At 72.2% G+C, this 228,572-nt stretch carries 196 protein-coding genes and 6 pseudogenes (2 of these 202 running past the window's edge); 112 read left to right on the top strand and 90 right to left on the bottom strand.

Annotation, left to right across the window (positions count from 1 at the left end):
* On the top strand, positions 1–1,089 hold the 3' portion of the coding sequence (gene murC, locus IF17_RS0104115; RefSeq protein ID WP_030562240.1) for a UDP-N-acetylmuramate--L-alanine ligase. The gene continues 312 nt to the left of window position 1, outside the view; 1,089 of the gene's 1,401 nt are visible here — the last part of the coding sequence; its start codon lies beyond the left edge, outside the window; the stop codon is at positions 1,087–1,089.
* Positions 1,090–1,139: 50 nt separating this feature from the next.
* Positions 1,140–1,547 (top strand): peptide-methionine (R)-S-oxide reductase MsrB, encoded by a 408-nt coding sequence (msrB, locus tag IF17_RS0104120; protein WP_030562242.1) that lies wholly within the window; start codon positions 1,140–1,142, stop codon positions 1,545–1,547.
* Positions 1,548–1,652: 105 nt separating this feature from the next.
* Here the strand turns inward: msrB and IF17_RS1000000139185 are convergent, their stop codons facing one another.
* Together IF17_RS1000000139185 and IF17_RS0104130 are read right to left on the bottom strand one after the other, a co-directional pair.
* On the bottom strand, positions 1,653–1,799 hold the full coding sequence (locus IF17_RS1000000139185; protein WP_167344505.1) for a hypothetical protein: 147 nt from the start codon (positions 1,797–1,799) through the stop codon (positions 1,653–1,655).
* Positions 1,800–1,887: 88 nt separating this feature from the next.
* Positions 1,888–2,358: a hypothetical protein gene (locus tag IF17_RS0104130; protein WP_030562244.1), complete on the bottom strand. Its 471-nt coding sequence runs from the start codon at positions 2,356–2,358 to the stop codon at positions 1,888–1,890.
* A gap of 155 nt (positions 2,359–2,513) precedes the next feature.
* Here IF17_RS0104130 and IF17_RS0104135 point away from each other — a divergent pair, with 155 nt between their 5' ends.
* From IF17_RS0104135 to IF17_RS0104155, 5 genes are all read left to right on the top strand, one after another.
* Positions 2,514–4,043 (top strand): hypothetical protein, encoded by a 1,530-nt coding sequence (locus IF17_RS0104135; protein WP_030562246.1) that lies wholly within the window; start codon positions 2,514–2,516, stop codon positions 4,041–4,043.
* Positions 4,044–4,127: 84 nt separating this feature from the next.
* Entirely contained in the window at positions 4,128–4,493 is a 366-nt protein-coding gene (locus tag IF17_RS0104140) for a hypothetical protein (protein ID WP_244890407.1), read from the top strand.
* A gap of 117 nt (positions 4,494–4,610) precedes the next feature.
* Complete coding sequence (locus tag IF17_RS0104145) at positions 4,611–6,167, top strand: alpha/beta hydrolase (protein WP_030562250.1); 1,557 nt, start codon at positions 4,611–4,613, stop codon at positions 6,165–6,167.
* Positions 6,168–6,542: 375 nt separating this feature from the next.
* Complete coding sequence (locus tag IF17_RS0104150) at positions 6,543–7,151, top strand: DsbA family protein (RefSeq protein WP_030562252.1); 609 nt, start codon at positions 6,543–6,545, stop codon at positions 7,149–7,151.
* A 252-nt stretch (positions 7,152–7,403) separates the two neighbouring features.
* A complete protein-coding gene (locus IF17_RS0104155; RefSeq protein WP_244890415.1) occupies positions 7,404–8,084 on the top strand; it encodes a polysaccharide deacetylase family protein in 681 nt (226 codons plus the stop codon).
* Between the two features lie 36 nt (positions 8,085–8,120).
* Here the strand turns inward: IF17_RS0104155 and IF17_RS0104160 are convergent, their stop codons facing one another.
* Together IF17_RS0104160 and IF17_RS0104165 are read right to left on the bottom strand one after the other, a co-directional pair.
* The gene (locus tag IF17_RS0104160) at positions 8,121–8,309 is read right to left on the bottom strand and encodes a DUF397 domain-containing protein (protein WP_030562256.1); all 189 of its coding nucleotides are present in this window, start codon (positions 8,307–8,309) and stop codon (positions 8,121–8,123) included.
* Positions 8,306–9,004 (bottom strand): annotated as a pseudogene (locus IF17_RS0104165) (DUF5753 domain-containing protein); the annotation flags it as partial. The pseudogene IF17_RS0104165 and the gene IF17_RS0104160, both read right to left, overlap by 4 nt.
* On the opposite strand from IF17_RS0104165, the pseudogene IF17_RS01000000136140 reads away from it, so the two are divergent.
* Positions 8,985–9,369 (top strand): annotated as a pseudogene (locus IF17_RS01000000136140) (ATP-binding protein). The pseudogenes IF17_RS0104165 and IF17_RS01000000136140 sit on opposite strands and share 20 nt — an antisense overlap.
* A gap of 18 nt (positions 9,370–9,387) precedes the next feature.
* Here IF17_RS01000000136140 and IF17_RS0104175 read toward each other — a convergent pair.
* A complete protein-coding gene (locus IF17_RS0104175) occupies positions 9,388–9,747 on the bottom strand; it encodes a hypothetical protein (RefSeq protein ID WP_030562260.1) in 360 nt (119 codons plus the stop codon).
* A 108-nt stretch (positions 9,748–9,855) separates the two neighbouring features.
* Between IF17_RS0104175 and IF17_RS0104180 the strand changes: the two genes are divergently transcribed.
* Positions 9,856–10,179: an STAS domain-containing protein gene (locus IF17_RS0104180; RefSeq protein ID WP_078615784.1), complete on the top strand. Its 324-nt coding sequence runs from the start codon at positions 9,856–9,858 to the stop codon at positions 10,177–10,179.
* A gap of 139 nt (positions 10,180–10,318) precedes the next feature.
* Positions 10,319–10,723 (top strand): ATP-binding protein, encoded by a 405-nt coding sequence (locus IF17_RS0104185; RefSeq protein ID WP_106980147.1) that lies wholly within the window; start codon positions 10,319–10,321, stop codon positions 10,721–10,723.
* A gap of 18 nt (positions 10,724–10,741) precedes the next feature.
* On the opposite strand, the gene IF17_RS1000000137045 is transcribed toward IF17_RS0104185, so the two are convergent.
* The 5 genes from IF17_RS1000000137045 to IF17_RS0104210 form a co-directional block, all read right to left on the bottom strand.
* Positions 10,742–12,973, bottom strand: a complete 2,232-nt coding sequence (locus tag IF17_RS1000000137045) for a SpoIIE family protein phosphatase (RefSeq protein WP_244890408.1) — start codon at positions 12,971–12,973, stop codon at positions 10,742–10,744.
* Positions 12,970–13,395 (bottom strand): STAS domain-containing protein, encoded by a 426-nt coding sequence (locus IF17_RS0104195; RefSeq protein WP_342342151.1) that lies wholly within the window; start codon positions 13,393–13,395, stop codon positions 12,970–12,972. The genes IF17_RS1000000137045 and IF17_RS0104195 overlap by 4 nt, the downstream gene beginning before the upstream one ends.
* Positions 13,396–13,455: 60 nt before the next feature.
* Positions 13,456–13,737: an STAS domain-containing protein gene (locus tag IF17_RS0104200; protein ID WP_030562270.1), complete on the bottom strand. Its 282-nt coding sequence runs from the start codon at positions 13,735–13,737 to the stop codon at positions 13,456–13,458.
* A complete protein-coding gene (locus tag IF17_RS0104205) occupies positions 13,737–17,906 on the bottom strand; it encodes a SpoIIE family protein phosphatase (protein WP_030562272.1) in 4,170 nt (1,389 codons plus the stop codon). The genes IF17_RS0104200 and IF17_RS0104205 overlap by 1 nt, the downstream gene beginning before the upstream one ends.
* 289 nt (positions 17,907–18,195) lie before the next feature.
* On the bottom strand, positions 18,196–20,637 hold the full coding sequence (locus IF17_RS0104210) for a GTPase-associated protein 1-related protein (protein WP_078615787.1): 2,442 nt from the start codon (positions 20,635–20,637) through the stop codon (positions 18,196–18,198).
* A gap of 227 nt (positions 20,638–20,864) precedes the next feature.
* Between IF17_RS0104210 and IF17_RS0104215 the strand changes: the two genes are divergently transcribed.
* From IF17_RS0104215 to IF17_RS0104225, 3 genes are read left to right on the top strand one after another with little or no spacing between them, the layout of a single operon-like run.
* Positions 20,865–22,346 (top strand): hypothetical protein, encoded by a 1,482-nt coding sequence (locus tag IF17_RS0104215; RefSeq protein WP_030562275.1) that lies wholly within the window; start codon positions 20,865–20,867, stop codon positions 22,344–22,346.
* A gap of 29 nt (positions 22,347–22,375) precedes the next feature.
* A complete protein-coding gene (locus IF17_RS0104220) occupies positions 22,376–22,705 on the top strand; it encodes a hypothetical protein (RefSeq protein ID WP_030562277.1) in 330 nt (109 codons plus the stop codon).
* 2 nt (positions 22,706–22,707) lie between these two features.
* On the top strand, positions 22,708–23,532 hold the full coding sequence (locus IF17_RS0104225; RefSeq protein ID WP_078615789.1) for an inositol monophosphatase family protein: 825 nt from the start codon (positions 22,708–22,710) through the stop codon (positions 23,530–23,532).
* Between the two features lie 18 nt (positions 23,533–23,550).
* Here IF17_RS0104225 and IF17_RS0104230 read toward each other — a convergent pair whose 3' ends face one another.
* The 9 genes from IF17_RS0104230 to IF17_RS0104270 form a co-directional block, all read right to left on the bottom strand.
* Positions 23,551–24,885 (bottom strand): protein kinase domain-containing protein, encoded by a 1,335-nt coding sequence (locus tag IF17_RS0104230; RefSeq protein ID WP_030562282.1) that lies wholly within the window; start codon positions 24,883–24,885, stop codon positions 23,551–23,553.
* Entirely contained in the window at positions 24,882–25,781 is a 900-nt protein-coding gene (locus tag IF17_RS0104235; RefSeq protein WP_030562284.1) for a protein phosphatase 2C domain-containing protein, read from the bottom strand. Before IF17_RS0104235 ends, IF17_RS0104230 begins: the two co-directional genes overlap by 4 nt.
* The gene (locus IF17_RS0104240) at positions 25,778–26,440 is read right to left on the bottom strand and encodes a vWA domain-containing protein (protein ID WP_018514556.1); all 663 of its coding nucleotides are present in this window, start codon (positions 26,438–26,440) and stop codon (positions 25,778–25,780) included. The genes IF17_RS0104235 and IF17_RS0104240 overlap by 4 nt, the downstream gene beginning before the upstream one ends.
* A gap of 85 nt (positions 26,441–26,525) precedes the next feature.
* A complete protein-coding gene (locus IF17_RS1000000139190; protein WP_018514557.1) occupies positions 26,526–26,672 on the bottom strand; it encodes a hypothetical protein in 147 nt (48 codons plus the stop codon).
* A 61-nt stretch (positions 26,673–26,733) separates the two neighbouring features.
* Positions 26,734–28,383 carry a TRAFAC clade GTPase domain-containing protein gene (locus IF17_RS0104250; RefSeq protein WP_030562286.1) on the bottom strand — a complete coding sequence of 550 codons (1,650 nt, stop codon included), beginning with the start codon at positions 28,381–28,383 and terminating at the stop codon, positions 26,734–26,736.
* The gene (locus IF17_RS0104255) at positions 28,380–30,932 is read right to left on the bottom strand and encodes a GTPase-associated protein 1-related protein (RefSeq protein ID WP_030562288.1); all 2,553 of its coding nucleotides are present in this window, start codon (positions 30,930–30,932) and stop codon (positions 28,380–28,382) included. Before IF17_RS0104255 ends, IF17_RS0104250 begins: the two co-directional genes overlap by 4 nt.
* A complete protein-coding gene (locus IF17_RS0104260) occupies positions 30,929–32,194 on the bottom strand; it encodes a TRAFAC clade GTPase domain-containing protein (RefSeq protein WP_030562290.1) in 1,266 nt (421 codons plus the stop codon). The genes IF17_RS0104255 and IF17_RS0104260 overlap by 4 nt, the downstream gene beginning before the upstream one ends.
* Before the next feature lies 1 nt (position 32,195).
* A complete protein-coding gene (locus tag IF17_RS0104265) occupies positions 32,196–34,529 on the bottom strand; it encodes a tetratricopeptide repeat protein (RefSeq protein ID WP_030562292.1) in 2,334 nt (777 codons plus the stop codon).
* Between the two features lie 154 nt (positions 34,530–34,683).
* Complete coding sequence (locus tag IF17_RS0104270; RefSeq protein ID WP_030562294.1) at positions 34,684–37,713, bottom strand: 3-keto-alpha-glucoside-1,2-lyase-like domain-containing protein; 3,030 nt, start codon at positions 37,711–37,713, stop codon at positions 34,684–34,686.
* Between the two features lie 283 nt (positions 37,714–37,996).
* Here IF17_RS0104270 and IF17_RS0104275 point away from each other — a divergent pair, with 283 nt between their 5' ends.
* From IF17_RS0104275 to IF17_RS0104290, 4 genes are all read left to right on the top strand, one after another.
* Entirely contained in the window at positions 37,997–38,839 is an 843-nt protein-coding gene (locus IF17_RS0104275) for an alpha/beta fold hydrolase (RefSeq protein WP_030562296.1), read from the top strand.
* A 340-nt stretch (positions 38,840–39,179) separates the two neighbouring features.
* The gene (gene tdh, locus IF17_RS0104280; protein ID WP_030562298.1) at positions 39,180–40,208 is read left to right on the top strand and encodes an L-threonine 3-dehydrogenase; all 1,029 of its coding nucleotides are present in this window, start codon (positions 39,180–39,182) and stop codon (positions 40,206–40,208) included.
* A 63-nt stretch (positions 40,209–40,271) separates the two neighbouring features.
* Positions 40,272–41,474, top strand: a complete 1,203-nt coding sequence (locus IF17_RS0104285) for a glycine C-acetyltransferase (RefSeq protein ID WP_030562300.1) — start codon at positions 40,272–40,274, stop codon at positions 41,472–41,474.
* 48 nt (positions 41,475–41,522) lie between these two features.
* Complete coding sequence (locus IF17_RS0104290; protein WP_030562302.1) at positions 41,523–42,446, top strand: LysR family transcriptional regulator; 924 nt, start codon at positions 41,523–41,525, stop codon at positions 42,444–42,446.
* Between the two features lie 7 nt (positions 42,447–42,453).
* On the opposite strand, the gene IF17_RS0104295 is transcribed toward IF17_RS0104290, so the two are convergent.
* Complete coding sequence (locus tag IF17_RS0104295; protein ID WP_030562304.1) at positions 42,454–43,728, bottom strand: low temperature requirement protein A; 1,275 nt, start codon at positions 43,726–43,728, stop codon at positions 42,454–42,456.
* A 61-nt stretch (positions 43,729–43,789) separates the two neighbouring features.
* Positions 43,790–44,182, bottom strand: a complete 393-nt coding sequence (locus IF17_RS0104300; protein WP_030562306.1) for a VOC family protein — start codon at positions 44,180–44,182, stop codon at positions 43,790–43,792.
* Between the two features lie 72 nt (positions 44,183–44,254).
* Here IF17_RS0104300 and IF17_RS0104305 point away from each other — a divergent pair, with 72 nt between their 5' ends.
* Both IF17_RS0104305 and IF17_RS0104310 read left to right on the top strand, forming a co-directional pair.
* Entirely contained in the window at positions 44,255–44,920 is a 666-nt protein-coding gene (locus tag IF17_RS0104305; protein ID WP_030562308.1) for a nucleoside/nucleotide kinase family protein, read from the top strand.
* 132 nt (positions 44,921–45,052) lie between these two features.
* Positions 45,053–46,192 (top strand): aminopeptidase P family protein, encoded by a 1,140-nt coding sequence (locus IF17_RS0104310; protein ID WP_030562311.1) that lies wholly within the window; start codon positions 45,053–45,055, stop codon positions 46,190–46,192.
* A 19-nt stretch (positions 46,193–46,211) separates the two neighbouring features.
* Here IF17_RS0104310 and treZ read toward each other — a convergent pair whose 3' ends face one another.
* Complete coding sequence (gene treZ, locus IF17_RS0104315) at positions 46,212–47,972, bottom strand: malto-oligosyltrehalose trehalohydrolase (protein ID WP_030562312.1); 1,761 nt, start codon at positions 47,970–47,972, stop codon at positions 46,212–46,214.
* Positions 47,973–48,192: 220 nt separating this feature from the next.
* Between treZ and IF17_RS0104320 the strand changes: the two genes are divergently transcribed.
* Together IF17_RS0104320 and IF17_RS0104325 are read left to right on the top strand one after the other, a co-directional pair.
* Positions 48,193–49,599 (top strand): GH1 family beta-glucosidase, encoded by a 1,407-nt coding sequence (locus IF17_RS0104320; protein ID WP_030562314.1) that lies wholly within the window; start codon positions 48,193–48,195, stop codon positions 49,597–49,599.
* Positions 49,600–49,613: 14 nt separating this feature from the next.
* Positions 49,614–50,744: an alpha-L-fucosidase gene (locus tag IF17_RS0104325; RefSeq protein WP_030562316.1), complete on the top strand. Its 1,131-nt coding sequence runs from the start codon at positions 49,614–49,616 to the stop codon at positions 50,742–50,744.
* On the opposite strand, the gene IF17_RS0104330 is transcribed toward IF17_RS0104325, so the two are convergent.
* Positions 50,716–51,627, bottom strand: coding sequence for a GNAT family N-acetyltransferase (locus IF17_RS0104330; RefSeq protein WP_030562318.1), 912 nt, complete (start codon positions 51,625–51,627; stop codon positions 50,716–50,718). The genes IF17_RS0104325 and IF17_RS0104330 overlap by 29 nt on opposite strands.
* A gap of 294 nt (positions 51,628–51,921) precedes the next feature.
* Between IF17_RS0104330 and IF17_RS0104340 the strand changes: the two genes are divergently transcribed.
* On the top strand, positions 51,922–52,488 hold the full coding sequence (locus tag IF17_RS0104340) for a DUF1707 and FHA domain-containing protein (RefSeq protein ID WP_030562322.1): 567 nt from the start codon (positions 51,922–51,924) through the stop codon (positions 52,486–52,488).
* 43 nt (positions 52,489–52,531) lie between these two features.
* Here IF17_RS0104340 and lpdA read toward each other — a convergent pair whose 3' ends face one another.
* Positions 52,532–53,974 (bottom strand): dihydrolipoyl dehydrogenase, encoded by a 1,443-nt coding sequence (gene lpdA, locus IF17_RS0104345; RefSeq protein WP_030562324.1) that lies wholly within the window; start codon positions 53,972–53,974, stop codon positions 52,532–52,534.
* A 108-nt stretch (positions 53,975–54,082) separates the two neighbouring features.
* Between lpdA and IF17_RS0104350 the strand changes: the two genes are divergently transcribed.
* Positions 54,083–55,063 carry a LysR family transcriptional regulator gene (locus IF17_RS0104350; RefSeq protein ID WP_051883882.1) on the top strand — a complete coding sequence of 327 codons (981 nt, stop codon included), beginning with the start codon at positions 54,083–54,085 and terminating at the stop codon, positions 55,061–55,063.
* A 50-nt stretch (positions 55,064–55,113) separates the two neighbouring features.
* The gene (locus IF17_RS0104355) at positions 55,114–56,151 is read left to right on the top strand and encodes a cytochrome P450 (RefSeq protein ID WP_030562328.1); all 1,038 of its coding nucleotides are present in this window, start codon (positions 55,114–55,116) and stop codon (positions 56,149–56,151) included.
* Here IF17_RS0104355 and treY read toward each other — a convergent pair whose 3' ends face one another.
* Together treY and glgX are read right to left on the bottom strand one after the other, a co-directional pair.
* Entirely contained in the window at positions 56,152–58,554 is a 2,403-nt protein-coding gene (gene treY, locus IF17_RS0104360) for a malto-oligosyltrehalose synthase (RefSeq protein ID WP_030562329.1), read from the bottom strand.
* Between the two features lie 105 nt (positions 58,555–58,659).
* Complete coding sequence (glgX, locus tag IF17_RS0104365; RefSeq protein WP_030562330.1) at positions 58,660–60,789, bottom strand: glycogen debranching protein GlgX; 2,130 nt, start codon at positions 60,787–60,789, stop codon at positions 58,660–58,662.
* Positions 60,790–61,183: 394 nt separating this feature from the next.
* Here glgX and IF17_RS0104370 point away from each other — a divergent pair, with 394 nt between their 5' ends.
* Positions 61,184–62,419 (top strand): SAV2148 family HEPN domain-containing protein, encoded by a 1,236-nt coding sequence (locus IF17_RS0104370; RefSeq protein ID WP_030562331.1) that lies wholly within the window; start codon positions 61,184–61,186, stop codon positions 62,417–62,419.
* A 107-nt stretch (positions 62,420–62,526) separates the two neighbouring features.
* Positions 62,527–63,240 carry a 3'-5' exonuclease gene (locus tag IF17_RS0104375; protein ID WP_030562332.1) on the top strand — a complete coding sequence of 238 codons (714 nt, stop codon included), beginning with the start codon at positions 62,527–62,529 and terminating at the stop codon, positions 63,238–63,240.
* Positions 63,241–63,327: 87 nt separating this feature from the next.
* Here IF17_RS0104375 and IF17_RS0104380 read toward each other — a convergent pair whose 3' ends face one another.
* Together IF17_RS0104380 and IF17_RS0104385 are read right to left on the bottom strand one after the other, a co-directional pair.
* On the bottom strand, positions 63,328–63,840 hold the full coding sequence (locus IF17_RS0104380) for a hypothetical protein (protein WP_030562333.1): 513 nt from the start codon (positions 63,838–63,840) through the stop codon (positions 63,328–63,330).
* Between the two features lie 64 nt (positions 63,841–63,904).
* Positions 63,905–64,771 carry a phosphotransferase enzyme family protein gene (locus IF17_RS0104385; protein ID WP_030562334.1) on the bottom strand — a complete coding sequence of 289 codons (867 nt, stop codon included), beginning with the start codon at positions 64,769–64,771 and terminating at the stop codon, positions 63,905–63,907.
* Between the two features lie 141 nt (positions 64,772–64,912).
* On the opposite strand from IF17_RS0104385, the gene IF17_RS0104390 reads away from it, so the two are divergent.
* The 16 genes from IF17_RS0104390 to IF17_RS0104465 all read left to right on the top strand — a co-directional run bounded on the left by IF17_RS0104390 (position 64,913) and on the right by IF17_RS0104465 (position 82,206).
* Positions 64,913–65,836, top strand: coding sequence for a carbohydrate ABC transporter permease (locus IF17_RS0104390; protein ID WP_030562335.1), 924 nt, complete (start codon positions 64,913–64,915; stop codon positions 65,834–65,836).
* Positions 65,833–66,672 carry a carbohydrate ABC transporter permease gene (locus IF17_RS0104395; protein ID WP_030562337.1) on the top strand — a complete coding sequence of 280 codons (840 nt, stop codon included), beginning with the start codon at positions 65,833–65,835 and terminating at the stop codon, positions 66,670–66,672. Before IF17_RS0104390 ends, IF17_RS0104395 begins: the two co-directional genes overlap by 4 nt.
* Complete coding sequence (locus tag IF17_RS0104400) at positions 66,672–67,970, top strand: ABC transporter substrate-binding protein (protein WP_030562339.1); 1,299 nt, start codon at positions 66,672–66,674, stop codon at positions 67,968–67,970. The genes IF17_RS0104395 and IF17_RS0104400 overlap by 1 nt, the downstream gene beginning before the upstream one ends.
* A gap of 55 nt (positions 67,971–68,025) precedes the next feature.
* Complete coding sequence (mgt, locus tag IF17_RS0104405; protein WP_030562341.1) at positions 68,026–69,225, top strand: macrolide-inactivating glycosyltransferase; 1,200 nt, start codon at positions 68,026–68,028, stop codon at positions 69,223–69,225.
* A 561-nt stretch (positions 69,226–69,786) separates the two neighbouring features.
* On the top strand, positions 69,787–70,992 hold the full coding sequence (locus IF17_RS0104410; protein ID WP_030562343.1) for a S8 family peptidase: 1,206 nt from the start codon (positions 69,787–69,789) through the stop codon (positions 70,990–70,992).
* 130 nt (positions 70,993–71,122) lie between these two features.
* A complete protein-coding gene (locus tag IF17_RS0104415; protein ID WP_030562345.1) occupies positions 71,123–71,680 on the top strand; it encodes a DUF1697 domain-containing protein in 558 nt (185 codons plus the stop codon).
* Positions 71,673–72,056, top strand: coding sequence for a nuclear transport factor 2 family protein (locus tag IF17_RS0104420; RefSeq protein ID WP_030562347.1), 384 nt, complete (start codon positions 71,673–71,675; stop codon positions 72,054–72,056). The genes IF17_RS0104415 and IF17_RS0104420 overlap by 8 nt, the downstream gene beginning before the upstream one ends.
* Positions 72,057–72,172: 116 nt before the next feature.
* Positions 72,173–72,835 (top strand): hypothetical protein, encoded by a 663-nt coding sequence (locus IF17_RS1000000137050; RefSeq protein ID WP_051883883.1) that lies wholly within the window; start codon positions 72,173–72,175, stop codon positions 72,833–72,835.
* 79 nt (positions 72,836–72,914) lie between these two features.
* Positions 72,915–73,676: a DUF1775 domain-containing protein gene (locus tag IF17_RS0104430; protein WP_032771751.1), complete on the top strand. Its 762-nt coding sequence runs from the start codon at positions 72,915–72,917 to the stop codon at positions 73,674–73,676.
* A 196-nt stretch (positions 73,677–73,872) separates the two neighbouring features.
* Positions 73,873–75,564 carry an ABC transporter ATP-binding protein gene (locus IF17_RS0104435; protein ID WP_030562353.1) on the top strand — a complete coding sequence of 564 codons (1,692 nt, stop codon included), beginning with the start codon at positions 73,873–73,875 and terminating at the stop codon, positions 75,562–75,564.
* Entirely contained in the window at positions 75,561–77,348 is a 1,788-nt protein-coding gene (locus IF17_RS0104440; protein WP_030562355.1) for an ABC transporter ATP-binding protein, read from the top strand. The genes IF17_RS0104435 and IF17_RS0104440 overlap by 4 nt, the downstream gene beginning before the upstream one ends.
* A gap of 54 nt (positions 77,349–77,402) precedes the next feature.
* Positions 77,403–78,461, top strand: coding sequence for an iron-siderophore ABC transporter substrate-binding protein (locus IF17_RS0104445; RefSeq protein ID WP_030562357.1), 1,059 nt, complete (start codon positions 77,403–77,405; stop codon positions 78,459–78,461).
* Between the two features lie 92 nt (positions 78,462–78,553).
* Positions 78,554–79,579, top strand: coding sequence for a FecCD family ABC transporter permease (locus tag IF17_RS0104450; RefSeq protein ID WP_030562359.1), 1,026 nt, complete (start codon positions 78,554–78,556; stop codon positions 79,577–79,579).
* Position 79,580: 1 nt separating this feature from the next.
* Entirely contained in the window at positions 79,581–80,666 is a 1,086-nt protein-coding gene (locus tag IF17_RS0104455) for a FecCD family ABC transporter permease (protein WP_051883884.1), read from the top strand.
* A 3-nt stretch (positions 80,667–80,669) separates the two neighbouring features.
* Positions 80,670–81,503, top strand: coding sequence for an ABC transporter ATP-binding protein (locus IF17_RS0104460; RefSeq protein ID WP_030562363.1), 834 nt, complete (start codon positions 80,670–80,672; stop codon positions 81,501–81,503).
* Positions 81,504–81,588: 85 nt separating this feature from the next.
* Entirely contained in the window at positions 81,589–82,206 is a 618-nt protein-coding gene (locus tag IF17_RS0104465; protein ID WP_030562365.1) for a mycothiol-dependent nitroreductase Rv2466c family protein, read from the top strand.
* Between the two features lie 29 nt (positions 82,207–82,235).
* Here the strand turns inward: IF17_RS0104465 and IF17_RS0104470 are convergent, their stop codons facing one another.
* The 14 genes and pseudogenes from IF17_RS0104470 to IF17_RS0104535 all read right to left on the bottom strand — a co-directional run bounded on the left by IF17_RS0104470 (position 82,236) and on the right by IF17_RS0104535 (position 95,734).
* On the bottom strand, positions 82,236–82,988 hold the full coding sequence (locus IF17_RS0104470) for a sirohydrochlorin chelatase (protein ID WP_030562366.1): 753 nt from the start codon (positions 82,986–82,988) through the stop codon (positions 82,236–82,238).
* Positions 82,989–82,996: 8 nt separating this feature from the next.
* Positions 82,997–83,923 carry an ABC transporter permease gene (locus IF17_RS0104475; protein ID WP_030562368.1) on the bottom strand — a complete coding sequence of 309 codons (927 nt, stop codon included), beginning with the start codon at positions 83,921–83,923 and terminating at the stop codon, positions 82,997–82,999.
* Complete coding sequence (locus tag IF17_RS0104480; protein ID WP_018514603.1) at positions 83,910–84,701, bottom strand: ABC transporter ATP-binding protein; 792 nt, start codon at positions 84,699–84,701, stop codon at positions 83,910–83,912. Before IF17_RS0104480 ends, IF17_RS0104475 begins: the two co-directional genes overlap by 14 nt.
* A 41-nt stretch (positions 84,702–84,742) precedes the next feature.
* Positions 84,743–85,858 carry an aliphatic sulfonate ABC transporter substrate-binding protein gene (locus IF17_RS0104485; protein WP_030562370.1) on the bottom strand — a complete coding sequence of 372 codons (1,116 nt, stop codon included), beginning with the start codon at positions 85,856–85,858 and terminating at the stop codon, positions 84,743–84,745.
* A gap of 230 nt (positions 85,859–86,088) precedes the next feature.
* Entirely contained in the window at positions 86,089–87,426 is a 1,338-nt protein-coding gene (locus IF17_RS0104495) for a sulfate adenylyltransferase subunit 1 (RefSeq protein WP_030562371.1), read from the bottom strand.
* Positions 87,427–88,365: a sulfate adenylyltransferase subunit CysD gene (gene cysD / locus IF17_RS0104500; protein WP_030562373.1), complete on the bottom strand. Its 939-nt coding sequence runs from the start codon at positions 88,363–88,365 to the stop codon at positions 87,427–87,429. It abuts the gene before it with no gap.
* On the bottom strand, positions 88,362–88,907 hold the full coding sequence (gene cysC, locus IF17_RS0104505) for an adenylyl-sulfate kinase (protein WP_010059288.1): 546 nt from the start codon (positions 88,905–88,907) through the stop codon (positions 88,362–88,364). Before cysC ends, cysD begins: the two co-directional genes overlap by 4 nt.
* A gap of 23 nt (positions 88,908–88,930) precedes the next feature.
* Positions 88,931–89,647: a phosphoadenylyl-sulfate reductase gene (locus IF17_RS0104510; protein ID WP_030562378.1), complete on the bottom strand. Its 717-nt coding sequence runs from the start codon at positions 89,645–89,647 to the stop codon at positions 88,931–88,933.
* Positions 89,644–89,823: a hypothetical protein gene (locus IF17_RS0104515; RefSeq protein WP_007449013.1), complete on the bottom strand. Its 180-nt coding sequence runs from the start codon at positions 89,821–89,823 to the stop codon at positions 89,644–89,646. Before IF17_RS0104515 ends, IF17_RS0104510 begins: the two co-directional genes overlap by 4 nt.
* Positions 89,820–91,517 carry a nitrite/sulfite reductase gene (locus tag IF17_RS0104520; protein WP_030562381.1) on the bottom strand — a complete coding sequence of 566 codons (1,698 nt, stop codon included), beginning with the start codon at positions 91,515–91,517 and terminating at the stop codon, positions 89,820–89,822. Before IF17_RS0104520 ends, IF17_RS0104515 begins: the two co-directional genes overlap by 4 nt.
* Positions 91,518–91,632: 115 nt before the next feature.
* A pseudogene (locus tag IF17_RS1000000140205) lies at positions 91,633–91,704 on the bottom strand (putative leader peptide); the annotation flags it as partial.
* Positions 91,705–91,892: 188 nt separating this feature from the next.
* Positions 91,893–92,510, bottom strand: coding sequence for a GNAT family N-acetyltransferase (locus IF17_RS0104525; protein ID WP_030562383.1), 618 nt, complete (start codon positions 92,508–92,510; stop codon positions 91,893–91,895).
* A gap of 48 nt (positions 92,511–92,558) precedes the next feature.
* Positions 92,559–93,851 (bottom strand): helix-turn-helix domain-containing protein, encoded by a 1,293-nt coding sequence (locus tag IF17_RS0104530; protein WP_030562385.1) that lies wholly within the window; start codon positions 93,849–93,851, stop codon positions 92,559–92,561.
* Between the two features lie 245 nt (positions 93,852–94,096).
* Positions 94,097–95,734, bottom strand: a complete 1,638-nt coding sequence (locus IF17_RS0104535; protein ID WP_030562388.1) for an acyl-CoA dehydrogenase family protein — start codon at positions 95,732–95,734, stop codon at positions 94,097–94,099.
* Positions 95,735–95,751: 17 nt separating this feature from the next.
* On the opposite strand from IF17_RS0104535, the gene IF17_RS0104540 reads away from it, so the two are divergent.
* Together IF17_RS0104540 and IF17_RS0104545 are read left to right on the top strand one after the other, a co-directional pair.
* Entirely contained in the window at positions 95,752–96,951 is a 1,200-nt protein-coding gene (locus tag IF17_RS0104540; protein ID WP_030562390.1) for a YihY/virulence factor BrkB family protein, read from the top strand.
* A 22-nt stretch (positions 96,952–96,973) separates the two neighbouring features.
* Positions 96,974–97,756 (top strand): DUF6597 domain-containing transcriptional factor, encoded by a 783-nt coding sequence (locus IF17_RS0104545; protein ID WP_030562392.1) that lies wholly within the window; start codon positions 96,974–96,976, stop codon positions 97,754–97,756.
* On the opposite strand, the gene IF17_RS0104550 is transcribed toward IF17_RS0104545, so the two are convergent.
* The 4 genes from IF17_RS0104550 to IF17_RS0104565 form a co-directional block, all read right to left on the bottom strand.
* On the bottom strand, positions 97,672–98,088 hold the full coding sequence (locus tag IF17_RS0104550; protein WP_030562394.1) for a VOC family protein: 417 nt from the start codon (positions 98,086–98,088) through the stop codon (positions 97,672–97,674). The two genes, IF17_RS0104545 and IF17_RS0104550, sit on opposite strands and share 85 nt — an antisense overlap.
* Before the next feature lie 68 nt (positions 98,089–98,156).
* Positions 98,157–99,704 carry a 3-hydroxyacyl-CoA dehydrogenase gene (locus tag IF17_RS0104555; protein ID WP_030562396.1) on the bottom strand — a complete coding sequence of 516 codons (1,548 nt, stop codon included), beginning with the start codon at positions 99,702–99,704 and terminating at the stop codon, positions 98,157–98,159.
* A 60-nt stretch (positions 99,705–99,764) separates the two neighbouring features.
* Positions 99,765–100,550: a CoA-transferase subunit beta gene (locus IF17_RS0104560; protein WP_030562398.1), complete on the bottom strand. Its 786-nt coding sequence runs from the start codon at positions 100,548–100,550 to the stop codon at positions 99,765–99,767.
* Complete coding sequence (locus IF17_RS0104565) at positions 100,547–101,491, bottom strand: CoA transferase subunit A (RefSeq protein ID WP_202591955.1); 945 nt, start codon at positions 101,489–101,491, stop codon at positions 100,547–100,549. The genes IF17_RS0104560 and IF17_RS0104565 overlap by 4 nt, the downstream gene beginning before the upstream one ends.
* A 103-nt stretch (positions 101,492–101,594) precedes the next feature.
* Here IF17_RS0104565 and IF17_RS0104570 point away from each other — a divergent pair, with 103 nt between their 5' ends.
* Both IF17_RS0104570 and IF17_RS0104575 read left to right on the top strand, forming a co-directional pair.
* Positions 101,595–102,500 carry a LysR family transcriptional regulator gene (locus IF17_RS0104570; RefSeq protein WP_030562401.1) on the top strand — a complete coding sequence of 302 codons (906 nt, stop codon included), beginning with the start codon at positions 101,595–101,597 and terminating at the stop codon, positions 102,498–102,500.
* Positions 102,501–102,628: 128 nt separating this feature from the next.
* Entirely contained in the window at positions 102,629–103,849 is a 1,221-nt protein-coding gene (locus IF17_RS0104575) for an acetyl-CoA C-acetyltransferase (RefSeq protein ID WP_030562402.1), read from the top strand.
* Here IF17_RS0104575 and IF17_RS0104580 read toward each other — a convergent pair.
* Both IF17_RS0104580 and IF17_RS0104585 read right to left on the bottom strand, forming a co-directional pair.
* Positions 103,839–105,035, bottom strand: coding sequence for an FAD-dependent monooxygenase (locus IF17_RS0104580; protein ID WP_032771753.1), 1,197 nt, complete (start codon positions 105,033–105,035; stop codon positions 103,839–103,841). The genes IF17_RS0104575 and IF17_RS0104580 overlap by 11 nt on opposite strands.
* Before the next feature lie 122 nt (positions 105,036–105,157).
* Entirely contained in the window at positions 105,158–106,063 is a 906-nt protein-coding gene (locus IF17_RS0104585; protein WP_239119776.1) for a chaplin, read from the bottom strand.
* 605 nt (positions 106,064–106,668) lie between these two features.
* On the opposite strand from IF17_RS0104585, the gene IF17_RS0104590 reads away from it, so the two are divergent.
* From IF17_RS0104590 to IF17_RS0104610, 6 genes are all read left to right on the top strand, one after another.
* Positions 106,669–107,070: a rodlin gene (locus IF17_RS0104590; protein ID WP_018514625.1), complete on the top strand. Its 402-nt coding sequence runs from the start codon at positions 106,669–106,671 to the stop codon at positions 107,068–107,070.
* A 303-nt stretch (positions 107,071–107,373) separates the two neighbouring features.
* Entirely contained in the window at positions 107,374–107,607 is a 234-nt protein-coding gene (locus IF17_RS0104595) for a chaplin (RefSeq protein WP_018514626.1), read from the top strand.
* A 218-nt stretch (positions 107,608–107,825) separates the two neighbouring features.
* Positions 107,826–108,116, top strand: a complete 291-nt coding sequence (locus IF17_RS0104600) for a hypothetical protein (RefSeq protein ID WP_018514627.1) — start codon at positions 107,826–107,828, stop codon at positions 108,114–108,116.
* A 68-nt stretch (positions 108,117–108,184) separates the two neighbouring features.
* Entirely contained in the window at positions 108,185–108,595 is a 411-nt protein-coding gene (locus tag IF17_RS0104605; RefSeq protein WP_018514628.1) for a rodlin, read from the top strand.
* A gap of 188 nt (positions 108,596–108,783) precedes the next feature.
* The gene (locus tag IF17_RS1000000137480) at positions 108,784–108,990 is read left to right on the top strand and encodes a hypothetical protein (RefSeq protein ID WP_076966726.1); all 207 of its coding nucleotides are present in this window, start codon (positions 108,784–108,786) and stop codon (positions 108,988–108,990) included.
* Positions 108,991–109,124: 134 nt separating this feature from the next.
* Positions 109,125–109,532, top strand: a complete 408-nt coding sequence (locus tag IF17_RS0104610) for a rodlin (RefSeq protein WP_018514630.1) — start codon at positions 109,125–109,127, stop codon at positions 109,530–109,532.
* 179 nt (positions 109,533–109,711) lie between these two features.
* Here IF17_RS0104610 and IF17_RS0104615 read toward each other — a convergent pair whose 3' ends face one another.
* Complete coding sequence (locus IF17_RS0104615; protein WP_030562405.1) at positions 109,712–110,212, bottom strand: DUF5949 family protein; 501 nt, start codon at positions 110,210–110,212, stop codon at positions 109,712–109,714.
* A 354-nt stretch (positions 110,213–110,566) separates the two neighbouring features.
* Between IF17_RS0104615 and rsgA the strand changes: the two genes are divergently transcribed.
* Positions 110,567–111,724 carry a ribosome small subunit-dependent GTPase A gene (gene rsgA / locus IF17_RS0104625; RefSeq protein WP_030562408.1) on the top strand — a complete coding sequence of 386 codons (1,158 nt, stop codon included), beginning with the start codon at positions 110,567–110,569 and terminating at the stop codon, positions 111,722–111,724.
* Positions 111,725–111,811: 87 nt separating this feature from the next.
* Positions 111,812–113,242 carry a DNA-3-methyladenine glycosylase 2 family protein gene (locus IF17_RS0104630; protein WP_030562410.1) on the top strand — a complete coding sequence of 477 codons (1,431 nt, stop codon included), beginning with the start codon at positions 111,812–111,814 and terminating at the stop codon, positions 113,240–113,242.
* On the opposite strand, the gene IF17_RS0104635 is transcribed toward IF17_RS0104630, so the two are convergent.
* Together IF17_RS0104635 and IF17_RS0104640 are read right to left on the bottom strand one after the other, a co-directional pair.
* On the bottom strand, positions 113,167–113,649 hold the full coding sequence (locus tag IF17_RS0104635) for a DUF456 domain-containing protein (protein ID WP_030562412.1): 483 nt from the start codon (positions 113,647–113,649) through the stop codon (positions 113,167–113,169). The two genes, IF17_RS0104630 and IF17_RS0104635, sit on opposite strands and share 76 nt — an antisense overlap.
* A 36-nt stretch (positions 113,650–113,685) precedes the next feature.
* Complete coding sequence (locus IF17_RS0104640) at positions 113,686–114,714, bottom strand: helix-turn-helix transcriptional regulator (RefSeq protein WP_030562414.1); 1,029 nt, start codon at positions 114,712–114,714, stop codon at positions 113,686–113,688.
* Positions 114,715–115,023: 309 nt separating this feature from the next.
* On the opposite strand from IF17_RS0104640, the gene IF17_RS0104645 reads away from it, so the two are divergent.
* From IF17_RS0104645 to IF17_RS0104655, 3 genes are all read left to right on the top strand, one after another.
* Positions 115,024–116,523: a protein phosphatase 2C domain-containing protein gene (locus IF17_RS0104645; RefSeq protein WP_030562417.1), complete on the top strand. Its 1,500-nt coding sequence runs from the start codon at positions 115,024–115,026 to the stop codon at positions 116,521–116,523.
* 119 nt (positions 116,524–116,642) lie between these two features.
* Positions 116,643–118,385 (top strand): pyruvate dehydrogenase, encoded by a 1,743-nt coding sequence (locus IF17_RS0104650; protein WP_030562418.1) that lies wholly within the window; start codon positions 116,643–116,645, stop codon positions 118,383–118,385.
* A 309-nt stretch (positions 118,386–118,694) separates the two neighbouring features.
* Complete coding sequence (locus IF17_RS0104655) at positions 118,695–119,069, top strand: ATP-binding protein (RefSeq protein ID WP_030562419.1); 375 nt, start codon at positions 118,695–118,697, stop codon at positions 119,067–119,069.
* A gap of 52 nt (positions 119,070–119,121) precedes the next feature.
* Here the strand turns inward: IF17_RS0104655 and IF17_RS0104660 are convergent, their stop codons facing one another.
* Together IF17_RS0104660 and IF17_RS0104665 are read right to left on the bottom strand one after the other, a co-directional pair.
* Positions 119,122–120,228 carry a DUF2637 domain-containing protein gene (locus IF17_RS0104660; RefSeq protein ID WP_030562420.1) on the bottom strand — a complete coding sequence of 369 codons (1,107 nt, stop codon included), beginning with the start codon at positions 120,226–120,228 and terminating at the stop codon, positions 119,122–119,124.
* Positions 120,229–120,431: 203 nt separating this feature from the next.
* A complete protein-coding gene (locus IF17_RS0104665) occupies positions 120,432–121,280 on the bottom strand; it encodes a (2Fe-2S)-binding protein (RefSeq protein WP_030562422.1) in 849 nt (282 codons plus the stop codon).
* A 155-nt stretch (positions 121,281–121,435) separates the two neighbouring features.
* Here IF17_RS0104665 and IF17_RS0104670 point away from each other — a divergent pair, with 155 nt between their 5' ends.
* On the top strand, positions 121,436–122,224 hold the full coding sequence (locus IF17_RS0104670) for a GntR family transcriptional regulator (protein ID WP_030562423.1): 789 nt from the start codon (positions 121,436–121,438) through the stop codon (positions 122,222–122,224).
* A gap of 31 nt (positions 122,225–122,255) precedes the next feature.
* On the opposite strand, the gene IF17_RS0104675 is transcribed toward IF17_RS0104670, so the two are convergent.
* Both IF17_RS0104675 and IF17_RS0104680 read right to left on the bottom strand, forming a co-directional pair.
* On the bottom strand, positions 122,256–123,038 hold the full coding sequence (locus IF17_RS0104675; RefSeq protein WP_030562424.1) for a hypothetical protein: 783 nt from the start codon (positions 123,036–123,038) through the stop codon (positions 122,256–122,258).
* A gap of 162 nt (positions 123,039–123,200) precedes the next feature.
* Positions 123,201–124,976, bottom strand: coding sequence for a PucR family transcriptional regulator ligand-binding domain-containing protein (locus tag IF17_RS0104680; RefSeq protein WP_030562425.1), 1,776 nt, complete (start codon positions 124,974–124,976; stop codon positions 123,201–123,203).
* A gap of 317 nt (positions 124,977–125,293) precedes the next feature.
* Between IF17_RS0104680 and IF17_RS0104685 the strand changes: the two genes are divergently transcribed.
* The 7 genes from IF17_RS0104685 (at position 125,294) to IF17_RS0104720 (ending at position 136,867) form a co-directional block, all read left to right on the top strand.
* Positions 125,294–126,184: an FAD binding domain-containing protein gene (locus IF17_RS0104685; RefSeq protein ID WP_030562426.1), complete on the top strand. Its 891-nt coding sequence runs from the start codon at positions 125,294–125,296 to the stop codon at positions 126,182–126,184.
* Positions 126,185–126,186: 2 nt separating this feature from the next.
* On the top strand, positions 126,187–126,786 hold the full coding sequence (locus tag IF17_RS0104690; RefSeq protein ID WP_030562428.1) for a (2Fe-2S)-binding protein: 600 nt from the start codon (positions 126,187–126,189) through the stop codon (positions 126,784–126,786).
* Positions 126,783–129,236 (top strand): xanthine dehydrogenase family protein molybdopterin-binding subunit, encoded by a 2,454-nt coding sequence (locus IF17_RS0104695; protein ID WP_030562429.1) that lies wholly within the window; start codon positions 126,783–126,785, stop codon positions 129,234–129,236. The genes IF17_RS0104690 and IF17_RS0104695 overlap by 4 nt, the downstream gene beginning before the upstream one ends.
* 351 nt (positions 129,237–129,587) lie before the next feature.
* The gene (locus IF17_RS0104700; RefSeq protein ID WP_030562430.1) at positions 129,588–131,045 is read left to right on the top strand and encodes an NCS2 family permease; all 1,458 of its coding nucleotides are present in this window, start codon (positions 129,588–129,590) and stop codon (positions 131,043–131,045) included.
* Between the two features lie 41 nt (positions 131,046–131,086).
* Positions 131,087–132,229: an XdhC family protein gene (locus IF17_RS0104705; RefSeq protein WP_030562431.1), complete on the top strand. Its 1,143-nt coding sequence runs from the start codon at positions 131,087–131,089 to the stop codon at positions 132,227–132,229.
* A gap of 194 nt (positions 132,230–132,423) precedes the next feature.
* Positions 132,424–136,107, top strand: a complete 3,684-nt coding sequence (locus IF17_RS0104715; protein ID WP_030562436.1) for a S8 family serine peptidase — start codon at positions 132,424–132,426, stop codon at positions 136,105–136,107.
* Positions 136,108–136,192: 85 nt separating this feature from the next.
* Positions 136,193–136,867, top strand: a complete 675-nt coding sequence (locus IF17_RS0104720) for a hypothetical protein (protein WP_030562438.1) — start codon at positions 136,193–136,195, stop codon at positions 136,865–136,867.
* Positions 136,868–136,943: 76 nt separating this feature from the next.
* On the opposite strand, the gene IF17_RS0104725 is transcribed toward IF17_RS0104720, so the two are convergent.
* The 5 genes and pseudogenes from IF17_RS0104725 to IF17_RS1000000139590 all read right to left on the bottom strand — a co-directional run.
* A complete protein-coding gene (locus IF17_RS0104725) occupies positions 136,944–138,500 on the bottom strand; it encodes a peptidoglycan-binding protein (RefSeq protein ID WP_030562439.1) in 1,557 nt (518 codons plus the stop codon).
* A 262-nt stretch (positions 138,501–138,762) separates the two neighbouring features.
* On the bottom strand, positions 138,763–139,494 hold the full coding sequence (locus IF17_RS0104730; RefSeq protein ID WP_030562440.1) for a nitroreductase family protein: 732 nt from the start codon (positions 139,492–139,494) through the stop codon (positions 138,763–138,765).
* An 82-nt stretch (positions 139,495–139,576) separates the two neighbouring features.
* Positions 139,577–140,203, bottom strand: coding sequence for a GOLPH3/VPS74 family protein (locus IF17_RS0104735; protein ID WP_030562441.1), 627 nt, complete (start codon positions 140,201–140,203; stop codon positions 139,577–139,579).
* 94 nt (positions 140,204–140,297) lie between these two features.
* Positions 140,298–140,633, bottom strand: a pseudogene (locus IF17_RS0104740) (nitroreductase family deazaflavin-dependent oxidoreductase); the annotation flags it as partial.
* Between the two features lie 166 nt (positions 140,634–140,799).
* Positions 140,800–140,910, bottom strand: a pseudogene (locus tag IF17_RS1000000139590) (nitroreductase family deazaflavin-dependent oxidoreductase); the annotation flags it as partial.
* A gap of 284 nt (positions 140,911–141,194) precedes the next feature.
* On the opposite strand from IF17_RS1000000139590, the gene IF17_RS0104745 reads away from it, so the two are divergent.
* From IF17_RS0104745 to IF17_RS0104755, 3 genes are read left to right on the top strand one after another with little or no spacing between them, the layout of a single operon-like run.
* A complete protein-coding gene (locus tag IF17_RS0104745) occupies positions 141,195–141,428 on the top strand; it encodes an acyl carrier protein (RefSeq protein ID WP_018514655.1) in 234 nt (77 codons plus the stop codon).
* Positions 141,425–142,693, top strand: a complete 1,269-nt coding sequence (locus IF17_RS0104750; RefSeq protein WP_030562446.1) for a beta-ketoacyl-[acyl-carrier-protein] synthase family protein — start codon at positions 141,425–141,427, stop codon at positions 142,691–142,693. Before IF17_RS0104745 ends, IF17_RS0104750 begins: the two co-directional genes overlap by 4 nt.
* Before the next feature lie 21 nt (positions 142,694–142,714).
* Positions 142,715–143,620, top strand: coding sequence for an alpha/beta fold hydrolase (locus IF17_RS0104755; protein WP_030562447.1), 906 nt, complete (start codon positions 142,715–142,717; stop codon positions 143,618–143,620).
* A 28-nt stretch (positions 143,621–143,648) separates the two neighbouring features.
* On the opposite strand, the gene IF17_RS0104760 is transcribed toward IF17_RS0104755, so the two are convergent.
* Positions 143,649–146,057 carry an endonuclease/exonuclease/phosphatase family protein gene (locus IF17_RS0104760; RefSeq protein ID WP_030562448.1) on the bottom strand — a complete coding sequence of 803 codons (2,409 nt, stop codon included), beginning with the start codon at positions 146,055–146,057 and terminating at the stop codon, positions 143,649–143,651.
* Between the two features lie 537 nt (positions 146,058–146,594).
* Between IF17_RS0104760 and IF17_RS01000000136155 the strand changes: the two are divergent.
* The 8 genes and pseudogenes from IF17_RS01000000136155 to IF17_RS0104800 all read left to right on the top strand — a co-directional run bounded on the left by IF17_RS01000000136155 (position 146,595) and on the right by IF17_RS0104800 (position 157,842).
* Positions 146,595–147,901 (top strand): annotated as a pseudogene (locus IF17_RS01000000136155) (ROK family protein).
* A gap of 354 nt (positions 147,902–148,255) precedes the next feature.
* The gene (locus IF17_RS0104770) at positions 148,256–148,759 is read left to right on the top strand and encodes a flavin reductase family protein (RefSeq protein WP_030562449.1); all 504 of its coding nucleotides are present in this window, start codon (positions 148,256–148,258) and stop codon (positions 148,757–148,759) included.
* 17 nt (positions 148,760–148,776) lie between these two features.
* Positions 148,777–149,859: an ABC transporter substrate-binding protein gene (locus IF17_RS0104775; RefSeq protein WP_030562450.1), complete on the top strand. Its 1,083-nt coding sequence runs from the start codon at positions 148,777–148,779 to the stop codon at positions 149,857–149,859.
* Complete coding sequence (locus IF17_RS0104780) at positions 149,856–150,746, top strand: ABC transporter permease (protein WP_030562451.1); 891 nt, start codon at positions 149,856–149,858, stop codon at positions 150,744–150,746. Before IF17_RS0104775 ends, IF17_RS0104780 begins: the two co-directional genes overlap by 4 nt.
* Positions 150,722–151,471: an ABC transporter ATP-binding protein gene (locus IF17_RS0104785; protein ID WP_030562453.1), complete on the top strand. Its 750-nt coding sequence runs from the start codon at positions 150,722–150,724 to the stop codon at positions 151,469–151,471. Before IF17_RS0104780 ends, IF17_RS0104785 begins: the two co-directional genes overlap by 25 nt.
* A 97-nt stretch (positions 151,472–151,568) precedes the next feature.
* Complete coding sequence (locus IF17_RS0104790) at positions 151,569–152,945, top strand: LLM class flavin-dependent oxidoreductase (RefSeq protein ID WP_030562455.1); 1,377 nt, start codon at positions 151,569–151,571, stop codon at positions 152,943–152,945.
* Complete coding sequence (locus tag IF17_RS0104795) at positions 152,942–156,811, top strand: ABC transporter ATP-binding protein (protein ID WP_030562457.1); 3,870 nt, start codon at positions 152,942–152,944, stop codon at positions 156,809–156,811. Before IF17_RS0104790 ends, IF17_RS0104795 begins: the two co-directional genes overlap by 4 nt.
* Positions 156,808–157,842: an aldo/keto reductase gene (locus tag IF17_RS0104800; protein WP_030562459.1), complete on the top strand. Its 1,035-nt coding sequence runs from the start codon at positions 156,808–156,810 to the stop codon at positions 157,840–157,842. Before IF17_RS0104795 ends, IF17_RS0104800 begins: the two co-directional genes overlap by 4 nt.
* Before the next feature lie 22 nt (positions 157,843–157,864).
* Here IF17_RS0104800 and IF17_RS0104805 read toward each other — a convergent pair whose 3' ends face one another.
* On the bottom strand, positions 157,865–158,944 hold the full coding sequence (locus IF17_RS0104805) for a glycoside hydrolase family 5 protein (protein ID WP_030562460.1): 1,080 nt from the start codon (positions 158,942–158,944) through the stop codon (positions 157,865–157,867).
* A 159-nt stretch (positions 158,945–159,103) separates the two neighbouring features.
* Positions 159,104–159,499, bottom strand: a complete 396-nt coding sequence (locus tag IF17_RS0104810; protein ID WP_030562461.1) for a VOC family protein — start codon at positions 159,497–159,499, stop codon at positions 159,104–159,106.
* Positions 159,500–159,596: 97 nt separating this feature from the next.
* On the opposite strand from IF17_RS0104810, the gene IF17_RS0104815 reads away from it, so the two are divergent.
* Both IF17_RS0104815 and IF17_RS0104820 read left to right on the top strand, forming a co-directional pair.
* Positions 159,597–161,099 carry an MFS transporter gene (locus IF17_RS0104815; RefSeq protein WP_030562463.1) on the top strand — a complete coding sequence of 501 codons (1,503 nt, stop codon included), beginning with the start codon at positions 159,597–159,599 and terminating at the stop codon, positions 161,097–161,099.
* A complete protein-coding gene (locus IF17_RS0104820; protein ID WP_030562465.1) occupies positions 161,096–162,133 on the top strand; it encodes a glutathione S-transferase family protein in 1,038 nt (345 codons plus the stop codon). The genes IF17_RS0104815 and IF17_RS0104820 overlap by 4 nt, the downstream gene beginning before the upstream one ends.
* Before the next feature lie 7 nt (positions 162,134–162,140).
* Here the strand turns inward: IF17_RS0104820 and IF17_RS0104825 are convergent, their stop codons facing one another.
* On the bottom strand, positions 162,141–163,022 hold the full coding sequence (locus IF17_RS0104825) for a DMT family transporter (RefSeq protein ID WP_030562468.1): 882 nt from the start codon (positions 163,020–163,022) through the stop codon (positions 162,141–162,143).
* Positions 163,023–163,148: 126 nt separating this feature from the next.
* Between IF17_RS0104825 and IF17_RS0104830 the strand changes: the two genes are divergently transcribed.
* Entirely contained in the window at positions 163,149–164,285 is a 1,137-nt protein-coding gene (locus tag IF17_RS0104830; RefSeq protein WP_030562470.1) for a winged helix DNA-binding domain-containing protein, read from the top strand.
* 44 nt (positions 164,286–164,329) lie between these two features.
* On the opposite strand, the gene IF17_RS0104835 is transcribed toward IF17_RS0104830, so the two are convergent.
* Positions 164,330–165,181, bottom strand: a complete 852-nt coding sequence (locus IF17_RS0104835; protein WP_030562472.1) for a response regulator transcription factor — start codon at positions 165,179–165,181, stop codon at positions 164,330–164,332.
* Positions 165,182–165,316: 135 nt separating this feature from the next.
* Between IF17_RS0104835 and IF17_RS0104840 the strand changes: the two genes are divergently transcribed.
* Both IF17_RS0104840 and IF17_RS0104845 read left to right on the top strand, forming a co-directional pair.
* On the top strand, positions 165,317–166,993 hold the full coding sequence (locus IF17_RS0104840) for an AMP-binding protein (protein WP_030562473.1): 1,677 nt from the start codon (positions 165,317–165,319) through the stop codon (positions 166,991–166,993).
* Positions 166,990–168,600: an AMP-binding protein gene (locus IF17_RS0104845; protein WP_030562475.1), complete on the top strand. Its 1,611-nt coding sequence runs from the start codon at positions 166,990–166,992 to the stop codon at positions 168,598–168,600. Before IF17_RS0104840 ends, IF17_RS0104845 begins: the two co-directional genes overlap by 4 nt.
* 18 nt (positions 168,601–168,618) lie before the next feature.
* Here IF17_RS0104845 and IF17_RS0104850 read toward each other — a convergent pair whose 3' ends face one another.
* The 3 genes from IF17_RS0104850 to IF17_RS0104860 form a co-directional block, all read right to left on the bottom strand.
* Positions 168,619–168,816, bottom strand: coding sequence for a hypothetical protein (locus IF17_RS0104850; protein ID WP_030562477.1), 198 nt, complete (start codon positions 168,814–168,816; stop codon positions 168,619–168,621).
* Between the two features lie 9 nt (positions 168,817–168,825).
* Positions 168,826–169,431, bottom strand: coding sequence for a GNAT family N-acetyltransferase (locus IF17_RS0104855; RefSeq protein WP_030562479.1), 606 nt, complete (start codon positions 169,429–169,431; stop codon positions 168,826–168,828).
* 77 nt (positions 169,432–169,508) lie between these two features.
* Positions 169,509–170,231: a hypothetical protein gene (locus tag IF17_RS0104860; RefSeq protein ID WP_030562482.1), complete on the bottom strand. Its 723-nt coding sequence runs from the start codon at positions 170,229–170,231 to the stop codon at positions 169,509–169,511.
* Between the two features lie 305 nt (positions 170,232–170,536).
* Here IF17_RS0104860 and gcl point away from each other — a divergent pair, with 305 nt between their 5' ends.
* Both gcl and IF17_RS0104870 read left to right on the top strand, forming a co-directional pair.
* Entirely contained in the window at positions 170,537–172,321 is a 1,785-nt protein-coding gene (gene gcl, locus IF17_RS0104865) for a glyoxylate carboligase (RefSeq protein WP_026241960.1), read from the top strand.
* Positions 172,322–172,501: 180 nt separating this feature from the next.
* Positions 172,502–173,419, top strand: coding sequence for a pyridoxamine 5'-phosphate oxidase family protein (locus IF17_RS0104870; protein WP_030562483.1), 918 nt, complete (start codon positions 172,502–172,504; stop codon positions 173,417–173,419).
* Positions 173,420–173,731: 312 nt separating this feature from the next.
* Here IF17_RS0104870 and IF17_RS0104875 read toward each other — a convergent pair whose 3' ends face one another.
* From IF17_RS0104875 to IF17_RS0104910, 8 genes are all read right to left on the bottom strand, one after another.
* A complete protein-coding gene (locus IF17_RS0104875; protein ID WP_030562485.1) occupies positions 173,732–175,189 on the bottom strand; it encodes a catalase in 1,458 nt (485 codons plus the stop codon).
* A gap of 207 nt (positions 175,190–175,396) precedes the next feature.
* Positions 175,397–176,290 carry a 2-hydroxy-3-oxopropionate reductase gene (locus IF17_RS0104880; RefSeq protein WP_030562487.1) on the bottom strand — a complete coding sequence of 298 codons (894 nt, stop codon included), beginning with the start codon at positions 176,288–176,290 and terminating at the stop codon, positions 175,397–175,399.
* Positions 176,291–176,358: 68 nt separating this feature from the next.
* Complete coding sequence (locus IF17_RS0104885; RefSeq protein WP_030562488.1) at positions 176,359–177,198, bottom strand: TIM barrel protein; 840 nt, start codon at positions 177,196–177,198, stop codon at positions 176,359–176,361.
* 254 nt (positions 177,199–177,452) lie between these two features.
* A complete protein-coding gene (locus tag IF17_RS0104890) occupies positions 177,453–178,901 on the bottom strand; it encodes a cellulose binding domain-containing protein (RefSeq protein ID WP_030562490.1) in 1,449 nt (482 codons plus the stop codon).
* 38 nt (positions 178,902–178,939) lie between these two features.
* On the bottom strand, positions 178,940–180,550 hold the full coding sequence (locus IF17_RS0104895; RefSeq protein ID WP_030562492.1) for a beta-N-acetylhexosaminidase: 1,611 nt from the start codon (positions 180,548–180,550) through the stop codon (positions 178,940–178,942).
* Positions 180,551–180,608: 58 nt separating this feature from the next.
* Positions 180,609–181,472, bottom strand: a complete 864-nt coding sequence (locus IF17_RS0104900; protein WP_030562494.1) for a carbohydrate ABC transporter permease — start codon at positions 181,470–181,472, stop codon at positions 180,609–180,611.
* Positions 181,469–182,449, bottom strand: coding sequence for a carbohydrate ABC transporter permease (locus IF17_RS0104905; protein WP_030562496.1), 981 nt, complete (start codon positions 182,447–182,449; stop codon positions 181,469–181,471). Before IF17_RS0104905 ends, IF17_RS0104900 begins: the two co-directional genes overlap by 4 nt.
* A 58-nt stretch (positions 182,450–182,507) precedes the next feature.
* On the bottom strand, positions 182,508–183,770 hold the full coding sequence (locus IF17_RS0104910; RefSeq protein ID WP_030562498.1) for an extracellular solute-binding protein: 1,263 nt from the start codon (positions 183,768–183,770) through the stop codon (positions 182,508–182,510).
* A gap of 296 nt (positions 183,771–184,066) precedes the next feature.
* Between IF17_RS0104910 and IF17_RS0104915 the strand changes: the two genes are divergently transcribed.
* The 11 genes from IF17_RS0104915 (at position 184,067) to IF17_RS0104965 (ending at position 194,475) form a co-directional block, all read left to right on the top strand.
* The gene (locus IF17_RS0104915) at positions 184,067–184,906 is read left to right on the top strand and encodes a GntR family transcriptional regulator (protein WP_018514689.1); all 840 of its coding nucleotides are present in this window, start codon (positions 184,067–184,069) and stop codon (positions 184,904–184,906) included.
* Between the two features lie 125 nt (positions 184,907–185,031).
* A complete protein-coding gene (locus tag IF17_RS0104920; RefSeq protein WP_051883885.1) occupies positions 185,032–186,186 on the top strand; it encodes a lactonase family protein in 1,155 nt (384 codons plus the stop codon).
* 107 nt (positions 186,187–186,293) lie between these two features.
* Positions 186,294–186,545, top strand: a complete 252-nt coding sequence (locus tag IF17_RS0104925; protein WP_076966694.1) for a YkoF family thiamine-binding protein — start codon at positions 186,294–186,296, stop codon at positions 186,543–186,545.
* Complete coding sequence (locus IF17_RS0104930) at positions 186,542–186,940, top strand: helix-turn-helix domain-containing protein (RefSeq protein WP_030562505.1); 399 nt, start codon at positions 186,542–186,544, stop codon at positions 186,938–186,940. Before IF17_RS0104925 ends, IF17_RS0104930 begins: the two co-directional genes overlap by 4 nt.
* Positions 186,941–187,104: 164 nt before the next feature.
* Positions 187,105–187,641, top strand: a complete 537-nt coding sequence (uraD, locus tag IF17_RS0104935) for a 2-oxo-4-hydroxy-4-carboxy-5-ureidoimidazoline decarboxylase (protein WP_030562507.1) — start codon at positions 187,105–187,107, stop codon at positions 187,639–187,641.
* 20 nt (positions 187,642–187,661) lie between these two features.
* The gene (gene uraH / locus IF17_RS0104940; protein WP_030562509.1) at positions 187,662–188,051 is read left to right on the top strand and encodes a hydroxyisourate hydrolase; all 390 of its coding nucleotides are present in this window, start codon (positions 187,662–187,664) and stop codon (positions 188,049–188,051) included.
* 7 nt (positions 188,052–188,058) lie between these two features.
* A complete protein-coding gene (gene pucL / locus IF17_RS0104945) occupies positions 188,059–188,982 on the top strand; it encodes a factor-independent urate hydroxylase (RefSeq protein ID WP_030562511.1) in 924 nt (307 codons plus the stop codon).
* Positions 188,983–189,050: 68 nt separating this feature from the next.
* A complete protein-coding gene (locus IF17_RS0104950; protein WP_030562513.1) occupies positions 189,051–190,439 on the top strand; it encodes a nucleobase:cation symporter-2 family protein in 1,389 nt (462 codons plus the stop codon).
* Between the two features lie 45 nt (positions 190,440–190,484).
* Entirely contained in the window at positions 190,485–191,873 is a 1,389-nt protein-coding gene (locus IF17_RS0104955; RefSeq protein ID WP_030562515.1) for an 8-oxoguanine deaminase, read from the top strand.
* 364 nt (positions 191,874–192,237) lie between these two features.
* The gene (locus IF17_RS0104960; RefSeq protein ID WP_244890411.1) at positions 192,238–193,659 is read left to right on the top strand and encodes a nucleobase:cation symporter-2 family protein; all 1,422 of its coding nucleotides are present in this window, start codon (positions 192,238–192,240) and stop codon (positions 193,657–193,659) included.
* Positions 193,660–193,791: 132 nt separating this feature from the next.
* Positions 193,792–194,475, top strand: coding sequence for an alpha/beta fold hydrolase (locus tag IF17_RS0104965; RefSeq protein ID WP_030562519.1), 684 nt, complete (start codon positions 193,792–193,794; stop codon positions 194,473–194,475).
* A gap of 26 nt (positions 194,476–194,501) precedes the next feature.
* Here IF17_RS0104965 and IF17_RS0104970 read toward each other — a convergent pair whose 3' ends face one another.
* Positions 194,502–194,879: a VOC family protein gene (locus tag IF17_RS0104970; RefSeq protein ID WP_030562521.1), complete on the bottom strand. Its 378-nt coding sequence runs from the start codon at positions 194,877–194,879 to the stop codon at positions 194,502–194,504.
* A gap of 244 nt (positions 194,880–195,123) precedes the next feature.
* On the bottom strand, positions 195,124–195,741 hold the full coding sequence (locus IF17_RS0104975; protein ID WP_030562523.1) for a TIGR03086 family metal-binding protein: 618 nt from the start codon (positions 195,739–195,741) through the stop codon (positions 195,124–195,126).
* Positions 195,742–195,905: 164 nt separating this feature from the next.
* Between IF17_RS0104975 and IF17_RS0104980 the strand changes: the two genes are divergently transcribed.
* From IF17_RS0104980 to IF17_RS0104990, 3 genes are all read left to right on the top strand, one after another.
* The gene (locus tag IF17_RS0104980; RefSeq protein WP_030562525.1) at positions 195,906–196,898 is read left to right on the top strand and encodes a fibronectin type III domain-containing protein; all 993 of its coding nucleotides are present in this window, start codon (positions 195,906–195,908) and stop codon (positions 196,896–196,898) included.
* A gap of 121 nt (positions 196,899–197,019) precedes the next feature.
* Complete coding sequence (locus IF17_RS0104985; RefSeq protein ID WP_051883886.1) at positions 197,020–198,558, top strand: YfcC family protein; 1,539 nt, start codon at positions 197,020–197,022, stop codon at positions 198,556–198,558.
* Between the two features lie 227 nt (positions 198,559–198,785).
* Entirely contained in the window at positions 198,786–203,774 is a 4,989-nt protein-coding gene (locus IF17_RS0104990) for a DUF3320 domain-containing protein (protein ID WP_030562529.1), read from the top strand.
* A gap of 84 nt (positions 203,775–203,858) precedes the next feature.
* On the opposite strand, the gene IF17_RS0104995 is transcribed toward IF17_RS0104990, so the two are convergent.
* The gene (locus tag IF17_RS0104995; RefSeq protein WP_157851123.1) at positions 203,859–204,554 is read right to left on the bottom strand and encodes a hypothetical protein; all 696 of its coding nucleotides are present in this window, start codon (positions 204,552–204,554) and stop codon (positions 203,859–203,861) included.
* Positions 204,555–204,951: 397 nt separating this feature from the next.
* Between IF17_RS0104995 and IF17_RS0105005 the strand changes: the two genes are divergently transcribed.
* The 3 genes from IF17_RS0105005 to IF17_RS1000000140100 all read left to right on the top strand — a co-directional run bounded on the left by IF17_RS0105005 (position 204,952) and on the right by IF17_RS1000000140100 (position 206,201).
* A complete protein-coding gene (locus tag IF17_RS0105005) occupies positions 204,952–205,557 on the top strand; it encodes an SMI1/KNR4 family protein (RefSeq protein ID WP_032771755.1) in 606 nt (201 codons plus the stop codon).
* A gap of 190 nt (positions 205,558–205,747) precedes the next feature.
* Entirely contained in the window at positions 205,748–206,062 is a 315-nt protein-coding gene (locus IF17_RS0105010; protein WP_244890412.1) for an RNA polymerase sigma factor, read from the top strand.
* Positions 206,063–206,072: 10 nt separating this feature from the next.
* Positions 206,073–206,201: a hypothetical protein gene (locus IF17_RS1000000140100; RefSeq protein WP_275406329.1), complete on the top strand. Its 129-nt coding sequence runs from the start codon at positions 206,073–206,075 to the stop codon at positions 206,199–206,201.
* 120 nt (positions 206,202–206,321) lie between these two features.
* Here the strand turns inward: IF17_RS1000000140100 and aceB are convergent, their stop codons facing one another.
* Together aceB and IF17_RS0105025 are read right to left on the bottom strand one after the other, a co-directional pair.
* On the bottom strand, positions 206,322–207,941 hold the full coding sequence (aceB, locus tag IF17_RS0105020) for a malate synthase A (protein ID WP_030562537.1): 1,620 nt from the start codon (positions 207,939–207,941) through the stop codon (positions 206,322–206,324).
* A 249-nt stretch (positions 207,942–208,190) separates the two neighbouring features.
* Positions 208,191–208,796 (bottom strand): nucleotidyltransferase family protein, encoded by a 606-nt coding sequence (locus IF17_RS0105025; RefSeq protein WP_030562539.1) that lies wholly within the window; start codon positions 208,794–208,796, stop codon positions 208,191–208,193.
* Between the two features lie 191 nt (positions 208,797–208,987).
* Here IF17_RS0105025 and IF17_RS0105030 point away from each other — a divergent pair, with 191 nt between their 5' ends.
* On the top strand, positions 208,988–209,302 hold the full coding sequence (locus IF17_RS0105030) for a DUF5955 family protein (protein WP_030562541.1): 315 nt from the start codon (positions 208,988–208,990) through the stop codon (positions 209,300–209,302).
* 27 nt (positions 209,303–209,329) lie between these two features.
* Here the strand turns inward: IF17_RS0105030 and IF17_RS0105035 are convergent, their stop codons facing one another.
* Both IF17_RS0105035 and IF17_RS0105040 read right to left on the bottom strand, forming a co-directional pair.
* Complete coding sequence (locus IF17_RS0105035) at positions 209,330–209,974, bottom strand: response regulator (protein WP_030562543.1); 645 nt, start codon at positions 209,972–209,974, stop codon at positions 209,330–209,332.
* Positions 209,971–211,206, bottom strand: a complete 1,236-nt coding sequence (locus IF17_RS0105040; RefSeq protein ID WP_030562545.1) for a sensor histidine kinase — start codon at positions 211,204–211,206, stop codon at positions 209,971–209,973. Before IF17_RS0105040 ends, IF17_RS0105035 begins: the two co-directional genes overlap by 4 nt.
* A gap of 110 nt (positions 211,207–211,316) precedes the next feature.
* On the opposite strand from IF17_RS0105040, the gene IF17_RS0105045 reads away from it, so the two are divergent.
* Positions 211,317–212,408: an ABC transporter permease gene (locus tag IF17_RS0105045; protein ID WP_030562547.1), complete on the top strand. Its 1,092-nt coding sequence runs from the start codon at positions 211,317–211,319 to the stop codon at positions 212,406–212,408.
* Positions 212,405–213,085 (top strand): ABC transporter ATP-binding protein, encoded by a 681-nt coding sequence (locus tag IF17_RS0105050; protein WP_030562549.1) that lies wholly within the window; start codon positions 212,405–212,407, stop codon positions 213,083–213,085. Before IF17_RS0105045 ends, IF17_RS0105050 begins: the two co-directional genes overlap by 4 nt.
* Positions 213,086–213,097: 12 nt before the next feature.
* On the opposite strand, the gene IF17_RS0105055 is transcribed toward IF17_RS0105050, so the two are convergent.
* A complete protein-coding gene (locus IF17_RS0105055) occupies positions 213,098–213,895 on the bottom strand; it encodes an IclR family transcriptional regulator (RefSeq protein WP_030562551.1) in 798 nt (265 codons plus the stop codon).
* A gap of 361 nt (positions 213,896–214,256) precedes the next feature.
* Here IF17_RS0105055 and allB point away from each other — a divergent pair, with 361 nt between their 5' ends.
* Together allB and alc are read left to right on the top strand one after the other, a co-directional pair.
* Positions 214,257–215,600, top strand: a complete 1,344-nt coding sequence (gene allB, locus IF17_RS0105060) for an allantoinase AllB (protein ID WP_030562552.1) — start codon at positions 214,257–214,259, stop codon at positions 215,598–215,600.
* 141 nt (positions 215,601–215,741) lie between these two features.
* Positions 215,742–216,863, top strand: a complete 1,122-nt coding sequence (gene alc, locus IF17_RS0105065) for an allantoicase (protein WP_030562556.1) — start codon at positions 215,742–215,744, stop codon at positions 216,861–216,863.
* 86 nt (positions 216,864–216,949) lie between these two features.
* Here the strand turns inward: alc and IF17_RS0105070 are convergent, their stop codons facing one another.
* From IF17_RS0105070 to IF17_RS0105080, 3 genes are all read right to left on the bottom strand, one after another.
* A complete protein-coding gene (locus IF17_RS0105070) occupies positions 216,950–217,780 on the bottom strand; it encodes an aldo/keto reductase (RefSeq protein WP_030562557.1) in 831 nt (276 codons plus the stop codon).
* Between the two features lie 135 nt (positions 217,781–217,915).
* Positions 217,916–218,683, bottom strand: coding sequence for an SDR family NAD(P)-dependent oxidoreductase (locus IF17_RS0105075; RefSeq protein ID WP_051883888.1), 768 nt, complete (start codon positions 218,681–218,683; stop codon positions 217,916–217,918).
* Between the two features lie 127 nt (positions 218,684–218,810).
* Positions 218,811–219,380 carry a VanZ family protein gene (locus tag IF17_RS0105080; protein ID WP_030562559.1) on the bottom strand — a complete coding sequence of 190 codons (570 nt, stop codon included), beginning with the start codon at positions 219,378–219,380 and terminating at the stop codon, positions 218,811–218,813.
* Positions 219,381–219,528: 148 nt separating this feature from the next.
* Here IF17_RS0105080 and IF17_RS0105085 point away from each other — a divergent pair, with 148 nt between their 5' ends.
* Entirely contained in the window at positions 219,529–220,737 is a 1,209-nt protein-coding gene (locus tag IF17_RS0105085) for a sensor histidine kinase (protein WP_030562560.1), read from the top strand.
* A complete protein-coding gene (locus IF17_RS0105090; protein ID WP_030562561.1) occupies positions 220,734–221,384 on the top strand; it encodes a response regulator in 651 nt (216 codons plus the stop codon). Before IF17_RS0105085 ends, IF17_RS0105090 begins: the two co-directional genes overlap by 4 nt.
* A 163-nt stretch (positions 221,385–221,547) precedes the next feature.
* Here IF17_RS0105090 and IF17_RS0105095 read toward each other — a convergent pair whose 3' ends face one another.
* Positions 221,548–222,189 (bottom strand): TetR/AcrR family transcriptional regulator, encoded by a 642-nt coding sequence (locus IF17_RS0105095; RefSeq protein ID WP_030562562.1) that lies wholly within the window; start codon positions 222,187–222,189, stop codon positions 221,548–221,550.
* A 267-nt stretch (positions 222,190–222,456) separates the two neighbouring features.
* On the opposite strand from IF17_RS0105095, the gene IF17_RS0105100 reads away from it, so the two are divergent.
* A complete protein-coding gene (locus IF17_RS0105100) occupies positions 222,457–223,404 on the top strand; it encodes a DMT family transporter (protein ID WP_030562564.1) in 948 nt (315 codons plus the stop codon).
* A gap of 12 nt (positions 223,405–223,416) precedes the next feature.
* On the opposite strand, the gene IF17_RS0105105 is transcribed toward IF17_RS0105100, so the two are convergent.
* Positions 223,417–223,620: a hypothetical protein gene (locus IF17_RS0105105; protein ID WP_030562566.1), complete on the bottom strand. Its 204-nt coding sequence runs from the start codon at positions 223,618–223,620 to the stop codon at positions 223,417–223,419.
* 145 nt (positions 223,621–223,765) lie between these two features.
* Here IF17_RS0105105 and IF17_RS0105110 point away from each other — a divergent pair, with 145 nt between their 5' ends.
* The 3 genes from IF17_RS0105110 to IF17_RS0105120 are packed head-to-tail and all read left to right on the top strand — an operon-like array spanning position 223,766 to position 226,981.
* Entirely contained in the window at positions 223,766–224,998 is a 1,233-nt protein-coding gene (locus tag IF17_RS0105110; protein WP_030562568.1) for a sensor histidine kinase, read from the top strand.
* 46 nt (positions 224,999–225,044) lie between these two features.
* Positions 225,045–225,776, top strand: a complete 732-nt coding sequence (locus tag IF17_RS0105115) for a response regulator (protein WP_030562570.1) — start codon at positions 225,045–225,047, stop codon at positions 225,774–225,776.
* Between the two features lie 32 nt (positions 225,777–225,808).
* Complete coding sequence (locus tag IF17_RS0105120) at positions 225,809–226,981, top strand: cytochrome P450 family protein (RefSeq protein ID WP_030562572.1); 1,173 nt, start codon at positions 225,809–225,811, stop codon at positions 226,979–226,981.
* A gap of 56 nt (positions 226,982–227,037) precedes the next feature.
* On the opposite strand, the gene IF17_RS0105125 is transcribed toward IF17_RS0105120, so the two are convergent.
* Entirely contained in the window at positions 227,038–228,051 is a 1,014-nt protein-coding gene (locus IF17_RS0105125; protein WP_030562573.1) for a Gfo/Idh/MocA family protein, read from the bottom strand.
* A gap of 180 nt (positions 228,052–228,231) precedes the next feature.
* Between IF17_RS0105125 and IF17_RS0105130 the strand changes: the two genes are divergently transcribed.
* On the top strand, positions 228,232–228,572 hold the beginning of the coding sequence (locus IF17_RS0105130) for a GntR family transcriptional regulator (protein WP_076966672.1). 421 nt of this gene lie beyond the right edge of the window; the window shows 341 of its 762 coding nt (coding positions 1–341); its start codon is at positions 228,232–228,234; the stop codon falls past the right edge of the window.

Here is a 228,572-nt window from a genome sequence, read left to right on the forward strand (position 1 = left end):
TCCCTGATGAACGGCCTGCGGGCCATCGCGGTCGCCGGCACCCACGGCAAGACGACCACCACCTCCATGCTGGCCGTCGCCCTCTCCTCGCTGAGCCTGGCCCCCTCGTACGCCATCGGCGGCGACCTGGAGGGCCCCGGCACCAACGCCACGCACGGCGAAGGCGACATCTTCGTCGCTGAGGCGGACGAGAGCGACCGCAGCTTCCAGAAGTACGACCCCGAGGTCGCGATCGTCCTCAACGTGGAGCTGGACCACCACGCGAACTACGCCTCGATGGACGAGATCTACGACTCCTTCGAGACCTTCGTCGGCAAGGTCGTCCCCGGCGGCACCCTGGTCATCTCCGCCGACCAGCCCGGCGCGGTCGAGCTGACCCGCCGGGTCCGCGACCTCTCGGACCTCAAGGTCGTCACGTACGGCTCCGCCGAGGACGCCGACGTCCGCGTCCACAAGGTCACCCCGCGCGGCCTGACCAGCGAGGTCACGGTCCTCCTCAACGGCAAGTTCCTCACCTTCACCGTCTCGGTCCCCGGCGCCCACTACGCCCACAACGCGGTCGCCGCCCTCGCCGCCGGCGTCGCCCTCGGCATCCCCGCACACAACCTGGCCTCGGCCCTCGGTTCGTACACCGGGGTCAAGCGCCGCCTCCAGCTCAAGGGCGAGGCGGCGGGCGTGCAGGTCATCGACTCGTACGCGCACCACCCCACCGAGATGACCGCCGACCTGGAGGCCATGCGCGGCGCCGCTGCCGACGCCCGCATCCTGGTCGTCTTCCAGCCGCACCTGTTCTCCCGCACCCAGGAACTCGGCACCGAGATGGGCCAGGCCCTCGCGCTGGCCGACGCCTCCGTGGTCCTGGACATCTACCCGGCCCGCGAGGACCCGATCCCGGGCATCACCAGCGCCCTGATCATCGACGCGGCGAAGGCGGCGGGCGCCGAGGTCACCGCCGTCCACGACCAGGCGGACGTCCCCGCCGCCGTCGCGGGAATGGCGGGGCCCGGCGATCTCGTTCTCACCATGGGAGCGGGCGATGTCACCGACCTCGGCCCGCGCATCCTGGACCACCTGTCGAGCGCCCGGTAGCCGAGGGGCCACCGGAGCGAGCGACCACCTGTCGAGCTGAGGAGCGAGCCGTGCCGTACGACGTCGAGAAGCCGGACGAGCAGTGGCGGGCGGAGCTGTCCCCCGCCGAGTACCAGGTCCTGCGCCAGGCCGGCACCGAACCCGCCTTCCGCGGTGAGTACACCGACACCAAGACGGCGGGCGTCTACTCCTGCCGGGCCTGCGGGGCGGAGCTGTTCCGCTCCGACACCAAGTTCGAGTCGCACTGCGGCTGGCCGTCCTTCTACGACCCGAAGGACACGGACGCGGTCGAGCTGATCGAGGACCGCACGCACGGCATGGTCCGCACCGAGGTGCGCTGCGCCCGCTGCGGCTCGCACCTGGGCCATGTCTTCGAGGGCGAGGGCTACCCGACCCCCACGGACCAGCGCTACTGCATCAACTCGATCTCGCTGACCCTGGCACCGGACGAGAGCTGAGCCGGACGCCCACGAACAAGCCGATGCCCGCACAGGGATACCTGTGCGGGCATCGTCGGCTTACGCTTCCCGGCACCGCTCCGGCTGTCCGCCGAAGCGCCGGAGTCACCGGCGTCCGCGCAACCGTCCGAACAGGCTGCGGGCCTGGGCGCGCTTACGGGGGTCGGCCGCGGCGCGGCGGGCCGACTCGATGGTCCGTCGGCCCTGGGGGCTGCGGGTGAACTGGGTGAGGCGAGCGATCAGGCGGGACATGGTTCCTCCTTGAGGGGCCTGCCTCTCGCCTACCCCGTAAACGCCCGACCGCACGCTCACGGTGACGGGATGTTCACCGACGGGCGCCTCACCGCTGCTGGGAGTCCTCGGCCGCCTCCGACCGCAGCAGCGGGTGGATGACCCCGGGGAAGACCCGGGCCCGTACGACCTCCTCGGCCGACCCGCCCTGCACGACCGTCTCCGCCACACCCCAGGGCCGCCCGGCCAGGTGGATGGTCAGGGTGTACGAGGAGGAGCAGCCGGTGCACTCGTAGCGGTCGGCCCAGGTCTCGACCTCCGTGGTGGAGCCCGGGTAGCGCTTCACATGGCGGTGGAGGGCGTGGCAGTGGCCGCAGGTCTCGCCGGGCTCGCAGGTCCCGCCACACGGACAGGGCACGTCGAAGCTGTCGGCGGGGGTCCAGCGCTGCACGAGGACGGCCTGGCGGGTGGCGCCCATGTCCTTCATGGCCTTGAGGTTGCGGGCGGCCACGTTGTACGACTCGCCGGTGGCGGCCATCCGGTCGCGGATGACGTCCTTGCGTCCACGGTTGGTCGTCATGCCGGCTCCTCCTGGGGTTCACGCAGCCCGCCAGGAGGCCCACGAGTCAATCAGTACCTCTTTACGTTACCCGCCCGGCACCGACGCCCGGACCGGCCGGGCCCCGCGCCCGTAATTCGCGGGCCCACCGGCCCGGGTACCGGCAGGATGCGTCCGTGAACCCTGTTCTGCACGGTCTCGCCGCCAACCCGTCACTGCCGCCCGAGGCGGTCGACCGGCTGATCGCGCTCGCGGACGACGACCTCGCCGACCTCCTCGCCTGCCGTCCGGATCTCGGCCGGGACCAGGCGGTCGCACTGGTGGCGCGCGCCGAAGACAGCGCGGTGCGGCTCGCGTACGAGGGCCGGCTGACCGCCGCCGACATCGATCCCGTGGTACACCCGCAGGTGGCCCTGGCCCTGCTCGACCGACGAGCCGGCCGCCCGGAGTGGGCGCGCCTCTTCGCAGCGGATCCGGACGGGGAGCGGAGGGCGAAGCTGGCCGCCTGCCCCGGGCTCCCGCCCGATGTGGTGGAGCGGCTCGCCGCGGACCCGGACGTCCACGTGGTCGCCGAGCTGGCGTGGTGGGCCACTTTGGACGTGGCCGCCCGGCTCGCCGGGCACCCCTACGCCGAGGTCCGACGTGCGGTGGCGGCCAACGAGGCGACACCTGCGGGCACACTCGCGGCACTGATCACCGGCGCAGGACTGCCTCCCGCGCTCCACTGCCTGGTCTGCGACCGCGAGGAGATTCCGTTCACCCACGATCCGCACTGCCCGAGGCCCGACTGCGATCTGCTCCCGGGCGCCCCGTGCGACGGCTCCCACGAGTCCGTCACCCACGACACAGGGCTGGCTGCCCTTCAGAACCCGGCCACCCCGACCGGGGCAGCCGTCCACTTCGCCGAACACCCCTCCCTCCTGCTGCGCCGAGCCTTGGCCGCCCGTCCGGACCTGCCGCCGGCGGTGTGCCGACGGCTCGCCGCGGACCCTGTCCCCGGTGTACGGGCAGACCTCGCCGCGAACCCCGCGATCGACGACGACCTGATCCGCGTACTGGCCCGGGACCGCGACCCCGACGTGCGCCGCGGCCTCGCGTACCACCCCCGCGTCCCCCTGGATGTGCTCGCGCACCTGGCCGGCACGACGAAGACCGGCGAAACCCTGCTGCCGCGGATCGCCTCCGCCTCCGCCACCGAGACCGGGGAACTGGCCCGGTCGCCCCACCCGGCCGTACGGATGCTCGTGGCCCGGCGGCGCGACCTTCCGGCCGGTGTACGCGACGCGTTGGCGGCCGACCCCGATGCGAAAGTGGTCAAGTCCATCGCCCCGCACCCGGGCCTCTCCGCAGCTCAGTTGCGCTCCATGGCCGACCGGCACGGCATCCGGGTCCTCGCCCAGGTCGCCGCCAACCCGGACGCGCCGCCGGAGCTGCTGGAGGAACTGGCCCTGCACGATCCGCCGACGCGGAAGGCGCTCCGGGAGATCGCCCGGCACCGCCGCGCGACGGCTCCGGCGTTGCTCGCCTGCTTGGAGAACGGACGAGCGAGGCCCGTCGCTGCTCGGCACCCCGCCCTCCCGCCACCGGTCATCGTGGGCCTGCTCGACGACTCCGACCCCCAGGTGGCGGAAGCGGCAGCCGCCAATCCGTCGTTGCCGCCGCAGGTGATGCTGGAGCTGGTGCCGCAGAGGCGCGTGCTCGGCTGAGGAGGTGCTCGGCCGTGGGGTCGCCTCCTGAAGGGGCGTCTCCGACCTCCGTATGCGATGGATCGGGAGAAGGGCGTCAGGCTGATGTTCGCGCACCCCAGCGGCGACTACGCGATCACCGAGACGTACTCCGTACCTGACGATGCCTGGTACCTGGAACTGGACCTCGTCCGGGATCGAGGAACCCACGTGACCGCGATCGTCCCCGACGAGGACCCGGCGCGCGAACCGACGGTCTGTTTCGATTCCCGAGGGCCGCATCTGGACACTCCGTACGAGGTCATGCGGTGGTTCATGGACCGGGTGGACGCCGAGATCCGGACGTCCCGCGCCTGGATGAGGCTGCGGCCCGAACTGGTGGCGGTCATTCACGACCCGCGCCAGGAGCACATGGGCGCCATCGACGACACCGACTTCCCGCACGTCCTCGCGGCCAAGGTGCCTCGCTGAAATTGCGTATCCGAACTCTCTTGTTTCGTAAGGCCGTTAGCCTGTCCGGCGATCCTGCGGTCCGTCCCTCCGGACCACTGAGCGCCAACCACCATCCCAGCGAACGAAGGCACTCCATTGCTCCTGAGACGAAGAGCGACCTCCAAGATCGCCTTGGGCATCGCCGCGTTACTCGCCCCCACGCTCCTCGGCACCACAGCCACGGCTGCGCCTGCGACCGGTCCCGGTTCGTCGGTGGCCGCCCCGGCCACCTCCTCATTGACCTGGCAGGGCTGTGGCGGTGACATCCCCGCCACCGTCGAGTGCGCGACCCTCAAGGTGCCCCTCGACCACCGCAAGCCGGGTGGCAAGAGGATCGACGTGTCGCTGTCGCGGATCAAGGCCGCCGACCCGGCCGAGCGCCGCGGTGTCCTGTTCTTCAACCCGGGCGGCCCCAGCAGTTCCGGGCTCTTCTACCCCCTGGCGCTCAGCGGTCTTCTGCCGCAGTCCGTCAAGGACCGGTATGACCTGATCGGTTTCGATCCGCGCGGGGTCGGCGCCAGCAGTCCGCTCGCCTGTGGCACGACCACCGCCGACGAACGGCTGACGTACCGGCCTTACAAGGACGCGACGTTCGCCAAGGACGTCGCCTGGGCGCGCGACATCGCGGACCGGTGCCGGAACCGCAACAAGGAAACGCTCCGGCACATCACCACCCGCAACACGGCACGCGACATGGACCTCATCCGCGCGGCCCTCGGGGAACGGAGAATCTCCTACTTCGGCCTGTCGTACGGGACCTATCTCGGCTCTGTGTACACCCAGTTGTTCCCCCGACGGGTCGACCGGTTCGTCCTGGACAGCGCGGTCGACCCCCAGCGGGTCTGGAGGGGCATGGGGCAGGCCTGGGCGGAACAGGCCGAGACCGCGTTCGACCGGTGGACGGACTGGACCGCTCGCCATTCGGCACGGTACGGACTCGGTGACACGCCCGCCGAGGTCGAGGGGCTGTTCTGGGACATCGTGGCGCGTGCCGACCGGGAGCCGCTCGACCTCGGCGGGACCAGGTTCGACGGTGCCGAGGTCCGCGAGTACATACGCTGGGAGATCACCCACCCGTCCGTCGCCGCCAGGACCCTGGGGCTGCTTCGGGACGCCGCCGCGGGCAAGCCCGTCCCGGCCTTCCCGACCTTCGTGCCGACCGACAACGAGCTGGCGAGTTACCTCGCGATCGTGTGCGGTGACACCCGCTGGCCCACTGCCCCGGCCGTCTACCGAGCCGACTCCCGGCGCGACAGCGTCCGCTACCCCCTGTACGGCGACTCCGTCTCGAACATCCTTCCGTGCGCGTACTGGGACCGCCCGATCGAAACGGCCACCAAGATCGACAACAAGGTGCCCGCACTCATCGTCCAGAACGAATGGGACTCGCAGACCCCCCTGGTCACCGCACTCGGCCTGCGCCGGGCGCTGAAGGGCTCCCGGCTCGTCACCGTGGACGAGGGGCAGGGCCACGGCGTGTACTCGCTCGGCATCAGCGCATGCGCCGACGATGTCGCCACGCGCTATCTGACCACCGGCAGGCTTCCGGCCCGGGACGTCACCTGCGCGGCCGACCCGCTCCCCGCCGACTCCCGTTCCGCCTCGCCGAGCCCCGCCACGGCACCGGCCCGCCTCCCCTTCTCCGGCCGCTGAGCCCCGGCAGAGGTATCCCCTGGTAGAAGGCAGCCGAAGATCTTGCTGTGGGGCTGTCCGGCCTGAGACCGGACAGCCCCGTCTTCGTCAGCGGACCGCCCGCGACCTCATGAGCCGGGGGCACCACCGGGCCGGCGACCCGCGTTGCCGCCGGGATTTCAGCAGAGGGCCGCACGCTGTCACCCGGGGGAGTGGCTTACGGGCGTACGGCCTCGTCAGGACTCCTGGGCCGAGTGCCTTCCTGACACGATCGGTGGCGATTCCTGTCCGGGCGCATCACGCGAACCTGTCGGTCGTGGGCAGTCCACCGAGAAGGGGGCCGCGCCGCCGCCTTCGTCCGGGAAACACGTTCGCCCAGCCATCCGAAAGGCGACCATGACGTCATCGAGTACCTCCGCACCGGCCAACACCACCGGCCCCGGCGGCACCACCCTCGTCTACGGCAAGGGCTCCGGGGCACAGCCCGGCCACACCCTGCGGGTCTATGCCGATCTGCGCTGCCCCTTCTGCAAACGCATGGAGCGAGGTCTCGGCCCGGTCATGGAGAAGCTGGCCGAGGAGGGTCGCGTCACCCTCGAGTATCAGTTCGCCACGTTCATCGACGACGCAGCCGGCGGCACCGGGTCGCTGTGTGCGCTGAGCGCCGTGGGAGCGGCGTCCGACGCGGGCGCGGCGACCGCCCTGCGCTACATCCGCTCCCTGTTCGCCTCCCAACCCGCCGAGGACGACGATGCCTTCGCCGACACCGGCGTCCTGTTGCGCCTGGCCGAGGAGGTCGACGGACTGCGCGGTCCCGACTTCGACCGCAAGGTGACCGAGGGCTTCTACATCCCCTGGGCCCGCCGTGTCTCGACGGCCTTCGAGACCAGTGGTGTCACCGGCACGCCCACCGTGCTCTTCGACGGCCGCCCCGTCACCGCCATCAACCCCATGGGCTACGCGGTGACCCCCGAGGCGTTCCTCGCCGAGCTGGACCTGGACTGACGCACCTGCCGGGTTCTGTCGGGATCCGTACGCGGCCTGCCCGCGTTTGCCGGATCCTTCCGTGGGACAGGACTGTCCTGCGCAACGTGTGCGACGTCCGGCTGCAGCCATACCCAGGGCGGATATGGGTGAGTGAGCCGCCTGCTTCGTGCCGCCCCGGTGCCTTGCTGGTTCACCAGTCCACCCCTGGAGAGGATCCCCCGTATGAGAAACCGATACAGAACGCGCATATGGTTCAGCGCGGCTGTGGCGATGCTGATGACGTCGTTCGCGTTACCACCGGCGGTCGCGCAGGCGGCGTCCTCCGGGAGCCGTTGTTCCGGCGGTTACGTGGCCATGACTTTCGACGACGGTCCGACGGACCTCACGGCCGAGTACCTGAAGGCGCTGCGTGATGCCGGACGCGTCAGGGCGACGTTCTTCGTGACCGGCACACTGGCCGATGGGCAGCGCGCCGGGACACGGCGGATCGTCGCAGAGGGCCATCAGGTCGGCAACCACTCCTACACCCACGCGAATCTCGTGGAGCTCGACGCGACCACCGCATTCGCTGAGCTGCGCGACACCAGCCGCGTCATCCGATCCCGGACGGGGCGTGCGCCCACGCTGTTCCGGCCGCCCTTCGGGAGCACCGACGCACGGACCCGGCGGGATGCGGCCCAACTGGGGATGACCGAGGTGATCTGGACGGCCGACACCGTCGACTGGAGCGGGATCCCCACCGAAACGATCGTGGCGAACGCGCTCACCGTGAAGCCGGGCGGCATCATCTTGATGCATGAGGGTCTGCGGACGACCCTCGCGGCCATCCCGAAGATCATCCAAGGGCTCGCGGAGCGGGACCTGTGCGCGGGCCGGATCGTGTACTCACCCACACCGGTCCAGGCATGGCCGGGCCTGACCTTCAACGCCAAGGCAGCGCCCTGGCGTTGACGCCCGGGCGCCGGCAACGTGCGAGCCGCCCGGGGCTCAGCCCTGGGCGGCGTACGCGAGGAAGCGCGTCCAGGTGGTCGGGGTGAGAGCGAGCTGCGGGCTCTCCTCGATCTTGGAGTCGCGGACGTGGACGGTGCAGGGGCAGGCGGCGACCTCGACGCAGGAGTCGCCGGAGCCGCTGCTGTAGCTGCTCTTGAACCAGGCCAGGTCTGTGGTGGTGCTCATCTCGCTCCTCGCATACGCCGCGTCAGGCTCTTGGAGTCGTCCAACGAGAGATCCTGTGAACGCATACCGGCACACCACATCTGGAGTGCGCTGATCACTTTGGGGTCGGAGATGAACTGTCCGTGCTCCTGTCCCTCCAAGTAGCCCAACCACTGGTGGTCCGGTGTCTCCAGCATTTGCACAGGTCCGTCCAGCCCCGCGTGGTGATGCCGTACCAGCGGCATGATCTGGATGTCCACATTGCGCAGCTCGGACAGTTTGAGGATGTGGTCGATCAGCTCCCTGGTGTCCTCCTCGCCGCCCAACTGCCGCAGGAACAGGTGCTCTTCCAGGATGAAGGTGAACGCAGTGTTGGGGCGGTTGCGCAGGAGTTCCTGACGCTCCAGTCGGGCCGCGAGCTGCGCCTTGATCTGTTCGTCGCCGAGCGGCGGCAACTGGTCCGTGAACAGCCTCCGCGCGTACGCCGGCGTCTGCAACAGCCCCGGAATCAACCGGCACTCGTACCTGTACAGGCTCAGCGCCCCCAACTCCAGCAACGCCCACTGCCGGAACCAGCTCGCCAGCCCCTTCCGTCGCGTCAGATGCTTCGCTGCCGCCAGAATCACGCCGAACGCGTCGAGAACGCTGTCCGCGCGCTCCGCGAAGTCCGGCGGCGGGAGGCGGCGGCCCTGTTCGATGCTCGCCCGCCGCGTCGGCCTCTACCGGCTGCACACCTGGGGCATCCCGTACCTCAGTGACGCCTCGGAGTCGGCGGCCCTGATCATCGGGGAGCTGACGGCCAACGCCGTGACCCATGGGCGGATCCCCGGGCGCGACTTCGCGCTGTGCCTGACGCACACGCCCGGCGACCGGGAGATCCTCGGGGGTGCTGCGGATCGAGGTGTCCGACACCCGAAGCGAGTGTCGGCCGCCGGGGCCCGGCGAGATCGCCGCACCGGCCGACGGTGACGACAGCGGGCGCGGGTTGCTGATCGTGGACGCGCTGGCGGACCGCTGGGCGGTCATCGACCGTGAGCCCCCGGGCAAGACGGTCCGTGCGGAACTGGACCTGTTGTACTGACCACCGCCCCCAGGGGCGTCAGTGGTCGGAGTAGCTGAAGTCGCCCATGGTCCAGGCGCTGACGTCCTCGATCGCCACGCGATACATCCCGCCCGTCTCCGGGATCCCCACCGAGCCTTGCAGGATCCGCGCCACATGGAAGTGCAGATGCGTGGGCTGCCCCTCCTTGCGCGCCGTGGCGCTGAAGGCGGCGGCGAACGCGCTCAGCTGGGCGGAGTCCGCCAGGACCTCCGAGACCCGCTGCCGCCAGACGGCCTCGGGGGCCAGCCGGCCGGTGATGACCGCGCCTCCCGCGACCACGGTCAGTGACATCTGGTTGCTGTGCCCGGACTCCACCAGGGCGGCGACAGCAACAAGCAACTCGTCAGGCTTCGACATGAAACCCGATTCTAGTCGGCGGCTGAGGCCGTCGGCCCTGCGGTGCGGCCGGCTTCGGTGGCGGGGGCAGTTCTTGGAGCCGGTAGCCGGTGTTGCGATAATCAGGGGATGACTGCCCATGACTCCAGAGGTCCCGAATCAGGGCCGCTGCCGGTGATCGCCCCGCGCGGTGAGTTCGACCTGGACTCGCTGGCGCCTCTGAAGGCACAGATCGATGCCGCTGTCGCCGTGCACGGCGGAGTGGTGCTGGACGCCGGCGGCATCACGTTCGCCGACTCCTCCTTCCTCGGCCTGCTCCTGGCCACCCACCAGCACGCCGACCTTCGTATCGCGGCCCCGTCCTCCACCGTGGTCCGGTTGTTCAGCGTGGTGGGCGCCGACACGGTTCTGTGTGTCCACCCGACCGTCCAGGACGCCCTCTCCGCCGCCTGACCCTGCCGGAGCAGGAGCCGCCTGCTCGCCCACACCGGATGGAACTCTGAAAGTATGCGTGTCGTGTGACGTCCGAGTCGGCCGAGGAGAGGCGCCTGTGAGCGACACCGACGTCATACGGGGCAGTGCCTCGTACGAGATGGTTCGGGGTGAGATCGCGCGGGTCCGTGACTTCGTGCGGGAGTTCCTCACGGGTGCGCGGACCGTTCGCGGCTGGGCCGTCTCCGCACGGGCGATGGACGTAGCGCAGTTGGTGGTCAGCGAGCTGGCCACGAATGTCTGCAAGTACGCACCGGGGCCGTGCCGGGTGGACCTGGAAACGGACGGCGCCACGCTGAGCATCGTGATGTGGGACTCCGGCGCGGTCCTCCCGGTGGCCTCGGCCGCCGACCCCACCCGCATCGGGCAGCACGGCCTGGAACTCGTCCTCATGGTCTGCCGGAGCTTCGAGGTACGCCGCGAAACCGTGGGTAAAAGCCTCCGTGCTCAGATAGCGCTCTCCGACAGCCGGGACGACGCTTCCTTCAGCCGGACCGCCGGCTAGTCCCTCCGGCCTGGGGATTCAGCCGGATTCGGTGGCGGTCAGGACGAGGATGGCCTGGTCGTCGTCGATGTCGTGGCCACCGGTGAAGGCGTGCACGGCGTGGGTGACGGCGTCGATCAGCTGCTGGGCGGCGGGTTTGGCCGGTGCGCACGCGAGGGCATCGGCGATGCGTTGGTCGCCGAACAATTCGTTGTCGTGGCGGCGGGCTTCGGTGATGCCGTCGGTGTAGAGCACCAGGCTCTCGTTCGGGCGCAGATGCAGGTTGCGTGCGGTGAGGTGGGTCTGGGGCCCGATGCCCAGCAGGACGCCGGGCGCGTCGACCGCTCGGACGGTGCCACGGTCGTCCAGGTGGAGAGGGAGGGTGTGGCCGGCGCGGACGAGTTCGACGTCCAGGCCGTGCTCGGTAGGGGTGATCCGGCCGAAGACGAGGGTGACGAATCCGGTGCCGTGTCCGGCGGGCCGGTTGCAAAGGGCCTGGTTGACGGCTTCGACGACCTCTTGGGGACCGGGCACGAGGGGGGCGACGGCGCGGGCGGTGTGGCGGACCAGGGCGGTGGTGGTGGCGGCGATGGCGCCGCGGCCGCAGACGTCGCCGAGCAGGAACGCCCATCGGCCGTCGGGCAGGGGGAAGACGTCGTAGAAGTCGCCGCCGATGTCGAGTCCCTCGCCGGCGGGATGGTAGTAGGTGGCCACCTCGGTTCCGGGCACGCAGGGCAGTTCAGGCAGGAGGAGCCCTGCCTGCAGATCGCGGGCGAGGACGGCGCGGTGGGTGTACTGGCGGGCGTTGCGCGCGGCCAGGGCGGCGCGTCCGGTGAGCTCCTGGGCCAGGGCGACGGTGTGTCCGTCGAAGGTGTACCCGCCGGTGGACAGCAGCGTCACGGCGCCGAAGGCTCTGTCCCGGTCGAGCAGGGGGATGCACAGATAGCCGGTGACGCCCAGATCGTGCCAGGGGCCGGGGCCGGTAGGGGTTCGCCGGGCCACTTCGGTCACGCCGGAGGCCAGGACGCGCGCGACGGCGTCGTCGGCGCCGTCGTAGACGGGAATGTGGGCGGCGAGCAGATCCTGCTGCCACCGGGCAGGGGCGGCGGTGGCCACACGGCGTACCCGTCCGCCATCGATGACATCGACCGCGCACAGCGGTGCCAGGCGTGGGCTACAGGCTTCGGCCAGGCGGTTGAGGGTCTGGGCGACGTCCAGGTCGGTACTCAGGAGGGTGCTGGCGTTCAGGAGGAAGGCCAGGTCGTCGCGGGCGGTCTTCTCGCGGGCCTCGGCCGCCTGGTACGCCTGCTCGGCCTGGTGGCGTTCGATGGCCAGGGCGGCGGTGCCGGCGAAGACCCGGGCGAGTGCGAGGTCGGCCTCCTGCGGGATGCGCGGGACGCGGTGATACATCGCGAAGGTGCCCAGCAGCGAACCGTCGCGGGCCAGGATCGGGGTGGACCAGCAGGCGGCCACACCGGCCTTGTCGGCCAGGTCGCGAAAGTCGTCCCAGAACGGGTCGGTGGCGATATCGGTGACGATCACCGGCCGGCGGCGGTGAGCGGCGGTGCCGCAGGAGCCGACGCCCTCGCCTGTGGCGATACCGTCGATGGCCTGGTTGTAGAAGTCGGGCAGGCTCGGTGCGGCACCGTGGCGCAGGTGCCGGCCGTCGGTGTCGGCGAGCAGTACCGACACCAGCACTTCCTCAGGAGTGAGATCCTCGATCGCCCGTGCCATGCCTTCGAGCACCTCGGAGAGGGGTGCCTGGCGGGCGATCTGCTCCAGCAGGGCCCGGTGCTCGGCTGTCAGCCGCTGCGCCTGTTTGACCTGGGTGGTCTCCAACCCGATCATGCGCACGCCCATGACGTTGCCGCCGGTGTCCAGACGGGGCTCGTAGGTGAAGTCGAAGAATCCCTCGCGGGCATCCGCTCCCTCGCCCAGCATCACGCGGACATCCCGGCCTGTGTAGGCCTCACCTGTGCGGTAGACACGGTCCAGCAGAGCGATGAAGCCCTGCTCGACCAGTTCCGGCATGAGCTGTCCCAGTGGCACTCCGGTACGGGTGCGCTCGATTCCGCCGATCGCCGTGAAGAACGCCGGGTTCGCCGCCTCCAGCAGGTGAGCCGGCCCGGCCATGGAGGCGAACAGGACCATCGACTGTCCGAACAACGACCGCAGATCGTCGTCCACGCCGCCGGATGCGGCGGTACGTGCCGGGGGCACCGCGGGTGCCTGGGCAGGCGGGTGTGCCCGCTGGTCCGGTGCGCCCGTCATCCGCCGTGCTCCGTGCCGGTCCGTGCCGCGCTGTCGGCGCCGGACGCAACGGCGCCGGGAACGTGCCTGTGGGCGTTCAGGGCCCCCTCGGCGTCGGTGTGCAGACAGAAGATCTGGTTCAGCCCGGTCAGTTCGAACAGGCGGTTGAGATTGTCGGTCACGGAAGCCAGGCACAGGACCCCGTCCTGCGCGGACATCTGGTGATACAGCTTCAACAGGGCGCTGATGCCGGTGGAGTCGCAATAGGTCAGGTGGGCGCAGTCGACCACCACGGCCCCTGTCTCCCTGCCTGTGCCCAGTTCTTCCTCGCCGGCCTCGTACAGCTGCACCACGCTGTGGAAGTCGAGATCCCCGCGCAGCGTGAAGACCACTCCTCGTGTGTCCCGCCTGACGTCTACCGCGAACACTTCGGTTTCCTCCACATGGTTCTCAGTGACGCCCAGGATATGGGCCGGTCTTCGCCGGTCGGGACGGTGTGGTCCTCAGTGGTGTGTGGTCAGGTCGGTCAGTCCGGAGATGCTCAGGACGGGGGCCAGGAGCGGGCCGGCGATGAGTTCGAGGCGGTCGGCGTGAGGGAACAGGACGCTCAGGCCGGCGCTGTCGAGGTACTCGACGTCGGTCAGGTCCAGGACGAGGCGGCCGGGTGCGTCGTCGAGCGCGGCGGCCAGGCTCTGGGTGTTGCTCATGTCGATCTCACCGACCGCGGTCAGCACGGTTGTGCCGTCCGGCCGCCGACTGGCTGTGAGGGTCAGGGGCGTAGTCATCAGGCGATCCTCGTGTGCATGTCGACGGTGGTACCGGCCGGTCCTTGGGTGACGGTGACCTGCTGCATCAGGGCACGCATCAGCCCCATACCGCGGCCGCGGTGGGCGTTGCGCTCGGGCTGGGGAACCTTCCACCGGCCGCTGTCGGCGATGGTCAGGCGCAGGTTGTCGACGGATGCCTCGGCACGGAAGTAGACCGTGTCGCCGGGAGCGTCGCGGTGTCCGTGCTCGATGGCGTTGGCACAGGCCTCGCCCGCTGCCACCAGGACGTTCTGCGCTGTGCCTGGCGGCAGGTCGCACTGGTCGAGCCAGCCACGCAGAGCTTTCCGGACGGGAGCGAGCTGGCCCGATTCGGCCGGGAAGGACATCTCCAGCGGAGCCGGGTGACGGTAGAGCAGCAGGGCGACGTCGTCGTCGTAGCCGCCGTCCGGAGCCAGACGGGACATCACGGCGCTGGCCAGATCGTCGACCGCGGTGTCCCGGCCGTCCTGAAGGGCTTCGCCGGCCCGGTCGATGCCCGCGCTGAGCGGACGGCGTCGGCGCTCGACCAGTCCGTCGGTGTACAGCAGCAAGGTCGAACGGGCGGAGATGGTACAGCTGCCCTCTGGCCGCGGCCTGCCGGGCCGTACGGCCAGGGGCAGGGAACGCCCGTCCTCGAGAAGCTTGGTGGTGCCGTCGGGCCGGACGACTATGCCGGGGGGATGTCCCGCGCTGGAGTAGATGAGTTGCCCGGTTCGGGTGTCGAGAACTCCGCAGAAGACGGTGGTGCACATCGCGCCGTCGACACCGGCGGCGAACTGGTCCAGAGCCATGAGCGCCTGGGCGGGGCCGGCATCCTGCAGCAGCAGGGCGCGGCAGGCGCTGCGCAGCTGCCCCATGACGGAGGCTGCCTCCAGACCGCGGCCGACGCAGTCGCCGACGACGATGCCGATGCGACCGTCGGGCAGGGCGACGGTGTCGTACCAGTCGCCGCCGACCTCCAGGGGACGGGTGGCGGGCTCGTAGCGTACGGCGAAGCCGTCAGGGAGCCGGGACGGGCCGAGAATGGCCCGCTGCAGCGCGATGGCGGTCTCGCGCTGCTGGTCGATCTGGTGGGCGCGGGCCAGGCCCTGGGCCAGGTGGCCGGCCAGCAGGGACAGCAGGAGTTGGTCCTCGCCGGTGAAGGGGCGCTGCTCGCCCAGGGCGATCCACAAGGCCAGGGTGCCTTGCGGGTGTTCCAGGACGACGGTGGCCTCGCCCTGGCCCGGAACGGCGGTGAGCGCGGGCTGGTCACGCAGGCCGGTGAGCATCCGGCGGCGTTCGGCGGGCAGGTCCTGCCAGACGAGGCCGGTGTCGGTGCAGGTGAGGGCAGGCTCGTCGCGGGGACCGAAGACCACAGCTGTCACCTGTTCGGCACGCCACAGCTTCTTCAGTTCATCGAGAGAGCCTTCGAGTGCCTCGGTCAGGCTGGGGGCCTGGGACAGACGTGTGCTCAGAGCGGCCAGGGCGGTTTCGCGCTGGATGGCGTAGTGCTCGGCGCTCACGTCACGGAAGGTTCCGACGATCACCGTGCGGCCGGTGTCGGGGTCCTGGACCTGGTTGAACGTGGCCGTCACCCACAGGCGATGTCCGTCGCGGTGGGCTACGGGAATGGTGTAGCTACCGCGTTCCTGGCCGGTCAGCGTGGCGAAGGCCTCGGCAACCAGGCGGTGGGCTTCGGGGTCGGTGGCGGCATCCGGCCACCACGGGTGCACCGGCTGGTAGGGCAGGTCTTCGGGGCCGTACCCGAGGATGCCGGTGAAGGAGGTGTTGATCTCGATGACCGCGCCGTCCTCGTCACAGACGAAGAACGCCTCCTGGAGTGAGTCGATCAGAGCGGTGCGCCACCGGGCGTGGTGGTTGCGCAGCCGGGCCAGTTTCACGTTGGCCTCGACGCGGGCCAGGAGTTCGGCGGCGGCGAACGGTTTGACGAGGTAGTCGTCCGCGCCCGACCGCAGACCCTCGATGGACGCCTCCTGCCCGGCACGGGCGGACAACAGCACCACCGGCACCGAGGCGGTACGCGAGTCGGTGCGCAGCGCTCGCACCAGGGACAGGCCGTTCAGTCGGGGCATCATGACGTCGCTGACCACGAGATCGGGGGCGCCCGCGCGAATGGCTTCGAGGGCCTGCTGTCCGTCGTCGACCGCGTGGACCTGGTATCCGGCGCCGCGCAGCAGCCGGCTGAGGTACTCGCGCATGTCAGCGTTGTCGTCCGCGATCAGTACCCGCGCCTGAGCCGACAGGCGGGTCGCAGGCGCCTCGCCGACAGCCTGCGGCACTCGGTGCGGTTCGCCGACCGCCACACCGGTCTGCTCGCTCGGCAGCCAGCGCAGGGCCTCCTGGACGAAGGGGGCGGCGGCGTCGGGAGATGTGTCGTCGCCGGCTTCGGCGCGGACGGCGTCGGCGGGCAGGTGGGCAGAGCCGAAAGGCAGACGGATGGTGAAGCTGGTGCCCTCACCCTCGGTGGAGTCGGCCGTGATGACACCGCCGTGCAGGCCGACCAGTTCCTTCACCAGCGCCAGACCGATGCCGCTGCCCTCGTTGGAGCGGGAGCGGGCGTTCTCGATGCGGTGGAACCGCTCGAACAGCCGGGGCATCTCCTTGGCCGCCACACCGATCCCGGTGTCCGTGATCCGCACCACGGCCCCGTCGTCCTGGACGCCCACGCTGACCCGGATCGAGCCGTCGAAGGTGAACTTCAGCGCGTTGCTGAGAAGGTTGAGGACCACCTTCTCCCACATGCCGCGATCGATGTAGACCGGCTCAGGCAGGGGTTCGCACTCGACACGGAAGTCCAGGCCGGCGTTCTCGACGGCGGAACGGAACACACTGGCCAGCGCGCCGGTGACCGTGGCCAGGTCGACCGGCTCGTAGCTCGCCTGCATCCGACCCGCCTCGATGCGGGAGAAGTCCAGCAGCGTGTTGACCAGCTTGCCCAGCCGCAGACCGTTGCGGTGTACGGCCTCCAGCTCCTCGCGCACGCGCGGCTGCGCGTCGGCGAGCTGCTCCCGCAGTTCCTGGACCGGCCCCATGATCAAGGTCAGGGGGGTGCGGAACTCGTGGCTGATGTTGGAGAAGAACGTCGTCTTGGCCCGGTCCAGCTCCGCGAGCTCCTCGGCACGGCGCTGCTGTGCCTGATAGCTGCGGGCGCTGGCGACCCCGGCGGCCATGTGTCCGGCGACCAGCTCCAGGAAGCCCTGGTAGTCCTCGTCCAGGGCACAGAAACGGTTCAGACCCGCCACCATGAATCCGTACGGCGCTCCACCCTGCTGCAGCAGGGGCACGACCAGTGCCTGGGTCGGCGCCTTCTCCCAGGCCCCGGTCGGCAGGCCCGTGAACGGCTCGCCGTCCAGGGGCACCAGCACGGACTCGCCCCGAGCCGGGGTGTCGGCGGGCCAGCACGGGGCGGGGTCCGCGGGAAGGATGTCCGCCGCGGCCGGATGAGCGGCCCCGAGCCCGGTGGCCGAGGCGCGACGGGCACTGCCGTCGTCCTGGAACAGATAGGTCAGGGTGAAGGGCAGATCGTACGGGTTACGACTCAGCTGCTCCCCGGCGAAGTCGAGCATCTCCTGCTCGGTGCGGATGACGCTGGGGTCGGAGCCCAGGTCGCGCAGGGTCGCCATCCGGCGATCGCCGATGACCCGCTTGGTGTCCTCGCTGACCACGCACAGCATGCCGACGACAGCGCCGCCGTCATCGCGCAGGGGACTGTAGGAGAAGGTGTGGTAGCTCTCCTCGGTGTAGCCGGAGCGCTCCAGGAACAGCAGCAGCCCCTCGTCCCAGGTGGCCTCACCGCTGTTCAGGACGGTGTCGATCCGAGGGGCGATGTCGTCCCAGATCTCCGACCACACCTGGGCGGAGGGCCGGCCCAGCGCCCAGGGGTACTTCTGGCCGAGGGTGTCGCGCCGGTAGGCCTCGTTGCAGAAGAACGTCAGCTCCGGTCCCCACGCCATCCACATGGCGAACTTCGACGACAACAGAATGCTCACGGCCGTCCGCAGACTCTGCGGCCAGTCCTGCGGCTCTCCCAGCGGCGTCGCCGACCAGTCCACCCGGGCCAGTTCCCGGCCGATGTTCCGGTCGGCCGTGAACACCTCGTCCATAGCAGCCGAGGGAATGGTGAGCTCACCGTCCTCCGAGCGCGTCACAGCAGACACCCCTTCACTTGCCTCAGCCTCTTCATGCGGAGTACCGCCCGAGGCTGCTCCACAGCGCCGCCGACCGGCAAACACCTCAACCATCTACCCCGCGGAGAACACCCGGCGCTCTCCCACCGCCCGAAGATCCGCCGGCGCATTACGTAGGATAAGACAACCGCGTCCGGTGCGGATGCCACGGTAGGCAGCACCTGGCGGAAGCCCGCACGGCGGCGGCGCGGTTCGCAGAGTGGAGCGGGCGCACGTGCGATTCGCGCGCGGCCGGGATCGACGGTCCGGGTCAGCCCCGCCGTACCCGCCCCGCGATCCGCCGCCCCAGGCGGCCCAGCGCGCGGGACCGGTTCCAGTCGCGGAAGGCGTTCGCCCGGCCGCTGCTGCCCGTGCGGCCCACCGTCTCCTCCACCTCCGCCACGGCCTCCGCCGTCATGCCGCGCACCGCTGGGCGCAGCACCTCGTCCAGGAGGGCGGCGGCCGTCGTCGTCCAGGCGGTGCCCGCGTGGGGGTGGGCGGTCCAGTTGGTGAAGCAGTCGGCCGCGTAGGCGGGGTTGGTGCGGAGGCGGGTGCGGGTCGGTTCGGTGCGGGCCGCGCGGTCGTAGGCGGCGATCAGGTCGGCGTCGTCGCTCCGGACGAACGCGTACAGCTCGGCGCCCGGGCGGTCCGGGGCCAGGAGGCGTTCGGTCAGGGCCGTGAACGCCCGCTCCTGAATTGCTGGTTCGAGGGGTGCGGCCCGGTCGCGCAGGGTACGGACCTGCTCCGTCCAGCCGGGCTCCGGTGCGCCCGAGCGCAGGTCGCGGCAGAGTTCGAGGAGCTGGAGCGCGGCCCGCTCCCGGCCGCCGATCTCCTGCGGGAAGGCCCGCAGTAGGTCGTGGGCGAGCGCGGTGCCGTCCTCCGTGTCCGCCGGGGCGCCGAGCGCCGCGTCCACCAGGCGGGCCCACGTCCCCGCCGCCCGGTGCGCGTCCGAGGTCGCCGCCTCCAGCAGCAGCCGGGCCTCCTCGACCGTGGGCGCCCGGTCCTCCCAGACCAGGCCCACCGCCGTACGCAGGACCAGGGGCTCGGCGAAGGGGGAGAGACCGGCCGCCCGCAGGACCCGGTGCCAGACAGCCGACCGGTCCCGGCCGAGCGTCGTCATCGCGCCCGGCGCCTCGGCGCACATCCGCAGGTGCGGCAGGGCCTGCGTCCCGGTGAACGGCAGCGCCACCCGCTCCAGGAACCGGGCCACCGCCCCCGGGTCCTCCGGCGCGATCCGGTCCAGCGCCCCCAGCAACGCCGTCCGTACGTCGAACTGCTCGTCCAGCAACTCCAGAAGCGCCGGGGCGAAGGCAGGTGTTCCCTCGGACCCGTCCGCCTCCGTCAGGATCGTCCGGGCCAGCCGCGCGACGACCTCCGGCAGCACCTCCGTACCATTCACACCCAACAGCCGCGCCACGCGCAGCAGTTGTACGGTCCGGGCCACCGGGCGCCCACCGCCCGCACCGCTCTCCAGCTCCGTCAGGATCTCCGGGCCCAGCACCCCCGCGATCGCCTCCCCCTCCGGGCCCACGAACGCGTCCCGGCGCGGCAGTTCCAGCGAACCGTTGCCGCCCCGCACCGCCTCCGTCACCAGCATCGCGGCGAGCGGCGCGGTGACCGAGGCCGGGCACCGCCCGTCCAGCGCGCCGAACAGCCGCCCCACCGCGTCGAATTCGGAGCCCGTACGGTCATCGATCCCCGGCGACGTCAGCGCCTCCACCAACTGGCCGGTCCGCTTCGCGTCCACCGCGTACGGCCGCTCCGCCGCCCAGCCGGCCGCAGCCGCACGCTCCTCGGGCCCCAGCGCGACCCCCGAGCACAGGGCGATCACCGCCAACGGCCCGGCGGCGAACGGGTCCCCGGGCAGCCCGCGCGCCTCCTCGAACAGCTCCGGCGCCCGGCTCCGCCACACCCGCGCCGCCGTCCGCGCCCACGCGTCCGCCGTACCGTCCACCGGGGGCCGGTCCGCGCACACATGGACCCGCAGCCCCGCCTCCCGCGCCGCCGCCGCGTCCTCGGGCGGCGCGCCCACCACCCGCAGCGCCGAACTCCCCGGCCGCCGCGTGTACGTGGTGAACGTCAGCCGCTCCACGCTCCCCCTCGGCAGGGTCACCGCCGCCAGCCCCAGCCAGCGCGCCACATCCGCGCTCTGCCTCTCCACCAGGACCACCGGCCCGCCCGCCGGGGCCTCCTCCTCGCTCGCCCGGCGCAGATCGGCGAGGACGGCCGCCAGCCACGGGCCGCGCGACACGGCGAAGTCGTCGAGCCCCTCCCGTACGGGCGCGGGGCCCGGCGGCAGCAGGCCGAGCGGGTCGGACAGCGCACCGCCGCCGACCGGCGTCGCGGACACCCAGTGCGGCGAGCGCCACGCCTCCACCGGCAGCCGGTCGCCGGGCAGCGGGACGCCCGGGGGCAGGTGCACCGCGTGCGTGTGGAACCGGACCGGTGCCGTGCCGTCGCCGCGCGCCGGAGCCGTACGGCCGACCACACGGCTGCCGTCGGACAGCACCGCGTACGTGAACGCCTGCGGCAGTGAGCGGAGTTCGGCGTCGGCGGGGCGGTGCGAGGCTCCGTCGGGCAGCGCGTAGCCGATCAGCGGCTCCAGCTCCGCGAGCAGCGCCGCCGACACCCCCGGCCCGACCGCCGTGAACCGGCCCGCCGCCTCCTCGTCCCCCGGCGCGGCGGAGATGTGGTGCACCTGTGCAAGGCTCAATTGTCGGCCCTCTTCGTCCTGCCGCGACCGGGTCCCCGCTCCACCCACACGCGACCGGGTCGGGGGAGGAGTCCGCGGCCGCGGGGGCGACGTTATCAAGGACGGGGGCGGTATCCCTACGCTGCGTCAGGTCCTGGCCTCAGGGCCGTTCCCGGACCCGTGAGCGGCCGTTGTGTAGAAGACTGTGGGGGGTGCGCCGGCCCGGGCGCACCGGAAGGGGGGAAGCGATGCGGCAGGTGCCCAATCTGCCCACGTACGACAAGGACGCGACCACCAGGCTGCTCTGCTCGTCGGTGCACCTGGACGACGCGTTCGCCCGGTACGCGCACCAGGAGCTCTCGGGGGACCGCCTCACCGCGCCCGGCCTGCCGCTCGGCGTGAACCTGCTGGCCCTGGCCCGCCACGCGAGCCGCGCGACCGGGCGGACCGACCTCCGCGACCGCAGGCTGGCCTGGCTCTGCGCGGTGTGGTGGCTGGCCGTGCTGAGCGTGATCGGCGGCCTGGTGAGCGGTGCGCCCGGCCTCGCGGAGGCGGCCGTCGCCGTGCTGCTGCTCGTGCTCGGCTGCGCCTGGTGGCTGATGCACCGGGCCGAGGCGCAGGCCCGCGCCGACGCCCTCGCCGTGCGCGACTCCGCCGCCCGTCCCCAGGATCTCGCGCCCGAGGTGGCCGACGAGGCCGAACGGCGGCTGCGCGGGATGCGGCGCCCGAACATGGTGCCGTACACCCAGAGCGCGGAGCGGCAGAACCCGTTCGTCGGCAGCGGGGACAAGATCAAGGAGACGGTCTGGCAGCCGATCGACATCAGCCGCCCCGCCGACGCGCCCGGCGGCGGCAAGGCGACCCTGGTCCCCTTCGACGCCGTCGACCTCCACACGTACCTGGCAAGGGAGTTGGGGAACCTCGCCGGTCTCGAAGGGCTGCGTGCGCAGAACCGGCTCTACGTGCTCGGCCCCCAGGTCTTCTACCTCGGCGACGACGTGCTGCCCGACCGGCTGCGGCCCCCCAACAGCGAGATCCCGCCGCCGCTGGTCAAGGCGGGACTGCTGAAGCCGGGCGCCGGGATGCGGACCTACCTCAGCCTGGAGCGGGTCGGCGAGGGCGGCCGGGTCATCGTCTCGATGCACCTGCGGGCCCGGCTCCAGCACCCCAGCCTCTCCTGGGAGGTCGCCGCCTACTGCATCCCGCCGCTGCACGCCCGCTACTACGGCGCGGACTACATCCCGCGCGACGGGTTCGACCGCTGGTGGAGCCTGGTCCGGTTCGCCACCTCGCACACCTGGTCCGGGCTGACCGGCGCCCCCGGGCGGATCGGGCGCCGCAACGCCGAGCACAAGCGGCGCGCCCGCGAGCTGGAGAAGGCGCGCAAGGAGATCACCAAGAAGCACGCGCTGTACGACTACGGCACCACGGACAGCCTGCGGGAACGGGTCGCCTCCTGGGACCAGTTGGGCCACTCCGAGCGCACCGACTCGCAGGACTTCCTGCACCGGCTCCAGCAGGGCGTGCTCATCGCCACCGAGCGGTTCCTGAAGGACCACAACGTGGACACCAGCTCCTTCGACCAGGCCCAGCAGGTCATCAACACCCAGACGTACAACATCTCCGGCGACATCACCGGACCCGCCAACATCGGCAACAACGGCCAGATCTCCGCCGCCTACGGGCAGGGAGCCCAGGCCCCGGCGGCCGCCGGCGGCCCCACTCCCTGAGCCCGCACCCACCGATCACCAGGAGCGACATGAGCACGTACAACTTCCATGGCGACATCTCCGGCCCGAGCAACTTCGGCGACCACGGAAAGATCGAGGTCACCTACGGCACACCCCCGGCCGAGGCGCTGAAGCTGGCCGCCGACCTCGTCCAGCTCGTCCGCCAGGAGGCGTCGCGGCCGGAGCTCGCGGCGCAGGCGGAGATCGTGCGCGGCGAGCTGGTCCGGGCGGGGGAGGAGGGGCGCCCCGCCGACCAGGGCCGGATCCGGCAGGCCCTGGAGACGCTGACGGTGGGGCTCGCGGCGGGCAGCGGCGGAATCGCCCTCGCCCAGGAGATCGGCCGGCTGGTCGGGCTCTGAAGATGGCACCTTCCGAGATGACACCTACCGATGTCGACGCCGATGTGGCGGTCGCGATAGCCGGGGCGCGGGCCGGCGCCGAGGTGGTCCGCAGCCTGTACGGGCGGCGGCTCACCCGTATCGACAAGGGCGCGGGGGACTTCGCCACCACCGCCGATGTGGAGGCCGAGAAGGCGATCCTCGACGTCCTCCGCGCCGCCCGGCCCGGTGACGCCGTGCTGGGCGAGGAGGGCGGGCAGCAGGGGGCCGGTCCCGCCGAGGCCGTACGCCAGTGGCTCGTGGACCCCCTGTGCGGCACGCTGAACTACGCCGTCGGCAACTTGCTGGTCGCCGTCAACGTGGCGCTGCGCGACGGGGCGGCGGCGGTCGCCGACCCGTTCGGCGGCGAGGTCTACTTCACCGACGGGGAGACCGCCCACGTGCGGCAGGACGGGGCCGGTGACGCGCTGCTGGCGCCCACCTCCGCCACCCGGCTGGTGGACGTCAACCTGGATCCGCCGTTCCCGAGCGCGCCGGGGTTCCGGGCCGTGGAGCTCCTGGCCCGCCCCGGGTTCGCCGAGCACTTCCGTCCGCGCGTCGTCTCCACGACCCTGGCGCTGGCCTGGGTCGCCGCCGGGAAGCGCGCCGCCTACGTCACCGACGGCGGCGACCTCTCCGGGAGCGTGCACTTCGCCGCCGGTATCGCCCTGTGCCGGGCGGCCGGGTGCGTCGTCACCGGGGTCGATGGCGCCCGCGTCGGTGAGGGCCACGGGCTGGTGGCCGCCGCCGACGAGGAGACCCACGGGCTGCTGATGTCGCTGATCCGCGGCGGCTTCCGCGTCGGCTGAAGTCCGGTCGCCCCGCGCCTACTTGGCGTGGACCGCCGCCTGCGCCCCGCCCAGGTCGAGCCGCAGGCCCGCCCGGAGCGGGACCGTCTGGCCCGGGGCGATCTCCTGCGAGGTGCCGTCCGAGCGCGTCCCCGTCCAGCTCGTCGACGACCGGTTCGCCAGCCCGAACTTACCCGGCCTGCTGGGGTGTTCGGTCAGCTCGGCCACCAGTGTGGCGTCGCTGTAGTCGTGCCGGGACGGCTCCGGCGCCAGGTGGTGCTCGTGCACCCGGGCGTCCCGGCGCAGCCGGACATGGCGCTCGGAGCGGGGCAGGGGCGTGATGATGCTCAGCCGGGGCGGCAGGATCAGGGAGCTGCCGCAGGACCAGCACATCCCCGCCGTGGTCGCGGCGGGCTGCGTCATGTTCTGGCGGCCGCAGTCGGCGCAGTCCACGATGGCGTCCAGGACCGAGCGCAGCGCGTCACGCCACTGCGACTCCCGCACCCGGGCGGTCGGCTGGTGCAGGCCCACGGTGAAGTTGTGCGTGAAGAGGTCCTGGAGTGCCGGGGGAGCCGCCGCCCAGGTGTGCAGGACGGTGGACTGCTCGACGGGGTCGGGGGCGTTCGCCTGGTCGGCGGGGTCGAAGACGAACAGCGGCTGCTTCCCGTACAGCCGCTTCTCCGCCGCCTCGTCCAGGCAGTGGATCTCCAACTCCCGCTTTCCCTTCAGCGGGTGATGGTTCATCAGCAGCATGAACAGCAGCACCGACAGCGAGTGGAGGTCGGACTGGGTGCCCGGCCGGGCACCCGACTCGCCGCGCACCAGCTCGGGCGCCATGAACTCCATGGTCCCCGAGATGCCGGTGGTGTCCCCCTCGACCACGGCGTTGTCGTTGTCGCAGACCAGGACGTCACCGGTGGCCGGGTCGAAGAAGATGTTGCCCCAGGAGATGTCCCGGTAGGCGATCCCCCGCGAGTGCAAGGCCTGGTAGGCCTCCACCGTGTAGAGCGCGGCGGTCAGCAGAGCGCGCGGTGTGGTCCGCAGCCTGCGCCGGAAGAGGTCGGGCAGCCCCTTGAACCGGTCCGGCCGCAGATCCATCAGATAGCCGAACGCGCCGCCCGTACCGGACGGCACGTACGCCGTCGGCCACAGGAACCGGTCGTCGTCGAAGTCCCGGTCGACCAACTCCCGTACGATGTCGGACTGCTCGGGCGTCGCACAGGACGGGTAGTACCACTTCAGGGCGCGCTCGCCGGACGCGGTCGCCACCCGGTACACCTCCCCCTGACCGCCGGCCCCGAGCATGTCGATGACGCGGACGGACTCCCCGTCGTCAGCGGTGAGGAGCGTTCCTCCGTCGAGCATGCCGGTCATGCGTCACTCCGTGGTCTGTCTGCCGCGGCGCCGTGGTCCGCCGCGTCGGGGCCGGGTCGCCGGGCGGCGACCAGGGTCGTGTCGTCGCCGGAGTAGCGGGCCGCCTCGGCCAGCCACCCGGGCAGGGCGTCGCGTACGTCGTCGGGGCCGCCGTCCTTCGCGAGGCGCTGGTCGAGCCCGGTCATGAACTGGGCGAAGCCCTCGTCGGAGGCGAAGCTCTTGGAGAGGCCGTCGGTGGACAGGGCGACCAGCCGCGGGGTGCGGTCGCGCGCGACGACCGGCGCCCAGTGCACCCGGACCATCTTCCAGGCCTGCCGGCTGCACAGGGACTCCGTCTCGTCGCCGAGATCCGCCTCCACCGGGGCCAGCGGCAGCGCGATCGCCCCGTCGGCGTCGATCACCGTCAGCTCACCGTCGCCGAGCTGCCAGGCCGCGAACATCTGCGGGGTGAGCACCGCACCGACCAGCGTCGCCCCGTACAGCAGGAGCTTCTGGCCCTTGTGCGGAGGCTCGGCCGCCGGGTTCACCGTCTCCGGGTAGCGGTCCCAGTGGGCGAGCACCTGCTCCTGCCAGGCGGCCACCAGCTGCCGGGGCAGCTCGTTGCGCGCGTAGTTCATCAGCCAGCTCAGGCTGTGCGTCGCCCCGTCCGGGCCCTCGGAGCGGGCCAGTTCGGCGAACCTGCGGGCCTCGACGGCGAACAGGTCGACCGCGCACCGTGCCCCGATATGGCTGCGGGCGTGCGCCGCCGAGCCGTGGCCGTCCGCCACCGAGAGGATCAGCGGATCGCCCTGCGACCCGGACCCCTCGGCGACGTACCAGTCCTGGTTGATCTGCTTGTTGACTCCCTGCACGCTGTGTTCGAGCGTCTCCCACAGCGGCCGCTCAGGAGCGCTCACCAGACGTCGTCATCGTCGTCGTCCAACTGCGGCGGCGCATAAGGCGGTTGCTTCACCGTGGCGTCGGTGGGGGCCGCCACCGGCTGGGACGCGGCCTTGACCGCGGCGGTCGAGGCCCAGCGGATCGCCGCCGCCAGCTGCTTGGGGCTGTTGGCGTCGAGCGGCTGGAGTTCGGGGTTGCCCAGGAACTCCTGGAGCACGCTGCGGTCCGCGTCCGCCCCGATCGCGATGGCCACCCGCACGGCCTTCTTGCCCCACGGGGTGGCGTCCAGCGCCCGCAGGCCCGACTTCCAGTCGTCCGTGGGCACCCCGTCGGAGACCAGGGCCAGCACCGGCTTCAGGGCCCGCTGCGGCATCGGCGGGGTCTGGAACTCCCGGGAGACCACCTCCAGCGCCTCACCCAGGTTGGTCATGCCGTCGACCTGGACGTCCTGCCAGGTGAAGTCGTCGACCGGCACCGGGTCCTTGTGGTGCCACCGCGCCTCCGTGGAGAACGTCAGCGTCCGCAGCAGGAGTTGGGCCGCCGGGTTGTCGTGGGCCACCGACCGCATCTCGGGAACGGCTTCCCGGATCGCGTAGTTGAGCTGTCCGATCTTCTCGCCCTGCATGGAATAGGAGCAGTCCAGCAGCCAGATGAAGTGGACCGGCCGGTTCGCCATGGGACCGCCGGGGATGTCACTCACTCGAAGCCCTCCTTGTGGTGGTGTGTGATGCGTGGTGCTGTCGTGGAGACGGGCGGTGCTGTCATTCGCTCTGCCATTCGGTCAGCAGCTCTCCGAGGTGGGTCAGCCCCCAGGCCAGGAGCCCGGCGAGCGTGAGCACGGCGGCGATGACGAACAGGGTGAGGAGCAGCCGACGTCCTCGCGCGATGTTCGGTGTGACGACCGGCATGGGCGTGGACCGTCCCTCTCTTCTCGGACGTGACCGACCTTAACGATCACGTCAGGCTCCGTCAGCGGGTTGAACGATCTTGTACGGGGGCGTCGCGCGGGCCGGGCACCGACGGGGCCGCCCGGCCTGTGGACGCCTCCTCGGAAGAGCCCTCGGAGAGCAGCTTGCCGACCCGCAGGCCCGTGCGGGCCAGAATCCACAACACCGCCTCTGCCGCCCGCTGCTGCTCGCTCACCAGGGGGCCCGTACCGGTGGCCGCGTAGGCGCTGAGCGCCCAGTACCGCCGGGTCCGGAACCGGTGCCCCAGGTCCCGTACGAGCGGGTCCAGGCCGATCGTGGCCAGCCAGGGGCCGATCCCCGTCGCGGGGACCCGCAGGCGCTCGATCCGGTCGAGCACATCCCGCTTGGTGACCACCACCGCCAGCGGCAGCCGGCCGCGCCGTCGCCGTCCGGCCAGCGCCGAGAGCTCGCCGGTGAACGTCTGGTACGTCTGCCAGGGCCCCGGCTCCGAGGGGTTGGCCGCCCGCGCCAGCTCCTCCTCGGCGGCCGTGAGGGACCGCCGCACCTGGGGCTCGGCCAGCACGTCGACGACCAGGACCACCCCGTCCGCGTGGGCCAGATACTCCTGGCGGCGGGTGGAGTCCACGTCGTACAGGGACTCGCCCATCGGGTCGTAGAGGTAGACCAGCCGGTGCCTGCGGCGGTGGGTGACCCGCAGCATCAGGGCCCGTGGCTGGCCGCCCTGGGTTTTGCGCACCCAACCGTCCTGCTTGAGCTGCCCGTTGAGGTCCACGACGTCCCGCCGGTCGTCGTCCGTCGCGAAGGTGACCTTCAGCGCGCTCCGCCCGGCCGTCGCGTGCAGCCCGGTGACCGCCGCCGCCATCAGCATCGTCTTGCCCGACGAGGTCCCGCCGATCACCGGCACGTGCACGATCCGCAGCCGGCCGATCCCGGCCGGGAGCGACCGGTCGCAGTGCGGGCACTCGACCGCGAGCCGGTCGCGGCCGGCCAGGGAGACGGTGGTGAGCCGGCGCCCGCACGCGCAGACGTGCCACAACGCGCCGAACCGGCCCGGACGCAGCTCCCGGTGGGCCCGGCTGCAGCCCGGGCAGCGGTGCACGGCGAGCGGGAACGCCCGATAGCAGCCCGGATAGGGGCAGTTCATCCGGACCCGCCGCACCAGCGCCCCGGCCCGGTCCGCCCCGCGCAGGACGGCGACCCCGGCCACCGCGGCCAGCCACACCAGGGCCACCAGCAGCCACATCACGAGGTGGACCAGCACCAGGACCGCCGAGGCGAGGAGCGCCCCGGTGATCGCCCCGAGCGCGGTGCCCGGGGCCAGGAGGCGGACGACGAAGCGGGCGATCCAGTGGTCGAAGCGGTAGCCGGTGGAGGGCTGGCGCCCGGTGAACATGCGGCGGGCGGTGACCGCCATCCAGCGGCCCAGCAGCCGGTGCCGTACGGCCGAGGCGGCGGCGCGGGTGGAGGAGTACGCGTCCACCCACATCAGCTGCGACCAGTACGCGCGCTGCGCGGGCTCGGTCCCGACGGGCGGGATACGGGGGTCGGGCGTGCCGGGCGTCCGGGGACGGAGCGCCTGCGCGGAGGCGCGGAGCGCCAGCGCGAGGAACTCCCAGAACGCGCGGAACAGGCACACGCCCGCCCAGACGGCCACCGTCAGCCAGACCGCCGCCGAGAGAAGCCCGCTCATCGGACGCCCCCGTCCCGGTACCGGTCGTCGGAGCCGGAGCCGGAGCCGGAGCCGGAGCCGGAGCCGTAACCGGAATCGGAGCCGGCGCCTCGGCGGCGGGGTGAGCCCTTGCCCGGGCGGCTGTCCCGGCCGCCGAACCGGAGCCCGAGCCGGCTCAGCGCCCCCGGCCGGTTCCAGGCGCGGAAGTCCTCCGCGTGCCGCGCGCCCCGCTTGGCGAGGGCCGCTTCGACGGCGGCCAGGTCCTCGGCGGCCAGCGCCCGGGCGGCCGGCCGCAGCACCCCGTCCAGCAACGCACCGCGCACCTTGCCCCAGGCCCCGCCCGCCTGGGGATGGGCGTTCCAGTCGACGAACCGGTCCGCGAAGTAGCGCGGTTCGCGCAGGAGTCGACCATGGATCGCGTCCTCGCGGGCGGCCCGCTCGTAGGCCGCGCAGAGGTCGGCGTCACGGCTGCGGATCAGGTCGTCCAGCTCGCGGCCCGCCCCGGGGTCGGTCAGCAGCCACCGGGCGATGCGGCCGCAGACGTGCTCCAGCACCGTCGGGTTCACCGGTTCGGCGGCCCGGCGCAGGCCGAGGTACCGGTCGACCCAACCGGGTCCCGCGCCGCCCGCCCGCAGGTCGCGCGCGAACTCCAGCAGCAGGAGGGCCGCCCGGTCGTGGGGCCGCAGCTCCCTGGAGAAGGCCGCGAGGAGCTCGTGGGCGAGCTCGTCCGCGTGCGGGTCTCCCGGCCTGCCGTTCAGCGCCGCCGTGACCAGGAAGGGCCAGGTCTCCGCCGGGCGGTGGACGTCGGCCCCGGTCTCGGCGAGGACGTACCGGGCCTCCTCCGGCGTCGGTGTGTCGGAGCCCCACACGAGGCGGAAGGCGACGCGCAGGAGCGGCGGATGCGCGAAGACGGAGACCCCTGCCGCCTCCAGGACGGCACGCAGCTCACCGTTCCGGTCGCCGCCCCCGCCCCCGGCCGGGCCACGGGCCTTCCAGCCGCACATGCGCAGATACGGCAGCGCCTCCCGGCTCTCCAGCTCCACCGGAGCGCGCTCCAGCAGCACGGTGACCGAGGCGGGACCGGCCAGGGCCGCCGCGTCCAGTTCCCGCAGCAGGGCGGTGTGCAGGTCGGGCCGGTCCGCCAGTGTCTCGTGGAGCTCACCTCCGTACGCGGCCGGATCGGCCAGCAGCGCGGCCGCCAGCCGGTGCGCGAGCGGGGCGACGAGGTCGGAGCAGTCCACCGCGAGCAGACCGGCCACCCGCAGCAGCCGCAGCGGACGCGCGAAGCCGCCCGCCGGGTCCGCGATCCCGGCCCGCAGCTCCGGGCCCAGCTCGGCCGCCAGCTGCCGGGCCACCTCGTCGGTCAGGGCGCCAGGATCCGGCGGACGTACCGGTTCGTCCGAGCGGACTGCGGAGGTGAGCAGCCGTGCGGCGAGCGGGGCGGCGGTCTCCGGCCGCAGGTTCGCACCGACCCGGGCGAACAGCTCGGCCAGGGCGGCGGTCTCGGCCGCCGGTACCGCCGCCTCCTGCCGGGGCGCCGCCAAGGTCTGTACGAGCCCGTCCAGCTCCTGCTCGTCCAGCTCGGCGGGGTGTTCGCACGCCCACAGGGCCGCCGCCGTGCGGTGCGACGACGGCAGGTCGATCCCGGCGCACAGGGCGAGGGCGGAGGGGGGTCCCGCCGTGAAGGGCTCTCCGGGGAGGCGGTGGGCGTGCTGGAAGAGTTCGAAGGCACCGGCCGACCAGATCCGGGCGGCGGCCACCGCCCAGGGAGCCGGTTCCGATCCGTCGGGGCCGGGCGCCGGCCCGTCCGGGGCGGGCGGCGGGGCGGAACAGTCGTGGACCCGGTAGCGGCGCCCCGAACCGGCGAGCCCGTGCGCGTCGTCCGGCAGCACGCCGACGATCCGCTGCCCGGCGAGGTGCGGGCGCCGGGTGTACGTGGTGAACGTCAGCCGGTGGGCGGCCTCGCGGGGGAGCGCGGCGCTCGCCAGGGCCACCCAGCGGGCCACATCGGCGCTGTCCCGCTCCACGAGGACGACCTGCGGCGCGGTCTCGTCCTCGGCCTGGCGCTGGAGGTCGGTGAAGACGGCGGCGAGCCAGGGGGCCCGGGAGGCGGCGAAGGCGATCAGTCCGGCCGGGTCCAGCAGGGTGGAGGGCGGCAGTGCGGCCAGGGCCGGCGGGGCCCCTCCCTCCGGGGTGGCGGCGGCCCATCCGGGGGACTCCCACGCGCTGACGGGCAGCGCCCCGTCCGGGAGTTGCCGCCCCGGGGCCAGGTGCACGGCGTGGGCGTGGAAGTTGCCCCAGCGGCCGCTGTAGTCGGCGCCCGTGTAGACCGTACGGGCCAGCAGCCGGCTGCCGTCGGACAGCTCGCTGTAGCTGAACGCCCTGGGGAGCGCTTCGAGTTCGGTGGCGGAGGGGCGCGAGGGGGCGTTGCGTGGCGGCTCGTAGCCGATGAGCTGCTCGGCCTCCCGAAGCACCGACTGCGGCAGCCCCGGGGTGAGCGCGGTGAAGCGGAACCCCGAGCCGTCCGGGCCGGGCGGCGCCGAGGTGTAGTGCAGCTGTCCCAGGCTCATGCGTCGGCCTTCCCCGTACGGTTCTCCTTCTGGCCCTCCGGCCGGCTCTTGCGCACCGGGACCAGACCGCGCCGCCCCAGCAGCCACAGCAGCGGATCCTCCACCCGCAGCGGTTGCGGACCCGACTTCGGGGCGTCGGCCGGTGCGTCGGCGGGCGGCGGTGCGCCCAGCGCCGAGAGACCGAAGTACGACAGCTCGGCGAAGTCGTTCTCCAACTGGCGGCAGAGCACCCCGGAGTCCCAGTCGCTCAGCAGGGACCGCAACTCCTCGTGCACGGCGAGCCGGTCGTCGTCGTCCAGTTCGCCGCCGGTGTGGGTGGCGTTGCGCAGCAGCGGCGAGTGCGCCCCCAACAGCGCCCGCAGCGCGTCCGTCTTCGTCACGGCGACGGCCATCGGCGTGGTGACCCGGCCCCGCGACACGCTCCGTCCGTGGGAGCGGAGTTGGGCGGCGAGGTCGGAGGCGATCTGCTGCGGTGACGTCTCGACGGCGGGCAGCGGCGGACCGTCGGCGGACGCGCTGCGGTCGCGTACCGAACCCATCTGGAGCGGGTCGACGAGCAGGATGATCCCGTCGGCGGCGGCCAGGTACTGGGTGTAACGGGCCATCGCCTCCGCGCTCTTGAGGTCCTCGCCCGCCGCGTCGAAGAAGACCAGCGTGGTGTGCCTGCTGCCCTTGGCGTACCTGCCCCGGCGCGGCACGCTCAGCCGGTAGAGCAGCGGGTCGTTGAAGCCCATGGCGGCCGGACGCGTCGTGTCCGGGAGCCGCAGCCGCTCGTACAGGTCCTCCTCCATCTCCCGGTCCCGGCGCTGGGTCTCGGCCCCCATCGCGGGCAGCGAGATGTTGTACTCCCGGCCCACCCGGCCGCGCAGTTCGTTGACGAGCACCGACACATAGGTGCTCTTGCCGGAGGCCTTGGCGCCGACGAGGGCGATGATGCGGCTGTCCTGGTCGCAGTACTCGCTGGGGAAGTCGTTGTGGCAGCCGCGGCAGACCCGTACCGAGGTGGCCACCCCGCACCGGGGGCACGGCTGGCGGGCGGAGGTGCCTCGCAGGGACGAGAGGGTGCGGGGCGCGGGGAAGACCGGCCCGCGCAGCCGCCGGGAGGGCGGCAGGCTCGGACCCATGAAGTCGGCCCATACGTCGTCGGGTTCGGCGTCGCACGGGGTGCCGCCGCGTACCCCGGTGGCCATCATCAGACAGCGGTAGGGCAGGCGCGCGGCCGGTGCGCGGTCGAAGCAGTAGGGACAGATGACGGTCGTCATGTCAGCGCACCACCAGGGTCGTGGGAGAGGGTTCGTCGAGGCGTACGTCGGCGGCCCCTTCGCCGAGGAGGAAACCGCGCAGGGCGTACGGGGGCCGGAGGCCGGAGGGCACGGGCAGCTCGACGGGGCTGCCGGGGGTCAGGGTGGATCCGCCGACGCGGAGCAGGGTCGTGCCGTCCGTGGGGGTGCGCGGCCGGACCGGATCCCGGCCGTTGCCCGACCGGGCCACGAGAACGAACTCCGGTAGATCGGCCGGGACTTCCCCCGGGCAGGACAGGGTGACCCGCAGCAGCGAGGGCCCCCGGCGCAGCGCCCGGCGGGCACCGGGAACGATGCGGTAGCTGACGGCGATGTCCGCGGGCACCCGGACCGCGCCGCCCGGCGGCGGGACGACCACCGCGTCCGGCGTCCGGGGTGCGGCGGAAAGGGTGACCGAGAACGCGGAGGGCGCCACGTCCACGTACAGCCCTTCCCGTACGTAGGTGCTGCGGGCCACCACCCGGTGCACGGTGCTCGCCCCGTCCTGCTCCACGGTGGCCGCGACCTCGCCCGCCTCCGCCGGCCAGTCGAACGTGACGCGGGCCCGGCCCCCGCCCACCCGCTCCACCCGGGCCCCGGCCACGGCGGGCGGGCACTCGACGACGAGGCCCGGCCCCGCCACCGCTCGCGGGCCGAGCACGGCCAGGGCGGACACCCGGGTGACCGAGCCCGGGGGCGGCACCAGGCCGCCGCCCGACCCGGCAGCCCAGGGCAGCGGGGCGGGCCAGGGCCGTGCCGGGTCGTCGGTCAGCTCGGCCCCCGGCTCCGGCGGGCAGGCCGGCCAGGCGACCAGGCGTACGTCGGCGTCGTCCCCGCCGCTCCAGGAGAACCGGACGGCCCCGTGGACGGCCGTGGCGTCGAGCCGGTCCACCGGGGTGGGCCAGGGATCGACGGAGACGGGGTGCTCCGCGCCGGCCGACTCGATGACGGCCCCGTCCGGCGACCGGTAGCGGCAGCGGACGCGGAGCACGTACGCGCCGACGCCCAGCCCGGTCGCGGTCAGCGCCCCCGTACGCACCTCGGCACCGCCCACCGGGCCTGCGGGGCCCACGAGTTGGGCCCGTACGCCCAGCGCGCCCGACGGCTCGGTCCAGGTGGCCTCGATGCGGCCCCGGCCGGTGGTGGACCGCAGCCCCGACACGTCCGGGGCGACGAGCAGCACGTCCGAGACGACGGGCGGGCCGTCGATCCTGCCGTCCCGCAGGGGCAGGGCGGCGTAGCGGACCTCCTGGCCGAACGGGGGGCTGGGGTCCACCCAGCCGCCCGCAGGGGAGAGGTCCGTGATCTCGGTGATCCCGGTGGGGCCGCCCGGCACCCGGGTCAGCCGGACGACCCGCCGGCCGTTCGCCGCGTCGGCGGCCGGGGACGCGGGGGAGAGCGCCACGGTCACGGCCTCGGGCGCGGGAAGGACGGTCAGCACCTCACGGGGCCGGGCGCCCTCGTCGTACACCGCCGCCGGACCGGGCTTCTCGCCGCCGCCCGCCGGACCGGGCTTCTCGCCGCCAGCCGCCGGACCGGCACCCACACCCGCGCCGCCCCCCGCCCGATGCAGCCGCACCAGGCCGAGCAGGGCGCAGGGGCAGTCCGAGGCCAGGCGGGCGGCCCGGAGCATGCAGTCCTCGGCCGCCCGCGCATCGCCCGCCTTCTCGGCCTCCCGCGCCGCGTCGAGGGCGTCGTCGGCCTCCTTCACCCGCTCGGCGATCTCCGCCAGCCGCCGGCGCAGCAGCGCGTCGCCCCCGCCGCCCGCCGGAAGCAGGGCCGCAAGACCGGCGGCGCGCCGCACCTTCCCGTCGGCCCACGCGTCCGCCAACTCCTCCACCGCACGCCGCTGTTCCGCGTCCAGCCGGAGGTGGGCGGCGGCCACGCGGACGAGGGGGCCCGCCTCCTGCGGACAGACCCCGAGCGCGACGGCGGTCGCGGGGTCGGCGCCCTGCGGGTGGGCCTGGAGGAGTTCGACGAGCTGGTAGAGAAGGATGCGGCGCAGGGCGGCGGGGTCCTGGAGCTGCACCGCCTCCAGCTGGGCGAGGAGCGGCCCGTACGCTCCGCCGCGCGCGGCGCCCAGCTGACGCAGCCGGTCGGCACCGATGTGCTGCCGGCGGCGCGCGCCGCCCTCCTCGAAGACTCCGTCGAGCACCCCCAGCACCCGTCCGCGCTCGACCAGCGCGTCGCCGATGTGCCTTAACCCCAGGGCCCGTTGCCGAGCGACCAGCCGGCCGTACCCCGGGACGAGCGGGGAGAGCGGCAGACCGCGCAGGGCGCGGCGCAGCCCAAGGTTGTGCCCGAACTCCAGCCCCACCGTGCGCCCCCGTGCTCACCACTCGTGCTCCCACCACCCATCCCAGCAGATCCGGGGCCTGCGCGACGGCGTTTCGCCATGTTGCGGCCCGAGCGAGACCGGCAAGGGGGCGGCGGCCCGAAGCGGCCGCCGCCCCCTCATGGCCCTCGCCCCCCTACGTCAGCGGCTCCACCCACACATTCCGGTAGCGGATCTTGCTGCCGTGGTCCTGGAGCTTGATCGCCCCCGCCGTCGCGGCCTCGGCCGCTCCGCCGCCGGTCGGGCCGTCGACCGCCACGTCGTCGTGGACGGTGACGCCGTTCCAGACGACGCTGATCCTCGCGTCCTCCGTCTTGTTGCCGGAGGAGTCGAAGCGGGCGGCGCGGAAGGTGATGTCGTACGTCTGCCAGGTCTCCGGCGCGGTGGCCGCGTTCACGTCCGGGGCCTTCTTCGTGTAGATCGCCCCGGCCTCGTTGTCGGCGAGCGTGTCGTCACCGTACGAGTCCAGGATCTGCACCTCGTACCGCTCCTGGAGGTAGACCCCGCTGTTGGCCCGGTCCTGGCCGGTCACGTCCGGCGGGAGGTTCGGCAGCCAGAACTCCACGTGGACGCGGAAGTCCTCGAACCCCTGCTTGGTCCGGAGATCACCGTCCTTCACCTCCATCTCCCCGCCGCTCACCGGCCATTGAGGTGTGCGGCCGTCCGGGTGCTGCCAGTTCGCCTGGGACGTCCCGTCGAAGAGCGGGATGCGGGCGCCCTCCGGGTGGACGGCGATCATGTCGAGGTTCACATGGCCGGTGTCGCCGCTGTCGACGGAGTACGTGATGGTGTTGTGGCCTGCCTCCAGCTCCAGTTGCTCGTTCTTCGTCGCCCAGGTCTTCCAGTCGGTGGTGGAGGCCAGGCTCGTCTGCCGGACCTTCGTACCGTTGACGTGGACGCTGATCGTCTTGGTGCCGGGGGCCGGGTTCGGGCCGTTGGAGTAGCGCAGGCCGACGTCGTACGTCCCCGCCTTCTCCGTCCGCACGTCGAAGGTGACCGCCGCGCCCTGGTTGCCGAAGTTGTCGACGAAGCCGCCGCCCGAGTAGCCCGCGTGCTCGGTGTCGACGCCCGCGCCGCCGGTGAGGGCGGCCTCCTCCGCCTCGTACAGGGTGGGCGGAGGCTGGTCACCAGGAAGGGAGTTGAGCGTGTACCAGGCTTCCGTGGACCACAGCTCCGTGCCGCTCGCGGAGGAGAAGGGGCGCGGGGAGCGGACGTGGACGACGCGGTTCGCCTTGAGGCCGGGGAGGGCGAGCGTGACCTTCCTGCGGTCCTCGGAGAGCGTCGCCGAGCCGACCTGGAGGGTCTCCTCGTCGATCTTGGGGCCGCCGTACTGAGGGGTGGGGGCGTACGTCCACTGCTCGACCTGGTAGCTCTCGGCGAGCTTCGCCGCCGTCTCCTCCGAGAGCGGCTCGGTGTACTCCAGCTCGAAGCCGCCGGGCTTGGCCCGCATCGCCAGGATGTCGAACGCCTTGTCCCCGCTGGGGGAGAGCTTCTGGAGGCCGTAGGTGAGCTTGCCCTCCTGGCCCCAGTTGCCGCCCGCGCCGAGCCCGCCGGCGTAGATCGCGCCGTCCGGACCCATGCTGATCCGGTTGACGCCCGCCTCCAGGCCCTGGGTGAAGCGGAAGACCGCGCCCTGGTATTCGCCGTCGACCTTCTCCAGGTAGGCGCGCTGGATACCGCCGTACGTGACGTCCCCGAACAGCATCTGCCCGGCGAACCGTCCCTCGGTCAACTGAAGAGGCGTACTGGGCGAGTTGGCTATCTCGTTCTGCGGGAGCCACAGCACCGGCTTGGTGACCGGCTTCGCGTCGAAGGGGCCCGACGGGTTGGTGTAGTGGTTGAAGAAGCGGTCCTGCTTGACGTGGACCAGCTTCGACGAGGGCAGCCAGCCGCCCTGGTTGTCCAGGACGAACAGGTCGTTCTCCGGTCCCCAGCCGATGCCGTTGGGCGTACGGAGTCCGCCGGCGATGTAGTCGACCTTGCCGGTCTCCTTGTTCACCTTGATGGTCGTGCCGCGGTTCTCCGCCGGCTGCGGGTCGGTCGTGGCGCCGCCGTAGTCGATCGCCACGGAGAGGTTGAGGTAGAAGTGGCCGTCCCGGTAGAGCAGGCCGAAGGCGAACTCGTGGAAGTTGCCGCCGAACGGCCAGGTGGCCACGGTCCGCCGCTCGTCGGTGACGTCGTCGCCGTCCGTGTCGGTCAGCTCGGTCAGCTCGTGCTTCTGGGAGACGTAGAGCTTTCCGTCGACGGCCTTGATGCCCATGGGCTCCTTGAGCCCCTCGGCCACCTTCTCCGCCTTCACCTGGCCCGGGCCGGTCTCGCCCTGGACACCGTCGAGGAGGTAGACCTCACCGGTCTCGTTGTCCGTGCCGCCCCAGGTGGTCACGGCGAGGCGGCCGTCCGGCAGCCAGTCCATCGCGGAGACCTGCGGCTCGAAGCCCGCCGGGCGCAGATCGGTGAGCGCGTAGTCCGGGTGCACGTCGTTCAGCGGCAGCCCGTCGCCGGGGGAGTCGAGAGCGCCCTCGCACTCCTTGCGGCCCGGCGCCGTCACCCGTACGACGTCGGCGTCCGTGGACAGCACGGAGTTCGGTACGACGGCGAAGTCCCCGGCGCCCGGCGGCTGCCAGGCGAGCGTGACCTGCTGGCCGCCGGTGCGGTCGAAGTGGTCGATACGCAGGGAGTGGTAGCCGGCGGTGAGGGTGACCGCGCCGTCCTTGGGGTCGGCGCCGTGCAACCCGTCGTGGTCGATGACCAGTTGGTCGTCGATCAGCAACCGCGATCCGTCGTCGCTGGTGAGCCGGAACGTGTACGAACCGTCCTCGGGCACCTTGATGTTGCCCGTCACCTGGGAGACGAAGCGGTCCTCGAAGCCGAAGTCGTCCGCCGCGTCCCAGTCGATCTGAGGCATCAGCTTGTCGACGTTCGGCGTCTGGCCCGCCTTGATGTCGCACAGCTCGTCCAGAGGCACCTGCACATCGAAGACGCGCAGGGTCACCCCCGGTTCCTGCGGGGGGAGTTCGGCCGGCGCGGCGGGGGCGGCGGTGGCCGGTACGGCGGAGAAGGCGCCGATGAGGAACGAGGAGACCAGCAGACCGGTCAGATGTCTGCGGAGCGGTCGACGCCTGAGGACGGGTCGTCTGCGGGAGCGGTGGAACGGCCGTGGATGCATTCTTCCTCCTGGCCCCTCGCAGCGAGGGGCACGTCGCGGCGGTGGGTGGGGCCACCCGGCGCCCGGGGGTGAACGGTTCGGCTCGTGCGGGTCAAGCTGGCGTGACCCGGGTGTGACTCCGGCGGGTCGCGACCGAAACAGTAGGAGGCTTCTGCTGACGCCGTCCATACTTCGTCACCCCTGTGTTCAAAGTTCGCCGGTCTTCGTGCAAAGGTCTGAACGTGGTGGGGCCTGAAAGTTTCTGTTGGTTTGTCAGCTCCCGGTTCGTACTACGTTGGCCGCCATGGACGAAGTGAGGCTCTCCGGCGGTGTGATCACGTACGAGGACAGCGGCGGCGACGGACCCGTCGTGGTCCTCCTGCACGGTGTCGCCATGGACGGCTCGCTCTGGCGCCACGTCGTCGCCGGGCTCGGGGACGGGGTCCGGTGCATCGTGCCGACCCTGCCGCTCGGCGGGCACCGACGGCCGATGGAACCCGACGCGGACCTGACGGTGCTCGGGGTCGCCCGGCTGGTCGCGGAGTTCCTGGAGGCGCTCCGGCTGGACGATGTGACCCTGGTGATGAACGACTGGGGCGGCGCCCAGGCCCTCGTCGCCGACGGGCGGGCCGACCGGATCGGCCGGCTCGTCATCACGTCCTGCGAGGCGTTCGACAACTACCCGCCCGGGCTCCCCGGCCGGAACCTGGCCGCCCTGGCCAGGCTGCCCGGCGGGCTGGAGTTCGCCTTCACCCTGCTGAGGCTGAAGCGCGCCCGGCGAGCGCCCATGACCTGGGGATGGATGAGCAAGCGGCCCGTGCCGGACGCCGTGATGGACGGCTGGTTCCGGCCGCTGTGGGCCTCCAAGGAGATCCGCCGCGACCTGCGGACGTATGTGCTCGGAGTGCCGGACCGGGCCGAGCTGCTGCGCTGGGCGGAGGAGCTGCGGACGTTCGACCGCCCCGCGCTCGTCATCTGGGCCACCGAGGACCGGGTCATGCCCCTCGACCACGGGCGACGGCTCGCCGCCCTCCTCCCGCAGGGGCGGCTGGTGGAGGTCGCGGACAGTTACACGCTCCTGCCGGAGGACCGGCCGGACGCCCTCGTCGAGCACATCACGGCGTTCCTGGCGGAGACGGCGGCCTGACGGCTGAAGCAGGGGAGCGGGACCAGCGGTCACCCCGCAATCGAAGGCCCGCGGGCGGCTGCGGTCCGTGAAGCGTTGCCCAGGCGTGAAGATCTCCTGCGACCCTGCTTAAGAAATCCTCGATGGACCCGGGACCCCGCCGTACGGCAGCCTTCTGGGTGACGGCCGGGGACGGTGCGTGGAGCCGCACGGGCGTGTTCCGTCCCGTCCCGCCGTATCTCCGCCCCCACCATGGGGGTGGAAACCCCCCGAAGACCACCCCGGGCCGCAGGGCTCCTCCGACAGGCCCCCAGGCCCGGGGTATCCACCACCCGCGTACCACGTGCAGGGAGCCGCAGCCGTGAAGGCACTCGTCAAGCAGAAGGCCGAACCGGGACTGTGGCTGATGGACGTGCCGGAGCCGGAGTACGGCCCCGGGGACGTCCTGATCAAGGTCCTGCGTACCGGGATCTGCGGCACCGACCTGCACATCCGCGCCTACGACGGCTGGGCCCAGCAGGCGGTCACCACCCCGCTGATCCTCGGCCACGAGTTCGTCGGCGAGGTCGCGGCCCTCGGCTCCGACGTAGCCGACATCGCGGTGGGCGACCTGGTCAGCGGCGAGGGCCACCTCGTCTGCGGCAAGTGCCGCAACTGTCTCGCCGGCCGCCGCCACCTCTGCCGCTCCACCGTCGGCCTGGGCGTCGGCCGGGACGGGGCGTTCGCGGAGTACGTGGTCCTGCCCGCCTCCAACGTGTGGGTGCACCGGGTCCCCGTCGACCTCGACATCGCGGCGATCTTCGACCCGTTCGGCAACGCCGTGCACACCGCGCTCTCCTTCCCGCTGGTCGGCGAGGACGTTCTGATCACCGGCGCCGGCCCCATCGGCATCATGGCCGCCGCCGTCGCGAAGCACGCCGGCGCCCGCAACGTCGTCATCACCGACGTCAGCGAGGCCCGCCTCGCCCTCGCCCGCAAGGTCGGCGTCAGCCTCGCCCTCAACGTCGCCGACCGCACCATCGCGGACGGCCAGCGCGAGCTCGGCCTGCGTGAGGGCTTCGACATCGGCCTGGAGATGTCCGGCCGCCCCGAGGCGATGCGCGACATGGTCGCGAACATGACGCATGGCGGCCGCATCGCGATGCTCGGCCTGCCCGCCGAGGAGTTCGCCGTCGACTGGTCCCGGATCGTCACGTCGATGATCACCATCAAGGGGATCTACGGCCGCGAGATGTACGAGACCTGGTACGCCATGTCCGTCCTGCTGGAGGGCGGCCTCGACCTCGCCCCCGTGATCACCGGCCGGTACGGCTTCCGCGACTTCGAAGCTGCCTTCGACGACGCGGCGAGCGGCCTCGGCGGCAAGGTCATCCTCGACTGGACCGCCTGACCCGTCGAACCCCTTCTCGCATCTCCTCGAACCTCTTCTCGCATCCCTGTTAAGGAATCCAGCATGTTCGAATCCGTACGCGACGATCTGCGCACCACCCTCGACGAGATCCGCGCCGCCGGCCTGCACAAGCCCGAGCGCGTCATCGGCACCCCGCAGTCCGCGACCGTCGCTGTCACCGCGGGCGGCCGCCCGGGCGAGGTGCTGAACTTCTGCGCCAACAACTACCTGGGCCTGGCCGACCACCCCGAGGTCATCGCCGCCGCCCACGAGGCGCTGGACCGCTGGGGTTACGGGCTCGCCTCGGTCCGCTTCATCTGCGGAACCCAGGAGGTCCACAAGGAGCTGGAGGCGCGGCTCTCGGCCTTTCTCGGCCAGGAGGACACGATCCTCTACTCCTCCTGCTTCGACGCCAACGGCGGAGTCTTCGAGACCATCCTCGGCCCCGAGGACGCGGTCATCTCCGACGCCCTCAACCACGCCTCGATCATCGACGGCATCCGCCTCTCCAAGGCCCAGCGCCACCGCTACGCCAACCGTGACCTGGCCGACCTGGAGAAGCAGCTCAAGGAGGCGTCCGGCGCCCGCCGCCGGCTGATCGTCACCGACGGAGTCTTCTCGATGGACGGGTACGTGGCACCGCTCCAGGAGATCTGCGACCTCGCCGACCGCTACGACGCGATGGTCATGGTCGACGACTCGCACGCCGTCGGCTTCGTCGGCCCCGGCGGCCGCGGCACGCCCGAGCTGCACGGCGTCATGGACCGGGTCGACATCATCACCGGCACCCTCGGCAAGGCGCTCGGCGGCGCTTCGGGCGGTTACGTCGCGGCCCGCGCCGAGATCGTCGCCCTGCTGCGCCAGCGCTCGCGCCCCTACCTCTTCTCCAACTCCCTCGCCCCGGTCATCGCCGCCGCCTCCCTCAAGGTCATCGACCTGCTGGAGTCCGCCGGCGACCTGCGCGACCAGCTCAACGCCAACACCGCGCTCTTCCGCACCCGGATGACCGAGGAGGGATTCGAGATCCTGCCCGGCGACCACGCGATCGCCCCCGTGATGATCGGGGACGCGGCGAAGGCGGCCCGGCTGGCGGAGCTGCTCCTGGAGCGCGGGGTGTACGTGATCGGGTTCTCGTACCCGGTCGTCCCGCAGGGGGCCGCGCGCATCCGTGTCCAGCTCTCCGCCGCCCACTCCACCGCCGACGTCAACCGCGCCGTGGACGCGTTCGTGGACGCGCGGGCGGCCTTGGAGGCGGAGGCTGCCTGACCTGACGGCCGGGTCGGGGGCTCCGCCGCGACCTGGGACAATGGGCACATGATCGATGCGCGGCGGCTGCGAATCCTCCGTGCGGTGGCCGACCACCGCACGGTGACCGCGGCCGCCGCCGCGTTGTACCTGACGCCCTCCGCCGTCTCCCAGCAGCTCGCCGCCCTGGAGCAGGAGACCGGCCACCGCCTCGTCGAACGCGGCGCGCGCGGCGCCCGGCTCACCGCCGCCGGGGAGATCCTCCTCAGCCACGCCAACGTGGTCCTGGCCCAGCTGGAGCGGGCGGAGGCGGAGCTCGCGGACTACGGCGCGGGCGTCGCCGGTACGGTCACGGTCGCCGCGTTCGCCACCGGCATCGGCCTCGTCCTCGCCCCCGCCCTCACCGAGCTGGCCCGCACCGCGCCCGGCATCCGGGTCAAGGTCCAGGACGCGGAGGGCGATGCCAGCGTCCCGATGGTGCTGGACCGGCAGGTGGATGTGGCGGTGGCCGTCGAATACCGGGGCGCCCCTGCCGAGGATGACCGCCGCCTCACTCGCGTACCCCTCTACTCGGAGCCGTTCGACGCGGTGCTCCCGGTGGACCACCGCCTCGCGGACCAGGACCAGGTGGCGGTCGCCGACCTCGCGAAGGACCCGTGGATCGGGCCGTACCCGGGCAACCCGTGCCATGAGGTGGTGGTCCTGGCCTGCGAGTTCGCCGGGTTCGAGCCGCGCCTGGAGCACTCGTCGGATGACTTCCGGGCGGTGGTGGCGCTGGCCGGGGCGGACGCGGGGGTGGCGCTGGTGCCGCGCTCGGCGCTGCGCGGGATGGAGCTGACCGGGGTGGTCGTCCGCCCGGTGGAGGGCAGCGCCCCCACCCGCCGCGTCTTCGCGGCCGTACGCCAGGGAGCCGAGGGTCATCCGCTGATCCGGCCGGTGCTGGACGCGATGGAGGCGGTGGCGGTACGGGAAGCGGGGCTGGCCCGGGCGTGAGCGGCGCTCAGGACCGATCGGCCCGGCTCGTACGCCGGATCCTCCCGCCCCACCACCGCCCGGCCGACGGCTCCATCCCCGCCTGCCCCGGGTCGTAGAGGATCTGCCAGCCCACCAGCGCCACCAGGATCCCGATCGTCGCCCACGCCGGCAGCCGTACGCCCAGCGGGGCGAGCGCCACGGACACCGCCAGGCACGGCAGCCCCCAGCCCAGCACCCACACCCGGTCGGCCCGCTCCGCCAGCGGCAGCACGGCGACCACGCCCGCCGCGAAGTACCCCGCCATCGCCCCGCACAGCAGCCAGTGCTGCCCCTTCGGCAGGACGTCGTCGAAGTGGGTGATCGCCGAGCCGAGGGCGGTGGCCAGGGCGACCAGAAAACCGGTCATCACGGCGTGCAGCAGCATCGCCAGCCGGGGCGGGAGCGCGTCCTTGCGCAGGTGCGGGATGCCGTTGGTGCCGTACAGCAGGCTCAGGGCGCAGACCCCGGCCAGCAGGCAGAACGCCCCGAGCCCGGTGGCGGCCAGCGGCAGGTCCCAGTCGTCGCGCTCGGATGCGGCGCCGATGATCTGGATGACCCCTTCGCCCAGCACGATGATCACGTACAGCCCGAGCCGCTCGCCCATGTGCGCGGTGTCGATGCGCTCCTCGCTGAGCCGAGGCGGCGCGGGCTCAGGCGCGGGCACGGATGAGCCCGCATGCGGCGGGCCCGGCGGCGGGCGGTCACCCCGGCGGGCGGCGGCACGCTCGGACGCGCGGCGGAGAGTGCAGCCGCGCGTGGCGACCAGCAGGGTGACGATGTCGACGGCGATGCCCAGCGCCCAGAGCCAGTAGCGCCACGGCGTCGGGACGAAGAGCGAGACGAGCCAGGGCAGCGCCCCCGCGCCGAACTGCGCCAGCGGCCAGTCGACGACGATGCTGCCCCGCTGCCAGACGCGCCCCGCCTGCCAGCGCAGGGCCACATAGGCGACCACGAAGGTGACCGCGTGGTGGGTGAGGACCGCATGGACGGAGGCCGCCATCACGGCCATGCCGAGCATCGCGACGAGCAGCGTGCTGACGCGGGTCGCGGAGGCGGCGATGTCCCCGTAGACGGCGAACCCGGCCCAGGTGGTCCAGAAGGCGAGGTAGAGAACCCCGAACAGGGCGAGGTCCGCCGGATGCGGGCCGTCGTGCAGGAGGTGGGCCAGCTGCCCCGCCCCGGCGACGACCACCAGGTCGAAGAACAGCTCGTTCCACCCGGCGTGCCGCTCGGCCGGGGCGGCGCTCTCCGTGGACTCCATGACCTCATGGTCGGCGCAGGGCGACCGGCCGCGCCTCAACTGTGGGCCGAATGGCGACGGGTCAGTCCGTCGGCTGGAGCAGGTCCCACCGGTTGCCGTACAGGTCCTCGAAGACCGCGACCGAGCCGTACGTCTCGTGCCGGGGCTCCTCCAGGAAGCGCACCCCGGCCGCGCTCATCCGGGCGTGGTCGCCCGCGAAGTCCTCGGTGTGCAGGAAGAAGCCGACCCGGCCGCCCGTCTGCGCCCCCACGCTCGCCTCCTGCGCCCCGTCCTTCGCGCGGGCCAGCAGCAGCCCCGTACCGGACGCCGCCCCGCGCGGGCGCACGACGACCCAGCGGGAGCCGTCGCCCCGGTCGGTGTCCTCGACCAGCTCGAAGCCGAGCGCGTCACGGTAGAAGGCGACGGCCTCGTCGTAGTCGCGGACGACGAGGGTGACCAGGGCGATGTGGGACATGGGGTTCCTTCCACGGCTTCAGGCAGTTGAGTTATACGTAACACTAACGCTTCCCGTCCCCGCCCCCGCACAATGCCCCGCATGGACTCCCTGGACATCCTGGACGCCACGACCCCCGGCGGCCTCGCCGACGCGACCGACCGGGCCCGCCGCCTCGCGGAGACCGGGCGGCGCCGCATCCTCGGGATCGCGGGGCCTCCCGGGGCCGGGAAGTCCACCGTGGCGCAGCGGCTGGCCGAGGCCCTGGAGGGGCGCGCCGCCCTCGTCCCCATGGACGGCTTCCACCTGGCCGGTGCCGAGCTGGAGCGGCTCGGCCGGGCCGACCGGAAGGGCGCCCCGGACACCTTCGACGCGGCCGGGTACGCGGCCCTCCTGCGGCGGCTGCGCGACCCGGACCCGGTCCACCCGGTGTACGCCCCCGCCTTCGACCGGGCCCTGGAGGAGCCGGTCGCCGGGGCCCTGGCCGTCACCCCGGACGTACCGCTCGTCATCACCGAGGGCAACTACCTGCTGCTGGACGAGGGGCCGTGGGCGGCGGTGCGCGGGCTGCTGGACGAGGTCTGGTTCCTGGACCTCGACCCGGAGGTCCGGGTGCGCCGGCTCGTTGAGCGCCATGTCCGGTACGGGAAGCCCCCGGCGTACGCGCGGGAGTGGGTGGAGCGCTCCGACGAGGCGAACGCCCGCCTGGTGGAGAGCGGCCGGGAGCGGGCGGACGTGGCGGTGCGACTGCCGTCGTGACCGGACTGTCGCGCCCGGCTCCCCGGTGGCCCCCTCCCGTGCGCCCCCGAACCTGTTCGCGTACCTCCCGCCCGGCGGGCAGGATGCAGGGAGCCACGCCCTGCCGCACCCCCGCACCCCCAGGAGGCCCCGATGTCCAGCCCGAACCCGCCCGCGCCGCACCCCGTCCCCTTCACCGCCGAGGTCTACCGGGCCCGGATGGTGAAGGCGGCCGAGTCCGCCGCCGAGGCCGGGCTGGCCGGGGTGATCGTGGCGCCCGGGCCCGATCTCGTCCATCTGACCGGCTACCAGCCCGTTTCCACCGAACGCCTCACCCTCCTCGTGCTGCGGGCCGGTGAGGAACCCGTCCTGGTCGTCCCGACCCTGGAGGCGCCCGACGCCGCGGCCGCCGCCGGGGCGCCCGCGCTCGCCCTGCGGGACTGGACCGACGGCGTGGACCCGTACGCGGTGGCCTCCCCGCTGCTCGCCGAGCAGGGCCGCTTCGGCGTCAGCGACAACGCCTGGGCCATGCACCTCCTCGGCCTCCAGCGGGCGCTGCCCGGCACCACGTACACCGCCCTCACCGAGGCGCTCCCGATGCTCCGGGCGGTGAAGGACGACGCCGAGCTGGAGCGCCTGGCGGCGGCGGGGGCGGCGGCGGACGCCACGTACGAGGAGATCCTGAAGGTGCGGTTCTCCGGCCGCCGCGAGAGTGACGTGGCCGCCGATCTCGCCGCGCTGCTCCAGCACTTCGGCCACTCCCAGGTCGACTTCACCGTCGTCGGCTCCGGCCCCAACGGCGCCAACCCGCACCACGAGGCGGGGGAGCGGACCATCGAGCGAGGGGACATGGTCGTCCTGGACTTCGGCGGCCTCAAGCACGGTTACGGCTCCGACACCTCCCGTACGGTCCATGTCGGGGAGCCCACCGCCGAGGAGCAGCGGGTCCACGACATCGTCCGCGAGGCTCAGCAGGCGGGGTGCGCGGCCGTCCGGCCCGGTGTCGCCTGCCAGGAGATCGACCGGGCCGCCCGCGCGGTGATCACCGAGTTCGGCTACGGCGAGCGGTTCATCCACCGCACCGGCCACGGCATCGGTGTCACCACCCACGAACCCCCGTACATGATCGAGGGCGAGGAGCAGCCGCTCGTCCCCGGCATGTGCTTCTCCGTGGAGCCGGGCATCTATCTCCCCGGCCGCTTCGGGGTCCGTATCGAGGACATCGTCACCGTCACCGAGGACGGCGGACGCCGCCTCAACGCCACCGCGCGCGAGCTGGCCATCGTCGAGTAGCCCTGCGGGAAAAGGGAATTCAGTCGTCGGCCAGCACCACGCACGACTCCGGCGGCAGATGCAGCACCCCGTCCGCCCCCGGCGCCTCGACCGGTTCCCAGGCCGCCACCACCCGTCCGCCGACGCGCCGGTGGCGGCCGGAGCCGAGCGGGATCGCGGCCGGCTTGTCCGCCAGGTTGACCGCGATCCGCAGATCGCCCCGCCGGTACGCGATCCAGCGGGCGTCCTCGTCGTACGCGGTCTTCACCGCGGCGAGGTCGGGGTCGTGGAGGTCGGGCAACGTCCGCCGCAGCGCGATCAGCTGTCGGTACCAGGCGAGCAGCCGGGCGTGCGGTTCGCGTTCCGGTTCGGACCAGTCCAGACAGGAGCGGTCGCGGGTCGCCGGGTCCTGCGGGTCGGGGATCTCCTCCTCCGCCCAGCCGTGCGCGCCGAACTCCCGCCGCCTGCCGTTGCGTACGGCCTCCGCCAGCTCCGGGTCGGTGTGGTCGGTGAAGAACTGCCAGGGCGTGCGCGCCCCCCACTCCTCGCCCATGAACAGCATCGGCGTGAACGGGCCGGTCAGGACGAGGGCGGCGGCGCACGCCTGGAGGCCGGGGGAGAGGGAGGTGGCGAGGCGGTCGCCGAGGGCCCGGTTGCCGATCTGGTCGTGGGTCTGGGCGTAGCCGACGAAGCGGTGGGCCGGGGTGCGGGACACGTCGACCGGGCGGCCGTGGGTGCGGCCCCGGAAGCTGGACCACGTCCCGTTGTGGAAGAACGCCGACGTCACCGTCTTGGCCAGGGCGGCGAGCGGAGCCCGGGCGAAGTCCGCGTAGTAGCCCTGGGACTCGCCGGTGAGCGCGGTGTGCAGGGCATGGTGGAAGTCGTCGTTCCACTGGGCGTGCAGCCCGAGACCGCCGGCCGGGCGCGGGGTGGTGGTGCGCGGGTCGCAGAGGTCGGACTCGGCGATCAGCCCCAGCGGCCGGCCCAGCTCCACCGCGAGCGCGTCGACCGCCGTGGACAGCTCCTCCAGGAAGGTGAGCGCCCGGGTGTCGGCGAGTGCGTGCACCGCGTCCAGCCGCAGCCCGTCCAGCCGGTAGTCCCGCAGCCAGGCCAGCGCGCTGCCCAGCAGGAACGCCCGCACCTCGTCCGAGCCCGGGGCGTCCAGGTTGACCGCCGCGCCCCACGGGGTGTGGTGGGTGTCGGTGAAGTACGGGCCGAAGGCGGGCAGGTAGTTGCCGGAGGGGCCCAGGTGGTTGTGGACCACGTCCAGGACCACCCCGAGCCCCAGCCCGTGGGCTGTGTCGACAAAACGCTTAAGCCCCTCGGGGCCTCCGTACGGCTCGTGCACCGCCCAGAGCGAGACCCCCTCGTACCCCCACCCGTTGGTGCCGGGGAACGGGCAGACCGGCATCAGCGACACATGGGTGATCCCCAGCTCCGCCAGATGGCCCAGCCGGGCCGCCGCCGCGTCGAACGTGCCCTCCGGGGTGTACGTCCCCACGTGCAGCTCGTACAGGACCGCGCGGTTCAGCCGCCGCCCCGCCCAGCCGTTGCGCCAGGCGTACGCCCCCTGGTCGACGACCGCGCTCGGCCCGTCGGGCCCGTCCGGCTGGCGCCGCGAGCGAGGGTCCGGGAGCAGCGGCCCGTCGTCCACCCGGAACCCGTACCGCTCCCCGTCCGCCGCCTCCGCCTCGGCGCTCCACCACCCCTCCCGCTCCGGATCGCGCTCCATCGGGTACCGGACCTCCGCCGCCTCCAGCACGACCGTGTCCGCCTCGGGGGCCCACACCTCGAACCGCATCCACCACTCCTCGTCCGTACCGTCCGCCACATGCGTGACAGAGAGACCGCCGGGCCGTCCCGGTGTCCGGAGGCGGCTCCGCGCCCGGCTCACCACCATCCATGAGCGCCGGCCTCTGGAACCGCCGGTTACCGGCCATTAAGGTCTGGTCCTGATCATTGCCCGGCCTGCTCCCCGCTCATACAGGTTCCGTTCATCCGTACGGCTCATGGAGGCCGCGATGCCCGTACCGCAGTTCCCGCCCGGCTTCCTGTGGGGAGCCTCCGCCTCCGCCTTCCAGACCGAAGGGGCGGTGGACGCCGACGGCAAGGGCCCCTCGGGCTGGGACGCGTTCGCCGCCCGGCCGGGCCGGATCAAGGACGGCACCGACACCACCCGGGGCACCGGCTTCCACGCCCGCTACCGCGAGGACGTCGCCCTGCTCTCCGGGCTCGGCGCCGACGCCTTCCGGTTCTCCATCAGCTGGCCCCGCGTCGTCCCGGGCGGCAGTGGCGCCGTCAACGCCGAGGGCCTCGACTTCTACGACCGGCTCGTCGACGAGCTCTGCGCCCACGGCATCACCCCCGCACCGACCCTCTACCACTGGGACACCCCGCTCCCGCTGGAGGAGGCCGGCGGCTGGCTCGACCGGGACACCGCCTACCGCTTCGCCGAGTACGCCGGAATCGTCGCCGAACGCCTCGCGGACCGCGTCCCGATGTGGATCACCATCAACGAACCCGCCGAGGTCACGATGCTCGGCTACGCACTGGGCGAGCACGCCCCCGGCCGCACCCTCCTCTTCGACGCCCTGCCCGCCGCCCACCACCAGCTCCTCGCCCACGGCCTCGCGGTCCGCGCCCTGCGCGCGGCGGGCGCCGACAACATCGGCATCGCGCTCTCGCACGCCCCGGTCTGGACGGCCGGCGACTCCGACGAGGACCGAGCAGGCGCCGAGCTGTACGACACCCTCACCAACTGGCTCTTCGCCGACCCCGTCCTCACCGGCCGCTACCCGGACGAGGCCATCGCCGCCCTGATGCCGGGCCCGGTCACCGACGACCTCAAGGTGATCTCCACCCCGCTCGACTGGTACGGCGTCAACTACTACAACCCCACCCTCGTCGGCGCGCCCCGCCCGGAGGCCCTGGAGACCTTCTCCGGCTTCGCGATGCCCGCCGAACTCCCCTTCGGGATAAGCGAGATCGAGGGGTACGAGAAGACCGGCTTCGGCTGGCCCGTGGTCCCCGAGGGGTTCACCGAGATCCTCACCCTCCTCCACCGCCGCTACGGCGACCGCCTCCCCCCGCTCCACATCACCGAGAACGGCTGCGCCCTGGACGAGCCGCTCGCCGACGACCGCCGGATCGCCTATCTGGAGAGCCACCTCACCGCCCTGCGCGCGGCGATGGACGCCGGGGTCGACGTACGCGGCTACTTCACCTGGTCGCTCACCGACAACGTGGAGTGGACGGAAGGCGCCTCACAGCGGTTCGGCCTGGTCCACATCGACTACGAGACCCTCACCCGTACGCCGAAGGCCTCGTACGCCTGGTACCGCGAGCTGATCCGCGCCCAGAAGCAGGGGCAGAACCATCAGATCCGGAAGGAAGCGGTCGAAGGGGCTTACGCGGCTCCCTCCGAATGATCAATACTCCCGCCATGGTCGCTTCATGGTGGTCCCGCGCCCGGCTGGGGATCTTCGTCCACTGGACGCCCGCCTCCGTCCCCGGCTGGGCCCCGCCCTACGTCCCGCCGGACGGACTCCCGGCGGCGGGCCGGCGTGCGCCGCTCGGCTGGACCTCGTACGCGGAGTGGTACGAGAACTCCCTCCGTTTCCCCGGCTCCCCGGTCGCCGCCCACCACCGCGCCACCTACGGGAAGCGCCCCTACACCGACTTCGGCCACGACTTCGAGGACGGGCTGAGCACCTGGGACCCGGCCGCCTGGGCCCGCTCCTTCCGTGCGGCGGGCGCCAGGTACGCGGTGCTGGTCACCAAGCACCACGACGGCTTCTGCCTCTGGCCCTCCGGGACCGCCAACCCGCACCGCACCGGCTGGCACACCACTCGGGACGTGGTCGGCGAGTTCGCCGAGGCCGTACGGGCCGAGGGCCTGCGCTTCGGCGTCTACTACTCCGGCGGGCTCGACTGGACCTTCGACGGCCGGCCCATCGGCACCGCCGCCGACATGTTCGCCGCCGTCCCGCGCGGCCGCTACCCGGCGTACGCCGACGCGCAGCTGAGGGAGCTGATCCGGCGCTACCGCCCCGACATCCTCTGGAACGACATCGCCTGGCCGGCCTCCGCCACCGAGATCCGCTCCCTCACCGACTTCTACCGCTTCACCGTCCCCCACGGCGTCGTCAACGACCGCCTGCTCCCGTACGCCCCGCACTGGCGGGCGCTGTCCCTGCCGGGCGCCAAGTCCCTCCACAACTGGTGGGACCGGCGCACGGTGGCGCAGGGCGAGGGCTTCGTCCCCCGCACCCCGCCGGACTTCGACTTCCGTACGCCGGAGTACGCCCGGTACACCGGCTCCGACCCGTACGAGATCACCCGGGGCATCGACCACAGCTTCGGCTACAACCGCAACTCCGGCCCGGACGCCTTCATCGGCCGCGAGGCCCTCACCTCACTGGTCCGCGACACCGCGGCCGACGGCGGGAACCTGCTGCTCAACGTGGGGCCGCGCGGCGAGGACGCGACGATCCCCGCCGAGCAGCGACTCCGGCTGGACTGGCTGGCGGAGGAGGCCGGAGCGCTCAGGCCAGATGGACCCACTCCTGGATGACCGGGTACCCGGCGCGGGCGAACGCGGCGGCCATCGGCGCGTTCCCCTGGTCCGTCGCGCCCGCGACGAACTCGGCGCCCTGCTCGACCAGGAAGCGGGTGCACTCCACCAGCAAGTCGTAGCCGTACCCGTGCCCGCGCGCCTCGGGCACGACCCCGATGAAGCCGACGCACGGCCCGGACGGGTTGTGCGCGGGCACCTGGATGCCCGCCACCTCACCGTCCGGCGTGTACGCGAGCCGCCACCACTCCCTCGGCGAGGGGCACCAGTGGAAGAAGTCCAACTCCTCCTGGGCCGCCGCCTCCAGACCCCCCGGTCCCTCGATGGCCTTGCGTGCGTGGGCGTCCAGCGTCGCCGAGTGCACCCGGCGCAGCACATCGAGGATGACGGCGTCGTCCGGCTCCGGGCGGTAGGTGAGCCGTCCCGTCCGCTCGGGCAGCGGACAGCCGGGGGTCCACCGGTAGCGGTACCGCTCGACCAGCGGCTTCATACCGGCCGCCGTGGCGGCGGCGACCCGCACCTCGACGGCGGCCCGCACCGCCGGGTCGTCCCGCCACCCGGCGGGCGCGATCAGCTCGTACTCCTTGTCGAACGGGGCGCGGCGCAGGAGCTCGGCGCCCGCCTCCGCCTCCCCGTCCGCGAAGTCGAACCAGTTGAGCACCACGGGCTCGGTGTCCTCGGGCCCGCCCCACCAGGCGGCCCTGGCCACCACCTTGCCGTCGCGCAGGGCGACCCAGGTCCAGTCGGGGCGGTACTCGCCGCCGTCCGCCACGGTGGCGTAACGCTGACCGAAGGCGCCACGGCCGACGAGAGCGTTGCCGTGAAGGGAAGAGAAGAGATCGGCGTCGCTCGGGGTGAGCGCGCGGATGACCAGATCGGTCATGGAGAAATCCTCCGGGAAGAAACGCGGCGCTCCCGGTCAGACGGAGTCCGACACCGCCCGGTGGACGGGGCGGGAGCGCAGGGGTGAGAAGCTGCGGATGCCGGTGGTACCGGTGGTGTTCGCACGCACGGTCCCACCCCCTTTCCTGACCTCGACCGATGTCGGTGCCGACCGTAGCCGCATCCCGCACATGCCGTCCACCGACTAACGCGCCGGGCCCCGGTGCAGGTCAGCACGGGCGGGAAGCGGGGCTGTTCTGGACACTTCGGGTCCCTCGGCCCGACAATCGTCGATGTGACGTCCTCCTTCGAGTTCCACACGTATCCCGCGCGGCTGTCGGACGCCCAGCGCGACCGTGTCCTCGGCGTGCTCAGAGAGGGTGCCGCACAGGGCAAGCTGTCGCACGACACCTTCATGCGGCGCATGGAGCTCGCCCTCGTCGCCCGCCGCCCCGAGGAGCTGGCGGCCCTCACCTCGGACCTGGACACCGGCAACCGCTTCTCGCAGGGGCTCGTCAAGGCCGTCGGCGGGATATCCGCCTTCCCCGGACGGCTGCGCCGGGCCTGGCAGACCGAGCGGCTCCCGAAGCTGCTGCTGCCCGCACCGAGCCCGTATCCGCTGCTCATCGGCCGCGACCCGGGCAACGGGCTGCGCCTCAACCATGAGACGGTCTCCCGGCTGCACGCCGAACTCACCGTGCAGCACGGCCGCTGGGTCCTGCGCGACCTCGGCTCCACCAACGGCACCTGCGTCAACGGCCAGCGGCTCGTCGGCTCGATCCCGGTGCGCGACGGGGACCAGGTGAGCTTCGGCCGGATGAGCTTCCGGCTGACGGCGCCCTCACTGCGCCCGCCCGCCTGATCCGAGGGCGCCGGCTCCCCGTACCGCTGGGGCGGCCCGTCTCTCAGTGCTGCTGGTGCAGGCCGCGCCCGGCCAGCGTCAGGAAGGCCTCGCCGACCGCTTCCGAGAGCGTCGGGTGGGCGTGGATGTGGTGGGCCACGTCCGCCGGTTCGGCGTCCCAGCCCACCACGAGCTGGCTCTCCGCGATCATCTCCGAGACGTGCGGGCCGACCAGATGGACGCCCAGCACCCGCCCCGCCCGCTCGGCCACCACCTTCACCAGGCCGCCCCGGCCGTGCACCATGCCCTTGGCGACGGCGGTCAGCGGCAGGGTGTTGACCACCACGTCGTGCCCGGCGTCCCGGGCCTGCGCCTCGGTCAGGCCCACCGCCGCGGTCTGCGGTGAGGAGTACGTGACCCGGGGGACGGCGGCGTAGTCGACCGGGGCCGTACGCAGCCCGGCCAGCGTCTCCGCCACCAACAGCCCCTCGGCGAACGACGCGTGGGCCAGCCCCAGGGAGGGCGGCGGCAATAGGTCGCCCACCACGTGGACGCCCGGCACCGCCGTCTCCAGCCGTGACCAGTCGGCCGGCACCACATGGCCCCGCCCGTCCGTGGCCAGCCCCGTCGCCGCGAGGCCCAGCCCGTCCGTCACCGGCTCCCGGCCGACCGCGACCAGCAGCCGCTCCGCCGCCACCGTGACCGTTTCGCCCCGCCCAATCCGCACGACGGCCCGCACCCCGTCCTCCAGCACCGCCGTCTCCAGCAGCCGGGCCCCCGTCTCCACCCGGATACCGCGCTTCTTCAGCCCCCGCGTCAGATGGCGCGACACCTCCACGTCCTCCAGCGGAACGAGCCGCTCGGCGGCCTCCACCAGCGTGACATCGGCCCCCATCGACCGGTGGAACGAGGCGTACTCCACGCCGATCGCCCCGCCGCCGACCACCAGCACGGAGCCGGGCAGCCCCGGCGCGTACAGCGCGTCGTCGCTCGTCACCACCCGCCGCCCGTCCGCCACTTGGCCCGGTAGCATCCGGGGCCGCGACCCGGTCGCCAGCACCACACCCCGGCCGGCGGCGACCTCCCCGTACCCCTCGATCCGGGCGGAGCGCGGGCCCGTCAGCTCGGCGCTGCCGCGTACGACCCGCACCCCGGCCTGCGCGAGGTGGCCCTCCACCCCGCGATGGTTACGGGAGACGATGTCGTCCCGGGTCGCCACCAGCGACGGCCAGTCCACCGCATCCAGCGTCGCCTTCACCCCCCACCGCTCCCGGGCCTCCGCGATACCGTCCACGAGCTCGGCCGCGTGGAGCATCGCCTTGCTCGGGATGCAGCCGCGGTGCAGACAGGTGCCGCCCACCAAGTCCCTTTCCGCGAGCACCACGTCGAGGCCCAGGGCGGCCGCCCGCAGGGCCGTGGAGTAGCCACCCGTGCCGCCGCCGATCACCAGGACGTCCGTCGCGTTCCCCGCGCCCGTCAGCCGTTCCGTACTCGTCGTCCGCGTCATGACTCCACCCTCCGCCCGCCCGCCGCCATACGTCCAAGGCAGAATGCGTGTGGAGTCCATGCACAACGTTCATGGACTGTGGTCCATGGCCTCGGGGGGGAGCGGTCGATGAGCCTGCGTCAGATGGAGTACTTCGTCACCGTGGTTGAGGAGTCCTCCTTCACCCGGGCCGCCGAGAAGCTCCATGTCACCCAGCCCGCCCTCTCCCACCAGATCAAGGCGCTGGAACGCACGGTCGGCGGCGAGCTGCTGGAACGGCTGCCGCGCGGTGTCCTGCTCACCCCGATGGGCCGCGCCTTCCTCCCGCACGCCGAACGCTCCGTCCGCAGCGCCGCCCAGGCCCGCCGCGCGGCCCGTGCCGCGGCCGGGGCGGAAGGCGGCGAACTCCACATCGCCACCGTGCACTCCGTGGCCGTCGGCATCCTCCCCGAGGTCTTCGCCCACTGGCGCCGGGCCCACCCGGGCGTCCGCCTCGTCCTCCACGAGTACGCCGGCACCGGTGTCCTGGAGGACCAGGTGGAACGCGGCGTCGCCGACTTCGCCCTCGGGCCGGTCCCCGAGCGGTGGAGCGGGCCGCTCGTCCCGGTGGGGGAGGAGGAGATCGTGCTCGTCGTCCCGTTCGACGACCCGCTGGCCGGGCGCCCTTCGGTCGGTCTCCACGAGCTCGCCGACCGCCCCTGGGTCCGGTGCGCCATGGAACCGGTCATCGACGGCCGCCCGTTCCTCGACGGCGTCTGCGGCGCGGCGGGCTTCGAGCCCCGTACGGCGGTGTGGACCGAGCACACGTCGACGGCGATCCGGATGGCCGCGGCGGGGGTGGGCATCTCCACCGCCCCCTCCCACACCGTCCGCGGCGCCCTCGGCGAGGACTGCGCGGTCCTCAGTGTCGACCCGCCCTGGCTGCGCGCCCTCGCCGTCTTCTCCCGGGTCCCCCTGACCGGAGCGGCGGCGGCCTTCACCGAACTGATCACCGCCCTCCCGGACACCGGGATGCGGCCTCTCCGGCCCTTCCGGCCCTTCCGCCCCGGCGACCCTTCACCCGAACGGGCGTACGCCGACTGCGCCGGGCCTCCGGCGGTGGTCCGCTGAGAGGCAGGTGCGTCGACAGGCGACGCCATGACCGCAGGGGGCGACGAGGGATGCCGGCCGACCGCTCCGAGGCCCTGCCCGCCGCCCGCCGCCCGCACCGGCTCGCGGGCGGGCAGCCGGGACTGCTGGAGCCGGGCGCCTCGACCGATCCGTACCGCCTGCGCCTCTACCGGATCCTCCGCACGGACTTCCCGCTCGGTTACGACCCGGGCCTCGGCGCCTGGCTGCTGAGCCGGTACGCGGATGTGGCCCTGGCCCTCACCGACCCCCGCTTCACCGGCTACCCGCGCGACGGCGCCCCGCGCGGCCCGGTCCCCGCCCCGCTGGGGCTCTGCCGGGGCAGCCTGGTCTGCACGCCGCTGCCCGGCAGCGGCACGGACCCGGTTCCCGGCTCCACACCGGCCACCGCCTCCGCCGTGGAGCGCGCCGCCTACGTCCTTGCCCGCCGGATAGCCGGGCGCGACCAGGCCGACCTGGTCGCCGAGTTCTGCCGGTGGCTGCCCGCCGGGCTCTCCTCCCCGGAATTGAACGCCCCGTTCCGGACCGGCGGCGGAACCGCCGACTGCGCCCGGCACACCGGCCTCCGGGAGCGGGCCCTCGCCTCGTTCCTCGCGAACATGCTGGACGACCCCGACCTGCTGGCCGCCGTGGCGGGCGGAGCAGGGCCAGGGGCGGGACCAGGGGCGGAGGCCGGGACCGGGATGCTGCTCGGCCGGGCCTGGACGGAGACGCTGCGCCGTGACCCGCCCGTCCAGATCGTGCTGCGCCGCACCCGCACCGAGGTCCGCGTCAGCGGCGGCACGCTGCCCGCCGGGGCGCCCGTCGCCTGCCTCATCGGCGCGGCGGGGCGCGACCCGGCCCGGTTCGCCGCCCCCGACCGGTTCGACCCGCTGCGCGCCGACGCCGACCCGCTGCTCACCGGCCCGGCCGGCTGCCCCGCCGCCCTGCTCGGCCGGCTGGAGGCCGAACACGGACTGCGCGCCCTGCTGGCGGCGATGCCGGGCATCCGCTGGGCCGACGGTTTCCGTCCGGCGTCCAGCGGGGTGCTCACACGGGGGCCGCGGACCCTGCTCGTACGCCCGTCCTGATCAGCTCTTCTCCCGCACCCGCCGCAACAGCGCCACCGGCCGCTCCCCGAACAGCTCGCCCGCCGCCACCGCACCCCCCGCGAACTCCCGCCCCACCTCTCGGTTCAGAGCGTCCCGCCACGGCCCCCCGTCCGGCAGCTCCACCACCGTGTCCCGCCACCCCCCGTCCTCCGCGAGCCGCAGCGACAGCCTGGTCACCGCCACCACCACCTCGCCGGACCGGGAGAACGCCACCACATGCCCGGCCGCCGCACCCCGCGCCTCCACCGGCACGTACGTCCCCGACTCCCCGAACACCTCCGGCAGCTCCCGCCGCAGCCCCAGCGCCGCCGCCGTCACCACCTGCTTCTCCTCCTCCGGCCCCTCCGGCCGCCGGAACGGGCTCCGGTTGTCCGGGTCGACCAGGGCCAGATACTCGCTCTCCGTCCCCTGGTACAGGTCCGGCACCCCCGGCATCGTCAGCTGCACCAGCGCCGCCCCCAGCACATTGGCCCGTACGTGCGGGGCCAGCGACTCCGCGAAGCCGGTCACCAGCCGCCGGGCCGCCCCGGACGCGCTGCCCGGGCCCGCCGCCACGAAGTCCGTCACCGCCCTCTCGTACGCCGCATCCGGCTCCGTCCAGCTCGTGAACAGCCCGGCCTCGCGCACCGCCTTGAGCAGCGCGGGCTCCAGCCGGGCGCCCAGTTCCTCGGCGGGCAGTTCCTCGGCGGGCAGCGGTGCGCAGCCGTAACTCGACTGCCAGGCCTGCCACGCCAGCTGCGGGTCCGGCGCCGCCACGGGTGTGGCGCCCGTCAGCTCGGCCACCAGCTCCGCCCACCGCTCCGGACACTCCGACAGGACCGCGATCCGGGCCCGGACATCGGCGCTGCGCTTGGTGTCGTGCGTGGTCAGGACCGTGCCCGTGGCGGGCCAGTCCCGGGCGATCCGGGCGGCGAACGCGTGGAAGGCGTCCACCGTCACCGCCGGCTGCCCGGGGTCCCCGCCCACCTCGGTCGCCGAGATCAGCGGCACGTACCGGTAGAACGCGGTGTCCTCCACCGACTTGGCGTGCAGCGCGGACGCGGTCTGCGCGAACCGGGCGCAGAAGGACACCTGTTCCTCCCCGTCGCCCAGCCGCCCGAGCGCCAGGTCCCGTACGACGTCCACGGCGGCGGCCTCCTCCGGCACGGAGAACACCGCCTTCGCGTCCCGTACGGCGTCGTCCGGAAGGGTCTCCTCCGCGATCCGGGTCGGCGGTACGCCCGCCGTGACGTACGGCCGGTAGACCGGCACCCGTACCAGCAGCTCCCGGATCGCCGTCCGCAGCGCCCAGGGCGCGTGATCGCGCAGGGCCGGGTCGGCGGAGCAGATGGAGGTGGCGAGCCGGGTCAGCCAGGCCGTCTCGGAGGCCAGTTCGTGGGTGGCCACGCGGTACGCGGCGCGGCGGACGGTCGCCTTCCAGTAGCCGCCCCGGTCGCCGGGCGGGCCTGCGAACTCCCGGTAGCGGCCGAGCAGCTCCGCCGCGCCCGCCGGGTCGGTGAACAGCCCGTCGATCCGGTGCAGCGCGTCGTACCCGGTCGTCCCGGCGACCGCCCAGCCGGCCGGGAGGGGCTCGTCGCCGGTGAGGATCTTCTCCACCACCGTCCACCGGCCGCCGGTGGCCTCGTTCAGCCGCCGCAGGTAGGCGGCCGGGTCGGCGAGGCCGTCCGGGTGGTCGATGCGCAATCCGTCCAGCACCCCGTCGCGGAGGAGTTCGAGGACCTTGGCGTGCGTGGCGTCGAAGACCTCGGGGTGTTCGACGCGGACCCCGATCAGCTCGGAGACGGTGAAGAAGCGGCGGTAGTTCAGCTCGGTGCGGGCCAGCCGCCACCAGGCGAGCCGGTAGTGCTGGGCGTCGAGCAGCTCCGGAAGCGGAAGGTCCGCCGTGCCCGCCCGCAGCGGGAACTCCTGCTCGCCGTAGCGCAGCACCTCCGCGCCGACGTCCACGGTGAGCGCGTCCAGCTCGCCGCCGAGCGGACCGGCCAGCACAGGCAGCAGCACCTTGTCGCCGCCCGCCGCCCAGTCGATGTCGAACCAGCGGGCGTACGGCGAGGCCCGGCCCTCGCGGAGCACCTCCCAGAGCTGCCGGTTGTGCCGGGGCACGGCGGCCATGTGGTTCGGCACGATGTCGAGGACCAGCCCGAGCCCGTGCTCCCGGGCGGTGGCGGCGAGGCTGCGCAGCCCCTCCTCACCGCCCAGCTCCTCCCGTACGCGGCTGTGGTCGACCACGTCGTAACCGTGCCGGGAGCCGGGGACGGCCTCCAGGACGGGTGAGAGGTGCAGATGGGAGACGCCGAGCGCGGCCAGGTACGGCACCGCCTTCTCGGCCGCCGGGAAGGGGAAGTCGGGCTGGAGCTGAAGCCGGTACGTGGCGGTGGGCGTCATGCACTTCTACGTACCCCGCCCGGGGCGAACTGTGTCACCCCGGGCGGGACGCTCACCCTTGCCGATCCTGTGGGCAGGGCTTCAGCCGCGACACTGCAGCACGCTTCAGCCGGGACGCCGCAGCACGGTGAGGCTGCGGCCGATCAGGGTCACCTGTTCGCCCTCGGCCACCTTCGGCCCCGTCCCCGGATCCACCCCCTCCGGCCGCGCGGTGTCCACGACGACCTGCCACTGCTCCCCGTGGTCCACGGGGACGGCGAACTCCAGCGTCTCGGCGCTCGCGTTGAACATCAGCAGGAACGAGTCGTCGGTGATCCGCTCCCCGCGTGGTCCGGGCTCGGAGATCGCCTGGCCGTTGAGGAACACGGTCATCGCCTTGGCGTGGGCCGCCTGCCAGTCCCGCTGGGTCATCTCCTGGCCCTCCGGGGTGAACCAGGCGATGTCGGAGAGCTCGTCGTGCGTGCCCTCCACCGGCCGCCCGTGGAAGAAGCGGCGGCGCCGGAAGACGGGGTGGTCGCGGCGGAGCCACACCATGGAGCGGGTGAACTCCAGCAGGTTGCGCCGGAACTCGTCGTCGGGGGCGTCCGGGTCGGGCCAGTGGATCCAGGAGAGCTCGTTGTCCTGGCAGTAGGCGTTGTTGTTGCCCTTCTGCGTCCGGGCGAACTCGTCCCCGTGGCTCAGCATCGGCACGCCCTGCGACAGCATCAGCGTGGCGATGAAGTTCCGCATCTGCCGGCCCCGCAGCTCCAGGACCTCGGGGTCGTCCGTCTCTCCCTCCACCCCGCAGTTCCAGGAGCGGTTGTGGCTCTCGCCGTCCCGGTTGCCTTCGCCGTTGGCGTCGTTCCGCTTGTCGTTGTACGACACCATGTCGTGCAGCGTGAAGCCGTCGTGGCAGGTGGTGAAGTTGATCGAGGCGAGCGGGCGGCGTCCGTCGTCCTGGTAGAGGTCGGACGAGCCCGTCAGCCGCCCGGCGAACTCCGCCAGCGTGCGCGGCTCGCCCCGCCACAGGTCGCGGACCGTGTCGCGGTACTTGCCGTTCCACTCGGTCCACAGAGGCGGGAAGTTGCCCACCTGGTAGCCGCCCTCGCCGACGTCCCACGGTTCGGCGATCAGCTTCACCTGGCTGACCACCGGGTCCTGCTGGACCAGGTCGAAGAACGAGGAGAGCCGGTCCACCTCGTGGAACTGGCGGGCGAGGGTCGCCGCCAGGTCGAAGCGGAAGCCGTCCACATGCATCTCGGTCACCCAGTACCGCAGCGAGTCCATGATCATCTGGAGGACGTGCGGGGACCGCATGAGCAGCGAGTTCCCGGTGCCGGTGGTGTCCATGTAGTACCGCTGATCGTCGGTCAGGCGGTAGTAGGAGGCGTTGTCGAGACCGCGGAAGGAGAGGGTGGGGCCCAGGTGGTTGCCCTCGGCGGTGTGGTTGTAGACCACGTCGAGGATGACCTCGATGCCCGCCTGGTGCAGGGCCTTCACCGCCTGCTTGAACTCCAGCACCTGCTCGCCCCGGTCGCCCCAGGAGGCGTAGGTGTTGTGCGGGGCGAAGAAGCCGATGGTGTTGTAGCCCCAGTAATTGGCGAGCCCCATGTCCGCCAGGCGGTGGTCCTGGACGAACTGGTGGACGGGCATCAGTTCGATCGCGGTGACGCCCAGTTCGGTGAGGTGGGCGATGACCTCCGGGTGCGCGAGCCCCGCGTACGTACCGCGCAGCTCGGGCGGGAGCCCCGGATGGAGCATCGTCAGGCCCTTGACATGGGCCTCGTAGATCACGGTGCGGTGGTAGTCCGTACGGGGGCGGCGGTCGTCGCCCCAGTCGAAGTACGGGTTGACCACGACGGAGCTCATGGTGTGCGGCGCCGAGTCGAGGTCGTTGCGGGCGTCGGGCTTCCCGAAGGGGTAGCCGTACACCGACTCGCCCCACTCGATCTTCCCGGAGACCGCACGGGCGTACGGGTCGAGCAGCAGCTTCGCGGAGTTGCACCGCTGCCCGTTCTGCGGTTCGTAGGGCCCGTGCACCCTAAAGCCGTACCGCTGACCCGGCATGATGCCGGGCAGGTACGCGTGGCGCACGAAGGCGTCGGTCTCGCGGAGCTCCACCGCCGTTTCTGAACCGTCGTCGTGCAACAGGCACAACTCGATCCGGTGGGCGGCCTCCGAGAAGACCGCGAAGTTGGTGCCGGCGCCGTCATAGGTGGCGCCGAGGGGATAAGCGTGTCCCGGCCAGACCTGCATAGATGAGACTCTTCCACTTCTGATCCGGGTGCGGTGGCTTTCCTCGGCCCGTTACTCCCCGAATCTTCCCCGAAAACGGGGCGCGCACCTAGTACGTCACGCGGTGCGGCCGGGTCCCGTCGCCCGCTCCCGGCCGCACCGGTCAACTTCGGACACCAGGGTGCCGCCCCGGACGGGATTACGGCCGCGCCCGGCCGGACGGCGTCCGGATCGCGGCCTTCGTCGGGGTGCCTAATCATTATGAATCCCCTCACTCCACCCGATCTCGCCGCAAGGAACAGGCCGCCGCGAAACGGGAGTTGAGAAACCGGCCCGGCCATCGGGCTGCACCGGATCCCGCTCCCGGAGTACCCTTCCTTGATCGTTGGGTGGGGGAGTGGAAGGCGGTACGCGGGTGAGCTCGGGAGGGTTCGAGCTACCCCCAGGTGACGCAGGTCACGAGGGGGAATCGACCGATGCGCCGCCCGGGGCGGTGTCCCTTGCGCAGCCCATGGAGATCGGCGCCGAGCTGGACTGGGGTGCCGAGGCCTGGAGCGAGGTACGGACCCGGGCGCAGCGGGCCGGGCGCGCCTATATCTGGCTGAATCTGGTCGAACAGAGACTGCGCGCGGTCGTCGCCGCGGTGCTCCGGCCGATCTACGAGCCGGTGCACGGCGACGACTGGGTGGTGGCCGCGGCCGGACCGGCCGGGCAGGAGTGGGTGCAGCGGGCCGTCGCCGTACGCGAGGTGTCGCGCCGCAAGGGCTATCTGCTGGACCCGGCCGACGACAACGTCCTCAGCTTCCTCACGCTCCCGCAGCTGCGGGAGCTGATGGTCCAGCACTGGCCGTGCTTCGAGCCGTACTTCGACGACCGGCGGGACGTCGAGCTGGCCCTCGACGAGCTGGAGGTGACCCGCAACGTCGTCTCCCGCAACCGCGCGCTGAACGAGGCGGTGCTCGCCCAGGCGGAGCGGGCCTCGGCCCGGCTCCTGGACATCCTCGGCAGCGGAGCCTCCGTGCCCTCCGCCGACCGGCTGCCGGTGGACGCGGTGGAGGAGCTGGTCGGCGACCGGTACGCGGACGTGGTCTCCGTCCACCCCGACCGGGTCCGGCTCCAGCGCCAGCTGCCGGCCGAGGACCTGTTCGGCGGGGCGCGGCGGCTGGACGCCATCGGCATAGGCCTCAACCTGCTCGTCCAGAACTTCTCCGGCCGCCGACTGGTCCGGCTCGCCGAGTCGGGGTGCCGGGTCCGGCTGCTCTTCATCAACCCGGCCAGCAGCGCGGTGAAGCGCCGGGAGCGGGAACTGGGCCTCAAGAAGGGCGAGCTGAGCCGCTCGGTGGAGATGAACATCCTCCACATGCGCCGGGTCCGCTCCAAGCTCCGCGACCCGGGCGCCTTCGAGATCCAGGTCTTCGACGAGACCCCGCGCTTCACCGCGTACCTGGTGGACGGCGACGGGGCGGACGCGGTGGGCGTCGTCCAGCCCTATCTGCGGCGCGCCCGGGGCATGGAGGCGCCGGTGCTGGTGCTGCGCGGCGGGGGGCGACGGACAGTGGTGCGGGCGGGGCAGGACAGCGAGGGCGGCCTCTTCGAGACGTACCGGGAGGAGTTCGAGTCGGTCTGGACGGACTCACGCCCGGTGTCGTGAGGCCCTCCTGCTGACACCCCGTCCCGCGTCGCTGTCAGTGCTGCGTGCGAAGGTGTTCATCACTCGGGGGAAGCACCACGGGGGAGCACCACGAAGGAGGTATCGGGATGAGCTGGCATCAGGGACCACTGGTCGGCTTCGACCTGGAGACGACGGGGACCGACGTCGAGACCGACCGGATCGTCACCGCCGCACTGGTCCGGCTGGAGCCGGACGGGACGGTCGCCGAGCAGCGGACCTGGCTGCTCGACCCGGGGGTGGCGATACCCGAGCAGGCCTCCGCGATCCACGGCATCGGCACGGACCACGCCCGCAAGCACGGCGCCCGGGCGGCCTCGGCCGTGGCGGAGATCGCCCACGCGGTCGCCGAGGTGCTGCGCTCGGGGGTGCCGCTGGTGGTGATGAACGCGCGCTACGACCTCTCGCTCCTGGACCGCGAATGCGGGCGGTACGGACTGGACTCCGTCGAGCAGCGGATCGGCGGCGTGCCCTCGCCCGTCATCGACCCCCTGGTGATCGACAAGCACGTCGACAAGTACCGCAAGGGCAAGCGCGCCCTCCAAGCCCTGTGCGAGCACTACGGCGTGACCCTCTCCGACGCCCATGACGCGACCGCCGACGCGGTGGCGGCGGTCCGGGTGGTCCGCCGGATGGGCGAGCGCCACCGCCCGGTCAGCACCCTGCCCCCGGCCGAACTCCACGCCCTCCAGGTCCGCGCGGCCGCCGAACAGTCCGCCTCGCTCCAGGCCTACCTCCGCCGCACGGCGAACCCGACGGCGGTGGTGGAGCAGGCCTGGCCGGTGATCCCGCGGAGCAGGTGACCGGGCGGGGGTGCAGCCAACAGGGGGTCCAGCCGGCAGGGGGTGGAGCCGGCAGGGGGCGTAGCCGTCGGGGGCCGTAGCCGGGCCTCAGAGCTTGCCGAAGATCACTCCGCGCCAGGTCCAGCCCGCATCGAGGGTGGTGTTCCGCAGGGGGTCCGTCAGCTGTGCGCTGTCGAAGCTGAACGACTCGGTCGCTTCGAGGCGGCCGCTCCTGCCCCGCTGGAGGGTGTACTGGCGCGAGACGGTCCTGCCCCCGCCGCGGGTGTACGTCGCCGAGGTCCTCAGCCGCGGAGGATTGCCGACGCGGGTGACTTCCCAACTCTCCTCGACGGCACGCACCTCGGGGACGTCCTCGGCCAGCCGCATCCGGATCCGGATGGCGCGCGTCAGCTGGGACGCGATGAAGAAGGGCTGCCAGGCGGGCTCGGCGATCCGCCACTCCGCCACCAGATCGGCGCCGTGCGCCGCGCCGTCGCTGATGAGGTAGGGGACATCCGGCCCGTTGAGGCCGAGCAGGGCCGTCCGCAGCTCTCCGGCCGGTCGTGGCACCACCCCGGCCTCGGGGTGCCTGGTCCCGGTCAGCTTGTCGAAGAGTCCCATGGGGTCCAACCTACGCTCCGCGAACGCGGCCGGTCGCAGATGCATCTGCCCTGCCCCTGCCCCTTCAGAAGGGGTACCAGCGGACCTCGGGGTCCCCCTCGCGCAGCGACGCCACCCTGCGGCGGAATTCGGTGAGTGCCTTCGGGTTGGCCGGGGCGTGCTGGGCGACCCAGGCGCAGCTGGCCGTCTCGCGGGCGCCGCGCAGGACCGCGCAGCCGTCCCACTCCCGGACGTCCCAGCCGTACGCGGCCGTGAACGCGTCGTAGGCCGCGGGGTCGAGGCCGTAGCGGTCGCGGGAGAGGGCGAGGACGACCAGGTCGTGTTCCCGCAGGTCCGTGGAGAAGGTCTCCAGGTCGACCAGGACCGGGCCCTCGGGGCCGACATGGACGTTGCGGGGGAGCGCGTCGCCGTGGATCGGGCCCGGCGGCAGGTGCGGGGTCAGGGCGGCGGCCGCGGCCGCGAAGCCGTCGCGGCGGCCGCGGAGGTAGTCGGCGTCGTCCGGGTCGATCGTGTCGCCCGCCAGGGTCAGCCAGCGCTCCACCCCGCCGAGCAGTTCGCGGCGCGGGAGCGTGAAGTCCGCCGGGGCCGGGAGCGCGTGCACCCGGGAGAGCAGGGGCGCCAGGTCGCGCGGCTCGGTGGGGCGTACGGGGTCGGGCAGGCGGTGCCAGACCGTCACCGGGTGGCCCTCCACCAGGCGCATCCCGTGCTCGGCGACCCGTACCGCCGGAACGCCCGACGCGGCGAGCCACTCCGCGACGGCGACCTCCCGCTCCGCCCGGGCCGCCAGCTCCGGGTGGCCGGTGGCGTCCCGTCCGACCTTCACCACCAGACCGTCGGCCGCGAAGACCGCGTTCTCGCCCAGCGCCAGCAGCTCCGCCGCGCCGGAGAAACCGGCGGCCGTCAGCACCTCACGCGCACGCATCTCGTCCATGGGTGCGATTTTCGCATCCGCGCAGGCCACCTTGACGAACCGACGGCCCGTCAGCACGATGGCCTGGGCCACCAGGACGGCCAGAACGGGATGAAGTGTTCCTGAAGCGCGCAGAGAGGATCATTTGTGGCGTTAGCGGGCGTGAAGCGGCAGTCCGGGGCGGATGGCGCACACCCCCGGCCCGGCACCGCGGCCCGGGACCGGGCCGCCTGGTTCCTCGTGCTCCCCGCCCTCCTCCCGATTCTGATCCTCAGCGTCGGCCCGCTGCTCTACGGCATCGCGCTCGCCTTCACCGACGCCCAGTCCGGCCGCACCCGCTCCACCCAGTGGATCGGCACCCTCAACTTCCAGGACCTCCTGCACGACACCCTCTTCTGGGACTCCTTCCGGATCGGCCTCCTCTGGGCGTTCGGCGTCACCGTCCCGCAGTTCCTCCTGGCCCTCGGCCTCGCCCTGCTCCTCAACCAGAAGCTCCGGCTGCGCTGGCTGGCGCGGGCGCTGGCGATCATCCCCTGGGCGATGCCCGAGGTCGTCGTCGGCATCATGTGGCGCCTCGTCTACAACCCCGACGCGGGCATCCTCAACGAGACCCTCCGCGACCTCGGCCTCGGCGACGGCCGCGACTGGCTCACCGGTCTGGCCACCGCGCTCCCCGCCGTGATCCTCGTCGGCATCTGGGCCGGCATGCCCCAGACCACCGTCGCCCTGCTCGCCGGACTCCAGAACACCCCGCACGAACTCCACGAGGCGGCGGCCCTGGACGGTGCGGGCGCCTGGCGCCGGTTCCGTACCGTCACCTGGCCCGCGATCAAGCCCATCGCGCTCGCCATCAGCGCCCTCAATCTGATCTGGAACTTCAACTCCTTCGCCCTCGTCTATGTGCTGACCAGCGGCGGGCCCGGCGGGCGGACCCGGCTGCCGATGCTCTTCGCGTACGAGGAAGCCTTCCGCTACGGGCAGTTCGGCTACGCCGCCGCCATGGGCTGCGTGATGGTCGCGGTGATCTCCGTGATCCTCGCCTGCTGTCTCGTCGGCCGGATCAGCGCAGGAGGCGAGCAGCGATGAGTCTGCCCACCAGCAGGGCCGCGCGCGCCGGGCAGTACCTCGCGCTCCTCGCGTACCTGGTGTTCCTGGCCTTCCCGTTCCTCTGGCTGCTCTCCACCGCCTTCAAGCCCGCCCGCGAACTGGGCTCCCTGCACCCCACCTGGATCCCCGACAACCCCACCCTCGAGAACTTCCGCCAGGCCTTCGACGAGCAGCCGTTGCTCCAGGCCGCCGCCAACTCGCTGATCGCCGCCGTCTCCGCCGCCCTGATCGCCGTCGTCATCGCGACCCCGATGGCCTATGTGATGGCCCGCCACCGGGGCCGGCTCGCCACCGCCGCGACCGGCTGGGTCGTGGTCAGCCAGGCGTTCCCGTTCGTGCTGGTGATCATTCCGCTCTTCCTGGTCCTGAAGAACCTGCATCTGATCAACACCCTGTGGGGGCTGATCCTGGTGTACGTCGTCTGGTCGCTGCCCTTCGCGCTGTGGATGCTCGCCGGGTATGTGCGCGCTGTGCCGGCCGAGCTGGAGGAGGCCGCCGCCGTGGACGGGGCGGGGCGCGTACGGACCCTCGTCTCGGTCGTCGCCCCGCTGCTCGCGCCCGGGATCGTGGCCACCGCCCTCTTCGCGTTCATCACCGCGTGGAACGAGTTCTTCTTCGCCCTCGTTCTCCTCAAGACCCCGGAGAAACAGACCTTGCCGGTCGTCCTCACCCACTTCCTCGGCGCGGAGGGCGTGGCCGACCTCGGGCCGCTGGCCGCCGCCGCGTTCCTCGCCACGCTGCCCTCCCTCGTCCTCTTCGCCTTCATCCAGCGCCGGATCACCGGAGGGATGACGGCAGGGGCGGTGAGGGGCTGATGCGCCGCACCCTGGCCCGGCGGGCCGCCGCGGCCGCCGCCGTCCTCGCCCTCCTGCTCACCGGTTGTTCCAGCACCGACGACGGCAGGGACGCCGACGGCACCATCCGCCTCAGGTTCCAGTCGCTGGCCTGGCAGAAGGAGTCCGTCGACGCCAACAAGCAGCTGGTGAAGGAGTGGAACGCCGCTCACCCCGACGTCCAGGTCGACTACGTCCAGGGCAGCTGGGACAACGTCCACGACCAGCTGCTCACCTCCTTCGAGGGCGGCGAGGCGCCCGACATCATCCACGACGCCTCCGACGACCTCGCCGACTTCGCGTACGGCGGCTACCTCGCCGACCTGCGCCCCCTCCTCCCCGAGCGGCTCAAGGCCGACATCCCCGAGCAGTCCTGGCGCACCACCACCTTCGACGGCGGGATCTACGGCGTCCCGTTCCTCCAGGAGCCCCGGGTCCTGATCGCCAACACCGAGATCCTCAAGGCGTCGGGGGTGCGGATCCCGACGCCGGAGCAGCCCTGGAGCTGGGCGGAGTTCCGGCAGGTCACGAAGGAGCTGACCGGCAAGGGGCGTTACGGGGTCGCCTGGCCGCTCAAGGAACCCGTCTCCGTCACCCTCAACCTGGGCCTCTCCGGCGGCGGGCAGCTCTTCCACCGTGACCCGGACGGCAAGGCGGAGCTGCGTTTCGAGGAGGGCGACCGGGTGGTGACCGGGACCATCCACGACCAGGTCAACACCGACCGCAGCGCGGCCCGTACGGCGCTGGGCATGGGCGGATCGGACGCCCTGCCCGGCTTCTTCGGCGGCCGGTACGCCATGCTCCCGCTCGGCTTCGCCTACCGCCAGCAGGTCGTCGAGCAGGCCCCCGAGGGATTCGCGTGGACGGTGCTGCCCGCTCCGGCGGGCAGTGGAGGGCTGGCCCAGGGAGTGAGCCCGCAGACCCTCTCCGTCGCCGAGGACAGCCCGCACAAGGAGGAGGCCGTCGCCTTCATCGACTTCCTGCTGCGGCCGCCGAACATGGTGCGCCTCGCCCGGGGCGACTGGATGCTCCCCACCGGCACCACCGCCCTCGCCCACCCCTCCCTGCACACCACCGAGAACGGCTGGGCCACCGGGACCGCGCTCGTCGGGCAGCTGCGCCCGGCGCCCGCGCAGACCGTACGGGGCTACCCCGAGTGGAAGGACAAGGTGGCGACCCCCGCGCTCCAGGAGTACTACAGCGGCGCGATCGACACCGATGAGCTGCGGAAACGGCTGGTCGACGACGGGAACCGGGTCCTGGCCCGCTATCAGCGCTGAAGAAGGCGGCGAAAATAACTAGACGAGACGTTGCGTCTCGCTTAGGGTGAAGCACATGACGGAATCCCCGCGTGCCCACATCGCCATGTTCTCCATCGCCGCCCACGGGCATGTGAACCCGAGCCTCGAAGTGATCCGCGAGCTCGTCCGCCGTGGGCACCGTGTCAGCTACGCCATCCCCGCCTCGTTCGCCGGCAAGGTCGCGGCCACCGGCGCCGAGCCGGTGATCTACACCTCGACCCTGCCGACGGACGACGACCCCGAGGCGTGGGGCACGGAGCTGATCGACAACATCGAACCCTTCCTCGCCGACGCCATCCAGGCCCTCCCGCAGCTGATCGCCGCCTTCGACGGCGACGAGCCCGACCTCGTCCTGCACGACATCACCTCCTATCCCGCCCGCGTCCTCGCCCACCGCTGGGGCGTCCCCGCCGTCTCCCTCTGGCCCAACCTGGTGCCCTGGGAGGGGTACGAGAAAGAGGTCGGCGAGCCCATGACCGCCGAGCTGAAGCAGACCGAACGCGGCCAGGCGTACTACGCCCGCTTCGACGGCTGGCTCGCCGACAACGGCCTCGGCCATGTCCCCAGCGACGACTTCGTGGCCCGCCCGCGCCGCGGCCTCGTCCTGATCCCCGAAGCGCTCCAGCCCAACGCGGACCGGGTGGACCGCGACATGTACACCTTCGTCGGCGCCTGCCAGGGCGACCGTGCCGACCAGGGGGAGTGGGAGCGGCCGGCCGGGGCCGGGAAGGTGCTCCTGGTCTCGCTCGGCTCCTCGTTCACCAAGCAGCCCGCGTTCTACCGGGAGTGCGTCGCGGCCTTCGGTGACCTGCCCGACTGGCACGTGGTGCTCCAGATCGGCGCGCATGTCGACCCGGCCGAGCTCGGCGACGTACCGGCGAACGTGGAAGTGCACGCATGGGTGCCGCAGTTGGCGGTGCTGAAGCAGGCCGACGCGTTTATCACCCACGCCGGGGCGGGCGGCAGCCAGGAAGGGCTCGCCACGGGGACGCCGATGGTGGCCGTGCCGCAGGCCGTCGACCAGTTCGGCAACGCCGACATGCTCCAGGCGCTCGGGGTGGCCCGGCACATCCCGATGGAGGAGGCCGACGCGGTGACGCTGCGCGAGGCCGTGCTCGCCCTGACCGGCGACCCGGAGGTGGCGGAGCGGTCCGCCCGGCTGCGCGAGCAGATGGCGAAGGAGGGCGGGACGCCCCGCGCGGCCGACCTCATCGAGGCCGAACTGTCGCTCTGAGCTGGTCCGCACTGTTCCTCTGAGCGGATCGGCCGGACTGATATCCGGACGTTGTGCGCCCCGTCCTGCCCGCCGTGCGACACGGTGGTGCGGGGCGGGGCGTCCGTCTGTGCGCTGCCGGTGGTCGTTGCATCTGCACGCACCCCCCGGGTGACTCCACATCTCCGGCAGGGGACTTCACCCCTCTCGCGCACTTCTTCACGCACGTTCACATGTCTTCACGCATACCCGTGTGCGCCCGGCGGTGTCCCTCCCGGGCGTTCGCGGGTGCGGTCAGCGATGGAGGGAGGGGGTCGGTGACGCCCCTGAGCTGGTGATTCGCCGGTGGGTGAGCGTCTTCGGGGTGCGTCGATCCGGCTTTGTTGCCTGCGTGTTGACGGTCACCGCCCGTTGTGACCCGCCATGGCCGATTTCTTATTACGAAACCTTGTTGAGTAAGTCACAGCTGCAAGGGGGTCTTGATCTGTGCTCGTCAATCGGTCAGGGTTTCGAGCCAACCCCCGGAGATCTTCCGGCCGGAGGTCAATCCCCCCACAGAGATTGACGAGGAGACCCCTCTTCATGGCCAAGCACCAGCGCACCGTCACTCGCCGGACCAAGCTGACCGCCGCGATCACCGCCGTGGCAGCCGCAGCCGGAGTCACCCTGTTCGGAACCTCGTTCGCCGGAGCCTCGCCGGCCCCCATGGGCACGGTCTACGGCGCGGACGCCGAGACCGCCGTCTCCGGCAGCTACATCGTCATGCTGGGCGAGAAGGCGGACAAGTCGAAGCTCGCCAAGGAGTACGGCGGCAAGCTCCAGCGTAACTACTCCTCCAGCATCAACGGCTTCTCCGCCAGCGGACTTTCGGAGACCGAGGCCAAGCGCCTCGCCGCCGACCCGTCCGTCGCCAAGGTGGTGCAGAACAAGAAGTTCAGCATCAACGCCACCCAGGAGAACCCCCCGTCGTGGGGTCTGGACCGGATCGACCAGGCCGAGACCGCGGGCGACAAGGCGTACAACTACCCCGACGCCGCCGGTGAGGGCGTCACCGCGTACGTCATCGACACCGGTGTCCGCGTCACCCACGAGGACTTCGAGGGCCGCGCCACCTCCGGCTTCGACGCCGTGGACAACGACGACGACGCCGACGACGGCAACGGGCACGGCACCCACGTGGCGGGCACCATAGCCGGGGCCGCGCACGGCGTCGCCAAGAAGGCCAAGATCGTCGGCGTCCGCGTCCTGGACGACAACGGCTCGGGCACCACCGAGCAGGTCATCGCCGGCATCGACTGGGTCGCCGCCAACGCGTCCGGCCCGTCCGTCGCCAACATGAGCCTCGGCGGCGGCGCCGACCCCGCCCTCGACGAGGCCGTCCAGAAGGCCATCGCCGCCGGCATCACCTTCGGTGTGGCCGCGGGCAACGAGTCCAGCGACGCCGGCCAGGGCTCGCCCTCCCGCGTCCCCGACGCGATCACCGTCGCCTCGTCCACGGAGGGCGACGAGCAGTCGGACTTCTCCAACTTCGGCCCCGTCGTGGACATCTACGCCCCGGGCTCGGACATCACGTCGACCTGGAACGACAGCGACACCGGCACCAACACCATCTCCGGTACGTCCATGGCCACCCCGCACGTCGTCGGCGCCGCCGCCGTCTACCTGGCGGGCCACCCGGACGCCACCCCGGAGGCGGTCGCCACGGCGCTGACCGAGGGAGCCACCCCGGACGCCATCTCCAACGCGACCGAGGGCACGGCGAACAAGCTCCTCAAGATCGTCGAGTAGGACCCACCGCCGGACGGAGGCGCCCCACCGCCCCCGTCCGGCACCGCTCGCGCACAGCAGCCGCCGCGCCCTCCCCCACGGGGCGCGGCGGCTGCGCGCCGGAGGAAGGATCGCTCTAGTGTGTGGGGCCATGACGACGAAGTACGCGGCGCTGCTGCGCGGGATCAATGTGAGCGGCCACAAGAGGGTCCCGATGCCGGAACTGCGCACCGTGCTCGGTGAACTGGGGCACACCGACATCGCCACCCACCTGCAGAGCGGCAACGCCGTCTTCCGCAGCGGGGACCAGGACGAGAGCGCGCTCGCCGCCGCCCTGGAGCACGCCCTGCACGAACGGTTCGGCTTCTCCGTCGACTGCATCGTCCGCAGCGGCTCCTATCTCGCCGCCGTCGCCGACGCCTGCCCCTTCCCCGCCGCCGAGCTGGAGGGCAAGCAGCTCCACGTCACCTACCTCGACCGGGCGATGGAAGCCGACCACCTCGCCGGTCTCGCCGGCCTCGACGCACCGGCCTACCTGCCGGAGGCCTTCGAGCTCGGCGACCGCTGCGTCTACCTGTACGCCCCCGACGGACTCGGCCGCTCCAAGCTGGCCGCGGCTCTGGCACGTCCCCAGCTCACCAAGGGCCTCACCGCCACCACCCGCAACTGGAACACCATGGCCAAACTTGTGGAGATGACACGTGTCTGAGCCGTCGCCCGCCGTGGCCGCAGCCATCGAAGGCGAACTCCGCCTGCTGGACCCGGTGGTACGCGCCTCCGCGGATCTCCTCGCCGCCCTGCTCCACCCCGAGTTCCGGGAGATCGGCACCAGCGGACGGCTCTGGGACCGGGAGTCGATCATCGAGGCGCTCACCGCCGACGACGCCCCGCGCCCCGGCCCGCTGACCGCCTCCCGGATGCGGGGCACGCAACTCGGCCCGGATCTGGTGCACCTCACCTTCGACACGGAGTCCAAGGGGCTGCGCTCGCACCGCAGCTCCCTGTGGCGGCTGACCGGGGCGGGGTGGCGGCTCTACTTCCACCAGGCGACCCCGTTCGTCGACGACCCGTTCGCGGAGGTCTGAGCCTCTCCGGCGGTCCGAGCCTCTCCGGCGGGCGGCCGGGGGCGAGTTCGGGAGGATCACCGACTTCCCCGGCGGGCTGACGGACCGGGCCCGCCGTGCCCCATGATGGGGCAGCCATGCCGAGCGCCGCAGAGACACACGACCGACGCTCCGCCCGGGGCCCCGGAGCCGGAGCGGCCGTTGCCGCTGTCCGGGCCCTGGTCTTCGCCGCGACCAGCACGGCCCTCGCGCTCTGCACACACCACCTGTCCTCCGGGCAGGCGGTACCGGGATGGTCCGTGCCGCTCGCGGCCGGGACGCTGTTCCTCCTCGCCCTGCCCGTCGCGCGGTTCGGTGAAGCCCTGCCCGTCGCGCGACGGGGCGGGGCGCTGCCCGTCGTGCTCGCGGCGACCGGCGCCGGACAGGCCGCGCTGCACCAGCTCTTCGCGGCCGTGCAGAACGGCACCGCCTCCGCGCCGCACCGGCACGGCACCGGACCCGACGTCCACCAGGCCTGGCACGCGGACCACCGCCTCGCGGTGGTGATGACGGCCGGACACACGGTCGCCGCGCTGCTGGTGGGCTGGTGCATGCAGCGCGCGGACGCCTCCTGCCGGACCGTGGCCCGGCGCTTGGACCACACGCTGGACCGGTGGCTGGGCGGGCCCGCCCCGGCGGGGCCGTTCCCGGGGCGGCGCCCCCGGACCGGGCCGCCGCGGGCATGGTCCCCGCCCTCCCCGTACAACCGCACAGCGCTGAACCACACGGTGGTACGCCGAGGGCCTCCCGCGACGCGCTGATCCGCGCCGCCCGACCGGGGGCGCGCTTCCGCGCGCCCGTACACCGTCACCTCACCTGCACCTCACCTGGGAGATCCCTGTGTCCACCTCTGTACGCGTGCGAGCCGTCCGCCGTTGCGCCGGCGTCGTCGCCGCCGCGATAGCCGCCACCCTCGTCCTGGCCACCCCGGCCTCCGCCCATGTGGAGGTCGGGTCCGAGGGCGCCCGTGCGCTCGCCGAGAACGTCACGCTGAACTTCGACGCGGCGACCGAGTCCGACGCCGCGGGCATCACCAAGCTGGAAGTGTTCCTCCCGAAGGGGATCGCTCCGGCCGATGTCACCTACGGCAAGGGCCCCGCCGGCTGGAAGCTCGCCCCGACCGACAAGGGCTTCACCGTGTCGGGCCCGCCCGTGGCGGTCGGCACGGACGTCGCGGTCTCCGTCGTCGTCCGGCAGCTGCCGGACGCGAAGTCGCTGGTGTTCAAGACGCTCCAGACGTACGACGACGGGCGCGTCGACCGCTGGATCGAACTGGAGGAGTCCAGCGGCGGCGGGCACGGACACTCCGCGCCCGTGCTGAAGCTCCAGGCGGCGGCCCCCGGCGCCGAGCCGGTCGCCCCCACCCCGAGTGCGAGCCCCACCCCCAGTGCGAGCCCCACCTCCGCGACCCCGTCGCCGTCCGCCCCGCCCGCCACCGAAACCGCGGACGCGAAGCCGACGGCATCGGACCGGGCAACGGCCACGGCCGAGGAGGACGGCTCGTCGCCCGCCCTGCCGATCGGCATCGCCGTCGCCGTACTGGCCCTGGCCGGCGGCGGTCTGTGGTGGTTCCTCAAGAGCCGCCGTACCGGCACCGCCTGACTGGCCCGGTCCCACGGCCCTGCCCTCGGGCCGTGGGGCCCCGCGGCCGCGCCGGACGCCCGCAGCCGGAGATCCCGCAGGGGGCGGGGGTCCCGGCCCCGGCAGATGCAGGTTAGCCTTGCCTTCGTTTGGCTGGAGAAGGATGGCTGGAAGTCGCCTCTCCGCCCTTGTCCGGTACATGCTGAGGAGCAGGTGAGTGGGGGCTGACATGTCCGGGCGCGGTGTCATCCGCCGCGCCGTCGCGGGGCAGCGCCGGGACGTCGTCGTCGGTTCGCTGCTGGGCGCCGCCCACCAGACCGGCGAAGCGCTCGTCCCCGTACTCATCGGCCTGATCGTCGACCGTGCCGTGGTCCGCCCCGACGGCGGTGCGCTCGCCCTCTGGCTGGTCGTCCTCGCCGTGGTCTACGCGATGCTCTCGTACGGCTTCCGCTTCGGCGCCCGGGCCGGTGAACGCGCCGCCGAACAGGCCGCGCACCAGCTGCGCCTGGACGTCGTACGCCGGGTCCTCGCCCCGCACGGCGGCGCCGAGGCCGGACGGCCGCCCGGCGCCCTGGTCAACGTGGCCACCGAGGACGCCCGGCGGGTCGGGGCCCTCAACATGGCCCTCACCCTCGGCATCGCCGCCGTCGTCGGCGTCATCGCGGGAGCGGTCCTGTTGCTCCGCGCCTCCGTCCCCCTCGGGCTCCTCGTCCTGATCGGCGCCCCGGTCCTCATGGCGCTCGGCCACTACCTCGCCCGCCCCCTGGAACACCGCAGCCAGGCCGAACAGGAGCGCGCCGCCCACGCCTCCGGGGTCGCCGCCGACCTGGTCGCCGGGGTCCGCGTCCTCAAGGGCCTCCGGGCCGAAAGCGCCGCCGTCGCCCGCTACCGCTCCACCAGCCAGGCCTCCCGCGAGGCCAACGTGCGCGCCGCCCGCGCCGCCGCACTCCAGACCGGCCTGATGCTCACCCTCACCGGCGCCTTCATCGCCCTGGTCGCCCTCGTCGGCGGACGCCTGGTGCTCAGCGGCTCCATCGGCCTCGGCGCCCTCGTCTCCGCCGTCGGCCTCGCCCTCTTCCTGCCAGGACCGATCGCCGTACTGGCCTGGGTCGGCGCCGAACTCGCCAAGGCCCGCGCCTCCGCCGCCCGCATCGCCGACGTGCTGGCCGCACCCGGCGAGACGACCGGCGGCACCACGGAGCCCGCCACCCCCGCCTCCGGAGAGCTGCGCCTGCACGGCCTCGGCCACGCCGGGCTCCACGGCATCGACCTCACCGTCCGGCCCGGCGAACACCTCGGCATCGTCGTCACCGACACCGCCGACGCGGCCACCCTGCTGCACTGCCTGGCCCGCCGATGCGACCCGGACCGGGGACACGTCGAACTCGACGGCACACCGGTCACCGAACTCGCCCCCGCCGCCCTGCGTTCCGCGCTCCTGGTGGCCGAGCACGACGCCCAGCTCTTCGACGGCACCCTCCTCGACAACGTCACGGCCGCCGCCCCCGCCGGAGCCGACCCGCAGCCGGCCATGGACGCCGCCGCCGTCGACGAGGTCGCCGCCACCCTGCCCGGCGGCACTTCCGGGCGGATCGGTGAGCGCGGCAGCTCCCTCTCCGGCGGCCAGCGCCAGCGCGTCGCCCTGGCCCGCGCGCTCGCCGCCGACCGCCCGGTCCTGGTCATCCACGACCCGACCACCGCCGTCGACGCCGCCACCGAGGCCCGCATCGCCACCGGCATCCGCCGCGCCCGCACCGGCCGCACCACGGTCCTGGTCACCAGCAGCCCCGCCCTCCTCGCCGCCACCGACCGCGTCGTCCTCATCGACGGCGGCACCATCACCGCCGAGGCCCCGCACGAGGACCTCGTACGCGACCATCCCGTCTACCGCACGGCGGTGCTCACATGACGACCACCCCATCGGCAACATCCGGCATAGCCGACGACAGCGCCGAGCTGCTGCCCATCGCCACCGGCGCCCGCACCCGGGCCGCCCTGCGCACCCTGATCCGCCCGGACCGGGGCCGCGCGATCCTGGGCCTCGGCGTCCTGGTCGGCGCCACCGCCGTAGGGCTCCTCGTCCAGCCGCTGCTGGGCCGCATCGTCGACATCGTCGCCGACGGCCGCCCCGCCGACGCCCTCACCCTGCCCGTCGTCCTCCTGCTGGTGGTCGCGGTCGTCCAGGGCGTCACCACCACGCTCGGGCTGACCCAGGTCGCCCGGCTCGGCGAGACCGTACTCGCCCGGCTGCGCGAACAGTTCATCGAGCGCGCCCTCCAGCTCCCCGCCGACCGCCTGGAGCGCGCCGGGGCCGGCGACCTCACGGCCCGGGTCACCGGAGACGTCGCCCGGGTCGCGGAGGCCGTCCGCTCGGCCCTCCCCGAGATGGCCCGCTCGGTCCTCGCGATCGTGCTGACCCTCGGGGCGATGGCCCTGCTGGACGTACGGTTCCTCCTCGCCGCGCTCCTCGCCGTACCGGTCCAGGCGCTCACGGCACGTTGGTACGTGACCCGGGCCGTCACCGTCTACGCGGACCAGCGGGTCGCCAACGGGGCCCAGCAGCAACAGCTCCTGGAGACCATCGGGGGAGCGGTGACCGTCCGCGGCCACCGGCTGGAGGAGCAGCACACCGAGAAGAGCGCGGCGCGCTCGCGCAGGGCCGTCGAGCTGACCATGCGCAGCGTCCACCTGGTGCTGGGCTTCTACGCGCGGCTGCACATCGCGGAGTACATCGGGCTGGCCGCCGTCCTGGTCACCGGGTTCTTCCTGGTCCGTGACGGATCCGTATCGATCGGTACGGCGACGGCCGCCGCCCTCTACTTCCACAGCCTCTTCGGACCGGTCAACGCCGCCCTCGTCCTGCTGGACGACGCCCAGTCGGCGGCGGCCGGGCTGGCGCGGCTGGTCGGGGTGACCGACCTCAAGGAGAGCGCGGTACGGCTGCCGCACCATCGGACCGGGAGCACGTCCGAGGCCGCCGTCACCGTCGACGCCGTGAGCCACGCGTACGGTCCCGGCCGCACCGTCCTCCACGAGGTCGCCCTCACCCTCCGCGCGGGCGAACACGTGGCGCTCGTCGGGACCAGCGGGGCCGGGAAGTCCACCCTGGCCCGGCTCGTCGCGGGCGTCCAGCAGCCGACCGGAGGCACGGTCTCCGTGGCGGAGGGAAAGACAGCCCCCTCCGTCGTCCTGGTCACCCAAGAGGTCCACGTCTTCACCGGGACCCTCGCCGACGACCTCCGCCTCGCCCGCCCCGACGCGACCGACGCCGACCTCCGTACCGCCCTCGCCACCGTGCACGCCCTGGAGTGGGCCGAGGCCCTCCCCGAGGGGCTCGCCACCGTCGTAGGGGAGGGCGGCCACCGCCTCGACCCCGCCCGCGCCCAGCAACTCGCCCTCGCCCGGCTCGTCCTGGCCGACCCCCCGGTCGCCGTCCTCGACGAGGCGACCGCCGAGGCGGGCAGCGCCGGCGCCCGGACCCTGGAGCGCTCCGCCGAGGCCGCCCTCGCCGGCCGCACCGCCCTGGTCGTCGCCCACCGCCTCACCCAGGCCGTCGCCGCCGACCGGATCGTGGTGCTGGAGGCCGGCCGGGTCGTCGAGAGCGGCACCCATGACGAATTGCGCACCGCCGACGGCCCGTACGCGGCGCTCTGGCACGCCTGGTCCGGCAGCCGCGCCGCACCCCACCTCTGACCCCCACGCCCCTGTCACCCCGTGGCACGCCCACCCTCCCGAAGGAATCCCGCCATGCCCCGCATGTCCCAGCGCACCCGGCTGACCGCCGTGGCCGCGTCCGCCCTGCTGCTGTTCGGAGCCGCCGCCTGCGGGTCCGGCGAGAGCGACGACAAGGCCGCGCCGTCCGCCGACAGCGCGAAGAAGGGGGCCTTCCCGGTCACCCTCGACCACAAGTACGGCACCACCACCGTCAAGAACGACCCGCAGCGCATCGTCACCGTCGGCCTCTCCGACCAGGACGCGGTCCTCGCCCTCGGCAAGGTGCCGGTCGGCACGACCGAGTGGTTCGGCGAGTTCAAGGGCGCCATCGGCCCCTGGGCCGAGAAGGCGCTCGGCGACAAGGCGCGCCCCACCGTCCTGCACGACGACGGCACCGGCCCCCAGGTCGAGAAGATCGCCTCGCTCCGCCCCGACCTGATCCTCGCGCTGTACTCGGGCCTCACCAAGGACCAGTACCGCACCCTCTCCAAGATCGCCCCGGTCGTCGCCCAGCCGAAGGAGGGCGCGGACTGGGGGATCTCCTGGCAGGACCAGACCACGCAGGTCGGCAAGGCCCTGGGCAAGAGCGACGAGGCCAAGGCACTGGTCGCCAAGACCGAGAAGCACATCGCCGACGCCGCGGCCGCGCACCCCGAGTTCAAGGGGAAGACCGCCGTCATGGCGACGCCGTACGAGGGCATGTACGTCTACGGCCCGCAGGACAACCGCTCCCGCGTGCTGACCGGCCTCGGCTTCCAGCTGCCCAGCGGTCTCGACAAGGTCGTCGGTGAGGCGTTCGGCGCCAACATCAGCAAGGAGCGCACCGACCTCCTCGACACGGACGCCGTCGCCTGGATCGTCACCGACCCGGCCAAGGACGCCAAGAAGCTCCACGCCGACCCGCTGTACGGCAAGCTCGACGCGGTCAAGGAGGGCCGCGAGGTCATGATCAAGGAGAGCAGCCACTTCGGCAGCGCCATCTCCTTCGTGACCCCGCTGAGCATCCCGTACACCGTCGACCGCCTGGTCCCGATGCTGTCGGCCGCCGTCGACGGCAAGACGGACACGAAGGTCGTCCACCCCGCGTCCTGACGCCTCCCCCCCGGTCCGTCCCGCCCCGCGCGGGACGGACCGGACGCCCTGACCGACCCACCCCTGAGGAACCGGACCGTGGAGCCAGCCCCGTGACCCGCCCCGCCCGATGGCGCCCCGCCCTGCTCGCGGCCTCGCTCGCCGCCGTGCTGGTGGTGCTGTGTCTGCTCTCGCTCGGGCTCGGCGCTCTCCAGATCCCGCCCGGTGACGTCCTCAAGGCGCTCCTCGGCCGCCCGACCGGCCCCCGGATCGAGGACGTCATCTGGTCGGTGCGCGTCCCGCGTACGGCCCTGGGGCTGGCCGCCGGGGCGGCGCTCGGCCTCTCCGGCTGTGTGATGCAGGCGCTGACCCGCAACCCGCTGGCCGACCCCGGCATCCTCGGCGTGAGCGCCGGGGCCGCCTTCGCCATCGTGCTCGCCGCCGGGGTCGCGGGGATCGGCTCGCTGCTCGGCTACATCTGGTTCGCGTTCGCCGGGGCGATGGCGGCGAGCATCGTCGTCTATCTGCTGGGGCGGATGGGGCGTTCGGGGTCCACGCCGGTGAAGCTGGCCCTCGCGGGGGTCGCCGTCACCGCCGTACTCTCCTCGCTGACCAGCGCGATCGTCCTCACCGATCCGGCAGCCCTGGACCGCTTCCGCTTCTGGTCGGCCGGCTCGCTCGTCAACCAGGACGCCTCCACCGTGCTGCGGATCCTGCCCTTCCTCGGCCTCGGCGCCCTTCTCGCGGTGGCGAGCGCGCCCGCCCTCAACAGCCTCGCCCTCGGCGACGACGTGGCCGCGTCCCTCGGCCGCAAGCTCGGCCTCGTACGCCTCCAGGGCGTCGTCGCCGTCACCCTCCTCACCGGGGCGGCGGTCGCGGTGATCGGCCCCGTCGTCTTCATCGGCCTGGTCGTCCCGCATGTCGCGCGGGCCCTCGCCCAGTCCGCCGGACTCGGCCCGGACCACCGCTGGCTGCTGCCGCTCTCGGCGGCGCTGGCCGCCGGGCTGCTGCTCGGCGCGGACATCCTCGGCCGGGTGATCGCCCGGCCCGTCGAGGTCCAGGCGGGGATCATCGTCGCCTTCATCGGCGGCCCGTTCTTCATCGCCCTGGTCCGCCGACGCCGGCTCGCGGAGGTATGACGTGACCACCGATTCCCTGAGGTCTGAGGAAGACCCGGCCGGGAAGACCGCGGCCCGCCCCTTCCGCCTGGCCTTCCCGCCGGTCTCCGGCACCCTGCGCCCCCGCCAGCTCGCCGTCTGCGCGGGGCTCGTCGTCGCCGTGTTCGTGGCGCTGTGCTGGAACGTCTCCATCGGTGAGTACGGCATCCCCCTCACCGACGTCGCCCGCGCGCTCACCGGCTCCGGCGACCCGGGCACCCTCCTCGTCGTCCAGGAACTGCGGCTGCCCCGCGCCATGACCGGGCTGCTCGCTGGCATCGCGTTCGGCATGTCCGGCGCCCTGTTCCAGACGATGACCCGCAACCCGCTCGCCAGCCCCGACATGATCGGTCTCACCCAGGGCGCCGGGACCGCCGTCGTCGCGGGCATCGTGCTCGGCTGGGACTTCGGCCTAGGCACCCAGGCCCTCGGCCTGTTCGGGGCCCTCGCCAGCGCCCTCCTCGTCTACGGGCTCGCCTGGCGGCGCGGCACCACCGGCTACCGCATCATCCTCGTCGGTATCGGCGTCTCCTGGGTCTGCCTGAGCGTCACCGACTTCCTGCTCGCCCGGGGCGGCCGCTTCCAGGCGCAGGCCGCGCTCGGCTGGCTCGTCGGCAACCTCAACGGCCGCGACTGGCAGCAGGCCGCGCCCCTCGCGTACGCCCTGGTCGTCCTGGTCCCCGCCGCCCTGCTCATCGGCCGCCTCATGCGTACGCTGCAACTCGGCGACGACGTCGCCAAGGGGCTCGGCACCCGCGTCCAGGCCGTCCGCCTCACCGTCCTGCTCACCGGCGTCGGCCTGGTCGCCTTCGCCACGGCGGCCGCGGGGCCCGTGGCGTTCGTGGCACTGGCCGCCCCGCAGATCGCGCAGCGGCTCTGCCGTACGGCCTGGCCGCCCCCGCTCGCCGGCGGACTCACCGGCGCCGCCATCGTCCTCGCGTCCGACGTCCTGGCACGCGAACTGATCCCGGGCACCGAACTGCCCGTCGGGATCGTCACCGGAGTGCTCGGCGCCCCGGTGCTGCTCTGGCTGCTCATCCGCGTCAACCGCGCGGGCTCAGGAGGCTGACCGATGTCCACCGCCGAACCCGACCTGAGGGCGAAGGACCTGCACCTCGGTTATGACGACCGCGCCGTCGTCACCGGCCTCGACCTGGCGGTCCCGCCCGGCCGGATCACCGCCATCGTCGGCGCCAACGCCTGCGGGAAGTCGACCCTGTTGCGCGCTCTGGCCCGGCTGCTGGCCCCCCGCGCAGGGTCGGTCAGCCTGGACGGCCGCGCCCTGCACTCCATCCCCACCCGGGAGTTGGCCCAGCAGCTCGGCATCCTCCCGCAGTCGCCCGTCGCCCCCGAGGGCCTCACCGTCATCGACCTGGTCAACCGGGGCCGCTCCCCGCACCAGACGTGGTGGCGGCAGTGGACCAAGGCGGACGAGCAGGCGGTGCACGACGCGCTCGCCGCGACCGGCACCACCGACCTGGCCGACCGGGCGGTGGACGAACTCTCCGGCGGCCAGCGCCAGCGCGCCTGGATCGCCATGGCCGTCGCTCAGGGCACCCCGGTCCTCCTCCTCGACGAGCCGACGACGTACCTCGACCTCGCCCACCAGATCGACGTCCTGGACCTCGTGGTCGACCTCAACCGCCGCGAGGGACGCACGATCGTCATGGTCCTGCACGACCTCAACCAGGCCTGTCGGTACGCCGATCACGTCATCGCGATGAAGAAGGGCGCCATCGTCGCCGAGGGCGCCCCCGCCGACGTGATCACCGCCGAGACCGTCGAGGACGTCTTCGGCCTCCGCTGCCAGGTCACCACGGACCCGGTGAGCCGCACCCCGCTGGTGATCCCGGTCGGCCGCCACCACACCCCGGACCCGGAGGAGCCACGGAAGACGCTCGCCTGAGGGCTGCTGCCACGGTGAATGGCCCACCGCACCGGTCCACGATTGGCCCGGGAGCTCACGCCAATCGCGCTCTACGCTCGCATCCATGAGCACCCGCGACCGCACCACCGTCGACTTCTTCTTCGACCCCGCCTGCCCGTTCGCCTGGATCGCCTCCCGCTGGATCCTGGAGGTGGAGCAGCACCGCGACCTCGAACTCCGCTTCCGCCCCATGAGCCTGTACCTGCACAACCAGGGCAACGAACTGCCCTGCTGGTACCGCGAGTTGGTCGACAAGTCGATCGGCCCGGTCCGGGTCGCCGTCGCTGCGGCCGTCGCCCACGGCGACGGCATCCTGCGGGACCTCTACACCGCGCTGGGCACCCGCATCCACCAGCACAAGGAGGAGGACTTCGACGCGGTCATCGCCGCCTCGCTGGCCGAACTGGGCCTGCCCGCCGCCCTGTCGGAGGCCGCGCACTCGACGGCGTACGACGAAGAGGTGGCCCGCAGCCACGGTGCGGGCAAGGATCCGGAGCAGGACGCGTACGTGGGCACACCGACGATCCACGTCGACGGCACGGTCTGGTTCGGCCCGGTCCTGAACGCGATCCCGCGCGGCGAGGAGGCGGCCGAACTCTTCGACAGCTTCCGGGTACTCGCGAACCACCAGGGCTTCTTCGAGCTCAAGCGGGCCCGCTCGGGCGGCCTGTCCTACGAGTGACCCGTCCTACGAGTGACCTGCGAGGCCCCTCACGCCGACAGCGACGCCCCCACCAGCGCCCGCGCCTCGTCGTACCGCTCCAGCAGCAGTCGCGCCAGCTCCGGCGCGGGGCCCAGGACATCGGCCAGCACGTCCGCGCCGGCCGCCTCGGCACCCGCCGCGATACGGTCCGGGAGCCGGCCGGGGGCGATGACGTACGGCGCCACGGCCACCCGCTCCACGCCCTCTGCCCGCAGGGCCCGTACCGCGTCCTCGGTGCGGGGAAGGGATGCGGAGGCGAACGCAGGCCGCACGGCGCACCAACCGGTGTGCCGCAGCTCCCGCGCGATTTCAGCGATCACTGCGATCGCCTCCGGGTCTGAGGATCCCGCCGAGGCCAGGACGAGCCCGGTCCGGGGGAGGTCGCCGGGGCGGACCCCGGCCTCCCGCAGCCGCCGCCCGAGGGTGGCGTTGAGCAGCGGGGACGGGCCGAGGACGTCGGCCTGCCGGATGCGCAGCCTCGGCAGCCGGGCGCGGGCCTCGCGCAGCACCGACGGGATGTCGGTCTTGGCGTGGAACGCCCGGGTGAGGAGGAGCGGCAGGGCGATGACCTCGTCCGCCTCCTCCACGGCCAGGCGCTCCAGCACCCGGGGCACGGAAGGGGCGTTGAACTCCAGGAACGCCGTCTCCACGCGCAGCCCCGGCCGCTCGGCCCGCACCCGCTGGGTGAGGGCGTGCACGGTCGCGGCGTGCCGGGGGTCGCGGCTGCCGTGGGCGATGACGAGGAGGACGGGGTGGGACATGGCGTGACTCAGTTCTTGACGAGGAGGCCGCGGCTGCGCAGCACCCACCGCTCCAGCGGACTGAAGATCAGCAGGTCGATCGCGATGCCGACGAACAGGATGAGCAGGATCGAGAGGAAGACCCCGGGCATGTCGAAGTTGCTGCGGCCGTTCTCCAGCAACTGACCCAGGCCCAATCCCAGTTCGGGCGAGGACGCGATGATCTCGGCGGCCATCAGCGAGCGCCAGGAGAACGCCCAGCCCTGCTTGAGACCCGCCAGATAGCCGGGCAGCGCGGCCGGCAGCACGATGTGCCAGGTGCCCCGGATGCCGGTGGCGCCGAGCGTCCGGCCCGCCCGCAGGAACAGCGGCGGCACCTGGTCGACGCCCGAGACCAGCCCGTTGGCGATCGAGGGCACCGCGCCCAGCAGGATCACCGCGTACATCATGCTGTCGTTCAGCCCGAGCCAGATGACCGCCGGGGCCACCCACGCGACCGACGGCAGCGACTGGAGCCCGGACAGGATCGGCCCGATCGCCGCCCGGATCAGCTTCACCCGGGCGACCAGCAGCCCCAGCGGCGTACCGATGGCGACAGCGAGGAGGAAGCCGAGCAGACCGCGCGAGACGCTGGTCCAGACGACCTCCAGCAGCGTGCCCTTGAGCCACATGTCCTTCGCGCTGTCCCAGACCGCGGACGGCGGCGGCAGCTTGTAGACCTCGGTGACCTCGGCGCGGACCAGCAGCTCCCAGACGATGAGTACCAGGGCCACCGCCACGACGGGCGGCAGCACCTTGCTCTTCAGGACCTCGCGGACCGGGGTGCGGCGGATCTGCACCGCGTCCAGGGCGTCGAGGCCGGCCTCCAGACCGGCCAGATCGTCGGGCTTCCCGTCGACGGGGTCGGCCGTCCCGTCCGGCCGTTTCCGGCTCGACGTGATGTCAGTGCTGGCCATGTCGGCGGATCTCCCCACGCAGTTCTTCGGTGATCTCGACGGACAGCTCCGCCACGGCGGTGTCCTCGATGCGGCGCGGCTGCTCGATGTCCACCGTCCACTCGCGGGCGATGCGGCCCGGCCGGGACGAGAGCAGCACGACACGCTGCGCGAGCCGTACGGCCTCGCGCACGTTGTGCGTCACGAAGAGGACCGAGGCGTTCGTCTCCCGCCAGATCCGGGTCAGCTCGTCGTGCAGCACATCGCGGGTGATGGCGTCCAGCGCCGCGAACGGCTCGTCCATCAGCAGCAGTTGGCTGTCCTGGGCCAGCGCGCGGGCCATCGCGACCCGCTGCCGCATACCGCCGGACAGCTCGTGCACCCGCTTGCCGTACGCGCCGCCCAGACGGACGAGTTCGAGCAGCCGCTCGGCCTCGGTGCGGCGCTCCGACTTCGGGACCCCGCGCAGCCGCAGGGCCAGTTCGATGTTCTTGCCCGCGGTCAGCCACGGGAAGAGGGCGTGCTCCTGGAACATCAGGGCCGGCCGCCCGCCGGGGGTTTCGATGGACCCCGCGGACGGGCGGTCGAGTCCGGCCACCAGATTGAGCAGCGTCGACTTTCCGCACCCGGAGGCTCCCAGGAGGGTGACGAACTCACCCGGAGCGACATCGAGGGTGATGTCGTCCAGGACGAGCTGCTGCCCCGTGGGTCCGGCGAAGGACTTCGAGACGTGCGCGAGACGGGCGGCGTGCTCGACCGTCGTACGGTCCTCGGCCTTGGTGAGGGTGGTGGTCGCCATGGTCGTCACCTCCTGGGAATCCTGGGTCCTGTACGGGTTGGCTACTTGACGCCGAGACCGGCGTCGGAGACCTCGGGCTGACCCTCAGCCTTGAGGATCTTGTTCAGCGGGCCCAGGTCGTAGATGCCCTCCAGCTTCGGGTTCTCCAGCAGACCGGCCTTCACCGAGAACTCCGACTGGGTCTTCAGCGTGGTGGCCAGCGGGTCGTTGGTGAACTCGACGGACTCCCACGCCGGGTCGAGGATCTCCTGCGGCAGCGCCTTGCCGCTCAGCTTCTCCAGCGCCTTGTTGGCGGACGCCTTGGCCTCCTCGGGGTTGGCGTTGATCCACTTGTTGGTGGAGACCGAACCCTTGACCACGGCCTCGACCACGTCGGGGTGCGCGTCGAGGAACTTCTGCGACACGATGATGTGCGTGATCACGAACTTCTTGTCCGGCCACAGGTCCTTCTCGTCGAGGAGCACCTTCGCGCCCTCGGAGACCAGCTTCGAGGCGGTCGGCTCCGGGACCCACGCGCCGTCCAGCGAACCGGACTTGTAGGCGTCGGGCGTCACCTTGTTGTCCGAGCGGACCACCGAGACGTCGCCCTTGCCGCTCTGCGGGTCGACCTTCCAGCCCTTCTCGGAGATCCAGTTGAGGAAGGCCACGTCCTGCGTGTTGCCGATCTGCGGGGTCGCGATCCGCTTGCCCTTGAGGTCGTCCAGGGTCTTGATCTTCTTCGGGTTGACGACCAGCTTCACCCCGCCGGAGGCCGAACCCGCCACGATCCGCAGGCCCTTGCCCTGGGACTTGACGTAGGCGTTGATGGCGGGGGAGGGGCCGATGAAGCCGATGTCGATCGAGCCCGCGTTCAGCGCCTCGATCTCGGAGGGGCCGGCGTTGAAGGTCGTGGACTCGACCTTGGTGCCGCCCAGCGCCTTCTGGATGGTGCCTTCCTGGATACCGACCAGGGCGGTGGCGTGCGTGAGGTTCGGGAAGTAGCCGATCTTCACGGTGTCCGCGGAGAGCTTCTTCCCTCCGGCGGAGACGTTCGCCTTCTTCGCGTCGTCGTCCTTGGCGTCGGAGCCGTAACCGCAGGCGGTGGCGGCCAGGGCGAGCAGCGGCAGGGCCGCGACAGCGGCTATGGAGCGACGAACGGTGGAACGGTGGGCAGGCACGGGAGGCTTTCCTCTCGTTGGCCCGGTACTCGCGTCCCGCTGATGGTCAGGGGGGCGCGGCCGGGAGATCGGCAGGTCTTCGGCGGTACGGGTGCGGGGGATTCAGGGCGCGCGAGCGGTGCGCGTACGTCATCACGCACATCGCCCCACGCCTCCCTGGCCGCTGCCGAGGGCGCCGCTGCCCACGCGGCCGCCCTCCTTCGCGAAGGTGGAGAAGAAGTCACCGGTCATCAGAAGTCCCATTCGGCGTCGTCGTCGGCGGCCTGGGTGACGGCTTCGGCGACCGCGGCGAACGCGGCGCCCGCCATGCCGGCGCTCAGCGTCGTCCCGTCCGCCGGGTCGATCAGCAGGAACGAGCCGGTGCGCCGCGAGTCCTCGTACGCGTCGAGCGCGAGCGGCTCGGCGGTCCGCACGACGACCCGGCCGATGTCGTTGGCGACCAGCTGCCCGGGCGCCGGGTGCTGGGAGAGGTCGTCCAGGGTCAGCCGCGACGGGATGTCCTTGACGATCGCCTTGACCGTACGGGTGGTGTGCTTCAGCAGCACCCGCTGGCCCACGGAGAGCGGCTGGTCGGCGACGTGGCAGACGGTCGCCTCGATGTCCTGGGTGACCGGCGGCACGTCGGTGGCGGGGGCGATCAGATCGCCGCGCGAGATGTCGATGTCGTCGGCCAGTCGCAGCGTCACCGACTGCGGCGCCCACGCGATGTCGACGCTCTCACCGAGCGCGTCGATGCCCGTGATCGTCGTCGTACGCCCCGAGGGGAGTACGGAGACGGCCTCGCCGACCCGGAAGACCCCGGCGGCGATCTGACCGGCGTACCCCCGGTAGTCCGGGTGCTCGGCGGTCTGCGGCCGGATCACGTACTGCACGGGGAACCGCGCGTGGCAGGCGGTGAGGTCGTGGCTGACCGGGACCGTCTCCAGGTGCTCCAGGACGGTCGGCCCGCCGTACCAGTCCATGTGCGCGGACGGCTCCACCACGTTGTCCCCGGCCAGTGCCGAGATGGGGATCGCGGTGATCTCCGGGACGCCGAGCGATGCGGCGTACGCGGTGAACTCCTCGGCTATCGCGGCGAACACGGGCTCCGCGTAGTCGACGAGGTCCATCTTGTTGACGGCCAGCACGACGTGCGGGACGCGCAGCAGCGCGGCCACGGCGGCGTGGCGGCGGGTCTGCTCGACGACCCCGTTGCGGGCGTCGACCAGGACCACGGCCAGCTCGGCGGTGGAGGCGCCCGTCACCATGTTGCGGGTGTACTGCACATGGCCCGGGGTGTCGGCGAGGATGAACCGGCGGCGGGTGGTGGCGAAGTAGCGGTAGGCGACATCGATGGTGATGCCCTGCTCACGCTCGGCCCGCAGCCCGTCGGTCAGCAGCGCCAGGTCCGGCGCCTCCTGGCCGCGGCTCAGCGACACCTGCTCGACGGCCTCCAGCTGATCGGTGAGGATCGACTTGGAGTCGTGCAGCAGACGTCCCACGAGGGTGGACTTGCCGTCGTCGACCGACCCGGCGGTGGCGAAGCGCAGCAGGGTGGTGGCGCTCAACTGCTCAGCTGTAGTGGTCATTTAGAAGTACCCCTCGCGCTTGCGGTCTTCCATCGCGGCCTCGGACATCTTGTCGTCCGCGCGGGTCGCGCCCCGCTCGGTGAGCCGGGAGGCGGCGATCTCGGTGATCACGGCCTCCAGCGTGGTGGCGTCGGAGTCGACGGCACCGGTGCAGGACATGTCGCCGACCGTGCGGTAGCGCACCAGACGGGTCTCGGTGGCCTCGTGGTCCTTGGGACCGCCCCAGCCGCCGGCCGTCAGCCACATGCCGCTGCGGGAGAAGACCTCGCGCTCATGGGCGAAGTAGATCTCCGGGAGCTCGATCCCCTCGCGCTCGATGTACTGCCAGACGTCCAGCTCGGTCCAGTTGGAGATCGGGAAGACCCGGACGTGCTCACCGGGGGCGTGCCGGCCGTTGTAGAGCTGCCACAGCTCGGGGCGCTGGCGGCGCGGGTCCCACTGCGAGAACTCGTCGCGCAGCGAGAAGACCCGCTCCTTGGCGCGCGCCTTCTCCTCGTCGCGCCGCCCGCCGCCGAACACCGCGTCGAAGCGGTGCTGCTGGATCGCCTCGGTGAGCGGCACGGTCTGGAGCGGGTTGCGGGTGCCGTCGGGGCGCTCGCGGAGCTTCCCGGCGTCGATGTACTCCTGCACGGAGGCGACATGGAGCCGCAGCCCGTGCTTCTTCACCGTACGGTCGCGGTACTCCAGGACCTCGGGGAAGTTGTGCCCGGTGTCCACGTGCAGCAGCGTGAACGGCACCGGCGCCGGCGCGAACGCCTTCAGCGCCAGGTGCAGCATCACGATGGAGTCCTTGCCGCCGGAGAACAGGATCACCGGCCGCTCGAACTCCCCCGCCACCTCACGGAAGATGTGGACCGCCTCGGACTCCAGGGAGTCCAGGTGGCTGAGCGCGTACGGGTTCGCGGTGTCCCCGGACACGGTGGTGGTGACGGCACTCACGCCAGGCCCCTCTCGGTGAGCAGCGCGTGGAGCGCCGCCGCTGACTCCTGCACGGTCTGCTGGTGCGACTCGATGCGCAGGTCGGGCGATTCGGGCGCCTCGTAGGGGTCGTCGACCCCGGTGAGACCGCTGATCTCGCCCGCCGCCTGCTTGGCGTAAAGGCCCTTCACATCCCGTACGGAGCACACCTCGACGGGCGTCGCCACGTGCACCTCCAGGTAGGTGGTGGACTCGGCGGCGTGCCGCTTGCGGACCGCCTCGCGGCTGTCGGCGAACGGGGCGATGACGGGGACCAGCACCTTCACGCCGTTGGCGGCGAGGAGCTCGGCGACGAAGCCGATCCGGGCCACGTTGGTGTGCCGGTCCTCGCGGGAGAAGCCGAGGCCCGCGGAGAGGAACTCGCGGATCTCGTCGCCGTCGAGCACCTCCACCTTGTGGCCCTCGGTCCGCAGCCGGCCCGCCAGCTCGTACGCGATGGTGGTCTTGCCCGCGCTCGGCAGACCGGTCAGCCAGATCGTGGCTCCCGTCTCCGTCACGCTCATCGAACTCTCCTGATCAGTCGTCATCAGCCGTGCAGCCCGCATTCGGTCTTGCCGCGGCCGGCCCAGCGGCCGGCCCGTGCGTCCTCGCCCTCCAGCACCCGGCGGGTGCAGGGCGCGCAGCCGACGGAGGCGTAACCGTCCATCAGCAGCGGGTTGGTGAGCACCCCGTGCTCCAGCACGTAGGCGTCCACGTCGTCCTGGGTCCAGCGGGCGATGGGGGAGACCTTCACCTTGCGGCGCTTGGCGTCCCAGCCGACGACCGGGGTGTTCGCCCGGGTGGGGGACTCGTCGCGGCGCAGCCCCGTCGCCCACGCGGCGTACGCGGTCAGGCCGTCCTCCAACGGCTTGACCTTGCGCAGCGCGCAGCACAGGTCGGGGTCGCGGTCGTGCAGCTTCTCGCCGTGCTCCGCGTCCTGCTCCGCCACCGTCTGCCGGGGGGTGATCGTGATGACGTTGACGTCCATCACCGCGTCCACCGCGTCCCGGGTCCCGATGGTCTCGGGGAAGTGGTAGCCGGTGTCGAGGAAGACCACGTCGACGCCCGGCATCACTTGCGAGGCCAGGTGCGCGACCACGGCGTCCTCCATGGAGGAGGTGACGCAGAAGCGCGGCCCGAAGGTGTCGGCCGCCCACTTCAGGATCTCGGTGGCGGAGGCGTCCTCCAGCTCCCGGCCCGCCTGCTCGGCCAGCTCCTGGAGTTCGCGGTCGGTCAGCTCTCCACTGATCAGAGTTTCCGTCATATCCGGTCCCCTTCACCGTCGTTGCGCTGCACGCCCCGGGTCAGCAGACCCAGGAACTTCAGCTGGAACGCACGGTTGCAGGAGGCACATTCCCAGGCGCCGTGACCGGTCTCGTTGGGGCGCAGGTCCTCGTCACCGCAGTACGGGCAGTAGAACGGGGCGGCTCGCTCGCTCATGACAGCGACTCCGCACTGGCGCGCGCCGCCCAGGTCGCGAAGCGCTCGCCGTCCTCGCGCTCCTCCTGGAACCGGCCGAGAACCCGCTCGACGTAGTCCGGCAGTTCGGCCGAAGTGACCTTCAGGCCACGGACCTTGCGGCCGAACCCGGCCTCCAGGCCGAGCGCGCCGCCGAGGTGCACCTGGTAGCCCTCGACCTGCTCGCCGTTCTCGTCCAGCATCAACTGGCCCTTGAGACCGATGTCCGCGACCTGGATACGGGCGCAGGCGTTCGGGCAGCCGTTGATGTTGATGGTGATCGGGTGGTCGAACTCCGGGATGCGGCGCTCCAGTTCGTCGATGAGCGAGGCGCCGCGCGCCTTCGTCTCGACGATCGCCAGCTTGCAGAACTCGATGCCGGTGCAGGCCATCGTGCCGCGCCGGAACGGGGAGGGCGTGACCCGCAGGTCGAGCGCCTCCAGACCGGCGACCAGGGACTCGACCTGCTCCTCGGCCACGTCCAGCACGATCATCTTCTGCTCGGCGGTGGTCCGCACCCGGCCGGAGCCGTGCGCCTCGGCCACCTCCGCGATCTTGGTGAGCGTGGTGCCGTCGACGCGGCCCACCCGCGCGGCGAAGCCGACGTAGAAGCGGCCGTCCTTCTGCCGGTGCACCCCGAGGTGGTCGCGCCAGGTCTGGGCGGGCTGCTCGGGCGCGGGGCCGTCGACCAGCTTGCGCTGGAGGTAGTCGTCCTCCAGGACCTGGCGGAACTTCTCCGCGCCCCAGTCCGCGACGAGGAACTTCAGCCGGGCGCGGGTGCGCAGCCGCCGGTAGCCGTAGTCGCGGAAGATCCCGATGACCCCGCCGTACACGTCGGCCACCTCGTCCAGCGGCACCCAGGCGCCGAGCCGGACCCCGAGCTTGGGGTTGGTGGAGAGGCCGCCGCCGACCCAGAGGTCGAAGCCGGGGCCGTGGACCGGGTGGTTCACACCGACGAACGCGATGTCGTTGATCTCGTGCGCCACGTCCAGCTGCGGCGAGCCGGAGACGGCGGACTTGAACTTGCGGGGCAGGTTGGAGAAGTCGGGGTTGCCGATGAAGCGCCGCTGGATCTCGTCGATCGCGGGGGTGCCGTCGATGATCTCGTTCTCGGCGATGCCCGCTACCGGGGAGCCGAGGATCACGCGGGGCGTGTCACCGCAGGCCTCGGTGGTGGAGAGGCCCACCTCCTCGAGGCGCCGCCAGATCTCCGGCACGTCCTCGATCCGGATCCAGTGGTACTGCACGTTCTGCCGGTCGGTGAGGTCGGCGGTCCCGCGCGCGAACTCCTGGGAGATCTCCCCGATCACCCGCAGCTGCTGCGTGGTCAGCCGGCCGCCGTCGATCCGGACGCGCAGCATGAAGAACTTGTCGTCCAGCTCCTCCGGCTCCAGCACAGCGGTCTTGCCGCCGTCGATGCCGGGCTTGCGCTGGGTGTACAGACCCCACCAACGCATGCGTCCGCGCAGGTCGTTGGGGTCGATGGAGTCGAAACCACGCTTGGAGTAGATCGTCTCAATACGTGTCCGTACGTTGAGACCGTCGTCGTCCTTCTTGAACTGCTCGTTCCCGTTGAGGGGGGTGTGGTGGCCCACGGCCCACTGACCCTCGCCACGGTGGCGTCCGGCCTTGCGGCGGGGCGTGGTGGTCGCAGGCTGTTCCGGGGTAGCGGCCATGACAGTACGTCCTTCGGGACTGCAGGAGGGCGGCTCTGAACGGCGCACTCGCGCTGAGGCGCGGCGGTGCGCTGGGTTCGGGCAGAGGTGGTGGGGCGCGGCGGTGCTGGGACTCTCAGCCCGCCGGACAGATGGCGCTGGACATGCGGCAGAGGTCGACGTGGCGTCGACTCACCAAGGCAATTCCAGTTCCAGACATGACGGAAGCGTGTCACGCGGATCTCGGGGCAGTCCACCACTATCCATGATGTGGACGAGATGGTCTCGTAGAGTGAGACTCTGTGGTATCGGTCACAGGTTACGTCCGTGGCAATGGGGACAAATTGCCCCAGGGTGGGGCCGGTGAAGGCCCCGAACGACGGGCCGGGACGAGGATCAGGCGCCGTACGCTCCCGGCCACGGTCCCGGGGTCGCCACGTCCGGCTCCACCTCGGTCTTCGTGTGGAAGAGCCGGAAGCCCCGGCGCAGGTAGTTGTCCATCGCGTACGGGCCGTCCTTCGAGCACGTGTGCAGCCACACCCGCTCCGTCGGCGGCCGCTCGGGCCAGCGCTCCGCCAGGTCCCAGGCGCGCTCCACCCCGTACGACAGCAGGTGGCCGCCGATCCGCCGCCCCCGGAAGGCCGGGATCAGCCCGAAGTACATGATCTCGACCACGCCGCCGTCCTGCGGGTCCAGCTCCACGTACCCGGCCGGCGTCCCGTTCGCGTACGCCACCCAGGTCTCGGCCCCGGGCCTCTCCAGCGACTTCTGCCACTCGTCGTACGTCATGCCCAGCCGGTCGGTCCACCGGATGTCGCCGCCCACCGCCGTGTAGAGGAACCGGCTGAACTCCGGCAGCACCACCTCGGACCGGACGATGCGCAGATCGCCCTCCGGTACGGCGGCGGGCCGCAGATCGGCGGGCGAGGTCTGCTCCAGCGACCAGATGGTGACCTCGGTGGTCGCCCGGGTCGCCTCGGCGTCGGATACGGGGGGCTGCGCGGGGTTGCTCATGCCGGTCAGACAACCATGCCGCCGCCCTTGTGCGCGCAGCGCCCCCGGTCAGGCCGGTGCCGCCCCCCGCCGCGCCCCCGTCACCACCGGCGCCTTCGAGTGCGGCAGCAGATCGGCCGGGTGCTCCGGGCGAACCACCTCCACCTCCACTCCCTCCCCGAAGCGGTACGGGCGGTGCGCCAGCACCTCCGCCAGATGGCGCCGCAGCCGCGAGATCTCGGCCCGTACCGTCACCGTCCGGGTCGCGTCCCCGAAGAGGTCCTGCGCCAGCTCGGAGGCGCTGCGCCCCTCCCGGTGCACCGCCAGCGCGTACAGCAGCTCCGCGTGGCGCGGCGAGAGCCGCTGCGTCGAGGTGCCCAGGGGCCCCACCAGGTGCACGGCGAGCGCCCGCGGCCGGCTCAGGTCGAGCACCGCCCGGCGCGGCGCCCCCTCCGCCGTGCTGTCCGACACCTGCACCAGCCAGCCGCCCGGCAGCGGCTCCACCCGGCACATCCCCAGCGAGGGCAGCCACACCCGCCCCGCCACCAGCGACTTCGGCAGCGGCAGCCGGCCCACCGGCGGCATCCCCGTCACCGCCGCCAGCCACCCGTGCGTGTCCACCGCCAGAGCCCGGCCACCCAGCCGGCACAGGATCGGCGCCGCCACCGCACGCAGCCGCTCGATCGCCACCAGATGGCGGGTACGGATCTCCCCCTCGGCGAGCCGGGCCACCGAGTCCACCAGGGCCAGCGTCGCCGGATGGAAGGTGGAGGCGGGGCCGCTGATGTCGACGATCCCCACCAGCCGCCCGTCGCGCGGATCGCGGACCGGGGCCGCCGCGCAGGTCCAGTTGTGCAGGGCCCGGATGAAGTGCTCGGCCGAGTGGACCTGGATCGGTGCGCGGGCCGCCAGCGCCGTACCGATCGCGTTCGTCCCCGTCGCCCCCTCCGCCCAGGCCGCCCCCTCCTCCAGGCAGATGTCGTGCGCCCGGTGGAGCACTCCGGAGTTGCCCTGGCGCCACAGCACCCGGCCCTCCACGTCGGTGACCACCATGATCTGCTGCGCGGCGTCGGCGATGGACGCGAGCCCCGCCCGCAGCAGCGGCATCACCTCGCCGAGGGCCGTGCTGTGCCGCCGGTGCTCGATCTCCTCGGCCTCCAGCAGCTCGCTCTCCGGCGACTGCTCGGGGTCGATACCGCTGCGTACGACGCGCTCCCAGGAGGCGTCGATCTCCGCGCGCGGGGCGACGGAGGACCGCTCGCCCGCCAGCCGGGCCTCCCTGGCCCGGTGGAGCAGCCGGGTCGCGCGGTCCGCCTCCTGGCCGATCACGCGCACCGCTCCGGCAGAACTCGTCCGACTCATGGTCCCCACCCGTTCCCCCCGAAACACTGTGAGCTCTCCGGCCCCATCCTGCCGCTGCCCGGACGTACCCACCGCGCAGTCCACACAATGGTTGCAACCCTTTGCAACTCTGGCGATGCCGCACCGAACCGTACGAGAGTGGGAGCGTGCCGTACGCCGGGCCCGTGCCCGGCGAGCGGCACGGTTCAAGCATGGAGGGTGGTGCCGTGTCGGCGCAGCACCACCCTCCGTCGCTTCCCCGGCGCCTACTCCGCGACCGGCCGGGCCCGGTTCACCACCGAGGCCAGATCCAGACTGTGCGGCAGCGTCCCGAACGCCGTGCCCCAGTCCCCGCCCAGCCGTGACGCGCAGAACGCGTCGGAGACCTCCGGCGGCGCCCACCGCACCAGCAGCGACCCCTGGAGCACCAGCGCCATCCGCTCCACCAGCCGCCGCGCCCGCGCCTCGATCCCCTCCAGGTCCGCCAGCTCGGTCAGCAGGTCCTTGATCGCCGCGTCCAGCCGGTGATCGGCCCCGCGCGCCTTCCCGACCTCCCGCAGGAACGCGTCCAGCGCCTGCGGCTCCCGCTGGAGCGCCCGCAGCACGTCCAGCGCCTGTACGTTCCCCGAGCCCTCCCAGATCGAGTTGAGCGGCGCCTCACGCAGCAGCCGGGGCATCCCCGACTCCTCGACGTACCCGTTCCCGCCGAGGCATTCCAGCGCCTCGCCGACGACCGGCGTGCACCGCTTGGTGACCCAGTATTTGGCGGCGGGCACCGCGATCCGCAGGAACGCCCGCTCCTCCTCGGTGTCCGTGTCGTACGCCGAGGCCAGCCGCATCGCCAGGACGGTCGCCGCCTCCGACTCCAGCGCCAGATCGGCCAGCACGTTGCGCATCAGCGGCTTGTCGATCAGCAGCCCGCCGAACGCCGAGCGGTACGTGGCGTGGTGGATCGCCTGGGCCACCGCCTGCCGCATCAGCGCCGCCGAACCCACCACGCAGTCCAGCCGGGTGGCCGCCACCATCTCGATGATGGTGCGCACCCCGCGCCCCTCCTCGCCGACCCGGCGGGCCCAGGTCCCGTCGAACTCGACCTCGCTGGAGGCGTTGGACTTGTTGCCCAGCTTGTCCTTCAGCCGCTGGATCGCGAACACGTTGCGCGTACCGTCGGGCAGCACCCGCGGCACCAGGAAGCACGTCAGCCCGCCCGGCGCCTGCGCCAGCACGAGGAACCCGTCCGACATCGGCGCCGAACAGAACCACTTGTGCCCGGTGAGCAGATACTCGCCCTCCCCGGACAGCGGCTCCGCCCGGGTCGTGTTGGACCGTACGTCGGTGCCGCCCTGCTTCTCCGTCATCCCCATCCCGAAGAGCACCCCGGCCTTCTCCTGCGCGGGCCGCAGCCCCTCCTCGTAGACGTACGAGGTCAGCCGCGGCTCCCACTCGGCGGCCAGCACCGGGTCGGTCCGCAGCGCGGGCACCGCGGCGTGCGTCATCGAGAGCGGGCAGCCGTGCCCCGCCTCGGCCTGCGTCCAGACCAGGAACCCGGCCGCACGCCGCACATGGCCGGCCGGCCGGCCCCAGGCGTCGGTCAGCCCGGCGGCGACCGCGTGGCCCAGGAGCCGGTGCCAGGACGGATGGAACTCGACTTCGTCGATCCGGTTCCCATACCGGTCGTGGGTGCGCAGAACGGGCGGATGCTCGTTGGCCTGGGCACCCCACTCCTGAGCCTGAGCCGAACCCGCCGACTGCCCGAGCCTGCTGAGTTCCTCCCGCGCCGCGGGCAGGACGCCCGGATCGATGTGCCGCTCGACGGCCTCGGACAGGGCCCGGTCCGCGGCGAAGACGTCATAGCCGACCAGCGGCGGAACCTGATTGGTCACTGTGTGGGTGGTGGCTGCCATGCCGATACGGTAAGGAGGTGCAGGCAGCAAATGAAACACCCGAGCGGCCACCGGGCCGACTCCACCGGGCCCGAGTCCTCTACCGCAACGTCTCCAAGCGGCGGATGGCATGGCAGTTGCTCAAGGACACCGTCAACTCGTGCATCGAGTACCGGATCCTCGGGCTGGCGGCCGAGGCGGCCTTCTTCACCCTGCTCTCCCTGCCGCCGCTGCTGCTCGGCATGATCGGGCTGCTCGGTTACGTCGACGAGTGGACGACCACCACCACGGTCGCCTCCATCGAGCGCAACATCCTCTCGGCCTCGCAGACCGTGCTCTCCGAGCGCGGGGTCAACGACTTCGCCAAACCGCTGCTGGCCGACGTCACCACCGGCGCCCGCCCCGACGTGATCTCCATCGGCTTCGCCATCGCCCTGTGGTCCGGCTCCCGCGCGGTGAACGTCTTCATCGACACCATCACCGTCATGTACGGCCTCGACGGCCACCGCGGCATCGTCAAGACCCGCCTGCTCGCCTTCCTGCTGTACGTCGTCGCCCTGCTGCTGGGTGCGGTGGTGCTGCCGCTGCTCGTCGTCGGCCCCGACCGGGTCGTCGAACTCGTGCCCTGGGGCACCGAGGTCATCGCCGTCCTCTACTGGCCGCTGGTCATATTGCTGACGATCGCGTTCCTCACCACGCTCTACCACGTGTCCGTCCCCGTCCGTTCGCCCTGGATCGAGGACGTCCCCGGGGCGCTCGTGGCGCTCGGGATGTGGGTGCTCGGCAGCTTCCTGCTCCGGATCTACCTCACGAACACCGTCGAAGGCCCCACGATCTACGGCTCCTTGGCGGCACCCATCGCCGTCCTGCTCTGGATCGGCATCTCCGCCTTCGCCGTCCTGGTCGGCGCCGCGGTCAACGCGGCCATCGACCACGTGTGGCCCTCGCTCGCCACCGCCGCCGCCCGCGAGGCCACCGAACGCGTCCGGGCCGCGCAGGCCGCCGAGTTCGTCGCCCGGACCCGCCCGGCCACCTGGGACACCGGGGACGACGACGAGGACGAGGATGACGGCCCGGCGTACATGCCCTCGGAGTTCCCCGAGCGCTGGTCCCGCTTCCTGCCGCCCGACGACGTCAAGTCACGGCTCCAGTCGACCTGGGAGAAGGAACCGAAGGGCGGCAAGGCGGGCAAGGAGTCGGGGCACTCCACGAACGACTCCGGACCGCCGTCGGCCTGACCTTCCGCGCTAGCGTGGGGACATGGACCAGGAACAGCGGCGCTACCGGGAACGGCCCTCCCGGCTGCCCGGTGCCGTCGTCTGGACCTGGGACGCCCCCGACCACCCGCCGCGGGAGCCCCGCTCCGTGCTGCCCGACGGCTGCATGGACCTGATCTGGACCGACGGCCGTATCGTCGTCGCCGGTCCTGACACCCACGCCTTCCAGGTGGAACCGCGGAACCGGGCCTCCTGCGCCGCGATCCGCCTCGCCCCCGGCACCGCCCCCGTACTCCTCGGCATACCGGCGCACGAGCTGCGCGACCACCGCGCCGACCTCACCGACCTCTGGCCCTCGGCAGCCGTACGCCGGCTCACCGACCGGATCGACCGGGCCCCCGACCCCGCGGCGGCCCTGGAACGGTTCGCTCTGGACCGCATCGCCGACACCGGACCCCCGGACCCGCGGACGGTCGCCGTCGCCGAGGGACTGCGCCGGGGCCGGTCCGTCGCGGCGACGGCGGCGGAGGCCGGACTCGGCGCCCGCCAGCTCCACCGCCGCTCCCTTGCCGCCTTCGGCTACGGCCCCAAGACGCTGGCCCGCATCCTTCGCCTCCAGCGCGCCCTGGAGCTCATCCGCACCGGCCTCCCGTACGCAGAAGCGGCCTGCGCGGCGGGCTGCACCGACCAGGCCCACCTCGCCCGGGAGATGCGCGACCTGGCCGGCACGACCCTCGGGGTCTACTTCGCCTCGGCGGCAGGCGACTCGGAGGCGGCGGCGAACAGCGAGACCCCGCAGCCGTCCGGGTCCAGCACCACAGCGTAGCGCTGCCCCCACACCGCGTCCCACGGCTTCAGGTGCCCCGCGTACCCGGCACCGGTGAGCTCCGCGTACAGCGCGTCCACCTCCGCCGGGCTGTCGCAGACGAACGCCAGCCCCAGCCGCTCCCCGCCCGCCGGGCGCTCCCAGCTCGGGTCGAACGAGAGGATGACGTCCTCGGTGTCCCACAGCAGCCGCTGCCCGCCCGGCAGGACCACCTCCACATGCGGGGCGGACTCCGCCCCGGCAGGGATGTCGAGGCCGAGCCTGCGGTAGAAGGCGAGCGAGGCCGCCAGGTCGGCCGTGATGATGCTGATCGCGTCGAGTCGTGGAGTCATGGAGCGACGGTAGGCGCCCACCGTCCCCACGGTCTTGTACGAATCGGACGCCGGGCGCCCCATCGGGGTCACCCCCAGCAGTCACCCACTGAAGTCCCCGCCTCGGTCAGCGCGAGCCCCAGATCCGCCCGCTCGGTCACCCACCGCGTCGGCCGGTGGCGCGGATCGCCCGTCGTCGCGTGCAGCGCCCGCTGGAGCTCCAGCAGCCGGGGAGCCCCGATCCGCTCGCCCCAGGCCAGCGGCCCGGCCGGATAGCCGAGCCCGGTCGTCACCGCCAGATCGATGTCGGCCGGGGTGGCGAGCGACCGCTCCGCGATCGAGGCGCCCACGGCGACGATCGACGACAGCAGCCGCTGCGCGACGGAGCCCGCCGTGTCCCGCACCACCGTCACGGCGTGCGGCTCACCGCCCGCCGCCCGCGCCAGCACCGCCCGCGCGTCCCGGGCCGCCGCCGGGCCGGTGGCGGCCGTCACCGCCAGGACCCGCCGCCGCCCGGCCGCGGGCAGCACCTCCACGCCCACCGTCCGCTCCGCCGGCAGCCCGCCCGCCCGGATCGCACCGGACACCGTGGTGCCCCAGACCGGCACCAGCACCAGCGCATCGGAGGAGGGCCCGTCACCCCGCTCGACCCGGACCCCGGCCGCCTCCAGCGCACCGGCCAAGGCCTCCACGTACGCCGCGGTCTCCCCGGACCCGCTCGCGGCCAGGAACACCGGCCGGTCGCCGTCCCCGGTCACCGCCGGTTCCGGAGCCGGTCCCTCGGCGCCGTCGCCGTACGCGTACCAGCCCTGCCCGGTCTTACGCCCGTGCAGCCCCGCCACCACCCGGTTCGGGGTGAGGTACGAAGGCCGGAGCCGGTCCTCGTACCGGAAGCCCTGCCAGATCGAGTCGATCACCGCGGCCGTCACATCCAGCCCCGTCAGGTCCATCAGCTCGAACGGGCCCATCCGCAGCCCCAGCACGTCCCGCGCGATCCGGTCGATGTCCGCGGGCCCCGCCACCGACTCCTCCAGCAGCGCGAGTGCCTCCGTCACCAGCCCGCGCCCCGCGTGGTTGACCAGAAAGCCGGGGGTGTCGGCCACGGTCACCGCCCGGTGCCCGCACCCCTCCACCAGCTCGGTCAGCAGCGCCGGGATCTCCGGGCGGGTCGCCGCCCCCGGCACCACCTCCACGATCCGCATCAGCGGCACCGGGTTGAAGAAGTGCAGCCCGGCCAGGCGCGACGGGTCCTGGAGGGTCGCCGCGATCCGGGTCACCGACAGGGACGAGGTGTTGGTCGCGAAGACGGCGGAGGACGGCAGCGCCCGCTCCAGCTTCCCGAACACCTCGGCCTTGGTCTCCAGGTCCTCCCGTACGGCCTCGATGACCAGCTCCACGTCCGGCCCGGCCGCCCACGGGTCGGCCAGCGGCACCAGCCGCGCCACGGACGCGTCCCGGCCGGCGGCGGACATCCGGCCCTTGGCCACCGCCCGGTCCAGCATCGAGACGACGAACTCCACGGCGTCCGTCACCGCTTCGGCCCGTACGTCGCCCAGCTCCACGGTGTGTCCCGCGCTCGCCGCCCACTGGGCGATGCCGCGGCCCATGGCCCCGGCTCCGACGATCCTGATACGCATGGCAGTTGGGGCCCTTTCGGCGGAGACGGTCATGAAGCGGAGATGGTGATGAAGAGGGTGTCAGCGGAGGTAGACACGGTCGGGGTCGACATCGTCGCGCAGGAGTCGCAGCTCAGCACCGGTGGGCGGCTCCACCGTCGTCACCGTGTCGGCCACCTTCAGCTCCCAGCCGGTCGCGGCCCGCACCTGCTCGACGGTGACCCCGGGGTGCACGGCGACCAGCCGCAGCTCGTCGCCGACGCCGTCCCGGGCGAGGATGCCCAGCTCGGTGATGACCCGGGTGACGCCGGTACCGAGCGGGCGGATGCCGTCCGCGAGCGCCCGGTCCGGGCCGGGCGTCGTACAGAAGTCGAGCTCTTCGGCGAAGGAGCGAGGAGTGTGGCGGCGCATCACGACGAAGACCTCCCGGGCGTTGGCCATCACCTCGACCGCGCCCCCGGAGCCCGGCAGCCGTACCGACGGGCGCTCCCACTCCCCGATCACGGAGGTGTTGAGGTTGCCCCACCGGTCGATCTGCGCGGCCCCCAGGAAGCCGACGTCGATGTGGCCGCCCTGGAGCACGGAGCCGAACAGCGCGGCCATCGTCAGCACCGCCTCGGCGCCCGTGATCAGCACGGCGTCCGCGATGGTCTCCGGCAGATGGGACGGATGGGCCCCGCAGACCCCGGACTCGTACACCACCTCGATCTCCGGCGCGACGGTCAGATGCGCCAGCTCGGCGGCGAGCGTCGGCAGCCCGATCCCGGCGAACACGGTCCGGCGGCCCACCAGTTCCCGAGCGGCGACGACGGAGAGCAGCTCGGAGGAGGTGACGGCCCCCGCAACCCGCGTACGCTCCTCGCTCACAGCCGCCTCCCGTAGTCGACCTGCCCGCTCAGCGCCTCGCCCACCGCGAGCCCCGCCCAGAATCCCTCGCCGAGCTTCGCCACGTACGCCGCGTGGTCGGCGGTCCCGTACACCCACTCCTCCAGCCACTCCCGCAGCCGCACCGGGTCCTTGCTGATCGCGGACCAGGCCCGGTAGAAGGCGTTGTCCCGGTCGTAGTAGCCCTGCGCGAACGAGGGATGCGCCCCGCGCGGGCAGACGACCACCGCGTCGACCGCGTGCGCGGGGACGAGGGTGCGGTTCGGATCCGCGCGGACCACCTCGTCCGCCACCAGCTCCTCCACCACCACGACCGCCTTCTCTGCCGCGTACACCGCCTCGGCCTGGATGCCGGTGAGCCCCCAGATCTGGGTGTTGCCCCGGTGGTCGGCGCGCTGGGCGTGGATGAACGTCACGTCCGGGTTGACGGGCGGCACGACATGGATCTGCTCGGCGGTCCCGTCGGCGGCCGGATAGGGCGACGTGACCTTGCGGATCCCCGGGTTGACCGACGGCAGATCGCTGCCCGCGTACGAACGCAGCGGGTAGAACGGCAGCCGCTGCGCACCGGCCAGGTAGCGGCAGACCATCCCGTAGTGGCTGTACTCCTCGTACGCCAGCGGCTCGGGATCGGCGTGCTCGATACGCCGCCGCAGCTCACCGAGCGAACCGGCGGAGGAGTTCCCCACGAAGGAGGAGACCAGCCGCGTCACGCACCCGGCGGCCAGCATCTGGTCCACCACGATGTCCGCCGTCATCCGGACGACCGTGAGATCCCGCCGGCCCTGCCGGATGATCTCGTGCCCGGCGGCGGTCGGGATGAGATGGGTGAACCCTTCGAGGCTCACGGTGTCCCCGTCGTGGACGAAGGAGGCGACGGCCTCCCGCATCGACATGACCTTGCCGGCCGCGGTCCGGTCCACGCTGCTCCTCATCGTGCCTCGACGACGGCCCCACGGTGTCAGCGCCCATTGATGGCTGTCCAATACCGAATTAAGGTCGGATCAAGACGCCAGGAGTATGAATATGGAACTGCGCCACCTGAACGCCTTCCTCGCCGTGGCCGAGGAGCTGCACTTTGGCCGGGCCGCCAAGCGGCTCCAGATGGCCCAGCCGCCGCTGAGCCAGCAGATCCGCCAGCTGGAGAGGGAGCTCGGCGTCCAGCTCTTCCACCGCAACACCCGCTCGGTCCGGCTCACCAGCGCGGGGGAGTCCTTCCTCGAACCCGTACGGACCGTCCTCGACGACCTGGACACCGCCGTACGGGCCGCGAGATCGGCGGGGATCGGCGAGTTGGGCCGGGTCACCATCGGCTTCGCCGGAGCCTCCAGCCACGAGACGCTGCCCCAGCTCACCCGCGCCGTCCGCGCCGCCCACCCCGGGCTCGAACTCGTCATGACCGGCCAGACGTACGCCAACACCGCCCTGGCCCGGGTCGCTGACGGCTCGCTCGACCTCGGCTTCGTCCGGCTGCCGGTGACCCGGCCCGGCGTCGCCCACCGGGTGATCGACGAGGAGGAGCTGGTCTGCGCCCTGCCCTCCGACCACCCGCTCGCCCGGCGGGAGGCCGTCCCGCTCGACGTCCTCGCCGGCGAACCCTTCGTCTCCTTCCCCGCCAACTCCGGCTCCACCGTCCGCGACGCCATGACCGAGGCCTGCGAGAGCGCCGGGTTCACCCCGCGCGTCGTCCAGGAGGCCCCCGACTCGTACACGATCCTGGCCCTGGTCGCCGCCGGGGTCGGCGTCACCCTCACGGTCACCTCCGTCCAGCACATCCAGCAGAACGGCCTGGTCTACCGCCCGCTCGCCGGCCCTCCCATCCGCCTCCGCGCCGCCCTCGCCTGGCGCACCGACAACCCCTCCGCCGCCCTGCGCGCGGTACTCGCCGTAGCGGAGGACGCCCTGCCGACACCCGTACGCCACCCCGATTAGGACGCACAGCCTCTCAAATCGCCGCACATTCGATATTGGACCGACTCAGTGACCGGATGCGAAGGTCACTACCACCGCCCGCACGCACCCGCGCGTACCGCCACCACCGCCCCCGGAAAGGCCCCGCCGTGCCGCTCGAAGTCGTCATCTGCGAACCGCTGCGCACCCCCATCGGCCGCTTCGGCGGAGCGTTCGCGCAGCAGACACCGGCCTCGCTCGCCGCGCACGTCATCGCCGAGGTCGTCGCCCGCACGGGCGTCGACCCCGACCGGGTCGACGAGGTGATCCTCGGCCACGCCTACCCGTCCAGCGAGGCCCCCGCCATCGGCCGGGTCGCCGCCCTGGACGCCGGGCTGCCCGCCACCGTCACCGGCACCCAGATCGACCGCCGCTGCGGCTCAGGCCTCCAGGCGGTCCTGGACGCGGCCATGCAGATCCAGGCCGGGTTCAGCGAGGTCGTCATCGCGGGCGGGGTCGACGTCATGAGCGCCGCGCCCTACTACACCCACGTCGGACGCTGGGGCATCAAGGGCCCCGGCCTCCAGCTCCACGACTCCCTCGCCCGGGGCCGGGTCACCGCCGGAGGCGTCCACCACCCGGTCCCCGGCGGCATGATCGAGACGGCGGAGAACCTGCGCCGGGAGTACGGGATCAGCCGCGCCGACCAGGACGCCCTCGCTCTGCGCTCCCAGCAGCGGGCGGCCACCGCCACCGCCGAGGGCCGGTACACGGCGGAGACCGTCCCCGTCACCGTACGCACCCGCAAGGGCGAGACCACCGTCACCGCCGACGAGCACCCCCGCCCCGACACCACCGCCGAACAACTCGCCGCGCTCCGACCGGTGATGGTCAAGTCCGACCCGGACGCCACCGTCACGGCGGGCAACGCCAGCGGCCAGAACGACGCGGCCGCCGCCTGCCTGGTCACCAGCGCCGAGACCGCCGAACGCCTCGGCCTCACCCCGCTCGTCCGCCTCGTCTCCTGCGCCCGCGCGGGCGTCCCCGCCGCCACCATGGGCATCGCCCCCGTCACCGCCACCCGTACGGCACTGGACCGGGCCGGCCTCACCCTCGCCGACCTCGACCTGATCGAGCTGAACGAGGCGTTCGCCGCCCAGGTCCTCGCCTGCACCCGGGAGCTGGGCCTCGGCGCCACCGACCACGAGCAGCGGATCAACGTCAACGGCTCGGGCATCTCGCTGGGCCACCCGGTCGGCGCCACCGGAGCCCGGATCCTCGCCACCCTCACCCGCGAACTCCACCGCCGCGAAGGCCGCTACGGACTGGAGACGATGTGCATCGGCGGCGGCCAGGCCCTCGCCGCCGTCTTCGAAAGGGTCACGCCGTGACACCGGCCCCCGGCTGCTCGTACAGGTAGTGCCGCGTCCCCGCCAGCACCCCGCGGAACCAGACGTCCACCTCCTCCTGCCCCATGGCCGCCCAGTCGGGGGTCTCCTCCACCTGCGCCCGGCCCATGCGACGCCCCAGCGCCACCAGGTGGGCGCCCGCCGCCGTACGTTCGTCCGCGTACCGCTCCAGCGCCGCGGCGGGCGTCGGCCCCTCGCGCAGCACCCGCTCCAGGCAGAGCGCGTCCTGCAACGCCTTGACCGCACCGCTGGCCGTGTGCGGCCGGCTCACCCCGGCCGCGTCCCCGGCGAGCAGCAGCGGAGCCCGGGCGGCCCGGGGGACCTGGACATCGGCGACCGGATGGCAGGCCGTCGTCCGGTGCGTGCCGTGGCCGACGATCTCCGCCCACGCCGCTGGGAAGTGTTCCTTCGCCAACTCGCTTACGTACGGCCCCGGATCGGCGTCCGCGGACGAGGCGGCGGGCGGCCTGCCGTAGATGGCGTACGCGAGCGACCGGTCACCGGCTCCGGGGATCAGATAGAAGATCCCGTGCCCGCCCGGGAACCCCAGCGTCACCCACGCCCCGCGCAGCAGCTCCAGCTCCCGGGGATGGTCCGCCAGCGCGCTCAGCGGAATCGCCCCGCGCCAGACCAGGTAGCCGGCCGGTTCCGGAGTCAACCCCGGAGCGAGCAACTGCCGGGTGTGCGAGGCGTGTCCGTCGGCCCCGACCACGATGTCGTACCGCTCCGCACCCCGCGCGGTGGTGACCACCGCCCGCCCGTCGGGGCCCTCGCCGACCGAGGTGACGGGCTCTCCCCGCAGATACCGCACCGCACCCGCACCCGCGCTCGCGCGTAACGACCGCCACAGCAGACCCCAGTTGCACGGCGTCACGGGGGAGGACTGGCGGGCCAGCTCCCGCGCCGAACGTCCACCCGGCTCCCGGGTCAGCCAGACCCGCGTCGCCACCGGAGCCGTCTCCATCCGCGCGTCCAGATAGCCGGATGCGACCAGCTCCCGGTGGAGCGGCGGCGGGATCACGATGCCGAACCCCCGGTCCTGGAGCTCGGCGCCGCTCCGCTCGTACACGGTGACGTCCGCCCCGGCCCGGGAGCCCGCGACGGCGGCCGCGCACCCGGCGATGCTGCCGCCGATCACGCCGATACGTAACGCTGCTGCTGCTGCCATGCTCCGACCCCTTTCCCATGCCCTGCGTCCCTCGGCGTCGCACCCCGCTTCCGGGCGCGCGAAAGGTCCGGCCGGACAGTCCCCGCTGTCCGGCCGGACCTCGTCTCCGCGGCGGGTGGGTATCAGTCCCGCGCGTTACGGGTGCGGCGCATCAGCACCGACCCGCCCAGCAGCAGCGCGGCGCTCGCACCGGCCGCCAGGCCGAGACCGGCCGCACCGGTGTCGGCCAGGCCCGGGGTCCCGGAGCCGGGGGTGTGCGTACCCGGAGTGTTCGGACCGGGGTTGTTCGATCCGGGGGTGTCGGTGGGCGGCTGCTCGGCCGGGGGCTCGTCGACCGGCGGCTCGTCGACGGGCGGCTCCTGGGTCGGCGGCTCGTCGACCGGGGGCTCCTCCGTGGGCGGCTCGTCCACCGGCGGCTCTTCGGTCGGGGGCTCGTCGACCGGGGGCTCCTCGGTGGGGGGCTCCTCGGTCGGGGGCTCCTCCGTGGGCGGCTCTTCGGTGGGCGGCTCCTCCGTGGGGGGCTCCTCGGTCGGGGGCTCCTCCGTGGGCGGCTCCTCGCCCGGCGGCTCGGTGGGCGGGTACTCGTCCTTCGGGCCGCTCACGTTCGCGCACTTGTTGCCGAAGACCGGGTTGAGCGCGCCGACCACGTTCACGGTGTTGCCGCACACGTTCAACGGCACGTGGACCGGGGCCTGCACGAGGTTGCCCGAGAGCACCCCGGGGGAGCCGACCGCCGCGCCCTCGGCACTGGCACCGCCCGTGCGGTTACCGCCCTGACCGTTCCCGTAACCGTCGTCGTGGCCGCTGGAGCTCACGTTCGCGCAGGAGTTGCCGAACGCGGGGTTCAACAGGGCGATCACATTGACGGTGTTGCCGCACGCGTTGACCGGGATGTGCACCGGCGCCTGCACGGCATTGCCCGAACCGACCCCCGGCGAACCGACGGCAGCGCCCTCGGCCGAGGAGTCGGCGTGCGCCGCGCCGCCGGCCGCGGCCAGGAGGCCCGACGCGGCCGCCATGACGATCATGCTTTTATTCAAGGCCTGTCGCATTACTTGCCCTTCCTTAGGACATTCGCGAAACATTCGCGTGGGTGCTTCGCGCGAGGAGCCGTCGGGTGGCGCCGCTGTCGTGACGGACCCCCGGATCCCCGCGGGAAGCCATGGTGAAAGTCGATACACGCGCGCTGGACGATTGCCCTAACGATCGAAGGCCGGGCGGGAAACTTGGGTCGCCGTGGAAATTGTGTAATCACCCGAACGGATGGATTGGATGAACCGTCCCCTGACCCCGCCGCTGTTGAAGGGAAACGATTCAGCCCCAACTTTCTGTTCGGTGAACGGTGTTGACCTCGCCAGGGGCGGTGCGGCGATGGGTGCGGGGTGAGCGGGTGGCCGGCGCAGGTCGACCCGTTCGGGCGAACGCGCGAGATGCCGCGTACGCAATTTCTTCACGAACACATGGCCGTGCGAACAGAGGCAGTGTTAGAGGCGCGCGCGGGTGCGGGCCGGTCGCACTCCCGCGCAGTACGCCCCCGTGCCCGGCATTCGGGTGAATGCACGGAACCAAACACCCGGCACCGAGTTGATCAGGGCGCTCCGCCACGGGGCGACCGGTACGAGAAGGGTTAATCGTGATCAAGAAGGTTCTGGCTACGGGCGCTGTCGCTGCCTCCATCCTCGGGCTCGGCTCGACGCAGGCCATGGCGATCGCCAACGATGGCGGCACCACGACGGTCAACGGCAACGGCGCTTCGCAGTCGTACGGCAACTCCGAGACCCACGGTGACTGGAGCCCGCAGTTCGCGCTGATCCAGGGCTCGCTCAACAAGCCCTGCATCGCCCTGCCGGCCAAGGCCAACCTCGGCTCGCTCATCGGCCTCGTGCCGATCACGGTCCAGGACATCAACGTCCTGTCCTCGCCGCAGAACCAGCAGTGCACCGAGAACTCCACCCAGGCCAAGGGTGACGAGGCCCTGTCGCACATCCTGGAGGACATCCCGATCCTCTCCGGCAACGGCACCGGCAACGGCTGATCAGCAGCCGCTCTACTCGGGCCCGGGCCATCGGCGTTCCTCCACCGAGCGGCCCGGGCCCGTTGCTCTCCCGGGAATGCGGCATCGTTTCTTCAGCCTTTTTCGCCGCATTCCCTGCCGTACGCCTCCATGGCCGTTGCGGCATTCGGGCGGATATCTGGAAATCCGCCCGTGGAACAGTTTCGAACCCGGATGTTCATCGTTACGTAGGACAGCGCCGGAGTCCCGAGCGATCAGGATCTGCTCGGGCGGGCACGACAGTCGTGACCGCACCGGACTCCGCCGAGGAAAGGGACAAAAAAAGTGAAGTACACCAAGGTTGCCGCAGTCGCCGCCGGAACGCTCATGGCGATGGGTGCCGCTGCGCCGGCCATGGCCGACTCGGGTGCCGAGGCCATCGCCGCGGGCTCCCCGGGCGTGCTGTCCGGCAACATCGTGCAGGTCCCGGTGCACATCCCGGTCAACGTCTGCGGTAACACCGTCAACGTGATCGGCCTGCTGAACCCGGCCTTCGGCAACACCTGCATCAACGCGTGAACAACCGGTCCGGGCTTTCGAGGCCCGGACCGGCCAGGCCCCGGACGGCATCGGCCGCCCGGGGCCTTTGCGTCGGAGAAAGTCGCACGGGCGCAGTTTCCCGTACGCGGCCTGATCGTTATCCCTGAGGAAAGCGGCAGAAGTCACAGGTAAAGAATGCTTGTGTGCGGCACGGAGACGTGACCGAAGCAGACGCCGCGCAGAAGGGAACCAGAAAAGTGAAGTACGCGAAGACCGCCGCACTCGTTGTCGGTTCCGTGGCTGCCCTGGGAACGGCCGCCCCCGCCTTCGCCGTTACTACCCCCACGGCCCCCAGCTTCAGCCTCGACAGCGGCCTCAACCAGGTGATGGCCAGTGCCCCGCAGGTCGTCGACCCGGTCGTTGGCGCGGTCGCCGAGACCGCCGAGACGGTCTCCGAGGACGGCACGGTCGGCAAGCTGGCGGGCCAGGCGACGGGTGTGGCCGAGGGCGCCGCTCCGCTGCTCGGTGGAGTTCCCCTCGGCGGCTGACCGCTGTGGCGCGACCGTCCCCCCTGGTTCCTTCCTCGACCCGTATCACTCCTCAGAAGGGCTCTTTCATGTTCAAGAAGATCATGGCTTCGGCGGCGGTTGCCGTCTCGGTCGTCGGTGTCTCCGCTGCGGCCGCCCCGTCCGCCATGGCGATCGCCAACGACGGCGGCACCACCACCGTCAACGGCAACGGCGCCTCGCAGGCCTACGGCAACTCCGAGACCCACGGCGACTGGAGCCCGCAGTTCGCGCTGATCCAGGGCTCGCTCAACAAGCCCTGCATCGCCCTGCCGGCCAAGGCCAACCTCGGCTCGCTCATCGGCCTGGTGCCGATCTCGGTCCAGGACATCAACGTCCTGTCCTCGCCGCAGAACCAGCAGTGCACCGAGAACTCCACCCAGGCCAAGGGTGACGAGGCCCTGTCGCACCTGCTCAACGACATCCCGATCCTCTCGGGCAACGGTGCCGGCAACAACTGAGACCGGGTAGCTCCGGCCCGCACCGCGTGACCCGCGTGGGGCCGGTCCATCCGTACGGCGAGTGTTCTTCGCCGGACCGGACGGACCGGCCCTTCGTCGTATGCCGGCGCCTCCGGACGGGGCACCCGGTTGGGCCGGATGCCGTAGCCCCGGCTGACGATCCGGGCCGGGCCGGGTAGGGCCTCTGCATGGATCCGTACGACAGTCAGACCTCGCAGAGCGCAGAGCGGTGGCCCGCCCCGGGCGGCACCCCGATCTACGACCGGCTCGTCGCCGAGTGGCGGGCGGCTGGGCACGACCACCCGTCGGCCGAACCGGGTCAGGAGCCCGCCCCCCGCCGTAGTGGCGGATTCGTACCGGCGGCCCGTACCCCGGACGACGCCCCCGGCGGCTGAGGCTTGGGGGAACTGGGCAGTGGCGTCGACCTTGCGCCGGATCGAACCCATTTGAGTGGTACTGCGCAACCGATCGGGACCCCCGGCAGTTGATCAGTACGTTCCACAACGGGACGCTCCGAAAGGTGAAGTTGATGAAGAAGATGATGGCCGGCGCTGCAGTGGCCGTGTCCCTGCTCGGTCTGTCCGCAGTCGCGGCTCCCACGGCCATGGCGATCGGCAACGACGGTGGCACCACCACCGTCAACGGCAACGGTGCCGAGTCGGAGATCGGCAACGCCGAGACCGAGGGCGACTGGAGCCCGCAGAACCAGCTCGTCCAGGGCACCCTGAACAAGCTCTGCGTCGGCCTGCCCGCCAAGGTCAACGTCGGTTCGCTCATCGGCCTCGTGCCGATCACGGTCCAGGACATCAACGTCCTGTCCAACCCGCAGAACCAGCAGTGCACCGACAACTCCACCCAGGCGAAGGGCGACGAGCCGCTGTCGCACATCCTGGACGACATCCCGGTCCTCTCGGGCAACGGCGTCGGCAACAACTGACGCGACGCAGCCTGACGTTCCGAGCGCGGGCGGTCCGGGGGTCACTCCCAGGGCCGCCCGCCCTCGTTGTCACGGCACCGCGCCCGTCGCTCCACCGGACACGGCGATGCCCACCACTCCACGGGGGGTGGTGGGCATCGCCGTGTCCCGGTGACCCGGGGGGAGGGCCGGCCGGAGGATCAGCCGAGGGAGCGGACCGGGAGCAGGCAGTGGGCGGCGGAGCGGACGACCTCCTCGTCCGCCGCGAAGGCCCGCAGCTGGTCCTCGCTGACCGGCTGCCCCGGAACGGCCTCCGGCCACGGGGTCGTGGCGAACATGCCGTACACCTGGCCCTGTCCCAGCGCGGCCGCGAGCCACTCCGCGGGGGCCGGGTACTGCGCCTTGAGGTGAGGCATCGTCAGCACGGCCTGGCCCGCCTGGACGAGGAGCTTCGCCTGGATCCCCGGGGCCTCGGCCGCGTCCTGGATCGGGCCGCCGACCTGGAGGCCCGCCCGCCCCAGCGCGATGCGCAGCGCGTTGCTGCCGGCCTCCGGTCCGTCCTGCCCGTCGCCCAGCGAGTAGGCGAGGAGGTAGGCGGTGTCCTGGTCGGCGTCGGGCTGCCGACTGCTCCAGCCGATCAGGATCTGGGTGCCCAACTGGGCCGGTGTGAACGTGCCGGAGGTGGTCTGAGGTGTGGTCATGACCGGCACCCTAACGGCCACGGACCGGTCGGTATGCATGCGTATCACCCGATCGTGGGAGATCAGGGAAATCGGGGAGATCGCCGGGCAACTTCGGTGCGGGCGCCGGAAAACCCGTTGACGCCGCCGGGAGCGGCGGGGCTAAGCTCTGCCGCGTAAGGACCCAGGGAATCGGGACCCGAGGAATCGGGACCCGAGGAATCAGGAGGTGAGGACATTGATGACTGTCGTTGTGGTGGGCACTGCCCACAACCAGAAGAGCATCGTTCTCACCCCCGTGGCCACCGGCTGATCCACTTCACGTATCTCCCGCGCCGACAGCGCGGTGCCGGGGCCCCCTGTGAAGGGTTTCCCTTGTCTTTCTCGTTTCTTCCGGTTCCGTCCTCCTCGCACCCGCTGGCTCCGTACGGCTGGGACGACGACTGGGCGGCCGCCTTCTCCCCCTATGCCGAGCAGGGTCTCGTCCCGGGGCGTGTCGTGCGGGTGGACCGCGGTCAGTGCGACGTGATCACCCCCGACGGCCCGGTCCGGGCCGACACCGCGTTCGTGGTGCCGCGCGACCCGATGCGGATCGTCTGCACCGGTGACTGGGTGGCGCTCGACGCGGACGGCGATCCGCGGTTCGTCCGTACGCTGCTGCCGCGCCGGACCGCCTTCGTCCGCTCGACCTCCTCGGAACGGTCCGAGGGGCAGGTGCTCGCCACCAACATCGACCACATCGTCATCTGCGTCTCGCTCGCCGTCGAGCTGGACCTCGGGCGGATCGAGCGCTTCCTCGCGCTCGCCCTGTCCAGCTCCGAGGGCGCCGCGCTGCTGGGCGGCGGATACGGCCCCGGGGAGCACCGGCCGGAGCCGATCGTGCTGCTCACCAAGGCCGACCTGGTGCCCGACGCGGTCACTCTGTCCCACCTCGTCCAGGACATCGAGGCCATCGCGCCCGGCGTCCAGGTCCACCCCGTCAGCTCCACCACCGGTGAGGGGCTCGACGTGCTCGGCGCCGTCGTCTCCGGCGGTACGAGCGTGCTCCTCGGCGTCTCCGGCGCCGGCAAGTCCACCCTGGCCAACACCCTGCTCGGCCGGGACGAGATGGAGGTGCGGGCGGCCCGGGACGTCGACGGCAAGGGCCGGCACACCACGACCACCCGCAACCTCCTCGTCCTGCCGCAGGGGGGCGTCCTCATCGACACCCCCGGGCTGCGCGGGGTCGGCCTCTTCGACGCCGGGACCGGGGTCGGCGAGCTCTTCTCCGAGATCGAGGAGCTGGCGGCCCGGTGCCGGTTCCACGACTGCGCCCACCGCAGCGAGCCCGGGTGCGCAGTCCTCGCCGCGCTGGAGGACGGCACCCTGCCCGACCGGCGGCTGGAGAGCTACCGCAAGCTGCTGCGCGAGAACCAGCGGATCGTCGCCAAGACCGACGCCCGGGTGCGCTCGGAGATCCTCAAGGACTGGAAGCGCAAGGGTGCCGAGGGGCGCGCGGCGATGCAGGCCAAGCGCGGGGGCCGGGTGCGGTAGCCCGCAGCCCGTCCGGTTCGAGATCACGCTTCGACGTCCGAAAACCGCGAGTGCGGCAGCGGCGGCTGCCGCACACTGGACGGTGTGATGGACGACCGGACCAGGTACGAGGCGGTGAGCAGCCGCGACGCACGGTTCGACGGCGCGTTCTTCTTCGCCGTCGTGACCACCGGCATCTACTGCCGGCCGAGCTGCCCCGCCGTCACCCCCAAACGCGCCAACGTGCGCTTCTACCCGACGGCGGCCGCCGCACAGGCGGGCGGCTTCCGGGCCTGCCGGCGGTGCCGCCCCGACGCCGTGCCCGGCTCCGCCGAGTGGAACGTCCGCGCCGATGCCGTCGGCCGCGCCATGCGGCTGATCGGCGACGGCGTGGTGGACCGCGAGGGCGTCCCCGGCCTCGCCGGGCGGCTCGGCTACAGCGCCCGGCAGGTCCAGCGCCAGCTCAACGCCGAGCTGGGCGCCGGACCCGTCGCGCTCGCCCGCGCCCAGCGCTCCCACACCGCCCGGGTCCTCCTCCAGACCACCGGCCTGCCCGTCACCGAGATCGCCTTCGCGGCCGGGTTCGCCAGCGTGCGCCAGTTCAACGACACCATCCGCCGGATCTACGCCCGCACCCCCAGCGCCCTGCGCGCGGAGGCCGGGACCGGGCTCGGCGGGGGCCGGGGAGCGGGGCTGCGGGCCGGGATCCCGCTACGGCTCGCCCATCGGGGCCCGTACGCCGCCGGCGCCCTGTTCGACCTGCTGGGGGATGGGGCCGTGGACCGGGTCGAGGAGATGGCCGGGGATCCGGGGCGCCGCACCTACCGGCGTACGCTGCGGCTGCCGTACGGGACCGGGATCGCCGCCGTCGACGAGGGATCGCCAGGACCGTGGCTGGAGGCCCGGATCCACCTCACCGACCTGCGCGACCTGACCACCGCCGTACAGCGGCTGCGGCGCCTGTTCGACCTGGACGCCGATCCGTACGCCGTCGACGAGGCCCTGGCCGCCGATCCCCGGCTCGCCCCGCTGGTCGCCGCCCGCCCCGGGCTGCGCTCGCCGGGGGCGGCGGACCCGGAGGAGGAGGCCGTACGGGCACTGGTGGGGCGGGACCGGGCGGCAGAGCTGGTCGAGCGGTACGGGAAGGTGCTGGACGTGCCGTGCGGCGCGCTCACCCATGTGTTCCCCGAGCCGGGCGTCCTGGCCGGGGCCGTCACCGACCCCGCCCTGCGGACCCTGACCGCCGCGCTCGCCGACGGGGAGCTGCGGCTGGACGCGGGGGCCGACCGGGAGGAGGCGGAGCGGGCGCTCGGCACGCTGCCCGGGGTGGACCGGCGGAGCGCCGCGCTGATCCGGATGCGGGCGCTCGGGGACCCGGATGTCGACCCCTACGGGACAGCGGGGGCCGAGCGGTGGCGGCCGTGGCGCTCGTACGCCGTACGCCATCTGGAGACGGCCGCCCGTCAGCCCCAGATCAGCGCGCCCAGCCAGGCCCCCGCCACCAGCAGGCACGCGAAGAGCTCCACCAGCACCGCGTAGCCCGTCGCCCGCATCACCGAGCGCACCGACGTCCAACCCGCGCCACGGCTGCCCAGCCGCAGCCGCTCCGCCCCGTAGATCGCCCCCACGAACCCGGCGATGCCGCCGATCACGGGCACCACGAAGAAGCCCACGATCCCCGCCACCCCGCCGATCATCACCGTCCGGCGGGGCGCGCCCGACTCACCCGGGCGGCGCGGCGGCAGCAGCGGCTTCAGGGCCTGGTTCAACAGCATGAGGGCCGTTGCGCCGATCAGGACGCCCCAGGCCGTCGCGGTCATGTCCGTCAGCGCCCACCACAGCACCGCCGCCCAGACGATCGCCTGGCCCGGCACGCCCGGTACCAGGACCCCGACCAGGCCCAGCAGCATGACCAGGCCCACGCCGACGAGCTGCCACACACCCATTCGACCAGCCTGCCGGAGAGCGCACCGCTCCGCGCGTCAGCGCACGCCCGCGACCTGCGCCGACGGGGGCGACCCGGGCGGAGCGGAACGGGCGACCCAGCCCCGCTCGTACGCGTGCCAGCCCAGCTGGAGCCGGGTGGAGACCCCGGTCAGCTCCATCAGCCCCTTGACCCGGCGCTGCACGGTCCGCAGCCCCAGCTCCAGCTGTTTGGCCACGCTGGCGTCGGTCAGCCCGGCCAGCAGCAGCGACAGGATCTCCAGATCGGTGGGGTCGGGTCCGACGCCGTCCTCACGCACCCCGCCACCGCCTTCACCCAGCCGCAGCGGCATGGCCTCCCGCCACACCGCCTCGAAGAGGCCCATGAGCGACTCCAGCAGCCCGCTGGCGTGCACGACCAGCGCGGCGGGCTCGGCGCCCCGCCCGGTCAGCGGCACCATCGCCGTGGTCCCGTCGGCGATCACCAGCTTCGTCGGCACCCGGTCGACCACCCGGCACTGCTCGTCCCGGCTCAGCGCGGCCGACAGCTCCAGGATCCCCGACGGCAGCGACAGCACCTCGCGCTCGACGACCACCCGGTAGACCACCCCGCGCGAGGCAGCCCGCTCCTCGGACTCGTTCTCCATGCCGGTCACCGCGATCGGCTTGCCGGTGACCAGGGCGCACACCTCGGACGCCGCGCCCAGCTGCAACTGGTGGAAGCGCTGGGCGACCGCCGCCGAACCGGTCACCACCTCCACCAGATCGTGCACCTCGGGCTCGCTCGCCTCCGCCCGGTACTCCGCGGCCAGCAGCGCGGACGCCAGCTCCGCCTGCTCCAGCTCGTGGCGCTGCTGGATCAGCAGGGCCCCCAGCGCCACGCCCGGCGGGGCCGCCACCCAGCGGCCGGGGCGGGCCGAGGACTGCGCGGCCAGGCCTTGCTGTTCCAGCCGCCGCAGCACCCGCTCGGCGTCCGCCTCCGGGAGCGACAGCCGGTGCGCGAGATCGGAGAGTTCCGCCGCTCCCGCCGCCACCAGCGCCCGGTACGCGGCTTCCTGCCTCTCGTCGAGACCCAGTGCCCCCAGCATCTCCCGACCCTCCCCGGGTGTGGTGATCGCGCGTCGCAGCGCCCGTTCCGGCCGGTTCGCCGTGGCGGAAAAGGGCCACGGCGTAAACCCGCCGCGCACATCATCCCCTGTACCCCTGGTCCCTCTGCCAGTCTTGCGCCACTCCGGTACCGGCGACAGCCCCGGCGACCTGCACATCCGATGATCACACCGACCGGTCCGCCGGGCGTCCTTCCCGTGGGGGGTGGGGCCGCCCGGCGGACCTCATGTGCGAGCCACTTTTTCCTGATGTCCCGTTTTCGGGCGGCCTTCGCGGTGGACAATAAGGGCATGAGTCAGCAGGGGGAGAAGCCCGCCGCCCATGAGGACGACTGGTGGCGGAAGCTGTACGACGAGACCGCGCCGGACACCGGTCCGAGCAGTGCGCCCGACAGCCTCGACGACCGCTTCGACTCCGTGTCGGACACGGTGAGTGAGGCGGTGGAGCCGGAGTCGGAGCGGGAGCCGGAGCCGTTGCCGGAGGTGAGACCGGATCCCCGCACAGCCTGGGACCCCTACCGCGAGCAGGCGCCACCGTCCGAAGAGCCGGAGCGAAAGCCGGAGCCGGAGCGAGAGCCGGAGCCGGTCCCGGTCGCCACTCAGGCCGCCGTCCCCGGTCCCCGTAACACCGTCTTCCCCGCTCCCTGGGAAGCCCCCGCCGGTCCGCCCGGCCCCCGCACCTTCGCCGTGCCGAAGCCGCCCGAGCCCGAGCCGCCGCCCGCGTCGCTCACCCCGCCCGCCGCCGGACCCGTCACCGCGCCCGACCCTGTCGCCCTGCATGAACTCCCCCCGGACTGGGCCGCGAGCGACGCCCCGGCCGATGGCGGCGGCGGGGCCCGGCCCCTCGTCGGCCATCTGGGGGACCGGCCGCCCACCTATGACGCCGAGCCCGCCGCCCTGCCCGCCGCCACCTCGGAGAACCTGGACGCCCTGGTCCCCGACACCGTGCTGGACGGCGCGCGGTACGGGACGTACACCCTGCGGGCCGCCTCCGTCCGGGGCGACTCCGCCCGGTTCCGCGGTGAGCCCCGGCGCGACGCGCTGCTCACCGCCCGGTTCGGGGCGGCCGAGAGCGCCCTCGTGCTCGTCGCCGTGGCCGGGGGCGTACGGGGCGGCGAGGGGGCGCATCTCGCGGCGGCCGACGCCTGCCGGTGGATCGGCGGCGCGGTGGCCCGCAGCCACGCCCGGCTCTCCGAGGACATAAGGGCGGGCCGCCGGGCCGACCTGAAGTCGGGGCTGCACCGGCTCACCGACCGGACGTACGGCAAGCTCCGGGCCCGGGCCGCCGAACTCGGCCTCGAACCGGGGGAGTACACCACCAGCCTGCGGTGCCTGCTGCTCTCCGCCGACCCCGACTGCCGTACCAGGGTCTTCTTCGGCGTCGGCAGCGGTGGTCTGTTCCGGCTCCGCGACGGGCTCTGGCAGGACCTGGAGCCCGTGATTCCGGAGCAGGCCGCGTCCGGGGTGAGCGAGGAGGGGCCGGACGGTGACCGGCTGACCATGGACCTCCAGATCACCACGCCCCCGTCCCCGTACAGCGACGGCCCCGCCCCGCCGCCCGCCGAACTCTTCCGGTTCCGGGCCTCCGTGGCCCGCCCGGGCGACACGCTGCTGCTGTGCAGCAACGGGTTCGCCGAGCCGATGCGCGGCGAACCGGAGCTTCCCGACGAGCTCGCGGAGCGCTGGGGGCCGCCGGGGCCGCCCGGACTGCCGGCTTTCCTCGCCGACACCCAGCTCCGCATCAAGGGGTACGCCGACGACCGCACGTGCGCGGCCGTCTGGGAGGCGTAACCGCGCACGCCGTGGGTTGATGGATTCCGGAGGCCGCACGTCCGGCCGACGTTTCGGCCTCCGGAGTCCGGACAACCGACAGTGCACGGAGACACGGGGCAAGGGAAGGGCGCGCACCCATGGCCAAGCAGAACGTGGCGGAGCAGTTCGTCGACATCCTCTCCAGGGCGGGCGTCAAGCGCCTGTACGGCGTCGTCGGCGACAGCCTGAACCCCGTGGTGGACGCCATTCGGCGTAACTCGGCCATCGACTGGATCCATGTCCGGCACGAGGAGACCGCCGCCTTCGCGGCCGGCGCCGAGGCCCAGATCACCGGGAACCTGGCGGCCTGCGCCGGCTCCTGCGGGCCGGGCAACCTGCATCTCATCAACGGCCTGTACGACGCGCACCGCTCGATGGCCCCGGTCCTCGCCCTCGCCTCGCACATCCCCTCCAGCGAGATCGGGCTCGGCTACTTCCAGGAGACCCATCCGGAGCTGCTCTTCCAGGAGTGCAGCCACTACAACGAGATGATCTCCAACCCGGAGCAGATGCCGCGTCTCCTCCAGACGGCGATCCAGCACGCCATCGGCCAGGGCGGCGTCAGCGTGGTGACGATGCCCGGCGACATCGCCTCCAAGGCCGCGCCGGAGAAGACCGCCGAGCACGCCCTGGTCACCTCACGGCCCACCGTCCGGCCCGGCGACGACGAGATCGACAAGCTCTGCCGGATGGTCGACGAGGCCAAGCGGGTGACGCTGTTCTGCGGCAGCGGCACCGCGGGCGCGCACGCCGAGGTGATGGAGTTCGCCGAGAAGGTGAAGTCCCCGGTCGGGCACGCGCTGCGCGGTAAGGAGTGGATCCAGTACGACAACCCGTACGACGTCGGCATGAGCGGGCTGCTCGGCTACGGCGCCGCCTACGAGGCGACCCACGAGTGCGACCTGCTGATCCTGCTCGGGACCGACTTCCCGTACAACGCGTTCCTCCCCGACGATGTGAAGATCGTCCAGGTCGATGTCCGCCCCGAACGCCTCGGACGGCGCTCCAAGCTGGACCTCGCGGTGTGGGGCGATGTGCGGGAGACGCTGCGCTGTCTGACACCCCGGGTGAAGCCCAAGAACGACCGCAAGTTCCTCGACCGGATGCTGAAGAAGCACGCCGACGCGCTGGAGGGTGTCGTCAAGGCGTACACCCGCAAGGTCGAGAAGCACACCCCGATCCATCCCGAGTACGTCGCCTCCGTCCTCGACGACATGGCCGACGAGGACGCCGTGTTCACCGTCGACACCGGGATGAACAACGTGTGGGCCGCTCGCTATCTGACGCCCAACGGCAAGCGGCGGGTGATCGGTTCGTTCAGTCACGGCTCGATGGCCAACGCGCTGCCGCAGGCGATCGGCGCCCAGTTCACGGACCGGAACCGGCAGGTCGTGGCGATGTCGGGCGACGGCGGGTTCTCCATGCTGATGGGCGACTTCCTCACCCTGGTCCAGTACGACCTGCCGGTGAAGGTGGTGCTCTTCAACAACTCCTCGCTCGGCATGGTGGAGTTGGAGATGATGGTCGGCGGGCTGCCCGCCTACGGCACCACCAACAAGAACCCGGACTTCGCCGCCGTGGCCCGCGCCTGCGGGGCGTACGGGGTGCGGGTCGAGAAGCCCAAGCAGCTTCAGAGCGCGCTGAAGGACGCCTTCAAGCACAAGGGTCCCGCGCTCGTCGACGTGGTGACCGACCCCAACGCGCTCTCCATCCCGCCGAAGATCAAGGCCGACATGGTCACCGGCTTCGCGCTCTCGGCGAGCAAGGTCGTGCTGGACGGCGGAGTGGGCCGGATGCTCCAGATGGCCCGCTCCAACCTCCGTAACGTGCCCCGTCCTTGACGCCCTCCCCGCTCCTGGTGCGCCCCCGGCGCTGCCCGGAGCACCCCTGAAGGCGTGCGGGGGACGGCATATCCTCGTGCGCCCCCCGCTGCCTCTGCCTGTGTCCTTCCCGCCGGACCCGGTAAGCGTGACCGTGTGCGTACAGGGGCATGCATCCCGTGAGGCCGTTCGACGGACGGCCGGGACGAAGGAGGTCTGATCGCTGTGCGGGCGGGGGAAACGGTGAAGCGTCAGAAGAGGTCCCAGGCCGGCGAGGGGCGCGGCCCGCAGGGGCGGAGACCGGGCGGGACGGCGCAGCAGCCGGCCCGGATGCGCCGCAGGGTCGGCCATACGGAACGGTCGGCGGTGGGGGAAGTCCGGCGCGAGCTGCGGGAGTTCCTGCGACATCGCTCCGGCCCCGAACAGGTGGAGGCGGCGGAGCTGCTGCTGAGCGAGCTGGTGACCAACGCGCTGATCCACACCCGGCACGGGGCCGTGGTCACCGCGACGGCGACGCCCGCCGCGCTACGGGTGGAGGTGCAGGACTTCGAGGCGGACCTGCCCGCGCCGTACGTACCGAACGCCGACGACGGTACGCACGGCAGGGGTCTGATCCTGGTGCGGAGTCTGGCCGACGCCTGGGGGGTCGAGGCGCGGGCCCTGGGCAAGGTGGTCTGGTTCGAGCTGCGCGGTGAGAGCGCCTGAACCGGCCGCCCTCGGGACGGCTGTCGAGGCCTCTCACCGCCGTACGCGCGGGTCATGACCCCGTGTACTGCTGCTCCAGATCCTTCAGTTTCTGTTCCAGCGAGTCGAGCCGGGGGAGTGCCTGGGTGTCGTCCTCGGCGGTGAGGTCGACCGTCCGCGCGTCACTTCCCGGGTTCGAAGGGCCAAGGCTCTTCGAGCTCGAACCGTCCGCCGGCTGGGTCGGGCCGACGGCTTGCAGGGATGGCCGGGGTCGCAGAGGCAGCTGACCCGGCTCAGCTATGGCGGGCTCCGCGACGGGCGGCGCCGTGCCTCCCGAAGCCGGGGCGAGGGCCGGGACGTCCACCTGGTGGCCCAGCCGGCCGCGGCCCCAAACCCGGTTCTGCCGGTTCAGGGCCTTGATACGGGCCCGGTCCAGCTTCTCCTGGTCACGCCGGCGCAGCCGGTCCTGCTCCCGCTCCCTGCGGTCCTCCCGCACCTCGTCCACCGCCTCGTCCAGCGTGCGGACGCCCTCCAGGAGCATCAGCGACCAGGCGCCGAAGGTCTCCCTGGGCGCCCGCAGCCAGCGGACGATGCGGATCTGCGGCAACGGACGGGGCACCAGGCCCTGTTCGCGCAGCGCGGCCCGGCGGGTCTGCTTGAGGGCGCGGTCGAAGAGCACCGCGGCCGAGAGGGACATCCCCGCGAAGAAGTGCGGAGCGCCCGCGTGGTCCATGCCCCGCGGGGCATGCACCCAGTTGAACCAGGCGGCGGCCCCGGCGAACGTCCACACCAGCAGCCGGGAGCCGAGCGCCGCGTCTCCGTGGCTCGCCTCCCGTACGGCCAGCACGGAACAGAACATCGCGGCACCGTCCAGTCCGAACGGGACCAGGTACTCCCAGCCCCCGCTCAGGTTCAGGTTCTGCCGGCCGAAGCCGACGAGCCCGTGGAAGGAGAGCGCGGCGGCGACGGCCGCGCAGCAGAACAGCAGGACGTAACTGGCGGTGGCGTACAGCGCTTCCTTGCGCCGGCGCCGCTCCTCGCTGCGTTCCCAGGAGTCGTCGGCCGCGGCCTTGCCGGCGGCACGCTTGCCGCGTGCGACCACCGTCACCGCCGCCATGACTCCCACGAGCAGCACGGCGCCCGGAAGCAGCCAGTCAAGCGATATGTCGGTCAGTCTCATGCGCGGTCCCTTGCGTCACGTAGGGCGTTTCGTGCGCCATCGTGACGGAATTCCCGTCCCGCACCGGGGGTTTCGGGACAAGAGCACGCCATGGGGGTGGGAGAGGCTATCGATGGGTGGAATCTTCTCGAACTGCCGTTCCGGTCAACCGAGTTGCGTTCGATTTCACGTCATCCGGACGGGGGGTGTGGGTGGCGCCGGGATCAGGAAGCGGTGGCGAGCTTCCGCACCCGGTCGGCGTCACAGGTCCGCGGGCAGGTCACACAGGTGTCCTCGGGGCGCAGGGTGTAGAAGAGGCAGCAGCTCGCCCGGTCCCGGGTCGGCAGCGGCTGCCCCTCGGGCCCGGTCAGCTCGCGGAAGCCCGCGCCGCCGACGTACGGCTTCGTGGTGCCCGGGAGCAGCAGCTCCAGCTCGGCCATCGCGCGGCGCTCCTCGCCGAGCAGGTGCGCGATGTACCAGAGACCCTCGACGATCTCGTCCGTCGCCATGCCCCACAGCGCCCGCTTCCCTCGCCGCATGCGCGGTCCGAACCCCGTCAGCACCGGCTCCAGGTGTTCGGTGAGGGCCGCCAGCACCTCGGCCCGCAGCGCCGCCTCGTCCGGGACCACCCGGGCGCCGGGCAGGGACGCGGCCGGGTCGTCCGGCAGGCAGGCGAACTCGCGGGCCCGCACGGTGAGGTGTCCCAGCGCCCGCTGGAAGGCCACGTCCTCGACGGGGACGCGCGGCACCCGGCGGTGCAGGAACCAGGGCACGGTCACCAGCAGGCAGGCGGGCCAGGCGTACCGGTGGAGGCCGAAGCTGGCCACCACATCGGGGCGGGCCTGCTGTCCGTAGTCGCGCAACACCTGAGCGTTGTCCCAGGCCAGGAAGGTGTCCACGGCCGGCCCGCCGGCGGCCAGCTCGGCCGCGCCGACCCAGCCGGCGCCGGAGGGGGCGGGCGCGCCCTCGTCGAGCACCTCGGCGCGCAGCCCGGGGAAGACCTCGGTCAGGCGTGCGTACGCGGCCGTCAGGGGGGACGTCGCGGCGCCGGCGAGCAGCGGGGTGAGCGTCATTCAGGGACCGCCGAATCGGGATCGTTTGAGGCAAGGCTTACCTTACCCGACGCGATCGATGTTTGAACTGCAGCCTCCTGCCTCTATCGTGCACGGGGGACCGGGCGCACGCGAGCCGGCCCGCGCGGAAGGTCGCGGAGGCCGAGGAGGTCCGGGTGGAGCAGGGCAGCGCGCGAGAGGGCGTACGGCCGCCGTACGGGCCCGGCGCGTACGCCGGCACCCCGGCGACCGGCCGGGTGCCCGAACAGATGCGCGGCGGCCGTTCGCAGGACGCTCCCCTCGTCCGGGGTGAGCACACCCACGGCGAGCCGCCCGCCCCGCGTGTGATCCGTCACTCCGTCCGGGGCCAGATCCTCCAGGCTCTTCGCGCCGCTCTCGTCGACGGCGAGCTGACCCCCGGCCAGGTCTACTCCGCCCCCGCGCTCGGCGCCCGCTTCGGGGTCTCCGCGACCCCGGTGCGCGAGGCGATGCAGCAGCTGGCCACCGAGGGCGCCGTCGAGGTGGTGCCGAACCGAGGCTTCCGGGTCAGCGAGCGCGGGCCCCGTGAGCTGGCGGAGCTGGCCGAGGTACGGGCCCTGATCGAGGTACCGGTGATGCTCCGGCTGGCCCGCACCGTCCCGGCCGAGCGGTGGAGCGCGCTGCGCCCGCTGGCCGACGCGACGGTGACGGCGGCGGCGGTGGGCGACCGGGCGAGCTACGCCGAGTGCGACCGGGCCTTCCACCGTGCGGTCCTCACCCTGGCGGGCAACGAGCAGCTGGTCGCGATCGCCGACGAGCTGCACCGCCGCTCGCAGTGGCCGCTGACCGCCGGTCCCGCCACCCGCCGGGCCGACCTGCTGGCGGACGCCGCCGAGCACACCGCGCTGCTCGACGCCCTGATCGCCCAGGACCTGACCGTCGTCCAGGCCCTCGTACGGGAGCACTTCACCGGCGCGGACGGCTGACGGGGCGCGCGCTCCGCCAGCCCGCCGGTCCTCAGGTGGCCGCCGCCGGCCGCGGTCCCGGAACCCCGATGTGCGGCGCCAGCCACGTCGGCACCCCGCCGAGCAGCCGGAACAGCCGCCCCGCCTCCGCGCGCAGCCGGGCCGCCTCCGGCTCGGGCTCCGCCTCCGCCAGCGAGATCAGCGCCGGGGCCGTACCGACCAGGTAGCCCAGCTCCTCGCGGATCCGCAGCGACTCCGCGAAACCGTGCCGGGCCTCCGCCAGCTCACCCTCCTGGAGCGCCAGGGAGGCCAGGTGGCGCCAGGTGAAGGAGAGCAGCAGCTCGTCGCCGCGCGCGGCCGCCCCGGCGTGCGCCCGGCGGTACGCCGCGCGGGCCGACTGCGGGGAGTCCGCGATGTACTGGGCGATCAGCCCGCGCCGGAAGTCCAGCAGCGGCCGTCCGGGTGCGGCGGGCGCCAGCAGCGCCGCCGCCCGGCTCAGCGCGACGCTCGCCTCGTCCGCCCGGTCGCGTACGCCCAGCAGGGTCGAGGCGTAGGCGAGATGGCCCCGCTCACAGGCGGCCCCGCCGCGCTCGTCGTCGGTGCGGGCCAGCGCCTCCGCGCCGCGCAGCGCGTCCTCGGCGTCGGTCCAGCCCTCGCCGGTGTAGAGACAGCGCTCGGTCAGCAGGGCGGTGCGCTGGATCGCCGCCGCCGGGTCGCCCGTGGCGTGCGGCTCCAGCAGGGCGGCGGCATCCGTCCAGCAGGCGCGGGACCGCAGCCGCCATACCGCTGTCTGGAGCGGCGGATCGTCATCTGCTGTCGTTCCGGAACCAGACATGGCGGTATCCGCCACATTGCCCTCCCCGAGCGCGCCATTGTGCTGTTGAGTACCGCCGAATCTCAGCACGGAATGGCACGCCGGGCCAAGGGGTCCGACTGATGTCAGGTGAAGGAATTCACAAACGGGGGGAGCTCACCGGCGCCCGGTGGGGCGCACGGGTCAGCTCATGCGCAGGGCAAGGAAGAAGTCGAGCTTGTCCTCCAGGCGCGAAAGGTCACGGCCCGTCAACTGCTCGATCCGCCCGACGCGGTAGCGCAGTGTGTTGACGTGGAGGTGCAGCCGGGCCGCGCAGCGGGTCCAGGAGCCGTCGCAGTCCAGGAAGGCCTCCAGCGTCTCGATCAGCTCCGCGCGGTGGCGCCGGTCGTAGTCGCGCAGCGGGTCCAGCAGCCGGGCGGTGAAGGCGCGGCGGACGTCGTCGGGGACGAACGGCAGCAGCAGCACGTGCGAGGCCAGCTCGTGGTGGCCGGCCGCGCAGACCCGGCCCGGCCGGGCCGCCGCCACCCGGCGGGCGTGCCGGGCCTCCTCCAGCGCGCCGCGCAGCCCTTCGGCCGAGTGCACGGCCGCGCTGACACCCAGTGTCAGCCGCCCGTCGTCGGCGAGGCCGGCCGAGAGCGGTTCGCGTACGGCGGCGAGCAGCGCATCGGCGTGCAGCGCGGGGTCCTGCGCCGCCGGGGCTTCCGCGGTGTCCGGCGCGGCGGCCTGGTCGGCCGTCCCGGCGTTGTCGGTGGGGCCGTCTACCGTCTCGGGGAGGGAGGCGGGCACGGCCGGCAGCGGTACGAGGGCGATGGCCTCCTCGCCCGTGTGGGCGACGGCGATGCGGTCGGCGGAGTCGGGGCCGCTGACCGCCGGGTCGACCAGGATCTCCTCCAGCAGGGCCTGGGCGACCGGTCCGCCCGCGATGTCGCCCGGTCCGCCCGCTCCTCCCGCCGTGCCCGAAGCGGTCCAGTCGACCCGGGCCACCACGACCTGCCACTGCGGGGCGACCCCGAGGCCCGGCAGAAGGACCGGCGCGGCGACCCGGAGCCTGGCGGCGATCTCGGCCGGGGCGGCGCCCGCCTGGACCAGCTCCAGCACCTCCTGGGCGAGCCGGCGGCGTACCGTACGGGCCGCGTCACGGCGGTCGCGCTCGACCGCGATCAGCTGGGTGACGCCCTGGAGCAGGTCGAGCCGGGCGGCGGGCCAGTCCGAGGCGTCCGCCTCGACGGCGAGCAGCCAGTCGGAGAGCACCGACTCCCGGACGTCCCGGGCGGCCGGGACCGCGCCCCGGCCGGCGTTGCGGATCGGGAAGAGCGAATACGTCGAACCGGCGACGGCCGCCCGGTAGGGCCCCCGGCGCCCGGTGCGGGTCGCCGCCAGGTGGTGCCCGGCCAGGGCCGCGCCCAGGGGGGCGGGCAGCGGGGCGCCCGCCCCGGCGATCTGGCGGCCGGTGGGGGACAGGACCCAGGCCCGCAGGTCCAGGTCGGAGGTGAGGAGGTCCAGGACCACCTCGGGGCCGCCGCCCGCCGGGCCCGAGGTCATCAGCCGGCGGTGCCGGTCCACCACGGCCGCCAGGTCGCCCGCCCGCTCCCCGGAGACCTGGCGCACGACGTGCTCGGTGATCGTGGCGAACGCCACCGTCTCGTTGACGGCGAAGAGCGGCAGGCGGTGCTGGACACACGCCTCCACCAGGTCGGCGGGGATGTCGCCGAGCTCCGCCTCACCCGCCGCGAGCCCGGCCACCCCGGCGCCCGCCAGGATCCGGACGAACGGCTCGGAGTCGCTCGCGTCCCGGCGCCAGGCGAGCCCCGTCAGCACCAGCTCGCCGCCGGAGAGGTAGCGGCTGGGGTCCCGCAGGTCGGTGGTCATGACGCCCCGGACCGTGCGGTCCAGCTCGTCCTCGCCGCCGAGCAGCCGCAGGCCCAGCGCATCGGTCTCCAGCAGTGCGCGCAGCCGCATCTCGTCGCCGCCGATCTTTTTCCGTAGGGGTGGGAGCAGGTGGGTGAAGCCGGGAAGGGGTGAGGGACCACAGGGGTGAACGGGTACCTGTGAATTGCGGCGAGGTTACTGATCCCCGCCATTCGTTCGAATCTACAAGACGGGGACGGAGACCAGCCAACTCCTTCAGTGGTTCGGTGACTGCACCCACCGGGCCCTGGCTTGTGTACTGGGCCACACACCACATGAACACCACATGAACGAGCCACACGAGGCAGACGAGGGCCGGCCGTCCCCAGCCCCGGTGTACGACCCGATTGAGAAGAAGAGAGCCACTCATGGACTTCCTTCGCCCCGCCAGCTGGGAGGAGGCGCTCGCCGCCAAGGCCGAGCACCCCACGGCTGTGCCCATCGCGGGCGGCACGGATGTGATGGTCGAGATCAACTTCGACCACCGGCGGCCCGAGTACCTCCTGGACCTGAACCGCATCGATGAGCTGACCGAGTGGGAGGTCGGCCAGGAGAGCGTACGGCTCGGCGCCTCCGTGCCGTACAGCGCCATCATGGAGAACCTGCGCACCGAGCTGCCGGGCCTGGCGCTCGCCTCGCACACCGTCGCATCGCCGCAGATCCGCAACCGCGGCGGTGTCGGAGGCAACCTGGGCACCGCCTCACCCGCCGGTGACGCCCACCCGGCGCTGCTCGCCGCGGGGGCCGAGGTGGAGGCCGAATCCGTACGCGGAACGCGGCTGATTCCCATCGACGCTTTCTACACAGGGGTCAAGCGCAACGCCCTGGAGCCGGACGAGCTGATCCGCGCCGTGCACATCAAGAAGGCCGACGGGCCCCAGCAGTACTCCAAGGTCGGCACCCGCAACGCGATGGTCATCGCCGTCTGCGCCTTCGGCCTCGCCCTGCACCCCGAGACCCGCACCGTGCGCACCGGCATCGGCTCCGCCGCCCCGACGCCCGTCCGGGCCAAGGAGGCCGAGGCCTTCCTGAACGCCGCGCTCGACGAGGGCGGGTTCTGGGAGAGCGGCAAGATCATCACCCCCGCCATCGCCAAGCAGTTCGCCGCCCTCGCCTCGGGCGCCTGCAACCCGATCGACGACGTACGGGGCACGGCGAAGTACCGCAGGCACGCGGTCGGCATCATGGCCCGCCGCACGCTCGGCTGGACCTGGGAGCAGTACCGCGGCGCGGGCCGCACGCTGGAAGGAGCTGCGTAACCATGCGAGTCAATTTCACGGTCAACGGCCGTCCGCAGGAAGCCGACGACGTGTGGGAGGGCGAGTCCCTTCTTTACGTGCTGCGTGAGCGTATGGGGCTGCCCGGTTCCAAGAACGCCTGCGAGCAGGGCGAGTGCGGGTCCTGCACGGTCCGCCTCGACGGCGTCCCGGTCTGTTCGTGTCTGGTCGCCGCCGGCCAGGTCGAGGGCCGCGAGGTCGTCACCGTCGAGGGCCTGGCCGACTACGCCAAGCACCGCGAGGACGCCCACCCCGGCGGCGGCTGCGCCTCCGGCGCCTGCGGCACCACCCTGGACGCCGCCAAGCGCTGGCAGTCCAAGCCCACCGACGGACAGGCCGGCGAGGCCGCCGAGCTCTCCCCGATCCAGCAGGCGTTCATCGACGCCGGAGCCGTCCAGTGCGGCTTCTGCACCCCCGGCCTGCTGGTCGCCGCCGACGAACTGCTGGAGAACACCCCCTCCCCGTCCGACCAGGACATCCGCGAGGCGCTCTCCGGCAACCTGTGCCGCTGCACGGGTTACGAGAAGATCCTCGACGCGGTCCGCCTCGCGGCCGCCCGCCAGGAAGAGGCGGTCCAGTCATGACGACGCACCCCGAAGCCACCACGCAGCCCAAGGCCACGGCGCCCGTCAAAGCCCAGACCGTACCGGCCGGAACGCCCACCAAGATCACCCAGGGTTCGCCCACCAAGGGCGGCATCGGCGAGTCCACGCTCCGCCCCGACGGCACCCTCAAGGTCACCGGCGAGTTCGCGTACTCCTCCGACATGTGGCACGAGGACATGCTGTGGGGCCAGACGCTGCGCTCCACCGTCGCGCACGCCGAGATCGTCTCCATCGACACCTCCGAGGCGCTGGCCACCTCCGGTGTCTACGCGGTGATGACCTACGACGACCTCCCGGCCGAGATGAAGAACTACGGCCTGGAGATCCAGGACACGCCGGTGCTCGCGCACGGCAAGGTCCGCCACCACGGTGAGCCGGTCGCCATCGTCGCCGCCGACCACCCGGAGACCGCGCGCCGCGCCGCCGCCAAGATCAAGATCGAGTACCGCGAGCTGCCCCTCATCACCGACGAGGCCTCGGCGACCGCCCCGGACGCCGTACTCGTGCACGAGGGCCGCGACGACCACCACATCGGCCACGTCCCGCACCCCAACATCGTGCACCGCCAGCCGATCATCCGCGGCGACGCCGACGAGGCCGCCAAGCGCGCCGACGTCATCGTCACCGGCGAGTACGTCTTCGGCATGCAGGACCAGGCCTTCCTCGGCCCCGAGTCCGGTCTCGCCGTGCCGTCCGAGGACGGCGGCGTCGAGCTGTACGTCGCCACCCAGTGGCTGCACTCGGACCTCGGCCAGATCGCCCCCGTCCTCGGCCTGCCCGAGGACAAGGTCCGCATGACGCTCTCCGGCGTCGGCGGCGCCTTCGGCGGCCGCGAGGACATCTCGATGCAGATCCACGCCTGCCTGCTGGCGCTCCGCACCGGCAAGCCGGTCAAGATCGTCTACAACCGGTTCGAGTCCTTCTTCGGCCACGTCCACCGGCACCCGGCGAAGCTCCACTACGAGCACGGCGCCACCAAGGACGGCAAGCTCACGCACATGAAGTGCCGCATCGTCCTGGACGGCGGCGCCTACGCCTCCGCCTCCCCGGCGGTCGTCGGCAACGCCTCCTCGCTCTCCGTCGGTCCGTACAAGATCGAGGACGTCGACATCGAGGCGGTCGCGCTCTACACCAACAACCCGCCCTGCGGCGCGATGCGCGGCTTCGGCGCGGTCCAGGCCTGCTTCGCCTACGAGGCGCAGATGGACAAGCTCGCCGCGAAGCTGGACATGGACCCGGTGGAGTTCCGGCAGCTCAACGCCATGGAACAGGGCACCCTGCTGCCCACCGGACAGCCCTGCGACTCGCCGGCCCCGGTCGCCGAGCTGCTGCGCCGGGTCAAGTCCCGGCCGCTGCCGCCCGAGCAGCAGTGGCTGGCGGCGGGCAGCGAAGGCACCTCCATCGACGTGCGGGCCCTGCCCGGCGGGCTCTCCAACACCACCCACGGCGAAGGCGTCGTCCGGGGCATCGGCTACGCGGTCGGCCTGAAGAACGTCGGCTTCTCCGAGGGCTTCGACGACTACTCCACCGCCCGGGTGCGGATGGAGGTCATCAACGGTGAGGCGGTCGCCACCGTGCACACCGCGATGGCCGAGGTCGGCCAGGGCGGCGTCACGGTCCACGCCCAGATCGCCCGTACCGAACTCGGTGTCAACCAGGTCACCATCCACCCCGCCGACACCCGCGTCGGCTCCGCCGGATCCACCTCCGCCTCCCGCCAGACGTACGTCACCGGCGGCGCGGTCAAGAACTCCTGCGAAGCCGTACGGGAGAAGGTCCTGGAGCTCGGCCGCACCAAGTTCGGCACCTACCACCCGGCCTGGGCCACCGCCGAACTCCTCCTGGAGGGCGGCAAGGTCGTCACCGACGGCGGCGAGGTCCTCGCGGACGTGGCCGACGTCCTGGAGGACGAGGCGATCGACATCGAGCTGGAGTGGCGCCACCGGCCCACCGAGGCGTTCGACCTGCGCACCGGACAGGGCAACGGCCACGTCCAGTACTCCTTCGCCGCGCACCGCGCGGTCGTCGAGGTCGACACCGAGCTCGGCCTGGTCAAGGTCATCGAACTGGCCTGCGCCCAGGACGTCGGCAAGGCGCTCAACCCGCTCTCCGTGCTCGGCCAGATCCAGGGCGGCACGCTCCAGGGCATGGGCGTCGCGGTGATGGAGGAGATCATCGTCGACCCGAAGACCGCGAAGGTGCGCAACCCCTCCTTCACGGACTACCTCCTCCCCACCATCCTCGACACGCCGACCATCCCCGTCGACGTGCTCGAACTCGCCGACGAGCACGCCCCGTACGGGCTGCGCGGCATCGGCGAGGCCCCCACCCTGTCGTCCACCCCGGCCGTCCTCGCGGCGATCCGGAACGCGACGGGCCTGGAGCTCAACAGGACCCCGGTACGCCCCGAGCACCTCACCGGCACCTGAGAGACCGGGGCCGGGTGATCCCCGGCCCCGCCGCCTCCGAGCGGTCCCCCCCCGAACTCTCCGGGCGGTGTGCTGAGCCGAGAACGTCACACTTTTCCGCATCCCGCACCGCCCGGAGACACCAAGCACCGCACCGCTCGCGGTTCTTCGCCGTACGCCGCCACAAAAACGGCAGCGCACGCCGGCGCACGGCGACGCCTCACGGATCAACGCGTGCCTCCGGCACATCCGTATCTGCTTCAACAGTTCGTCCCGGCCGTCCCCGGGTCGTGCAGCCGACGCAGTCATCCCAAATCCCGCATTCAGGAATCTTCAAGCGGGTGCCCCTGTGAACCTTGGGAGTCAGGCATCATGACCCAGCAGTCAGTGGAACCGAAGACCAGCGCGGAGGCCGCGGGCCCCGGCTCGCGCGTCCCCGCCGGAAGATCATGGCTCGACCGTTACTTCCACATATCCGAACGAGGCTCCACGGTCGCGCGCGAGGTGCGCGGCGGCGTCACGACCTTCATGGCCATGGCGTACATCCTCCTGCTCAACCCGCTGATCCTCGGCGGGGAGGACGTCAACGGCAACCTTCTCAGCCAGCCGGGCCTGATCACCGCGACCGCCTTCGCGGCGGCGGCGACGACCCTGCTCATGGGCTTCGTCGGCAAGGTGCCCCTGGCGCTCGCCGCCGGACTCAGCGTCTCCGGTGTGCTCGCCTCGCAGGTCGCGCCGAACATGACCTGGCCGCAGGCCATGGGCATGTGTGTGATCTACGGTGTGGTGATCTGCCTCCTGGTGGTCACCGGCCTCCGCGAGATGATCATGAACGCGATCCCGCTCGCGCTCAAGCACGGCATCACCATGGGCATCGGGCTCTTCATCGCCCTCATCGGCCTCTACAAGGCCGGCTTCGTCCACCAGGGCACGGCGACCCCCGTCTCCCTCGGCCCGGCCGGTGAACTCGCCGGCTGGCCCGTCCTGATCTTCTGCGTGACCCTGCTCCTGATCTTCATGCTCCAGGCGCGCAACATCCCCGGCGCGATCCTGATCGGCATCATCGTCGGCACCCTGGTCGCCATCGTCCTCAACGCGATCATCGACATCCCCGCGAAGGCGTGGAGCAGCGGCCCGCCCGCCCTGGAGGGCAGCGCGGTCGCCACCCCCGACTTCTCGCTCTTCGGCAACGTCGAGTTCGGCGGCTGGGGCGACGTCGGCGTGATGACCGTCGGCATGATCGTCTTCACCCTGGTGCTGGCCGGCTTCTTCGACGCGATGGCCACCATCATCGGCGTCGGCACCGAGGCCAAGCTCGCCGACGACAAGGGCCGCATGCCGGGCCTGTCCAAGGCGCTGTTCATCGACGGCGCCGGCGGCGTCATCGGCGGTGTCGCCTCGGGCTCCGGCCAGACGGTCTTCGTCGAATCGGCCACCGGAGTCGGCGAGGGGGCCCGGACCGGGCTGGCCTCCGCCGTCACCGGCCTCTTCTTCGCCGCCTGCCTCTTCTTCACCCCGCTCACCGCGATCGTCCCGACCGAGGTGGCCTCGGCCGCCCTCGTCGTCATCGGCGCGATGATGATGCAGAACGCCCGGCACGTGGACTGGAGCGACCGCTCCGTCGCCATCCCGGTCTTCCTGACCGTGGTCCTGATGCCCTTCACGTACACCATCACCACCGGTGTCGCAGCGGGTGTCATCGCGTACTCCGCCATCAAGCTCGCCCAGGGCAGGGCCCGCGAGGTCGGGGCCTTCATGTGGGGGCTGACGGTGATCTTCATCGTCTTCTTCGCCCTCAACCCGATCGAGAGCTGGCTCGGCGTCCACTGACGCCGGCCGACCAACCCCTCCCTCACCTAAGGAGAGTCGCCATGCTGGACATCGCCGAAGAGCTTCACCGGTGGGTCTCGCAGGGACGCGCGTTCGCCGTCGCCACCGTGGTGGCGGTCGGCGGCAGCGCGCCCCGGCAGCCGGGTGCCGCCCTCGCCGTCGACGCCGACGGCACGGCCATCGGATCGGTCTCCGGCGGATGTGTGGAGGGCGCGGTGTACGAACTGTGCCAACAGGCCCTCCAGGACGGGAAGTCCGTCCGCGAGCGCTTCGGCTACAGCGACGAGGACGCCTTCGCGATCGGCCTGACCTGCGGCGGCATCATCGACATCCTGGTCACACCGGTACGGGCGGACGACCCCGCCCGCCCGGTGTTCGCCGCGGCGCTCGCGGCCGCCGCCGAGGGGGCGGCGGCCGCCCTGGCCCGCGTCACGGAGGGCCCCGAGGAGCTGCTCGGTCTCCCGCTCCTGGTCCGGCCCGACGGGAGTTACGAGGGCGGGCTCGGCGGCCACCCGGCGCTGGACCGGACCGCCGCGGCCGAGACCCGGGCCCTCCTGGACGCGGGCCGCACCGGCCCGCTCGCCATCGGCGCGGAGGGCTCCCGCTGCGGCCGGCCGATCCAGCTCCTGGTCGAGTCCAGCGTGCCCCCGCCCCGCATGATCGTCTTCGGCGCCATCGACTTCGCCGCCGCGCTGGTGAGGGCCGGCAAGTTCCTCGGCTACCGGGTCACCGTCTGCGACGCCCGACCCGTTTTCGCCACCGCCGCACGCTTCCCCGAGGCCGACGAGATCGTCGTCGACTGGCCCCACCGCTACCTCGCGGACACGGAGACCGACGCCCGTACGGTGCTCTGCGTCCTCACCCACGACGCCAAGTTCGACGTCCCCCTGCTGGAGGCCGCCCTGCGCCTCCCGGTCGCCTACGTCGGCGCGATGGGCTCGCGCCGCACCCACCTGGAGCGCAACGACCGGCTGCGCGAGGTCGGCCTCACCGACCGCGAACTGGCCCGGCTGCACTCGCCGATCGGCCTCGACCTCGGCGCCCGTACGCCGGAGGAGACAGCCCTGTCCATCGCCGCCGAGATCGTCGCGGTCCGGCGCGGCGGCAGCGGCGTACCGCTCACCGGGGCCCATACCCCCATCCACCACGACAGCAGCGGACAACCGCTCGCCTCGGTGGCCTGAAACACCTGGTCCACACCGGGCGGGTAACCGCCACGGCGGCTTCCTGCCAGCCCCGGACGCAGCGGACGCAGCGGATTTACCGGTAGATCAGCTGCATGACTTCTTCCCCCTCCTCCGTTCCCGGCCGGGCGAGATCCGCGCGCCCAGGACGCCGAGCCCTCCTCCTGGCCACCTCGGCCGCGCTCCTGGGCTCCATGATGGTCCCCTTCGCGGGCACAGCGGGGGCGGCCCCCGCGCCCGCCGCCCCGCACCCCGACGCCCCGCGCTCCGAGATACGCACGGTCACCCTCGTCACCGGGGACGTCGTGCGGTACGTGGACGGGCCCGGCGACCAGGACACCGTCACCGTGGACCGCCCCGACGGGGCGAGCGGCGGGGTCCGTATCCAGCAGGCGGGCGGCGACATCCACGTCCTGCCCGACGAGGCCACCGCCCTCCTCGCGGCGGGCAGGCTGGACCGGCGGCTCTTCAACGTCTCGGCCCTGGTGCGGATGGGGTACGACGACGAGGGCACCGGTTCCGTCCCGCTGATCGCGACCTACCCGGCGGCGAAGGGGAAGGCCCGGGCGCTCCCGGCCGCCCCGCGCGGTGCGAAGAAGACCCGTACGCTCACCTCGATCCAGGGCGCCGCGCTCCAGGCCGACAAGGGCGGCGTGCGGACGTTCTGGGATGCCATCACCCGTACGTCCCGGGACGCCATCACCCGTACAGCCGGGGCCCGTTCGCTCGACGGCGGGATAGCGAAACTCTGGCTGGACGGCCGGTCCGAGGCCCTGCTGGCGGACTCGGTGCCGCAGGTGAACGCCCCGCAGGCGTGGGCCGCCGGGTTCGACGGGAAGGGCACCAAGGTCGCCGTCCTGGACACCGGGATCGACGCCGGCCACCCGGACGTCAAGAACCGTATCGTCGGCTCCCGCAGCTTCATCCCCGGTGAGGAGGTGGAGGACCGCAACGGCCACGGCACGCATGTCGCCTCCACCATCGCCGGTTCGGGCGCCGCGTCCGGCGGCGCCAACAAGGGTGTCGCCCCGGCGGCCGACCTGCTCGTCGGCAAGGTGCTCAGCGACGAGGGGTCCGGCGCGGACTCCGGGATCATCGAGGCCATGGAGTGGGCGACGGCCGAAGGGGCCGACGTCGTCTCCATGAGCCTGGGCTCCCCGGTGCCGGACGACGGCGGCGACCCGATGTCCCAGGCGGTCAACTCCCTCTCGGCGGAAGGCGGTCCGCTCTTCGTGATCGCCGCGGGCAACGCGTACGGGGCGGGCACGATCGGCTCGCCCGGCTCGGCGGAGAAGGCGCTCACCATCGCCGCCGTCGACAAGGAGGACGCCCGCGCGAGCTTCTCCTCCATGGGCCCGCTGGTCCGCTCGCACGGCCTGAAGCCGGACCTGTCGGCTCCCGGCGTCGACATCAACGCGGCAGCATCACAGTCGGTCCCGGGCGTCGAGGGCCTGTACCAGTCGATGTCCGGTACGTCGATGGCTACGCCCCATGTCGCGGGCGCGGCAGCAATTCTGAAGCAGCGTCACCCCGACTGGGGCGGTCAGCGCATCAAGGACGCGCTGATGGCCTCGTCCAAGAAGCTCGACGCGTACACCCCGTACGAGCAGGGGACCGGCCGGCTCGATGTGAAGGCGGCGATCGACACGACGATCGAGGCCACGGGCTCGGTCCAGGTCGCCTCGTACGACTGGCCGCACAGCCCCTCGGGCCCGGTCGCCGAACGCACGATCACCTACCGCAACACGGGTTATGAGGACATCACCCTCGACCTGGCCACGGACACCGACGAGGAGGCCTACACGCTCTCCACCTCAACGCTGACCGTCCCGGCGGGATCCACGGCCGAAGCGGTGCTCTCCCTGGACCCGGCGAAGGTGGCCAACGACACCACGTTCTCCGGCCAGGTCACCGCCACCGACGCGGCGGGCACCACCGTCGCGCACACCGGCTTCGCGCTCACCAAGGAGAAGGAGCTCCACGACCTGACGCTGAAGCTCCGCGACCGCGCGGGCAAGCCGATGGACGGCCTGGTCGTCCTCGCCGAACTCGGCGACCCGCAGCTCGGCCTCGTCCAGGTCACCGGGGACACCACCCTGCGCCTCCCGCCCGGCAACTACACCGCCTGGGCCTCCGTCGACATCGACGGCGACCGTCCCGACGCGAAGGCCGTCGCCTTCCTCGCGGCCCCCGAGACGATCCTCACCGGCTCCACCACCGTCACCCTCGACGCCTCCAAGGCCCGCAAGGTGAGCGTGCGCACGCCGAAGGAGACCGAGACCCGCCAGCTCCGCTACGACATGGCGCGCACGGCTCCGGACGGCACGGTCCAGCGCGACGCGTACCAGATCCCGCTCACCTACGACCAGTTGTGGGCGAGCCCGACCAAGAAGGTCAAGGAGGGCGACTTCAGCTTCCTGACCCGCTGGCGCCAGGGCGAGGAGCTGATCGACGTCACCGCCGACGGCCACGACGTCCCGGTCACTGTCCAGAACGGCTCCGTCGTCGCCGAGGACAGCGAGCAGAAGCTGACCGCGGTGTACGCCGGCAAGGGCGCGGCCGCCGACTACAAGGGCCTGAACGCGCGCGGCAAGGCCGTCGTGGTCACCCGCAGCGACGCGGTCGCCCCCGCCGACCGGCTGGCCGCCGCCGTGGCCGCCGGAGCCAAGGCGCTGTTCGTCGTCCACGACGGCCGGGGCCGGGCGATGGAGTCCTACGTCCCCTGGGGCGAGGAGTCCACGATCCCGGTCGCCTCGGTGCAGAAGGTCGCGGGCGACACCCTGATCCGGGCCGCCCAGCGCGGCAAGAAGGTGACCGTCGACCAGAAGAAGTACGCGTCCTACGTCTACGACCTGGTCGACCGCCACGACGGCACCATCCCGGACCGCTCGCTGGCCTTCACCCCCTCCGCCCGCGACCTGGCGAAGGTGACCAACACCTTCTACGGCCACCGGGCCACGCTTGGCGCGGGCTACCGCTACGACATCCCGGACTACGGCCCCGGCCTCGGCTTCGAGGAGTACGAGAAGTTCCCCGGGACCCGCACCGAGTGGGTGAACCCCCTCCCCGGCGACTCCTTCTGGTACGAGAACCACTCGGTCCTCAACGCCGAACAGTCCGACCGGGCCCACGAGATGCGCAGCGCGCAGCTGGACTACCGGCCGGGCAAGGACTACCGGGCCGAGTGGTTCGCCCCGGTCACCCGCCCGCGCCTGGGCACCGGGTACTGGGGCCCGTTCCGCACGGCCACGAACGACGTGCAGTTCAACATCACCCCGTGGACGGACGCGGGCGATGGCCACTCCGGCTCGATGCCCGAGGACGAGTACGACACCACGTCGTACGCCTTCCACCAGGGCGACACCCTCATCAAGAAGGGTGCGGGCAGGGCGGGTTACGCCTGGGACCTGTCACCGCAGAAGCTCCCGTACCGCCTGGTCATCGACTCTTCCCGGGACGCGAAGACCTGGAAGACCTCCACACGTACGCACACCGAGTGGGGCTTCGTCTCGGGCGCGCTCGACCCGAACGGCCCGTCCCAGAGGGACATCCCGCTGCTCCAGCTGGACTACGACGTCGACACCGACCTGGCCGGCGACGTCCGCTCCGGCCGCCGGACCGAGATCGGCCTCTCCTCCGGCACCCAGGAGTGGCTCCCGGGCGCGGTGAAGGCGAACAAGGCGTCGCTGTCGGTGAGTTACGACGACGGCAAGCACTGGACCAAGGCCGACCTGCGGAAGGAGGCCTCGGGCGAGTGGGCCGCCACGATCCGTACCCCCGCCAAGGGCGCGACGTCGGTCTCGCTCAGGGCACACGCGGAGGGCCCCGGCGGGCTCGTCGTGGACCAGGAGATCATCAGGGCCTTCGGCCTGAAGTGACCCCTCGACGTGGTCCCGCGCCGCCCCACTCCGGGGGCGCGGGACCACGTGCGAGGGTCGCAGGCCTGTGCGGTTGGATGAGCGCATGAGCGTTCATGACGTCGCCCGCAGGCTTCCGGGCATATCCCCCCTCCACGGCCTCTGCCGCTCCCTGGCGATGCTGGACGCGATCCTCTGCCCGGAATGGGACCGCCGCTGGCACAGCTTCGACGCGTACTGGTCGCCGACGGAGGCGATGGCCTCGATGCGGGACGGCGCGGGCGGTGAGTACTCCCTGGTCTTCTCCGCCGCCGGGGTCTACGCCCGCGGCTTCGACCACGAGTCCCCGATGAGCCCCTACGTGGACGACGGCCCCTGGCCCGGCGTCCTCGACGAGGTCCCGGCCGTCTTCCGGGAGTACGTGGACGAGCCCTCGTTCACCGACGAGTCCGGCCTCCCGGTGGTCACCGCCTGCCTCTGGCGCGAGAGCACCGACGACCGCTGGCGGGCGGGGAGCATCGAGTTCCCGGAGGAGGGCGAGGACTCCGACGGCGCGGACTGGCTCTTCCAGCTCCTCACCACGGGCACCCCGGAGTCCTACCAGGAGTGGGCCGAGGACTACTTCGAGGTCCGGCTCGACCTCGAAGCCGTACGCCATGTCTACGCGCTCCGGCCGCTGACCGACGAGGTCGTCGCGGCGCTCAACCCGCGGCGGGCGCCTGCTGAGCTGGCCGAGGACATCAAGGAGATCGGGTACCCGGTCGGCAGCGGCACGGAGTGATCAGGGGCCGGGGGCGGTGCCGGTGCGTGGGGGACTGCCCCCGGGGCGCACCGGCACACGGTCATGTTCCGGCCGCTCAGCGCCCCGCCTGCAGCGCCCCCCACGTGGCCGGGCCCACCTTGCCGTCGACGCTCAGGCCGCGGCTGGACTGGTAGGTGCGGACTGCCGTCTCCGTCGTCGGGCCGAAGCTGCCGTCGGCGCCCACCGTGGTGCCGAGCGCCGCCGTCAGGGAGCGCTGGAGGCGCTTCACCGCGTCGCCGGAGCTGCCGCGGGCGAGGGCGGGGGTGGTGCCGGCGGAGAGCAGGGCCGTCCAGGTCTTCGGGCCGACCGCGCCGTCGGCGGTGAGGGAGCGGGCCCGCTGGAACGCCTGGGTGGCGCTCTTGGTGGCCGGGCCGAAGACGCCGTCCGCCGAGCCCGCCGCGTACCCCTGGGCGTTGAGCAGCTGCTGGACGGCCTTCACCTGCGGGCCCGAGGAGCCCGACTGCTGGAGGGCGTACGAGGGGAACGTCAGGCTGTCACCGGGGGTGCCGGGGCTGCCCCCGACCAGCTGCATGTAGTAGTTCCAGTCCCAGTTGGGCCCGGGGTCGGTGTGGGTGGCCCCCGGCGCCTCGCTGTGGCCGATGATGTGCGACCGGTCCTTCGGGATGCTGTACCGCGCGGCGAGGTGCTTGGTGAGCGCGGCGGAGGAGCGGTACATCGCCTCCGTGTACCAGGCCGGGTTGTCCACGTAACCCTCGTGCTCGATCCCCACGGACGAGGAGTTGACGCTGCCGGCGTGCCAGGCGGTGTCCTTCTCCCGGACCGACTGGGTGACCTCGCCATCCGAGGAGCGGATCGTGTAGTGCGCGCTGACCTTCGAGGCGGGGTTCTGGTACCAGCTGATGGAGCCGGCGTACGAGCCCTGGGTGGTGTGGATGATCACCTTGTCGACGGTCGCCTTGCGGCCGACGACGAAGTTCCCGGAGTACGCGGGGACCCAGAGGCCCGAGGGGTAGTCGGGGCTCTGCGCGTAGACCCCGGCGGCGGCGACCTCGTCCTTCTCCGGGGCGACCGGGCGGGAGGGCACCCGTACCTCCTCGCCGCCGGGAGCCGTCGCGGTCAGGCCCTGGGCGAGGAAGGTGAACACCGTGTCCGCGTAGAGCGCCGCCGCCGGGCCCTCGGTCTCGCTGTACCGGGCGACCGCCGGGTACCAGGCGTTCACGTCCCGCCGCTCCGTTCGGTCCAGGCCGAGGCGGTCGGCGTGGTCGCGCAGGACGGCGGCGCCGCCGAGGATGTTCGCCGCGGTGTCCCGGCGCAGCCGGTCGGCCGGCTCGCCGGTCAGCGCCGCGGCCTTCTCCAGCGAGCGGTTGTCGGGGTTGCTCGCCAGGTGCATGACCCCGTAGCCGTTCGCCTGGCTGGGCTTGCCCGCGTGGCCGTCGAGGCGGCTCTCGCCGTAGCCGACGGCGGCCAGCAGATCGCGCGGGACGCCGTACTCCCGCGCCGCCCGGTCGAAGGCCCGGTTCAGCGGTTCGGCGGCGGGCGGGGCGGGGGCGGCGGTCGCCGGCCGGCCGGTGGCGACCAGCGCGGTGACCGTGAGGGCCGCCAGGACGGACGCGCCGACCCGGGTGCGGGCGACGACGGGACTTCTGGGCATGGGTGCTCCTGCTCTGTGGGGAATCTGTGGGGAAATCCGCGGGAGGAGAAGAGAGCAGCCCCCGGTCCGGGGTGCAGGACGCAAGGGGCTGCGAGCGCACCCAGGCTAGCGAGGTGAGAAGGGCATGACAATGACGGCCGAGTCGTGGCGTGTCGTACAACTGGCCGTAGGAGTAAAGAAGTTGATGGGCAATTAGGGCCTGTCGGGTGACGGGGGGTATCACCCGACAGGGGGTGCGATGGGCCGATCGGCCCCGCCCTCGCTACCAGCGGTTCCGGTGGATGACGTCCGCCACCGGGCGGCGCCGGACCGGTCCGAAGTTGCCCTGCGGCCACCCCACCGGAACGGCGGCGAACGTCGCCATGTCCTCCGGGATGCCGAGCTCCTGCTTCCACTCCTGCTCCAGGAACAGGTGCCAGATGGTGATGTTCGCCGCGAGGCCGAGCCCCCGGGCCGCGAGCAGAAGGTTCTGGACGCCGGGGTAGACGCAGGACCCCTCCGCCAGCGCCTGGAAACGCGTCTGAGAGGTCATCATCCGCTCGCTCGCCTCCGGGCCGAGCGTCTGCGCGGAGGCGATCAGGCCCTCCTCGTCGAGCCGCGGCGCCGGGAAGCGGTAGCACGGCACGATCAGCGCGGGCGTGTCGGCGAAGTGGTCGCGCTGATACTCGATCGCCGCCACCATCCGCCCGTACGCCGCCTCGTCCATGCCCTCGGGCGCGTACTTCCCGGTCGTCGCGAGGTAGGAGTCCACGCACCGCTTCCACAGCGGCGCGAGCCGGGCCATCACCTCACGGTCGGTCACCACGACGTACTCGTAACACTGCATGTTGCCGCCGCTGGGTCCCCAGACGGCGGCCTGTATGAGCTGATCGATCGTCTCGTCCGGTACGGCGTCCGGCTTGAGGCGGCGCATGGCGCGCATGGTGGACATGGTGTCGAAGAGGGCGGGGCCGCCGAGGGCAGACGGGTCGGCCTGAACCGTTTTCATGGTCATGATCGCGGAGTCTAGGCAGAACTCCCGGCTCAGGGCAGGGGGGTGGTCTCCTCGACTTCCGAGCCCGGTGCGCTCCTCCGCCTCAGGGGCCGCGCCAGAGGTTGGCGAAGGCCGAATTCTCGATCGTCCGCCGCTGGCGTACGGCTTCCAGCTCCATCACCGCGTCATGGACGGCGGTCACCACGGCCGTCACCGCCTCGTCGTCGAGGCCGGGTTCCTCATCGGACGGTCCGCCCTCGACATCGGACGGTCCGCCCTCGACGCCGATCGCCGAGGCGAGCGCGGCCAGGACGGGTTCCCGCTCCTCCCAGCGCTCGGCCGCCGCGCGGCGGGCAGGCGTGTCGACCGGCTCCACGCGCTCCGAGCCGAAGGAGAGCCGGCCGCTCCGCTTCCGGGTCAGCTCACCGTCCTCCTCCAGCGCCGCCTGGTAGGCCGCCGAGAGGTCCTTGCCCCGGCGCCACAGCCAGTCCTCGATCGGCTCGTGGGGCGGCTGCCGGATGAGCAGGGCCGCGGCTTCGCCCAGGAGCCGGTCCTGCGGCGCCGACGGCCCGCCCGGCACGATGCGGTCCTCGTCCACGGTGACGGAACCCGCGTCGATCAGATCGATCAGCTCGGCTCCCGCGAGGGCGAGCGACAGGTCGCCCTGCCCCACGGAGTGCTCCGGCCTCGGATCCATGGCGATGATGAACAGGTCTTTCGCCGTGGTCATGAACGGCTCCTCTCGAAACATCTGAACATCGGCGGGGAATCCACAGAAGACGGGTCGATCAGTATCACGCCGCCCGGGCGGCCGGGAACGCCCGTCAGCGCCTGGTCAGCCGGACCACCGGGATGTCGCGCTCGGTGCCCGCCCGGTACTGCGCGTAGCGCGGGAACAGCTCCACCAGACCCGGCCAGACCCGGGCCTTCTCCTCGACCGGGAGGGTCGCCGCGACGGCCGGGAAGCGCTCGGTGCCCACCCGGAGCTCCACCTCGGGGTCGGCCCGCAGGTTCAGGTACCAGAGCGGCGGGCGGTCCGAGCCGCCGTTGGAGGCCACGATCAGGTAGTCCTCGCCGTCCCGCCCGTACATCAGCACCGTCCGCCGCACGACTCCGCTGCGCCGCCCCACGTAGTCCATCAGCAGGCACGGGACCCCTAGGGGCGTGTCCGGCGGATCCTGACCGGGTCCGCGACGCCTGGCACGGCACCTCGCGGCGTTGCCGAAACGCCCGAATCGCTCCGCGATGAGGACGTTCCAGCGCCTTGCGATGCACCGCACCGGACGCCGCGGCCTGTCCGGCCCTGATCCGCCGGACACGCCCGAGCTGGGTCGTGCCCTTCGTGCCGCCGGACGACTCGTACAGCTCCGCCTGCCGGGCCACCCAGCCGGTGGGGCTGACCTCGACCTCCGCCGCCCCGTCCGCTTCCGCCGCCATGTGCCTCTCCTCCGCCTCGTACGGTCCGTTCCCTCACCCCGTACGGCCCGTACCTCCTTCTCGTACGGTTCCTCCCTCCATCCTGCACCCCCGTCCGGCCGCACCGGGGGATTCGTACACCTGGACAGGGCTCCCACCGCACGGGGGAACGCGGGCCGGGAACCCCTCGGTGAAGGCGTATAAAGGGTCCTTCCGGAGCAGCCGGCGTCCCCCGATGGCCCCTCCCCACCTCACCCCCAACCCGCGCGGCCGGCGTCACCGCGTCACTGAGCCCAGGAGCGCCAATGAGCACCTCGGAAGAGATCAGCGCCCTGCTGGTAGCGAAGTTCGGAACCGACCCCGAGGCTCTCGGCCCCGACGTTCCGCTGCACCGGCTGCGGCTGGACTCCCTCGCCCTGGAGGAGCTGCGGCTGCTCATCGAGGACCGGCTGGACGTCGACCTGGAGGACGTCGCGCTCACCTCGCGCGACACCCTCGGCCGGCTGATCGAGGTCGTCCACGTGAAGGCCACCGCATGAGCGCCCCGGCGGCCCTCGCGCCCTACCGGCGTACGCCGCTCGCCCCGTTCGCCGCCGCCGTCACCGGGGTCGGCCTGGTCACCGCGGCCGGTACGGGCGCCCGGGCCGCCTGGCACGGCGTCACCGAAGGGCTCGCCCCGTCCGTCGGCCCCCGGCCCGAACTGGACGGCCTCCCCTGCGACTTCTTCTACTCCGTCACCGACTGCGACCCGCGCGAGCTGCTCGGGGTGGCCGCCCAGCGGTTGATGGACCGCTTCGCCCAGCTCGCAGTCATCGCCGCCCGCGAGGCGGTCGCGGACGCCGGGCTCGACCCGGCCCTCTGGGACAGCGGCCGCGTCGGTATCGTCATCGGCTCGGCCCACGGCGGGCTGCCCTTCTACGACGAGCAGCACGCCACCCTCGCCGAGCGCGGCGCCCGCCGGGTCTCCCCGAAGCTCGCCCCCCTCAGCGTCGTCAACGGCGCGGCCAGCAGCGTCAGCCTGGACCTCGGCGTGCAGGGCCCCAGCCAGGCCGTCTCCACCGCCTGCTCCTCCGGCACCGTCGCCATCGGCACCGCCCACCAGATGCTCCGCTCCGGGGCCTGCGACATCGTCATCGCGGGCGGCGCCGAATCCACCTGCACCCGCCTCCTGATCGCCAGCGCGTGCAGCCTCAAGGCCGTCTCCACCCGCCGCGAGGACCCCACGGCCGCCTGCCGCCCCTTCGACACCCACCGCGACGGCTTCGTCGTCGGCGAGGGCGCGGGCCTCCTCGTCCTGGAGCACCCCGAGCACGCCCGCGCCCGCGGCGCCACCGTCCGCGCCCACGTGAACGGTTACGGGGCCTCCAGCGACGCCCACTCCGCCGTCGCCCCGGACCCCGACGGGCTCGGCATCGAACGCGCCCTGCGCACCGCCCTCGCGGACGCCGGGCTCTCCCCGGCCGACGTCGGGCACGTCAACGCGCACGGCACCTCGACGCTCTCCAACGACCTCATCGAGGCCACCATGCTCCGTCGCGTCCTCGGCGAGAGCCCTCTGGTGACCTCCACCAAGGCGATGACCGGGCACACCCTCGGCGCGGCGGGCGGTATCGAGGCTGCGCTGACCGTGCTGGCCCTCCAGCACCAACTGGTCCCGCCCACCGTCAACTTGGACGCACCCGACCCGCAGATCGAGATGGACGTCGTCGCCAAGGAGGCCCGCAGCGCCTCCTTCGACTGTGCGGTGAAGACCTCGCTCGGCTTCGGTGGACACAACGCGGCGCTCGTCCTCACCAGGGCCTGAGCGAAAGGGAGTTGGGGAACGATGCCAGAGGAGATCATCCGGAGGCTGTCGGTGGACGGAGTGCGCTTCGGCTACCGCGTCCTGCCGCACGCCTCCGACAGCGGCGCCCCCGCCACCGAACCCGCGCTCGTCCTCGGCGGCGCCCTCCAGGGCATGTACGGCTGGCCCCAGATGGACGACCACCTGGGCCCGGCGACCGACGTGGTCACCGCCGACCTGCCCGGCATGGGCTCCGCCGACCCCCTGCCGCCCGGGCCCAGCGCCGACATCCTGCGGCGGGCCGTGCTCCGGATCGCCGACGACCTCGGCGCCCCCCGGCTGAACCTCTTCGGCTTCTCCTACGGCACCGCCATCGCCTTCGGCTTCGCGCAACGCCATCCCGAGCGGGTCGCCCGGCTCGCCCTCGGCGGCGTACCGGTCCATATCGACGAGGCCCAGGTGGAGTGCTGGGAGCGGGCGCGGGAGCTGCTGGCGGGCGGGGACCGCGAGGGTTTCGCGGCGACGGCCGCCGACGCGCTGATGTGTCTGGATCCGGAACGTAACGTGCACCGACGGGAGTTGGCCCGCCGCTATGTACGCCGCTCGTTCCTGCACGCGCTCACCCACTCGCCGCACGCGACCAACTCGCTCTACCGGGCGCTGGCCGACCGGCCGGACTTCTCCGGCGGGCTGAGCGGCGTACCGGCCCTGGTCTTCGCCGGGGAGCACGACACGGTGACCTCGCCGGAGCGGCAGCGGAAGTTCGCGGCGACCATCGAGGGCAGCCGGTTCCTGACGGTTCCGGAGTCCGACCACTGGGTGGTCCTGGAACGGGCCTTCGAGGTCGCGGAGTTGGTGGCCCGGTTCTTCACGGACACGGAGGGTGCGCGCGTGGGTGCCCCCGTCAGCCTGCCGCGACAGGCGGGTGCCCCGGCGGGCCGGACCTGAGGGTCCGGCCCGCCCGGGCGCCTCCGGCTCAGTGCCAGAAGCCGCCCACCTTGACCCGCACCACCTGCGGGTCGTGGTCGCTCGCCTGGTCGGCGAACTCGGCGTTGATGTGCACCACGTCGTAGTCGAAGCGCCGGACCGCCGGGCTCGTCAGGATGTGGTCCAGCGTCTGCGAGTTGCCGTCGAAGACGTAGCTGTACCGCTCCGAGGAGGGCAGCGTCTTGATCAGGGGCTTGAGCACCTTGCCCTGCGTCAGCGCCGTGAACGTCGGGGAGAACTCGAAGTCGTTGAAGTCCCCGAGCGCCACCACCCGCGCCGACTTGTCCGCCTTCAGCAGCGAGGTGACGAAGGCGTTCACCTCGGCGGCCTGCTGGATCCGCTTGGTCTCCGAGGAGCGGTTCGGCTCCTGGTAGCGGCCGTGCAGCGGCTGGTCGCCGCCCTTGGAGCCGAAGTGGTTGCCGATGACGAAGACCGGCTTGCCCCGGAAGGTGAACTCGCCCACCAGCGGCTTGCGGCTGGCCTCCCACGCCGGGCTCGCCGGGTTGATCCGGCCGGGGGAGACGGAGAGCTGGACACCCTTGCGGGTCCTGTCCGCCTGGACCGGCGTGGTGGCGTCGCCGCCCGGCCGGTCGGCGAAGGAGACCCGCTGGGCGTTGTAGAGGAGGACGTTGCGGATGTTGCCGCCGGGCTCGCCGCCGTCCTTGTTGTTCTCGGGGGCGATGTAGCGCCAGGCGTAGCGCGGGCCCCCCTTGGCGACGATCGCGTCCGTGAACCGCTTCAGCGTCGCCTCGGAGCCCACCGTGCCGTCGTTGACCGGACCGTTGTCGTCCTGGATCTCCTCCAGCGAGACGATGTCGGGGGAGGAGAGGTTGACCGCGATGCCCTCGGCCAGCGTGTCGAACTTGGCCTGCGGGTCGGCCGCGTCCAGGTTCTCCACGTTGTACGTGGCGACCGCGAGCTCGTCCTTCTTCTGCTTGCGGGTCACTTCGCGCCGCAGCTTCTTGTCGACGTGCGTGCCCAGCTCGGTGGCCTGCACGTTGTAGCCGCCGTACGAGGCGTAGTCGAGTACGCCGGTGGTGCGGCCCTTCAGCACGTCACCCACGTTGGCCGTGGGGACCGGCTGCGCCGGGTCCAGCGACATCACCTTGAGGCGGCCGGTGTTCTGGTCCGTGTACGAGGCGTAGAGCGTGCCGCCGCGCCGGGTCGGGTTCTCCTTCGGCTTGACCGTCACCCAGATCTCGTCGTACGCCGTCGTCGCCCCGGTCACCCGGGTGTCGGCGATCTGGACCCGGGCGCCCTCCAGGGCCTCGTACAGGTCCAGGGCGTAGCGCTTCGGCTCCAGGGGCAGCGCGTCGATGGCGCCGCCGCCCGCCGAGGGCACGTAACGGCCGGGCACCGAGCGGGCGTCGAGGACGACCGGCGCGGGCAGCGCGTTGCCGGAGGAGAGGACGGTGGTGCGCGGCGCGGTCAGCTGCGTGATCGACTGGGTGCCGGTGCCCGGGTAGTACTCGGCGACCTTGCCGCTGACCAGGACCGCGTCGCCGACCTTGACGGCCGGTGCGGCGGAGCCGGTGTAGACGAACAGGCCCTCGCTGGTGCGGGCGTCCTGGTCGGGCGCGGTGTCCTGGATCCAGAAGCCGCGCGAACCCGTGGTCCGTACGCCGATGACGGTGCCCGGCACGCCGGTGACCGCCGTGCCGTCGAGCGGGGAGATACGGGTGGTGCCCTGGATGTCGTGGATCCGGACGGGGCCGGGCTCGGTCGGGCCGGGCTCCTCCGGCTCCTGGCCGCCGCCGGACGTCTCGCCCGCCGCGTTGACGGGGGTCGGGGCGGAGGCGGAGAAGTCGGCGGCGTTGTCGTCGGTGTCCGCCAGGGACGCGGCCCGGTGGACGGCGGCGGTGGCCGAGGCGGTGGGGGCCGGACCGCTGCCCTCCCGGACGACCGCGGAACCGTAGCCGACCAGGTCGACGATGCGGGGCTCGGCGGCGCAGTCCGCGGCCGTCTTGCAGGTGAGCGGCGTGGTGCCGGAGACCAGGGCGACGGTGCCGCTTCCGGCGGCCAGGGCGATGGTGCCGGTGGCGTCCGGGGCGGGCAGGGCGACGGTGCCGCCGGTGCCCGCGGCCTGGGCGACCAGGTAGCGGCCGCCGGGGGCGATCGCCCCGGTGAGCGCGGAGACCTGCCACTGCGAACCGGCCGACGGGGCGCCCGGGAGGTACTGGACGCTGAAGCCGCCGACCTCGAACGGGGTGGAGCCGGCGTTGGCCAGCTCGACGAAGTCCCGGGTCAGCGTCGCGCCGGAGTTGCCCCCGCCGCCGTACACCTCGGAGATCACCGCGGTGGCGGACGGGGCCGCCTGGGCGGCGGGCAGGGCGGTCACCGCGAGCGCGACGGCGACGGCGCCGGTCAGCAGGACGGAACCGGATCTGGATATCTGCACGGAGGTGCCCCTCAAGCTTGGTGGTAAGAGCCAAAAACTATGCGCGTAGAACGGGGCATGACAAGGCATCACCGGTTAATTCCCGGCGTCGCCCGTATGGAGAACAGGCTGCCGCGCCTCGCGCGGACCCCGCTGCGGGATCGTCGCGCGCCCGCCACGCGCCTGTCACGTGCGGCAATGTCCGGGCAACACGCCCCCGTGAGACGGCCGTCCACCATGCGGTCAACGGTTTGACCGGGTTACGCCGTTCCGGCTACGTTGCGCGCCATGCAGCGATCCGCACACCTGACGACGCGAGGTCATGTCGACCTGAAGCGCGTGTGCTCCGCGGCGTGTCACCGGGTCTGAACGCACCGAGCCCCTGAGCGACCGCAGCCGGAGCCCCTCCGGCGTGCGCACGCGGGGCGACCGTTCCACGGGAGATGCCTCACCCCCCCCGGGCCGCAATGCCCTTGCCGCACCGACGGGTTGAGGTCCAGGGCTCCGTCCGGGAGCCGCCCCGCACGGCCCGCTGCCATCGAGGACCTGGAAGACACCGTGAAGCGTCTGACCGCGCCCGCCCGCCGCCCCGCCCCGCTGCGCCGCTCCGACATCCCCGCCGGACCCGGGCCCGCCCGCCGGGCCTCCGGCACCGGCTCCGTGCTGAGCGCGATCCTCGACCACGGGCCGGTCGCCCGCTCACCGTCGCCCGCCTCACCGGGCTCTCCCCGGCGGCGGTGACCGGCCACGTCGGCCACCTGCTGGCCCGCGGGCTGGTCCGGGAGAGCGCGGAGACCACCGGGCCCAAGGGGCTCGGCCGCCCCCACATACCCGTCGAGATCGACACGGGCCGCTACCTCGTCGCCGGGGCCCACGTGGCCGTCGCGCACTCCACCGTCTCGCTCATGGACCTGCGCGGCCGGATCGTCGCCGAGGACCGGCAGCCGCACGCGGTCGGCGCGAGCGGCCCGTACGCCACCGTCCCCGGCCGCTCCCCGCGCGGGCTCTCCAGCGGGCCCGCCCTCCTGCGCGACCTCGCCGACCGGCTGCCCCGGCTGATCGAGGCCCACGCGGCGGGGCGGACCGTGCTCGCCCTCGGCTTCGCCACCGGGCACCGGGTGGATCCCGCCGCCGGCGTGGTCGTCGACCACCCGCACCTGGGGTGGCGGGACGTCCCGGTGCGCGCGATCCTCGAATCCGCCACCGGGCTGCCCGTCCATGTGGACAGCCACTCCCGCGCGCTGGCCCGCGCCGAGCAGCTGTTCGGCGAGGCGTCGACCCGGGCCAGCACGGTCCTGCTCTTCGTCGGCGCGGTGGTGGACGCGGCGTTCGCCAGCTCGGGAGCCATGCACCTGGGCCCCCGCTCCGGGGCGGGCAGCGTGGCCCATCTGCCCCTGGGCTCGGGCGGATCGGGCGGCGCCGAACCGTGCTCGTGCGGCCGGACCGGGTGCCTCCAGTCCGAGGTGTCCGAGCGGGCCATGGTGCGCCGGGCCGCCGAACAGGGCCTGATCGTCGGCTCGTTCACCGAACTCCTCGACCGGGCGCTGGCCGGTGACGCACGGGCCCTCGCGCTGTTCCGGCGCCGGGCCCGGCTGGTGGGCCGGGGAGCGGCGCTGCTGCTGGACATGTTCGACCCGGAGGTCCTCGTCGTGGTCGAGCCGGGGGCCGGCCGGATCCCGGAGTGTCTGGCCGATCTGCGGGCGGAGGTGGCCGAGCGGTCCTGGGTCTGCGAGGACCCCGAACGGGCCGTGGTGCCGAGCAGCTTCACCGGATCGGTGCTGGCCACGGCGGGCGGCGCGGTCGCGCTCGGCGCGCTCTACACAGACCCGCTGGGCCCGTGGCCCGCGCTGCCCGCGGTCTCCTGACCGGGAGGCCGAGCAGCCGCGTACGGCCGGCGGGGAATCCGACTTAATTCAGAAAGTTGCATTGTTGACCGGCCCGCCGGCCGAACGGGAAGATGGATCCATGACCAGCCGCCAGCGTATTCAGCAGAGCATGCCCCGCACGGCATGCCGCTGTCGCACGGCTGCGCCGGTGAGGGAATTCTCCCGGCCCTTCCGTTGTCGCCCCTGTCCGGGTTCCCGATAACACTCCGCTGATTCACGGGTGTTCCCCGCGGCCTGCCGTATCCGGCCGCGTGTTCTTTGGCGCCCGTTTTCCCTTTCTGTGCCGCCGCTCCACCGCCGCGCGCCCTTTTCCGCCTTTCCACTCCGGGAGAGATGTTGACCGTCACCGTTTCCTCGTATGCCGCCGGATACGCCCCGGACCGTTTCAAGCAGGTGTTCCGCCGATACCCGGCAGGCGTGGTCGTCGTCACCGCCGACTCCGGCCACGGCCCCGTCGGATTCACCGCCACCTCACTCACCTCGCTCTCCCTCGACCCGCCGCTCGTCTCCTACGGGATCGGCACCACCTCCTCCTCCTGGCCCCATGTCGAACGGGCCGCCTCCACCGTCGTCAACTTCCTCGGCGCCGACCAGGAAGCCCTCGCCCGCACCTTCGCGACCAGCGGTATCGACCGGTTCGCCGCCCCGACCTCGTGGCGGCGGCTGCCCGAGGGGGAGCCGGTGCTCGACGGGGCGGCCGGCTGGCTGCGGCTGGAGACCGAACAGATCGTGCCCGCCGGTGACCACCGGATCGTCATCGCCCGGGTCACCGACTCCTGGCTCGACGAGGGCCGCAGCCCGCTGCTCTTCCACAACGGCACCTACCACTCCCTCTGAGCACAGGAATACCTCTCATGCCTCGTCACCTGACCGACGACCGGTCCGCCGCCACGCGAGCCCTGGGCCGCAGGTCCTTTCTCGCCCTCGCCACCGGAACGGTTCTGAGCCTCGCCGCCTGCTCCCCGCAGGTGAAGACGGCCGCCAGTTCCGAGCCCACCGGAAAGCTCCCCTCGGGGGATCCGCCGCCGGGAACGAAACTGACCGTCGCGGTACGCCAGACCCGGCTCCAGCTCGAACCCGCCGGGCTGAAGAAGGACCTCGCCTTCACCGTCTCCGAATGGCCGAACCTGAGCGCGGGCCCCGATATCATCCAGGGATTCCGGGCCCAATCCATCGACCTCGCCTCCAATGCGGGAATTCCGCCGATCCAGGCCAAGGCCATCGGCGTCAAGACGAAGATCGTCGCGGTCCAGGTGCGCCCGCTGCCCCTCTACACCTTCGCCACCGCCCCGGGCTCCCGCATCACCGCCGTGGAGGACTTCCGGGGCAAGAAGATCGGCTTCTCCCAGGGGCAGGCCCAGGGCGTCGTCGTCCTGCGCGCCCTGAAGGCGGCCGGGCTGAAGAACAGCGACGTCGAACTGGTCGCCCTGCCCAGCACCCAGTTCCTCACCGCCCTGCAGTCCAAGCAGGTCGACGTGGCACCGCTGGGCGAACCGGCCCTCACCAAGTACCTCGGCCAGTACGCCAAGGACGGCGCCACCGCCGTCAAGACCGACGTCGTGGACCTGCTCACCGTCCTGTGGGCCCCGGTGGAGGTGCTCGACGACCCGGCGAAGGCCGCCGCCGTCGCCAACTTCATCCCGCTGTGGGCCAAGGGCCTGGTCTGGGCGTGGGAGAACACCGACGAGTGGATCGACACCTACTACGTGAAGAGCGAGGGCGTCTCCGTCGCCGACGGCAAGCGCATCGTCTCCTCCCTCAACAAGCCGCAGTTCCCTGTGGACTGGGACAAGGCGATCGCGTGGGAGCAGGAGACCGCCGACCTGATGGCCGAGGGCGGCTTCGTACCGAAGCAGGACGTCACCGACCTGTTCGACCGCCGCTTCGAGGGCCTGGCGGCCAGGTCCGTTCCGGCCGAGTACCGGGAGACCTCATGACCGACCTGCTGCCCACGGCCCGCACCGGCGGGCCCGCCGTCCTCACCAAGGGCTCGGCGCCCCCGGCGGCCCCGCCCCAGGAGCCCGGCCCGCCCGTCGCCCGGGGGACCCGGCGGCGGCTCGGCCCCGGCCGGCCGCTGCCCTTCGGCCGGCTCATCGGCCCCGTCCTCCTCATCGCCGCGTGGTGGGCGGCCTCCGCCTCCGGCTACCTGGACCCGCGCATCCTGTCCGGGCCCGGCAGCGTCATCTCCACCGCCTCCGACCTGGTCGCCACCGGCCGCCTCCAGGACAACGTCCTCATCTCCCTCCAGCGAGCGGGGCTCGGCCTCTTCTTCGGCGTCGTCAGCGGGGTCGTCCTCGCCGTCGCTGCCGGACTGAGCCGCAGCGGCGAGTACCTGATCGACGGCCCGCTCCAGATCAAGCGGGCGATCCCCTCGCTCGCCATGCTGCCGCTGCTGATCCTCTGGCTCGGCATCGGCGAGGAGATGAAGGCGACCGTCATCGCCCTCGGCGTCGCGGTCAGCATGTACATCAACACCTTCGCCTTCCTGACCTCCATCGACAACCGGTACGTGGAGCTCGCCGAGGGACTCGACCTGAGCCGCGCCCAGTTCATCCGCAAGGTCGTCGTCCCCGGCTCGCTGCCCGGCTTCTTCGTCGGCCTCCGCCTGGGCGTCACCTCGTCCTGGGTCGGACTGATCGTCGTCGAGCAGATCAACGCCACCAGCGGCATCGGCTACATGATGTTCCAGGCCCAGCAGTACGCCCAGTCCGACGTGATCATCGTGGGCCTGGTGGCTTACGGCATCTTCGGCTTCGCCTCGGACGCGGCCGTACGCGCCATCGAGAGGAAGGCCCTGTCATGGCGACGCACCCTGGCGGGCTGATCACCGAGGTCCGGCCCGCGGTCCGGACGAAGCAACTGGTACGGAAGTTCGGCGACCGGATCATCCTGAAGGAGCTCGACCTCACCATCGCCCCGGGGGAGTTCACCGCCCTTCTCGGCCGCAGCGGCTCGGGCAAGTCGACCCTGCTGCGGGCCGTCGCCCGCCTCGACCACACGGTCGAGGGCTCCGGTGAACTCACCGTCCCCGAACGGGTGTCGCTCTCCTTCCAGGACTCCCGGCTGCTGCCCTGGCTCCGGGTCCTGGACAACGTGATCCTCGGACTGCGCGGCCCCGGCGCCCGGGAACGCGGCCTCACCGCCCTGGAGGAGGTGGGCCTCGCCGGCCGCGACCGCTCCTGGCCGCACGAGCTCTCCGGCGGCGAACAGCAGCGCGCCGCCCTCGCCCGCGCCCTGGTCCGCGAGCCCGAACTCCTGCTGGCCGACGAACCGTTCGGCGCCCTCGACGCGCTGACCCGGATCAAGATGCACGGCCTGCTGCGCGAATTGTACGAACGCCACCGCCCCGCGGTGCTCCTGGTCACCCACGACGTCGACGAGGCCGTCGAGCTCGCCGACCGGGTCCTGGTCCTGGAGGAGGGGCTGATCTCCGTCGACCTCGCCATCGACCTGCCGACGCCGCGCTCCCGGCGCGACGCCCGCTTCCAGGAGTACCGGGACACCCTGCTCACGGCCCTCGGCGTCACGCAGCCGCCGCCGACGGCCTGAACGCAGCCTGTATCGACGACGGCCTGGACACAGCCCCTGCCGACGACGGCCTGAGCCACCCATCGCGTGCCCACCCCGCACCCTTCTGGAGACACCCATGCCCTCCGCCGAGCCCCGCAAGCCGCTCCACCTCAACGCCTTCCTCATGTCCACCGGCCACCACGAAGCGTCCTGGCGGCTCCCCGAGAGCCCCGCCGAGGCGGGCTCCGACATCGAGCACTACAAGAACCTCGCCCGGATCGCCGAACGCGGCCGCCTGGACTCCCTCTTCCTCGCCGACAGCCCCGTCCTCATGGGCGACCCCGGCCGCCGCCCGGCCGCCAAGCTGGAGCCCACCGTCCTGCTCACCGCGCTGGCCGGGGCCACCGAGCACATCGGGCTCATCGCCACCGCCTCCACCAGCTACAACGAGCCCTACAACCTGGCCCGCCGGTTCGCCTCCCTGGACCATGTCTCCGGCGGCCGGGCCGGCTGGAACATCGTCACCACCGCCGGGGCCGATGCCGCCCGCAACTTCGGCCTGGACGACACCCCGCTGCACCACGAGCGCTACCGCCGCGCCGCCGAGTTCGTCGAGGTCTCCACCAAGCTCTGGGACAGCTGGGCCGACGACGCCGTCGTCGCCGACAAGGAGGGCGGCGTCCACGCGCTGGCCGAACGGGTCCGGGCCATCGACCACCGCGGCGAGTTCTTCCGCGTCGACGGACCCCTCAACGTCCAGCGCCCGCCCCAGGGTTACCCCCTCCTCGTGCAGGCCGGATCCAGCGAGGACGGCAAGGACTTCGCCGCCCGGTACGCCGAGGCCGTCTTCACCGCCCAGCAGACCTTGGAGGAGGGCATCGCCTTCTACAAGGACGTCAAGGCACGGGCCGTCGCGCTCGGCCGCGACCCCGAGGGCATCAAGATCCTGCCCGGCATCGTCCCCGTCATCGGCGACACCGAGGCCGAGGCCCACGAGCTGGACGCCGAGCTGGACCGCCTGATCGTCCCCGAGTACGCCAAGCGCCAGCTCGCCCTGCGCCTCAAGATCGCCCCGGAGGACCTGGACCTGGACGCCGAACTCCCCGAGGACATCCCGACCGAGGACGAGATCGAGGGTGCCAAGAGCCGCTACACCCTCATCGTGGAGCTGGCCCGCCGCGAGCACCTGACCGTACGCCAGCTCATCGGGCGGCTCGGCGGCGGACGCGGCCACCGCACCTTCGCCGGCACCGCCGAGCAGGTCGCCGACACCATCGAGCACTGGTACGACAGCGGGGCCGCCGACGGGTTCAACATCATGCCCGCCGTGCTCCCCTCGGGCCTTGAGGTCTTCGTCGACCGGGTCGTGCCGATCCTCCAGGAGCGCGGCCTCTTCCGCACCGAGTACACCGGCACCACCCTGCGCGAGCACTACGGCCTGCCGCGCCCCGCCAACCAGCTGTTCGACACGGTCGCCCCCCGCGCCGACCTGGCCACGACGGGAGCCCGGTGACCGACTGTACGACGCGCGGCGGTGCCGGTCCCCTCCAGCAGAAGCCGGGGACCGGCACCGCACAGCCGCCCGACGCAGCTCCCCCCGCACCCGGCTGGGCCCGGCGCCTCCTCGCCTACTGCCTGCGCCACCGCACCGACCTGTTCCTCGCCTTCGGCGCCGCACTCGTCGCCGCCCTCGCCACCGCCACCCTGCCCCTGGTCCTGCGCCATGTCGTGGACGGCGTGGCGGGCTCCACCACCTCCTCCCTCACCCCCTGGATCGGCCTGTTCGCCGCGCTCGGCGCCGTACGCTTCGCCGCCAGCTTCACCCGCCGCTACCGCTCCGGGCGGCTCTCCCTCGGCGTCCAGTACGACCTGCGCAACGACGCCTTCGCCGCCCTCCTGCGGCTCGGCGGCGCCCAGCAGGACGGGCTGCGCACCGGACAGGTGGTGAGCCGGTCCATCTCCGACATCACCCTCATCCAGACCCTGCTCCAGTTCCTGCCGAACCTCACGGGCAACGTCCTGATGTTCGTCATCTCGCTGGTGTTCATGGCCTGGCTCTCCCCCCTGCTGACCGTCGTGGCGCTGATCGTCGGGCCGCTGCTCTACGCCATCGCCCTGCGCAGCCGCCGCGACCTCATCCCCGCCAACTGGCACGCCCAGCAGGAGGCCGCCGAGGTCGCCTCCACCGTCGAGGCGAACGTCACCGGGGTCAGGGTCGTCAAGGGCTTCGGCCAGGAGAGCCGCGAGCTGACGGGCCTGGAGGAGCGCGCCCGTACGCTGTTCGCCTCCCGGCTGCGCGTCGTCCGCTTCACCAGCCGCTACAACCCGGCGCTCCAGGCGGTCCCCGCCCTCGGGCAGGTCGCCGTCCTGGCGCTGGGCGGCTGGATGGCCCTGCACGGCCGGATCTCGCTCGGCACGTTCCTCGCCTTCACCACCTACCTGGGCTCCTTCGTCACCCCCGTACGGCAGGTCGCCACCCTGCTCACCGTCTGGCAGCAGGCCAGGGCCGGCGCCGAACGGGTCCTGGAGGTCGTCGACGAGGCCCCCGTCATCACCGACGCGCCGGACGCCCGCGATCTGCCCGACGACCCCGGGCACCCGCCCGCCCTCGCCTGGCGGGACGTCACCTTCGCGTACGGGGACGAGGCACCGCTCCTGGACGGCTTCACGCTCGACGTCCGCCCCGGCGAGACCGTCGCCCTGATCGGCTCGGCCGGCTCGGGCAAGTCCACCGCCGCCGCCCTGCTGCCCCGGTTCTACGACGTACCGTCCGGGTCGGTCACCGTCGACGGCACCGACGTGCGCCAACTCTCCCTCGCCTCGCTCCGCTCCCGGATCGGCTACGTCTTCGAGGAGAGCCTGCTGCTCTCCGACACCGTGCGCGCCAACATCGCCTACGGAGCACCGGACGCCACCGACGAACAGATCCGCGAGGCCGCCAGGATCGCCCGCGCCGACGAGTTCATCGAACGCCTCCCGAAGGGGTACGACACCGTCGTCGGGGAACAGGGCCTCACCCTCTCCGGCGGCCAGCGCCAGCGCATCTCCCTGGCCCGGGCGCTGGCCGCCGACCCGGCCGTCCTCGTCCTGGACGACGCCACCTCCGCCATCGACGCCCAGGTGGAGGCCCAGATCCACGCCCGGCTGCACGAGGCGACCCGTCGCCGTACGACGCTGATCGTCGCGCACCGCCGCTCCACCCTGGAACTGACCGACCGGATCGCGGTGTTGGACAGCGGCCGGATCACCGACACCGGAACCCTGGACGAACTCCGTTCCCGTTCGCCCCTGTTCCGTACGCTGCTGTCGACGGCCGAGCCCACGGCGTCCGAACCCGTGCCGGAGGCCCCGGCGGGCGGGGTGACCGAGGCGCTGTGGCTCCGCGACGAGGCGGCGGGGGCGGACACCGAGGAGGGCACCGCCGTCCGCGCCGCCCAGGCCCTGGCCGAGGCCGCCGCCACCTCCGGTCCCGGCCGCGGCGGACCCGGCGGCGGGGTGCTCGGCTCGGCCCCGCCCAGCGCGGAGCTGATCGCCGGCCTCGCCCGCCTCCCGCTGCCCGCCGCCGATCCGAAGGTGACCACCGCCCAAGCGGTCGCCGCCGACCGGGAGTTTCACCTCGGCACCCTGCTGCGGCCCTTCCGTGTCCCGCTCCTCCTCGGGCTGCTGCTCGTCGCCCTGGACGCGGCCGCGCAGATCGCCGTCCCCGTCCTCGTCCGCCACGGGGTGGACCACGGCGTCGCCCGGCAGGCCGGGGGAGTCCTCCTGGCAGCGGCCGCCGTCGCCGGGCTGGTCACCGCCCTGAACTGGCTGATCGGGGTGGCCCAGGTCCGCACCACCGGACGCACCGGCGAACGGCTCCTCTACACCCTCCGGGTGAAGACCTTCGCCCAGCTCCAGCGGCTCGGCCTGGACTACTACGAGCGGGAGCTCGGCGGCCGGATCATGACCCGGATGACCACGGACGTGGACGCCCTCTCCACCTTCCTCCAGACCGGCCTGATCACCGCCGTCGTCAGCCTCCTGACCGTCCTCGGCGTCCTGGTCACGCTGCTGGTCATCGACGCGGGCCTCGCCGTCGTCCTGCTCGTCGCCCTCCCCGTCCTGATCGCCGCGACCGCCCTCTTCCGCCACTACTCCGTCCCCGCCTACCGGGAGGCCAGGGAGCGCGTCAGCGCGGTCAACGCCTGCCTCCAGGAGAACGTCACCGCCATCCGGGTCACCCAGGCGTTCCGCCGCGAGCAGCACAACGCCCGCGACTTCGCCCAACTGGCCTGGGGATTCCGGGACTCACGGCTGCGCGCCCAGCGGTACATGGGCACGTTCTTCCCGTTCGTGGAGTTCCTCGGCACCCTCTCGACCGCCGCCGTCCTGGTCGTCGGCGCGGTCCAGGTGCGCTCCGGCGAGCTGAGCGCAGGCACACTGATCGCCTTCCTCCTCTATGTGGAGCTGTTCTTCTCCCCGATCCAGCAGCTGTCGCAGGTCTTCGACGGCTACCAGCAGGCGGTGATCGGCCTCGGCCGCCTCCGCTCGCTGATGCGCACCCCGGCGGGAACGCCCCCGGCCGAACAGCCGCTCATCATCGAGAAGTTGCGCGGCGAGGTCGAGTTCGACCAGGTGTCCTTCGGTTACGCGGGTGGCGGCGGCCAGGAGGTCCTGCACGGGCTCCGGCTCCGCATCGCCCCCGGCGAGACCGTGGCCCTGGTCGGCGCGACCGGCGCGGGCAAGTCCACCGTCGTCAAACTGCTGGCCCGCTTCTACGATCCGACCGCCGGCACGGTCCGCGTCGACGGCCACGACCTGCGCGATCTCGACCTGGCCGGCTACCGGCGCCGCCTCGGCCTGGTCCCCCAGGAGCCCCATCTCTTCAGCGGCACCGTCCGGGACGCCATCGCCTACGGGCGCCCCGACGCCACCGACGCCGAGGTGGAGAGCGCGGCCCGGGCGGTGGGCGCGCACGAGATGATCGCCGGGCTCCGGCTCGGCTACCTCCAGCAGGTGGGGGAGCGGGGCCGCAACCTGTCCGCCGGACAGCGCCAGCTCCTCGCCCTGGCCCGGGCCGAACTCGTCGACCCGGACGTGCTGTTGCTCGACGAGGCCACCGCCTCGCTCGACCTGGCCACCGAACGCCGGGTCGCCGCCGCGACGGAGGCCCTGTGCCGCCGCCGTACGACCGTGGTCGTCGCCCACCGGCTGACCACCGCCGCCCGTGCGGACCGGGTGGTCGTCCTCGACGCCGGAGCCGTCGTCGAGAGCGGAAGCCACACCGAACTCCTCGCGGCGCGGGGCCCGTACCACCGCCTCTGGGAGGCCTTCCGGCAGACGCCGCAGGACCTCGTTTACACCCCCACCAGTGAACTCGTCAAGGAGAGTGCCCGATGACCGAATACCGCAACCTCGGCCGCACCGGCGTCCAGGTCAGCCCCCTCGCGCTGGGCACCATGATGTTCGGCGCCCGGGGCAACACCGATCACGGTGACAGCATCCGGATCATCCACCACGCCCTGGACTCCGGCATCAACTTCGTCGACACCGCCGACGTCTACTCGCAGGGTGAGTCGGAGACCATCGTCGGCAAGGCGCTCGCGGGCGGCCGGCGCGACAACGTGGTGCTGGCCACCAAGTTCCACGGCCGGCTGGGCGACGATCCCAACGAGTTCGGCAACAGCCGCCGTTGGATCATCCGCGAGGTGGAGAACAGCCTGCGCCGGCTCGGCACGGACTGGATCGACCTCTACCAGGTCCACCGCCCCGAGCCCGACACCGACTTCGACGAGACGCTCGGCGCCCTGACCGACCTGGTCGGCCAGGGCAAGATCCGCTACATCGGCACCTCCACCTTCGAGCCCTCCGCGATCGTGGAAGGCCAGTGGATCGCCGAGCGCCGGGGCCGCGAACGCGTCGTCGCCGAGCAGCCCCCGTACTCGCTGCTCGCCCGGGGCATCGAGCGCGAGGTGCTGCCGGTGGCGCAGCGGTACGGGCTCGGCGTGCTGTCCTGGAGCCCGCTGGCCGGCGGCTGGCTGACCGGCCGCTACCGCAAGGGTGGCGAGCAGCCGGCCTCCAGCCGCGCCGAGCGCCAGGCGGCCCGCTTCGACATCACCGCGCCCGAGAACGCGGCCAAGCTGGAGGCCGCCGACGCGCTGGCGGTCCTGGCGGAGGAGGCGGGCCTCACCCTCGTCCAGCTCGCCCTGGCCTTCGTGCTGGAGCACCCGGCCGTCACCTCGGCGATCATCGGGCCGCGCACCTTCGAGCAGTTGGAGAGCCAGCTCGGCGCCGACAAGGTGAGGCTGAGCCGGGACGTCCTCGACCGGATCGACGAGATCGTTCCGCCCGGCATCAACTTGTCGGCGCGTGACGGCGGTTACGTGCCTCCGGCCCTCAACGACGCGTCGCTGCGTCGCCGTTCGGTTTGACCGCCGAGGAGGGCGGTCGGGGTCACTGGCGGATGCGCTCGCGGATCCAGACCCCGGCCTCCTTCAGGACCCCGGTCCCCGTCCAGTTGGAGCCGTTGCAGGTGCCGGTCTTGAAGACGGCACCGGAGCGGTGGTCGTCGGAGTAGTTCCAGTTGGTCCAGGAGATCTTCTTGCGCTTCATCAGGTCGAGGTAACGCTGCGACATCGCGAAGTCGTTGGCGCCCTCGCCCGCGTAGTTCTGCGTCCCGAACTCCGTGACGAAGACGGGCAGTTTGTCGGAGGCCCGGTCCAGGGCGCTCAGGTACGCCTCGCGGTGCGACGCCGCGTAGAAGTGGAAGGTGTACATGATGTTCGAGGCGCGGACCGGGTTGTTCACGACCTCCGACTCGTTCGAGCCCTCCGAGACCCCGAACGAGGACCAGGCGCGCGTCCCGACCAGGACCACCGCGTCCGGGTCCTGCGCCCGGATCACCGGGATGATCTGCTCGGAGTAGGACTTGATGGCCGACCAGCTCACCCCCGAGGGCTCGTTGGCGATCTCGTAGAGCACGCCCGGGTGGTCCTTGTACTTCTTCGCCATCGCGGTGAAGAAGGTCTTGGCCCGCGCGAGGTTCGCGTTCGGGTCGCCCGGGGTGAGCATGTGCCAGTCGATGACCGCGTACATGCCGCGTGCGTGCGCCGCGTCGATGAACTTCTGCGCCCGGGCGGTGAATCCGGCCGGATCGGTCTCGTACCCGCCCTCCTGTACGTAGGTGGAGACCCGCAGCACGTCGGCGCGCCAGTCGGTGGCCAGGGCGTTGAGCGACCCGTCGGTGACGCACTGGGCGTACCACTGGGTGCCGTGGGTGCTCATGCCGTTGAGGGCGACCGCCTGGCCGGAGGCGTTACAGAGCTGCCGGCCGCAGACGGAGAGCTGGCCGTTGGCCGCGAGCGGGGTGGCGGCGGTGGGGGCGGCGGGGGCCGGTGCGGCCCCCGCCCGGACGGGGGCTAGGAGTGCGGTGACCACGCCGAGTGCGGACGCGGCGAGCAGGGCCTTGCGGGTGAATCCGCGCCGGCCGTCCGTGGGGACGGGCTCGGTGGGGGAGGTGGTGCGCTGGTACATGGTGGTGCTCCCTTCGGGTGGGGGTGGGAGACGCCATGGCGGCAGCACTGAAAGTAAAGCTTCCTTCCAATTGCCGTCAACAGTGTTGGGAAACTTTCCTGTCTATTGCCGCACGCGAGTGAAGGGGCCCCGAAGAGCCCCTGGGCCTCGTGCTGTTGCTCAGCCCTGCGGCAGCGGGTACACCGCCAGCGAGAACGAGTGGCCCGCCGGATCCCCGTACACCCGGACATCGCGCGGACCGCTGTTGCTGTCACCGGTGTCGACGGGCCGGGCCCCGAGCGAGATCGCCTCGCGCTCGGCCTCGTCGATGTCGTCACGGCTCACCAGGATCCGCAGATGCGCCTGCTGGGAATCCTCCGGCCGGGGCCAGCTCGGCGGTGCGTAGCCGTGGTCCCGGCGGATCGCCAGCCGGACGCCGTCGTTGCCGACGATCTCCACGAAGTCGGGGTCGGAGCCGATCCGTATCTCGGCGTCGAGCAGACCGGCGTAGAACTCGGCCAGCTCCATGGGTTCGGCACAGTCAAGGACGAGGACGCTCGTTTTCTCCACAGTCATGCGGGAACAGGTACCCCCGGCCACCCCGGACACGCCGTGCACCGGATGTCCGGATGTCCGGATGAGGAAACCCCCGGCCCGATCTAAGGTGCGAACCATGGCAGAGAGCGCGGCGCGACCCGGCCCGGGCGGACGGGACGCCGCCCCCGACACCGGCCCCGACCCCCGGCGCTGGAGGGCCCTGGCGGTCTGTCTGGTGGCGGGGTTCATGACCCTGCTGGACGTCTCCATCGTCAATGTGGCCCTCCCGTCCATCAGGGAAGGGCTGAACACCCCCGAGTCCGACCTCCAGTGGGTGCTCTCCGGCTACGCCCTCGCCTTCGGCCTCTTCCTGATCCCCTCGGGCCGCCTCGGCGACGCGCGCGGCCGCCGGGCGGTCTTCATGGCCGGACTCGCCCTGTTCACCCTGGCCTCCGCCGCCTGCGGAGCCGCCCAGTCCAGCATGTGGCTGGTCATCGCCCGACTGGTCCAGGGCATCGCGGGCGGCCTGATCTCGCCGCAGATCTCCGCGCTGATCCAGCAGATGTTCTCCGGGCGCGAGCGCGGCCGCGCCTTCGGCATGTTCGGTACGGTCGTCGGGATCTCGACCGCCGTCGGCCCGCTGCTCGGCGGGCTGCTCATCCAGGCGGCGGGCCCCGACCACGGCTGGCGCTGGGTCTTCTACGTCAACCTCCCGCTCGGTGCCGTCTGCCTCCTGCTGGCCCACCGCCTCCTCCCCGACACGCCCTCCGCCGGCCGGGTCCGCCCGCGCGACCTGGACCCGGTCGGCGTCCTGCTCCTGGGCGCCGGGGTCCTCGCCCTGCTGCTGCCCTTCGTCCAGGCCCAGCAGTGGCCCGGCAACGGCAAGTGGCTCCTGGTCGTGCTCGCCGCCGCCCTGCTCGGCGCCTTCGTCGCCTGGGAGGCCCGGTGCGCGGGCGGGCCGACCCACCCGGTGCTGGACCTCTCGCTGTTCCGGCTGCGCTCCTACTGGCTGGGGTGCCTGCTGATCCTGCTCTACTTCGCCGGGTTCACCTCGATCTTCTTCGTCACGACCCTCTACCTCCAGTCGGGCCTGAACTACTCCGCGCTCCAGGCCGGACTCGCCATCACCCCCTTCGCCCTCGGGTCCGGGGTCGCGGCGTCGATCGGCGGCCGGCTCGTCGGGCGGTTCGGCCGCCCGCTGGTGGTGGCCGGGCTCACGATGGTCGCCCTCGGCCTCGCGGGCACCGCGCTCGCCGTCCACTGGGTCCCGGGCAGCGGCGCGGGCTGGGCGATGGCCGCACCCCTGCTCCTCGCCGGACTCGGCAGCGGTCTGGTGATCGCCCCGAACCAGACGCTGACCCTGGCCGAGGTCCCCGTACCCCGGGCCGGAAGCGCCGGAGGTACCCTCCAGACCGGGCAGCGGGTCGGCTCCGCGGTGGGGATCGCGGCCGTGGGCGCGGTGTTCTTCGCCCAGGTCGGCACGGCGGGCTGGGCCGACGCGTACGACCACGGCCTGATCGTCTCGGTCGCCTTCGTCCTGGCCGCACTGATCGTGGCGCTGGCCGATGTCGGAGCCGACCGGCGGGGCAGACGACGTGAACGGAAAGAACGCACCGATCCGACGAGGAGCGCGGCATGAGCGACACATCCGGCAAGAGCGCCGGGAGCGACGGCAACACCTCCTACGGCCACAAGCCGTTCAAGCGGTCCCGCAGCCACTTCGCCGACCGCATCACCGCCGACGGCCGCGACGGCTGGCCCGTCGAGCCGGGCCGCTACCGGCTCGTCGTCAGCCGGGCCTGCCCCTGGGCCAGCCGCGCCCTGGTCTCCCGGCGCCTCCTCGGCCTGGAGGACGCCCTCTCCCTCGCCGTCACCGACCCCATCCAGGACGACCGCAGCTGGCGCTTCACCCTCGACCCCGGCGACCAGGACCCGGTGCTCGGTATCCGCTACCTGAGCGAGGCGTACGACGCCCGGGAGCGCGACTACCCCGGCGGCGTCAGTGTGCCCGCGATCGTCGACGTACCGAGCGGGCAGCTGGTCACCAACGACTACCAGCAACTCACCCTGGACCTCGCCACCGAGTGGACCGCCCTGCACCGCCCCGGCGCCCCCGACCTCTACCCCGAGCCGCTGCGCGCGGAGATCGACGAGGTCATGGAGGGCATCTACCGGGACATCAACAACGGGGTCTACAAGGCGGGGTTCGCCAGCACCCAAGAGGATTACGCGGAAGCCTACAAGGCACTCTTCGCCCGCCTCGACCAGGTCTCCGCCCGCCTCGCCGACCGCCGCTACCTGGTCGGCGACACCATCACCGAGGCCGACATCCGGCTCTTCACCACCCTGGTCCGCTTCGACGCGGTCTACCACGGCCACTTCAAGTGCAACCGTACGAAGATCACCGAGGACCCCGTCCTGTGGGCGTACGTCCGCGACCTCTACCAGACCCCCGGGTTCGGGGACACGGTCGACTTCGACCACATCAAGCGCCACTACTATCAGGTGCACACGGGCATCAACCCGACCGGCATCGTCCCCCTCGGCCCCGACCTCTCCGGCTGGACCACCCCGCACCACCGCGAACAGCTCGGCGGCCGCCCGTTCGGTGACGGCACGCCGCCGGGACCCGTACGGGACGACGAGCGGGTCACACCGGTCGACCGGGTCTGAGTCCGCCTCAGCTCACCCGGGGCGGGGGCGGCGGCGGGGCGAGGGTGTCGGCGGCGAGCGGGGAGCGGGCCAGCACCACACAGCCCGTGGCGATCAGCCCCAGCCCGGCCAGCTCGGGCAGCAGCCACCAGCCGGTGCGCAGCTCCTCCTCGAAGAGCGTCACCCCGTACAGGATGCTGATCAGCGCGTCCCCGAGCGTCAGCATCGGCTGAACGGCCACCAGGCTGCCCGCGTGCAGGGCGTTCTGGAGCAGGAAGAGGGCTCCCACCCCGGCCGCGGCCGTCGCGTAGAGCTGCCAGGACGTCAGCAGCGCGACGGCTCCGCCGTCCGGGCCCAGGTGCGACATCGCGTCCTTCATCAGCGCCGCCGTCAGCGCGTAGCCGCAGGCGGCGGCCAGCCCCAGCAGGGCCGCCCGGGCGTTGCCGCGCACCCGCAGCGCGGCGACGATCAGCACCGTCTCGAACGCCCCGGTCAGCAGCAGTGTCGGGACCCAGTCAGCGCCCCGTACGGAGTCGGTGCCGTCGACCGGCGCGGCCGACGCGAGCCCGATGGCGAGGCCGACGGTCACCGCGGCGACGCCGTACCAGACCGTGCGCGGCGCCCGGACCCGCATCATCCAGCCGGCCAGCAGCAGGGTCGCGGGCAGCTCGATGACGAAGATCGGCTGCACCACCGAGATCGGCCCGGTCGCCAGGGCCACCGCCTGACAGACGGCGGCCACGATCACCAGGGCGATCCCGGCCAGCCACACCTTCTGGCGGATCAGATGGCCGATCAGGGAGAGGTGCAGCGCCTCGCTGTCGGGCACCTTCATCGCGGCCCGGCGCTGGAGCACCGAGGCGGAGCCGTTGCTCAGGGCGGTCAGGACGGCGAAGAGGACACTGATCACCGGTTCATCATGGGGCGGGCGGGGGAGGAGCGCGCGGGGCGTGGGGCCGGTGGGCGTAACGCCGTAACTCCCGGAGCCCGAGGTTGCGGACCGTACCTGTCCGCATGCGCCGCTACCGTACGGACCATGACCGCGAAGACGCAGCGCACCGCCGCTCACCCCGCCGTCCTCTCCACCCGGGCGCTGAACCGGGCGACCCTGGACCGCCAGCTCCTGCTGCGCCGGTCCACGATGTCCGCGAAGGACGCGGTGGCCCATCTCGTCGGGCTCCAGGCGCAGAACACCAAGCCGCCGTACTTCCAGCTCCACGCACGGCTGGCGGAGTTCGACCCGCGCGAGCTGTCCGCGGTGATGGAGTCCCGTGAGGTGGTCCGGATCGTCACCCTCCGCTCCACCCTCCACACCCATACGGCGGACGACGCCCTGACCCTGCGTCCGCTGGTGCAGGCGGCCCGCGACCGCGAGCTGAAGGCGTTCCGGCAGGGTCTGGCCGGGGTGGACCTGGCGCGGCTCGCCGCGGTGAGCAGGGAGTTGGTCGAGGAGCGCCCCCGCCCGGTCAAGGAGCTGCGCGAAGAGCTGCTGGCCCGCTGGCCGGAGGCCGACCCGCTCGCGCTCACGGTGGCCGCCCGGTGCCTGCTGCCGCTGGTCCAGGTCACCCCGCGCGGGCTGTGGGAGCGGAGCGGGCAGGTCGCCCTGACGACGGTGGAGCACTGGCTCGGCAGGCCCTCGGAGCCGGTCCCGGCACCGGACGCCACCGTCCTGCGCTACCTGAACGCCTTCGGCCCCGCCTCGGTCAAGGACATGCAGCGCTGGGCGGGGCTGACCCGGCTGCGGGAGGTCTTCGACCGGCTGCGGCCCCGGCTCCGCACCTTCCGCGACGAGAGGGGCACCGAGCTCTTCGACCTCCCCGACGCCCCGCGCCCCGACCCGGACACCCCGGCCCCGCCGCGCTTCCTGCCCGAGTTCGACAACGTGCTCCTCGGCCACGACGACCGCGCGCGGGTGATCGCCGAGGTGAACAAGGGCCGCAACGGGGTGGGCAACCAGTCGTACGGGACCGCGCTGGTCGACGGGTTCTTCGAGGCGATCTGGCGGGTCGAGAGGGACGGAGACGCGGCGACCCTGACCGTGCAGCCGCTGCGGACCCTGCGGCGGGATGAGCGGGACAGGATCACCGAGGAGGCGGTGGGGATGCTGTCGGTGATGACGGACGCGACCTCGTACGACGTACGGTTCGGCACGTTCCTGGACTTCGGGGAGTGACGGCCTGCACGTTCCTGGACTTCGGCGAGTGACGGCCTGCGGTTCTACGGCAGCAGCCCGGCCCGGCGCGCCGCCACCACCGCCTCCAGCCGGGTGTGCGCCCCCAGCTTGCGCATCGCCGAGCGCAGATACCCCTTCACCGTCTCGGGGCGCAGACCCAGTTGACGGGCGGCAGCCGCGTTCGTCGCGCCCGCCGCCACACACGCCACGACGTCGACCTCGCGCGGCGCGAGCCGCACCTCCATGGCCGCCGCCGGGGTGGCCCGGGCCCCGGACGCCGAGGCGAGGCGCCCGCAGACGGCCAGCAGCGCGTCGCGGAGCGCCGGGTCGGCCACTCTCGGTGCCAGCGCGCGCAGTTGCCGGTGGGCCTCGCGTACGTCCTCCCACGCGCCCGGAGCCGCGTCCGGACCGGCCGCCGCCTGCTCCTGGGTCAGGGCGAGCAGCTCCCGGACCTCGTCGCGGACCGCGAGCGCCTGCTCCACATCGCGGGCCGCCGCCACCGCCGCGTCGAAGGTCCGGTCCCCGAGGCTCACCGGCGTACGCAACGCCCCGTACAGCACGCCCCGCACCGTCCGCCGTACGACGACGGGGACCGCGACCACCGAGCGCAGCCCCTCCGCCGCCACCGCCGTGTCGTACTCGTGGCTGATGTGGCGCGAGACGGGGTAGTCCGTCACCGCGCAGGGCCGGGCGAGCGCGATGGCCTTGCCGCCGAGGCCGCTCCCGGCCGAGATGACCAGACCGCGCAGCGCGCCGGTCCGTGCCCCGTCCAGCTCTCCGATCCGCGCGTGGCGGGCATCGGACAGCAGGCCGCCGAACGCGACCGGCAGCCCGCTCGTGCGGCGCAGTCCCGCCAGCGCCGTCCGCATCTCGACCGCATCGACCGGTTCCGGCACTCCGACGCCTTCCCACCCGGCCCGCGCCGATCCCCCGTCCGAGGGAGCGGACCACCCCCATCCGGGGGTGGTGAGACCTGGGTCACTGTTTACATGATGTTAAGCGACCCGTCCGGTCCGCAATGAGGAGGGCACATGCCGGCAACGAGTGCGACGGAGACGTTCCGGGCCGCCCGGGACTTCCTGCTGGAGCACCGCGAGGACTACGAGCGTGCCTACGCCGGATTCCGCTGGCCCCGGACCGACCACTTCAACTGGGCGCTGGACTGGTTCGACGTCATCGCCGAGGGCAACGACCGCACCGCCCTGCACATCGTGGAGGAGGACGGCCGGCGTACCGAGGTCTCCTTCGCGGCCATGTCCGAGCGCTCCGACCGGGCCGCCAACTGGCTGAAGGAGCAGGGGGTCCGGGAGGGCGACCGCATCCTCGTGATGCTCGGCAACCAGGTGGAGCTGTGGGAGACCGCGCTCGCCGCGATGAAGCTGCGCGCCGTGATCATCCCCGCCACTCCGCTGCTCGGCCCCGCCGACCTCCGCGACCGGGTGGAGCGCGGGCGGGTGCGCCATGTGCTGGTGCGGGACGCGGACACCGGGAAGTTCGACGAAGTGCCGGGGGAGTACACCCGGATCGCGGTGGGCGAGGAGGTGGCGGGCTGGCGGGCGTACGCCGAAGTGGCCGGAGCCTCGGCCGACTTCACGCCCGGCCGGGAGACGGACGCCGACGAGCCGCTGATGCTGTACTTCACCTCCGGCACCACCGCCCGGCCGAAGCTGGTCGAGCACACCCATGTGTCCTATCCCGTGGGCCACTTGTCGACGATGTACTGGATCGGTCTGCGCCCCGGCGACGTCCACCTCAACATCTCCTCGCCCGGCTGGGCCAAGCACGCCTGGTCCAATCTCTTCGCCCCGTGGACCGCCGAGGCCACCGTCTTCATCTTCAACTACACCCGCTTCGACGCCTCCCGGCTGATGGCCGAGATGGACCGCTCGGGCATCACCAGCTTCTGCGCCCCGCCCACGGTCTGGCGGATGCTCATCCAGGCGGACCTGTCGCAGCTGAAGGTCCCGCCGCGCGAGGTCGTCGCGGCGGGGGAGCCGCTGAACCCGGAGGTCATCGAGACGGTCCGGCGGGAGTGGGGTGTCACCATCCGGGACGGCTTCGGCCAGACGGAGACCGCCGTCCAGGTCGCCAACACCCCCGGCCAGCTCCTCAAGACCGGCTCCATGGGCCGCCCCAGCCCCGGCTTCACCGTGGAGCTGCTGGACCCGGTCACGGGCCGGCCGGGGGTGAGCGAGGGGGAGATCGCCCTCGACCTCTCCGACCGCCCCGTGGGCCTGATGACCGGGTACCACGGTGATCCGGAGCGCACGGCCGAGGCGATGGCCGGCGGCTACTACCGCACGGGGGACATCGGGGCGCGCGACGAGGACGGTTACCTCACGTACGTGGGGCGGAGTGACGACGTCTTCAAGTCCTCCGACTACAAGATCTCGCCCTTCGAGCTGGAGAGCGCCCTCCTGGAGCACGAAGCGGTCGTCGAGGCCGCCGTCGTGCCCGCGCCCGACCCGCTGCGGTTCTCCGTCCCGAAGGCGTACGTCGTCCTGGCGGAGGGCTGGGAGCCGGGGCCGGAGACCGCGAAGGTCCTCTTCGAACACTCGCGGGCGGTCCTCGCCCCGTACAAACGCCTCCGCAGGCTGGAGTTCGCCGAACTGCCCAAGACCGTCTCCGGCAAGATCCGCCGCATCGAACTGCGCGAACGCACCGCCCTGGGCACCGGCACCGAGTTCGACGAGGGGGACCTGAAGTGAACAGCAGCCTCTCCTACGCGCACGGCACCGGCACCACCGCCCTGCTCGGCGACACCATCGGACGCAACCTGGACCGGGCGATCGCCGCCCATGGGGACCGCGAGGCGCTGGTCGACGTGGTCTCCGGCCGCCGCTGGACGTACACGGAGCTCGGTGCCGACATCGACGAGCTGGCCCGCGCCCTGATGGCGTCGGGGGTGGAGAAGGGCGACCGGGTCGGCATCTGGGCGGTCAACTGCCCCGAGTGGGTGCTGCTCCAGTACGCCACGGCCCGCATCGGCGCCGTCATGGTCACCATCAACCCCGCCTACCGGGCGCACGAGCTGGAGTTCGTCCTGAAGCAGGCCGGTGTCCGCCTGCTGGTCGCCTCCCTCGCCCACCGCACCAGCGACTACCGCGCCCTCGTCGGCCAGGTCCGCGCCGACTGCCCCTCTCTGCACGCCGTCCACCACATCGGTGACCCGTCCTGGACCGAACTGACCGCGACCGCCCCGGCCGTCACCTCCGCGCAACTGGCGGCGCGCGAGGCCGAGCTGTCGTGCGACGACCCCATCAACATCCAGTACACCTCGGGCACCACCGGCTTCCCCAAGGGCGCCACCCTCTCCCACCACAACATCCTCAACAACGGCTATTTCGTCGGGGAGATGATCGCCTACACGGAGGCCGACCGGGTCTGTCTGCCGGTCCCCTTCTACCACTGCTTCGGCATGGTGATGGGCAACCTCGCCATCACCTCGCACGGCGCCTGCATCGTGATCCCGGGGCCGTCCTTCGAGCCCGCCGCCGTGCTGGCCGCCGTCCAGCAGGAGCGCTGCACCTCGCTCTACGGCGTCCCCACCATGTTCATCGCCGAGCTGAACCTCCCGGACTTCTCCCGTTACGACCTCTCCTCGCTGCGCACCGGGATCATGGCCGGATCGCCCTGCCCGGTCGAGGTGATGAAGCGGGTGGTCGCCGAGATGCACATGGAGGAGGTCTCCATCTGCTACGGCATGACGGAGACCTCGCCCGTCTCCACCCAGACCCGCCGTGACGACGACCTGGAGCGCCGCACCGGCACCGTGGGCCGTGCGTTGCCGCACATCGAGGTCAAGGTCGTCGACCCGGCGACCGGCACCACAGTGCCCCGCGGCAGCGCGGGCGAACTGTGCACCCGGGGCTACAGCGTGATGCTCGGCTACTGGGACCAGCCCGACCGCACCGCCGAAGTCATCGACGCGGGCCGCTGGATGCACACCGGCGACCTCGCGGTGATGCGCGAGGACGGCTACGTCCAGGTCGTCGGCCGGATCAAGGACATGATCATCCGGGGTGGCGAGAACGTGTACCCGAGGGAGATCGAGGAGTTCCTGCACGGCCACCCGAAGATCGCCGACGTCCAGGTGGTCGGCGTGCCGGACGAGCGGTACGGGGAGGAGATCCTGGCCTGTGTCATCCCCCGGGACCCGGCCGACCCGCCGAGCCTGGAGGAGGTCACGGCGTACTGCCGGGAGCGGCTCGCCCACTACAAGATCCCGCGCAGGCTGCGGATTCTGGACGCCTTCCCGATGACGGTGAGCGGGAAGGTCCGAAAGATCGAGCTGCGGGAGACGTACGCCGGATGAGCGGGGCCGGTGACCCGGTCAGGCGGCTTCGATGATGTCGGAGCCGTCCGACCGGGTCGCCGTCGCCCACTCGATGAGCAGCACCTCGTACGTCGCGGACTCGGTGGCGGACCAGTCCCGGCCCGCGCGCGAGTCGACGAGCGCGCGGATGGCTTCGTTCGCCTGGGCGGCGGATGCGACGGCGGGCTGCACGGTATGACGTGGAGTTACATCCATGCCCTTAGCTTACGGGGCACCACTGACAGCGACCGACGCCGACTCAGGTGCCGGTGCGGACGCCGGGTTCGGTGCCGGGGCCGAAGGCTGCGCGGGCAGCAGGTCGCGGCGCATGCAGACCCGGGGCCAGCGGTCCAGGCCGTGCTGTGCCTCCTCGCCGCGGATCGTGCGCAGCCCGTCGGTGAGCTCGCGTTCGTGCAGCACCCGGAAGCCGATGCGCGCGTAGTACGGGGCGTTCCACGGCACATCGCTGAAGGTGGTCAGGGTGAGCGCGGTGAGGCCCTGCCCGGGGGCGAGTGCGGCGAGCCGGTCGATCAGCGTGCGGCCGATGCCCCGGCGGGCCGCCACCGGGTCCACCGAGATCTGCTCGATGTGCAGGGCCCCGTCGACGGGGTCGGCGATCACATAGCCGAGCGGCCGGTCACCGGTGGCGGAGAGGGGATCGGTGGCCACCCAGCACCGTCCGGCCCGCCGGTAGCTCTCCAGCAGGTCGAGCGGGGGCGGATCGTCGTCGGCCACGGAATGCATGCCGAGGGTGCGGAAGGGTTCCCCTGCGGCGCGCTCGATGTCCTGGAGAAGGCGGAGATCGGAGCGTCTGGCGGAGCGGATACGCATGTACTCAGTGTGCCGCGCCGGGCGGGGCACCGGTACGGCGTGGCCCGAAAACGACCCCCGGAGGAAGAGCCCGGCGCTCAGGCCCCCGTGCTGACCAGCTCGTCCGCCGGGCTGTTCACCGGCTGCGGCGCCCCCGTGAGGTCCATGACGAAGAGCGGGAGGCCGACACCGTCCGCCCGGGCCCGCGCCTGCGCCCCGTACCCCGCGAGCGAGAAGAACACCCCGGCCGCCGACGCGCCCAGGGCGTTCAGCCACAGGCACTCCACCGCGCGCAGCTCCACCGGCCGGGTCGTGGCGTCGACCTGGGCGACGAGCCCCGTGGCCCGCAGATCGATCCCGCCGGCGGTGCGCACCCGGGGCCGGGTGACCTCGCGGTAGCCGAGCCAGGTGAGGTAGAGGACGGCCGCGCTCACCGCGTCGTGGCCGGTACGGATCGTCCGCGGCCGGAACGAGGGGCGGGGGTGGGCGGCGGTGCGCGGCAGTGGGATGTGCGCCGGGGCGACGGGGCCGGGCGGCGGCGCGGCCTCGGGCGCGGGCTCGTCCACCGGGCGCACCGGTATCCGCAGCAGGGCCCCGCACGGGCAGCACAGCTCCGGCTGCGGCCACTGGTCCCGCCGGTCGCAGGCCGTGCAGCGCACGGTGACCCAGTCCTCGTCCCAGGTGCGCCGCGTGACCTGGAGCGCCGGGGCGCCGGGCAGCAGCGGTGGGGCGGTGGGGGCTCCGCACGGGCACGGGTAGGCCGGTGCGACATAGGCGTGGTCCCGGCTGCAGGCCGGGCACCGTACCGGCACGGACGTCACGATCGTCTCCCTCCGGCACGGCCCCGCAGGACGACTGCGCTCCGTGCCTCCCTCGTCACCTCATCGTCCACCAGGAGCGAGGTTCTGGGGAGGGAATGCGCGCATTTCCCGCCACGGGGAGCACAGGCCCGCCTGCGACGGCGAGCGGGCCCGCTCCTCACGGCGGCCGTGCCCGCTCTTGACGGCGACCCCGCCGCGTTTTAGATTGCTTCCGTATAGCAGAACTGACTTTCCGCGATACGGAATTGGTGCTCTCAGGTGGCGCGACAGAGCCCGACTCCACCAATCCCGAGCAGGAGCACTCAATGCCTCGTATGACCGCTGCCCGTGCGGCAGTCGAGATCCTCAAGCGCGAAGGCGTCAGCAACGCGTTCGGTGTGCCGGGTGCGGCGATCAACCCCTTCTACGCGGCCCTCAAGGCCTCCGGCGGGGTGCAGCACACGCTGGCCCGGCACGTCGAGGGCGCCTCCCACATGGCGGAGGGCTACACCCGGGCCAAGGCCGGCAACATCGGCGTCTGCATCGGTACGTCGGGCCCGGCGGGCACCGACATGATCACCGGTCTGTACTCCGCCATCGCCGACTCCATCCCGATCCTCTGCATCACCGGCCAGGCCCCGACCGCCGTCCTGCACAAGGAGGACTTCCAGGCCGTCGACATCGCGTCGATCGCCAAGCCGGTCACCAAGGCGGCGACCACCGTCCTGGAGGCCGCCCAGGTCCCCGGCGTCTTCCAGCAGGCCTTCCACCTGATGCGCACCGGCCGTCCCGGCCCGGTCCTCATCGACCTGCCGATCGATGTCCAGCTCACCGAGATCGAGTTCGACCCCGAGCTGTACGAGCCCCTCCCGGTGCACAAGCCCGCCGCCTCCCGCAAGCAGATCGAGCGGGCCGTGGAGCTGCTGAACGCCTCGGAGCGCCCGCTGCTCGTCGCCGGCGGCGGCATCATCAACGCCGACGCCTCCGAGCTGCTGGTGGAGTTCGCCGAGCTGACCGGCGTCCCCGTCATCCCGACCCTGATGGGCTGGGGCATCCTCCCCGACGACCACGAGCTGAACGCCGGCATGGTCGGCCTGCAGACCTCGCACCGCTACGGCAACGCGAACTTCCTGGAGTCCGACTTCGTCCTCGGCATCGGCAACCGCTGGGCCAACCGCCACACCGGTAAGCTGGACGTCTACACCCAGGGCCGCACCTTCGTCCACGTCGACATCGAGCCCACCCAGCTCGGCAAGATCTTCGCCCCCGACCTCGGCATCGCCTCCGACGCCAAGGCCGCGCTGGAGCTCTTCGTCGAGGTGGCGCGCGAGCTCAAGGCCGCGGGCAAGCTCACGGACCGCTCGGCCTGGGCCGCCTCCACCCAGGAGCGCAAGGCCACCCTCCAGCGCCGCACCCACTTCGACAACGTGCCGCTCAAGCCGCAGCGCGTCTACGAGGAGATGAACCGGGCGTTCGGCCCCGAGACCCGTTACGTCACCACCATCGGGCTCTCCCAGATCGCCGGCGCGCAGATGCTCCACGTCTACAAGCCGCGCCACTGGATCAACTGCGGCCAGGCGGGCCCGCTCGGCTGGACCATCCCGGCCGCGCTCGGCGTCGCCACCGCCGACCCCGAGGGCACGGTCGTCGCCCTCTCCGGCGACTACGACTTCCAGTTCATGCTGGAGGAGCTGGCCGTCGGCGCGCAGCACCGCATCCCGTACGTCCACGTCCTGGTGAACAACTCCTACCTTGGCCTCATCCGCCAGGCGCAGCGCAACTTCGACATCGACTTCCAGGTCAACCTGGAGTTCGAGAACCTCAACTCCCCGGAGCTGGGCGTCTACGGCGTCGACCACGTCAAGGTCGTCGAGGGCCTCGGCTGCAAGGCCATCCGGGTCACCGAGCCGGACCAGCTGCTGCCCGCCTTCGAGGAGGCGAAGAAGCTCGCCGCCGAGTTCCGGGTCCCGGTCGTCGTCGAGGCGATCCTGGAGCGGGTCACCAATATCGCGATGAGCGGCACCGACATCGCCTCGGTCAACGAGTTCGAGGACATCGCCACGGACCCGTCCCACGCCCCGACCGCGATCCGCCCGCTGACCGTGTCCTGACTACGCGTCAACTGCCCCTGAGTCAGGCCCCCGTCCCGGATTCGTCTCCGGGGCGGGGGCCTTTCCCTGTACGGAGGTGGGCTCGCCCCGGAGGTCCCCTGTGCGGAGGTACGCTCGCCCCGGGGGCCCGCCCGGTCCGGGACGCGGGCCACCGGTGGCCGAAGGGCGGGGGAGCGGGCCATGGCCGACTACCACCACGGCGAACTCGCCGTCCAGCACCGGGCCGGACTGCGCGACCCGGCGGCCGGCTCGCTCCGGGCCATCCGCGACGCCGTGCCTGACGCGGCGGCGGTCTTCCTGGCCCGCCAGCCGATGATCGTCATCGGCGCGGCCGACGCCTCCGGGCGCCTCTGGTCCACCCTGCTCACCGGCGAGCCCGGCCTCCTCGGGGTCCCGGACCCGAAGACCCTGACGATCGGCGCCCTGCCCGCGCCCGACGACCCGCTCGGCGCGGCGCTCCGGGAGCCCGGTACCCGGGTCGGCATGATCGCCATCGAACCGGCCACCCGGCGCCGTATCCGCCTCAACGGAACCTCGGTCCCCGAGGCCGACGGCGTACGGGTCGCTCTCGACCAGGTCATCGGCAACTGCCCCAAGTACCTCCAGAAACGCGAGTACGCCCTGCTCCCGCCGGACCGGGGCGGCCGCCGCACGGTGGTCCGCAAGGGGGAGGCGCTGACCACCGTCCAGCAGCTCACCCTCGCCACCTCCGACAGCTTCTTCATCGCCACCGCCTCCCCGGACGGCGACGCGGACGCCTCGCACCGGGGCGGCAACCCGGGCTTCTGCCAGGTGGTCTCGCCCACCCGGCTGCGCTGGCCCGACTACGCGGGCAATGCCATGTTCCTCACCCTCGGCAACCTCGAACTCCACCCACAGGCAGGCCTGTTGGTGCCCGACTGGGAGGCCGGCGACCTCCTCCAGCTCTCCGGCACCGCCCACACCGTCTGGGACGGAGCGGAGGCGGCCGCCGTACCGGGCGCGCAGCGCATCGTGGAGTTCCTGATCGAGGCCGTCCAGGAGACCCAGGACGCGGTACGGCTGCGCTGGAGCGATCCGGACTTCTCCCGGTTCAACCCGCCGGTGGCGCAGGGGTAGGGGGTGTCCGGCGGGCCCCGGCCTGGACGTAGACATGCCGAAGAGGGCGCGCAGTACGGGACCGTATCCGTACTCCGCGCCCTCGATCGGGGGTGGTGGAGAAGTGGTACTCGGGTATGACAGGGACCGCGGCGGCGGCGATCGGAGCCGGGTGAGGGCGTCTCCTTCAGGTCAGAAGACGGTCCCCGGTCCTTCACCACCGCACTGGCATCGCACAGCCGCCGCGGCCTCGTCGTCCTGCCCGCGCCGCGCGGCACCCCTCATCCGGGTGCGCGGTGCGGGCAGGGTTCCGGGGAGCCCTGGTGGTGGGCTCTAGTCCTCGCGCAGGGCGCGGACGGCCTCCTCGACGCGCTTGCCGTAGTCGGTGTCGGCGGCGTGGAAGTGGGCGAGGTTCTTCTCGATCACATCGTCGCGGGTGACCTGCGAGAGGCCTCCGGCGATGTTGGCGACCAGGCGGCCCTTCTCCTCCTCCGACATCAGCCGGAAGAGTTCGCCCGCCTGGAAGAAGTCGTCGTCCTTGGCGTGGGCGGGGGCCTCGTGCGTGCCCGTCCAGCCGTGGATCGCCAGCGGGGCGGCGAGCGCCGCGTCGGTCTGGGCCGGACCGGCGTACGAGTTGGGCTCGTAGTTCTTGTCGTGGCGCGAGCCGTAGCGGGTGGCGTGCAGCCCGTCCCGGCCGTAGTTGTCGGCCTCGGCCGCCTTGGGGGCGTTGACCGGCAGCTGGGTGTGGTTGACGCCCAGGCGGTAGCGGTGCGCGTCCGCGTAGGCGAACAGCCGGCCCTGGAGCATCTTGTCCGGGGACGGGCCGATGCCGGGCACGAAGTTGTTCGGCGAGAACGCGGCCTGCTCGACCTCGGCGAAGACGTTGTCCGGGTTCCGGTCCAGCACCAGCCGGCCGACCCGCTGGAGCGGGTAGTCGGCGTGCGGCCACACCTTGGTGAGGTCGAACGGGTTGAACCGGTACTCCGCGGCCTCGGCGGCCGGCATCACCTGGACGTGCAGCGTCCAGGACGGGTTGACGCCCCGCTCGATGGCCTGGAGCAGGTCCGTCTGGTGCGAGTTGGCGTCCTTGCCGACCAGCTCGGCGGCCTGCTCGGCGGAGAGGGAGCGCACCCCCTGGTTGGTCTTGAAGTGGTACTTGACGAAGAAGGCCTCGCCCTCGGCGTTCGTCCACTGGTAGGTGTGCGAGCCGTAACCGTTCATGTGGCGGTACGAGGCGGGGATGCCGCGGTCGCCCATCAGCCAGGTCACCTGGTGGGTCGCCTCGGGGGAGTGGCCCCAGAAGTCCCAGACGTTGTCCGGCTCCTGCTTGCCCGTGAACGGGTCGCGCTTCTGCGAGTGGATGAAGTCGGGGAACTTGATCGGGTCCTTGATGAAGAACACCGGGGTGTTGTTGCCGACCAGGTCGTAATTGCCCTCGTTCGTATAGAACTTGAGGGCGAAGCCACGCGGGTCACGGACCGCGTCCGCGCCGCCGAGCGAGTCGGCGACGGTCGAGAAGCGGATGAACGTCTCGGTGCGTTTGCCGATCTCGGAGAGGAAGTCGGCGCGGGTGAAGCCGGTGACGTCGTCGGTCACCTCGAAGTAGCCGTACGCGCCGGAGCCACGGGCGTGGACCACGCGCTCCGGGATGCGCTCACGGTTGAAGCGGGCGAGCTTCTCCAGAAGGTGCTGGTCCTGGAGGAGGATCGGTCCACCGACACCGGCGGTGGCGGAGTTCTGGTTGTCGGCGACCGGGGCGCCTGACTCGGTCGTGAGCACACGCTTAGCCATGTGGCGGGATGACCTTTCGTACGAGCTGCTGACGGCTTGAGGAGCGTAGGTTCGCCACAGAGAGAACGTCAACAGTTTGTTGAAAACGAAGTGTGTGGTTCCGGGCCGCGGCAGCGCCTGGGCGCGACAGGACAGGTGTCAGCGCCACCGCGGCCCGGAGATCAGGGGCTCCTTATGGAGCGGGGGTCAGGCTGGAGAGCCTGGGGGTCAGACCTGGGAGCCGGAGAGCCGCTCGACCGAGCGCAGCAGCGCCGAGTGGTCGAGGCCGCCGTCGCCCTGGGCGCGCAGCGAGGCGACCAGCTGGGCCACCACACCGCCGACGGGCAGAGCGGCGCCGACGTTGCGGGCGGCGTCCGTCACGATGCCCATGTCCTTGTGGTGCAGGTCGATCCGGAAGCCGGGGGCGAAGTCCCGCTTCAGGAAGTTGTCCTTCTTGCGGGTCAGCACGGTCGAGCCGGCCAGACCGCCGTTGAGGACGTCCAGCGCGGCGGCCAGGTCCACCCCGGACTTCTCCAGGAAGACCACGGCCTCGGCGCACGCCTGGATGTTGACCGCGACGATCAGCTGGTTGGCCGCCTTCACCGTCTGGCCGGAGCCGTGCGGGCCGCAGAGCACGATGGTCTTGCCGAGCGCCTCCAGGAGCGGCTTCGCGGCGTCGAAGTCCGCCTGCTCACCGCCGACCATGATGGAGAGCACGGCCTCGATGGCCCCGGCCTCGCCGCCGGAGACCGGCGCGTCCAGGACCCGGATGCCCTTCTCGGCCGCGTTCTTGGCGAGGTCCACGGAGGTCTGCGGGGTGATGGAGGACATGTCCACCAGCAGCGCGCCGCGCTTCGCGTTCTCCAGGATGCCCTCGGGGCCGTAGGCGATGGCCTCGACCTGCGGGGACGCGGGCACCATCGTGATGACGACATCCGCGTCCTTGACCGCGTCCGCGATCGAGGAGGCGCCGCTGCCGCCGGCCGCGACCAGCCGGTCGATCTTGTCCTGCTCCAGGGTGTATCCGGTGACGGCGTAACCGGCCTTGATCAGGTTCTCCGACATGGGGGAGCCCATGATGCCGAGACCGATCCAGGCGACCTTGGGGAGGTTGTTGCTCATGAGGGTGCCTTCCTGAAAAACGTGTGTACGTAAGGGGGTTGGACTCACCCCGCGGTGAACCCGGGCGGTCAGCCGGCGGCTCGGGCCGACGCCGGGAGCCAGTCGAAGGCCTCCGCGCTCGGCCGGTCGCCCGGCTTGTACTCCAGGCCGACCCAGCCCGCGTAACCGGCGTCCTTCAGCTCGTCGAGGAGCCGCTCCAGCGGGAGGGTGCCGGTGCCCGGCGCGCCACGGCCCGGGTTGTCGGCGATCTGGACGTGCCCGGTCTTCGCGGCGTACGCCTTGATGACCTGGCTCAGGTCCTCGCCGTTCATCGACAGGTGGTAAAGGTCCAGCAGGAACTTGGCGTTCCCGAGGCCCGTCGCCGCGTTGACCTTGTCGACGACCTCGATCGCGGCCGGTGCGCTCACCAGCGGATAGAGCGGCGACTCCGGCTTGTTGAGGGTCTCGACGAGGAGGATGGCCCCGACGCGGTCGGCCGCGCGGGCGGCCAGCACCAGGTTCTCCAGGGCGAGCGCGTCCTGCACCTGCGGGTCCACGCCCTCGACGCGGTTGCCGTACAGCGCGTTGAGCGCCGTGCAGCCGACCGAGGCGGCGAAGTCGGCCGCCACCTCGATGTTCTCCCGGAAGCGGTCCGACTCCGAGCCGGGCACGGAGAGCGCGCCGCGGTCGGGGCCGGGGAGCTGTCCGGCGTAGAAGTTCAGCCCCACCAGTTGGGTGCCGGCGTCGTCGAGCGCCTTCTTGAGGGCGTCGAGCTCAGCCCGGATGGGGGTCGGGGTCTCGATCCAGGGCCACCACAGCTCGACCGCCGTGAAGCCCGCCGCGGCGGCTGCCGCGGGACGCTCCAGGAGCGGGAGTTCCGTGAAGAGGATCGAAAGGTTCACATCGAAGCGCTGGTCCGGGTATCCCATGAGGGTTTCGGCGCTCCTTCCGTATTGCGGAAGTTAGTTTCTGCTCAACGGAAGATTGCCTGGGGGGTGGTGGGGCTGTCAAGGGGGTACGGCGAAATTCGCCGCGGCCGGCGGCGTACGCGATCGGTGGCGCGAGCGCCTTCGAACCCCTCCCGGCAGCCCTCCTGGGCATGCGAAAGCGGGGCGGGGGCCGCCGTCGACCCCCGCCCCGCCCGGTTCTCACGCCGTGCGTACCGCTCCCGGCCGGGAGCGCCCTAGCTGCCCGGCACCGTGTCCTCGAAGGTCTTCCCCGCACTGCGGTACGACCCGACCATCGCGTTCACCTGCGCCGGGGTGAGCACCTGGTCCTTCACATGCAGGACGTAGTCCACCTGCTGGTCGTAGGACCGGGGTGTGGTGCTCGGCTGCCCCTCCAGGTCGATCAGCCACTGGTTGAAGTTGATCGACATGGGCCGCTCCGGCAGGAAGGCCGCGCCGTGCGTCCCGAAGTGCTGGCCGTCGACGTAGTACGTGATCTGGTTGTTGTCGATGGTCACCACCAGGTCGTGCCAGCCCGCGTACGACGCCCGGACCTCGCTGTGCGCGTTGACCGCCTCCCACGGGTCCGGCCGGTAGGTCTCCCACGAGGTGGTGTAGAGGATGTTGGCCGGCTCGCCCCAGCCGCCGTTGGGGAGGTACTCGAAGTCGTACTCCGCGTAGTCGTCCGCCATCGGCGCCTTGAGGTCGTTGATCGTGAAGAACGTCTGCACGATCCGGTCGCCGTCCGGACCCGAGCGCGGCGCGTCGCTGAACTTCACCCGGGACGCGTACGTCCCGTTCTTGAACTTCATCGACTTCGTCAGGATCTCGGTGTGCTTGGTCGATCCCCCCGTCCCGGCGGTGGACGTCTCCAGGTTCATCACCGAGTTCCCGCTCTGCGAGGCGAAGGTGACGTTCTCGGCCGCCCAGGTCGCTCCCGGCACCCCCGGACCGCCGGAGTTGGACCGTACGGACCAGCCGTTCGCGCCGATCTTCGGGTCGGTGTGCGAGCTGTAGTTGAAGTCGTCGAACAGCCGTGCCCCGTCACCCGGCGGGTCGGTGGGCGGGTCCGTGGGGTCCGGCGGGTCGGTCGGCCCGTTCCCGGCGGGCGCCTGGCCCCAGACGAGCGAGCCGTTCACCTGGGCCGTCACCTTGGACCAGTCGCCGTACGTGGTCCGCTCCGGGCCGAAGGAGTAGTCGTCGGACTGGATCAGCGAGGCCCAGGACGCCTGGTGGAAGCGGAGCTGCATGTCCCCGGTGTCCGCCCCCGGCGCCAGTGAGCCCGCGCCCGGGGTGAAGCCGATCTCCAGGTAACGGTCGGCAGTGGCCGTCGGGCTGGCGAGCGTGCCGAAGGTGCCGGTGATGTTCGCGCACCCCTTCACCGCCCAGGAACAGGCGAACCGGTAGGCGGCGGAGGCCGAGTCGGCCTTGAAGTAGTACCGCACCTTGACACTGCTCAGCGGTACGGAGGTGGAGCCGGCGTTCCGCACCTTCAGCCACGGCTCGCTCTGGTCGGCGCTCGCACCGGACGCGCTCGTGCGGTACTGGACGACGATCCCGTCCGCCGCGGCGCTCGCCGAGGACGGCAGCGCGGCGAGCCCGGTGGCGGCCAGGGCCACGGCGGCGGCCGAGGCGGCGGCGGTGCGCAGCCTGGACCTCTGGTGCTTCCTGCGTGATGTGTTCACGGGTTCAGTTCCTCTCCGGAACGGTGGTGGGGGAGTGGTTACGAGTGGGGTCGCGCTGTTCCTGAGGACGGGGACGCGTACGCGGCCTCTTCGAGCGACCGTGCGTCCAGCGGGCGGTAGGGGACGCCCAAGGCGTCCAGCCGGGCGGTGTGGTGGCGCAGCCGCTCGACGAACCCCGGCCAGTCGCCGCGCCCGCCGGACCAGGAGCGGTCGGCCAGCGCGCACAGGCGCGGGTAGCTGAGGTACTCGATCTCCTCGGGCGTGCGGACGTACTCGGTCCACAGCTGGGCCTGCGTCCCGAGCACCCGGGCCCGCTCGGCCTCCGCCCACTCCTGCGGGGCGGGTTCGTAGCCGTGGACCGTGTGCAGGGTGACCGGGGCGCCGGGCTGCGCGACCGGTTCGGACGGGTCGCCGGACTGGGCGTAGTCCAGGTAGGTGGCCCGGTGGTGGGCGGCGATGACCTGGTGGCCGCGGCGCGCGGCGGCCAGCGCGTGGGATGGGTCGCGCCAGGTCATCACCGTGAATTCCAGAGGGAGTTCGGTGCCGGTCTCGGCCCAGCCGAGCGGGATCCGGCCCCGCTCCACGAGGAACGCGCCGATCCGGCCCATGAACCAGCCGTGCAGCGCCGCCGGGTCCGCGAGCCCCTCGGCCGCCGCGCGCTCCCGGGCGGCCGGGCTGTTCTCCCACTCGGTGGTCGGGCACTCCTCGCCCCCGATGTGGATGTACGGCGACGGGAATACGTCCATGACTTCCTCCAGCACCGCCCGGCAGAAGGCGAACACCTCCTCGTGCACCCCGAGGACCGTGTCGCACACTCCCCACCGGTCCCACACGTCCAGCCGGCGCTCCGGGCCGTTCCCCAGCTCCGGATAGGCGGCGAGCGCGGCCCGCACATGGCCGGGCATCTCGATCTCCGGCACGACGGTCACCCCGCGCTCCGCCGCGTACCGCACGAGCCCCCGCAACTCCGCCTTGGTGTAAGCCCCTTCGTGCGGTACGGCGTCGAAGTGCACCCCGTCCGGGCCGCTCGGCCCCCGCTGCGACCGGGCCCGCCGGGAGCCGACCGAGGTCAGCCGGGGGTAGGCGTCGACCGGCATCCGCCAGCCCTGGTCGTCGGTGAGGTGGAGGTGCAGGGTGTTCAGCTTGTGCAGCGCCAACAGGTCGACGTACCGGCGCAGATAGCCGATCGGCCGGAAGTGCCGCGCCACGTCCAGCATCGCCCCGCGCCAGGGCCGGTCCGGTACATCGGTGATCTCGACGCACGGCAGCTCCCAGGACCCGGTCGCCGTCGAACCGCCCGACAGGGCTTCGGCGGGGAGGAGTTGGCGTACCGTCTGCACGCCCCGGAGCAGCCCGGTCGGATGGGCGGCGCGCAGGAGGAGCGCCTGCGGTCCGACGGTGAGGCCGTACCCCTCCTCGCCGAGGCCGCCGAGCTGCTCGTCCAGCGCCAGCACGATCCGGCCCTCCGGTGACGGCTCCAGCGGCAGCCCGGCGGCCGGGCCGACCAGGGAGCGCAGCAGCGCGGCGGCCGGTTCGGCGCCCGGGAGGGCGCGGACGGTGGTGTCGCGGTCGAGGGTGAGCCGGCCGCCGAGTGAGGACATCCTGCTGGGCCGGGGGAGGAGGGCGAGGTCGGGGCGCGATGCAGGCACGGGGTCTCCGGATTCGGTTCGCGGGCTTACGGGGGTGGGCGCGGGTGGTCCCGGCCTCTCAGCCCTTGACGGCACCGGCGGCGAAGCCGGAGGTGACATGGCGCTGGAGCAGCAGGAAGATCACCAGGGCGGGCAGCGCGAAGAGCGTGGAGGCGGCCATCGTGGCGCCCCAGTCGGTGCCGAAGGTGTTCTGGAAGGACGACAGCCACACCGGCAGGGTCCGGTTGTCCTGCTGCTTGATGATCAGGAAGTTGGCGTAGGCGAACTCGTTCCACGCCGTGATGAAGCCGAACAGCGAGGTCGCCATCAGCCCCGGCGCCAGCAGCGGCATCGCCACCCGCCAGAACGCCCCGGTCCGTGTGCAGCCGTCGACCTGGGCCGCCTCCTCCAGCTCCGGCGGGATCGTCCCGATGAAGCCGCGCAGCACCACGATGGTGAACGGCAGCGTGATCATGAAGTAGATCAGCGTGAGCGTCGGCAGCCGGTCCAGCATGTCGGTGTCCCGGGAGATGATGTAGACCGGGATGATCAGCGACTCCCAGGGCGCCATCTGCGCGATGAAGACCATCAGCATGAACTGCCGCCGGCCCTTCCACCGCATCCGCGCCACGGCGAACGCCGCGCCCAGCGCCACCAGCAGAGCGAGCAGGACCGCGCCCAGCGTGACGAGGATGCTGTTGCGCCAGAACAGGGCGAACCCGTCGGCGTCCACGGCCCGTTGGAAGTGGGTGAGGGTCCAGGTGTGCGGGAAGAGCTGCGGGTCGGCCGACTGGATGTCCTTGGACGGCTTGAAGGCCGTGGAGATCATCCAGTACACGGGGAAGAGGCAGATGACGACGGTCACGGCGGCGGCGATGTTCAGGGGCAGGCGCCGCAGCCGGGGGCGTACGGGCACTACGGGTCGTACGGTACGGGTGCTCATCGGGTCTCGTCCTCCTGGCGGAACATCTGGCGGAAGTAGAGGACCAGCACCCCGGACATCAGGATCACGGTGATCATCGAGGCGGCCGAGCCCAGGTCGTACCGCTGGCTGGAGAGGGCCGTCTGCACCGCGTAGACCGGCAGGATCGTGGTGGCGTCGCCGGGGCCGCCCCGGGTCATCACCCAGATCTGGACGAACGCCTTGAACGTCCAGATCACCTCCAGCGAGAAGACCAGCAGGAAGATCGGCCGGAGCATCGGGAAGGTCACCGAGCGGAAGATGCGCCCCGCCCCCGCCCCGTCCAGCCGCGCCGACTCGTACAGCTCCAGCGGCACGGTGGTCAGCGCGGAGTACAGGGTGATCGCGGCGAACGGCACCGACTGCCAGACGATCAGCGTCACCAGGATGGCGAAGGCGGCCGTCCCGTTGGCGAACCACGGATAGCGCTCGAAGGAGTCGAGGCCGATCGAGGTCAGTGCCCAGTTGGCGATGCCGAACTCCGAGTGGAACAGCCACTGGAACACCGTGGTCGCCGCCACCACCGGCATCGCCCAGGCCAGCACCAGTGAGCAGAGCACCACGGTCCGCCCGACCCGCCGCAGCCGCTCCACCATCAGGGCGACCAGCGTGGCGATCACCATGATCAGGACGACGTTGACGGCCATGAAGAGGAAGGTGCGGCGGACCACCTCCCAGAACCGCGGGTCCGCCAGCAGCGTGCGGTAGTTCCGCAGCCCGACGAACTCGGCGTTCCCGCTGATCAGTTGGCGGAGCCGGAAGTCCTGGAAGGAGATCAGGACGGCCCGCACCAGCGGATAGACCAGCAGATAGAGCATGCCGCCGATGGCGGGGGCGATCAGCGCGTACGGCCAGAGGCCGTGCGCCCGGCCCGCCGGCTTTCTGCGGGCGGCGGGGTGCGGGGCCGGTCGCTGCCGGGGTGTGCGGGGTGCTGAGGTCGGTTCGACGGCGACCGGCACGGCACGCCTCCTTCCTGTGGCTGGCGATGTCCTGCCGGGTGATCGGGTGGGGCCGGGGTCAGGAACCGGCGTTCATGGCCCGGGTGATGTCCTGCGAGGCCTTCGCCGCCTCCTTGGCCGGATCACCCCCGGTGAGCACGGCCGTCATGTAGTCCTTGATCGGGTTCTCCGCCTCGACCGCCGCCCATCCCGGGGTGTTGGGCGTGGCATGGCCCTCGGCGGCGCCGACCGCCATCGCGGCGGCTCCCGGGTCACCGGCCACGGCGGAGGCGAGCGAGGTGCGGTTGGGTACGTAGCTCATGGCGACGGCGAGCTTCTTCTGCCAGGTGTCCCCGGTCAGCTCCTTGATGAAGGTGACCGCCTCGTCGGGGTGGGCCGCCGCTGCCGGGACGACGAGGTCGGAGCCGCCGGTGAAGACGGAGCCGGGGGTGTCCGCGGTCTTGCCCGGGATGGGGAAGAAGGCGAGCTTGCCTTTGAGTTCGGGGTTCTTCTCCACGATCACGTTGGCCCCGCCCGGGGTGGAGATGACCTGGGCCACCTTCCCCTGCGCCATCACCTCGGCCTGCGGCGGGTCGTCCTCGTCGGAGTCCTTGGGTCCCTTGCCGAGCGCCTGGAGCTGCTCGTAGAACGCCATGCCGCGCAGCGCCTCGGGGGTGTCCAGCGCGCCGGACCACTTGCCCCCGGACTCGGTGGCGAGGTCGCCGCCCTCGTCCCAGATGAAGCCGGCGAGCGCATACCACATCTGGCCGGGCAGGTAGATGCCCTGCGTACCGCCCTGGTTGAGCCGGGTGGTGGCGTCGACCCACTGGTCGCGGGTCTTGATCTCCTTCGCGTCGATGCCCGCCTTCTCGAAGAGGTCGGTGCGGTAGATGACCACCCGGTTGGCCGCGTAGTACGGGATGCCGTACTGCTTCCCCTCGTACGCCCCCGGCTCCGCGAGACCGCTCAGCCAGTCCGCGCCGTTCAACTCGTCCTTGCGGTCGCTGAGATCGAGCAGGCCGCCGCTCTCGGCGAACTGCGCCACCTGCGTGTTGCCCGCCTCGATGACGTCCGGGGCGTCGTTGCTGGCCAGAGCGGCGGTGATCTTCTGGCCGATGCCGTCCCACTCCTGGATCTGGATCTTCACGTCGATCTTCGGATGACGCTTCTCGAAGTCCGCGGTGAACTCCTTCTGGAACGTGTCCGAGACGCTGTCGCGCATCAGCCAGACGTCCACCGTCGTCCGTCCGTCCCCGCTCGCGGAGTCGGACGGGGAACTACAGGCACTGAGCGCGGCGGCCATGACGAGCACGGACCCACCGGCAAGCAAGCGGTACTTCACGGTTCACCTCGGAAAGCAGAAATGAGTCCGACCTGAGTCCGGCCCGACCACCTGACCACCTGACCACCTGACCAGTGATGTCCACTGGACAGCTCACCTCTCGATGGGGGTTGAAGGTGGCATAGACCAATGAGGCCGTCAACCCCCTGCGTACAAAGGCGATTTGGTGATCTGTGCGTAACACGTGCACCCTGACGGTCCGAGGTAAGCGCTACACTTCGCCTGACCAGCAGGCCAGTTGGGTCGACAGCTCGGTCAACTGGTAAGAGGGAAAGGCCCGTCGGGAAGGGGAGCGCATGGACGCGGATGTGCCGGGAACGGTGCTCAAACGGGAGCGGACGCGCGATGCCGTCCTGGAGCTGATCGAGTCGCGCAGCCCCGGCGACGCGATCCCCTCGGAGCGGGCCCTGTGCTCCCTGCTCGGCGTATCGCGGCCCACCGTGCGCGCGGCCGTCGACGAGCTGGTCGCCGCCGGGCTCCTGGTGCGGGAGCACGGCCGGGGTATGTTCGTCGCGCCCGCCAAGATCACCCAGGAGCTGGTGGCGGGGGACCGGTCGCTGACCGTGCCGCAGGCGGCGGGCGCCTGGTCGAGCCGGCTGCTGGAGTTCACCACCCTCCAGGCGGGGGCCCGGGTCGGCCGCAAGCTGCGGATGTCACCCGCCGCCGAGATCGTCTACGTGGCCCGGCTGCGGCTGGTCGACGGGGCGCCGATGGCCATCGAGCACCTGCACATCCGGGCCGAGCTGGTGCCCGGGCTCAGCGCGCAGGAGCTGGAGAGCGGCGACCTGTACGAGCATCTGCGCGCCACGCACGGGGTGCACGTCCACGAGGCGGTCCAGGCGATCGAGCCCACCGTCGTCACCCGCGCCGAGGCGAAGCTGCTCGATGTGCCCGAGCTCTCCCCGGCCCTGCTCTTCGAACGGCTGACCTCCGACACGTCCGGCCGCCCGGTGGAGTACGTCCACTCGCTCTACCGGGGCGACCGCTACCGCATCGTTTCCCGCCTTGCCCTCGGCCCGGCCGCCGAAGTCGCCCCGGACCGGGAGGGCCACCACCCGGGCATCCCGCCGGGCGACTTCGCGCACGGCGACGCGATCACGTCCTCGACCAGGGGGGACATCCAGACGGGGGCCTGAGCGGGGACCTCGTACGACGTTGCGCAGGACGCAACTACGGTTGCGCCTCTTGCTGTTGGAGTCGCGAGGGGCCAGGGTGGCGGGCACATCCGAAGCAGCCCAACTCCCCCCACGAGGTGCCTCGCATGAACGCCGTACCCAGCCCTGCCCTTGGGCGCCTGAGCCGTCGGAGCCTGCTGGCGGCCGCCCTGGTGGCGGCTCCCACCACACTCGCCGCCCCTACCGCGCTCGCAGCCCCGGTCCCCACCGCCACCCGCCCCCTCCTCCTCGGCACCTACACCTCCGCCGAGGGCGGCGGCACCGGCATCGGCACCGCCGCGTACGACACCGCCACCGGAGCGATCACCTCCGGACCCGTGATCACCGGCGTCGAGAACCCCTCCTACTTGGCCCTGCACCCCTCCGGCGCCACCGTCTACGCGGTCGCCGAGCAGGACGCGGGCGCGGTCACCGCCGTGGCGCTCGCGCCGGACGGGACGTACGAGGTGCTCGGCACCCGCCCCACCGGCGGCTCCGGCCCCACCCACCTCTCCGTCCACCCGTCCGGGCGCTGGCTGCTCAGCGCGAACTACACCTCCGGCAGCGTCACCGTGCACCCCATCGCGGCGGACGGCTCGCTCGGCGAGCGCACCGACCTGGTCACCCACAGCTCTCCGCCGCCCGGCCCCGGCCAGAACGGGCCGCACGCCCACCAGATCGTCACCTCGCCCGACGGCGGCCATGTCCTCGCCGTCGACCTCGGCACCGACGCGGTGTACACCTACCGCCTCGACGAGTCCGCCGGAACGCTCACCGAGGTCTCCCGGGCCGCCCTGGCACCCGGCTCCGGCCCCCGTCACCTCACCTTCCACCCCGGCGGGCGCTCCGCCTACCTGGCCTGCGAGCTGGACAACACCACGGTCGTCTGCGCGTACGACCCCGAATCCGGCACTCTCACCCCGGGCGCGGGCCAGTCCACCGGGTCGGAGACCGGCTACCCGGCCCAGCTGGTGGTGACCGGCGACGGCTCGTACGCGTACCTCGCCAACCGGGGCCCGAACAGCCTCGCCCGGTACGCGGTGGAGGACGGCGGGGCGGCCCTGCGGCTCCTTGACACCGTGCCCGCCGGCGGTGACTGGCCGCGCCAGCTGGCCCTCTCCCCGGACAGCTCGCTGCTCTTCGCCGCCAACCAGCGCTCCTCCACCGTCACCGCCTTCCGGATCGCCCCCGACGGCTCCCTGACCCCGGCGGGCGACCCGCTCCCGGCACCGGTCGCGGTCTGCGTCCTGCCGCTGGCGTGACGCAGTCCTGCCGCTGCCGTGACGGCCCGGGCGGGGCCCGTTCCAGCGGTTACAGTCGTGGCCGAGCCGCGCGCCCGCACCCGCGGCGAGGACATCAGGGAGGCACAGTGCGCTTGAGGGTGGAATTCACCACCGAGCCCTTCGATCTCGACGAGGCGCCCGCCCACGCGGTGGTGGCCCGCGAGGTCATCCAGAGCGCCGAACTCGACGCCGTGGACGTCGGACCGTTCGGCAACACGGCGGAAGGGGGCGCGGACGAGGTGCTCACCGCCGTGGACTCCCTGCTGCGCCGGACCCTGGCCTCGGGCGCCACCCGGGTCTCGCTCCAGGTCAACGTGATCGGGGAGGAGGTACGGTGACCGAATCCGCCGATCACGCTCCGGTCACCGTCGACCACCCCTTCGTATCGGCCGTCAAGCCGCTCGTCGACGCGATGGGCGCCGAGCTGCTCGGCCCCGAGCAGGCCCAGCCGGACGACGTGGTGCTCGCGTGGGAGGGCCGGGACGTCATAGCCGTACGGCTGCCCCAGCTCTCCGACTCGCTGGACCACATCCTCGCCGCGCTGGAGAGACGGCACGGGATGCCGCTCGCCGACCTGGACCGTAAGGCCAAGCAGTCGGTCGTCCGGACCTTGGAGGCACGCGGTGCCTTCTCCGTACGGCACGGGGTGGAGACCGTGGCCGGCGCCCTGGGCGTCTCCCGTTTCACCGTGTACAACTATCTGAACCGGGAACATTCGGCCAAGGGTGAGTAGTTGGCCGAACCCGCCGAACACCCAGGAAAGCCGCTGTCCGCATGCCGGGACGGCGGCTTTCTCCGTTCGCGAGATTTCAACAAAGTGTTGACGTCGTGTTGCGGAGGGCGTTAGCTATCCGCAGCCCGAACAACGCACAGCGAAAAACAGCCACGGAGGCTCCCGTGACTTCGAGCTCCACACCGGGCCTCACCCGGTTCAACACCCTGGCGGACGGCGAGGCCACCCCCGCACTGCACGAGGTCTGTGCCAGCGCGGCCTGGGGAGAGACCGTCCTCGCCGGCCGTCCGTACGCCACCGAGGAAGCCCTGCTCTCCGCGAGCGACGCCGCCATGGCCGAGCTCACCGCGGAGGACCTGGCCGAGGCGATGGCGGGCCACCCGCCGATCGGGCGCCCGAAGCCCGGCGATCCGACCTCCTCCCGCGAGCAGCGGGGGATGGCCGGCGCCTCCGAGGAGCTCAAGACCGAGATGCTCGAACTGAACCTGGCTTACCAGGAGCGGTTCGGACATGTCTTCCTGATCTGTGCCACCGGCGCCACCGGTGAGCAGATGCGCGACGCGGTGAAGTCCCGGATCGGGAACTCGCCGGAGCAGGAGCAGGAGATCGTGCGCACCGAACTGGGCAAGATCAACCGCATCCGGCTGACCCGTCTCGTACGGGAGACCCTCGCAGAGGAAGCTCCCGTGCAGGACTCTTGAGATCTAGGAGAGTGACGGTCTTGAGTACCGACACGACCGCATCGGTGTCCACGCACATCCTGGACACCTCCATCGGCCGCCCCGCCGCGTCCGTCACCGTCTCGCTCGCCGCCCGCAGCGGCAGCGGCTCGCCGTACGTGACGCTCGGAGCCTCCGCGACCGATGCGGACGGGCGCTGCAAGGACCTGCCGGCGCTGCCGGAAGGAACGACCCACGTACGCCTCGAATTCGACACCGAGACGTACTTTTCCAAGAAGCAAGCCGAGGCGCAGCAGGACGCCCCCCGCGTAAGGGACAGCGGCGCGTTCTTCCCGGAGGTGACCATCGCGTTCGCGGTCGTCCCGGGCGAGCACTATCACGTACCGCTGCTGCTCAACCCGTTCGGCTACTCCGTTTACCGAGGGAGCTAGCACCGACATGCCCACGATTCTCGGCCAGAACCAGTACGGCAAAGCAGAGAACCGCGTCGTAAAGATCACGCGGGACGGCGACACCCACCACATCAAGGACCTCAACGTCTCGGTCGCCCTCTCCGGCGACATGGACGATGTGCACTACTCCGGCTCCAACGCCAACGTCCTGCCGACCGACACCACCAAGAACACGGTGTACGCGTTCGCCAAGGAGCACGGGATCGAGTCCGCCGAGCAGTTCGGCATCCACCTCGCCCGGCACTTCGTCTCCTCGCAGGAGCCGATCCACCGCGCCCGGATCCGGATCGAGGAGTACGCCTGGGAGCGCATCGTGACCTCCGACGGCAACTCGAAGTTCATCGGCGCCGACGAGGTCAAGCACTCCTTCGCCCGCAAGGGCATGGAGACCCGCGTCTCCCAGATCACCTACGACGGTGAGAGGTGGGAGGTCATCTCGGGCCTCAAGGACCTGACGGTGATGAACTCGACCAACTCCGAGTTCTGGGGCTACGTCAAGGACAAGTACACGACGCTGAAGGAGGCGTACGACCGCATCCTGGCGACCGACGTCTCCGCGCGCTGGCGGTACAACTGGACCAGCGACGAGCAGCGTATGCCGAACTGGGAGAAGTCCTACGAGCAGGCGCGCAAGCACATGCTCCAGGCCTTCGCCGAGACGTACTCCCTCTCGCTCCAGCAGACCCTGTACCAGATGGGTTCGCGGATCATCAACAGCCGCAGCGAGATCGACGAGATCCGCTTCTCGCTGCCGAACAACCACCACTTCCTGGTGGACCTCGAACCGTTCGGCCTCAAGAACGACAACGAGGTCTACTTCGCGGCGGACCGTCCCTACGGTCTGATCGAGGCCACCGTGCTCCGGGACGGCGTCGAGCCGAAGGTCCCGGTCGACATGACCAACCTCTGACGCGGCACTGAACCCGCCCCCGCCTGCCCGCAGTCGGGCGGGGGCCGGTCATCCCGGAGGAAACACCCATGGCACAGCCTGCAACGGGGCCGGCCGAAGGCCCGAAACCCCTTATCGGCACGGCAGTTCACCCGTGCGACGAGAAGCTCCCTCCCGCCCGGCTCGTTCCGGCCGCGCTCCAGCACATCGCCGCCATGTACGCGGGCGTCGTCACCCCTCCGCTGATCATCGGCCAGGCCGTCGGCCTGGACACCGCCGGGATGACCCGGCTCATCGCCGCGAGCCTGCTGATCGCCGGACTCGCCACCATCGTGCAGACCATCGGCCTCGGCGCATTCGCCGGGAACCGGCTGCCGTTCGTCAACGCGGCCTCCTCCGCCGGTATCGCGCCGATGCTCGCCATCGCCGAGACCAGCGCGCCCGGACACCAACTCCCGGCGATCTACGGGGCGGTGCTCGTCGCCGGAGTCTTCTGCCTGACGGTCGGGCCGTTCTTCGGCCGACTGCTGCGCTTCTTCCCGCCCCTGGTCACCGGGGTGGTCATCACCCTCATCGGCGTCACCCTCATGCCCGTGCCGGTCGCCTGGGCGCAGGGCGGCGACGCCACCGCCGCCGACTTCGGCGCCATGAAGTACCTGGCGCTGGCCGCCTTCACGCTCGTCGTCATCCTGCTCATCCAGCGCTTCGGCCGGGGCTTCCTCAAGCAAGTCGCCCTGCTGGTCGGCATGTTCGTCGGCACACTGGCGGCGATCCCGTTCGGCCTCGCCGACTTCTCCGCGCTGAAGTCCGCACCGCTCGCCGCCCTGCCGACCCCCTTCGCCTTCGGGGCACCGGAGTTCCACCCCGCCGCGATCCTCTCCCTCTGCATCGTCATGCTCGTCCTGATGACGGAGTCCTCGGCCGGCATGCTGGCCCTCGGCGAGATCTGCGACCGCCGCACCGACGGCCGTACGATCACCCGGGGTCTGCGTACGGACGGCATCGCCACCCTCCTCGGCCCGGTCTTCGGCGGTTTCCCCACCAGCGCCTTCGCGCAGAACGTCGGCGTCGTCTCCCTGACCCGGGTACGCAGCCGGTACGTCGTCGCGGCGGCGGGCGGCGCCCTGCTGGTCCTCGGCGCCTTCCCGGTGCTCGGCGCGGTCGTCTCGCTCGTCCCGATGCCCGTCCTCGGCGGCGCCGGCATCGTCCTCTTCGGCTCCATCGCGGTCAGCGGCATCCGCACGCTCTCCGAGGCCGGGCTCGACGACAGCTCCAACATCATCCTGGTCGCGGTGGCGCTCGGCGCGGGCATCATCCCGCTCGCCGCGCCCACCTTCTACGCCGGATTCCCGGCCTGGGCGCAGACCGTCCTCGGCTCCGGGATCAGCGCGGGAGCACTGGTCGCGGTCGTGCTCAACCTGTTCTTCCACCATCTCGGCACCCACAGCCGCCCCGCTGTGGCACTCAAATCCTCCTAGGGTCCTGCCGTGCCCACATCGCCACAGAGAGAAGAAGGAAGCGCCATGGCAGCTTCGGCAGACCCTCAGCGCATCGTCATCGAGAACTGTTCGATCGCCACCGTCGACGCCCACGACACGGAGTACGCCTCCGGGTACATCGTCGTGGCGGACAACCGCATCGAGTCCGTCGGCGCCGGCAAGGCACCCGAGGGGCTCACGGGGGTCGTCCGGCGGATCGACGCCACCGGGCACCTCGCCACCCCCGGCCTGGTCAACACCCACCACCACTTCTACCAGTGGATCACCCGGGGCCTGGCCACCGACCACAACCTCTTCAACTGGCTGGTCGCCCTCTACCCGACCTGGGCGCGCATCGACGAGCCGATGGCCCGCGCCGCCGCGCAGGGCTCGCTCGCCATGATGGCCCGGGGCGGTGTCACCACCGCCATGGACCACCACTACGTCTTCCCGAAGGACTCCGGCGACCTCTCCGGTGCCATCATCGGGGCCGCCCGCGAGATGGGCGTACGGTTCACCCTGGCCCGCGGGTCCATGGACCGCAGCGAGAAGGACGGCGGCCTGCCCCCGGACTTCGCCGTCGAGACCCTCGAAGGCGCGCTCGCCGCCACCGAGGCCACCATCGACGCCCACCACGACGCCTCCTTCGACGCCATGACCCAGGTCGCCGTCGCGCCCTGCTCGCCGTTCTCGGTCTCCACCGAACTGATGCGCCAGGGCGCGGAGCTGGCCCGTCGCCGAGGCGTACGGCTGCACACCCACGGCTCGGAGACCGTCGAGGAGGAGCAGTTCTGCAAGGAACTGTTCGGGATGGGCCCGACCGACTACTTCGAGTCGACCGGCTGGCTCGGCAACGACGTGTGGATGGCGCACTGCGTCCACATGAACGACTCCGACATCGCCGCCTTCGCCCGTACGGGAACCGGCGTCGCCCACTGCCCGTCCTCCAACGCCCGCCTCGCCGCAGGGATCGCCCGGGTCCCCGACATGCTCGCCGCCGGCGTACCCGTAGGCCTCGGTGTGGACGGCACCGCCTCCAACGAGTCCGGCGAGCTCCACACCGAGCTGCGCAACGCGCTCCTCATCAACCGCCTCGGCGCCCACCGCGAGGCCGCCCTCAACGCCCGCCAGGCCCTGCGCCTCGGGACCTTCGGCGGAGCCCAAGTCCTGGGCCGCGCCGACCAGATCGGCTCCCTGGAGGCCGGCAAGCTCGCCGACCTCGTGCTCTGGAAGCTGGACACCCTGGCCCACTCCTCGATCGCCGACCCGGTGACCGCGCTCATCTTCGGCGCAGCCGCCCCGGTGACCCTCTCCCTCGTCGACGGCAAGCCGGTCGTCGAGGGCAACCACCTCACCACGGTGGACGAGGACGCCATCGCCCGCACCACCCGCGACGAGGCCCGCCGCCTCGCGCAGATCGCCGCCGGGGCCTGACCCCGGCGACACCCCCGAACCGCCGGAGAGCCACTGATCCCGGCGGAATCCCCGACCGGCCGGTCGAGGGGGACGGCCCGAGACCGGCCGCCGTGGGCCCGAGCGGGGTCCGCGGCAGCCGGTCCGGCGGACGCGCACCCGATGGCGGGCGCCCGCCGGACCGGTGATCAACGCTGCCCGCACGCACGCCTCCGCACCCCCCTCTGCACGACCTGCACCACCTGAGAGAGCCGCACGCACCACCGCACCACATACGCAGCACCTCCCTGACACCCGCGTCGCCGACGACGCGTAACCGACCGGAGGAACCGCCGTGGCCGCTGAGCCCAGGTTTCGCAAAGACGCAGATGCAGCCGCCCCCGACGTGACGGCCGACGCCGTCACACCAGCAGACGCAGAAGCAGCAGCGGACGGCCGGAAACATCCGGTCGACGAGACCCTCCCCCCGCTGAAGATGTTCACCAGCGGCCTCCAGCACGTGGCCGCCATGTACGCCGGGGTGGTGGCACCGCCCCTGATCGTGGGGCCGGCTGTCGGCCTCACCGCCAAGGAGACCGCCTTCCTGATGGGAGCGAGCCTCTTCACCGCGGGCATCGCCACCCTGCTCCAGACCATCGGCTTCTGGAAGGTCGGCGCCCGGCTGCCCTTCGTCAACGGCGTCTCGTTCGCCGGTGTGGCCCCGATGATCGCGATAGGCAAGGACCGGGGCCACGACGGCATAGCCGTGATCTTCGGTGCGATCATCGTCGCGAGCGTGCTGGGCTTCCTCCTGGCCCCGTACTTCTGCAAACTGGTCCGCTTCTTCCCACCGGTCGTCACCGGCACCGTCATCACCCTGATCGGTGTCTCGCTCCTGCCGGTCGCCTTCAACTGGTCCCAGGGCGGCAACGCGACGGCGGACGACTACGGTTCGATGACCAACATCACCATGGCCGCCGTGACCCTGGTCATCGTGCTGGCCCTGCGCAAGCTGCTGCGGGGCTTCCTCCAGCAGATCGCGATCCTGCTCGGCCTGGTCATCGGCACCCTGATCGCCATCCCCGCCGGCATCACCGACTTCAGCGCCATCAAGAACGCCGACGTGGTCGGCTTCCCGACGCCGTTCGCCTTCGGCGGCCCGCAGTTCGAGATCGCCGCCATCATCTCCATGTGCATCGTGATGCTGGTCTGCATGACCGAGTCCACGGCCGACATGCTGGCCCTCGGCAAGATCGTCGGCCGGCCGGCGGATGAGAAGATCATCGAAGGCGGCCTGCGCGCCGACACGCTCGGCAGCGCCATCAGCCCGGTCTTCAACGGCTTCATGTGCAGCGCCTTCGCCCAGAACGTCGGTCTCGTCGCCATGACGAAGATCCGCAGCCGCTTCGTCGTCGCGGCGGGCGGCGGCATCCTCATCGTGCTCGGCCTGGTCCCGGTCGCCGCCTCCGTCATCGCCCTCGTACCGCTGCCGGTGCTCGGCGGCGCGGGCATCGTTCTCTTCGGCACGGTGGCGGCCAGCGGCATCCAGACCCTGGCCACCGCCGCCATGGAGAAGGGCGAGAACGCGCTGATCGTGGCGGCGGCCCTCGGCATCGGCCTGATCCCGATCGCGGCGCCGCAGTTCTACCACGCCTTCCCGGAGAGCCTGCTGGTCGTCCTCGACTCGGGCATCTCCACCGGCTGCGTCGTGGCCATCGTGCTGAACCTCGCCTTCAACCACTTCGGCCGCAAGCCGGACGGGGTGGACGAGGAGGCCGAGAACGGCGAACACGTGGTCCCGGCGGCGGCCGGGGTGGGCGTCCACTGACGCATCCGCCGTACGCAGCCCGGTGAAGCCCCGTGCGCCCGCACGGGGCTTCGGCCGTTCATGCCGGGGGCCGGGGGCCGGGGGCCGGGGCCGTGGAGCGGACGGGCGCCCGGCGGTTGTAGCGTCAGGGGTATGGAAGATCAGTCAGTTGTGGATGTCGGCGATGTGCGCCTCGCGTACCGGACCTGGGGCGATCCGTTCGGCTCGCCCGTCGTGCTGCTGCACGGCCTCGGCGGTTCCGCCGCGGACTGGGAGGCGGCCGGCCCCCTGCTGGGCCAGGAGTGGCGGGTCTTCGCCCTGGACCTGCGCGGCCACGGCGAGAGCGACTGGCCCGACGAGTACGACCTGGAGCTGATGGCCGAGGACGTCGTCGGCTTCCTCGACGAGCTGGAGCTGAACCGGGTGGGCCTGGTCGGCCACGGCATGGGCGGCGTCGTCGCGCGGCTGGTGGCCCACGAGCACTCCGACCGGGTGGAGCGGCTGGTGCTGATCGAGACCCCGGCCCCGTTCCCCGGCGACCCGGGCCCGGCCGGACGCCCCGAGGGCCCGGTGGACTACGACGAGAACGCGGTGCCCGCCGTACGCGACCAGCTCGCCGATCCGGGCCCGGACGCGGTCGAGGGGCTCGGCGAGATCGTCGCCCCCACGATGATCATCACCGGCGGCCCGGAGAGCCGGATGCCGCAGGACCGCCAGGCCGACATGGCCTCCCTGATCCCGGACTGCCGGCTGATCACGGTGCCCGGCGGCCACCGCATGCACGAGACCCGGGCCGACCAGGTGGCCGCGCACATCACGGAGTTCTTCACCAGCTGAGGGGCGCCCCCGGTCGCGCGCGGCGGTCAGGCGTGGAGGATGTCGCGGACGAGTTCGGGCGTCCACTCGACGTACTCGACCTCCGCCCCGTCCGCGTGGCGGGCGTAGAGGAACCGCCCCGTCGGGCCGCCGGTCGCGGGGGTGGTGATGGTGGCCCCTGCGGACGCCAGCGTGGCCTGGAGGGCGTCGAGGTCGTCGACGACGACGGTGGCCGAGGCGTGGGCGTACCGCGCGCGGTCGTCGGCCGGTCCCGCGATGACCAGGAAGTTCCCGATGGCGGCGAGGGCGACCTCGTGGAACGCCAGCCGGAGGTGGGGCTGCTCGCCGGTGAGCTCCTCCAGCAGCGGGAGGGCCTGGTCGAGGTCGTCGGTCCAGAGGCGTGCGTAGGTCCTGTGGATGGTCATGGCTGCGCTCCCGTGGTCGCGTGCGGATACCGGAGACCGTAGGTGAGCAGGCTTTGACGTGGAAGAACGCACTTTTTGGTGCGCGAGGCACCGGAAGGGAACCGTGTGGCGCGCCGGGCGTTCCCAGCCCCCCGGCCGCCGGTCCCCCCCTGGGGTCGCCGTCACCCCCCCCGGCCGCCCTGGTCACCCCCCCGGCCGCCCTGGTCAGCCCCCCGGCCGCCTGGTCAGCCCCCCGGCCGCCTGGTCAGCCTCCCGGCCGCCAGTCCGGCCGGCGGCCGCTGAGGCCGATCACCCGGTCCAGCAGCGGGGCGTCGTCCCGCACCGGGACCGGCGGGCCGAAGATGCCACCGCGGTCCGGGTCGTCGTCGACCGGGGCCAGCAGGGCCGCGCAGGCACGCAGCTCGGCCTCCCCGGCCTCGTACGGCTGCCCCGTGGCCCGGGCCAGGTCCCAGCCGTGGACGAGGAGTTCGTCCAGCGCGACGGCCCCCGCCACCTCGCCGGGCAGCTCCACGCCGCCCGCCCGGGTCATGCCCGTCCAGGCGGCGGGGGAGCGCCAGGCCGCCGCCACCTGCTCCAGCCGCCGGGGCAGCACATCGCGCCACGCGTCGTCGAGCACGGGCAGGGCGGCGTCCGGCGCGACGGCCGTGCTCGCCCCGAGATCCTTGCGGGCCGCGTCACGGAAGGCGGCGGCCAGCCCGCTCAGGTGGGCCAGCAGCTCCCGTACGGAGTAGTCCGGGCAGGGGGTGGGGCCGCCCAGCCGGTCGTCGCCGATCGCGTCGAGCAGGCCGGTGATACGCCGCGCGGCCGGCTCCAGGTCGAGGGCGGGAGCGGGGGCGGAGGCAGGCGTGCTGTCGGAGTTCATACAGGGCAGACCGTGCGACGGCCGAGAAGTCATCGGCCGGGCACGACACCAGCTCCGCCCGGTCCGGGCGCGGCGCACACCGCCACATAGCGGAAGGTTCCTCGCCGTCCTCTTGTCGGCAACCCCCGCGCCATGTCATACAGGTCTGGACCATTGCTGTCCGGATGGAAGGCACCACCGTGCAACGCCCCCACATATCTGCCGCGTTGGCCTGTTCCGCCCTGCTCCTCGCCCCCCTCCTCTCTGCCTGCGGCTCCACCGCCGAAGCCGACACGCAGCCGCCCGCCGTCCCCGCCGGGGTGACCGCACAGGCCAGCAGCTCCACCTCGGTGCACGTCATGTGGGAGCCCGCCTCCGACAACAAGAGGGTCGCGGGTTACGAGGTCTACCGAGGGAAGGCCAAGGTCAAGAGCGTCCCGGCGGCCAAGACCATGATCGACGTCGGCGGGCTGACGGCCTCCACGGACTACACCTTCACCGTCCGGTCCAAGGACGCCGCCGGGAACCTCTCCGCCCCCAGCAAGGCCATCCCCGTCACCACCCAGGCCACCCCGCCCAAGGACGACACGCCCCCCACCGCCCCGGCGAAGCTGTCAGGCGGCGCCGAGGGAAGCCGGGCCGCCACCCTCGCCTGGGGCGCGTCCAAGGACGACGTCGGGGTCACCTCGTACGACATCTACCAGGAGGGCTCCCGGATCCACAGCGTCCCGGCCTCCGAGACGAAGGCGAAGCTCACGGGCCTGCGCCCGGGAACCGTCTACACCTTCACCGTCCGGGCCCGCGACGCCTCCGACAAGTCCTCGCCGGACAGCAACGCGCTCGACCTCACCACCGCCTCCGCCCCCGGCGCCCCCGCGAGCACCGCACCCACCGGACTGCGCACCGAGATCGGCAAGGAGGGCGCGGAGTTCACCGTCGACCTGTCCTGGGACCAGCCCGACACGGGCGGAGTCATCCCCGCCTACCAGCTCTACCTGAACGGCAAGCTGACCACCACGATCGTCTGGGGCGGTACGCCCCCGAAGGGCCGGGCCACCTACCGGCTGAACCTCGCCGACCCGGCGGGCACCCGCTACTCCGTGAAGCTGAGGGCCAAGCTGCCGGACGGCAAGTGGGGTGACTTCTCGGCCCAGCCCACGATCGTCCTGGCGGACTGACGCCCCTGGGGTGCCGGACGCCCCCAGGCATCCGCCTCCCAGGTGTGCGGCCCCTCGCCCCTTATGATCCATTGATCCCGAAATGGACCGAGGGGGTCGAGGGGACCGAAGGGGCTGCACCATGAATCCGGGAGAAGACCCGAGCGCACGCGCCGACGTGGAGGAGCGGCCCCCGGACGGGAAGAAGTTCACCTTCCCCAGCGCCCTCACCATCCTCGCGGCCGTCACCCTGGCCGTCTGGGCGCTGGCCTTCCTCGTCCCGCCCGGGGCCTACGACCGCGACGCGGACGGCGCCCCGGTCCAGGGCACGTACCACCGCGTCGACTCCGACCAGAGCTTCGTCGACCGCCTGAACGACCTCTTCCTCTCCCCGGTCAACGGCCTCTACGGGATCCAGGACGCGGAGACGGGCGAGGTCGGCCCGGATCTGGCCGGCGAACTGTACGGCAGCGCGGGCGTGTTCCTCTTCGTGCTCGCCATCGGCGCGTTCATCACGGTGGTGTTCGCCACCGGAGCCCTGGACCGGGGCATCGGCCGCCTCGCCCACCGCCTGCGCGACCGCGGAGCGCTGCTCATCGCGGGCGTGATGCTGGTCTTCTCCCTCCTCGGTACGGTCGAGGGCTTCGCGGAGGAGACGCTCGGCTTCTACGGCCTGATCATCCCGCTGATGCTGGCCCTCGGCTACGACCGGATGGTGGCCACCGGCACGATCATCCTCGGCGCGGGCATCGGCGTGCTCTGCTCCACGGTCAACCCCTTCGCCACGGGAGTCGCCTCCTCCGCAGCGGACATCTCGCTCGGCGACGGCATCGTGCTGCGCGGGATCATGTGGGTGGTCCTCACGGCGGTGACGATCACCTACGTCATCCGCTACGCGAACCGGGTCCGCCGGAACCCCGACCGCTCCCTCTCCGGCTTCCTCCCCGGCGACCGCGACCACAACGCGGCGGACGCGCCGGAACCCCCGGAGCTGACCCGCCTCCACCAGGCCGTCCTCATCCTGGTCACCCTGGTCTTCGCCTTCATGATCTTCTCGGTCGTCCCCTGGGCCGGCGCCCTCACGGGCGACGCCGACGCCACCCCGTACGGCTTCGAACTCGGCTGGTCCTTCCCGCAGCTGGCCGCCCTCTTCCTGGTCGCGGCGGTCCTGGTCGGCGTCGTCGCCCGCTTCGGCGAACAGCGGCTCAGCGCCACGATCATCCAGGGCGCGGCCGACTTCATCTCTCCCGCGCTGGTCATCGTGCTCGCGCGCGGCGTCACCGTCATCATGAACAACGCGCAGATCACGGACACCGTGCTGCACTCCATCGAGGGCGTGGTCTCGGGAACGTCGTCGGCGCTCTTCGCCGTCATCGTCTTCCTCGTCAACCTCCCCCTGGCCTTCCTCATCCCCTCCACCTCCGGCCACGCGACGCTCGCGATGCCGATCCTGGCGCCGCTGGCCGACTTCGCGGGCGTCTCCCGCGCGGTGGTCGTCACCGCCTGGCAGTCGGCGAGCGGCTGGATGAACCTCTGGGTCCCGACGACCGCCGTCACCATCGGCGGCGTGGCACTGGCGAAGGTCGGCTACGACAAGTACCTGCGGTTCGTCTGGCCGCTGCTGGCGATCCTGGCGGTGCTCATCTGCGGGTTCGTGGCACTGGGGGCGGTGTGGACGTGACGGGGCTTGGGCGGGCCGGTGCGATGGGTCGGCGCAGGGCCCAGCGATGACTGTCTCAGGCCAGGAACTGGCTGTTTCCCGCCATTCACCTGGCTCTTCACAACAAATACATATCGCGTGGTTCATCCATGGCGTGTCGGTAGTTGCAGACTGATAAGTACATACCTCCAGGGGGGACCTGTGAGCGTGGATGCCCCTGTGCGCCGTGCTCAGGAGGTACTCGCCCCATGCCCCGACCGCTCCGTTCCGTGCCCTCGGCCGCCCATGACCCCGGTCTCGACAGGCTGAAAGCCGTACTGGACGGCTGGCGGGCCTCGCTGCTGGACATGGGCGGCCGCAACCGCCTGCTGAACTTCCGCCACACCCGTACGTCGACGCTGGAGATCACCTCTCCCGGGGCCGGGCCCCTGCTGGCCGAGCTTGCCAAGGGCTGGGAGTTCGACCCGGTGGTGGAGGCCCTGGAAGGCGAGGAGGGCAGGGCGGTGCCCGCGCCTCGCGGACGCCCGGGACTGGAGACCCAGAAGACCACCCAAGCGGGACTGGACCGCGCCCTCTACCAGCTCCGCCAGAAGTCCGGGCAGATGTTCAACGACTACGGCCTGTGGGTCCTCTGGCTGGGCGTCGGCATGCTCGACTGGCGCGAGGAAGGGGCACACGAGACCAGTTCGGCGCCGCTGCTCCTCGTCCCGGTGGAGCTGCGGAAGGAGGGCGGCCGCCGCTACCGCCTCCACTTGGCGGACAGCCAGGACCGCGTGCACAACCCCGCTCTCGCCGTGAAGGCGGAACGTCTGGGAGCCGACTGGGCCCAGGTCACCGGCACCGACGCCGGCGACCTGCCGGCGTTGATGGCGGCCGCCCGCACCGTCGCGGCCGGACAGCGGGGCTGGACGGTCGACGACCGCGTCGTGCTGGGTCTGTTCGCCTCGCACCGGGAGGCCATGTACAAGGACCTGGAGCAGAACGAGGACCGGATCCTCGCCCACCCCCTGGTGCGCGCGGTCGCCCTGGGGCCGGACGCGGGTCTGCCGGACGACCTCATCGGGTTCGAGCCCCCGGAGCTGGACCGGATCGACGAGATCCAGCTGCCCGAGCGGACGCCGCTGGTGCTGGACGCGGACGCCTCCCAACGCCAGTGCATCGCGGCGGCTCTGGAACACCGGTCCTTCGTGATGAGCGGTCCGCCCGGCACCGGCAAGAGCCAGACCATCACCAACCTGATCGCCGCCCTGATGCACGCCGGCCGCAGTGTGCTGTTCGTCAGCGAGAAGGCGGCGGCGCTCGACGTCGTGCGCAACCGGCTGCGCGGTGTGGGGCTCGGCGACTTCGTGCTGGCCCTGCACAGCGGTGATACGAGCAAGAAGGCGGTCGCCACCGAGCTGGCCCGGGTCCTGACCACCGAGGTCCGGGTCAACGGAGCCGCCGAACACGAACGCGAGCGGGCCCGGCTCCTGCGGGAGGAACTCTCCGCCTACGCGGCGGGCATGAACCAGGTCAGGGAGCCCCTCGGGCGGACCCTGCACGACGTCCTCGGGCGCCTGGTCCAGCTGGAGCAGGCGGGGACACCGCACCTGCCCCTGTCCGCGGAGAACGCGAAGACCGTCCGGACCCTGAGCGCCGGAGCCCTGCAAGATCTTTCCGCGGCGGCCAAAGCCGTCAGCCGGGCGTGGCGCCCCGTCGCGGAGGGAGACGCCTTTCCCTGGCGTGGGCTTGAGGGAGCCTCCGCACACCAGGCCGCCACCGAGGCGTCCGACGCCCTCGGTGCCCTGCGCACGGCGACCGCCCGCCGCCCGTTCGCCGGTACCCAGGGTGAGCCCCGGTCCGTCCGAGAGCTTCAGCAGACCGTACGCTCCCTGCGCGTCGGGCTGCCCGACGGCATCGGCTCGGGCGACGCACCGCTCCAGGAAGACGCCTCCGGTCAACTGGCGCAACTCGCCGACCTGTTCGGGATGCCCAAGCCGGACGACGGTGAGGCGGCCGCCGCCCTGTGCGCACTCGCCGACCTCACGACGGCCGAGAACCGCCCGCCGGCCGACTGGTTCGACGACGAGAACCTCGGTGCGGCGCATCGGGCCGCGCAGGCGCTGCGGGAAGCCCTGACCGCGGAGGCCGAAGCACGTGCGGCGGCCGAGGACGTGTTCGGCGAGCAGGCCGTCGACCTGGCGGACCTGCCCGGTCTCGTCGCCCGATTCGAGGGGCAGCACGCCAAGCTGATGGCCCGCTTCTCGGCCCAGTACAAGGCCGACCGTACGACCGTCGCGGACCTCACTCATGACGGTGCCTGGACCAAGTCCCTCGTCGGGCGTCTGAACGACGCCCTTCAGTGGCAACGGGCCGCAACCGAGGTGCGCCGCCTCTCCGGAGAGCACGCCGTGCTGCTCGGCCGGTACACGCCCCGCACCCAGGATGACGTACCCGCCCTCACCGACGCGCTCGCGACCGCCGACCGCGTCACCGAACTGGCCGGTGAGGCGGGTCGGCGCGATCTGCTGGCCGACCAGCTCGCCGACGGTGTCGACACCGACCGCCTCCCCACCCTGCTGGCGGAGAACGCTCGACGCGCCCTAGGCGACTGGTGTGCCGTCGCCGAGCGCCGGGCCGAGCGCTGGTCGGCATCCGTGACGGCGCTGCTCGGCCTCTTCGGCGTGGACCGCCGGGTGCAGCTCTCCCCGCTGCTGCTGGGCCCTCTCGACCAGGCGGGCCAGGCCGTCGAAGCGCTGCTCGCCGACCCGCACGGGCCGGAGGAGTGGCACGCGTACCGGGACGGCATCGCTGTCCTCGCCCGCCAGGGCGCCGACGCACTCGTGGCGGGCGCGGCCGAGCGCGGCATCGAACCGCAGCGGTTGCCGGAGATCGTCGAAAGGGCCGTGCTCGCGTCCTGGGCGGACGGCATCCTCGCCACGGACGCACGGCTGCGTACGACCCGTTCGGACGACCTCGATGCCAGGGTGGCCGACTACCGGGAAGCCGACCGCCGCCTCATCGCCGCCGCGGGCGCTGCCGTGATCGAGGCCTGCAACAAGCGGCGGCCCCGGAGCTTCGGCGGCGGAGGCGCCGCGGTGATCACCCGGGAGGCGGAGAAGAAGACCCGGCACATGCCCGTCAGGGAACTGCTCGGCCGCACCCGTGAAGTCGTGCAATCCGTCAAACCGTGCTTCATGATGAGCCCCTTGACGGTCAGTCAGATGCTGCCTGCGGACTACCACTTCGACGTCGTCGTGTTCGACGAGGCCTCACAGGTCCGGCCCAGTGACGCGATCAACTGCATCTACCGGGGCCAGACACTGATCGTCGCGGGCGACGACAAGCAGCTTCCGCCCACCTCGTTCTTCGATTCCGCGGGGGAGGAGGAGTCCGACGAGTACGAGGCGGACGTCCCCGACTCGTTCGAGTCGCTGCTGCACGCCTGCAAGGCGGGCGCCATGCGGGAGCTGCCGCTGCGCTGGCACTACCGGAGCCGGCACGAGGATCTGATCACCTTCAGCAACCGGTCGTTCTACCGGAACTCGATGGTGACCTTCCCCGGGGCGCTCGACGAGGGCAACGACGTGGGCGTCGCCTTCCTGCAGACCGACGGCGCCTACGACCGCGGCGGCCGCCGGGACAACCGGGTGGAGGCGGAGTACGTCGCCGCCCGGGTGCTCCACCACTTCGACACCCGCCCCGGCCGCTCCCTCGGCGTGGTGGCTCTCTCCCAGGCACAGGCCTCGGCCATCGACCTCGCCGTGCAGCAGGCCCGGCTGGCCCGGCCCGACCTCGACCACTGCTTCACCGAGGACCGCCTCGACGGCTTCTTCGTCAAGAACCTCGAATCGGTGCAGGGCGACGAACGCGACGTCATGATCATGTCCGTCGGGTACGGCCCCGACGAGCACGGCAAGCTCGGACTCAACTTCGGCCCCATCAACAAGAACGGCGGCTGGCGGCGACTGAACGTGGCGGTCACCCGCGCCCGGTACCGGATGGAGGTCGTCGCCTCGTTCCGGGGCACGAGCCTGCCCGACAGCCCCAACGAGAGCGTCCAGCACCTGAAGCGCTATCTGGAGTACGCGGAGAACGGGCCTGCCGTTCTGGCCCGTGACGTCGTCCAGTCGGACGCGGAGCCGGACAGCCCCTTCGAGGAGTCGGTGCTCGCGGTCCTGGAAGGGTGGGGCTACACGGTGCAGCCCCAGGTCGGCGTCGCCGGCTATCGCATCGACCTGGGGCTGCGCCATCCGCAGCACCCGGGCGCGTACGCACTGGGGATCGAGTGCGACGGTGCGATGTACCACTCCTCCAAGGCGGCCCGGGACCGTGACCGGCTGCGGGAACAAGTGCTGAACGGGCTCGGGTGGCGCCTCTACCGGATCTGGGGCACCGACTGGTACCGGGGGCGCGCGGCAGCCGAACTGCGGCTGAGGGAAGCGGTCGAGCAGGCCATCGCCCAGGGCCCGCTGACAGCGGCGGCCGCCCGGCCTCCGGCTCACGTCGACCCGGCCGCCGAGCCGTCCCCCGTCGCCGCATCACCTGTCGGCCCCACCGAACCGTTCGACCGCGTGGAACGCTCCGGCGCCGTCCCCGGCGACCCGGCCGCTGTGCGTGTGCCGGCACAGGCAGCGGCACCCGCCGAGATCACGTACGAAAGAGTGCCGGTCGACAGGGCGCCGCGCCGCGAGTGGAGCGCTCCCTACCAGGCCTGCCGGATCACGGTCGATTCCCCTCATGAACTGCACACGCCGGAGGCCAGGAGGGAGCTGAGGAGCGCCCTCACCCAGATCGTCGCCGTCGAGGGGCCTGTCCACGAGGACCTGCTGGTGCAGCGGGCCCGTGAGGCATGGGGCGTCGCCCGGGCCGGGAACCGCATTCGCGACAACGTGCGCACCGCAGCACAGGAACTCGTCCGCTCGCGAAGCCTTGCCTGTGACGACGGCTTCTACCGGGCCGCCGGGCACACCCCTGCCACGGCACGCACGCCGCAAGCCGGAGAGACCGCGCGCAAGGTCACGCTCATCGCCCCCGCCGAGCGCCGGCTCGCCCTGACCGAGCTGGCAGCCGAATGCCCTGGGATGTCACAGGACGAACTGATCAGGCAAGCCTGCGAGTTCTTCGGATGGCGCAGGACGGGGGCCGACATCCGGACCGCCCTGGAGAGCGACATCACGGAGCTGTACCGACAGGGTCGATTCCAGGGCGGGCCTGACCGCATCAGCGCTGTGCGCGGAGACACCCCGAGCGGGTGAGGGAGACGGGCGGGCGCCGCCGGCGGTGGCGATGTCCGGGGCGGCCCGGGCCGCCCCGGTCCGGCCCGTCACAGCCATACGCGATCACCGGACGTGCCGGAGGTGAGCAGAGGGCGCGTGGTGGCAGTACGGCGGGGGCGCTGTGCCCGCCGTCGCGGCGGTCCGCGCACGGTTCGCCGAGGCTTCCGTTCCGGCGAGTCCGGCTGCCAGTGAGATGCCGATGACGAAGAGGCTCATCAGAGGAACACCGATCCTGACCATGCCCCGCGCGTGGACCCACCGGTGGTAAGGGCGCATCCATCCGGCCAGGGCCAGCACCACGGCCGCGAGCTCGAGCGCGAGGCCGACCGGCTTGAGGGAGGCCGCGTAGCTCGAGCACGCCGAGACATGGATGGTGTCGGAGGGAACGCCGAAGCCGGCTTGGAGGTACATCGTGTGCAGCAGTCCGCCGGACCAGGGCAGGGTCAGGGCGAGTGCGGGAACGAGGGCCGGTACGGCCCAGTTGGCGTTCCTGCTGAACCAGGAGTGGACGAGGGCGTACCCGAGTCCGTACAGGACGAAAGCGAGAGCGCTCCAGCCGCCCACCGCGTACGCGCGGATGCGTGGGGCTTGCCCGGGAGGCCCTGGCGCTGCCGGAGCGAGCACCAGACCGGGAGCCGCGCAGCCGACGACGGATGCCGTGCCCCAGGCGACGACGACGATCGGCGGCTGGTCCTGCTGCCGGTCGCTGGGCTGACGACCGGTGAGCTGACGGCCTACAGGGCGGATCAGCCCGCACACGATGATACGGAAGGGCGGCCGGGCTGCTTGAGGATACGGACCTCTCCAGGAGTTGTGCCGCGAGCCCCTTCTCGTCATGACGGTCCATGACCGCGATGAGCACCTCGATCCGGCGGTTGAACGGCTCGACCGGCAGGGCGGCCGTCTCCGCCGGCTCGCCGGAAGCGTCCGGTGCGCCGGAACTCGCCCCGTCACGAGGAGGGGGAACAGTTCGCCCCACCGGTCGTCGGATGCTCGGCCGTTGTCGTCGCCACACGCTCCGTGCGCTCCCCTTCTGCACCCGTCCCGGCCAGGCCGACCGAGGGAACCCTCTCGTATCACGTGGGGGCCGGGATAAAGGGCCGTTGTCCCGGTGGGATTCTTGCGGCGCCCGTACGCCCTCCGCGAGGCTGTCGCCATGACCGTCGACGAGGCATGGGACCGCATCGAGGACTGGCTCCGCGCCAACGCCCCCGCCACCCAAGCGGAGCTCCCGCCTCCGGCCGGCGCCGACGACATCCGGGCGGCACAGGACGCGATCGGCTGCGCGTTCCCGCCCGAACTGACGGCCTCGCTGGCGCGGCACGACGGGTCAGGAGCGTTCGTCCTCCCGCCCCTTCACCGGCTCCATGGCACCCGCCTGATCGTGACGGAGTACCGCGCGTACCGGCGGGCGGAGCAGGCGCGGAGCCCGGAAGAGCCCACCTGGTGGGACGCGCGCTGGATTCCCCTCGCCGACGACGGATGCGGGAACAGCCTCTTCCTCAGCCAGACGCCCGGGCCTCCTTTCGGCCGGATCGGGGACCACGCGAAGGACGGCGGCGGATCGTTCCCCGAGGACGGGACGCCGACGTCGCTCGGGGCGTTCCTGGAGTCGACGGCCCAGGGGCTCCAGGACGGCCTCTGGGGTGCGTACGAGCCGTACGTCGACGAGGACGGGTTCCTGGAGTGGCGCGAGCCGGACGCGGACCTCGTCCTGGCCTGGGACATGCGGGAGATGAACCGGCGCTACGGGTTCGGGTGAGGGGCCTCACTCCCCTCTTCCGTAACTGGAACCCCAACTGCTTCTTACATCAATGCCCTTGTGAGCCATCTGCGCGTGCTGGAGCATCGGTTGCCGGGCCGGGGCAGCAGCGCGCATCTGCGGGGCTGTTGATGCTGCCGCCCCCGGGGCGCAGGACATCCGTGATCCGCGGGCATGGCTGGCGGTGGTCGTGTCGCGGGTCGCGTGCGACTGGCACCGGGGCCGGGCCCATGACGAGGCACTGCGTGAACGGCTGGTGAGCCGGTGGGCGCGTCGCCCGCCTGAGATCTCCGAGGAGCACCGGGTGTGGGCCATCGCGGTGGCCGGAGAACTGGACTCCCTGTCCCTTCTCCAGCGGCAGATGGTCTCGCTCCGCTTCTACGCCGACCTTCCGGTGAGCACCATCGCGGAGCTGCTGGAGATCCCCGAGGGAACGGTCAAGAGCCGCCTTCACAGCACGGTCGCCGCGTTACGCAGACGACTCCAGGAGAAGGAGGTGATCTGAGGTGACACCGGTGACCGAATTCGACGAGGAGCGTCTGCGGAGGGCGCTCCACCTGATCGGGGACGAGGCGGGGCAGGAAGGCGAGCGGGTCATGCCCGCGGCGCGGGTGCCCCGGTGGCAGCAGCGGGGGGACGTGTGAGCGAGCCCCTGTCCTGTCAGCCGGCGCCAAGGAGGGCCAGGGGGCAGCGGACCGCCCCGTCCCCGGTGCTGTGCGGTACCGGGGGCGGGGCGGGGCGGCGCTTCGTTCACGCGCTTCGGGTCAGCGCAGCTGTTCGTACGCGGGCAGCGTCAGGAAGTCGGCATAGTCCTGGTCCAGGGAGACCTGGAGCAGGAGGTCGTGGGCCTGCTGCCACTTGCCGGCGGTGAAGGTCTCCTCGCCGATCTCCTCGCGGATCGCGGCCAGTTCCTCGGCGGCGACCTTGCGGGCCAGCTCCGCGGTGGCGTGCTCGCCGTTCTCGAAGACCACGTCCGCGTTGATCCACTGCCAGATCTGGGAGCGGGAGATCTCGGCGGTGGCCGCGTCCTCCATCAGGTTGAAGATGGCGACCGCGCCCAGGCCGCGCAGCCAGGCCTCGATGTAGCGGATGCCGACCGCGACGGCGTTGCGCAGGCCCTCGTACGTGGGCTTGGCGTCGAGCGTGTCGATGGCGATCAGGTCGCCCGCCGCCACCGAGACGTCCTCGCGGAGGCGGTCCTTCTGGTTCGGCTTCTCGCCGAGGACCGCGTCGAAGGAGGCCATCGCGATCGGGACCAGGTCGGGGTGGGCGACCCAGGAGCCGTCGAAGCCGTCGTTCGCCTCGCGGTCCTTGTCGGCCTTGACCTTCTGGAAGGCCACCTTGTTGACCTCGGCGTCGCGGCGCGAGGGGATGAAGGCCGCCATGCCGCCGATCGCGTGCGCGCCGCGCTTGTGGCAGGTGCGGACCAGGAGTTCGGTGTACGCCCGCATGAACGGGGCGGTCATCGTCACCGCGTTGCGGTCCGGCAGGACGAACTTGGCGCCGCCGTCACGGAAGTTCTTGACGATGGAGAAGAGGTAGTCCCAGCGGCCGGCGTTCAGCCCGGAGGCGTGGTCGCGCAGCTCGTAGAGGATCTCTTCCATCTCGTACGCGGCGGTGATCGTCTCGATCAGGACCGTCGCGCGGACGGTGCCCTGTGGGATGCCGACGTAGTCCTGGGCGAAGACGAAGATGTCGTTCCAGAGGCGGGCCTCCAGGTGCGACTCCGTCTTCGGGAGGTAGAAGTACGGGCCCTTGCCGAGGTCGATCAGGCGCTGGGCGTTGTGGAAGAAGTAAAGGCCGAAGTCGACCAGCGCGCCGGGCACGGGGGTGCCGTCCAGCTGGAGGTGGCGCTCGTCCAGGTGCCAGCCGCGCGGGCGGGTGACGACGGTGGCGAGCTCGTCGGCGGGCTTCAGCGCGTACGACTTGCCGGACTTCGGGTCGGTGAAGTCGATGCGGCGCTCGTAGGCGTCGGTCAGGTTGAGCTGGCCGAGGATCACGTTCTCCCAGGTGGGAGCGGAGGCGTCCTCGAAGTCGGCGAGCCAGATGCGGGCGCCCGAGTTGAGCGCGTTGATCGTCATCTTGCGGTCGGTCGGACCGGTGATCTCCACCCGGCGGTCGTTCAGCGCCGCCGGGGCGGGCGCGACCTTCCAGGAGTCGTCCGCGCGGACCGCCGCCGTCTCGGGCAGGAAGTCCAGCGTGGAGGTGCGGGCGATCTCGGCGCGGCGCTCGGTGCGCCGGGCGAGCAGCTCATTGCGGCGCGGCGTGAACTGCCGGTGCAGCTCGGCCACGAACGCGAGGGCCGCGTCGGTCAGGACCTCTTCCTGCCGGGGCAGGGGCTCGGCATCGACGATGGCCAGCGTGGACGGCGCTGGTGCGGACATGAGCTGTCACTCCTTCAGCGGGCGGCGGCGTCTCATGGCCGCCGGGTCGCCTGAGACGGCACGGCGTGCCATGGGCTCCGAGATACGGCCGTGGGTGCCGTCTGAGGTTCAGAGGGCTTCTGACCAGTGGATAGTAGTTTCCTCATGGTGGAAGTTCAATGGTTTGTTGATGTCGAGATTCTCCGGGTCGACAGAAACGGGGTGCCGGCGGCGCAGCGTGCCAGGGCGGCCACTCAGGGTTGGTCCACGTCACTCCAGATGGCCCAGGTCCTCCGCCGTGTCGATGTCGTACGCCTGCGCCACATCCGAACACTCCACCAGCGTGATCGCATCGCGGTGCTCCCGCAGATACGCCCGCGCGCCCTGGTCGCCCACCGCCCCCGCCGCGATGTCCGCCCACCGGTCCGCCCCGAACAGCACCGGATGGCCGCGCTCCCCGTCGTACGCGGCGGCCACCAGGCTCGTCCGCGACCGGTACGCCAGACGCACCCGCGCCACCGCCTCCGCGCCGATCCCCGGCTGGTCCACCAGCAGGACGAGCGCCGCGTCCGCCCCCGTACCGCTCAGGGCGGCCAGGCCCAGCCGGAGCGAGGAGCCCATGCCCTCCTCCCACCCCTGGTTCACGGTCACCGCTGCCCCCGTCAGATCGGCCCGGGCGCGCACCTCGTCGGCCGCCGCGCCCAGCACCACATGGAGCGGGCCGCAGCCGCCGTTGCGCAGGGCCCGCAGGGCGTGCTCCACCAAGGGGCGGCCGCGGTGCTCCAGCAGGGCCTTGGGGCGGCCGCCGAGCCGCCGGCCGCCGCCCGCGGCGAGCAGCACCCCCGCCACCTTGGGATTCTTCGCATGAGAAGCCATGAGCCCTGGATACCACCGAGCCGTTCGCACACGCGACACGCATGTCACTCTCAGGGGTAACCCTGATTTCTTTCCGTGGGCTGGCGCGCACAGCCTGTCATGGCGTTAACTTGCGGGCGAGCCCCGGTACTTGGCCACCGCCCCGGGGTTCGGGGGCCACACCGGCACAAGGATGTGCGAGGGGGAGTGCTGTGTTGCGAAGCGTGGGGCAGAAGCGGGTCACCGGCAGCGGCGAGGACCCGAGGGTGGCAGAGCTGCGCATAGCCGTCTCCCGGCTCCGCCGAGAACTGGCCTCACTCTCCCTGGAATTCCCGGACCGGCCCATCGCCGAGGAGGAGCTCGCGGCACTCGACGCCATGGCGGTCGGCGGGGTCCCGGAGATCCCGCGCATGCGCAGCTCGCTGCTGCTGCTCGCGGGGTCCATCGGCTCGGTCAGCGCCCTCGCCGCCGCCTTGCGCGACGTACGCAACGCGGTGGACCTCTTCGGGGAGCCGCCGCGCGGGTGAGGCCGGGCCCCTCGGCCTCGGGTGGCCTCAGCGGCGGATCAGCCTGCGGGCCGTCGCCGCCGCGACCGCCGACGTACGGGAGTCGACGCCCAGCTTCGCGTAGATGTGCACCAGGTGGGACTTGACCGTGGCCTGGCTCAGGAACAGCTTCTTGCTGATCTGGAGGTTCGACAGGCCCTCCCCGACCAGTTGCAGCACCTCCAGCTCCCGCCGCGTCAGCGCCTCGGCGGGCGTACGCATCCGGTCCATCAGCCGGTGCGCCACCGAAGGAGCGAGCGCGGAACGGCCCGCCGCCGCCGTGCGCACGGCGGCGGCCAGCTCCTGCGGGGGCGCGTCCTTCAGCAGATAGCCGCTCGCGCCCGCCTCGACGGCCGCCAGGATGTCGGCGTCGGAGTCGTACGTGGTGAGGACCAGGACGCGAGGGCTCTCGGGGACGGCGGTGATCGCCGCCGTGGCCTCGGAGCCGTGCATTCCGGGGCCCGGGCCGAACTGGAGGTCCATCAGGACGACGTCGAAGCCGCCCGCCGCCGCCAGCGCCACGGCCTCCTCGGCGGTGGCCGCCTCGCCCGCGACCCGGAAGTCCGGCTCGGTGTCCAGGACCGCGCGCAGACCCGCCCGTACGACGGGGTGGTCGTCGGCGAGCAGCAGCCGGATGGCGTTCCCCTCACTCACGCGGCACGCTCCTCCTTCTGGACCGGGCCTGCCACCGGCAGCGTGACCGCCAGCGCCGTGCCCTGGCCCGGCGCCGACTCGACGCTCAGCGTGCCGCCCAGCGTGGCCGCCCGCGACCGCATCGCGGGCAGCCCGAAACCGCCGTCGCCGCGCTCGGCCACCGGTGCGCCCGACGGGTCGAAGCCCTGCCCGTCGTCCACCACGTCCAGCGCCACGGACGTGTCCATGAAGCTCAGGGTGATCTCCGCCCGGCCCGCGCGCGCATGGCGCACCGTGTTGGCCAGCGCCGACTGGGCGGTCCGCAGCAGCGCCACCTCGTACGGCGTCGGCAGCCCCACCGGCGTACCGCTGACCGCGAACCGTACGGTGAGGTCCGGCCCGGTCGTCCGGGCGCAGAGCCGCTCCAGCGCGGCCGCCAGCGAACCGTGCTCCAGGTCCGGCGGCGTCAGCGCCCGTACGAAGGAACGCGCCTCGGCCAGGTTGGCCTGCGCGGCCTCCCGGGCGGCGCGGACATGCGCGGCGGCGGGCGCGTCCCCGGGCAGCGTGCGCTCGGCGGCGCGCAGCAGGAGCTGGATGCTGGAGAGGCCCTGGGCGAGGGTGTCGTGGATCTCCCGGGCGAGCCGCTCCCGCTCGGCGAGGGTGCCCGCCGTACGCTCCGCCTCGGCCAGCTCCGCCCGGGTGGCGACCAGCTCCACGATCAGCTCGCGCCGCCGCTCGCTCTCGCGGAACAACGCGTCGTACCCGAGGACCGTGGCGATGGCGACGGCCGCACCGAGCAGCGGGCCGATGAACGCGCCCGGGGCGATCTCCTGCCGGTGCACGACGAAGCTGGTGATCGCGGCGGCGGCGGTGACGACGACGGCGGGCACGCCCCAGCGCGTCGGCAGCAGGTGGAGCTGGAGGAAGTAGAGCGGGAAGGCGACCCACAGGGCGTCGGGGGAGAGGACGAGCAGCCCGAGCCAGAGGGCGCAGAGCGCGGCCAGCCAGAGGGCCGCCGCCCTGGACCCGGGGCGGATGGACGCCCGCTGTCGTACGGACTTCCGTACGAAGGTGGCGCGCACCCCCGCCCCGTACACCCCCGCCGTCACCAGCGTCAGCGTCACCACCGCCCCCGCGTGCGGCGCGCCCTCGCCCACCGCGCGCACCGCCACCAGCGCCAGCAGGCCCGTCAGCAGCGCGTGCAGACAGAGCCGCAGGGCAGCGGTGACGGGGGTGTGCGAACGCGAATCCATGGTCCGTCCAGCGTAGCGGCGGCTCTCGCGCGGCCGGTCAATCGAAAGGTTGATCTGTGAACCGTCCCCCGCGCGATGTTTCCGTGCCCCGGACCACCGACGATGGACCCATGTTCGTCGCATGGAGAGACCTTCGGTTCGCCAAGGGCCGGTTCGCGCTCATGGGGTCGGTCGTGGTCCTGATCACGCTGCTCGTGGGCCTGCTGTCCGGCCTCACGGCCGGCCTGGCCCGGGAGAACGTCTCGGCCGTCACCGGTCTGGACGCCGACCACCTCGCGTTCGCCGCCCCGCGCGGGGACCAGTCGGTCTCCTTCACCAACTCGACCGTCCGCGAGGACGACTGGCGGGCCTGGGCCGACCGCCCGGGGGTCGAGGCCGCCCAGCCGCTGGGCATCCGGACCCTGAACGCCACCGCCCCCGGTGACCGTACGGCCCCGGTGTCGGCGTTCGGCGTCGAACCGGACGGGACGCTCGCACCCGAAGCGCCGGAAGGCATCGGTCCGGGGCGCGTCGTGCTCTCCGAGAAGGCCGCCGAGGAGCTCGGCGCCGCCCCCGGCGACAGGATCGCGCTCGGCCGGGCCGAGCGGGAGGTCGCCGCCGTCGCGGGCGACGCCTCGTACAGCCACACGCCCGTCGTCTGGACGACGCTCGACGACTGGCAGCAGATCGGCCACGACGGCGCGGGCCCCGCCGAACAGGCGACCGTCATCGCCCTGACCACCACCGCCGGCGCCGACCTGGCGGCCGGGGACGAGGCGGCGGAGACCCGCACGCTCTCCCTCGACGACTCCCTCACCGCGATCGGCTCCTACCAGGCGGAGAACGGCTCGCTGCAACTCATGCGCGCCTTCCTCTTCGCCATCTCCGCCCTCGTCATCGGCGCCTTCTTTACTGTCTGGACCATCCAGCGCAGCGGCGACGTCGCCGTACTCAAGGCGCTCGGCGCCTCCACCCCGTACCTCCTGCGCGACGCCCTCGGGCAGGCCGTGGTGATGCTTGCCCTCGGTACGGGGCTCGGGACCGCGCTCGCCGCCGGGGCCGGGGTGCTGATCGGCGGGGGGCCGGTGCCGTTCGTGCTGGACGCGGCGACCGTCCTGGTCCCCGCCGCGATCATGATCGCCCTCGGCGCCCTCGGGGCCGCCCTCTCCATCCGGCGGATCACCGCCGTCGACCCCCTCACCGCACTCGGGAGTGCCCGATGACGCTCATCCTCACCGACGTGACCCTCACCTACCCGGACGGCGAGGGCCGGCTCACCGCCCTGGACGGGGTCTCGCTGGAGGTTCCGGCGGGCACGCTCACCGCCGTCGTCGGGCCGTCGGGCTCGGGCAAGTCCAGCCTGCTGGCCGCCGCCGCGACCCTGGTCACCCCGGACTCCGGCGAGGTCGTCGTGGCCGGTACGCGGACAGGGCCGCTGACCCCGGCGGCGCGGGCGGCCCTGCGCCGGGAGCACATAGGGATCGTGTTCCAGCAGCCGAACCTGCTGCCCTCGCTCACCGCCGCCGAGCAGCTCCAGGTGATGGCCCACCTGTCGGGCGGCCGGACCCGGGAGGCCCGCCGCCGGGCGCTGGAGCTGCTGGACGCGGTGGGCCTGGCGGAGAAGGCGGACCGGCGGCCGCACCAGCTCTCGGGCGGTCAGCGCCAGCGGATCAACATCGCCCGCGCCCTGATGAACGAGCCCGACGTGCTCCTCGTCGACGAGCCGACCAGCGCCCTCGACCACGAGCGAGGGGCGGCGGTCCTGGACCTGCTGGTCACCCTGACCAGGGAGCGCGCCACCGCGACGGTGCTTGTCACGCACGACCGGGCGCACCTGGACCGGATGGACCGCACGGTGACGATGGACGACGGGCGGCTGACCGTACCGGCGCAGGTCTGAACCCCCCTGGGGTCAGTTCGCCCCGTTGCTCGCCAGCGCGTCCGACAGCTCGCCCGCGACCTGCTGGAGGATCGGCACGATCCGCTCCGTCGCGCTCTCCGTCACCCGGCCCGCCGGTCCCGAGATGGAGATGGCGGCCGAGGTGGGGGAGTTGGGGACGGAGACGGCCAGGCAGCGGACCCCGATCTCCTGCTCGTTGTCGTCCACCGCGTACCCCGCCCGGCGCACCTGCTCCAGCGCGTCGAGGAAGCCCTCGGGCGTGGTGATCGTCTTCTCGGTCGCGGCCGGCATGCCGGTACGGGCGAGCAGCGCGCGGACCTCGTCGGCCGGGGTGTCGGCGAGGAGCGCCTTGCCCACCCCGGTCGAGTGCGGGAGGACCCGGCGGCCCACCTCGGTGAACATCCGCATGGAGTGCTTGGACGGCACCTGGGCGACGTACACGATCTCGTCGCCGTCCAGCAGCGCCATGTTGGCCGTCTCGCCGGTCTCCTCCACCAGCCGCTGGAGGTAGGGGCGGGCCCAGGTGCCGAGCAGCCTGGAGGCTGACTCGCCCAGGCGGATCAGGCGGGGGCCCAGCGCGTAGCGGCGGTTGGGCTGCTGGCGTACGTAACCGCAGACGACGAGCGTGCGCATCAGCCGGTGGATGGTCGGCAGGGGCAGGCCGCTGCTCGCGGACAGCTCGCTCAGCCCGACCTCGCCCCCGGCGTCGGCCATCCGCTCCAGCAGGTCGAAGGCGCGCTCGAGCGACTGCACCCCACCGCTGGCACCGGAGGGCTTGGAGTCGGCTGTGCTGGCGTGGGACGGCGGCACGTCAACGGTCCTTTCGAAGCGGAAGGCAAGGCAGCAGCCTACCGGGCGCTGCCCGATCGGCCCACAGCTGTCCGGTGGGCGTCCGTGCCGGTCAGGGGCGGTTTTGTCCGGGTGCCGACGGTGCGTGGGCGGTCGGCGCGGCGGCTCGGTGCCGCCTCTCCTGGTCCATGCTACGTTCCGCACTCCGAAATATGACTTTTACTTTGTGGAAACCTCCAGTCGGATGGCGGGGGTGGCCCGCCGGGTCCCGGTGGCGGAAGGTGGGGTCTTGACGAGGGCGATTCCCGAGTGAAGACTCCATCGGAGCTTCAACAGTTCGTTGAATTCCTGTCGTGATCATTCCTGGAGTGAAGGAGCACGGGTGTCCGGTCCGGACGTGAACCTGGTACTGCGCTCGACGCGCGTCGTCACCCCCGAGGGCATCCGCCCGGCGACGGTCGCCGTCGCGGGCGGAACCATCGACGCGGTCCTGCCGTACGACACCGAGGTGCCCGCGGGCGCCCGCCTGGAGGACTTCGGCGACGACGTCCTGCTCCCCGGCCTCGTCGACACCCACGTCCATGTGAACGACCCCGGCCGCACCGAGTGGGAGGGCTTCTGGACCGCCACCCGCGCCGCGGCGGCCGGCGGCATCACCACGCTCCTGGACATGCCGCTCAACTCCCTCCCGCCGACCACCACCGTCGAGAACCTGCGGATCAAACAGCAGGTCGCGGCCCCCAAGGCACACGTCGACACGGGCTTCTGGGGCGGCGCGCTCCCCTCCAACGTGAAGGACCTGCGCCCGCTGTACGAGGCCGGGGTCTTCGGCTTCAAGTGCTTCCTGTCGCCCTCCGGGGTGGAGGAGTTCCCCGAGCTGGACCAGGAGCAGCTGGCCCGCTCCCTGGCGGAGATCGCCGGATTCGGCGGGCTGCTCATCGTCCACGCCGAGGACCCGCACCACCTCGCCGAGGCCCCCCAGCGCCCCGGCCCCGCCTACGCCGACTTCCTCGCCTCCCGCCCGCGCGACGCCGAGAACACCGCGATCGAGGGGCTCATCGCCCACGCCAAACGGCTGAACGCCCGGGTCCACGTGCTGCACCTCTCCTCCAGCGACGCCCTGCCGCTGATCGCCGCAGCCAAGCGTGAGGGCGTCCGCGTCACCGTCGAGTCCTGTCCGCACTTCCTCACCCTCACCGCCGAGGAAGTTCCGGACGGGGCCACCGAGTTCAAGTGCTGCCCGCCGATCCGCGAGGCCGCCAACCAGGACGCCCTGTGGGCCGGGCTCGCCGACGGCACGATCGACTGCATCGTCAGCGACCACTCCCCGTGCACCACGGACCTGAAGACCCCGGACTTCGCCTCCGCCTGGGGCGGCATCTCCTCCCTCCAGCTCGGCCTGCCCGCCATCTGGACCGAGGCCCGGCGGCGCGGCCACTCCCTGGACGACGTCGCCCGCTGGATGTCCGCCGCCCCGGCCGAGCTCGCCGGGCTGAGCCGCAAGGGCGCCATCGAGGCGGGACGCGACGCCGACTTCGCGGTCCTCGCCCCCGAGGCGACCTTCACCGTCGACCCCGCCGAGCTCTTCCACCGCAACCAGGTCACCGCCTACGCGGGAAAGACCCTGCACGGCGTGGTCCGCTCCAGCTGGCTGCGCGGTGTCCGGATCGCCGCCGGCGGCGTCCTCGCCGAGCCCACCGGCCGCCTCCTCGAACGCGACCACTGACCGCGCCTGCGAGCAGCGCTCTCGTACCCGATCACTGACCGCACCTGCGAGCTGCGCTCTCGTTCGCGACCACCGACCGTCTCCACCGGTACGCGACCACCGACCGTGCCCCGTGCCCCGTGCCCGAAAGGACCACCGACCATGACGGACGCCGCGATACCGCGCTTCACCGGCGACGCCAGCCCGTACGCGGGCGGCGACCCGTACGCCGACCACCGCACCGCCGACTTCCCCTTCACCCACCTCGTCGACCTGGCCGACCGCCGCCTCGGCGCCGGGGTCATCGCCGCCAACGACGAGTTCTTCGCCGAGCGCGAGAACCTGCTGAAGCCCGGGCCCGCCGTCTTCGACCCGGAGCACTTCGGCCACAAGGGCAAGATCATGGACGGCTGGGAGACCCGCCGCCGACGCGGGGTGAGCGCCGCCGAACCGCACCCCACCCCCGACGACCACGACTGGGCCCTCGTCCGCCTCGGCGCCCCCGGCGTCATCCGGGGCATCGTCCTGGACACCGCCCACTTCCGGGGCAACTACCCGCAGGCCGTCTCCGTCGAGGGCGCGTCCCTCCCCGGCTCCCCGTCGCCCGAGGACCTCCTCGCCCCCGACGTGAAGTGGACGACGCTCGTCCCGCGCACCCCGGTCGGCGGGCACGCGGCCAACGGCTTCGCCGTCGACGCCGAACAGCGCTTCACCCACCTGCGGATCAATCAGCACCCGGACGGCGGGATCGCCCGGCTGCGCGTGTACGGAGAGGTCGCGCCCGACCCCGCCTGGCTCGCCGCCCTCGGCACGCTCGACCTCGCCGCTCTGGAGAACGGCGGCCAGGTCGAGGACGCCTCCGACCGCTTCTACTCCCCGGCCACCAACACCATCCAGCCCGGCCGCTCCCGCAAGATGGACGACGGCTGGGAGACCCGCCGCCGGCGCGACCGGGGCAACGACTGGATCCGCTACCGCCTCGCCGCGCAGTCCGAGATCCGGGCCGTCGAGATCGACACCGCCTACCTCAAGGGCAACTCGGCGGGCTGGGCCGCCCTTTCGGTCCGGGACGGCGAGGACGGCGACTGGTCGGAGGTCCTGCCCCGGACCCGGCTCCAGCCCGACACCAACCACCGCTTCGTCCTGGACGGACCGGTGCGCGCCACCCACGCACGGATCGACATCTTCCCGGACGGCGGGATCTCCCGGCTGAGGCTGTACGGATCCCTCACCGGCGAGGGCGCCGCAGGGCTGGCCGCGCGCCACCGCGAGCTGGGCGGCTGACCGTACACGAACGGGTCGGCGCCACCGCGATCGCAGGGGGATCGCGGTGGCGCACCGACCTGTCGTCCACCGTCACCCACCGCCCCTCAGAACTCCTCGTGCGTGTCCGGGTCGCCGCCGAAGCGCCGCTGCCGCCCCGACGCGATCGTGGTCAGCTCCTGCGCCGTCAGTTCGAACCCGAACAGGTCCAGGTTCTCCCGCTGCCGCCCCGGATCCGCCGACTTCGGGATCGGCACCGCGCCGACCTGCGTGTGCCACCGCAGCACCACCTGCCCCGGGGTCACCCCGTGATCCTCGGCGATCGCCACCGTGGAGGGGTCCTCCAGCACCTCGCGGCCCCGTGCCAGCGGGCTCCAGGCCTCCGTGACGATGCCCTTCGCCGCGTGCACCGCCCGCAACTCCTCCTGCGGGAGCAGCGGGTGCATCTCGATCTGGTTCACCGACGGCAGCACGCCCGTCTCGCGCTCCAGCCGCTCCAGATGGGCGGCGGTGAAGTTGGAGACGCCGATGGAGCGGACGAGACCGTCCTCGCGGAGCCGGATCATCGCCTTCCACGTCTCGACGTACTTGTCGACATGAGGCAGCGGCCAGTGGATCAGATACAGATCGACGTACTCGACGCCGAGGCGGCCCCGCGACTCCTCGAACGAGGCCAGCGTCTGCTCGTACCCCTGATGCCTCCCCGGCACCTTGGTCGTCAGCCGGATCTCCTCGCGCGGGACACCGCTGCGGGCGATGCCCCTGCCGGTGCCGGTCTCGTTGCCGTAGTTCAGGGCCGTGTCGATGAGCCGGTAACCGAGTCCCAGGGCTCCCGCGACGGCCTCCTCCGCCTCAGCGTCGTCCAGCGGATAGGTGCCGAGGCCCGCCGCCGGGAGGGTGGTGGAGTCGTTGAGCGTATGAACGGGTACGTCGCCCATGGTCGGTCCTGACCTTTCCGTAGCCCTTGTCGCGTCACGTCATGTCACGTCCTGCCCCGCCCCGGCCAGCGTAGGCGGGCGGCGGGGGCGGGGCAGCTCGACGTAACCCGGGCCTCCGGTAGCCGGGTCCGTGCCTCAGGCCGCGTGGCCGCCGTCAACGACGATCTCCGTACCGGTGATGAAGCCCGCATCCGCGCTCGCGAGGTACGCCACCAGGGACGCCACCTCGTCCGCCGTACCGAACCGGCCCAGTGCCGTCGCCGCCCGCTGACCCTCGGCGAACGGCCCGCCGGCCGGGTTGAGATCGGTGTCCACCGGCCCGGGCTGGACCAGGTTCACCGTGATCCCGCGCGGCCCCAGCTCCCGGGCGAGCGGCTTGGTCAGCCCGATCAGGGCGGACTTGCTCATCCCGTACAGCGTCGACCCGGGCCCGCCCGCGTACCGGCTCAGCGCGGTGCCGACCGAGATGACGCGCCCGCCGTCGGCCAGCCGGTCCGCCGCCGCCCGGCAGGCGAGGAAGACCGCCCGCACGTTCACGGCCAGAACCCGGTCGACCTCGGCGTCGGGCAGCGTGGCTATCGGACCGAGGACACCGATGCCCGCGTTGTTGACCAGCACGTCGAGCCGCCCGAGCGCGTCCGCCGCGCGGTGCACGGCCCCGGCGGCAGCCCCGGCGTCGGCCGCATCGCAGCGCAGGGCGACCGCACGCCGCCCCATCCCCTCGATCTTCGCCACGACAGCGAGGGCCGCCTCCTCATCCCGTACGTAGGTGATGGCGACGTCCGCCCCCGCCTCTGCGAGCCGCAGGGCGACGGCCGCGCCGATCCCGCGGCTGCCTCCGGTGACCAGGGCGGCCCGGGGTGCGAAGGCGGTGATGGTGAAGATGGTGCTGGAGCTGGACATGGCGAGATTCCTTGCCTTCGGGGAGCGCCGCCGATCCGGCGACAACAACCAGCAAAGTCCCCTGGAGGCCCGGAGACCGGCGGGAATCGGACGGGGTGTGACCACGGCCCGCTCCGGCCCCGCCGGGTCACGACCACGTGACGGTTTCGGGCGACGGAGACACCTTGTCCAGCACGGTGCGCGTTGCCGCCGTACGCTGCGCGGCGCGCAGGATCGCGTATCCGAGGAGACCGCCGAGGGTGTTGGCGATCAGGTCATTGACATCGACGGCGCGGCCATGGGCGAAAGCGATGTACTGGAGCAGTTGGATGACCTCGATGCCCAGACTGACGAGTGCGCAGGTCAGGACGGTGCGGCCGCGGTTGAGGCGCGGAAGGAGCAGCGGCAAAAGAAAGCCGAGCGGCATGAACATGATCACATTGGGAGCCATGGAGATGTCTGCCATGAGCAACGGGATCGGCTGTATCTGCCCGATCCACTCTGCCTGGTTGCGGTAGTCCCCGCCGTAGATCCACAGAGGGAAGAAGGTGAGTGAGGCGACCGCTGTCGCGTAGAGCGCCGTGATGATCCGCAGCGCCAACGGGCCACCCCGCCAGCCGGGGACGTTGCGGTGGTAACGGACCACAGCCACGAGAGCGAAGACGGCGAGCGCCGGCCCGAGAACGGCGGCGGTGGGAATCTGAGTCTGGAAGTCCATGGGTGCCCCTGCGTTGTGCTTGTCGATCGTCCTGAGCGATCCTGTCCGCGCGGGCGCCGCCGCGGATCTGCCGAAGGACGGAGCTTGCCCGGAGCACTACGACTTTCGGCAGAGGGGGCCCTCCCGAGACAGTACGTACGCTGCGGACATGTACTTCCCGCCCTTCGGCAGACGCTCCTCCCGGATGCGGCACGCCCTGTTTCGCCTCGGCGTCGTCCTCGTCGGGGCGACCCTGGTGCTGGCGCTCGCCGCCGACTACCGCACCGGTGTCTACCGGTCCGCCCTCGCGCCCCAGGCCCGCCTCTCGGCCGTCGCACCCGTCCTGTTCGTGCCGGTCTGGGTAGCATGCCGCCGGCGAAGCGGTCCGCGGGCCCTGGCGGTGGCCGGCGCACTGGCGGGGGCCTTGTCCCTCGGGTGCAGTGCCTGGATGCACCTCGCGGCAGGGCGGCAGGAGGCGTCGACGACGAACGCCGACGCCTACACCTTGTTCGAGATCACCGCGCTGATCGCCGTGCTGGTGCTCACTGTCCGGTACGGAGCCGCCTGGCCTGCCGCCGGGGCATCCCTCTTGCTGTGCCTGGCCGCAGTTCTGCGTCCGGTGGCCGTCGAGGCGACCGAGAACAGCCTCATCCTGGCGCTGTTCTGCACGTTCGCCGTCTGTACCGGGCTGATCGGGGCCCTGGTGGCCCGGCTGGCAGCCGTCGATCGTCGACGCCACGCGGAGCAGGTGCGCCTGGAGCAGCGGCTCACCTTCGCCCGGGACCTGCACGATTTCGTGGCCCACCACGTGACGGGCATTGTCGTTCAGGCCCAAGGGGCCCGGGTGGTCGCGGCGTCCGAGCCGGAGATGGCCGTGTCGGCGCTGGGGCAGATCGAACGCGCGGCTTCGGAGGCTCTCCGGGCGCTGCGGCACATGGTGAGCGGCCTTCGTGCCGAGGCGGTTCTCGTACCGGCGGGCGGGGTGGAACAGTTGCGCACCCTGGTGGCGACTTTCGCGTTGCCCGGTGGGGGAGCGGCTTGTCTCAAGGAGGAGGGACCTGTCAACCGTCTGCCGGCGGCCGCCATGGCGGCCGTGCACCGGGTCGTCATGGAGTCGTTGACGAACGTGCGCAAACACACACCGAACTCACGGCAGGTGTCCGTGACGCTCCGTGCCCTTCCCCGGTCCGTCGAACTCGACATCGTCAGTGACCGGTCCGACGCGGGCACACCGGCGGCGGCGGGGTACGGTCTCGTCGGACTCGAAGAACGCGTTACCGCCGAAGGCGGTGTCTTCCAGGCGGGTCTCGACGGCAGCGGACACTGGCGGGTGTGCGCCCGAATCCCCTTGGAGAGTGCGTGGAGGGACGTCCCGTGATCCGGGTGCTGCTTGCCGACGACCAAGAGATCGTCCGCACAGGTATGGCTATGATCCTCTCCGTCGAGGACGACATCCAGGTTGTCGCCCATGCCCCGGACGGCCTCCAAGCCCTGGAGATGGTCGAGCTGCACCGACCGGACGTCGTTCTCATGGACATCCGGATGCCACGCCTGGATGGTCTGGATGCCCTGCGCCACCTCACCCGGCCCCATGCGTCGCACCGACCACAGGTCGTGATGGTCACCACCTTCGACGACGAGGACTACCTGGCCCGCGCGGTGGAAGCGGGGGCCAGCGGATTCATCCTCAAGGACTCCGGCCCACGGCTGCTGGCGGAGGCGGTCCGTGCGGCCGCTGTCGGCGACTCCCTGGTCAGCCCCTCGATCACCGTGCGGCTCCTGAGACAGCTCCGTACTGTCTCCTCCAGGTCAAAACCCGTCACGCAGATCTCTCCGCGCGAGAAGGAAGTCGTCGTCCTGCTTGCCGAGGGCCTGACCAATGCCGAGATCGCCGCAGCCCTTTCCATCACCGTGGGCACGGTAAAAACGCACCTCACCAACGTGCAGGGCAAGCTCGGGGTGAGAAACCGCGTGGAGATCGCGTCCTGGGCGTGGCGTAGCGGGCTTGCTGGACGCGGTGCATGAGACACCAGGTCCTCATGGTGGCACCGGTCCAAGCCGGAGGTCGCCTATCGCACGCGAGCGTCACGCGCCGTGAAAGGGGACTGGGCAACGAGGGTCTCCGACCGGGGCCCTTCGTCGAAGAGCGGGTGATGAGAACCGAACCCGCGCTCCGAGCCGGGGAAGCTCAGGGCACAGGCAGCGTCGCGCCCTCCGTCGCCGCCGCCCGCAGCCGTCCCAGGATCGCGCGTGCCGCCTTGCCGTATCCGAGGCTGTTGTTCTGCAGCACCGACTCCGCGTTGGCCAGTTCCAGGAAGGCGATCACCTCGAAGGCCAGTTGCCGTACGTCGGTGTCCCCGGCCAGCTCGCCCGCCGCCCGGGCCTCCTCGATGGTCTCCTCGACGAAGGTGACCCAGCCTGTCTGCGCGGCGGCCAGGGCGTCGTGCACCTTGCCGCCGCGGGCGTCGAACTCGGCGGTGGCCGCGTAGAAGAAGCAGCCGCCCCGGAAGACCCGCTCCCGGGAGTACGCGATCCACGCCTCGCACATCCGCCAGACCCGGCCGATCCCCGGCGGGACCGAGCGGGCCGGGCGCAGCACGTGGTCGACGTAGACCGCGACCGCGGCGCGCACCGTGGCGAGCTGCAGCTCCTCCTTCGAGCCGAAGAGGGCGAACACACCGCTCTTGCTGAGCTTCAGCTCGGCCGCCAGCCGCCCCAGGGAGAGGCCCTCCAGCCCTTCCACCGAGGCGATCTGCACCGCGCGGCCCAGGATCAGCTGCCGCGTCTGGTTGCCCCGCTCGATCCGCCCGTCCAGCCGTACTGCCGCCATGTGACCACTCCGTACCTCAGAGTTATCGAGGCGTCATTCTAGGGACGGCCGGAGGTGCCGCCGGACCACCCGCCGCTCTGTCCGCCACCCCGTTCAGCGGTGTGTCCGGCCCTGACCACGGGTGATACCGGCGGATGATCCGGGCGGGATCCGGTCCGTGAGACAGGTGTTCCTTTCCGCCACGCCCGGCGAGTAGCGTGATCGTTTCCGTGTGTGAGCCGGTGTGGTCTCCACCATCTGTCCCCTGTGGAGAACCAGGAGCACCAGGTGTCCGCTGCCGTCGCGCCCGCGCCCGCCCTCGTACCACCCCGCCGGGCCTGGCTGACCGATCTGCCCGTGCTGGCGGTCGCCGTCGTGTGGGGCGCGAGCTACCTCGCAGCCAAGGGCATCACCATCACCCACACCGTCATCGCCGTCCTCGTCCTGCGCTTCGCGATCGTGCTGCCCGTCCTGGTGGCCACCGGGTGGCGCAAGCTGCGAGCGCTGACCGGCGCGCAGTGGCGGGGGGCCGGGCTGCTGGGCCTGGTGCTGAGCGGGATCTTCCTGCTGGAGACGTACGGGGTCGTCCACACCTCGGCCACCAACGCCGGGCTGATCATCAGCCTCACCATGGTCTTCACACCGCTCGCCGAAGCCGCCGTGACCCGGGTCCGCCCTCCGGCCTCCTTCGTCGCCGCCGCCGGGCTCTCCGTCGCCGGAGTGATCCTCCTGACCCAGGGCGGCGGTTTCACCAGCCCCTCGGCCGGGGACCTGCTGATGCTGCTCGCCGCCCTCGCCCGGACCGTGCACGTCCTGGCCATGGCCCGGATGAAGGCGGTCCGGTCGGCCGACTCGCTCTCCCTGACCACCGTCCAGCTCGGCAGCGCGGTCGCCGTCTTCGCCGTCCTCGCCGCGCTCCCGGGGACGGGCGCCTCGCCATGGAGCGTGGCGGCGGACTTCGGTCCCCGGGAGTGGGCGGGGCTGATCTTCCTCTCCGTGTTCTGCACGCTGTTCGCGTTCTTCGTGCAGATGTGGTCGGTACGCCGCACCTCGCCGTCCCGGGTCAGCCTGCTGCTCGGTACGGAACCGCTGTGGGCCGCCGCCGTCGGCATCAGCCTCGGCGGCGAACGCCTCGGCGCCCTGGGGGTGGCCGGGGCCGTCCTCGTCCTGGCGGGCACCGTGTGGGGGCGCCGCAGCGCGGAACGCCGGGACCCGTCGGGCTGGGCGGATGCGTGATCAGGCCGTGGGTCAGGTCCTGATCGCGTCTGCAGCCACCATGACGGCGGCGCCCGTCACCACCAGGACGATGTGGACGAAGAGCGAGTGGGCGCTGAGGAAGTCGATGTGCCGCACCAGCGTCCACAGCCGGAACCAGCCGGTCCACTCGTACAGCAGCCCGCCGACCCCCTGGATGAAGACGAGGAACCCGATCGTCTCGACGATTTTCTTCATGCGCCGAGCCTCCCGTCCGGCCCCGGTGTGCCGCGTCGGCCACAGGGCCTGACCGCCGCGCCGAAAGTAGCGGGTCCCGCGACTTTGGTCGCTCCCTCGCCGCGCGGGGCCCTTCCCGGGCGCCCGGCTGCGTAACTTTGTCGATATGACGCGCACCGAGTACCCCTGGCTGCTCCCCTCGGCGATGGCCGATGCCGAGCTGCCCGGCGACCGGGCCCGGTCCCGGCCTCGGGCGCGGCGGACCGTACGCGACTGGGTCGTCGACATCACGGCGTTCCTCATCGCGGCGGCCATCGCCCTCATCGCCCTCGCCGCGATCGAGAACGAGGGGTCGACCCCGGACGCCGTGCTCGTCGTCGACTCGGTGATCGGCGCCGCCGCCTGCTGCGCCCTCTGGTTCCGGCGGCGCTGGCCCGTCGGGCTCGCCGCCGCCCTGACCGTCCTGTCCATCGTGGAGCCCGTCGCGGGCGGCGCGATGATGGTCGCCCTGTTCAGCCTGGCCGTCCACCGCCCCTTCAAGCCGACGGCGATCGTCGGCGCGGGCGCGCTGATCGTGGCGCCCCTCCAGCCCTGGCTGCGCCCCGACCCGGAGACGGGCTACCTCACCTCGGTCATCTTCGGGGTCCTGCTGATCCTGCTGGTGCTCAGCTGGGGGATGGTCGTACGGTCCCGGCGCCAGCTCGTCCTCACGCTCCGCGAACGGGCCCGCCGCGCCGAGGCCGAGGCGGAACTCCGCGCCCAACAGGCCCAGCGGCTGGCCCGCGAGGCCATCGCCCGCGAGATGCACGACGTCCTCGCCCACCGGCTCACCCTGCTCAGCGTCCACGCCGGGGCCCTCGAATTCCGGCCCGACGCCCCCACCGCCGAGATCGCCCGGGCCGCCGGGGTCATCCGGGACAGCGCCCACGAGGCGCTCCAGGACCTACGGGAGATCATCGGGGTGCTGCGCGGCCCCGGGGACACCGGCGAGGGCGAGCGGCCCCAGCCCACCCTCGCCACCCTGGACGGGCTGATCGAGGAGTCCCGCCGGGCGGGCATGAAGGTCACCGTCGACCAGCGCGTCGCCGCCCCGGAGGACGCCCCCGCCGCCACCGGCCGCACGGTGTACCGCATCGCCCAGGAGTGCCTGACCAACGCCCGTAAACACGCCCCCGGTGCGGAGGTCACCGTCACGGTGACCGGCGGCCCCGGGGACGGGCTCACCATCGAGGTGGCCAACCCGGCCCCCACCGAACCCTTCGAACGGGTCCCCGGCTCCGGCCAGGGTCTCATCGGCCTCACCGAACGCGCCACGCTCGCCGGGGGCCGGCTGGAACACGGCCCCACGCCGGACGGCGGCTTCGTGGTCCGCGCCCGGCTGCCCTGGCCCGCCGCGTGAGGCGGGGGAGCCTGCCGGCCGGGACCGACTGGTTACGGTGGCTGTCATGAACACCCCGGCCTCCCCGACGCCTTCCGCCTCCCCGCCCGTCCGGCTGCTCATCGTCGACGACGACCCGCTGGTGCGCGCCGGACTCACCCTGATGCTCGGCGGGGCCGACGACATCGACATCGTGGGGGAGGGCGCGGACGGCAGCGAGGTCGCCGCCCTGGTCGAACGGCTGCGCCCCGACGTCGTCCTGATGGACATCCGGATGCCCGGCATGGACGGGCTCACCGCGACCGAGAAGCTGCGCCGCCTCCCCGGCGCGCCCGAAGTCGTCGTCCTCACCACCTTCCACGCCGACGAACAGGTCCTGCGGGCCATCCGCGCCGGAGCCGCGGGATTCGTCCTGAAGGACACCCCGCCCGCCCGGATCGTGGACTCCGTCCGCCGGGTCGCCGCCGGGGACCCGGTGCTCTCGCCCGCCGTCACCCGGCAGCTCATGGCCCGGGCCGCCGGCGGGGCGCCGGACGACCGCACCAGCCGGACCGAGCGCGCCCGCAGGCGGTTCGCGGAGCTGGCGGAGCGGGAGAGGGAGGTGGCGGTGGCCGTCGGTCGCGGACACTCCAACGCGGAGATCGCGGGCGAGCTCTACCTCAGCGTCGCCACCGTCAAGACCCAGGTCTCGCGGATTCTCGCCAGACTCGACCTGAACAACCGGGTCCAGATCGCCCTGTTGGTCCACGATGCCGGGCTGCTCGACACGGACGACGGGGGGAGCGACGGCCTACGCTGAGCGGTCCGGACCGGAAGAGGGGGCTGACCACGATGGCTGTGCTCGATCTGCGGGATCTGCCGGATTTCACGGCGAACCCCTACCCGTACTACGCGAAGCTGCGCGCCGAGGGCCCCGTGCACACGGTGCGTACCCAGCACATCGAGCGCCTCCACCTGGTCGTCGGCTACGAGGAGGCCCGCTCGGTCCTCGCCGACCAGCGGTTCGGCAAGGACTGGCGGGCCACCGAGCGCTGGACCGCCCAGTCGAACGCGATCAGCGCCAACATGCTGGAGCTGGACGCCCCGCACCACACCCGGCTGCGCAGGCTCGTCGTCCGTGAGTTCACCGCCCGCCGGATCGAGGCGCTGCGGCCCCGCGTCACCGAGATCACCACGGAGCTCCTGGACGCGATGGTCCCGGCCGGCTCCGCCGACCTGGTCGACGCGCTGGCCTTCCCGCTCCCGATGACCGTCATCTGCGAGCTGCTCGGCGTCCCCGACATCGACCGGGACACCTTCCGTACGCTGTCCAACGGCGTCGTCACCCCCACCCCGGCCCAGCGGGAGGCCGACGTGGTCGGCGCGATGGGCGCCTACCTCGTCCAACTGATCGAGGACAAGCGCAGCTCGCCCGGCGACGACCTGCTGAGCGCGCTGATCAGGAGCCGCGACGAGGGCGGCGACGGGCTCTCCGCCGACGAACTGGTCGGCATGGCCTTCCTGTTGCTCGTCGCCGGGCACGAGACCACCGTCAACCTCATCTCCAACGGGGTGCGGGCCCTCCTCGACCACCCGCACCAACTCGCCCTGCTGCGCGCCGATCCCGGGCTGCTCGACGGGGCGGTGGAGGAGATGCTGCGGTACGACGGACCGGTGGAGACCGCCACCTTCCGCTTCACCCAGGAGGACGTCACGGTCGGCTCCACCGTGATCCCGCGCGGCGAGGTGGTGCTCATCGCCCTCGCCTCCGGCGACCGCGACTCCGAGCGGTTCGAGGACCCCGACACCTTCGACATCCGCCGAGCCCCCCAGGGGCACCTGGCCTTCGGCCACGGGGCGCACTACTGCCTCGGCGCCCCGCTCGCCCGCATGGAGGCGCGCATCGCGATCGGGGCCCTGCTGGAGCGCTGCCCGGACCTCGCCCGCGACCCGGCGGGCGGCGACCCGGACTGGCTGCCCGGCCTGCTGATGCGCGGGGTGCGGCGGCTGCCGGTGTGCTGGTGAGGCGGCCTGTCCCGTCGAGGCGCTCTCCTGCCCGCCGCCGATGAACGACGTCTGCCTCAGCCGCCCGGGATCTCCTCCATCGCCACCGGGCGGCGTTCGCGGCGGGAGATCTCGCAGGCCTCGGCGATCCGCAGCGCGTGCAGGGCCTCCCGCCCGTCGCACGGGTTGGCCAGCTCGCCCCGGGCGACCCGGAGGAAGGCGTCCAGCTCCGCCTCGTACGCCGGGGCGAACCGCTCCAGGAACCCGGGCCACGGCTTCGGCGGAGCGCCCGGGCTCTCCGGCTCGGCCGAGGTCAGCGGCGTACGGTCGTCGAGGCCGACGGCCAACTGGTCGAGTTCCCCGGCCAGTTCCATACGGACGTCGTACCCGGCGCCGTTGCAGCGGGTCGCCGTGGCGGTGGCGAGCGTGCCGTCGTCCAGGGTGAGCAGGGCGGCGGCCGTGTCCACGTCGCCCGCCTCCCGGAACATCGCGGGACCGGCGTCCGACCCGGTGGCGTACACCTCGCTCACCTCGCGGCCCGTCACCCACCGCAGGATGTCGAAGTCGTGGACCAGGCAGTCCCGGTACAGCCCGCCGGAGAGCGGGAGGTAGTCGGCGGGCGGGGGAGCGGGGTCGGAGGTGACCGCCCGTACGGTGTGCAGCCGCCCGAGCCTGCCCTCACGTACCGCCGCCCTCGCCTCGGCGTACCCGGCGTCGAAGCGGCGCATGAAGCCCAGCTGGAGGATGCTGCCGGCCGCCTCGACCTCCGCGAGGGCGCCGAGGGTGCCGGGCAGGTCCAGGGCGATCGGCTTCTCGCAGAAGGCGGGCAGCCCGGCCCGGGCGGCGCGGGCGATGAGCGGGGCGTGGGCGGCGGTCGCCGAACAGATCACCAGCGCGTCGGGGAGGCCGTGGACCTCGCCGGTGAACATCGCGTCAACCGGGACGGCCGATGCTCCGGTCCGGGTGGCCGCCACGGCGGCGCGCTCCGGATCCGCGTCCGCCACCAGCAGGGAGTCCACGGCGGGGTGACGGCTCAGCACCTCCGCATGGAAAGTGCCGATACGTCCCGTTCCGATGAGTCCGATGCGCATGGCCCCAAGGTGGCGTTGCCCGGTCATCATGTCAAGCGTTTGTCCTGACAAACGGCCTGACAAACGGCCTGGCAAACGACCTGACAACGGCCTGGCAAACGACCTGACAACGGCCTGGCAAACGACCTGACAAAGGCGGTGGCCATGGCTTTGTCCGGACAATCGAACTAGGCTCGGCCCGTGACCGCACCAGGAGCCGATCAGCCGCAGCCGCTGCCGCTGAGCGTGGACCGCACCAGTCCGGTGCCGCTCTACTTCCAGCTGGCGCAGCAACTGGAGGCCGCCGTCGAACAGGGCCGGCTGGCCCCCGGCACCTTGCTCGGCAACGAGATCGAGCTCGCCGCGCGTCTCGGTCTCTCCCGGCCCACCGTCCGCCAGGCCATCCAGTCGCTCGTCGACAAAGGGCTGATGGTCCGCCGCCGGGGCGTCGGCACCCAGGTCGTGCACAGCCAGGTCCGCCGCCCGCTGGAGCTCAGCTCGCTCTACGAGGACCTGGAGGCGGCCGGCCAGCGCCCCGCCAC

The sequence above is a fragment of the Streptomyces cyaneofuscatus genome, assembly GCF_000718135.1.
Classification (GTDB): Bacteria; Actinomycetota; Actinomycetes; order Streptomycetales; family Streptomycetaceae; genus Streptomyces; species Streptomyces cyaneofuscatus.

What these genes read in the sequence shown, in the direction of transcription:
- IF17_RS0104745 (WP_018514655.1), top strand. Translation starts at nt 141,195, where the DNA reads ATGAGCACCTCGGAAGAGATCAGCGCCCTGCTGGTAGCGAAGTTCGGA.
- IF17_RS0104515 (WP_007449013.1), bottom strand. Translation starts at nt 89,823, where the DNA reads ATGAGCGAGCGAGCCGCCCCGTTCTACTGCCCGTACTGCGGTGACGAG.
- IF17_RS0104525 (WP_030562383.1), bottom strand. Translation starts at nt 92,510, where the DNA reads ATGAGCAACCCCGCGCAGCCCCCCGTATCCGACGCCGAGGCGACCCGG.
- IF17_RS0104615 (WP_030562405.1), bottom strand. Translation starts at nt 110,212, where the DNA reads ATGACCACACCTCAGACCACCTCCGGCACGTTCACACCGGCCCAGTTG.
- IF17_RS0104655 (WP_030562419.1), top strand. Translation starts at nt 118,695, where the DNA reads ATGCGCCGCAGGGTCGGCCATACGGAACGGTCGGCGGTGGGGGAAGTC.
- IF17_RS0104735 (WP_030562441.1), bottom strand. Translation starts at nt 140,203, where the DNA reads ATGACCACGGCGAAAGACCTGTTCATCATCGCCATGGATCCGAGGCCG.
- IF17_RS0104330 (WP_030562318.1), bottom strand. Translation starts at nt 51,627, where the DNA reads ATGACCGATCTGGTCATCCGCGCGCTCACCCCGAGCGACGCCGATCTC.
- IF17_RS0104140 (WP_244890407.1), top strand. Translation starts at nt 4,128, where the DNA reads ATGTTCGCGCACCCCAGCGGCGACTACGCGATCACCGAGACGTACTCC.
- IF17_RS0104830 (WP_030562470.1), top strand. Translation starts at nt 163,149, where the DNA reads ATGACCGCGAAGACGCAGCGCACCGCCGCTCACCCCGCCGTCCTCTCC.
- glgX (WP_030562330.1), bottom strand. Translation starts at nt 60,789, where the DNA reads ATGCAGGTCTGGCCGGGACACGCTTATCCCCTCGGCGCCACCTATGAC.
- IF17_RS0104300 (WP_030562306.1), bottom strand. Translation starts at nt 44,182, where the DNA reads ATGTCCCACATCGCCCTGGTCACCCTCGTCGTCCGCGACTACGACGAG.
- IF17_RS1000000137045 (WP_244890408.1), bottom strand. Translation starts at nt 12,973, where the DNA reads ATGACGGGCGCACCGGACCAGCGGGCACACCCGCCTGCCCAGGCACCC.
- IF17_RS0104230 (WP_030562282.1), bottom strand. Translation starts at nt 24,885, where the DNA reads ATGACCGGCATGCTCGACGGAGGAACGCTCCTCACCGCTGACGACGGG.
- cysC (WP_010059288.1), bottom strand. Translation starts at nt 88,907, where the DNA reads ATGAGCGTGACGGAGACGGGAGCCACGATCTGGCTGACCGGTCTGCCG.
- IF17_RS1000000139190 (WP_018514557.1), bottom strand. Translation starts at nt 26,672, where the DNA reads ATGCCGGTCGTCACACCGAACATCGCGCGAGGACGTCGGCTGCTCCTC.
- IF17_RS0104215 (WP_030562275.1), top strand. Translation starts at nt 20,865, where the DNA reads ATGCGGCAGGTGCCCAATCTGCCCACGTACGACAAGGACGCGACCACC.
- IF17_RS0104755 (WP_030562447.1), top strand. Translation starts at nt 142,715, where the DNA reads ATGCCAGAGGAGATCATCCGGAGGCTGTCGGTGGACGGAGTGCGCTTC.
- IF17_RS0104685 (WP_030562426.1), top strand. Translation starts at nt 125,294, where the DNA reads ATGGACTTCCTTCGCCCCGCCAGCTGGGAGGAGGCGCTCGCCGCCAAG.
- IF17_RS1000000137480 (WP_076966726.1), top strand. Translation starts at nt 108,784, where the DNA reads ATGGATCCGTACGACAGTCAGACCTCGCAGAGCGCAGAGCGGTGGCCC.
- IF17_RS0104130 (WP_030562244.1), bottom strand. Translation starts at nt 2,358, where the DNA reads ATGACGACCAACCGTGGACGCAAGGACGTCATCCGCGACCGGATGGCC.
- IF17_RS0104475 (WP_030562368.1), bottom strand. Translation starts at nt 83,923, where the DNA reads ATGGCCAGCACTGACATCACGTCGAGCCGGAAACGGCCGGACGGGACG.
- IF17_RS0104980 (WP_030562525.1), top strand. Translation starts at nt 195,906, where the DNA reads ATGGAAGGCACCACCGTGCAACGCCCCCACATATCTGCCGCGTTGGCC.
- IF17_RS0104580 (WP_032771753.1), bottom strand. Translation starts at nt 105,035, where the DNA reads ATGGCAGCAGCAGCAGCGTTACGTATCGGCGTGATCGGCGGCAGCATC.
- IF17_RS0104150 (WP_030562252.1), top strand. Translation starts at nt 6,543, where the DNA reads ATGACGTCATCGAGTACCTCCGCACCGGCCAACACCACCGGCCCCGGC.
- IF17_RS0104885 (WP_030562488.1), bottom strand. Translation starts at nt 177,198, where the DNA reads ATGGGATACCCGGACCAGCGCTTCGATGTGAACCTTTCGATCCTCTTC.
- IF17_RS0104355 (WP_030562328.1), top strand. Translation starts at nt 55,114, where the DNA reads ATGCCGGCCGACCGCTCCGAGGCCCTGCCCGCCGCCCGCCGCCCGCAC.
- IF17_RS0104630 (WP_030562410.1), top strand. Translation starts at nt 111,812, where the DNA reads ATGGACGACCGGACCAGGTACGAGGCGGTGAGCAGCCGCGACGCACGG.
- IF17_RS0104260 (WP_030562290.1), bottom strand. Translation starts at nt 32,194, where the DNA reads ATGACGACCGTCATCTGTCCCTACTGCTTCGACCGCGCACCGGCCGCG.
- IF17_RS0104295 (WP_030562304.1), bottom strand. Translation starts at nt 43,728, where the DNA reads ATGGAGTCCACGGAGAGCGCCGCCCCGGCCGAGCGGCACGCCGGGTGG.
- IF17_RS0104690 (WP_030562428.1), top strand. Translation starts at nt 126,187, where the DNA reads ATGCGAGTCAATTTCACGGTCAACGGCCGTCCGCAGGAAGCCGACGAC.
- IF17_RS0104800 (WP_030562459.1), top strand. Translation starts at nt 156,808, where the DNA reads ATGACCGAATACCGCAACCTCGGCCGCACCGGCGTCCAGGTCAGCCCC.
- IF17_RS0104555 (WP_030562396.1), bottom strand. Translation starts at nt 99,704, where the DNA reads ATGCGTATCAGGATCGTCGGAGCCGGGGCCATGGGCCGCGGCATCGCC.
- IF17_RS0104495 (WP_030562371.1), bottom strand. Translation starts at nt 87,426, where the DNA reads ATGACCACTACAGCTGAGCAGTTGAGCGCCACCACCCTGCTGCGCTTC.
- IF17_RS0105110 (WP_030562568.1), top strand. Translation starts at nt 223,766, where the DNA reads ATGACGCGCACCGAGTACCCCTGGCTGCTCCCCTCGGCGATGGCCGAT.
- IF17_RS0104385 (WP_030562334.1), bottom strand. Translation starts at nt 64,771, where the DNA reads ATGGACGAGATGCGTGCGCGTGAGGTGCTGACGGCCGCCGGTTTCTCC.
- IF17_RS0104585 (WP_239119776.1), bottom strand. Translation starts at nt 106,063, where the DNA reads ATGATCGTCATGGCGGCCGCGTCGGGCCTCCTGGCCGCGGCCGGCGGC.
- treZ (WP_030562312.1), bottom strand. Translation starts at nt 47,972, where the DNA reads ATGCGGTTCGAGGTGTGGGCCCCCGAGGCGGACACGGTCGTGCTGGAG.
- IF17_RS0104305 (WP_030562308.1), top strand. Translation starts at nt 44,255, where the DNA reads ATGCCCCGCATGGACTCCCTGGACATCCTGGACGCCACGACCCCCGGC.
- IF17_RS0104790 (WP_030562455.1), top strand. Translation starts at nt 151,569, where the DNA reads ATGCCCTCCGCCGAGCCCCGCAAGCCGCTCCACCTCAACGCCTTCCTC.
- IF17_RS0104470 (WP_030562366.1), bottom strand. Translation starts at nt 82,988, where the DNA reads ATGTCCCACCCCGTCCTCCTCGTCATCGCCCACGGCAGCCGCGACCCC.
- IF17_RS0104650 (WP_030562418.1), top strand. Translation starts at nt 116,643, where the DNA reads ATGGCCAAGCAGAACGTGGCGGAGCAGTTCGTCGACATCCTCTCCAGG.
- IF17_RS0104985 (WP_051883886.1), top strand. Translation starts at nt 197,020, where the DNA reads ATGAATCCGGGAGAAGACCCGAGCGCACGCGCCGACGTGGAGGAGCGG.
- IF17_RS0104375 (WP_030562332.1), top strand. Translation starts at nt 62,527, where the DNA reads ATGAGCTGGCATCAGGGACCACTGGTCGGCTTCGACCTGGAGACGACG.
- IF17_RS0104810 (WP_030562461.1), bottom strand. Translation starts at nt 159,499, where the DNA reads ATGACTGTGGAGAAAACGAGCGTCCTCGTCCTTGACTGTGCCGAACCC.
- IF17_RS0105025 (WP_030562539.1), bottom strand. Translation starts at nt 208,796, where the DNA reads ATGGCTTCTCATGCGAAGAATCCCAAGGTGGCGGGGGTGCTGCTCGCC.
- IF17_RS0104200 (WP_030562270.1), bottom strand. Translation starts at nt 13,737, where the DNA reads ATGACTACGCCCCTGACCCTCACAGCCAGTCGGCGGCCGGACGGCACA.
- IF17_RS0104725 (WP_030562439.1), bottom strand. Translation starts at nt 138,500, where the DNA reads ATGCCCAGAAGTCCCGTCGTCGCCCGCACCCGGGTCGGCGCGTCCGTC.
- IF17_RS0105105 (WP_030562566.1), bottom strand. Translation starts at nt 223,620, where the DNA reads ATGAAGAAAATCGTCGAGACGATCGGGTTCCTCGTCTTCATCCAGGGG.
- IF17_RS0104870 (WP_030562483.1), top strand. Translation starts at nt 172,502, where the DNA reads ATGGCCGACTACCACCACGGCGAACTCGCCGTCCAGCACCGGGCCGGA.
- IF17_RS0104915 (WP_018514689.1), top strand. Translation starts at nt 184,067, where the DNA reads ATGGACGCGGATGTGCCGGGAACGGTGCTCAAACGGGAGCGGACGCGC.
- IF17_RS0104770 (WP_030562449.1), top strand. Translation starts at nt 148,256, where the DNA reads ATGTTGACCGTCACCGTTTCCTCGTATGCCGCCGGATACGCCCCGGAC.
- pucL (WP_030562511.1), top strand. Translation starts at nt 188,059, where the DNA reads ATGCCCACGATTCTCGGCCAGAACCAGTACGGCAAAGCAGAGAACCGC.
- IF17_RS0104660 (WP_030562420.1), bottom strand. Translation starts at nt 120,228, where the DNA reads ATGAGACTGACCGACATATCGCTTGACTGGCTGCTTCCGGGCGCCGTG.
- IF17_RS0105005 (WP_032771755.1), top strand. Translation starts at nt 204,952, where the DNA reads ATGACCGTCGACGAGGCATGGGACCGCATCGAGGACTGGCTCCGCGCC.
- IF17_RS0104175 (WP_030562260.1), bottom strand. Translation starts at nt 9,747, where the DNA reads ATGTCGAAGCCTGACGAGTTGCTTGTTGCTGTCGCCGCCCTGGTGGAG.
- IF17_RS0104270 (WP_030562294.1), bottom strand. Translation starts at nt 37,713, where the DNA reads ATGCATCCACGGCCGTTCCACCGCTCCCGCAGACGACCCGTCCTCAGG.
- alc (WP_030562556.1), top strand. Translation starts at nt 215,742, where the DNA reads ATGACGGACGCCGCGATACCGCGCTTCACCGGCGACGCCAGCCCGTAC.
- IF17_RS0105085 (WP_030562560.1), top strand. Translation starts at nt 219,529, where the DNA reads ATGTACTTCCCGCCCTTCGGCAGACGCTCCTCCCGGATGCGGCACGCC.
- IF17_RS0104325 (WP_030562316.1), top strand. Translation starts at nt 49,614, where the DNA reads ATGGTCGCTTCATGGTGGTCCCGCGCCCGGCTGGGGATCTTCGTCCAC.
- IF17_RS0104900 (WP_030562494.1), bottom strand. Translation starts at nt 181,472, where the DNA reads ATGAGCACCCGTACCGTACGACCCGTAGTGCCCGTACGCCCCCGGCTG.
- IF17_RS0104785 (WP_030562453.1), top strand. Translation starts at nt 150,722, where the DNA reads ATGGCGACGCACCCTGGCGGGCTGATCACCGAGGTCCGGCCCGCGGTC.
- IF17_RS0104290 (WP_030562302.1), top strand. Translation starts at nt 41,523, where the DNA reads ATGATCGATGCGCGGCGGCTGCGAATCCTCCGTGCGGTGGCCGACCAC.
- IF17_RS0105080 (WP_030562559.1), bottom strand. Translation starts at nt 219,380, where the DNA reads ATGGACTTCCAGACTCAGATTCCCACCGCCGCCGTTCTCGGGCCGGCG.
- IF17_RS0104875 (WP_030562485.1), bottom strand. Translation starts at nt 175,189, where the DNA reads ATGGCTAAGCGTGTGCTCACGACCGAGTCAGGCGCCCCGGTCGCCGAC.
- IF17_RS0104415 (WP_030562345.1), top strand. Translation starts at nt 71,123, where the DNA reads ATGACGACGAAGTACGCGGCGCTGCTGCGCGGGATCAATGTGAGCGGC.
- IF17_RS0104180 (WP_078615784.1), top strand. Translation starts at nt 9,856, where the DNA reads ATGACTGCCCATGACTCCAGAGGTCCCGAATCAGGGCCGCTGCCGGTG.
- IF17_RS0104700 (WP_030562430.1), top strand. Translation starts at nt 129,588, where the DNA reads ATGACCCAGCAGTCAGTGGAACCGAAGACCAGCGCGGAGGCCGCGGGC.
- IF17_RS0104460 (WP_030562363.1), top strand. Translation starts at nt 80,670, where the DNA reads ATGTCCACCGCCGAACCCGACCTGAGGGCGAAGGACCTGCACCTCGGT.
- IF17_RS0104950 (WP_030562513.1), top strand. Translation starts at nt 189,051, where the DNA reads ATGGCACAGCCTGCAACGGGGCCGGCCGAAGGCCCGAAACCCCTTATC.
- mgt (WP_030562341.1), top strand. Translation starts at nt 68,026, where the DNA reads ATGACGGAATCCCCGCGTGCCCACATCGCCATGTTCTCCATCGCCGCC.
- IF17_RS0104965 (WP_030562519.1), top strand. Translation starts at nt 193,792, where the DNA reads ATGGAAGATCAGTCAGTTGTGGATGTCGGCGATGTGCGCCTCGCGTAC.
- IF17_RS0104520 (WP_030562381.1), bottom strand. Translation starts at nt 91,517, where the DNA reads ATGGCCGCTACCCCGGAACAGCCTGCGACCACCACGCCCCGCCGCAAG.
- IF17_RS0104820 (WP_030562465.1), top strand. Translation starts at nt 161,096, where the DNA reads ATGAGCGACACATCCGGCAAGAGCGCCGGGAGCGACGGCAACACCTCC.
- IF17_RS0104675 (WP_030562424.1), bottom strand. Translation starts at nt 123,038, where the DNA reads ATGTCTGGTTCCGGAACGACAGCAGATGACGATCCGCCGCTCCAGACA.
- treY (WP_030562329.1), bottom strand. Translation starts at nt 58,554, where the DNA reads ATGACGCCCACCGCCACGTACCGGCTTCAGCTCCAGCCCGACTTCCCC.
- IF17_RS0104855 (WP_030562479.1), bottom strand. Translation starts at nt 169,431, where the DNA reads ATGCGTATCCGCTCCGCCAGACGCTCCGATCTCCGCCTTCTCCAGGAC.
- gcl (WP_026241960.1), top strand. Translation starts at nt 170,537, where the DNA reads ATGCCTCGTATGACCGCTGCCCGTGCGGCAGTCGAGATCCTCAAGCGC.
- IF17_RS0104185 (WP_106980147.1), top strand. Translation starts at nt 10,319, where the DNA reads ATGGTTCGGGGTGAGATCGCGCGGGTCCGTGACTTCGTGCGGGAGTTC.
- IF17_RS0105050 (WP_030562549.1), top strand. Translation starts at nt 212,405, where the DNA reads ATGACGCTCATCCTCACCGACGTGACCCTCACCTACCCGGACGGCGAG.
- IF17_RS0104155 (WP_244890415.1), top strand. Translation starts at nt 7,404, where the DNA reads ATGCTGATGACGTCGTTCGCGTTACCACCGGCGGTCGCGCAGGCGGCG.
- IF17_RS0104480 (WP_018514603.1), bottom strand. Translation starts at nt 84,701, where the DNA reads ATGGCGACCACCACCCTCACCAAGGCCGAGGACCGTACGACGGTCGAG.
- IF17_RS0104605 (WP_018514628.1), top strand. Translation starts at nt 108,185, where the DNA reads ATGTTCAAGAAGATCATGGCTTCGGCGGCGGTTGCCGTCTCGGTCGTC.
- IF17_RS0104880 (WP_030562487.1), bottom strand. Translation starts at nt 176,290, where the DNA reads ATGAGCAACAACCTCCCCAAGGTCGCCTGGATCGGTCTCGGCATCATG.
- IF17_RS0105115 (WP_030562570.1), top strand. Translation starts at nt 225,045, where the DNA reads ATGAACACCCCGGCCTCCCCGACGCCTTCCGCCTCCCCGCCCGTCCGG.
- IF17_RS0104775 (WP_030562450.1), top strand. Translation starts at nt 148,777, where the DNA reads ATGCCTCGTCACCTGACCGACGACCGGTCCGCCGCCACGCGAGCCCTG.
- IF17_RS0104815 (WP_030562463.1), top strand. Translation starts at nt 159,597, where the DNA reads ATGGCAGAGAGCGCGGCGCGACCCGGCCCGGGCGGACGGGACGCCGCC.
- IF17_RS0104275 (WP_030562296.1), top strand. Translation starts at nt 37,997, where the DNA reads ATGGACGAAGTGAGGCTCTCCGGCGGTGTGATCACGTACGAGGACAGC.
- IF17_RS0104285 (WP_030562300.1), top strand. Translation starts at nt 40,272, where the DNA reads ATGTTCGAATCCGTACGCGACGATCTGCGCACCACCCTCGACGAGATC.
- IF17_RS0104255 (WP_030562288.1), bottom strand. Translation starts at nt 30,932, where the DNA reads ATGAGCCTGGGACAGCTGCACTACACCTCGGCGCCGCCCGGCCCGGAC.
- IF17_RS0104225 (WP_078615789.1), top strand. Translation starts at nt 22,708, where the DNA reads ATGGCACCTTCCGAGATGACACCTACCGATGTCGACGCCGATGTGGCG.
- IF17_RS0104410 (WP_030562343.1), top strand. Translation starts at nt 69,787, where the DNA reads ATGGCCAAGCACCAGCGCACCGTCACTCGCCGGACCAAGCTGACCGCC.
- IF17_RS0105045 (WP_030562547.1), top strand. Translation starts at nt 211,317, where the DNA reads ATGTTCGTCGCATGGAGAGACCTTCGGTTCGCCAAGGGCCGGTTCGCG.
- IF17_RS0104665 (WP_030562422.1), bottom strand. Translation starts at nt 121,280, where the DNA reads ATGACGCTCACCCCGCTGCTCGCCGGCGCCGCGACGTCCCCCCTGACG.
- IF17_RS0105095 (WP_030562562.1), bottom strand. Translation starts at nt 222,189, where the DNA reads ATGGCGGCAGTACGGCTGGACGGGCGGATCGAGCGGGGCAACCAGACG.
- IF17_RS0104610 (WP_018514630.1), top strand. Translation starts at nt 109,125, where the DNA reads ATGAAGAAGATGATGGCCGGCGCTGCAGTGGCCGTGTCCCTGCTCGGT.
- IF17_RS0104970 (WP_030562521.1), bottom strand. Translation starts at nt 194,879, where the DNA reads ATGACCATCCACAGGACCTACGCACGCCTCTGGACCGACGACCTCGAC.
- IF17_RS0104640 (WP_030562414.1), bottom strand. Translation starts at nt 114,714, where the DNA reads ATGCTGGGGGCACTGGGTCTCGACGAGAGGCAGGAAGCCGCGTACCGG.
- IF17_RS0104750 (WP_030562446.1), top strand. Translation starts at nt 141,425, where the DNA reads ATGAGCGCCCCGGCGGCCCTCGCGCCCTACCGGCGTACGCCGCTCGCC.
- IF17_RS0105075 (WP_051883888.1), bottom strand. Translation starts at nt 218,683, where the DNA reads ATGTCCAGCTCCAGCACCATCTTCACCATCACCGCCTTCGCACCCCGG.
- IF17_RS0104840 (WP_030562473.1), top strand. Translation starts at nt 165,317, where the DNA reads ATGCCGGCAACGAGTGCGACGGAGACGTTCCGGGCCGCCCGGGACTTC.
- IF17_RS0104920 (WP_051883885.1), top strand. Translation starts at nt 185,032, where the DNA reads ATGAACGCCGTACCCAGCCCTGCCCTTGGGCGCCTGAGCCGTCGGAGC.
- IF17_RS0104955 (WP_030562515.1), top strand. Translation starts at nt 190,485, where the DNA reads ATGGCAGCTTCGGCAGACCCTCAGCGCATCGTCATCGAGAACTGTTCG.
- IF17_RS0104400 (WP_030562339.1), top strand. Translation starts at nt 66,672, where the DNA reads ATGCGCCGCACCCTGGCCCGGCGGGCCGCCGCGGCCGCCGCCGTCCTC.
- IF17_RS0104715 (WP_030562436.1), top strand. Translation starts at nt 132,424, where the DNA reads ATGATGGTCCCCTTCGCGGGCACAGCGGGGGCGGCCCCCGCGCCCGCC.
- IF17_RS0105125 (WP_030562573.1), bottom strand. Translation starts at nt 228,051, where the DNA reads ATGCGCATCGGACTCATCGGAACGGGACGTATCGGCACTTTCCATGCG.
- IF17_RS0104510 (WP_030562378.1), bottom strand. Translation starts at nt 89,647, where the DNA reads ATGACGGAAACTCTGATCAGTGGAGAGCTGACCGACCGCGAACTCCAG.
- IF17_RS0104445 (WP_030562357.1), top strand. Translation starts at nt 77,403, where the DNA reads ATGCCCCGCATGTCCCAGCGCACCCGGCTGACCGCCGTGGCCGCGTCC.
- IF17_RS0104250 (WP_030562286.1), bottom strand. Translation starts at nt 28,383, where the DNA reads ATGAGCGGGCTTCTCTCGGCGGCGGTCTGGCTGACGGTGGCCGTCTGG.
- IF17_RS0104220 (WP_030562277.1), top strand. Translation starts at nt 22,376, where the DNA reads ATGAGCACGTACAACTTCCATGGCGACATCTCCGGCCCGAGCAACTTC.
- IF17_RS0104780 (WP_030562451.1), top strand. Translation starts at nt 149,856, where the DNA reads ATGACCGACCTGCTGCCCACGGCCCGCACCGGCGGGCCCGCCGTCCTC.
- IF17_RS0104645 (WP_030562417.1), top strand. Translation starts at nt 115,024, where the DNA reads ATGAGTCAGCAGGGGGAGAAGCCCGCCGCCCATGAGGACGACTGGTGG.
- IF17_RS0104380 (WP_030562333.1), bottom strand. Translation starts at nt 63,840, where the DNA reads ATGGGACTCTTCGACAAGCTGACCGGGACCAGGCACCCCGAGGCCGGG.
- IF17_RS0104395 (WP_030562337.1), top strand. Translation starts at nt 65,833, where the DNA reads ATGAGTCTGCCCACCAGCAGGGCCGCGCGCGCCGGGCAGTACCTCGCG.
- IF17_RS0104440 (WP_030562355.1), top strand. Translation starts at nt 75,561, where the DNA reads ATGACGACCACCCCATCGGCAACATCCGGCATAGCCGACGACAGCGCC.
- IF17_RS0104465 (WP_030562365.1), top strand. Translation starts at nt 81,589, where the DNA reads ATGAGCACCCGCGACCGCACCACCGTCGACTTCTTCTTCGACCCCGCC.
- IF17_RS0104350 (WP_051883882.1), top strand. Translation starts at nt 54,083, where the DNA reads ATGAGCCTGCGTCAGATGGAGTACTTCGTCACCGTGGTTGAGGAGTCC.
- IF17_RS0104695 (WP_030562429.1), top strand. Translation starts at nt 126,783, where the DNA reads ATGACGACGCACCCCGAAGCCACCACGCAGCCCAAGGCCACGGCGCCC.
- IF17_RS1000000139185 (WP_167344505.1), bottom strand. Translation starts at nt 1,799, where the DNA reads ATGTCCCGCCTGATCGCTCGCCTCACCCAGTTCACCCGCAGCCCCCAG.
- IF17_RS0105120 (WP_030562572.1), top strand. Translation starts at nt 225,809, where the DNA reads ATGGCTGTGCTCGATCTGCGGGATCTGCCGGATTTCACGGCGAACCCC.
- IF17_RS0104720 (WP_030562438.1), top strand. Translation starts at nt 136,193, where the DNA reads ATGAGCGTTCATGACGTCGCCCGCAGGCTTCCGGGCATATCCCCCCTC.
- aceB (WP_030562537.1), bottom strand. Translation starts at nt 207,941, where the DNA reads ATGTCCGCACCAGCGCCGTCCACGCTGGCCATCGTCGATGCCGAGCCC.
- IF17_RS0104535 (WP_030562388.1), bottom strand. Translation starts at nt 95,734, where the DNA reads ATGGCAGCCACCACCCACACAGTGACCAATCAGGTTCCGCCGCTGGTC.
- IF17_RS0104240 (WP_018514556.1), bottom strand. Translation starts at nt 26,440, where the DNA reads ATGGCGAACCGGCCGGTCCACTTCATCTGGCTGCTGGACTGCTCCTAT.
- lpdA (WP_030562324.1), bottom strand. Translation starts at nt 53,974, where the DNA reads ATGACGCGGACGACGAGTACGGAACGGCTGACGGGCGCGGGGAACGCG.
- IF17_RS0104635 (WP_030562412.1), bottom strand. Translation starts at nt 113,649, where the DNA reads ATGGGTGTGTGGCAGCTCGTCGGCGTGGGCCTGGTCATGCTGCTGGGC.
- IF17_RS0104545 (WP_030562392.1), top strand. Translation starts at nt 96,974, where the DNA reads ATGGACCAGGAACAGCGGCGCTACCGGGAACGGCCCTCCCGGCTGCCC.
- IF17_RS0104730 (WP_030562440.1), bottom strand. Translation starts at nt 139,494, where the DNA reads ATGACCATGAAAACGGTTCAGGCCGACCCGTCTGCCCTCGGCGGCCCC.
- IF17_RS0104705 (WP_030562431.1), top strand. Translation starts at nt 131,087, where the DNA reads ATGCTGGACATCGCCGAAGAGCTTCACCGGTGGGTCTCGCAGGGACGC.
- IF17_RS0104805 (WP_030562460.1), bottom strand. Translation starts at nt 158,944, where the DNA reads ATGTACCAGCGCACCACCTCCCCCACCGAGCCCGTCCCCACGGACGGC.
- IF17_RS0105070 (WP_030562557.1), bottom strand. Translation starts at nt 217,780, where the DNA reads ATGGGCGACGTACCCGTTCATACGCTCAACGACTCCACCACCCTCCCG.
- IF17_RS0104850 (WP_030562477.1), bottom strand. Translation starts at nt 168,816, where the DNA reads ATGGATGTAACTCCACGTCATACCGTGCAGCCCGCCGTCGCATCCGCC.
- IF17_RS0104990 (WP_030562529.1), top strand. Translation starts at nt 198,786, where the DNA reads ATGCCCCGACCGCTCCGTTCCGTGCCCTCGGCCGCCCATGACCCCGGT.
- IF17_RS0104550 (WP_030562394.1), bottom strand. Translation starts at nt 98,088, where the DNA reads ATGACTCCACGACTCGACGCGATCAGCATCATCACGGCCGACCTGGCG.
- IF17_RS0104680 (WP_030562425.1), bottom strand. Translation starts at nt 124,976, where the DNA reads ATGCGGCTGCGCGCACTGCTGGAGACCGATGCGCTGGGCCTGCGGCTG.
- IF17_RS0104530 (WP_030562385.1), bottom strand. Translation starts at nt 93,851, where the DNA reads ATGAGTCGGACGAGTTCTGCCGGAGCGGTGCGCGTGATCGGCCAGGAG.
- IF17_RS0104310 (WP_030562311.1), top strand. Translation starts at nt 45,053, where the DNA reads ATGTCCAGCCCGAACCCGCCCGCGCCGCACCCCGTCCCCTTCACCGCC.
- IF17_RS0105040 (WP_030562545.1), bottom strand. Translation starts at nt 211,206, where the DNA reads ATGGATTCGCGTTCGCACACCCCCGTCACCGCTGCCCTGCGGCTCTGT.
- IF17_RS0104975 (WP_030562523.1), bottom strand. Translation starts at nt 195,741, where the DNA reads ATGAACTCCGACAGCACGCCTGCCTCCGCCCCCGCTCCCGCCCTCGAC.
- IF17_RS0104320 (WP_030562314.1), top strand. Translation starts at nt 48,193, where the DNA reads ATGCCCGTACCGCAGTTCCCGCCCGGCTTCCTGTGGGGAGCCTCCGCC.
- IF17_RS0104570 (WP_030562401.1), top strand. Translation starts at nt 101,595, where the DNA reads ATGGAACTGCGCCACCTGAACGCCTTCCTCGCCGTGGCCGAGGAGCTG.
- IF17_RS1000000137050 (WP_051883883.1), top strand. Translation starts at nt 72,173, where the DNA reads ATGCCGAGCGCCGCAGAGACACACGACCGACGCTCCGCCCGGGGCCCC.
- IF17_RS0104160 (WP_030562256.1), bottom strand. Translation starts at nt 8,309, where the DNA reads ATGAGCACCACCACAGACCTGGCCTGGTTCAAGAGCAGCTACAGCAGC.